At 64.7% G+C, this 227294-nt stretch carries 204 protein-coding genes and 1 riboswitch (2 of these 205 only partly in view); of the genes, 103 read left to right on the top strand and 101 right to left on the bottom strand.

What is annotated here, in order from left to right:
• From F3H41_RS05750 to F3H41_RS05780, 7 genes are all read right to left on the bottom strand, one after another.
• Positions 1–1068 carry the 5' portion of an iron-containing alcohol dehydrogenase gene (locus F3H41_RS05750; RefSeq protein WP_149737624.1) on the bottom strand. Its footprint begins 78 nt before the window's first position, so 1068 of the gene's 1146 nt are visible here — the first part of the coding sequence; the start codon lies at positions 1066–1068; its stop codon lies beyond the left edge, outside the window.
• Positions 1068–2450, bottom strand: coding sequence for an aldehyde dehydrogenase family protein (locus F3H41_RS05755; RefSeq protein WP_149737625.1), 1383 nt, complete (start codon positions 2448–2450; stop codon positions 1068–1070). The genes F3H41_RS05750 and F3H41_RS05755 overlap by 1 nt, the downstream gene beginning before the upstream one ends.
• A 16-nt stretch (positions 2451–2466) precedes the next feature.
• Positions 2467–2886 (bottom strand): type II toxin-antitoxin system VapC family toxin, encoded by a 420-nt coding sequence (locus tag F3H41_RS05760; RefSeq protein ID WP_244616082.1) that lies wholly within the window; start codon positions 2884–2886, stop codon positions 2467–2469.
• Positions 2855–3322: a helix-turn-helix transcriptional regulator gene (locus F3H41_RS05765; RefSeq protein WP_149737626.1), complete on the bottom strand. Its 468-nt coding sequence runs from the start codon at positions 3320–3322 to the stop codon at positions 2855–2857. The genes F3H41_RS05760 and F3H41_RS05765 overlap by 32 nt, the downstream gene beginning before the upstream one ends.
• Before the next feature lie 62 nt (positions 3323–3384).
• Complete coding sequence (locus tag F3H41_RS05770; protein ID WP_149737627.1) at positions 3385–4752, bottom strand: glutamine synthetase family protein; 1368 nt, start codon at positions 4750–4752, stop codon at positions 3385–3387.
• Positions 4753–4824: 72 nt separating this feature from the next.
• A complete protein-coding gene (locus F3H41_RS05775; RefSeq protein ID WP_149737628.1) occupies positions 4825–6345 on the bottom strand; it encodes an amino acid permease in 1521 nt (506 codons plus the stop codon).
• 130 nt (positions 6346–6475) lie between these two features.
• Complete coding sequence (locus tag F3H41_RS05780; RefSeq protein ID WP_149737629.1) at positions 6476–7240, bottom strand: N-formylglutamate amidohydrolase; 765 nt, start codon at positions 7238–7240, stop codon at positions 6476–6478.
• A gap of 189 nt (positions 7241–7429) precedes the next feature.
• On the opposite strand from F3H41_RS05780, the gene F3H41_RS05785 reads away from it, so the two are divergent.
• The 6 genes from F3H41_RS05785 (at position 7430) to F3H41_RS05810 (ending at position 13309) form a co-directional block, all read left to right on the top strand.
• Positions 7430–8329: a MurR/RpiR family transcriptional regulator gene (locus F3H41_RS05785; RefSeq protein ID WP_149738228.1), complete on the top strand. Its 900-nt coding sequence runs from the start codon at positions 7430–7432 to the stop codon at positions 8327–8329.
• Positions 8330–8413: 84 nt separating this feature from the next.
• A complete protein-coding gene (locus tag F3H41_RS05790; protein WP_149737630.1) occupies positions 8414–9517 on the top strand; it encodes an ABC transporter substrate-binding protein in 1104 nt (367 codons plus the stop codon).
• A 156-nt stretch (positions 9518–9673) separates the two neighbouring features.
• A complete protein-coding gene (locus F3H41_RS05795) occupies positions 9674–10591 on the top strand; it encodes an ABC transporter permease subunit (RefSeq protein WP_149737631.1) in 918 nt (305 codons plus the stop codon).
• A complete protein-coding gene (locus F3H41_RS05800; RefSeq protein WP_149737632.1) occupies positions 10588–11370 on the top strand; it encodes an ABC transporter permease in 783 nt (260 codons plus the stop codon). Before F3H41_RS05795 ends, F3H41_RS05800 begins: the two co-directional genes overlap by 4 nt.
• A 9-nt stretch (positions 11371–11379) precedes the next feature.
• Entirely contained in the window at positions 11380–12441 is a 1062-nt protein-coding gene (locus tag F3H41_RS05805) for an ABC transporter ATP-binding protein (RefSeq protein ID WP_149737633.1), read from the top strand.
• Between the two features lie 113 nt (positions 12442–12554).
• Positions 12555–12715: riboswitch (FMN riboswitch) on the top strand.
• 120 nt (positions 12716–12835) lie between these two features.
• Positions 12836–13309, top strand: coding sequence for a 6,7-dimethyl-8-ribityllumazine synthase (locus F3H41_RS05810; RefSeq protein ID WP_149737634.1), 474 nt, complete (start codon positions 12836–12838; stop codon positions 13307–13309).
• 190 nt (positions 13310–13499) lie between these two features.
• On the opposite strand, the gene F3H41_RS05815 is transcribed toward F3H41_RS05810, so the two are convergent.
• The 22 genes from F3H41_RS05815 to F3H41_RS05920 all read right to left on the bottom strand — a co-directional run bounded on the left by F3H41_RS05815 (position 13500) and on the right by F3H41_RS05920 (position 38064).
• Positions 13500–13940 (bottom strand): RpiB/LacA/LacB family sugar-phosphate isomerase, encoded by a 441-nt coding sequence (locus tag F3H41_RS05815; protein WP_149737635.1) that lies wholly within the window; start codon positions 13938–13940, stop codon positions 13500–13502.
• A 38-nt stretch (positions 13941–13978) separates the two neighbouring features.
• Complete coding sequence (locus F3H41_RS05820) at positions 13979–14746, bottom strand: triose-phosphate isomerase (protein WP_149737636.1); 768 nt, start codon at positions 14744–14746, stop codon at positions 13979–13981.
• The gene (locus F3H41_RS05825) at positions 14743–15543 is read right to left on the bottom strand and encodes a DeoR/GlpR family DNA-binding transcription regulator (RefSeq protein ID WP_149737637.1); all 801 of its coding nucleotides are present in this window, start codon (positions 15541–15543) and stop codon (positions 14743–14745) included. Before F3H41_RS05825 ends, F3H41_RS05820 begins: the two co-directional genes overlap by 4 nt.
• Positions 15544–15898: 355 nt before the next feature.
• Entirely contained in the window at positions 15899–16756 is an 858-nt protein-coding gene (locus tag F3H41_RS05830) for a TIGR01459 family HAD-type hydrolase (protein ID WP_149738229.1), read from the bottom strand.
• Between the two features lie 10 nt (positions 16757–16766).
• Entirely contained in the window at positions 16767–18047 is a 1281-nt protein-coding gene (locus F3H41_RS05835) for an FGGY-family carbohydrate kinase (protein ID WP_149737638.1), read from the bottom strand.
• Position 18048: 1 nt separating this feature from the next.
• Positions 18049–19104: a class II aldolase/adducin family protein gene (locus tag F3H41_RS05840; RefSeq protein ID WP_149737639.1), complete on the bottom strand. Its 1056-nt coding sequence runs from the start codon at positions 19102–19104 to the stop codon at positions 18049–18051.
• Between the two features lie 36 nt (positions 19105–19140).
• Entirely contained in the window at positions 19141–20658 is a 1518-nt protein-coding gene (locus F3H41_RS05845; RefSeq protein ID WP_149737640.1) for a glycerol-3-phosphate dehydrogenase, read from the bottom strand.
• 44 nt (positions 20659–20702) lie between these two features.
• Positions 20703–21740 carry a 2-hydroxyacid dehydrogenase gene (locus F3H41_RS05850; RefSeq protein ID WP_149737641.1) on the bottom strand — a complete coding sequence of 346 codons (1038 nt, stop codon included), beginning with the start codon at positions 21738–21740 and terminating at the stop codon, positions 20703–20705.
• On the bottom strand, positions 21737–23308 hold the full coding sequence (locus tag F3H41_RS05855; protein ID WP_149738230.1) for an FGGY-family carbohydrate kinase: 1572 nt from the start codon (positions 23306–23308) through the stop codon (positions 21737–21739). Before F3H41_RS05855 ends, F3H41_RS05850 begins: the two co-directional genes overlap by 4 nt.
• A 16-nt stretch (positions 23309–23324) precedes the next feature.
• Entirely contained in the window at positions 23325–24449 is a 1125-nt protein-coding gene (locus F3H41_RS05860) for an ABC transporter ATP-binding protein (protein ID WP_149737642.1), read from the bottom strand.
• The gene (locus F3H41_RS05865; RefSeq protein WP_149737643.1) at positions 24446–25564 is read right to left on the bottom strand and encodes an ABC transporter ATP-binding protein; all 1119 of its coding nucleotides are present in this window, start codon (positions 25562–25564) and stop codon (positions 24446–24448) included. The genes F3H41_RS05860 and F3H41_RS05865 overlap by 4 nt, the downstream gene beginning before the upstream one ends.
• Positions 25565–25569: 5 nt before the next feature.
• Complete coding sequence (locus tag F3H41_RS05870) at positions 25570–26427, bottom strand: carbohydrate ABC transporter permease (RefSeq protein WP_149737644.1); 858 nt, start codon at positions 26425–26427, stop codon at positions 25570–25572.
• A 14-nt stretch (positions 26428–26441) separates the two neighbouring features.
• Positions 26442–27365 carry a sugar ABC transporter permease gene (locus F3H41_RS05875; protein ID WP_149737645.1) on the bottom strand — a complete coding sequence of 308 codons (924 nt, stop codon included), beginning with the start codon at positions 27363–27365 and terminating at the stop codon, positions 26442–26444.
• A gap of 318 nt (positions 27366–27683) precedes the next feature.
• The gene (locus F3H41_RS05880) at positions 27684–29129 is read right to left on the bottom strand and encodes an extracellular solute-binding protein (protein ID WP_149737646.1); all 1446 of its coding nucleotides are present in this window, start codon (positions 29127–29129) and stop codon (positions 27684–27686) included.
• 111 nt (positions 29130–29240) lie between these two features.
• Positions 29241–30206 carry a sugar-binding transcriptional regulator gene (locus F3H41_RS05885; protein ID WP_188129351.1) on the bottom strand — a complete coding sequence of 322 codons (966 nt, stop codon included), beginning with the start codon at positions 30204–30206 and terminating at the stop codon, positions 29241–29243.
• Positions 30207–30375: 169 nt separating this feature from the next.
• On the bottom strand, positions 30376–30702 hold the full coding sequence (locus F3H41_RS05890; protein ID WP_149737648.1) for a type II toxin-antitoxin system PemK/MazF family toxin: 327 nt from the start codon (positions 30700–30702) through the stop codon (positions 30376–30378).
• Entirely contained in the window at positions 30699–30923 is a 225-nt protein-coding gene (locus tag F3H41_RS05895) for an antitoxin MazE-like protein (protein WP_149738231.1), read from the bottom strand. The genes F3H41_RS05890 and F3H41_RS05895 overlap by 4 nt, the downstream gene beginning before the upstream one ends.
• Positions 30924–31041: 118 nt before the next feature.
• Entirely contained in the window at positions 31042–32703 is a 1662-nt protein-coding gene (locus F3H41_RS05900; RefSeq protein ID WP_149737649.1) for a urocanate hydratase, read from the bottom strand.
• A gap of 43 nt (positions 32704–32746) precedes the next feature.
• Positions 32747–33844, bottom strand: coding sequence for a DUF917 domain-containing protein (locus tag F3H41_RS05905; protein WP_149737650.1), 1098 nt, complete (start codon positions 33842–33844; stop codon positions 32747–32749).
• Positions 33828–35114, bottom strand: coding sequence for a Zn-dependent hydrolase (locus F3H41_RS05910; RefSeq protein ID WP_149738232.1), 1287 nt, complete (start codon positions 35112–35114; stop codon positions 33828–33830). Before F3H41_RS05910 ends, F3H41_RS05905 begins: the two co-directional genes overlap by 17 nt.
• On the bottom strand, positions 35114–36493 hold the full coding sequence (locus F3H41_RS05915) for an amidohydrolase family protein (RefSeq protein WP_149737651.1): 1380 nt from the start codon (positions 36491–36493) through the stop codon (positions 35114–35116). Before F3H41_RS05915 ends, F3H41_RS05910 begins: the two co-directional genes overlap by 1 nt.
• Positions 36493–38064: an aromatic amino acid lyase gene (locus F3H41_RS05920; protein ID WP_149737652.1), complete on the bottom strand. Its 1572-nt coding sequence runs from the start codon at positions 38062–38064 to the stop codon at positions 36493–36495. The genes F3H41_RS05915 and F3H41_RS05920 overlap by 1 nt, the downstream gene beginning before the upstream one ends.
• Before the next feature lie 253 nt (positions 38065–38317).
• On the opposite strand from F3H41_RS05920, the gene F3H41_RS05925 reads away from it, so the two are divergent.
• On the top strand, positions 38318–39550 hold the full coding sequence (locus tag F3H41_RS05925) for a LysR family transcriptional regulator (protein ID WP_188129352.1): 1233 nt from the start codon (positions 38318–38320) through the stop codon (positions 39548–39550).
• 46 nt (positions 39551–39596) lie between these two features.
• Here the strand turns inward: F3H41_RS05925 and F3H41_RS05930 are convergent, their stop codons facing one another.
• Positions 39597–40571 (bottom strand): GlxA family transcriptional regulator, encoded by a 975-nt coding sequence (locus F3H41_RS05930; protein ID WP_149737654.1) that lies wholly within the window; start codon positions 40569–40571, stop codon positions 39597–39599.
• Positions 40572–40680: 109 nt separating this feature from the next.
• Here F3H41_RS05930 and F3H41_RS05935 point away from each other — a divergent pair, with 109 nt between their 5' ends.
• The 9 genes from F3H41_RS05935 (at position 40681) to F3H41_RS05980 (ending at position 52890) form a co-directional block, all read left to right on the top strand.
• Positions 40681–41595, top strand: coding sequence for a 3-keto-5-aminohexanoate cleavage protein (locus F3H41_RS05935; protein WP_149737655.1), 915 nt, complete (start codon positions 40681–40683; stop codon positions 41593–41595).
• A 56-nt stretch (positions 41596–41651) separates the two neighbouring features.
• The gene (locus F3H41_RS05940) at positions 41652–43145 is read left to right on the top strand and encodes a carnitine 3-dehydrogenase (protein ID WP_149737656.1); all 1494 of its coding nucleotides are present in this window, start codon (positions 41652–41654) and stop codon (positions 43143–43145) included.
• 18 nt (positions 43146–43163) lie between these two features.
• On the top strand, positions 43164–44324 hold the full coding sequence (locus F3H41_RS05945; RefSeq protein WP_149737657.1) for an acyl-CoA dehydrogenase family protein: 1161 nt from the start codon (positions 43164–43166) through the stop codon (positions 44322–44324).
• Positions 44325–44604: 280 nt separating this feature from the next.
• Positions 44605–46674 carry an acetate--CoA ligase family protein gene (locus F3H41_RS05955; RefSeq protein ID WP_149737658.1) on the top strand — a complete coding sequence of 690 codons (2070 nt, stop codon included), beginning with the start codon at positions 44605–44607 and terminating at the stop codon, positions 46672–46674.
• Positions 46671–47453 (top strand): carnitinyl-CoA dehydratase, encoded by a 783-nt coding sequence (locus F3H41_RS05960; RefSeq protein ID WP_149737659.1) that lies wholly within the window; start codon positions 46671–46673, stop codon positions 47451–47453. Before F3H41_RS05955 ends, F3H41_RS05960 begins: the two co-directional genes overlap by 4 nt.
• Positions 47454–47684: 231 nt before the next feature.
• Positions 47685–49274 carry an ABC transporter substrate-binding protein gene (locus F3H41_RS05965; RefSeq protein ID WP_149737660.1) on the top strand — a complete coding sequence of 530 codons (1590 nt, stop codon included), beginning with the start codon at positions 47685–47687 and terminating at the stop codon, positions 49272–49274.
• Positions 49274–50398: an ABC transporter permease gene (locus tag F3H41_RS05970; RefSeq protein WP_149737661.1), complete on the top strand. Its 1125-nt coding sequence runs from the start codon at positions 49274–49276 to the stop codon at positions 50396–50398. The genes F3H41_RS05965 and F3H41_RS05970 overlap by 1 nt, the downstream gene beginning before the upstream one ends.
• Positions 50399–50408: 10 nt before the next feature.
• On the top strand, positions 50409–51266 hold the full coding sequence (locus tag F3H41_RS05975; RefSeq protein WP_149737662.1) for an ABC transporter permease: 858 nt from the start codon (positions 50409–50411) through the stop codon (positions 51264–51266).
• Entirely contained in the window at positions 51259–52890 is a 1632-nt protein-coding gene (locus F3H41_RS05980) for an ABC transporter ATP-binding protein (protein ID WP_149737663.1), read from the top strand. Before F3H41_RS05975 ends, F3H41_RS05980 begins: the two co-directional genes overlap by 8 nt.
• 146 nt (positions 52891–53036) lie before the next feature.
• Here the strand turns inward: F3H41_RS05980 and F3H41_RS05985 are convergent, their stop codons facing one another.
• Positions 53037–53366, bottom strand: coding sequence for a PAAR domain-containing protein (locus F3H41_RS05985; RefSeq protein ID WP_149737664.1), 330 nt, complete (start codon positions 53364–53366; stop codon positions 53037–53039).
• Positions 53367–53434: 68 nt separating this feature from the next.
• On the opposite strand from F3H41_RS05985, the gene F3H41_RS05990 reads away from it, so the two are divergent.
• A complete protein-coding gene (locus F3H41_RS05990; RefSeq protein WP_149737665.1) occupies positions 53435–55441 on the top strand; it encodes a CocE/NonD family hydrolase in 2007 nt (668 codons plus the stop codon).
• A gap of 456 nt (positions 55442–55897) precedes the next feature.
• Here F3H41_RS05990 and F3H41_RS05995 read toward each other — a convergent pair whose 3' ends face one another.
• Entirely contained in the window at positions 55898–56812 is a 915-nt protein-coding gene (locus tag F3H41_RS05995) for an alpha/beta hydrolase (protein ID WP_149737666.1), read from the bottom strand.
• A 31-nt stretch (positions 56813–56843) separates the two neighbouring features.
• Positions 56844–57476, bottom strand: coding sequence for a LysE family translocator (locus tag F3H41_RS06000; RefSeq protein WP_149737667.1), 633 nt, complete (start codon positions 57474–57476; stop codon positions 56844–56846).
• A gap of 146 nt (positions 57477–57622) precedes the next feature.
• On the opposite strand from F3H41_RS06000, the gene F3H41_RS06005 reads away from it, so the two are divergent.
• From F3H41_RS06005 to F3H41_RS06060, 12 genes are all read left to right on the top strand, one after another.
• Complete coding sequence (locus F3H41_RS06005; protein WP_149737668.1) at positions 57623–58531, top strand: LysR family transcriptional regulator; 909 nt, start codon at positions 57623–57625, stop codon at positions 58529–58531.
• Positions 58532–58668: 137 nt separating this feature from the next.
• On the top strand, positions 58669–59829 hold the full coding sequence (locus F3H41_RS06010; RefSeq protein ID WP_149737669.1) for an ABC transporter substrate-binding protein: 1161 nt from the start codon (positions 58669–58671) through the stop codon (positions 59827–59829).
• A 339-nt stretch (positions 59830–60168) separates the two neighbouring features.
• Complete coding sequence (locus F3H41_RS06015) at positions 60169–61167, top strand: ABC transporter ATP-binding protein (RefSeq protein WP_149737670.1); 999 nt, start codon at positions 60169–60171, stop codon at positions 61165–61167.
• On the top strand, positions 61164–62117 hold the full coding sequence (locus F3H41_RS06020) for an ABC transporter permease (protein ID WP_149737671.1): 954 nt from the start codon (positions 61164–61166) through the stop codon (positions 62115–62117). Before F3H41_RS06015 ends, F3H41_RS06020 begins: the two co-directional genes overlap by 4 nt.
• Positions 62107–62922: an ABC transporter permease gene (locus F3H41_RS06025; RefSeq protein WP_149737672.1), complete on the top strand. Its 816-nt coding sequence runs from the start codon at positions 62107–62109 to the stop codon at positions 62920–62922. The genes F3H41_RS06020 and F3H41_RS06025 overlap by 11 nt, the downstream gene beginning before the upstream one ends.
• Before the next feature lie 25 nt (positions 62923–62947).
• Positions 62948–64375 carry a gamma-aminobutyraldehyde dehydrogenase gene (locus F3H41_RS06030; RefSeq protein WP_149737673.1) on the top strand — a complete coding sequence of 476 codons (1428 nt, stop codon included), beginning with the start codon at positions 62948–62950 and terminating at the stop codon, positions 64373–64375.
• 112 nt (positions 64376–64487) lie between these two features.
• Positions 64488–64661 carry a DUF1328 domain-containing protein gene (locus tag F3H41_RS06035; protein WP_149737674.1) on the top strand — a complete coding sequence of 58 codons (174 nt, stop codon included), beginning with the start codon at positions 64488–64490 and terminating at the stop codon, positions 64659–64661.
• A gap of 184 nt (positions 64662–64845) precedes the next feature.
• Entirely contained in the window at positions 64846–67008 is a 2163-nt protein-coding gene (locus F3H41_RS06040) for a TonB-dependent siderophore receptor (RefSeq protein ID WP_149737675.1), read from the top strand.
• 4 nt (positions 67009–67012) lie between these two features.
• Positions 67013–67759, top strand: a complete 747-nt coding sequence (fhuF, locus tag F3H41_RS06045; RefSeq protein ID WP_149737676.1) for a siderophore-iron reductase FhuF — start codon at positions 67013–67015, stop codon at positions 67757–67759.
• Positions 67760–67777: 18 nt separating this feature from the next.
• Positions 67778–68932, top strand: a complete 1155-nt coding sequence (locus tag F3H41_RS06050; protein WP_149737677.1) for an ABC transporter substrate-binding protein — start codon at positions 67778–67780, stop codon at positions 68930–68932.
• An 84-nt stretch (positions 68933–69016) separates the two neighbouring features.
• On the top strand, positions 69017–69541 hold the full coding sequence (locus tag F3H41_RS06055) for a hypothetical protein (protein ID WP_149737678.1): 525 nt from the start codon (positions 69017–69019) through the stop codon (positions 69539–69541).
• Between the two features lie 215 nt (positions 69542–69756).
• Positions 69757–71976 (top strand): DEAD/DEAH box helicase, encoded by a 2220-nt coding sequence (locus F3H41_RS06060; RefSeq protein ID WP_149737679.1) that lies wholly within the window; start codon positions 69757–69759, stop codon positions 71974–71976.
• A gap of 365 nt (positions 71977–72341) precedes the next feature.
• Here F3H41_RS06060 and F3H41_RS06065 read toward each other — a convergent pair whose 3' ends face one another.
• The 5 genes from F3H41_RS06065 to F3H41_RS06090 all read right to left on the bottom strand — a co-directional run bounded on the left by F3H41_RS06065 (position 72342) and on the right by F3H41_RS06090 (position 77503).
• Positions 72342–73076: an aspartate/glutamate racemase family protein gene (locus F3H41_RS06065; RefSeq protein WP_149737680.1), complete on the bottom strand. Its 735-nt coding sequence runs from the start codon at positions 73074–73076 to the stop codon at positions 72342–72344.
• On the bottom strand, positions 73076–73897 hold the full coding sequence (locus F3H41_RS06070; protein WP_149737681.1) for an ABC transporter permease: 822 nt from the start codon (positions 73895–73897) through the stop codon (positions 73076–73078). The genes F3H41_RS06065 and F3H41_RS06070 overlap by 1 nt, the downstream gene beginning before the upstream one ends.
• Positions 73898–73900: 3 nt before the next feature.
• Positions 73901–74806: an ABC transporter permease gene (locus F3H41_RS06075; protein ID WP_149737682.1), complete on the bottom strand. Its 906-nt coding sequence runs from the start codon at positions 74804–74806 to the stop codon at positions 73901–73903.
• A gap of 254 nt (positions 74807–75060) precedes the next feature.
• The gene (locus F3H41_RS06085; RefSeq protein WP_149737684.1) at positions 75061–76365 is read right to left on the bottom strand and encodes a PotD/PotF family extracellular solute-binding protein; all 1305 of its coding nucleotides are present in this window, start codon (positions 76363–76365) and stop codon (positions 75061–75063) included.
• Between the two features lie 52 nt (positions 76366–76417).
• The gene (locus F3H41_RS06090) at positions 76418–77503 is read right to left on the bottom strand and encodes an ABC transporter ATP-binding protein (protein WP_149737685.1); all 1086 of its coding nucleotides are present in this window, start codon (positions 77501–77503) and stop codon (positions 76418–76420) included.
• A 252-nt stretch (positions 77504–77755) separates the two neighbouring features.
• Here F3H41_RS06090 and F3H41_RS06095 point away from each other — a divergent pair, with 252 nt between their 5' ends.
• Positions 77756–78463, top strand: a complete 708-nt coding sequence (locus F3H41_RS06095) for a GntR family transcriptional regulator (protein ID WP_149737686.1) — start codon at positions 77756–77758, stop codon at positions 78461–78463.
• On the opposite strand, the gene F3H41_RS06100 is transcribed toward F3H41_RS06095, so the two are convergent.
• The 9 genes from F3H41_RS06100 to dnaG all read right to left on the bottom strand — a co-directional run bounded on the left by F3H41_RS06100 (position 78464) and on the right by dnaG (position 90481).
• Positions 78464–79036 (bottom strand): transglycosylase SLT domain-containing protein, encoded by a 573-nt coding sequence (locus F3H41_RS06100; protein ID WP_149737687.1) that lies wholly within the window; start codon positions 79034–79036, stop codon positions 78464–78466.
• A 169-nt stretch (positions 79037–79205) separates the two neighbouring features.
• Positions 79206–79847, bottom strand: a complete 642-nt coding sequence (locus F3H41_RS06105; protein ID WP_149737688.1) for a hypothetical protein — start codon at positions 79845–79847, stop codon at positions 79206–79208.
• A gap of 6 nt (positions 79848–79853) precedes the next feature.
• On the bottom strand, positions 79854–80075 hold the full coding sequence (locus F3H41_RS06110) for a DUF2188 domain-containing protein (protein WP_244616083.1): 222 nt from the start codon (positions 80073–80075) through the stop codon (positions 79854–79856).
• A gap of 122 nt (positions 80076–80197) precedes the next feature.
• Positions 80198–82252 carry an RNA polymerase sigma factor RpoD gene (gene rpoD / locus F3H41_RS06115; protein ID WP_149737689.1) on the bottom strand — a complete coding sequence of 685 codons (2055 nt, stop codon included), beginning with the start codon at positions 82250–82252 and terminating at the stop codon, positions 80198–80200.
• Between the two features lie 460 nt (positions 82253–82712).
• On the bottom strand, positions 82713–83906 hold the full coding sequence (locus F3H41_RS06120; RefSeq protein WP_149737690.1) for an MFS transporter: 1194 nt from the start codon (positions 83904–83906) through the stop codon (positions 82713–82715).
• Positions 83907–84119: 213 nt separating this feature from the next.
• The gene (gene tdh / locus F3H41_RS06125; RefSeq protein WP_149737691.1) at positions 84120–85160 is read right to left on the bottom strand and encodes an L-threonine 3-dehydrogenase; all 1041 of its coding nucleotides are present in this window, start codon (positions 85158–85160) and stop codon (positions 84120–84122) included.
• Between the two features lie 44 nt (positions 85161–85204).
• Positions 85205–86392: a glycine C-acetyltransferase gene (locus tag F3H41_RS06130; protein ID WP_149737692.1), complete on the bottom strand. Its 1188-nt coding sequence runs from the start codon at positions 86390–86392 to the stop codon at positions 85205–85207.
• 147 nt (positions 86393–86539) lie between these two features.
• Positions 86540–88405 (bottom strand): DNA helicase RecQ, encoded by a 1866-nt coding sequence (gene recQ, locus F3H41_RS06135; protein ID WP_188129353.1) that lies wholly within the window; start codon positions 88403–88405, stop codon positions 86540–86542.
• Positions 88406–88456: 51 nt separating this feature from the next.
• Positions 88457–90481: a DNA primase gene (gene dnaG / locus F3H41_RS06140; RefSeq protein ID WP_149738234.1), complete on the bottom strand. Its 2025-nt coding sequence runs from the start codon at positions 90479–90481 to the stop codon at positions 88457–88459.
• A gap of 237 nt (positions 90482–90718) precedes the next feature.
• Between dnaG and F3H41_RS06145 the strand changes: the two genes are divergently transcribed.
• A complete protein-coding gene (locus F3H41_RS06145; RefSeq protein WP_149737694.1) occupies positions 90719–91609 on the top strand; it encodes a hypothetical protein in 891 nt (296 codons plus the stop codon).
• A gap of 53 nt (positions 91610–91662) precedes the next feature.
• Here the strand turns inward: F3H41_RS06145 and F3H41_RS06150 are convergent, their stop codons facing one another.
• On the bottom strand, positions 91663–92112 hold the full coding sequence (locus tag F3H41_RS06150; protein ID WP_149737695.1) for a GatB/YqeY domain-containing protein: 450 nt from the start codon (positions 92110–92112) through the stop codon (positions 91663–91665).
• A gap of 331 nt (positions 92113–92443) precedes the next feature.
• Here F3H41_RS06150 and carA point away from each other — a divergent pair, with 331 nt between their 5' ends.
• The gene (carA, locus tag F3H41_RS06155) at positions 92444–93652 is read left to right on the top strand and encodes a glutamine-hydrolyzing carbamoyl-phosphate synthase small subunit (RefSeq protein WP_149737696.1); all 1209 of its coding nucleotides are present in this window, start codon (positions 92444–92446) and stop codon (positions 93650–93652) included.
• An 85-nt stretch (positions 93653–93737) separates the two neighbouring features.
• Here carA and F3H41_RS06160 read toward each other — a convergent pair whose 3' ends face one another.
• From F3H41_RS06160 to F3H41_RS06170, 3 genes are all read right to left on the bottom strand, one after another.
• Positions 93738–95165, bottom strand: a complete 1428-nt coding sequence (locus F3H41_RS06160) for an MATE family efflux transporter (RefSeq protein WP_149737697.1) — start codon at positions 95163–95165, stop codon at positions 93738–93740.
• 203 nt (positions 95166–95368) lie between these two features.
• Positions 95369–96283: a neutral zinc metallopeptidase gene (locus tag F3H41_RS06165; protein WP_149737698.1), complete on the bottom strand. Its 915-nt coding sequence runs from the start codon at positions 96281–96283 to the stop codon at positions 95369–95371.
• 87 nt (positions 96284–96370) lie between these two features.
• Positions 96371–96862 (bottom strand): DUF2306 domain-containing protein, encoded by a 492-nt coding sequence (locus F3H41_RS06170; RefSeq protein ID WP_149737699.1) that lies wholly within the window; start codon positions 96860–96862, stop codon positions 96371–96373.
• Between the two features lie 143 nt (positions 96863–97005).
• Between F3H41_RS06170 and F3H41_RS06175 the strand changes: the two genes are divergently transcribed.
• From F3H41_RS06175 to F3H41_RS06185, 3 genes are all read left to right on the top strand, one after another.
• Positions 97006–97890, top strand: a complete 885-nt coding sequence (locus tag F3H41_RS06175; RefSeq protein WP_149737700.1) for a LytTR family DNA-binding domain-containing protein — start codon at positions 97006–97008, stop codon at positions 97888–97890.
• A 152-nt stretch (positions 97891–98042) separates the two neighbouring features.
• Entirely contained in the window at positions 98043–99068 is a 1026-nt protein-coding gene (locus F3H41_RS06180; protein ID WP_149737701.1) for a zinc-dependent alcohol dehydrogenase family protein, read from the top strand.
• 146 nt (positions 99069–99214) lie between these two features.
• Positions 99215–101617, top strand: a complete 2403-nt coding sequence (locus F3H41_RS06185) for a methyl-accepting chemotaxis protein (RefSeq protein ID WP_149737702.1) — start codon at positions 99215–99217, stop codon at positions 101615–101617.
• A gap of 76 nt (positions 101618–101693) precedes the next feature.
• Here the strand turns inward: F3H41_RS06185 and F3H41_RS06190 are convergent, their stop codons facing one another.
• Positions 101694–102413, bottom strand: a complete 720-nt coding sequence (locus F3H41_RS06190) for a DUF1868 domain-containing protein (protein WP_149737703.1) — start codon at positions 102411–102413, stop codon at positions 101694–101696.
• A 306-nt stretch (positions 102414–102719) separates the two neighbouring features.
• Between F3H41_RS06190 and carB the strand changes: the two genes are divergently transcribed.
• From carB to F3H41_RS06215, 5 genes are all read left to right on the top strand, one after another.
• Complete coding sequence (gene carB, locus F3H41_RS06195; protein WP_149737704.1) at positions 102720–106205, top strand: carbamoyl-phosphate synthase large subunit; 3486 nt, start codon at positions 102720–102722, stop codon at positions 106203–106205.
• 10 nt (positions 106206–106215) lie between these two features.
• Positions 106216–106401 carry a DUF4258 domain-containing protein gene (locus tag F3H41_RS06200; RefSeq protein ID WP_149737705.1) on the top strand — a complete coding sequence of 62 codons (186 nt, stop codon included), beginning with the start codon at positions 106216–106218 and terminating at the stop codon, positions 106399–106401.
• Positions 106402–106466: 65 nt separating this feature from the next.
• Positions 106467–106733, top strand: a complete 267-nt coding sequence (locus tag F3H41_RS06205; RefSeq protein ID WP_149737706.1) for a DUF2283 domain-containing protein — start codon at positions 106467–106469, stop codon at positions 106731–106733.
• Positions 106734–106743: 10 nt separating this feature from the next.
• On the top strand, positions 106744–107190 hold the full coding sequence (locus tag F3H41_RS06210; protein ID WP_149737707.1) for an SRPBCC domain-containing protein: 447 nt from the start codon (positions 106744–106746) through the stop codon (positions 107188–107190).
• Positions 107191–107250: 60 nt separating this feature from the next.
• The gene (locus F3H41_RS06215; RefSeq protein ID WP_149737708.1) at positions 107251–108468 is read left to right on the top strand and encodes a DUF2235 domain-containing protein; all 1218 of its coding nucleotides are present in this window, start codon (positions 107251–107253) and stop codon (positions 108466–108468) included.
• An 86-nt stretch (positions 108469–108554) separates the two neighbouring features.
• On the opposite strand, the gene F3H41_RS06220 is transcribed toward F3H41_RS06215, so the two are convergent.
• The 3 genes from F3H41_RS06220 to F3H41_RS06230 all read right to left on the bottom strand — a co-directional run bounded on the left by F3H41_RS06220 (position 108555) and on the right by F3H41_RS06230 (position 112232).
• Complete coding sequence (locus F3H41_RS06220; protein WP_244616084.1) at positions 108555–109214, bottom strand: YfdX family protein; 660 nt, start codon at positions 109212–109214, stop codon at positions 108555–108557.
• A gap of 238 nt (positions 109215–109452) precedes the next feature.
• Positions 109453–111000 carry a UdgX family uracil-DNA binding protein gene (locus F3H41_RS06225; RefSeq protein WP_149737709.1) on the bottom strand — a complete coding sequence of 516 codons (1548 nt, stop codon included), beginning with the start codon at positions 110998–111000 and terminating at the stop codon, positions 109453–109455.
• A complete protein-coding gene (locus tag F3H41_RS06230) occupies positions 111000–112232 on the bottom strand; it encodes a putative DNA modification/repair radical SAM protein (RefSeq protein ID WP_149737710.1) in 1233 nt (410 codons plus the stop codon). The genes F3H41_RS06225 and F3H41_RS06230 overlap by 1 nt, the downstream gene beginning before the upstream one ends.
• A 218-nt stretch (positions 112233–112450) precedes the next feature.
• Here F3H41_RS06230 and greA point away from each other — a divergent pair, with 218 nt between their 5' ends.
• The gene (greA, locus tag F3H41_RS06235) at positions 112451–112927 is read left to right on the top strand and encodes a transcription elongation factor GreA (protein WP_149737711.1); all 477 of its coding nucleotides are present in this window, start codon (positions 112451–112453) and stop codon (positions 112925–112927) included.
• Between the two features lie 59 nt (positions 112928–112986).
• Positions 112987–114066 (top strand): glycosyltransferase family 4 protein, encoded by a 1080-nt coding sequence (locus F3H41_RS06240; protein ID WP_149737712.1) that lies wholly within the window; start codon positions 112987–112989, stop codon positions 114064–114066.
• 48 nt (positions 114067–114114) lie between these two features.
• On the opposite strand, the gene F3H41_RS06245 is transcribed toward F3H41_RS06240, so the two are convergent.
• The 7 genes from F3H41_RS06245 to F3H41_RS06275 form a co-directional block, all read right to left on the bottom strand.
• Complete coding sequence (locus F3H41_RS06245) at positions 114115–115164, bottom strand: glycosyltransferase (RefSeq protein ID WP_149737713.1); 1050 nt, start codon at positions 115162–115164, stop codon at positions 114115–114117.
• Positions 115164–115952, bottom strand: a complete 789-nt coding sequence (locus F3H41_RS06250) for a glycosyltransferase family 25 protein (RefSeq protein WP_149737714.1) — start codon at positions 115950–115952, stop codon at positions 115164–115166. The genes F3H41_RS06245 and F3H41_RS06250 overlap by 1 nt, the downstream gene beginning before the upstream one ends.
• A 5-nt stretch (positions 115953–115957) precedes the next feature.
• A complete protein-coding gene (locus F3H41_RS06255; protein ID WP_188129354.1) occupies positions 115958–117082 on the bottom strand; it encodes a glycosyltransferase in 1125 nt (374 codons plus the stop codon).
• 61 nt (positions 117083–117143) lie between these two features.
• A complete protein-coding gene (locus tag F3H41_RS06260; protein WP_149737716.1) occupies positions 117144–117962 on the bottom strand; it encodes a glycosyltransferase family 25 protein in 819 nt (272 codons plus the stop codon).
• 12 nt (positions 117963–117974) lie between these two features.
• Positions 117975–118817: a hypothetical protein gene (locus tag F3H41_RS06265; protein ID WP_149737717.1), complete on the bottom strand. Its 843-nt coding sequence runs from the start codon at positions 118815–118817 to the stop codon at positions 117975–117977.
• A gap of 94 nt (positions 118818–118911) precedes the next feature.
• Positions 118912–119643 (bottom strand): hypothetical protein, encoded by a 732-nt coding sequence (locus tag F3H41_RS06270; protein WP_149737718.1) that lies wholly within the window; start codon positions 119641–119643, stop codon positions 118912–118914.
• A gap of 85 nt (positions 119644–119728) precedes the next feature.
• Positions 119729–120196, bottom strand: coding sequence for an Lrp/AsnC family transcriptional regulator (locus F3H41_RS06275; protein WP_149737719.1), 468 nt, complete (start codon positions 120194–120196; stop codon positions 119729–119731).
• 365 nt (positions 120197–120561) lie between these two features.
• On the opposite strand from F3H41_RS06275, the gene trxB reads away from it, so the two are divergent.
• The 6 genes from trxB (at position 120562) to F3H41_RS06310 (ending at position 128320) form a co-directional block, all read left to right on the top strand.
• The gene (gene trxB / locus F3H41_RS06280; RefSeq protein ID WP_149737720.1) at positions 120562–121536 is read left to right on the top strand and encodes a thioredoxin-disulfide reductase; all 975 of its coding nucleotides are present in this window, start codon (positions 120562–120564) and stop codon (positions 121534–121536) included.
• A 107-nt stretch (positions 121537–121643) separates the two neighbouring features.
• Positions 121644–122540 (top strand): LysR family transcriptional regulator VtlR, encoded by an 897-nt coding sequence (locus tag F3H41_RS06285; RefSeq protein WP_149737721.1) that lies wholly within the window; start codon positions 121644–121646, stop codon positions 122538–122540.
• 674 nt (positions 122541–123214) lie between these two features.
• On the top strand, positions 123215–123529 hold the full coding sequence (locus tag F3H41_RS06295; protein WP_149737723.1) for a metalloregulator ArsR/SmtB family transcription factor: 315 nt from the start codon (positions 123215–123217) through the stop codon (positions 123527–123529).
• Between the two features lie 46 nt (positions 123530–123575).
• Positions 123576–124697 (top strand): alkene reductase, encoded by a 1122-nt coding sequence (locus tag F3H41_RS06300; protein WP_149737724.1) that lies wholly within the window; start codon positions 123576–123578, stop codon positions 124695–124697.
• 116 nt (positions 124698–124813) lie between these two features.
• Positions 124814–125938, top strand: coding sequence for a calcium:proton antiporter (locus F3H41_RS06305; protein WP_149737725.1), 1125 nt, complete (start codon positions 124814–124816; stop codon positions 125936–125938).
• Between the two features lie 105 nt (positions 125939–126043).
• Positions 126044–128320: an FdhF/YdeP family oxidoreductase gene (locus tag F3H41_RS06310; RefSeq protein WP_149737726.1), complete on the top strand. Its 2277-nt coding sequence runs from the start codon at positions 126044–126046 to the stop codon at positions 128318–128320.
• Between the two features lie 51 nt (positions 128321–128371).
• Here the strand turns inward: F3H41_RS06310 and F3H41_RS06315 are convergent, their stop codons facing one another.
• Together F3H41_RS06315 and F3H41_RS06320 are read right to left on the bottom strand one after the other, a co-directional pair.
• Positions 128372–128605: a hypothetical protein gene (locus F3H41_RS06315; RefSeq protein WP_149737727.1), complete on the bottom strand. Its 234-nt coding sequence runs from the start codon at positions 128603–128605 to the stop codon at positions 128372–128374.
• A gap of 293 nt (positions 128606–128898) precedes the next feature.
• Positions 128899–130101, bottom strand: a complete 1203-nt coding sequence (locus tag F3H41_RS06320; protein WP_149737728.1) for a pyridoxal phosphate-dependent aminotransferase — start codon at positions 130099–130101, stop codon at positions 128899–128901.
• Positions 130102–130460: 359 nt separating this feature from the next.
• On the opposite strand from F3H41_RS06320, the gene F3H41_RS06325 reads away from it, so the two are divergent.
• The 3 genes from F3H41_RS06325 to F3H41_RS06335 all read left to right on the top strand — a co-directional run bounded on the left by F3H41_RS06325 (position 130461) and on the right by F3H41_RS06335 (position 134797).
• Entirely contained in the window at positions 130461–132821 is a 2361-nt protein-coding gene (locus F3H41_RS06325; RefSeq protein ID WP_149737729.1) for a marine proteobacterial sortase target protein, read from the top strand.
• 35 nt (positions 132822–132856) lie between these two features.
• The gene (locus F3H41_RS06330) at positions 132857–133531 is read left to right on the top strand and encodes a class GN sortase (protein WP_244616126.1); all 675 of its coding nucleotides are present in this window, start codon (positions 132857–132859) and stop codon (positions 133529–133531) included.
• A 96-nt stretch (positions 133532–133627) separates the two neighbouring features.
• Positions 133628–134797: a PQQ-dependent sugar dehydrogenase gene (locus F3H41_RS06335; protein WP_149737730.1), complete on the top strand. Its 1170-nt coding sequence runs from the start codon at positions 133628–133630 to the stop codon at positions 134795–134797.
• Positions 134798–134827: 30 nt separating this feature from the next.
• On the opposite strand, the gene F3H41_RS06340 is transcribed toward F3H41_RS06335, so the two are convergent.
• Positions 134828–135910: a DUF1176 domain-containing protein gene (locus F3H41_RS06340; protein WP_188129355.1), complete on the bottom strand. Its 1083-nt coding sequence runs from the start codon at positions 135908–135910 to the stop codon at positions 134828–134830.
• A gap of 132 nt (positions 135911–136042) precedes the next feature.
• On the opposite strand from F3H41_RS06340, the gene F3H41_RS06345 reads away from it, so the two are divergent.
• From F3H41_RS06345 to F3H41_RS06355, 3 genes are all read left to right on the top strand, one after another.
• Complete coding sequence (locus F3H41_RS06345; protein ID WP_149737732.1) at positions 136043–136948, top strand: DMT family transporter; 906 nt, start codon at positions 136043–136045, stop codon at positions 136946–136948.
• A 512-nt stretch (positions 136949–137460) separates the two neighbouring features.
• Positions 137461–137676, top strand: a complete 216-nt coding sequence (locus tag F3H41_RS06350) for a cold-shock protein (protein WP_149737733.1) — start codon at positions 137461–137463, stop codon at positions 137674–137676.
• Between the two features lie 150 nt (positions 137677–137826).
• Positions 137827–138285 carry a BA14K family protein gene (locus tag F3H41_RS06355; protein ID WP_149737734.1) on the top strand — a complete coding sequence of 153 codons (459 nt, stop codon included), beginning with the start codon at positions 137827–137829 and terminating at the stop codon, positions 138283–138285.
• A 76-nt stretch (positions 138286–138361) separates the two neighbouring features.
• Here F3H41_RS06355 and F3H41_RS06360 read toward each other — a convergent pair whose 3' ends face one another.
• Entirely contained in the window at positions 138362–139003 is a 642-nt protein-coding gene (locus F3H41_RS06360) for an MBL fold metallo-hydrolase (protein ID WP_149737735.1), read from the bottom strand.
• A 146-nt stretch (positions 139004–139149) separates the two neighbouring features.
• The gene (locus tag F3H41_RS06365; RefSeq protein ID WP_149737736.1) at positions 139150–139338 is read right to left on the bottom strand and encodes a hypothetical protein; all 189 of its coding nucleotides are present in this window, start codon (positions 139336–139338) and stop codon (positions 139150–139152) included.
• 322 nt (positions 139339–139660) lie between these two features.
• On the opposite strand from F3H41_RS06365, the gene F3H41_RS06370 reads away from it, so the two are divergent.
• The 4 genes from F3H41_RS06370 (at position 139661) to F3H41_RS06385 (ending at position 143139) form a co-directional block, all read left to right on the top strand.
• Complete coding sequence (locus tag F3H41_RS06370) at positions 139661–140239, top strand: DUF1236 domain-containing protein (RefSeq protein WP_244616127.1); 579 nt, start codon at positions 139661–139663, stop codon at positions 140237–140239.
• A 275-nt stretch (positions 140240–140514) separates the two neighbouring features.
• A complete protein-coding gene (locus F3H41_RS06375; RefSeq protein ID WP_149737738.1) occupies positions 140515–140991 on the top strand; it encodes a MarR family transcriptional regulator in 477 nt (158 codons plus the stop codon).
• A 44-nt stretch (positions 140992–141035) separates the two neighbouring features.
• Positions 141036–141737 (top strand): response regulator, encoded by a 702-nt coding sequence (locus F3H41_RS06380; RefSeq protein WP_149737739.1) that lies wholly within the window; start codon positions 141036–141038, stop codon positions 141735–141737.
• Positions 141738–141768: 31 nt separating this feature from the next.
• Positions 141769–143139, top strand: coding sequence for an ATP-binding protein (locus F3H41_RS06385; protein WP_149738236.1), 1371 nt, complete (start codon positions 141769–141771; stop codon positions 143137–143139).
• 33 nt (positions 143140–143172) lie between these two features.
• On the opposite strand, the gene F3H41_RS06390 is transcribed toward F3H41_RS06385, so the two are convergent.
• From F3H41_RS06390 to F3H41_RS06405, 4 genes are all read right to left on the bottom strand, one after another.
• Positions 143173–143529, bottom strand: coding sequence for a tRNA-binding protein (locus tag F3H41_RS06390; protein ID WP_149737740.1), 357 nt, complete (start codon positions 143527–143529; stop codon positions 143173–143175).
• Between the two features lie 8 nt (positions 143530–143537).
• Positions 143538–144359, bottom strand: a complete 822-nt coding sequence (gene proC / locus F3H41_RS06395) for a pyrroline-5-carboxylate reductase (protein WP_149737741.1) — start codon at positions 144357–144359, stop codon at positions 143538–143540.
• Positions 144359–144859, bottom strand: a complete 501-nt coding sequence (locus tag F3H41_RS06400; protein WP_149737742.1) for a YbjN domain-containing protein — start codon at positions 144857–144859, stop codon at positions 144359–144361. The genes proC and F3H41_RS06400 overlap by 1 nt, the downstream gene beginning before the upstream one ends.
• Before the next feature lie 408 nt (positions 144860–145267).
• Positions 145268–145531: an accessory factor UbiK family protein gene (locus F3H41_RS06405; protein ID WP_149737743.1), complete on the bottom strand. Its 264-nt coding sequence runs from the start codon at positions 145529–145531 to the stop codon at positions 145268–145270.
• Between the two features lie 216 nt (positions 145532–145747).
• On the opposite strand from F3H41_RS06405, the gene lgt reads away from it, so the two are divergent.
• From lgt to F3H41_RS06435, 6 genes are all read left to right on the top strand, one after another.
• Positions 145748–146611 carry a prolipoprotein diacylglyceryl transferase gene (lgt, locus tag F3H41_RS06410; RefSeq protein WP_149737744.1) on the top strand — a complete coding sequence of 288 codons (864 nt, stop codon included), beginning with the start codon at positions 145748–145750 and terminating at the stop codon, positions 146609–146611.
• Entirely contained in the window at positions 146608–147702 is a 1095-nt protein-coding gene (locus F3H41_RS06415) for a class I SAM-dependent methyltransferase (RefSeq protein ID WP_149737745.1), read from the top strand. The genes lgt and F3H41_RS06415 overlap by 4 nt, the downstream gene beginning before the upstream one ends.
• A gap of 349 nt (positions 147703–148051) precedes the next feature.
• Positions 148052–148822: a peptidoglycan editing factor PgeF gene (gene pgeF, locus F3H41_RS06420; RefSeq protein WP_244616128.1), complete on the top strand. Its 771-nt coding sequence runs from the start codon at positions 148052–148054 to the stop codon at positions 148820–148822.
• A gap of 3 nt (positions 148823–148825) precedes the next feature.
• A complete protein-coding gene (locus F3H41_RS06425) occupies positions 148826–149977 on the top strand; it encodes a Xaa-Pro peptidase family protein (RefSeq protein WP_149737746.1) in 1152 nt (383 codons plus the stop codon).
• Positions 149978–150138: 161 nt separating this feature from the next.
• Positions 150139–151074 (top strand): hypothetical protein, encoded by a 936-nt coding sequence (locus F3H41_RS06430; RefSeq protein ID WP_244616085.1) that lies wholly within the window; start codon positions 150139–150141, stop codon positions 151072–151074.
• A gap of 218 nt (positions 151075–151292) precedes the next feature.
• A complete protein-coding gene (locus F3H41_RS06435) occupies positions 151293–152225 on the top strand; it encodes a ribose-phosphate pyrophosphokinase (protein WP_149737747.1) in 933 nt (310 codons plus the stop codon).
• 40 nt (positions 152226–152265) lie between these two features.
• Here the strand turns inward: F3H41_RS06435 and F3H41_RS06440 are convergent, their stop codons facing one another.
• Genes F3H41_RS06440 through F3H41_RS06450 form a run of 3 tightly spaced genes read right to left on the bottom strand, consistent with a single transcriptional unit; the run spans position 152266 to position 154360 of the window.
• Positions 152266–152631 carry a transporter gene (locus F3H41_RS06440; RefSeq protein ID WP_149737748.1) on the bottom strand — a complete coding sequence of 122 codons (366 nt, stop codon included), beginning with the start codon at positions 152629–152631 and terminating at the stop codon, positions 152266–152268.
• Positions 152628–153344, bottom strand: a complete 717-nt coding sequence (locus F3H41_RS06445) for a class I SAM-dependent methyltransferase (RefSeq protein WP_149737749.1) — start codon at positions 153342–153344, stop codon at positions 152628–152630. The genes F3H41_RS06440 and F3H41_RS06445 overlap by 4 nt, the downstream gene beginning before the upstream one ends.
• Entirely contained in the window at positions 153341–154360 is a 1020-nt protein-coding gene (locus F3H41_RS06450; RefSeq protein WP_149737750.1) for a glycosyltransferase, read from the bottom strand. Before F3H41_RS06450 ends, F3H41_RS06445 begins: the two co-directional genes overlap by 4 nt.
• Before the next feature lie 267 nt (positions 154361–154627).
• On the opposite strand from F3H41_RS06450, the gene F3H41_RS06455 reads away from it, so the two are divergent.
• Positions 154628–156463, top strand: a complete 1836-nt coding sequence (locus tag F3H41_RS06455; RefSeq protein ID WP_149737751.1) for a hypothetical protein — start codon at positions 154628–154630, stop codon at positions 156461–156463.
• A gap of 21 nt (positions 156464–156484) precedes the next feature.
• Here F3H41_RS06455 and F3H41_RS06460 read toward each other — a convergent pair whose 3' ends face one another.
• The 3 genes from F3H41_RS06460 to F3H41_RS06470 form a co-directional block, all read right to left on the bottom strand.
• A complete protein-coding gene (locus tag F3H41_RS06460) occupies positions 156485–156877 on the bottom strand; it encodes a DUF779 domain-containing protein (protein WP_149737752.1) in 393 nt (130 codons plus the stop codon).
• 126 nt (positions 156878–157003) lie between these two features.
• Positions 157004–158512 (bottom strand): aldehyde dehydrogenase, encoded by a 1509-nt coding sequence (gene adh / locus F3H41_RS06465; RefSeq protein WP_149737753.1) that lies wholly within the window; start codon positions 158510–158512, stop codon positions 157004–157006.
• 180 nt (positions 158513–158692) lie between these two features.
• On the bottom strand, positions 158693–159649 hold the full coding sequence (locus F3H41_RS06470; RefSeq protein ID WP_149737754.1) for a helix-turn-helix domain-containing protein: 957 nt from the start codon (positions 159647–159649) through the stop codon (positions 158693–158695).
• A gap of 314 nt (positions 159650–159963) precedes the next feature.
• On the opposite strand from F3H41_RS06470, the gene F3H41_RS06475 reads away from it, so the two are divergent.
• The 4 genes from F3H41_RS06475 to pth all read left to right on the top strand — a co-directional run bounded on the left by F3H41_RS06475 (position 159964) and on the right by pth (position 164781).
• The gene (locus F3H41_RS06475; RefSeq protein ID WP_149737755.1) at positions 159964–160578 is read left to right on the top strand and encodes a 50S ribosomal protein L25/general stress protein Ctc; all 615 of its coding nucleotides are present in this window, start codon (positions 159964–159966) and stop codon (positions 160576–160578) included.
• A 208-nt stretch (positions 160579–160786) separates the two neighbouring features.
• On the top strand, positions 160787–163189 hold the full coding sequence (locus tag F3H41_RS06480; RefSeq protein WP_149737756.1) for an EAL domain-containing protein: 2403 nt from the start codon (positions 160787–160789) through the stop codon (positions 163187–163189).
• A complete protein-coding gene (locus F3H41_RS06485; RefSeq protein ID WP_188129356.1) occupies positions 163186–163917 on the top strand; it encodes a transporter substrate-binding domain-containing protein in 732 nt (243 codons plus the stop codon). Before F3H41_RS06480 ends, F3H41_RS06485 begins: the two co-directional genes overlap by 4 nt.
• A 120-nt stretch (positions 163918–164037) precedes the next feature.
• The gene (pth, locus tag F3H41_RS06490) at positions 164038–164781 is read left to right on the top strand and encodes an aminoacyl-tRNA hydrolase (protein WP_149737758.1); all 744 of its coding nucleotides are present in this window, start codon (positions 164038–164040) and stop codon (positions 164779–164781) included.
• Between the two features lie 25 nt (positions 164782–164806).
• Here pth and clpS read toward each other — a convergent pair whose 3' ends face one another.
• On the bottom strand, positions 164807–165118 hold the full coding sequence (clpS, locus tag F3H41_RS06495; RefSeq protein ID WP_149737759.1) for an ATP-dependent Clp protease adapter ClpS: 312 nt from the start codon (positions 165116–165118) through the stop codon (positions 164807–164809).
• 219 nt (positions 165119–165337) lie between these two features.
• On the opposite strand from clpS, the gene ychF reads away from it, so the two are divergent.
• From ychF to F3H41_RS06510, 3 genes are all read left to right on the top strand, one after another.
• Positions 165338–166441: a redox-regulated ATPase YchF gene (gene ychF, locus F3H41_RS06500; RefSeq protein ID WP_149737760.1), complete on the top strand. Its 1104-nt coding sequence runs from the start codon at positions 165338–165340 to the stop codon at positions 166439–166441.
• 134 nt (positions 166442–166575) lie between these two features.
• The gene (locus F3H41_RS06505; RefSeq protein WP_149737761.1) at positions 166576–167043 is read left to right on the top strand and encodes a MaoC family dehydratase; all 468 of its coding nucleotides are present in this window, start codon (positions 166576–166578) and stop codon (positions 167041–167043) included.
• A complete protein-coding gene (locus tag F3H41_RS06510; protein ID WP_149737762.1) occupies positions 167040–167504 on the top strand; it encodes a MaoC/PaaZ C-terminal domain-containing protein in 465 nt (154 codons plus the stop codon). Before F3H41_RS06505 ends, F3H41_RS06510 begins: the two co-directional genes overlap by 4 nt.
• Before the next feature lie 263 nt (positions 167505–167767).
• On the opposite strand, the gene F3H41_RS06520 is transcribed toward F3H41_RS06510, so the two are convergent.
• Positions 167768–168316, bottom strand: coding sequence for an adenine phosphoribosyltransferase (locus tag F3H41_RS06520; RefSeq protein ID WP_149737764.1), 549 nt, complete (start codon positions 168314–168316; stop codon positions 167768–167770).
• A gap of 208 nt (positions 168317–168524) precedes the next feature.
• Here F3H41_RS06520 and F3H41_RS06525 point away from each other — a divergent pair, with 208 nt between their 5' ends.
• A complete protein-coding gene (locus F3H41_RS06525) occupies positions 168525–168710 on the top strand; it encodes a DUF1059 domain-containing protein (RefSeq protein ID WP_149737765.1) in 186 nt (61 codons plus the stop codon).
• A gap of 263 nt (positions 168711–168973) precedes the next feature.
• Here the strand turns inward: F3H41_RS06525 and F3H41_RS06530 are convergent, their stop codons facing one another.
• The 3 genes from F3H41_RS06530 to F3H41_RS06540 are packed head-to-tail and all read right to left on the bottom strand — an operon-like array spanning position 168974 to position 171524.
• On the bottom strand, positions 168974–170257 hold the full coding sequence (locus tag F3H41_RS06530; RefSeq protein ID WP_149737766.1) for a CCA tRNA nucleotidyltransferase: 1284 nt from the start codon (positions 170255–170257) through the stop codon (positions 168974–168976).
• On the bottom strand, positions 170254–170886 hold the full coding sequence (locus F3H41_RS06535; protein ID WP_149737767.1) for a CoA pyrophosphatase: 633 nt from the start codon (positions 170884–170886) through the stop codon (positions 170254–170256). The genes F3H41_RS06530 and F3H41_RS06535 overlap by 4 nt, the downstream gene beginning before the upstream one ends.
• Complete coding sequence (locus tag F3H41_RS06540) at positions 170883–171524, bottom strand: DUF1285 domain-containing protein (RefSeq protein ID WP_149737768.1); 642 nt, start codon at positions 171522–171524, stop codon at positions 170883–170885. Before F3H41_RS06540 ends, F3H41_RS06535 begins: the two co-directional genes overlap by 4 nt.
• A gap of 236 nt (positions 171525–171760) precedes the next feature.
• Between F3H41_RS06540 and F3H41_RS06545 the strand changes: the two genes are divergently transcribed.
• From F3H41_RS06545 to F3H41_RS06560, 4 genes are all read left to right on the top strand, one after another.
• Positions 171761–172774: a MoxR family ATPase gene (locus tag F3H41_RS06545; protein ID WP_149737769.1), complete on the top strand. Its 1014-nt coding sequence runs from the start codon at positions 171761–171763 to the stop codon at positions 172772–172774.
• Between the two features lie 174 nt (positions 172775–172948).
• On the top strand, positions 172949–173869 hold the full coding sequence (locus F3H41_RS06550) for a DUF58 domain-containing protein (RefSeq protein WP_149737770.1): 921 nt from the start codon (positions 172949–172951) through the stop codon (positions 173867–173869).
• The gene (locus F3H41_RS06555) at positions 173866–176691 is read left to right on the top strand and encodes a DUF4159 domain-containing protein (RefSeq protein ID WP_149737771.1); all 2826 of its coding nucleotides are present in this window, start codon (positions 173866–173868) and stop codon (positions 176689–176691) included. Before F3H41_RS06550 ends, F3H41_RS06555 begins: the two co-directional genes overlap by 4 nt.
• 9 nt (positions 176692–176700) lie before the next feature.
• Positions 176701–178767: a hypothetical protein gene (locus tag F3H41_RS06560; RefSeq protein WP_149737772.1), complete on the top strand. Its 2067-nt coding sequence runs from the start codon at positions 176701–176703 to the stop codon at positions 178765–178767.
• A gap of 34 nt (positions 178768–178801) precedes the next feature.
• On the opposite strand, the gene F3H41_RS06565 is transcribed toward F3H41_RS06560, so the two are convergent.
• Both F3H41_RS06565 and F3H41_RS06570 read right to left on the bottom strand, forming a co-directional pair.
• Positions 178802–179632: an alpha/beta fold hydrolase gene (locus F3H41_RS06565; protein WP_149737773.1), complete on the bottom strand. Its 831-nt coding sequence runs from the start codon at positions 179630–179632 to the stop codon at positions 178802–178804.
• 74 nt (positions 179633–179706) lie between these two features.
• A complete protein-coding gene (locus F3H41_RS06570; RefSeq protein WP_149738239.1) occupies positions 179707–180210 on the bottom strand; it encodes an N-acetyltransferase in 504 nt (167 codons plus the stop codon).
• A 294-nt stretch (positions 180211–180504) separates the two neighbouring features.
• Between F3H41_RS06570 and F3H41_RS06575 the strand changes: the two genes are divergently transcribed.
• Positions 180505–181488: a glutathione S-transferase family protein gene (locus F3H41_RS06575; RefSeq protein WP_149737774.1), complete on the top strand. Its 984-nt coding sequence runs from the start codon at positions 180505–180507 to the stop codon at positions 181486–181488.
• Between the two features lie 6 nt (positions 181489–181494).
• Here the strand turns inward: F3H41_RS06575 and F3H41_RS06580 are convergent, their stop codons facing one another.
• Entirely contained in the window at positions 181495–181926 is a 432-nt protein-coding gene (locus tag F3H41_RS06580) for an NUDIX domain-containing protein (RefSeq protein ID WP_149738240.1), read from the bottom strand.
• A gap of 322 nt (positions 181927–182248) precedes the next feature.
• Between F3H41_RS06580 and F3H41_RS06585 the strand changes: the two genes are divergently transcribed.
• From F3H41_RS06585 to F3H41_RS06600, 4 genes are all read left to right on the top strand, one after another.
• Positions 182249–183205 carry a metallophosphoesterase gene (locus F3H41_RS06585; RefSeq protein ID WP_149737775.1) on the top strand — a complete coding sequence of 319 codons (957 nt, stop codon included), beginning with the start codon at positions 182249–182251 and terminating at the stop codon, positions 183203–183205.
• A gap of 165 nt (positions 183206–183370) precedes the next feature.
• Positions 183371–183922, top strand: coding sequence for a tetratricopeptide repeat protein (locus F3H41_RS06590; RefSeq protein ID WP_149737776.1), 552 nt, complete (start codon positions 183371–183373; stop codon positions 183920–183922).
• Positions 183923–184221: 299 nt separating this feature from the next.
• On the top strand, positions 184222–184740 hold the full coding sequence (locus F3H41_RS06595; protein ID WP_149737777.1) for an RNA polymerase sigma factor: 519 nt from the start codon (positions 184222–184224) through the stop codon (positions 184738–184740).
• A 3-nt stretch (positions 184741–184743) separates the two neighbouring features.
• Positions 184744–185583 carry an anti-sigma factor gene (locus tag F3H41_RS06600; protein WP_149737778.1) on the top strand — a complete coding sequence of 280 codons (840 nt, stop codon included), beginning with the start codon at positions 184744–184746 and terminating at the stop codon, positions 185581–185583.
• 94 nt (positions 185584–185677) lie between these two features.
• Here the strand turns inward: F3H41_RS06600 and leuA are convergent, their stop codons facing one another.
• Positions 185678–187396 (bottom strand): 2-isopropylmalate synthase, encoded by a 1719-nt coding sequence (gene leuA / locus F3H41_RS06605; RefSeq protein ID WP_149737779.1) that lies wholly within the window; start codon positions 187394–187396, stop codon positions 185678–185680.
• Positions 187397–187716: 320 nt separating this feature from the next.
• Positions 187717–188892 (bottom strand): benzoate/H(+) symporter BenE family transporter, encoded by a 1176-nt coding sequence (locus F3H41_RS06615; protein ID WP_149737781.1) that lies wholly within the window; start codon positions 188890–188892, stop codon positions 187717–187719.
• Positions 188893–189115: 223 nt separating this feature from the next.
• Between F3H41_RS06615 and F3H41_RS06620 the strand changes: the two genes are divergently transcribed.
• The 4 genes from F3H41_RS06620 to ampC all read left to right on the top strand — a co-directional run bounded on the left by F3H41_RS06620 (position 189116) and on the right by ampC (position 192688).
• Positions 189116–189889, top strand: a complete 774-nt coding sequence (locus F3H41_RS06620; protein WP_149737782.1) for an amino acid ABC transporter substrate-binding protein — start codon at positions 189116–189118, stop codon at positions 189887–189889.
• A gap of 115 nt (positions 189890–190004) precedes the next feature.
• On the top strand, positions 190005–190685 hold the full coding sequence (locus F3H41_RS06625; RefSeq protein WP_149737783.1) for an amino acid ABC transporter permease: 681 nt from the start codon (positions 190005–190007) through the stop codon (positions 190683–190685).
• Positions 190682–191437, top strand: a complete 756-nt coding sequence (locus F3H41_RS06630) for an amino acid ABC transporter ATP-binding protein (RefSeq protein ID WP_149737784.1) — start codon at positions 190682–190684, stop codon at positions 191435–191437. Before F3H41_RS06625 ends, F3H41_RS06630 begins: the two co-directional genes overlap by 4 nt.
• Before the next feature lie 105 nt (positions 191438–191542).
• A complete protein-coding gene (ampC, locus tag F3H41_RS06635; protein WP_210246644.1) occupies positions 191543–192688 on the top strand; it encodes a class C beta-lactamase in 1146 nt (381 codons plus the stop codon).
• Positions 192689–192790: 102 nt separating this feature from the next.
• Here ampC and F3H41_RS06640 read toward each other — a convergent pair whose 3' ends face one another.
• The gene (locus F3H41_RS06640; protein ID WP_280177037.1) at positions 192791–193483 is read right to left on the bottom strand and encodes an ATP-dependent Clp protease proteolytic subunit; all 693 of its coding nucleotides are present in this window, start codon (positions 193481–193483) and stop codon (positions 192791–192793) included.
• A 174-nt stretch (positions 193484–193657) separates the two neighbouring features.
• Between F3H41_RS06640 and F3H41_RS06645 the strand changes: the two genes are divergently transcribed.
• Together F3H41_RS06645 and F3H41_RS06650 are read left to right on the top strand one after the other, a co-directional pair.
• Positions 193658–194236 (top strand): HupE/UreJ family protein, encoded by a 579-nt coding sequence (locus F3H41_RS06645; RefSeq protein WP_149737786.1) that lies wholly within the window; start codon positions 193658–193660, stop codon positions 194234–194236.
• Positions 194237–194346: 110 nt separating this feature from the next.
• On the top strand, positions 194347–195207 hold the full coding sequence (locus F3H41_RS06650; RefSeq protein WP_149737787.1) for a DUF2076 domain-containing protein: 861 nt from the start codon (positions 194347–194349) through the stop codon (positions 195205–195207).
• Between the two features lie 28 nt (positions 195208–195235).
• Here the strand turns inward: F3H41_RS06650 and queF are convergent, their stop codons facing one another.
• From queF to F3H41_RS06680, 6 genes are all read right to left on the bottom strand, one after another.
• Positions 195236–195700, bottom strand: a complete 465-nt coding sequence (queF, locus tag F3H41_RS06655; RefSeq protein WP_149737788.1) for a preQ(1) synthase — start codon at positions 195698–195700, stop codon at positions 195236–195238.
• On the bottom strand, positions 195697–196614 hold the full coding sequence (locus F3H41_RS06660; RefSeq protein WP_149737789.1) for a cation diffusion facilitator family transporter: 918 nt from the start codon (positions 196612–196614) through the stop codon (positions 195697–195699). The genes queF and F3H41_RS06660 overlap by 4 nt, the downstream gene beginning before the upstream one ends.
• Positions 196615–196812: 198 nt before the next feature.
• Complete coding sequence (locus tag F3H41_RS06665) at positions 196813–197142, bottom strand: type II toxin-antitoxin system HicB family antitoxin (protein ID WP_188129357.1); 330 nt, start codon at positions 197140–197142, stop codon at positions 196813–196815.
• Positions 197139–197393 carry a type II toxin-antitoxin system HicA family toxin gene (locus F3H41_RS06670; RefSeq protein WP_149737790.1) on the bottom strand — a complete coding sequence of 85 codons (255 nt, stop codon included), beginning with the start codon at positions 197391–197393 and terminating at the stop codon, positions 197139–197141. The genes F3H41_RS06665 and F3H41_RS06670 overlap by 4 nt, the downstream gene beginning before the upstream one ends.
• Before the next feature lie 107 nt (positions 197394–197500).
• Entirely contained in the window at positions 197501–199696 is a 2196-nt protein-coding gene (locus tag F3H41_RS06675) for an anthranilate synthase (RefSeq protein ID WP_149737791.1), read from the bottom strand.
• A 271-nt stretch (positions 199697–199967) separates the two neighbouring features.
• Positions 199968–202205 carry a TonB-dependent hemoglobin/transferrin/lactoferrin family receptor gene (locus F3H41_RS06680; protein WP_348532480.1) on the bottom strand — a complete coding sequence of 746 codons (2238 nt, stop codon included), beginning with the start codon at positions 202203–202205 and terminating at the stop codon, positions 199968–199970.
• 56 nt (positions 202206–202261) lie between these two features.
• Between F3H41_RS06680 and F3H41_RS06685 the strand changes: the two genes are divergently transcribed.
• On the top strand, positions 202262–203395 hold the full coding sequence (locus tag F3H41_RS06685; protein WP_244616086.1) for an extensin family protein: 1134 nt from the start codon (positions 202262–202264) through the stop codon (positions 203393–203395).
• 30 nt (positions 203396–203425) lie between these two features.
• On the opposite strand, the gene F3H41_RS06690 is transcribed toward F3H41_RS06685, so the two are convergent.
• The 3 genes from F3H41_RS06690 to F3H41_RS06700 form a co-directional block, all read right to left on the bottom strand.
• Positions 203426–204571 (bottom strand): DUF2333 family protein, encoded by a 1146-nt coding sequence (locus F3H41_RS06690; RefSeq protein ID WP_149737793.1) that lies wholly within the window; start codon positions 204569–204571, stop codon positions 203426–203428.
• Positions 204572–204748: 177 nt separating this feature from the next.
• On the bottom strand, positions 204749–205135 hold the full coding sequence (locus F3H41_RS06695) for a cytochrome c family protein (RefSeq protein ID WP_149738244.1): 387 nt from the start codon (positions 205133–205135) through the stop codon (positions 204749–204751).
• 98 nt (positions 205136–205233) lie between these two features.
• The gene (locus F3H41_RS06700) at positions 205234–205815 is read right to left on the bottom strand and encodes a thymidine kinase (protein WP_149737794.1); all 582 of its coding nucleotides are present in this window, start codon (positions 205813–205815) and stop codon (positions 205234–205236) included.
• A 240-nt stretch (positions 205816–206055) separates the two neighbouring features.
• Here F3H41_RS06700 and F3H41_RS06705 point away from each other — a divergent pair, with 240 nt between their 5' ends.
• The 5 genes from F3H41_RS06705 (at position 206056) to F3H41_RS06725 (ending at position 210361) form a co-directional block, all read left to right on the top strand.
• Positions 206056–207006 carry a choline ABC transporter substrate-binding protein gene (locus F3H41_RS06705; protein ID WP_149737795.1) on the top strand — a complete coding sequence of 317 codons (951 nt, stop codon included), beginning with the start codon at positions 206056–206058 and terminating at the stop codon, positions 207004–207006.
• A gap of 97 nt (positions 207007–207103) precedes the next feature.
• Entirely contained in the window at positions 207104–207946 is an 843-nt protein-coding gene (gene choW, locus F3H41_RS06710; protein WP_149738245.1) for a choline ABC transporter permease subunit, read from the top strand.
• The gene (gene choV / locus F3H41_RS06715; protein WP_149737796.1) at positions 207943–208995 is read left to right on the top strand and encodes a choline ABC transporter ATP-binding protein; all 1053 of its coding nucleotides are present in this window, start codon (positions 207943–207945) and stop codon (positions 208993–208995) included. The genes choW and choV overlap by 4 nt, the downstream gene beginning before the upstream one ends.
• A 129-nt stretch (positions 208996–209124) precedes the next feature.
• The gene (locus F3H41_RS06720; protein ID WP_149737797.1) at positions 209125–209907 is read left to right on the top strand and encodes a DUF2470 domain-containing protein; all 783 of its coding nucleotides are present in this window, start codon (positions 209125–209127) and stop codon (positions 209905–209907) included.
• 91 nt (positions 209908–209998) lie between these two features.
• Positions 209999–210361, top strand: coding sequence for a metalloregulator ArsR/SmtB family transcription factor (locus F3H41_RS06725; protein ID WP_149738246.1), 363 nt, complete (start codon positions 209999–210001; stop codon positions 210359–210361).
• Between the two features lie 228 nt (positions 210362–210589).
• Here the strand turns inward: F3H41_RS06725 and F3H41_RS06730 are convergent, their stop codons facing one another.
• Positions 210590–212860, bottom strand: coding sequence for a glycoside hydrolase family 9 protein (locus F3H41_RS06730; protein WP_244616087.1), 2271 nt, complete (start codon positions 212858–212860; stop codon positions 210590–210592).
• Between the two features lie 265 nt (positions 212861–213125).
• Between F3H41_RS06730 and F3H41_RS06735 the strand changes: the two genes are divergently transcribed.
• From F3H41_RS06735 to F3H41_RS06755, 5 genes are all read left to right on the top strand, one after another.
• Positions 213126–214454, top strand: coding sequence for an aspartate aminotransferase family protein (locus tag F3H41_RS06735; protein WP_149737798.1), 1329 nt, complete (start codon positions 213126–213128; stop codon positions 214452–214454).
• A gap of 338 nt (positions 214455–214792) precedes the next feature.
• On the top strand, positions 214793–216679 hold the full coding sequence (locus tag F3H41_RS06740; RefSeq protein ID WP_210246645.1) for an amylosucrase: 1887 nt from the start codon (positions 214793–214795) through the stop codon (positions 216677–216679).
• A gap of 178 nt (positions 216680–216857) precedes the next feature.
• Positions 216858–217751 carry an aldose 1-epimerase family protein gene (locus F3H41_RS06745; protein ID WP_149737800.1) on the top strand — a complete coding sequence of 298 codons (894 nt, stop codon included), beginning with the start codon at positions 216858–216860 and terminating at the stop codon, positions 217749–217751.
• Positions 217752–217835: 84 nt separating this feature from the next.
• Positions 217836–219533: an adenine deaminase gene (ade, locus tag F3H41_RS06750; RefSeq protein ID WP_149737801.1), complete on the top strand. Its 1698-nt coding sequence runs from the start codon at positions 217836–217838 to the stop codon at positions 219531–219533.
• Between the two features lie 201 nt (positions 219534–219734).
• Positions 219735–220724 carry a glycosyltransferase family 2 protein gene (locus tag F3H41_RS06755; protein WP_188129358.1) on the top strand — a complete coding sequence of 330 codons (990 nt, stop codon included), beginning with the start codon at positions 219735–219737 and terminating at the stop codon, positions 220722–220724.
• On the opposite strand, the gene F3H41_RS06760 is transcribed toward F3H41_RS06755, so the two are convergent.
• Positions 220721–222352 carry an alpha-glucosidase gene (locus tag F3H41_RS06760; RefSeq protein ID WP_149737803.1) on the bottom strand — a complete coding sequence of 544 codons (1632 nt, stop codon included), beginning with the start codon at positions 222350–222352 and terminating at the stop codon, positions 220721–220723. The genes F3H41_RS06755 and F3H41_RS06760 overlap by 4 nt on opposite strands.
• Before the next feature lie 184 nt (positions 222353–222536).
• Between F3H41_RS06760 and F3H41_RS06765 the strand changes: the two genes are divergently transcribed.
• From F3H41_RS06765 to F3H41_RS06780, 4 genes are all read left to right on the top strand, one after another.
• Positions 222537–223607, top strand: a complete 1071-nt coding sequence (locus F3H41_RS06765) for an Ldh family oxidoreductase (RefSeq protein WP_244616088.1) — start codon at positions 222537–222539, stop codon at positions 223605–223607.
• Complete coding sequence (locus F3H41_RS06770; RefSeq protein ID WP_149737804.1) at positions 223579–224493, top strand: sugar kinase; 915 nt, start codon at positions 223579–223581, stop codon at positions 224491–224493. The genes F3H41_RS06765 and F3H41_RS06770 overlap by 29 nt, the downstream gene beginning before the upstream one ends.
• Before the next feature lie 69 nt (positions 224494–224562).
• On the top strand, positions 224563–224811 hold the full coding sequence (locus F3H41_RS06775; RefSeq protein ID WP_149737805.1) for a type II toxin-antitoxin system prevent-host-death family antitoxin: 249 nt from the start codon (positions 224563–224565) through the stop codon (positions 224809–224811).
• A gap of 5 nt (positions 224812–224816) precedes the next feature.
• The gene (locus F3H41_RS06780) at positions 224817–225197 is read left to right on the top strand and encodes a type II toxin-antitoxin system VapC family toxin (protein WP_210246646.1); all 381 of its coding nucleotides are present in this window, start codon (positions 224817–224819) and stop codon (positions 225195–225197) included.
• Between the two features lie 68 nt (positions 225198–225265).
• Here the strand turns inward: F3H41_RS06780 and der are convergent, their stop codons facing one another.
• Positions 225266–226690, bottom strand: coding sequence for a ribosome biogenesis GTPase Der (gene der, locus F3H41_RS06785; RefSeq protein ID WP_149737807.1), 1425 nt, complete (start codon positions 226688–226690; stop codon positions 225266–225268).
• Positions 226691–226748: 58 nt separating this feature from the next.
• Positions 226749–227294, bottom strand: the 3' portion of a protein-coding gene (locus F3H41_RS06790; protein ID WP_149737808.1) for a tetratricopeptide repeat protein. Its footprint extends 126 nt past the window's final position; the window shows 546 of its 672 coding nt (coding positions 127–672); its start codon lies beyond the right edge, outside the window; the stop codon is at positions 226749–226751.

The raw sequence follows: 227294 nt of genomic DNA on the forward strand, positions 1-227294 counted from the left end.
GATCGCCATCGCGGCCATCTCGTCGATACGGTCGGTGCCGACACCGAGCGCCGAGAGCTTTTCGGGAATGCCAAGCTCGGCGCGCAGCGACACGACATAGTCCGCAAAGCCGTCAAAACCGCCGGAGATGCCGAGATACGCGGCCGCGGCCGCAATCTTCTCCTCGATCGCCGGGCGGTTGAAGGCAAGCACGGCCGGCATGACCACGGCATTGGTGGTGCCGTGATGCGTATTGTATAGCGCACCGACCGGGTGGGACAGCGAATGGATGGCGCCGAGCCCCTTCTGGAAGGCGACAGCGCCCATGGCGGCGGCCGACATCATGTTGGCGCGTGCCTCGATATCCGTGCCGTCCTTGAAGGCGCGCGGCAGGTATTCCTTCACCAGCCGCATGCCTTCCAGCGCGATGCCGGCCGACATCGGATGGTAGAAGGGCGAGGAATAGGCTTCGAGGCAATGGGCGAACGCATCCATGCCGGTGCCGGCGGTGATCGCCTTCGGCATGCCGACCGTGAGTTCCGGATCGCAGATCGTGACGGCGGGCAGGAACTTCGGGTGGAAGATCACCTTCTTCGTATGCGTCTCGGAATTGGTGATGACCGAGGCGCGGCCGACTTCGGAGCCGGTGCCGGCCGTGGTCGGAACCGCGATGATCGGGGCGATGCCCTCGACCGAAGCGCGGGTCCACCAGTCGCCGATATCCTCGAAGTCCCAGACCGGGCGCGTCTGGCCGGCCATGAAGGCGACGGCCTTGCCGAGATCGAGGCCGGAGCCGCCGCCGAACGCAATCACACCGTCATGGCCGCCGTCCTTGAAGGCCTTGACGCCCGCGGCGAGGTTCACATCGTTCGGGTTTGGATCGACATCGGCGAAGATCGCCCGGCCGAGGCCGGCCGCTTCGAGCACGTCGAGCGCCCCTTGCGTGATCGGCATCGACGCCAGGCCGCGATCGGTGACGAGCAGCGGCTTCTTCATGCCGACAGACTTGCAGTGATCGGCGAGTTCCTTGATGCGGCCCGCGCCGAACTTGATGGCAGTCGGGTAGCTCCAGTTTGCGGTAATGCTCATCAGAGTGCTTTCCTGAAGTGATAGGATTTCGGACGGGTCAGGTTGTGGAAGCCGATGACGGAGAGCGAGCCGCCGCGGCCCGTTTCCTTCACGCCGGTCCAGCAGAGCGCCGGATCGAGATAGTCGGCGCGGTTCATGAAGACGGTGCCGGTTTCGAGATCGGCAGCCAGACGGTCCGCGCGCTCGGCATCCTTTGTCCAGAGCGAAACCGTCAGGCCATATTTGCAGTCGTTCATCAGCGACAGAGCTTCTTGGTCGCTCTTGACCTTCATGATGCCAACGGCCGGGCCGAAGGTTTCCTCGGTCATGAAGTCCATGGAGTGATCGACATCGACGAGCACCTGCGGCGCGACATAGGCGCCGCCATCATCGGCCGGGAAAAGCTTGGGATCGACCAGAGCCTTCGCGCCCTTGGCGACGGCATCGGCGATCTGCTGACGCACGACAGCGGCAAAACGCTTGTGCGCCATCGGCCCCAGCGTCGTCTCCTGCTCCAGGGGATTGCCGAGCTTGTAGTTCGACACCCAGGCGACAGACTTTTCCACGAAGGCGTCGTAGAGGCTCTCATGCACGTAGACGCGCTCGATGCCGCAGCAGCACTGGCCGGAATTGTAGGTCGCACCATCCATCAGCGTATCGACGGCAGCGTCGAGATCGGCATCCTCCATCACATAGCCCGGATCCTTGCCGCCGAGCTCGAGGCCGAGCCCGGTGAACGTGCCGGCCGCTGCCCGCTCGATCGAGCGCCCGCCTTCGACCGAACCAGTGAAGTTGATGAAGTCGAAGCTCTTCTCGGCGATCAGCGCCGATGTCGTGGCGTGGTCGAGGAAGATGTTCTGGAACACGTCCTCGGGAACGCCGGCCTCGTTAAAGGCGCGCACCATGCGCTCGCCGACCAGCAGCGTCTGCGCCGCATGCTTGATGATGACGGTATTCCCAGCCATCAGCGCCGGCGCGATCGTGTTGATCGCGGTCATGTACGGGTAGTTCCAGGGCGCGATGACGAACACCACGCCATGCGCCTCGCGCACGATGCGGCGCTCGAAGCGGTCGCTCTCCTCCACCATGATGGGCGCCAGCGAAGACGCAGCGATGTCGGCGACATAGTTGGAGCGCTCGTTGAAGCCCTTGAACTCGCCGCCATAGCGCACCGGACGGCCCATCTGCCAGGCCAGCTCGGGCACGACCTCATCCACCATCTCGTTCAGGCGGGCGACGCCCTTCAGCACCAGCTGGACGCGCTCTTCCAGCGGCCGCTTCGCCCATGCCTTCTGCGCCTTGCGGGCGCGGGCGACCACGGCGCGGGCCGCCTCCGGGCTTGCAGCCGGCCGCTCGGCATAGACCGAGCCGTCCACCGGCGAAATGCATTGTATCATCGTCATCGTTCACTGCTCCAGTTCAACAGGCCAGAACCTTCACGTGGCCTGCCGCGCCATAGGCGAGAATTGCCCGGTCGCGGGTTATCAGGGTTAAGTCGTTTTCGCGCGCGGTTGCGACAAGAATGCGGTCAGCGGGATCGGCGTGTATCGGCGACGGCAGAAAGGAGGAGGCGACGAGGATGGATGGCGACGCCGCAAGCACGGCAATACCCTTCTCATCGACGAAGTTCCCAAACCAGTCGATGGGCGACCGCGTCAAATTCAGCCTCCCCTTCGCCACCAGCAGCCCGATTTCCCAGGCGCTGATCGCCGACACGAAATGCTCTGCCTCGTCCGTTTCCAGCGCCTGCCGCGCCTCTGCCGCGATCACGGCTTGAGGCTGAGAAAGATAGATCATGAAGCACGTGTCAAAAACGAAACGTTTTGTCATGGTCTTCATCATAAACCCGTGCCCAGTCCGGATCGGCCGGCTCCGTGAGATCGACACCCGGCATCACCGTAACCGTTCCTGCCATCTTGCTGCGGATACGCTCGAAAAAGCTCAAAGACGTATCGCTGCCCTGAGGAGAAGTCCGGCCACCTGACCGGTGCTCCGGCCGGATGGCGCGAACCATCTCCATCTCGCTTCCCATGGCAAAGGGCTCCTGCCCCGGCTCCGAAAAGCCTGTTGTCTCGCCCTTCCGGCGCGCCGCTACATCCGCCAGCGGCAGCCCGAAATACGCCGCAATGCCGTCCTGCTCCTCCGCGCTCATCTTCCGCTCGCCTCGCAACATGCGTGAGACCGAACTCGGATCAAGCTCCAGGAAGCGGGCAAGATCGCGCACCGAACCGCCCCTGGCTTCAAGCTGCCGATAGAACCAAGCACTGTCGATCATGAGATAATCTCCACAGACGCTGTGATTATATCATCAACCACATCACGGCCGCAACGCCGCGCTCACGCCCGCTCAAAGCCGCGCGCCACCTCCCAGTCCGTCACCCGGCGGTCATATTCTTCCTGCTCCCACTGCGCCGCGCGGGTGTAGTGATCGATCACCTCGTCGCCGAAGGCCGCGCGCAGCATGGCCGAGCCGGTCATGAAGTCGGTCGCGTGACGCAGCGTCTTTGGAATTTCGCGCACGCCCTTGCCGCCATAGGCATCGCCGACGAAGGCCGGCTCCAGTTCCAGCTTGCCCTCGATGCCGGCAATGCCGGCCGCCAGCAGCGCCGCCATGGCGAGGTAGGGATTGAGGTCGGAGCCGCCGACGCGGCACTCGACGCGGATGCCCTTGGTGTGCGCCCCACACAGGCGATAGCCGGCAGTGCGGTTATCCATGCTCCAGACGGCCTTGGTCGGCGCAAAGGTGCCGGCCATGAAGCGCTTGTAAGAGTTGATGTAGGGCGCCAGGAAATAGGTGATCTCGCTGGCATGGGTCAGAAGGCCGGCCACATAGGACTTCATCAAAGCCGACATGCCGTGTTCATCGTCCTTGTCGTAGAAGAGCGACTTGCCCTCCAGCGACCAGAGCGACTGATGGATGTGCGAGGAGGAGCCGGCGGCCGCGTAGTTCCATTTCGCAAGGAAGGTAATGGCCTTGCCGCGCGACCAGGCGATCTCCTTGCAGCCGTTCTTGATGATCGCGTGCCGGTCCGCCATGGTCAGCGCCTCGGCATAGCGCACGTTGATCTCCTCCTGCCCGGCAGAGGCCTCACCCTTGGAGTTTTCGACGGGAATGCCGGCGCCCTGCAGGCCGTTGCGGATCGCCCGCATCACATCCTCTTCCTTGGTGGTCTGGAAGATGTGGTAGTCCTCGTTATAGCCGCTGACGAGCTTCAGATCCCGGTAGCCGCTCTGGCGGGCCGCATCATAGGTCTGGTCGAAGAGGAAGAATTCGAGCTCGCTCGCCATGAAGGCCTTCATGCCCATGGCCTCGAGACGCTTCACCTGCTTCTTGAGAATGGCGCGCGGCGAATGCGGCACTTCCTCGTGGGTGTGGTGGTCCAGCACATCGCAGAGCACCAGCGCCGTGCCCTCCAGCCAGGGGATGCGCCTGAGCGTCGAAAGGTCCGGCTTCATCGTATAGTCGCCGTAGCCCGCCTCCCAGCTCGTCGACTTGTAACCGGAAACGGTCTCCATCTCCATGTCGGTGGCGAGCAGGTAGTTGCAGCTATGGGTCTCCTCATAGGCGGAGTCGACGAAATACTGCGCGTGAAAACGCTTGCCCATCAGGCGGCCCTGCATGTCGACCAGCACGGCCAGCACCGTGTCGATGCGCCCGTCGGCGACATCCTTCTTGAGGTCCTTGAATGTGTAATCTGCGCTCATGCTCAACCGTCCCTCGGGGTCATCGGTTCGAATGGTGGGAGGCCGCCGCTCGGGCGGCCTCGATGCGGCGGATCAGATCTTGGCGATAACCGGATCGTGATGGGGCTTCTTCTGCTTCTGTTCCATCGCGAACTCCTCCTCCGGCGACAGGATCAGGCGATGACGGCCGACCAGCGCGAAATAGGCGATGGCGACCCCGAACCAGACAGCGACCCACAGCACACCCTTCGAGAAGTTCGGGTCCTGGACCTGGTAGAAGAGCGTGACGATGGCGATCACGATCGTCAGCACGGCGCCGGGAATGCCGAGCGGCGAGCGGAAGGGACGATGGATGTGCGGCAGGTTGCGGCGCAGCAGGATGAAGGAGATCGCCTGCATGATGTAGGAGAACATCGCCCCGAAGACCGCCATGTTGAGCAGCACCGAGCCGATGATGCTGCCGCCCTGTTCGGCGCCCAGCGCAAACCAGATGATCAGCATGACCGCAAGCCCGACCAGCGCGCCGGCCATCATCGCCACATATGGCGTCTTGTACTTCGGATGGGTGACCGACAGGAAGGTCGGGAAATATCCGGCCCGCGAGAGCGAATAGACCTGGCGACCCTGTGCATAAAGGATCGTGTGGAACGACGCGATGAGTCCCGTCAGCGCCACGATGCCGAGCAGCACGACGCCGCTATCGCCATAGATTGCCTTGAAGCCGTCGAGCAGCGGCTCCAGCGCCGAGCCGAGGTGGAAGGAGCCGACGCCCGGCAGCGAGGGATTGAGAAGCACGATCATGAAGGCCGAGAACATCAGCGTCAGCATGCCGAGAATGATGCCCTTCGGCATGTCGCGCTGCGGATCGACTGATTCTTCGGCCGCCAGCGGCAACTGCTCGATGGCCAGGAACAGCCACACCGCAAAAGGCAGCGTCGCGAGAACACCGGAGAAGCCGAAGGGGAACATCGGACCATTGCCTTCAGGCAGTTCGACCGCCGCACCATCCGGCCCGACGCCGATATTGAGCGCCCAGCGCGAGAAATCGATGTGCGGGATGGCGCTCATCCAGAAGAAGGCGAGGACACCGAGCGAAATCAGGGTGATGACGAGGGTCACCTTGAACGACAGCTCAAGCCCGAAGACGTTCAGCGCAAAGAAGATCGCATAGAAGGCGATCCACACCAGCGGCGAATAGACCGGATCGAGCCCGAGGATGGAGTTCACATAGGCCGTGATGAACGTCACGATCACCGCCGGCGTGATCACGTATTCGACATTTTCACAAAGCCCGGTCAGGAACCCGCCCCAAGGACCCATGGCCGTGCGTGCAAAGGAATAGGCCGCTCCGGTATGCGGCAGCGCCGGGCTCATTTCGGCGATCGAGAAGGTGAGGCCGAGATACATGATGGCGATGATGATGCCGGCAACCAGCATGCCGCCCCAGCCACCGGTTGCAAATCCGAAGTTCCAGCCGGAGAAATGCCCGGAAATGACGGCGCCGACACCAAGCGCCCAAAGAGACCAGATACCGGCATAGCGGGAGAGCCCGCGCTTTTCGAAGTAACTGGCATCGGCCTTCTTGTAGCTGACGCCGGACGATGATTGATCCATGCCCTTCTCTCCTGTTTTTAAACGGCGGGACGGTTCAGGTCCGCCTGTTTCCCTCTGCTTTTGCCGCCGGTGGTTGGTCCTCCGGTCTGGCGCATTCTTCCGCGGACATGCCGCTCCCCCGGGTCGTTTTCTAGCGAAGGTCTGCAAGGCTTGGCGCCAGCAGCCCCATCAGAAAGCCGGCCACGACCCTGGCAGCGCTTTCCGTTCGAATAAGATCGTTGCGGACCTCGATCATGACATTGGCGAGGCCGTTCTTCACCCCATGCTGGATGAGGGTATGGGTGACGCCATCGGCCGGCCCGTAAGGCTCGTTGCGGCGCACGATATACGCGCTATCAGGACGGTCGGCCGCCATCAGCATGCGGTCGGCCAGCCGGCTGTCGCTATCATGCAGGATGCCGATTTCGACTGTCCGCGTGCGGCCGAAATAGACCGGCGTAAAGCTGTGCATGGTGACGAGAACGGGCGTGCGGCCCGCCTCCCGGCGCTCGGCGATGAGGTCGCGAAGCCCGCTTGTGAACGGAATGTAGATCTCTTCGATCCGCGCCTGTCGCTCCTCGGACGACATCGCCCGATTTCCAGGAATATCGTAGATCTCGCTCGCGACGGGCATGGCGCCCTCGGCCTGCGGCGGGCGATTGCAATCATAGGCAAGCCGCGAGAAGCGCTGGTGGATGAGCGTGGCATCGAGCCCGTCGGCCATGAAGCGGGCGACGTCGAGGGCGCCGGGATCCCAGGCGATGTGGCTTTCGAGGGCTGGGGAATCGAGACCGAGCGTCCCCAGTGCGGCCGGCAACCTGCGGGAGGCATGCTCGCACACGATGATCACGTCGGCCTTCGCCTCGGCATTTTCGATCGCCACGGCTGGCCCTTCGGCCTCTGTCAGAAGTCGCATGCTGGCCGGCTCCCCTCGCCGCTTTCTCGCTGAAGAGAATTCTTCACCGAATGTCGACTGTCAACAGGATTGTGAAACGATCTCTTCAGAGCGGGGGATTGACTCGAATTGTGACAGCGCGGATTAATCTGTCACAAAGCCAGCGCAGACCGGCATCAGGGGGACGATGTGATCGCCACAGGCAGCAGCATGACGGTGTCGGACGTCATCCATGCACGCTTCGATGCGTTAACGCGCGCCGAGCGGCAGCTGGCGGAGATGCTGCTGGAAAACTATCCCGTTTCCGGACTTGGCAGCATCACCACGGTCGCCGAAAACGCACGCGTTTCGACCCCCACCGTGGCGCGCATGGTGCAAAAACTCGGCTTTCGCGGCTTTCCCGATTTCCAGGCAAGGCTGCACCAGGAACTGGAAGCCACGATCTCCAACCCCATCGCCAAGCACGACCGCTGGGCCGCCAACGCGCCCGGCACCCATGTGCTGAACCGCTTTGCCGACGCCGTGATGGCCAATATGCGCGAGACGCTCGGCCAGATCGATCCCGCCGACTTCGATGCCGCCGCCGCTCTTCTCGCCGACCGGGCGCGGCACGTCTATATCGTCGGCGGGCGCATCACCCATTCGCTGGCGCAATACCTCTTCACGCATCTTCAGGTGGTGCGCCAGGACGTCACCCATCTCGCCAACTCGCCAAGCGCCTGGCCGCATACCATCATCGACATGCGCCCCGGCGACGTGCTCGTCGTCTTCGACATCCGCCGCTACGAGCAGGAAATGGAAACCTTTGCCCGCATCGCAAAGGCGCGCGGCGTCGAAATCCTGCTCTTCACCGACATCTGGGCCTCGCCGATCGCCAAGATCGCGGCGCGCAGTTTTCGCATCCACATCGAGGTGCCCTCGGCCTGGGATAGTTCCGTGGTCAGCCTCTTCATCATCGAAGCGCTTATCGAAGCCGTGCAAAGCTCGACCTGGGATGAAACCAGGGAGCGTATGAAAGGGCTGGAGGAACTATTCGAAACGAGCCGCCTCTTTCGCAAGTCGCGTCCCGAAACCACCATACCTGACGCGAAGCAGACGGCGAGAACCTGAAAAAGCCTGTCACATCAGCGTCATACAGCCTCACTATCAGCAATCCGAGTTTACCAACGGGCATTGAAAAAGGGAGAACCCGAAATGTCGAATATCCGCCGCATGCTGTCGCTGTCGACCGCCATGGTCGTGGCAAGCTCCGCGCTCGCTTTCGCCGAGCCGAGCGCCGAACTCATCGAGGCTGCCAAGAAGGAAGGCATGCTGACCACCATCGCCCTGCCCCACGACTGGTGCGGCTATGGCGACGTCATCGCTTCCTTCAAGGCCAAGTATCCGGAAATCCAGGTCAACGAACTGAACCCGGACGCCGGCTCGGCCGACGAAGTCGAAGCCGTCAAGGCCAACAAGGACAACAAGGGCCCGCAGGCGCCCGACGTTGTCGACGTCGGCCTCGCCTTCGGCCCGCAGATGAAGGCTGAAGGCCTGCTGCAGCCCTACAAGGTCTCGACCTGGGACGAAATTCCGGACAGCATCAAGGACGCCGAAGGCTACTGGTACGGCGACTATTACGGCGTCATGTCCTTCATCGTGAACAAGGACCTCGTCGCCAACACGCCGAAGGACTGGGCCGACCTCCTGAAGCCGGAATATTCCGGTCAGGTCGCTCTTGCCGGTGACCCGCGCGCCTCCAACCAGGCCATCCTCGGCGTTCTCGCCGCGGGCCTCGGCAAGGGCGCCAAGGCTGGCAAGGAAGCCGGCGAAGCCGGTCTTGCCTACTTTGCCGAAATGAACAAGGCCGGCAATTTCGTTCCCGTTATCGGCAAGTCCGGCACGCTCGCCCAGGGCTCGACCCCGATCGTCGTTGCCTGGGACTACAACGCCCTGTCCTGGGCCAAGACGCTGAACGGCAACCCGCCGACTGAAGTCGTCGTTCCAGCCTCGGGCGTTCTCGCCGGTGTCTACGTGCAGGGCATCTCCGCCTACGCCCCGCACCCGAACGCTGCCAAGCTGTGGATGGAACACCTTTATTCGGACGAAGGTCAGCTCGGCTGGCTGAAGGGCTTCTGCCACCCGGCCCGCTTCAACGCCATGGTCAAGGCCGGCAAGGTCCCGCAGGACCTGATCGACGCCCTGCCGCCGGCAGCCTCCTATGAAAAGGCCTACTTCCCGACGCTCGAGGAAGTGGACGCCAACAAGGCGGCCGTGACCGCCGAATGGGACAAGGTCGTGGGCGCCAACGTCCAGTAAGGCCGACAAAGACACCGCCCCGGCCCACGCCGGGGCGGTTCTGCATTGGGAGCGTCAGATAAGGGCTGGTTCTTAGGGGCGCCGGCTGTCACAACTAAAAGAACAAGACGAAGACCGGCAAACGGTCCTCCCGCCGATGATCAGGGGATAACTGGCATGTCAAACCATCAAACCGGCGCGATCGCGCCCGGTGGACGCAAGCTCGAGGGCGCGCCCGTCGCGCCGGCGCGCCGCTTGCCGCTCGCCTGGGTCGGTATTGTGCCCTTCGCGCTCTTTGCGCTGCTCTTTCTCATTCTGCCGACGGCCAAGATCGTCATCGGCGCCTTCCAGACGCCCGATGGCGGCTTCACGCTGGACAACATCCAGGGTCTTTTCACCGATTCCATCCTCAAGGCCTACTGGATCTCCATCCGCATCTCGCTCGCCTCGGCCGCTCTCGGCTGCCTGATCGGCTTCGGGATTGCCACGGCCTTTGTGCTCGGCGGCTTGCCGCAATGGATCCGCGGCCCCCTGATGACCTTTTCGGGCGTTGCCTCGAACTTCGCCGGCGTACCGCTCGCCTTTGCCTTCCTGGCAACACTCGGCCCCGTCGGCCTCATCACCCTCTTCCTGAAGACCAATTTCGGCGTTGACCTGCGTATGCTGGGCTTCAACCTTCTGTCCTTCTGGGGCCTGACGCTGACCTATCTCTTCTTCCAGATCCCCCTGATGATCCTCATCATCACCCCCGCGCTGGATGGGTTGAAGCGCGAATGGCGCGAAGCGGCTGAAATCCTCGGCGCCACCGGCGGCCAGTACTGGCGCATGGTCGCCTTCCCGATCCTGCTGCCGTCGATCCTCGGCACGCTGGCGCTGCTCTTTGCCAACGCCTTCGGCGCCGTCGCAACCGCCATCGCGCTCACTGGCTCCTCGCTCTCCATCGTGCCGATCCTGCTCTACGCGCAGATCCGCGGCGACGTGCTCGGCAATCCCCACCTCGGCTATGCGCTGGCCTTCGGCATGATCGTCGTCACCGGCATCGCCAATGCGCTCTACATCTGGCTGCGCGCCCGCAGCGAAAGGTGGCTGAAATGAAGCGGTTCTTCGCCTGGGGCGCCCTGATCTTCGGGCTGCTCTACTTCTTCCTGCCGCTGATCGGCATGACCAATTTTTCGCTGAAGATGCGGCGCGGCGTCTATTCCCTGGACGCCTACGCGGTCGTGCTGAGCGATCCCAACTTCCAGGCGACCTTCAGCTATTCCGTGATGATGGCCATCTTCACAATCATCTTCGGCGTCGTCCTTGTCGTGCCCACCGCCTACTGGGTGCGTCTGAAGCTGCCGGGCCTTCGCCCCTATATCGAGTTCATCACGCTGCTGCCGCTGGTCATTCCCGCAATCGTCATCGTCTTCGGCTATATCAGGCTCTACAACACGTCGAGCTGGCTGCCGCTGACGGGCACCGCCATGGGCACGAACATCCTGCTGATGTTCGGCTATACCATCCTCGCCCTGCCCTACATGTACCGCGCCGTCGATACGGGCCTGCGCACCATCGACGTGACGACGCTGACGGAGGCAGCCCAAAGCCTCGGCGCCGGCTGGGCGACCATTCTCGGCCGCATCATCCTGCCGAACGTGCTCGTTGCCGTGCTCTCCGGCGCCTTCCTCACCTTCGCCATCGTGCTTGGCGAATTCACCATGGCCGCGCTTTTGAACCGGCCCGCATTCGGACCCTACATGCAGCTTCTGGGCGCCAACCGCGCCTACGAGCCGGCCGCGCTCGCCGTGATCGCCTTCGCCATCACCTGGGGATGCCTCGGCCTGATCCAGCTCGTCTCCCGATTGCAGAAAAGCGCCCCTCCCAAGGCCTAAGGAAATCCCATGAGCTTCCTCACCCTCACCAGCATCCAGAAGTCCTTCGGTCCGACCCGCGTCGTGCACGACTTCAACATGGCCATCGAAAAGGGCGAGTTCGTCTCGTTCCTCGGCCCGTCCGGCTGCGGCAAGACCACGGTCCTGCGCATGATCGCCGGCTTCGAGACGCCGAGCGGCGGCTCGATCACCATCAACGGCAAGGACCAGACGGCGCTACGCCCCAACCAGCGCAACATCGGCATGGTGTTCCAGGCCTACGCGCTCTTCCCCAACATGAATGTCTTCGACAACGTCGCCTTCGGCCTGAAGGTTGCCGGCAAGCCCAGGGCCGAGATCGAGGCACGGGTCAAGGAGATGCTCGACCTCATCCATCTCGGCCACCTCGCCGACCGCTACCCCTACCAGATGTCGGGTGGCCAGCAGCAGCGCGTGGCGCTCGCCCGTGCCCTAGCCCCGAAGCCGGAAGTGCTGCTGCTCGACGAGCCGCTCTCGGCGCTCGATGCGAAGATCCGTGTGTCGCTGCGCGAGGAAATCCGCCAGATCCAGCAGCGCCTCGGCATCACCACCGTCTTCGTGACCCACGATCAGGAAGAGGCCCTGTCGATTTCCGACCGCATCGTCGTGATGAATGCCGGCCGCGCCGACCAGATCGGCACGCCCTCCGACATCTATAACCGCCCCGCCACCCGCTTCGTCGCCTCCTTCGTGGGCACGCTGAACCTCATCGAAGCCAAGGTGATCGACCCCTCCGGCAACCGCGTCGAGATCGGCGGCCAGGGAATCACCCTGCGCGAGCCGCTGGGCATGGTGAAGGCCGGCGATACCGTGTCGCTGGCGCTGCGCCCCGAAGCGGGCTCGATTGCCGAGGGCGCAAAGGGCGATACGGCCCTGACTGGCGAGATCATCTCCACCAACTTCCTCGGCTCGGTCATCCGCAGCCGCATGACGGTTGGCGCGACCGTCATCTCCTTCGACATGTTCAACGCACCGGGCCTCGCCGTGCCGCAGGTCGGCGAAACGGCGACGCTGCGCTTCACGGCGAGCGACCTGCTGATCATCCGCGACTGAGCACTGAGCATGGTTTTGCGCCGTCTCCCGTGGGCGGCGCAAAATTCTGTCGCGAAATCCTGCTGCAATGCCGCATCGACATTTGCCTCGCCCGAAATTCCCTTCTAAGATCGGTCTGTTCTCAGGGCGGGGCGGAATTCCCCACCGGCGGTATCGGGCATGTCTTCAAGCATCCCGGAGCCCGCGAGCGCCGCTGGCCGCAAGGCCGGCGGGTCAGCAGATCCGGTGCGATGCCGGAGCCGACGGTCAATAGTCCGGATGAAAGAGGACAGCATGGTGACGCGAGCGAACTGGCCCTCAACGGCCAGCGCGTTTGCCATGATGTTCGCCCAGGGTCCCAGTCGCCGGTCGAAAGCCGGCTACGTCAACGGCAAACCCTGAAAGGCCACTTGAAATGACCATTCTCTCCAACCCCTCCACCAAGATCGCCATCGTCCGTGCCCGCTGGCACACGGGCATCGTCGACCGCGCCGTCGACAGCTTTGTCGCCGAATGGAAGGCGCTCGGCGGCAACGAAGCCGATGTGAAGATCTTCGACGTGCCGGGCGCGCTCGAAATCCCCCTGCACGCCCAGACGCTGGCCCGCACCGGCCGCTTCTCCGCCGTGCTCGGCGTCGCCTTCGTGGTCGATGGCGGCATCTACCGGCACGATTTCGTCGCCGGCACCGTTCTCGACGGCCTGATGCGCGTGCAGCTCGACACCAACGTACCGGTGCTCTCGGCGGTGCTCACGCCACACAACTTCCAGGAATCGGAAGCCCATATCCGCTTCTTCGAAGACCACTTCGTCATCAAGGGCCAGGAAGCCGCCCGCGCCGCCTCGCAGATCCTGCAGGCCCGCGCCAACCTCGCCCTCGCCCACGTCTGAGACGAAGCGCCTCACCGTGCCTGAAACAGCAACGCCCGGCATCGCTGCCGGGCGTTTTCCGTTGGTCTTCCGGGAGGATCAGAAAACCCGCGGGTAAAAGGTGGGACATCTCGCCTCTCGCAAGGCTGCGGTCGGCGCGGCGCGCGACCGTTAAAGCCGCAACGCCGCGCCCGTCCTGGGAGATGGCGGTCTATTCCTTGCCGGCATCCAGCCGGTTGATGGCATCGACGTTTCCGGCCGACGACCCTTGAGGATCGAATTCCGACTCCAGCCACTTGTCGACGATCGCCTTGGCGAGTTCCGGTCCGATCACGCGCGCACCCATGGTGATGATCTGCGCATTGTTCGACTTGGCGGCCCGCTCGGCGGAATAGGTGTCGTGGGTCAGCGCCGCGCGAATGCCGGGCACCTTGTTGGCCGAAATGCATACGCCGATGCCCGTGCCGCAGATCAGGATGCCGCGCTCGTTTTCACCCGAGACGATCGTGTCAGCGAGACCCTTGGACAGATCGGCGTAGAAGCCGGACTGGCTGAGGTTCTTCACCTCAAGGCCGGCCTTGGTGGCGAGATGGGCCTCGATGACGTCGAGAAGCGGCTTGCCGGCACTGTCGGCTCCGATGGCGATTTTCATGGCTGTTTCCTTCCTATCGTTTTGATGGATGCGCCGTCTCAAAGAGCGGCCGCGCTTTTGTTCAGAATGTCGAGGTACCCGCTGACCTCCCAGGCCGAGCGGCCGATGAAGAGACCGTCAATATGCGGGCAGGCAATGAGTTCCGCGCAGTTGCCGGGATTGACGCTGCCGCCGTAGAGAACCGGAATGCGCCGGCCGAGCATGGCTTCCGCAACACCGGCGATCTTTGCGTGCCGCGCGTCGGCATAGTCGGATGTGGCGGGGATGCCGTTGACGCCGATCGCCCAGACGGGCTCGTAGGCGATGAGGATCGTCTTCGTCTTCGCATCCGCATCGAGGAAGGCGAGCGCGCCTTCCACCTGCCGCTTCAGAACGACATCCGCTTCGCCAGCCTGGCGCTCGGCCAGCGTCTCGCCGATGCAGATCAGCGGCACGAGGCCATGGCGCACGGCAGCCGCCGTCTTCTTTCCGACCGCCTCGTCGGTCTCGTTGAAGAACTCGCGCCGCTCGCTATGGCCGAGTTCCACGAGATCGAGATTGCAATCCGTCAGCATTGGGGCCGAAATCTCGCCCGTCCAGGCGCCGGCATCGTCCCAATGCATGTTTTGCGCACCGACCTTGACGCTGGTGCCAGCCAGCCGCTCCTTGACCGGACGGCAGGCAGTGAAGGGCGGAATGATGAAACGCTGGATGCGCGGATCGCGCTCGCCGTCCGCCGCCGCCAGCCCATCGGCAAAGGCCATGGCCTCGCTGAGCGTCTTGTTCATCTTCCAGCTCGTGCCGATCCACAAACCGTCCTTGCTCATGCCGCTTCCTCGTCCTTGATCGTCTTGTGTGCCGCCTCGCCGACGCGGATCAGGTTCACGCCCGCTTCGGTCAGTTGCTGGCCCTGCCGCTCGGAAAGCTCGGCGCCCGTCAGCACCGCATCGAAGGCGGCGAGCGGCGTATAGAGATGGATGGCCGAGCGGCCGAACTTGCCGTGATCCACCATTAGCACCGTGGTCGTCGCCGAGGCCATCATGCGGCGCTTGGCCTGCACCACTTCCTGATCCTGGTGAAACGCCGTCACGCCATGGATGGCGGAGGTGGACAGAAACGCGACATCGGCCCTGAGCGACGCCAGCGCCTCCTCGGTCACGATGCCGAAGAAGCCGTTGAATTTCTTGGAATATTGACCGCCGAGGCAGATGACCTCGATGCCCGGCGTGCCGCAGAGCGCATCGACCACGCCGAGATTGTTGGTGATCACGGTGAGCGGCCGGATGTCCTTCAAAAACGCCGCCACCCCGCCCGCCGTCGAGCCGTCGTCGATCAGCACGATCTGCCCTGGCTCCACCATCGACGCCGCATGCGCCGCCAGCCGCCGCTTCTCGGCGGTCGCGATCTTCTCGCGGTATCGGAAATCGCTTTCGAACTGCATGCTGGATTGCAGCGAGGCGCCGCCATGGACCTTGCGCAGGAAACCGCCCTGCTCCAGTTCGTCGAGATCGCGGTGGATGGTCATGCGGCTGACGGCAAAGCGCTGCGACAGGTCCTCGACCGTCGCCGCTCCCGTCTCCATCAGGACATCCATGATGCCCTGCCGCCGCTCCTCCGGCCTCATCCGCTGATCCTCCCGTCCCCTCTCCTCGGGCGACGGATGTGACATTACCGGAAATCACGTGATGATGAAACAGAAAAATGAGATTTTGTGACAGCTGGATGTGATATTTCTCACGTGGAGCGTGATGTTGCGTGGCGACGGCGGTTTGGCGATGTCACTGCCCTCCCCTCCACCGTCATCCTCGGGCTTGACCCGAGGATCCATTCCAGAACCGCAGCGCTTGTGGTTTGGATCCTCGGGTCAAGCCCGAGGATGACGACGGATGGGGTGATGGCCGTGCCCAACAGCGACCGCCTGCGCCTTCGCACCAGAGTTGATGACGATGAAGGCATACGTGGGTAAGCCGCGTGATCTTTCACACCGCTTCATCCCACACGAACCCCTCCGCCACGAAATCCGGCACCGCGCCGTGCTCGGCAAAGAGCGCCGCCCGGTCCGCGTCCGAGGCATCCGCGAGAATGCCGGTCGTGACCAGCAGCGAGGAGAGCCCTGCCCCGGCCGCGCCGGCGATGTCGTGCTCGATACTGTCGCCGATGCAGCAGATGCGCTTAGCCGGGGTGTCGCCCAGGAAGCCGCGGGCCACGGCATAGATGTCGGCGAAGGGCTTGCCGATCCAGCGCACGGTGCCGCCGAGTTCCTCGTAGAGTTCTGCGATCCGGCCGGCGCCAAAGGCGGTGCCGTCGGCCGTCAGCATGATCTTGTCGGGGTTCGTGCACAGGCACGGCACGCCGCGCTTCGCCGCCGGCGCCAGCAGTGTCTCGTAGTGAGATAGCGGGTAGCGATCGCCCTCGCTGGCGGCGAGCAGGATGACATCGGCCGATGCCCCGTCCTCGACCCGGTCGATCATCAGGCCGTCGATGGGCGATGTATCGCCGTCGCGGCTGATCAGCAGGCAGCGCTGCGGGCTCTCCCCGTTCCTGGCCCCCTGCTCGGCCTTCAGCAATTCATAGGCCACTTCGCCGGAGGTCAGGAACCAGTCCCAGCTGTCAGGGGCAAAGCCGAGCTTGGCGAGGCGCCGGTCGTTTTCGATCGAACGCTTGCCGGAATTGGAGAGGATGACGATGCGCTTGCCCGCCGCCTTCAGCCGCGACAGCGTTTCGGCCGCCAATGGATAGGGTCCGCGCCCATCGCGCAACACGCCGAACTGGTCGATCAGGAAGGCATCGAACCGGTCGGCCAGCGCGCCGACACCGGTGACGCGCTCGGGCTTCATGTCGGTCATGTCAGATTACTCCTGCTTCGCGCGCGCCCTTCAGCGCCAGTCGCGCCGTGCCGGCGGCAGCTTCCTGGCTTTCGGCGCCCGGCATCGGGCAGCCGAGCCGGCGTTCGCGGATGCGCGACCAGACCGGGTTCTTCGCGCCGCCGCCGACGCTGCGCACCGAGGCCAGCGCCGGGCTTCCGAGCGAAACGAGCCGTCCGTAGGCGAGCGTCTCGATGGCGGCGATGCCCTCGAAAATGGCCTTGAGGAAATCGGCATCATCCGCCGGGCGCGGCTCGAGACGGGGTTGAAGGGCGGGATCGTTGATCGGAAAGCGTTCGCCCGGCTTCACCAGCGGATAATAATCGAGCCCGCTGTCGGTTTCCGGGTCGATGCGGGCGGAAAGCGCGGCGAGATCGGCATCCTTCAGCAGCGTTGCGAGCACGATGCCGCCGGTGTTGGAGGCCCCGCCGGCCAGCCAGAGATCGCCGATCCGGTGGCTGTAGAGCCCGTATTCCGGCGCAAACAGCGGCTTGTCCGAAAGCATCTTGACCGTCAGCGTGGTGCCGAGCGCCGACACCCCGTCCCCCGGCCGATCGGCGCCGGTGGCGAGGAAGGAGGCGCAGCCATCCGTCGTGCCCGTCACGATCACCACATCGTCCGGCAGCCCGAAAGCCTCGGCGGCCTCGGGTGAAATCTGCGCGATCGGCGAGCCCGCCGGCAGCACGTCTGGCAGCAGATCGCGCGGTCCGCCGGCCGCATCGATCCAGTCCGGCCAGAGCCGCGCTACCGGGTCGTAGCCTGTCTTCAGCGCATTGTTCTCGTCGGAAACGTCGTAGAGGCCGGTGAAGTGGCCGGACAGCCAGTCCGCCTGATGGATAACGCGCGCCACGCCGTCGATCGCGGCGAAATGCATGGCCTTGGCGAGGCCCGACGTTGCGCCATGGGCGGCACTGTCCTTCGGCGCATGGGCGGCGATGCGCGCCAGGATCGCCTGGTCCTCGACGGGATCGTTGTACATCAGCGGCCGCGCCAGCGGCGCGCCATCTTCGGAGACCGGCAGCATGGTGCCCGACGTGCCGTCGATGGCGAGCGCCTTGACGCGGGCGGGATCGATGGCCGCGAGGACCGTGACAAGCGCCGTCTGCACGGCCTTCCACCAGGCGACGGGATCGCGGTGATCGTCTGAAAAATCGGCCATCTTCGCCGCACCTTCCGCCAAGATTGCGTGGTCGGACGTCATGGCAACGGCACGCGCGCCGGAGGTGCCGACATCGATGCCGATGACGAGAGGCTCGAGCGTCATCTCACTGCACCTGCGCCGTCTTGGCGGCATTCAGCTGCTGGCGATACTTTTCCGCATCCCAATTCAGCAGTTCGCCGTTCTCGGCATCGGTGAAGATGCGCAGCCGGGCGTTTTCGGGAATGCGCGACGTGACATCCGCGAGGCAGCGCGCCAGCGCCAAGGCGCCAGCGGAGATATCGCGCGCCACCAGCACGCCCTTGCCGGGGAAAAGGATCAGCGGCGTCGGCGGCTGGAGTTCCGTTTCGAGCCGTCCCGCAACGGCCGCGGCGGCCTCACCGGGTCCGGCGATCACCACGCCCTTGCCAAGGAAGATGACATGGTCGGGGTAAAGGCTGCCGCTCGCGGCGATGCGGCAGCTGCCAAGATCGGTCGCCACGCCATGCAGCGCCTCGTCATCCGGCAGGCGGAAGTTGCTGTCGACGGCAAGGCGCGAGAGTGCATCGAGATCCGGGGCCGGTGCGGGGCGACGTTCCTGCTTCAGCCGCGCGCAGACGTCGCGCAAGAGTGCCTCGGCCTCAGCAACCGTATCGGCGGCAACCGCAAGCCCGTGATTGCCGAGAATGAGCACGCTCGTGTCAGACTTGACCCGTGCGGCGATGGCGCGCGCCAGAGGAAGACCCGGCCGGGCATAGGGCACGAAGGCATAGGGAAGACCGGCGAGCTTTTCCGCGAGCACCGTCTCTGCATCGGCGCGCACCGCGATCGCGATCGTCTCCACGCAGTGGACGTGCACCACCACCTTCTGTGGCATCAGCCCGTGCACGGTCGTTTCGATGGACGGGCGAAGGCCCGACGGGTTGAGCTCGGAAATCACGTGCTCCTGAGCCTTCTCCGCACTCGGATGGTCCTCCGCCACCGCCTCGAGCAACGTCGAGAGCCGCACCGGCACCAGCATGTTGCCGGCCCGCGCATTCATGAGCCAGAGCCCGGAGGCCTTGATCCACAGCGTGTCGCCGTCCTTCAGCGAGGTATTGCCGCCGGCGCCCTGCACGAGGGCAGGATCCGCACCCACCCGGGCGGAGAGATCAAGGAGGGCGTCGAGTTCGGAAGACTGCATCGGGAAAACGCTCCGCTGGAAAGGAAGCCGAAAAGCTCAGGCCGCGAGGGACTGGTTTTCGCACCATTGTATGAAGGCCTGACGCTCGGCATCGCTCATGTGCAGGCCATGCTTGGTTCGCCGCTCCAGAATGTCGTCCGGCCGCCGCGCCCACTCCGTCGCCATCAGGAAGCGCGCCTCGCGTTCGGTCAGAAGCGGGCCGAAGAAGGTGCCGAGATCGGCAAGGCTTGATGCACCCTCGAGCAGCGCGTGCATGCGCGTGCCGTAAAGCCGCGCATAGTGCGTGGCAAGGGCCGGCGGAAGCCAGGGATACGCCCGACGCTGCGCGGCGAGGAATGTTTCGAAATCCGCCCCCGGCATCTCGCCGCCGGGCAGTGCCGCTTTAGAAGTCCACGCCGCGCCCATCTGCGGGAAGAACGGCTTCAGACGCTCGATGGCATGGTCGGCGAGCTTGCGGAAGGTGGTGATCTTGCCGCCGAAGACCGAGAGCAGCGGCGCCTGTCCTTCGGGCGCATCCACCTCGAAAATATAGTCGCGCGTCACGGCCGACGGATTGTCGGAATTGTCGTCGTAGAGAGGGCGCACGCCCGAAAAACTGTGCACGATGTCGGCAGGCGTCAGCTGCTTGTTGAAGTAGCGGTTCACCGCCTTCAGCAGGTAATCCACCTCGTTCTCGGCAATCTTCACGTCCTCGGGCTTGCCCTCATAGGGAATGTCGGTCGTGCCGATCAGCGCCATGTCGTTTTCATAGGGGTTGATGAAAATGACGCGCTTGTCGTTGTTCTGCACGAGATAGGCATTCGGCCCCTCCCAGAACTTCCGCACGATGATATGGCTGCCCTTGACGAGCCGCACGCTGCGGGACGAATTCAGCCCAGCGACCCGGCCGATGACCTCGTTGACCCAGGGGCCGGCCGTATTGGCGATGGCGCGCGCTCTCACCTGCCGCTTGGCGCCCGTCACCGTATCCGTCATCTCGATCTGCCAGAGCCCGTCCACCCGCCGCACCGATGTGCAGGCCGTGCGCGTATAGACCTCGGCGCCGCGCATGGAGGCATCGAGCGCATTCAGGAGCACGAGGCGGGCATCGTCCACCCAGCAATCGGAATATTCGAAGGCCTTGCGATATTGCGGTTTGATCGCCTTGCCCTCGGGCGCGGTGGCAAGGTTCAGCACCCGCGTGCCCGGAAGGCGCTTGCGCCCGCCAAGGTGATCGTAGAGGAAGAGCCCGAGGCGCACGAGCCAGGCCGGCCGGTCTTGCGGATTGTGCGGCAGCACGAAGCGCAGCGGCCAGATGATGTGCGAAGCGTTTTCGAGGAGCACCTCGCGCTCGATCAGCGCTTCGCGCACCAGCCGGAACTCGTAATATTCGAGATAGCGAAGCCCGCCATGCACGAGCTTGCCGGAGCGCGAACTGGTGCCCTGCGCCAGATCGTCCTTCTCGCACAGCACGACGGAGAGGCCGCGTCCCACGGCATCACGCGCAATGCCGGCTCCGTTCACGCCCCCGCCGATGACGAAGAGATCGACGATCTCGTTCTTCGTTGCGCTCATGGTCTCGTCTCTCCTTTCAGCCTGCTTGAAAGACCGGCGATCCGTCAGCACGGATTCACGGGCGGCAGGCCGGCGATATAGCGCCGGACTTCCTCGGCCGCCATCTCCGCCGCATAGGTGACAGTGCGCACCGAGGCACCGGCAATATGCGGGGTCAGCGTCACGTTCGGCAGTTGCAGCAGCGGCCAGTCGGCCGGAACGGGCTCGACCGCAAAGGTTTCCAGCATGGCGCTGTAGAGATGGCCGGAGGTCAGCGCTTCGTAGAGCGCATCATAATCGACCAGCGGCCCGCGCGCCGTGTTCACGAAGATAGCGCCCTTCTTCATCTTGGCGAAGGTCTCGGCATTCATCATCTGCCGCGTCTCTTCCGTCACACGCGGATGCAGCGTCACGACGTCGGAGCGCGACAGGAGATCATCGAGCGAGACATGCTCGACGCCGCCATTCCTGTCCTCGACCGAAAGCTGCACATAGGGGTCGTGCACCAGCACCTTGGTTCCGAAGGCGCGGAGCAGCCGGACAACCTTGGTGCCGATATTGCCGTAGCCGATGACGCCGACCGTCATTTCGCAAAGCTCGCGGCCCGTCACGTCGGCGCGGTAGAGATCGCCGCGCCACTCGCCCTTGCGCAGCGATTCGTGGCCGGAGCGGATGAGGCGTGTTTCGGCGAGAATGGCGCCGAGGGTGAATTCGGAGACGGCACCGGCGTTGCGGCCGGGCGTATTGACGACGAGAACGCCCGCCTCGCGCGCCGCCTTCATGTCGATGTTGACGGGCCCGCCGCGCGACACGGCAATGAGCTTGAGGTTCGGCAACTGCTCCAGAATACCCTTGGAAAAGGGTGCGAGCTGCGTGATGACGATCTCGGCATCGCCGACGAAACCGACGATCTCTTCCGCGGTGCCCATATATTCCTTGAGGCCATCCATGCCCTCGACCGCATAGCCGTGCTCCATCGGCTCGTCCGGCCAGGGCTGCTCGAGCATCCGGATGTCGTGGCCTTCGCCGCAGGCGGCAACGATCTTCTCTCGGAAGACTTCCGGCAGCATGAAACGGTCACCGATCACAGCGATCTTCTTCATTGGGCGTTTTCCTTCATTTCCGTGTGCACGCCTTGCAGCGCCGGCCAGACCTGGCTGAGTGCCTGCCGCGACTGGCGGTAGACGGGGTAAATATGGTTGAATCGCGCTTGCAACGCGGCATCGACGGGTTCGGCCGGACGCTGGTAGGGCGTCACCCACTCGGCAACGCAGGACGCCATGTCCGGATAGAGGCCGAGGCTGACGGCGGCGATCATCGCGGTACCGGCGGCACCCGCCTCCTCTCGCTCGCTGGTCTGCACGCTCGCGCCGAGCGCGCCGCCGAGAATGCGCCGCAGCGAGGCCGAACGCGCCGCTCCGCCGGTCAATCGCACGCGCGCCGGCAGCGGCCCCATGGCGGCGTAGCAGTCGCGCGCCGCCAGCACCAGCCCGTCGAACACGGCCCGCACCAGGTCGGCAAAGCCATGGCCGCTCGAAAGTCCGATGAAGGAGGCACGGGCCGAGGCATCCACGAAGGGGCCGCGTTCGCCTGCATCGGAAATATAGGGGTGGTAGAGGACCGGCGCCTCGCCCGCCTTGGAAAGCCAGCCTTCGACGTGGGCGAGCAGATCCGCCTTGCTTTTTTCGACGCCCATGTCCTTGAGGATGCCGCCGGCCAGCGACAGCAGCCAGTCGATGTTGAGCGTCGCCGCCATGTTCGACTGCATCTGCCCGTAAACGCCCGGGATCGGCATGCACATCGTATAGCCGGTCCGGTCATCGTTGAGCCGCACCTCGTCCGGCGTCGCGGCGAGCCGCATATGCATGCCGGTCGAACCGATGATCGAGCAGCCCGCATCCGTGCCCGGCTCGTAAAGCCCTGCCCCGAGCGCCGTACAGGCGACGTCGACGTAGCCGAGGACGACGGGCGTGCCGGCCAACAGGCCGGTTGCCGCCGCTGCCGCCTCGGTCAGGACGTGATGCGTGGTCGACCCGTCGACGATTTCCGGCATCAGCCCGCGCTCGCCCTTGAGATCGAGGAAGTCGATGACATCGTCGCTATAGGCCCGGCGACGGAAATCGCCGAAGGTGAAACAGGCCTCGGACGGATCGGTGGCGCGCACGCCCGTCAGATTGAAATAGAGCCAGTCCTTGCAGTGAAAGGCGGTCGTCGCCCCCCGCAGCATCTCCGGCGCGTTCTCCTTCATCCACTTCAGCTGCGGCCCCTGCTGGCAGGCGGCAAGGCCCGACGCGGTGTTGGCAAAACGCTGGACATCGCCGCTTTCGGCCCTGAGGCGATCGACAATGTCGCCGGCGCGCGCATCGAGCCACAGCCAGCCGCCACCGACAGGATCGCCGTTGCGGTCGATCAGCCAGGTGCCGTCGCCCTGCGCGGTGACGGAGATGGCGATCACCCGGCTCTTCAGGTTCTCCACCTTGTCGGCAAGATCGGACAGCGTGCGGGCCGCATCCGCCCAGGTGCGTGCCAGATCCTGCACCACGCCGCCCCGCCCGACGCTCTCATAGCTGTTGGGGATCGCCGCCGAGGCGATCTGCCGTCCCGTGCGGTCGAACGCGACCGACTTGAGGACGGAAGTGCCGGCGTCGATGCCGATCAGCACGTCACGCATCCCGGAGGAGGTCATGTCAGGCCAGCTCCTGTCCATGGCTGATCGCCTTGCCGCTGGCACCATCAAAGACGTGCAGCGCCGCCGGATCAAGCCGTATGCCGACGGTCTCGCCTGCTGCAAGCCGGGTGCGGTCATGCTCGACCAGCACAAGCGTCGCGCCGGCAAAGTCGGTCGCGATATGCGTCTGGTCGCCGAGCCACTGGTTGACCGCAACGCGCGCCGGAACCCCGTCCTCGGTGCGCCGCACCGCATAGGGACGGATGCCGAGCACGACGTTCTTGCGGCCGGCCAGCGCCGTGCGCACCGCGGGCGAGAAATCGGAAGCGGCATAGGCGAGCTTCACGCCACCGGCAAGACCGAAGGAAACGGCGCTCTCGCTCGTTTCCACGCTGGCCTCGAAGACGTTCATCGGCGGCTCGCCGACGAAGGTTCCGGTGAAGAGATTGGCCGGACGCTCCTTGATCATCTGCGGTGTATCGAACTGCTGCAGCACGCCACCTTCCATCACCGCGATCCGGTCGGCGAGTGCGTTCGCCTCCGTCTGATCGTGGGTGACGAGGATGGCGGTCAGCCCGCGCTCCTTGATGAAGTGCTTGATGCGCCCGCGCAGCAGCGCACGCAGCTGCGGCTCCAGCTGGCCCATCGGTTCGTCGAGCAGATGCAGGTCGGCATCGCGGATCAGCGCGCGCCCCAGCGAGGCACGCTGCTGCTGACCGCCCGAAATCGAGCTCGGGTAACGGCCGAGAATATCCTCGATCTCCAGGAGCTTGGCGACATAGGCGACCTTCTTGTCCACCTCCGCCTGCGGCAGGCGCGAGGCCTTCAGCGCAAAGGCGATGTTCTCGCGCACCGTTAGCGGCGGATAGAGCGAGTAGCCCTCGAAGGCCATCGCGACATTGCGCTTGACCGGGGCGAGCATATGCACCTCGCGCCCGCCAAGCGAGATCGTGCCGCGCGAGACCGGCTCGAAACCGGCGATCATGCGCAGCGTCGAGGTCTTGCCGCAGCCGGAGGACCCGAGAAGCGCGATGATCTCGCCCTTCTGGATATCCATCGAAAGCGTCTTCACAGCATGCACGCCGTGGTCGATCGGCCCGTAGAACTTGTCGACGGCCTTGATGCTGAGGGCGGTCTGGCTCATGCCGCGGCTCCCTGTGTCTTTGCACTCTGGCCGGCGGCTGCCACGCGCTGGCCGGTCTCCTTGTCGAAGAGGAAGGTGGTGGCGCCATCCACGGCAATATGCGCCGTGCCGGCAACCGGCCCCGGCGTTCCGGCCGGCCGCGACACCAGCACTTCGCGCCCGCCCGACACCCGCACCAGCGTCACCGTCTTCTCGTTCAGCGGCGTTTCCGCTTCCACCTCGACGGGGATCGCGCCGGGGGTTCCTGCCTCCACGAAATGCAGCGTCTCCGGACGAATGCCGATGACGAGGCTGCGTCCCGCAAGGCTTGCCGGCAGATGCGGCAGCGCGACCTTCACGCCCGATAGCTCGACATCGATCCCGGCACCTGCCGCCTTCGGCGTGACGTCGAGCAGGTTGATGGTGGGATCGCCGAAAAGGCGGGCGATCTCGATATCGGCCGGCGCGTTGTAGATATCCTCCGGCGTGCCGATCTGGCGGATGCGGCCCTTGGCCATGACGGCGATGCGATCGCCAAGCGCCATCGCTTCCTTGTAGTCCTGCGTCACGTAGACGACCGTCGCGCCTTGCGCGGCGAGCAGGCGCGGCAGTTCCAGCCGCATCTCGAAGCGCAGCTTCGCATCGACGTTACGCAAGGGATCGTCGAGCAGCAGCACGGGCGGCGAACCGACCAGCGCACGCGCGAGCGCCGTGCGCTGCTTCTGGCCGTTCGACAGCGCCTTGGGATGATGCGAGAGCACATGGTCGATCTTGAGCAGCTTCGCAACCTTGCCGACACCGGCGACAATCGCCTCCTTGCTGGAGCGCGTGGCCGTCAGCGGGCTCGCAATGTTGTCGAAGGCGCTCATATGCGGGAAGAGCGCGAAGTTCTGGAAGGCCATGCCGATGCCGCGATGCTCGGCATCGACATCCGTCATGTCCTCGCCGCCGATGATGACGCGGCCCTCATCCGGCTCGATGACGCCGGCCACGAGACGCAGCAGCACGGTCTTGCCGGCGCCGGAGGGGCCGAAGAGGACGAGGGTTTCGCCATCGGCGACGTCGAGCGAGAGATTGTCGAGGACGACCTGGCTCTTGTAGCGCTTGACGATGTTCTGGAGCTGAAGTGTGGTCATGGTCCCTATCCTTTGACCGCGCCGAGCGACAGGCCTTCGACGAGGTAGCGCTGGGCGTAGAGAGCAAGGGCGAGCGTCGGCGTGATGGACAGCACGATGGCCGCCGCGATCTGCCCGTACTGGATGCCCGACGCCGTCACGAAGGCGAGCGCGCCCACCGTCACCGGCTGCTTGTCGGCGGACGCCAGCACCAGCGCGAAGACGAAGTTGTTCCAGGCGAAGATGAAGGCGAGCAGGCCGGCTGCCGCAATACCGGGACCGGCGAGCGGCAGAGCGATCTTGCGGAAGGTGGCGAACCAGGAATGACCGGCGATGCGGTAGGCATATTCGACGTCGGCCGAGATATCCTCGAAATAGCCGCGCACGATCCACAGGATCAGCGGCAGGCAGATCAGCTGGTAGACCCAGATGAGGCCGATATAGGTGTTGGAAAGCCCCATCCACTGGAAATACTGGGTGAGCGGCAAAAGCACGAGCAGCGGCGGTGCGAAACGGAAGGACAGCAGCGTGAAGGCGATGTCCTCCGAACCGCGGAACTTGTGGCGGGCAAACGCGTAAGCCGCGGGAACCCCGAGCACCAGCGCGATCGCGACCGAGGAGACCGACAGGAAAACCGAGTTCAGCAGGTTCTTCATGAAGGCGATGTCGAGCGTGCCCGACGCGGTCTGAAGCTTGCCCGTGATCAGGGCCTGATAGTTCTCCAGCGTCGGCGTGAAGATGACGGAAGGCGGAATGGAGAGGATCGTCTCGTTCGTCTGGAACGACATGAGGAAGATCCAGACGATCGGGAACATGAAGAACAGCACGACGAGTGTCAGGGCGACACCGCGCAGCACTTTTTCGAGCGCAGATGTGGTTTCCATGGCGGATCCCCCCCTCAGGCTTCGCCGCGTGCGCGTTCGCGCAGCCGCAGCCAGTGTTTGATGAAGACGTTGGACAGCGTGTAGGTGATGGCCCACAGGATGATCATCAGCGCCGCGGATCGGCCGACATTGGTCGACTGGAAGAAGTTGAGATAGGCCTCGACCTGGAAGACGGTCAGCGTATCGCCGGGCCCGCCCTGGGTCATGGCGTAGATGATGTCGAATTGCTGGATGCTGTCGAGCAGGCGGAAGAGCGTCGCCGTAAGGATATAGGGCGTCAGCATCGGAAGCGTGATGCGGAAGAATACGAAGCTGCGTGGCACGCCATCGAGCGCTGCCGCCTCGAAGGGCTGGGTCGGCAGCGAGCGCAGACCCGCGAGCAGCAGGATCATAATAAAGGGCGTATAGACCCAGATATCGACGAGCACGACCGTCAAAAGCGCCGTATCCGGAGAGGAGGCCCAGCGGAAATTGTCGATGCCGACGAGCGACAGGAGGTAGCTGAGGATGCCGAAGCCCGGATTGGTCATCAGCTTCCACATCAGCGCTGCCAGCGCCGGCGCCGTCATCAGCGGCAGAAGCAGCATGATCGAAACGAAATTGTTGATGGTCGAGCGGCGCTGCAACAGCAGTGCGATGCCGAGGCCGAGCAACAGTTCCAGCCCGACGGTTATCACCGCATAGCTCAGCGACACCTTCAGCGTGTTCCAGAAGCCGGGGTCGGTCAGGAAGGTCAGGTAATTCTCACCCCAGTTCCACTTGCGCGCATAGGGCTGCGACAGGCGGTAGCGCTGGAAGGAATAGACCACCGCCGTGAAGAACGGGATGAGGATGCCGATGCAGACCAGAAGCGCCGGCAGACTGAGCACGTAGGGAAGAGCGCGCTTCGAAATCTTGAAACCGGAGCCCGATCTGGCGGCTTTGGCGACCGTAGCCATGGGTGTCTCCATTGTGCTGGAGGTGTCGTTGCAACAGCCCTGCCCCGGCGCGGCGCTCGCCGCGGGCCTTGGGAAAGGCTGCATGAAAGGTTCGTACCGGGGCGCGCCGCCAGGGGCCTGCACCACCGCCAGTGTCGGGCCGCCGCGGCGGCCCTTCCGCCATCACCCCCCTGCCCGCAGGCAGAGGGGCGGCATGCCGAGGGAGATACCACGGCACGCCTTCCTCCTCAGGAAGCACTGTTCGCAAGGAGCGCGGAAGACGAAAGGGGTGCGGCCGGACGCAAGGGAGAGCGCGCCCGACCGCGGGGAGAGCCCTGATCAGCCGAGACCGGCTTCCTTGAGCTGGGTGTTGACGCTTTCGGCGAGCTGGTCGAGACCTTCGTCGACCGGCACTTCCTTCGCCACCATCTTCTGCAGCGTTGCCGCCCATTCGGTGGTGAGGTCGAAGAACAGCGGCTGGGGCGTGAACTTGATCGAGGCGCCCGGGGCGGAGGTGTCGTGCATCTCCACATAGCCCGGATAGCTCTTGTTCAGGCGCTCGCGGAACATCTCGTCCTTCCAGACCGACTTGCGGACGGGGTTGACGAAGTCCATCTTCGTGGCGCCGAAGATGGCGTGTTCCGGACCGGAAGCCCACTGCATGAAGTACCAGGTGGCGTCCTTGTCCTTCGAGAAGTTGGACATGGCGAGCGACCAGATCCAGATGTTCGGCGTCGGACCCTTGGCGGCCGGATTGGCGGCAAAGGGCGCGTAGGCCAGCTTGCCGGCCATCTTGTTGCCCGCGCCGTTCATGAAGTAGCCGAGAATGTCGGCGTCGTAGATCATGGCGGAGGCGCCAGCGCCGAGATCGGTCCCGACCTGATACCAGGTGTAGGTCGACCAGTCCTTCGGGCCGCTTTCCTGGATCATCTGCACCCACTTGGCGTGGTAGGCCTTCGATTCGGCCGTGTTCATGGCCGCCGAAAGCTTGCCGTCCTCGGCAACGTTGAGGTCCTTCTGGTCGAAGTTGGCATAGCCGGACAGGAAGCCGGGATGGATCGTCGCCCAGGAACGCGAGCCGCGAACGCCGATGCCGTAAACGCCGCCGCCGACATCCTTGGTGAGCTTGGCAGATGCCGCCACCAGCTCGTCGATGTTCTTGGGAACTTCGACGCCGGCCTTCGAGAACATTTCCTGGTTATAGGAGATGTTGTTCTGCTCGTAGCCCCACGGAATGCACCACTGCTTGGCGTCTTCCGAGCCGAGCTTGCCGCCGGGCACGCCGTTCCAGGCGCAGGAGCCCTTCACGCCTTCGATCATGTCGTCCCAGGCGTAGTTCGGGTTGGTCTTGGCCGGGTCCTTGATCCACTCGTTGAGGTCGGTGATCCAGCCGGCCGGACCATAGGTCCAGGTCATGTAGGCGCCGGTCATGAAGGCGTCGTACTCCGACGAGGAGGACGACAGCGCCGCCGTCACCTTGTCGAAGTAGACGTCTTCCGGGAACACGTCGTAAGTGACCTCGATGCCCGTCAGATCCTTGAAGGTCTGGAGGTTGGCGATCATCGCGTCGGCGTAGGGGTGCTTGTTGAGCAGAAGCTTCAGCTTCTTGCCCGAATGCGCCTTCCAGTCGAAATCGGCGGCCAGCGCCTGCGTCGACATCAGGTTGAACAGCGTACCGGCCGTTCCGGCCATCAGGCCGGCAGCACTCAGGCCCTTCAGCATGCCGCGACGGTCTACCTCACCGCGCAGGAACGCGCTGATCAGGTCTTTTTCCTTTTCATACATCGGTTCTCTCCTCCTTGATGGGTAACATTCGCTCTTCCGAGCATGCCGTCTACCCGACCGGCACCTTCCCGACGGAACCATCCTCCCCGGATGGTGTCCGCCGGCAAATTCTCAATCCTCGCCTTTCACCAGCGCCCGCGCCGTGCGCTCGTCGGTGATGAGGCCGTTCAGCGACCCGCTCTTCAGGACCGATAGCATCGCCGCCGCCTTCACCTTGCCGCCTGCAATCGCCACGGACCGGTTGCGGCGCAGATCTTCCCGCGCCAGCGTGAAGGTGCGGTCCGACAGCGTCGTTTCGATCGGCCGCCCCTCCGCATCAAAAAAGTGGCCAAGGAGTTCGCCGACAGCGCCGGCATCCATGACATCCTGGAACTCCGCCCGCTCGATCATGCCAGTGGCCACCAGCGAAGCCTCCCGCTCGACCGTGCCGATACCAACGAGCAGAAGATCGGCGGAAGCGGCAAGCTCGAAGACCTCGCGCACGCCGCGCTGGCTGAACAGAACGTCGCGATCCTCGACCGTATTGGCGAAGAACGGCACCGGCATCACATAGGCCTCGGCGCGCGTACGCTCGGCCAGACGATGGATCACGTCATGCGGATTGGCCGAAAACTTGCGGGTCAGGCCGCCGAGAAGCGAGACGAACTGCACGCCGTCGCGCGCCATGCGCGGCAGGTACTCGACCGCCGCTGCCAGCGTCCGCCCGTGGCCGACGCCGATCAGCTTGGCGTCGCCGCGCTCGATCTCGCGCTTCAAAAACTGCGCGCCGGCAATGCCGAGCGCCTTCAGCGGCAGGTCGTCCGCATCGAAATCCGGCACGACCTCGCAATAATCCAGCCCGAAACGATCGGCGATCTGCCGTTCCATCTCCACGCATTCGGAAACGTCGCCGTCAATATAAACCTTCACCAGACCGTCCTGGTTGGCCTTCATGATCAGGCGATGGGCCTTCAGCGAGGTGAGACCAAGCCGCTTGGCCACCTCCGCCTGCGTCAGGCCGCCGGCATAGTGAAGCCACGCCGCACGGGTTGCCATGCTGGTCTCATCGTCCCGCAGATTTCCTCCCAGACCGGCCATGCTCCCCATCCCGTCTGCATCCAGCTTGATAAATTTATCGAAGGCTGAAAATTCTTTCGTGCGAAAAATTTCATCGCCTGAAAATTTTGTCAAGCGAATTGCATGCGGCAGCGCATTCATTCCACAGTGCGATGCGGGAGGGATTGGTGTGTGGGCGTTACGGTTGCCGTCAGTCGGCAAGGCCTATCATCACCGAAAGCATGCCGTTGAGAGCCAGCATATCGGCACCGGAAAGATGACCGATCACCGGACCACACTTGGCACGCGGATAGGCCATAACCTTATCCACCATGACCTGTGACACCACCTTGAGACCGTTCTCGGCCGTTGGCTCGACAGTGAGCCGAAAAAAAGGGGCATCGGAAAGCGTACCGGTGATCAAAGCGACCAGCACACTGTCTGCCGCATTGAGAACATCAGATTGAACAATGACCGCCGGGCGCGGTTTTTCGTAATCGCCCTGCGCCGAGACCGTGACGAGATCACCTCTTTTCACGAGTCCGGCCACTCCGTGGCAGCCGCGATGGAATTCAGGGCTTCGGCTTCCTCGGGACGGCCGCGCAAGTGCAAACCTTGCCGCCTGGCTTCGGCGGCAAATTCAGGCCTGCGAGGATCAGGCACCCATATGCGCAGTTGTTTCATGCCCCGACGCTGCTGCTGTTGCCGGTAGCGTTGAAACTTTGTCAGGCCGTCATCGGCGCTGTTGGGCCTCGGCATGGCATTCTCCATCAGTCGCGCGCTACCCTAGCACATCGGTTGCGCGCAACCTAATGATTTCAGATCTGGCAACGAACGGCGCACGGCATTTCGGGCACCCTCCCGCCGCTCCTCGCCTTTACTCCGCCCGGATATGCCCGATCCCCGTGCGCGCGATCGTCTGGAACGATTCCTCATAGCCCGCATCCGCATAGCGGATGACGCCAAGCGCGGTGTCATTCGTCAGCGCATGCTCCAGGCGCTCGGCCGCAGCCTTAGTGCCGTCGGCAACCACGGTCACCCCGCAGCTCGTCATGAAGCCGGCATAGCCGCCGCCGCCGGAGTGCACCACGACGAGGTCGGCCATGGAGGAGGAGAGCAGCATGGCATCGAGGATGGGCCAGTCGGCAATGGCGTCGGACCCGTCCTTCATCCGCTCCGTCATGATGTTCGGATGCGCCATGGCGCCGGCATCGAGGTGATCGCGCGAAAAAGCGACCGGACCGGCGAGCGCTCCTTCTGCAACGAGCCGGTTGACCGCCAGCGCCAGTTCCGTCCGCTCCCCGTGGCCAAGCCAGGCGATGCGGGCCGGCAGTCCTTCGAAGGGCACATGGGCGCGGGCCAGCCGGATCCAGTTGGTGACGATGCGGTTGTCCGGAAACATGTCCAGCAGCAAGTCGTCGATGCGCGCGATGTCGCCCTCCTCACCCGACAGCGCCATCCAGCGGAACGGCCCGATCGCCTGCGCAAACAGCGGTCTCAAATAGGCCTCGGTAAAGATCGGGATATCGAAGGCATCCGCGACACCGCCCTCGCGTGCCTGGGTGCGGATCAGATTGCCATTGTCGAAGACCTCGGCGCCGGCCTTCTGAAAGCCCAGCATCGCCGTCACATGCTCAACGATCGAGGCGCGGCTGGCGGCCATCAACTGGCCCTGCCCGTCCTCGCGAAGACCCCGCACCGTTTCGAGGTTCATGCCCTTCGGCACGTAGCCGTAGACGAGATCATGCGCCGAGGTCTGGTCCGTGACGATGTCGGGAATGATGCCGCGCCGGAGGATCTCCGGATAGATCTCCGCCGCATTGCCGACGAGCCCGACCGACAGGGGCCGCTTCTCCTTCACCGCCTCGGCGATCATCGCGAGCGCCGAATTAAGGTCCGGCGCGATCGCCTCGAGATAGCCGATCGCCTTGCGTTTTTCGGCGCGCACGGGGTCGATGTCGACGCAGAGGATCGCAGCCCCCGCCATGCGGCCCGCCAGCGGCTGGGCCCCGCCCATGCCGCCGAGCCCGGCGGTGAGGATAAAACGTCCGGCAAGCTCGCCGCCGAAGCGTCGCTCGGCAATCCGCATGAAAATTTCGTAGGTGCCCTGGATGACGCCCTGGCTGCCGATATACTGCCATGCGCCTGCCGTCAGCCCGCCCCAGCAGATCAGCCCCTTGCGCTGGAGGTCGTAGAACACCTCCGCCTTGGCCCACTGCCCGACGATGTTGCAATTCGCCATGATCACCAGCGGCGCCTTCGCATGGGTCTTCAGGAGACCCACCGGCTTGCCGGACTGGATGATCAGCGTCTGGTCCTCGCCCATCTCGGTCAGCGCCTTGACGATCGCCCGGTGCGCCGCCCAGTTGCGCGCCGCCTTGCCCAGCGCAGCATAGACCACGAGATTGTCCGGGTCCTCGCCGACCGACAGCACGTTCTCGAGCAGCCGCAGCAGTGCCTCCTGCCGCCACCCCTTTGCACGCAGCTCCGGCCCGCCGGGAATGGGGAAATCGGGATGACGCGGATTGGGTTTCGGCATGCTCGTCTCCTTGTTGGTGCCGAGGGTGGCGCTTCACCCCCCGCTACACGCTCTCCGCCAGCGCATACCGCGCAATCTCGATTCCCATCGCCTTTTCCACCGGCGGATAGACGCTCGGATCGAGCACGCTGGAAGCGAGCGGAATGATCGTCTTCGGCACATGCAGTACGAGGATGCGCATCCCGACATGCAGCTCGCCAACGCTCAAAGGTTCACCCGCCGTCGAAAGCGTCGTGATGACATCGGGGAAGGTGGCGCGCCGTGTGCCGCCGGCATCTTCCACCGCCATGTACTCGTTCATCACATGCAGCACCGTGCGGCCATCGCCAGCGCCCAGCGTCACCATGCCGATGTCGAAGGCTTCCCTGGTGTAGACGACGTCCTTCGCCGTGATCTCGCCCTCGGCAAGGATCGCCCCGCCCGTGGTCTTGACGATGGCGTCGATGACGGCGCTCGCGCCTTTGCCCTCGGCAGCAAGGATCGCCTCACCAAGCGACAGCGCCAGCGAGATGCCGCCGAGTGCCGCGTTCTTGCGCACATAGGAGGCTCTCAGCGGATTGCGGCAGGAGGCGATGAAGCCGCCGGACATGTCGGAGGCCGTGCGCAGGATCGGCGAGACCTTGGCGGTCGCGCCGCGCACCACGAGTTCGATGTAGCGGTTCTCCGCCCGATTGCCGCCCACCGCCGTCTGGATCATGGGTTCGGGCGAGCCGGCCATGCCGATCGAGCCCATGTCGCCGGTCGGGTGCGCGCGGATGTCGCCGACGGCGTCCAGCACCTTCGTGCCGAGAATGGCCGAAGGCAGCCAGCCGTTCAGCGTCGACGACCGCCCGTTCTGCCCCACCATCAGCGCCGCAAGCGGTTCGCCAAGAGCCTCCTGCAGCAACTGCACGGCCTTCACGTAATCGACACCCTGCATTTCCCAGGCGGTCGTGGAGGCCGGAGCGCCGATCGCGGCCGCCGTCGCCACCCAGTCGTCATCGGAGAGTTCGTCGATATCGACCAGCTCCGGCCGGCCGATGGAGACGGCAGCATGGCCGAGCATGCGGCCGTGATCGGCCCAGCCCCCGCCGCCCGCCGCATAGATCGAACCGCCGCGCACGGCCGCCTCGACATCCGTCTCCTTAAGAATACGTCCCATCGGTTCCGATCTCCTGCAGGGTTTTGTCGAGACGCCGCACGGCCTCGTAGAGAACCGCGGCGCCGAGCGTGATGTCGTCCGTATCGGCCCACTCGTCCGGCGCATGGGACCGCCCGTCGCGGCAGGCGACGAAGATCATCGCGGAGCGCGTAATCCGCGCCATCCAGGCCGCATCGTGACCGGCGCCAGAGGCCATGCGCCGACGCTTGGCACCGAGCTGCATGCAAGCCGTGTCCAGCGCATCGATGAGGATGAGGTCCGATGGTGTCGGCGGATTGTCGGAGATCACCTTTGGGGCTGCGATCTCCGCGCCCGTCTCTGCCATCACCGCGCCGACAAGCGCGCGCACGGCGTCCAGAAAGCTGTCCATCCGCGCCCGGTCCTCGGCCCGCGCGTCGATCAGCAGCCGCGCCCGTGACGGCACGACATTGGCCGCATTCGGCTCGATCGAGAATTCACCCACCGTGGCGGTAAAATGTGTCGGCCCGTCCGAAAGCCGCCGCGCGATCGTCTCCACGCCCGTCACCAGCCGCGCGGCCGCGGCGAGCGCGTCGATCCGCCGGCCCATCGGCGTCGTGCCGGCATGGTCGGCCCGGCCCTCCACCACGATCTCGACGCGCGTGATACCGGCAATAGCGGTGACGAGGCCGATATCGCAGCGTTCCGCCTCCAGAACCGGCCCCTGCTCGATATGCAGTTCGAGAAAGGCGCGAATGTCCGTGCGCTTCGAGACGGCAAGCCGGGAGGGATCACCGCCCGCCTCGATGATGCCCTGCCGCAACGTCAGTTCGCCCGCCTGCCGGCTCAGCCACCCATCCGGCAGGACACCCGCCATGCCGCGGCTGCCGATGCAGGAGACGCCGAAGATCGAAACCTCTTCAGCGAGAAAATCGACGATCTCCAGGTCGTGATCCAGCCGGACACCGTTTTCCTCCAGCGCCCGCGCAACCGCCAGCGCCGCGGCAACGCCGGCAATGCCGTCGAATCGTCCGCCTTCCGGCACCGTATCGGAGTGCGAGCCGAGCATGATGGTGCCGAGGCCCGCCTTCTTGCCGCGCCGCCGGCCGATGAGATTGCCAGCCGCGTCGATGCGCGTTTCAAGCCCGGCAGCCCGGAAAGCCGCCGCTAGGAATGCGCGGCCTTCGAGAAAGAGCGGCGTGAAGGCGCGGCGCGTATAGGGCCTGTCCGGCTCCGAGATCCGGGCGAGGCCCATGATAAGATCGCCGATGGCCGCTGCACGCACCGGCAGATTGCCGTCGAGCGCCGCCATCATGCCCGCCACTCCGCCGCGATCGAGGCTGGTGGGCGCACGAATGCGCCGGTTCCCGGCTCCGCCACCACCTGACGGCCGTCGAACACCTGGTGCCCGCGCAGCCACGTGCCCGCCACCCGCCAGGGAAGCGTGATGCCATTATAGGGCGACCAGCCCACCACATTGTGCCCGCTCGCCGCCGCATCATAGGTGAAGGGCTCCGGCGTCAGCACGGCGATATCGGCATCCTTGCCGATCTCCAGCGCGCCCTTGCGGTCGTCGATGCGGAAATGCCGGGCCGGGTTCTTCGCCATCAGTTCGGCTGCCCGCGTCAAAGGAATGCCGCGTTGCAGCGCCGTTTTGATGAAGAGCGGCAGCATGACCTCCAGCCCCGGCACGCCCGACGCATTCTTCAGCATATCCGGATCGGTCTTGCGGTCCTCCGACCAGCTGACATGGTCGGTCGAAACCAGCGTGACATTGCCTGCTGCTACATGCCGCCACAGCGCTTCGACTTCGGCGCGCGGGCGGACCGGCGGGTTGATCTTCGCCTTGCCGCCAAGCCGCCGTACGTCGTTTTCCTCGTCCAGAACGAGATAGTGGATGCAGCATTCGATGGTCGCCGCGTGGCCACTCGCCCGATAGGCGGCGGCAAGCGCGTAGCCGCGCGACAGCGAGCAATGCACCACATGGGCGGGGCAGCCGGTCTCGGCGCCGGTCTCGTAGATCTGCGTCGTCGCAAGAAGCTCGGCAAGCGGCGGGCGTGACAGGGCGTGCGCCCGCCAATCTGTGATCCCGCTGGCCCGCACGGCGGCCATCGCCGCGCGCACCGTCTCGTCGTCCTCATTGTGCACGCCAGCCGCAAGGCCGGTCGGGGCGATGGCCCGGAAGCAATCGGCGAGAAGGTTCGGCGCGATGCGCGGAAACCGCTTCGGGTCCGTGCCGAAGGTCGAGAACTTGAAGGCGGCAACGCCCGCCTCCACCATCTCGCCGATCCGTGCCGGCCCCTCCTCCGGGTCGATCGTGCCATAGAGCGCAAAATCGACCCGCGCCTGAGCGCCCGCATGGGCGATCTTGCGGCGGACCGCATCGCCGGAGCAAACGAGGTCGCCCTCGTCGTAGGGCATGTCAACGATCGTCGTGACGCCACCCGCCGCCGCCGAGCGCGTCGACCAGACGAAGTCCTCCTGGTTTTTCTGCGACAGCGAATGCACCTGCGCATCGATGGCGCCGGGCAGGATCAGCGCACCACCCAGATCGTGCCGCTCGCGGGCGGCGGGCATGGCACCCTGGCCGATCAAGGCCACCTTGCCGTCGCGGACGGCCACGTGGCCCGCCTCGACGATGCGATCAGCGAGCACCACGGTGCCCTTCAAAACGAGATCGAAATCGCCCATCAGCCCGCCTCCCGGCCCGTTGAAACAGGAACCGCCCCGCTTCCCAGCGCAAAGCAGCCGTCGAACTGCGGCATCGGCGCCAGCGCAATGAGGTCGGCAAGGAAATCGTCCGCCGCAAAACTCCGGTCGAGCGCCTCGATTTCCAGCGACAGCGGCCGGTCCTCACAATAGGTCGGGCTCGTTGCCCGCACCCGCTCGTAAGCAAGCCGCGCCACGCCGTCCGGCGTATCGCCGGTCAGATCGATCGCCTGCGCCGACAGCATGGCCTCGATAGCGGCCATCTGGCGCAGGTCGCGCACCTGCGTCTCCATGCGCTCAACGATCAGCGGCAGGAAGGTCGCCTCCTCCTCCAGCCCGCCGGCCACGATGATCGACTGGGCCGAAAGCGGGACGGCGAGCGACTGCACGCGCATGTAAAGCTCCACCACCAGCTTCATCAGAGGCCCCATGCCGGTCGCCACCCTGTCGGGCATTACGAGATTGACCGGGAGATTGCGGCGCACGCCGTTGGTGAGCTGGATACAGCGGTTGAGAATGTTGCGGGCCACATGGGAAAAGGCGATCTGCGCCGTCTCGACATAAAGTGCGACGGTCAGCGGCAGGGAGGCGCCCGACGCCATCACACGCCCGTCCATGACCACCGGATTGTCGTCGGAAACATGCGTCGCCTCCACGATACGGCCGGCCGCGACCAGCAGAGTATCGACCGCCGCCCCGAAGACCTGCGCCGTCATGCGCAGCGACAGGGGGTCATGCACGGCCGACGGTTCCGGCCAGCCGTCCTCGCGCGCCTGATCGGCCAGCCACCCGGCCGCCAGCGCCTCGCCGCGCGTGCCAAGCGCTGCCGCAACGGTCCAGGGGTCGGCTGAAGCGCCAAGCGCCAGGGAAGAGAGCAAACCCGTCGAAAGCGCCACCCGCAGCGCCCCGGCCGCCTCGCGCAGGACGTCGGAGGTGGCGGCAAAGGCGATCGCATTGGTGCTGAGCGCTGCCAGAGCATCGCGTGGGCGAAGCCTGAGCGGCTGAAGCCCCGCCTGCCGCAGCGCCTCTCCGGCCGGCAGCAGCATGCCGTTGTAGAAGGCCTCGCCGCTGCCCGTCAGCGCCGCCGCAATCTGCCCCATCAGGCCGATATCGGCGCAGCCGATGGAACCGTGCCGACGCACCGCCGGGATGATCCCGCAACGGAAGAGATCGGCAAAGGCGAGGATCAATTGCGGGCTGCACCCGGTATGGCCGGTCAGCGCCGTGTTGATGCGGATCGCCAGCGCCTTGCGCACCGTCGGTGCGGAAAAGAAGGGGCCCGTGCCGAAATTGTGGGCGCGCACCAGCGCCGCATTGAAGGCCTCGATATCGTCGTCGCTCCACAGCCGGTCCTTCATAGAGCCGACGCCGGTGTTGGAACCGTAGACTGGAAGACCCGCCGCCATGCTCTCCAGCACGACATCATGCGCCGCAGCCGCCTTTGCCAGCCCGGCCTTTCCCGGCACAGGCACCAGCGCCCCGCGCCCGATGGCGTCGAGCGTGGCGAAGTCGAGCGGCTGGCCCATCAGCACGAGCGGAAAGGATGTCGGCATGCGCTTGCTGTCTCCGGCAATGCGCGCCTGAAAGATAAGGAACTCAGGGCTCCGGCGCATCGCGTGTGATGGCAATGCTATGCCCAAGGCGCGCCGGCATGCTATATCCCAAAATCGGTACACCCTATGTTGAACGGCGAACACGTCGAGAACGTGCCGCCCAAACCGGGAGGGCGAAGCGAACCGGCGCAAAACCACGCGAGAAGCGCCCGCCGCCTAACCACCGGGGCCCATGCCCCTGAATGGATCCATCATGGATATTGCCGCCATCGCCGTCTGCGTCGCCGTGATCGAAGCCGGTGGCATTCGTGCCGCCGCGCGTGTAACGGGCCGCCCGGCCGCCAGCGTCAGCGCCGCCATGCGCCGCGTCGAGGCAGCGCTCTCCCTTCCCCTCCTGCGACGCGAGGCGCAGGCGACCGTCCCGACCGTCGAGGCGCGACGCCGCCTGCCCGAATTGAGAGCCATCGCACGCGCCGCTGAGATGCTGGCACCGCGAGGCCGGGAAGGCGCTGACGGCGACGTGACCACCCTGACGATCAGCCTCACCGTCCTCTTCCGTTTCGTGGCGCTGGCCGATGGCGGCTCGATCCGCGCCACGGCCGCCCGCCTCGGCATCGGCCAGCCGCAACTGTCGCGCCAGATCGCGGCGCTGGAGGCGGATACCGGCCGCAAGCTCGTCGAGCGCCAGCGGGACGGCGTGCGCCTGACCGCCGAGGGCGCCGCCCTGCTGCCGGTGATGCGGGGGATCGTGGATCGCTGGCAAAGGCTCGCCGCCGGATCGGGGCTCCGGTTCCGCCACAGCGCCACCACCTGGCGGCTCGGCACCATCATGCCGCTCGGTCCGGAGAGCCGCATCGCCCGCCTGCTCGCCGCCCTTCTCGACCGCTGGCATCGCGAGCGACCGCGCCAGCCGCTCTACCTCTCCTCCACGACAGCCGACGAACTGATCGCAGGCCTGCGCCACCGCCGTTTCGACGCCGCACTTCTGGATGTGGCGGACCTGCCGACCGGCGTCGAAGGTCGCCCGGTGGCGAGCGCGGGCCTTGCCCTGATGGCCGCGCGGCGCCCCGGCGAAGACACCGCCGGGGCGCGCCCGCAAAGCCTTCTTGCCGGTCGGCCACTGGCCCTGCCGAGCCCGCAGAGCGGCCTGCGCCAGATCGCCAACCGCTATCTTGATGACACCTTCGACGGCGGGCAGCGGCAACGACTGCACCTGGCCGAGGTCGATTCCATCCCCGTCATCCTCAATCTCGTGCTGCATCACGGATACGCCGCCATCCTGCCCGAGACAGCCGTTGCCGCCCCACCCGGCAATCTCCTCGTGCTGCCGCTGCCGGATGAGTACCGTCAGACGCTCTCCCTCGTCTGGCTGCCCGAACCCGCCGCGCGGGACGGGGCGCAAGCCGTGCTGTCCATGCTGCACGACCTCTCCCGCGCAGCCATGCAGCCGGAATCGGATTGGCAGCCGGCCGGGACAAGGACCTGATCCGACTCACCTTTCCGGCCTCACTTGAATCAGTTTCTCAAAGACGTCACCCGGCCCTCTGGCCACCCGTGCGTCGCCGCGTTTCCGTCGGACTTTCGCGGTAGTGCGCCCGGTAGCTGCGCGAGAAGGCGGCGGCCGAATTGAAGCCGGCAAAAGCCGCGATATCGGCAAAGGCCTCCCGCGTTTCGATCACCCGCCGCCGCGCCGCATTCAGCCTCAGCGCCATGTAGTGGGCGTGCGGCGCCACCCCCATGGTCGCCTGGAAGAGATCCTGCAAATGCCGCGCGCTGACGCCGATTTTCCGGGCGAGCCGCGCCAGCGTCAGCGGCGCCTCGACGGAGGCTTCCATCAGCCGGATCGCTTCCGCCACCCGCTCGTCCTTGATCCGCATCGTGCCGAGTGGCGCCACCTGCAACAAGCGGTCCACCGGTTCCTGCTCGTAGATGAAGAGGCGCGACACTTCGAGCGCCAGCGAATAGCCCTGTCGCCGGCGGATGATTTCCAACATCAGGTCCAGCGTCGGTAGCGAACCGCCCGTGGTGATCCGTTTGCCGTCGATGACGAAGCGGTCGCCACCGACGGCGATTTGCGGATAAGTCGTCTCGAATTCCGTCCTGTCCTCCCAGTGCACCGTCACCCGGTGGCCGTCGAGCAGGCTCGATTCGGCCAGCAGCCAGCTCCCCGATTCGATGCCCGCCATCAGGCTGCGATGGCGCGCGGCCTGCGAGAGCTGCATGCGCAATTGCGCGGTGGCGCTGCGCTGCCAGTTGTAGCTGGAGAGAATGAAGAGCGGCCGTGTCTCCCGCTCCACCCGGAAAGCGCCGGCGACGGGGATGGGGATGCCTCCCTTGGTCTCGATCGGCGCGCCATCGGGCGAAAACACCCGCCAGTCATAAAGCGCCTGCCCGGAAATGCGGTTGGCGGCGCGCAACGGCTCGATGACCGAGGCGACGAGGATAAGATTGGTTTCCGGCAGCACGAGAAGGTCGATCTCCAGCCGCTCGTCCGTCCGCTCCAGCATCGTTCCCTCCCCACAAGCACTGAAACTGTAAAGAAGAGTTCCGAAAATGCAAAGCGGAGCGACAAAACCTGTACCTTAATGGGTTTAACGACAAAAGAGGGAACATCACATGCCGCTCGCCATGAACCGCGATGTCTTCATCACCTGCGCCGTCACCGGGGCCGGCGACACGACCGGAAAATCGGCGCATGTGCCGAAATCGCCGAAGGAAATCGCCGCCTCGGCCATCGACGCCGCCAAGGCCGGCGCCGCCATCGTGCATTGCCATGTGCGCGATCCCGAGACCGGTGCCGCCAGCCGCCGCAACGATCTTTACCGCGAAGTGACCGACCTCATCCGCGCTGCCGACGTGGACGTCGTGCTGAACCTGACGGCCGGCATGGGCGGCGACCTGATTTTCGGAAATGTCGAACAGCCCCTGCCGCTGAACCCCAATGGCACCGACATGGCCGGCGCCACCGAGCGCGTCAGCCACGTCGCCGAATGCCTGCCGGAAATCTGCACGCTCGACTGCGGCACGATGAACTTCTCGCTCGGCGACTACGTCATGACCAACACGCCCTCCATGCTGCGTGCCATGGCCAAGCTGATGACGGATCTTGGCGTGCGCCCGGAAATTGAAGCCTTCGACACCGGCCATCTCTGGTTCGCCAAGCAGCTTGTCGAGGAAGGCCTGATCGAGGACCCGGTCCTCATCCAGCTCTGCATGGGCATTCCGTGGGGCGCGCCCGACGATCTCAACACCTTCATGGCCATGGTCAACAACGTGCCGGCCAACTGGACTTTCTCGGCCTTCTCCATCGGCCGCAACGCCATGGCCTATCCGGCCGCCGCGATCCTGGCCGGTGGCAATGTCCGCGTCGGTCTCGAAGACAATCTCTATGTCGGCAAGGGCCAGCTCGCCACCAATGCGCAGCTCGTCGAAAAGGCCGCCAACGTCATCGAGAATATGGGTGCCCGCATCATCGGCCCGGCCGAGGTGCGCGAGAAGCTGAAGCTGACCAAGCGCGCACCCCGCTCCTGAGACAGACTGCGCTTGACCCCGCCCCTTTCCTCGACGCGAAAACGGAAACTCGGATCATGACCACCATCACCAAGGCCGCCTGCATCGGCGGCGGCGTCATCGGCGGGGCCTGGGCAGCGCGCTTCGCGCTCGCCGGCATCGACGTTGCGATATACGACCCCCACCCGGAAGCCGCCCGCATCGTCGGCGAAGTCATGGCGAATGCCGAGCGCGCCTACGGCCTTCTCACCATGGCGCCGCTGCCGCCGAAGGGCACGCTCACGTTCTGCAACAGCATTGCCGAAGCCGTCGAAGGTGCTGACTGGATTCAGGAAAGCGTGCCCGAGCGCCTCGAACTGAAGCGCGGCGTCATCAACCAGATCGATGCGGCCGCAAGCCCGACGGCGCTGATCGGCTCCTCCACCTCGGGCCTCCTGCCGAGCGATCTGCAGGCGGAAATGACGCATCCCGAGCGCCTTTTCGTCGCCCACCCCTACAACCCCGTCTACCTGCTACCGCTGGTGGAACTCGTCGGCGGCAACAAGACCTCCGCCGCGACCATCGAGAAGGCCAAGGCGGGCGTCGCCCAGATCGGCATGAAGGGCGTCGTCATCGCCAAGGAAATCGAGGCCTTCGTCGGCGACCGCCTGCTGGAAGCCCTCTGGCGCGAAGCCCTGTGGCTCATCAAGGACGACATCTGCGACACCGAGACGCTCGACGATGTCATGCGCTATTCCTTCGGCATGCGCTGGGCGCAGATGGGTCTTTTCGAAACCTATCGCATCGCGGGCGGCGAGGCAGGCATGCGCCACTTCCTCGCCCAGTTCGGCCCCTGCCTGCAATGGCCCTGGACGAAGTTCACCGACGTCGTCGATCTCGATGACGCGCTGGTGGAAAAAATCGGCGCACAGTCGGACGCCCAGGCCAAGGGCCGCTCGATCCGCGAACTCGAGCGTATCCGCGACGAAAACCTCGTCGGCATCATGCAGGCGCTGAAGGCGGGCAATGGCGGCGAAGGCTGGGGCGCCGGCAAGCTGCTCGCCGATTTCGAAAAGCGCCTCTGGGCCGAGGCCGGCAGCAAGGAAACCGCGCTCGACACCGCCGCACCCCTGCGCCTCCTCGACACCCGCGTCAACGCCGCCTGGGTCGATTACAACGGCCACATGACCGAGCACCGCTACCTCCAGCTCTTCGGCGACACCTCCGACGCCCTGCTGCGCCTGATCGGCGTCGATTTCGCCTATGTCGAGGCCGGCCACAGCTATTATACGGTCGAAACCCACATCCGCCATCTCGGCGAGGCCAAGCTCGGCCAGAGGCTCTTCACCACGCTGCAGATCCTCTCCCACGACGACAAGCGCCTGCACTTCTTCTCGACCGTCAACGACGCCGAGACCGGCGCGGTGCTGGCGACCGCCGAGCAGATCATGCTGCATGTCGATAGCGCCGCCGGCAAATCCGCGCCGGCCCCATCCGCCGTGCTGGAGAAGATCGCCGCGATCGCAGACGCCCATGCACGCCTGCCCGCCCCCGAGGGCGTCGGCCGGCATGTCGGCCAGAAGCGGGCGTGAGCTAGGGAGGACCGAGCCATGAATTTCGCCCTGACACCCGAACAGGAGATGATCGTCGACACGGTGCGCAGCTTCGTGGAGACGGAAATCTATCCGCATGAAAACGAGGTGGAGCGCACCGGCCACGTGCCGCCCGAACTCGGCAAGGAGATTGCCGACAAGTGCAAGGCGCTCGGCTTCTACGCCTGCAACTTCCCGGAAGAGGTCGGCGGCGCGGGCCTCGACCACACCTCCTTTACGCTGGTGGAGCGCGAGCTCGGCCGCGGCTCCATGGGCCTCACCGTCTTCTTCGGCCGCCCCTCCGGCATCCTGATGGCCTGCGAGGGCGAGCAGCGCGAACGGTATCTGCTGCCGGCCGTGCGCGGTGACCGCGTCGATGCGCTCGCCATGACCGAGCCGGATGCCGGCTCCGACGTGCGCGGCATGAAATGCATGGCGAAGAAGGATGGCGACGACTGGATCATCAACGGCTCCAAGCACTTCATCAGCCATGCCGATCTTGCCGATTTCGTCATCGTCTTCGTGGCGAGCGGCGAGGAAGACACGCCGCGCGGCAAGAAGAAGCTGATCACCTGCTTCCTCGTCGATCGCGGCACGCCGGGCTTCGAAATCCGCGAGGGCTACAGCTCCGTTTCGCATCGCGGCTACAAGAACTGCATCCTGACCTTCGACGACTGCCGCGTGCCGGCCTCGCAGGTTCTCGGCGAAGTGCACAAGGGCTTCGACATCGCCAACGACTGGCTCTACGCCACGCGCCTGACGGTCGCCGCCACGTCCGTCGGCCGGGCCCGCCGTGCCTTCGACTACGCACTTTCCTACGCCGCCGAGCGCAAGCAGTTCGGCAAGCCGATCGGCGCCAACCAGGGCGTCTCCTTCAAGCTCGCCGACATGATCACGGAAATCGACGCCGCCGATCTCCTGACGCTGTCGGCCGCCTGGCGCCTCGACAACAAGCTGCCGGCCAACCGCGAGATTGCGTCCGCCAAGCTCTACGCGACCGAAATGCTCGCCCGCGTCACCGACGAGGCGATCCAGATCCATGGCGGCATGGGCCTGATGGATGACCTGCCGCTCGCCCGCTTCTGGCGCGATGCCCGCGTCGAGCGCATCTGGGACGGCACCTCCGAAATCCAGCGGCACATCATCAGCCGCGATCTCTTGCGGCCTTTGGGGGCGTGAGGATGGTGGTGAGGCGACTGTGCTCGGGGCATACCCCCCTCTGCCCTGCCGGGCATCTCCCCCGCAAAGGGGGAGATCGGCTAGGGGCAGCCTCCGCACGACCATTTGGCCTAACCGGCCCTGACAACGCGCAGGGGAATGCGGAGCCCTCCCCCTGCGGACCTCCCCCCGTGTGGGGGAGATGGCCGGCAGGCCAGAGGGGGGTCCCCGCCACACTCGGGCAAGCACTCAGACACGCCAAGGCAAGCCCCAACAGACACGCACCCACCGGAGCCCGCCCGTGACCCTGCCCCATGACGCCCTCTCCCGCCTGATCCGTCCCCGGACCATCGCCGTCTTCGGCGGCAAGGAGGCGCGGCGCGTCATCGAGCAGTGCGACCGCATGGGCTTTTCCGGTGCCATCTGGCCGGTTCACCCGAAACTCGACGAGATCGCCGGCCGCCCCTGCTACCGCAGCGTTGCCGACCTGCCGGACGCGCCCGACGCCTCCTTCATCGGCGTCAACCGGGAACTCACCATCGACATCGTCACAAGCCTTGCCGCGCGCGGGGCTGGCGGCGGCGTGTGCTACGCCTCCGGCTTTCTTGAGGCCGCCGCCGAACTGCCGGATGGCCCGGCCTTGCAGCAGCGGCTCGTGGAAGCCGCCACCGGCATGGCCGTGCTCGGCCCCAACTGCTACGGCTTCATCAACATGCTCGATGGCGCCCTGCTGTGGCCCGACCAGCACGGCATGACCCGTGTGGAGCGCGGCGTCGCTATCCTCACCCAGTCCTCCAACATCGCGCTGAACCTGACCATGCAGCGCCGCGGCCTGCCGCTCGCCTATCTCATGACGGCCGGCAACCAGGCCCAGACGGGTCTCTGCGACCTCGCCATCGCGGCGCTCGAAGACCCGCGCGTCACCACCGTCGGCCTGCATGTCGAAGGCTTCGACAGCATCGCCTCCCTCGAACGGCTGGCGACACGCGCGCGCGAACTGAAGAAGCCGGTGATCGTGCTGAAGGTCGGCAAGTCCGAGGCCGCCCGCGCCGCGACGGTCTCGCACACGGCCTCGCTCGCCGGCAACGACGCCGTCTCCTCCGCGCTGCTTTCCCGCCTCGGCATCGGCCGCGTCGAGACCCTGCCGGAAATGCTGGAAACGTTGAAGCTCCTGCATGCCCACGGCGCGCTTGCCGGCCGTGCCGTCTCCTCCATGAGCTGTTCGGGCGGCGAGGCTTCGCTGGTCGCCGATGCCGGAGTGGGTCGCCGCATCGCATTCCGGGCCCTGAAGGACGAGCAGCGTCAACCACTGCGTACGGCTCTCGGGCCCATGGTGGCGCTCGCCAATCCGCTCGACTACCACACCTTCGTCTGGGGTGACCGCGACCGGCAGGCCGCCGCCTTCGGCGCGATGATGGCCGGCGGCTACGACCTCAACCTACTGGTGCTTGATTTCCCCCGCGCCGATCGCTGCAACGGCGCGGACTGGGACACGACCACGGATGCCGTCATGGATGCGGCCCGCGCCACCGGCGCCGTCGCCGGCATCGTCGCCAGCATGGCGGAGAACATGCCGGAAGAGGTCGCCGAACGCCTGATGGCGCAGCGCATCGTGCCCTTCTCTGGCATCGATGAAGCGCTCGCCGCAGTCGAGATCGCCGCCGACATCGGCGAGGCCTGGGCCGCCCCCGCGCCTGTCCCGCTGCTAACGACACCGCCCTCCTCCGGTGAGGCCGAGGTTCTGACTGAAGCCGAAGCCAAGGCCGAGCTTGCCGCCGCCGGCCTGCCGGTCCCCCAAGGCATTACCGCCGAAAGCCCCGAGGCCGCCGCAGCCGCCGCCGAGACCCTCGGCTTCCCCGTGGTCCTCAAGGGCCTCGGCGTCGCCCACAAGACCGAGGCCGGCGCCGTTATCCTCAACCTCGCCGATCCCACCGCCGTGCGGCAGGCGGCAGAGCGCATGGCCGGGGTGGCGGCAGGCTTCCTTGTCGAGCGCATGGTGGCAAAGCCGGTCGCCGAACTCATCATCGGGGCGCTGCGCGATCCCGTCGCCGGCCCCGTCCTGACCCTTGGCGCCGGCGGCATTCTCGTGGAACTGCTGGAAGACTCGGCGGTCCTGACCCTGCCCACCGACGAATCGACCATCCGCTCGGCGATTTCAGGCCTCAGGATATCCCGCCTGCTGGCCGGCTACCGTGGCGGCCCGCCCGGCGATATCGACGCCCTTGTCGCGACCGTCGCCGCGGCGGCGAATTACGTCACCGCAAAGGCTGCCGAACTGGAAGAACTCGACATCAACCCCGTGATGGTGCTGCCCGAAGGCCAAGGTGTCTTCGTGGCCGATGCGCTGATCAGCCGAAGGAGAGGCCCATGACCGACCCGATCCGCACCCGCCGCGAGGGCGGCATCCTCGAAGTCACCATCGACCGGCCCAAGGCCAACGCCATCGATCTGGTGACAAGCCGCATCATGGGTGGCATCTTCCAGGATTTTCGTGACGACGAGAGCCTGCGCGTCGCCATCATCACCGGCGCGGGGGAAAAATTCTTCTGCCCCGGCTGGGACCTGAAGGCGGCGGCCGCCGGCGACGCCGTGGATGGCGACTACGGTGTCGGCGGCTTCGGCGGCATGCAGGAGCTGCGCGATCTCAACAAGCCGATCATCGCCGCCATCAACGGCATCTGCTGTGGCGGCGGGCTGGAGATCGCGCTCTCCACCGACCTCATCCTCGCCGCCGAACACGCCACCTTCGCGCTTCCCGAGATCCGGTCCGGCACGGTCGCGGACGCCGCCTCCATAAAGCTGCCGAAGCGCATTCCCTACCACATCGCCATGGACATGCTGCTGACCGGCCGCTGGCTGGATGCGGCCGAAGCCCACCGCTGGGGCTTCGTCAATGAGATCCTGCCCGCCGACACGCTGATGGACCGTGCCTGGGCGCTCGCCCGCCTGCTCGAAAGCGGCCCGCCGCTCGTCTATGCCGCCATCAAGGAAGTGGTGCGCGAGGCCGAAGGCGAGGCCTTCCAGACGACGATGAACAAAGTCACCCGTCGGCAATTGCGCACCGTGGACGTGCTCTACGGCAGCGAAGACCAGCTGGAAGGCGCCCGCGCCTTTGCCGAGAAGCGCGACCCGGTCTGGAAGGGCCGGTAGACCGCACCCATGCCAACCACCCATCTTGCATAAGGAGAATTTATTCAACGACCAGACAATCAACAGGTTACATCCTTGGCCGCGAACGTTAAGCTCGGCACCGAAGATGAACGTTTGAGGCTGGAGGGCGGGGTCAGGCATCCCCTCCAAAGCCTGCAAGACCGGCAGGAAGACCGGCATGCATCGGATCAGAATCAAAGGCGGAAACGCCAAGCCAGAAGGGAACTGGAAATGAGCGATTACGAAAATTACCTCGCCCGGCAGGTCATGCTCGGCAAGATGAACCGCCGTGAATTCATCGGCCGCACGCTGGCAGCCGGCGTGGCGCTTTCCGCCGCCGGCACGCTGTTTGCAACCAGCGCCGCCGCCCAGGAACCGAAGCGCGGCGGCCACCTGAAGCTCGGCCTCGAAGGCGGCTCGGCGACCGACAGCAACGATCCTGCCAAGTTCCTCTCGCAGGTGATGTTCTGCATCGGCCGTTGCTGGGGCGACATGCTCGTCGAGAGCCACCCGACCACCGGCGCGCCCGTGCCGGCCCTTGCCGAAAGCTGGGAACCCTCCGCCGATGCGGCGACCTGGACCTTCACGATCCGCAAGGGCGTCAAGTTCCACGATGGCAAGGAACTGACGCTCGATGACGTCATCAAGACCCTGCAGCGCCATACGGACGAGAAGTCCGAATCCGGTGCTCTCGGCGTCATGAAGTCGATCAAGGAAATCAAGGCCGACGGCGACAAGCTGGTTCTGGTTCTGACGGAAGGCAATGCGGACCTGCCGCTGCTGCTCACCGACTACCACCTCGTCATCCAGCCGGGTGGCGGCTATGACAATCCGGCCGCCGGCATCGGCACCGGCCCCTATGTGCTCAAGAGCTTCGAGCCGGGCGTGCGCGCCACGCTGGAGCGCAACGCAGACGACTGGCGCACCGATCGCGGCTATGTGGACTCGGTCGAGATCATCAACATGAACGATGCGACCGCCCGCATCGCGGCGCTCTCATCCGGCCAGGTTCACTACATCAACCGCGTCGACCCGAAGACGGTGGACCTCCTGAAGCGCGCGCCCACCGTGGAGATCCTCTCCACCTCCGGCCGCGGCCACTACGTCTTCATCATGCACTGCAACACGGCGCCCTTCGACAACAACGACCTGCGTCTGGCACTGAAATACGCCATGGACCGCGAAACGATGGTCAAGACCATCCTCGGCGGCTACGGCAAGGTGGGCAACGACTTCCCAATCAACGACACCTATGCCCTCTTCCCCGAAGGCATCGAGCAGCGCGCCTATGATCCGGACAAGGCGGCCTTCCATTTCAAGAAGTCCGGCCATTCCGGTCCGGTCCTCCTGCGCACCTCGGACGTTGCCTTCCCCGGCGCGGTGGATGCCGCCGTTCTCTATCAGGAAACGGCAAAGAAGGCCGGCATCGAGATCGAGATCAAGCGCGAGCCCGGTGACGGCTACTGGTCGAACGTGTGGAATGTGCAGCCCTTCTCCACCTCCTACTGGGGCGGCCGCCCGACCCAGGACCAGATGTATTCCACCGCCTATCTGTCGACGGCGGACTGGAACGACACGCGCTTCCTGCGGCCCGACTTCGACAAGATCCTGCTGGAAGCCCGCTCGGAACTCGACGAGGCCAAGCGCAAGGACATGTATCGCACCATGGCGATGATGGTGCGCGACGAAGGCGGCCTGATCCTGCCGATGTTCAACGACTTCGTGAATGCATCGAGCAAAAAGGTGAAGGGCTACGTGCACGACATCGGCAACGACATGTCGAACGGTTACGTCGCCACGCGCGTCTGGCTCGAAGCGTGATGGCAGCGCCGGGCTCCGCAAGCGGCCCGGGACAGGCGAACGACACCGGCGCGGGTGGCCCCCACCCGCGCGATCGTTCCGTTTCCGGAAATGCATCCGCATCCCATCCGACAGCCGCTCCGGCCGCAGGCCTCGTTTCACCCGGCCCGTGGCGGCGCTTTGCGCGGCGGCAGCCGCTGGCGGCGCTGATCCTGAAACGCCTCGGCCTCAGCGTCGGCCTGCTGTTTGCCGTCTCGCTGATGATCTTTGGCGGCGTGGAGGCGCTGCCCGGCGATTTCGCGACGACCTATCTCGGCCAGTCCGCAACGCCCCAGGCCGTCGAGAACATCCGCAAAGACCTCGGCCTCGATCGACCCGTGACGGAACGCTATCTGTCCTGGCTCGGCGGCGCCCTGACGGGCGATTTCGGAACCTCCTGGGCCTCGCGCAATTCGGTCAGCGAACAGATCGGCAAGCGTCTCGGCAATTCGCTCTTCCTCGCCGCCTTCGCCGCCGCCATCTCCGTGCCACTGGCGATCGCGCTCGGCATGATCGCGGTGCAGTTCCGCAACCGATTGCCGGATCGCATCATCAACGTCGTCTCGCTGGCGGCCATCTCCCTGCCGGAATTTTTCGTGGGCTATCTGCTCATCCTGTTCTTCGGCGTGAAATTCGGCATCGCCACGTTTCCCGCCACGGTCTACGATGGCATGTCCTTTTCCGATCGCGTTTCGGCGATCGCGCTTCCGACAGCCACGCTGGTACTCGTCGTTCTCGCCCACATGATGCGCATGACGCGGGCCGCTATCCTCAACGTCATGTCCTCCCCCTATGTCGAGACGGCGGAACTGAAGGGCCTCGGCGCCTTCCGCATCATTGCACGCCATGCCGCACCGAACGCGGTTGCGCCGGTCGTCAACGTCGTGGCCTTGAACCTCGCCTACCTTGTGGTCGGCGTCGTCGTGGTCGAGGTGGTCTTCGTCTATCCCGGCATGGGCCAGTACATGGTGGATGCGGTGACGGTGCGCGACATGCCGGTCGTCCAGGCCTGCGGCCTCATCTTCGCGGCCTTCTACATCTTCCTCAACATGGCGGCCGACATCATCGCCATTCTCGCCAATCCCCGCCTCAGACATCCCCGGTGAGGAGAAGCCGATGCCCTTCAAGACCCAGCCCCGGAAGACCTTTAGCCTGAACGCCATCCCCTTGAGCGCCATGATCGGCCTTGCCGGCATCGCCATCGCGCTGATCTGCGCCCTCTTCGCCCCCTGGCTCGCGCCGCATGGCGAGACGGAGGTTGTCGGGCCGATCTGGCTGCCGATGAGCAGCGAATATCTGCTCGGCACGGACAATCTCGGCCGCGACCTGCTCTCGCGCCTCATCTTCGGCGCCCGCACCACGATCTTCGTGGCGCTCGCGGCCACCGTCATCTCCTTTTCGCTCGGCATGCTCCTGTCCTTCACCGCCGCGGTCACCGGCGGCTTCGTGGATCAGGGCCTGTCGCGCCTCAACGATCTCATGATGGCGATCCCGACACTGATCTTCGCGCTCGTCGTCCTCGCCGTCCTGCCGCAGAACATCTGGATCCTGATCATCGTGATGGCGATCCTCGACTCGACCCGCGTCTTTCGCATCGGCCGCGCCGTGGCGCTCGATGTCGCGGTGATGGAGTTCGTGGAAGCGGCCCGGTTGCGCGGCGAAGGTTCGGTCTGGATCATCTTCCGCGAAATCCTGCCCAACACGCTGTCGCCGCTGCTTGCGGAATTCGGCCTGCGCTTTGCCTTCTCCATCCTTTTCCTCTCCACCCTCTCCTTCCTCGGCCTTGGCATCCAGCCGCCGGCCGCCGACTGGGGCGGCATGGTGAAGGACAACAAGGACGGCATCATCTTCGGCATTTCCGCAGCCCTCATCCCCGGAACGGCGATTGCCACGCTTGCCATCTGCGTCAACCTCGTCGTGGACTGGCTGATGAAGAGAACCTCGAGCCTGAAGGGAGGACGCGGCGATGTCTGAGATCCTGTCCGTCCGCAACCTCAAGATCGAGGCGACCAGCTACCCGCCCGGCGAGCCACCGAAGACGGTGACGCTGGTCGAAGACGTCGGCTTCACGCTGGAAAAGGGCAAGGTGCTGGGTCTCATCGGCGAATCCGGCGCGGGCAAATCGACGATCGGCCTCTCCGCCATGGCCTATGGCCGCGGCGGCGTTCGCATCACCGGCGGCGAGGTGATGCTGGACGACAAGGACCTGCTGACGCTCGACCGGGCCGGCATCCGCGATATCAGGGGCCGCCGCGTCTGCTACGTCGCCCAGTCGGCCGCTGCTGCTTTCAACCCGGCCCACCGCCTCGGCGACCAGGTGATCGAGGCGACCGTGCGCCACGGCATCCTCAGCCGGCCGGAAGCAAGGAAACGGGCCCGCCATCTCTTCCGGGTGCTTGGCCTTCCCAGTCCCGAAACCTTCGGCGACCGTTTCCCGCACCAGGTTTCGGGTGGCCAGTTGCAGCGCGCCATGACCGCCATGGCGCTGTGCCCCAACCCCGAACTCATCGTTTTCGACGAGCCGACCACCGCGCTCGACGTGACGACGCAGATCGACGTGCTCGCCGCCATCAAGCACGCCATCGCCGAAACCGGCGTTGCCGCGCTTTATATCACCCACGACCTTGCCGTCGTGGCGCAGATTTCCGATCACATCATGGTGCTGCGCCATGGCCGCATGGTGGAATACGGCACGACGCAGCAGATCATCGAGGCGCCGAAGGAAGACTACACGCGGGCGCTGGTGAGCGTGCGCCAGACGCTGCGGGAGGAAGCCAAAGACCAGTCGGCCCGCTATCTTTCGATCGAAAACGTCACGGCCGGCTACTCGAACAGCTTGCGCGTGCTCCATGATGTGTCGCTGCATCTGCCGAAGGGTCAGACCCTGGCGGTCGTCGGGGAAAGCGGCTCCGGCAAATCGACGCTCGCGCGCGTCATCACCGGCCTTCTGCCGCCCATCGACGGCAAGATCGTCTTCGACGGGGAGACCCTGCCGGCCGCGTTGAAGAACAGGTCTAAGGATCAGTTGCGCCGCATCCAGATGATCTACCAGATGGCCGATACGGCCATGAACCCGCGCCAGACGGTGCGCGATATCATCGGCCGCCCCTTGAGCTTCTATTTTGGCCTTTCCGGCAAGGAAAAGACCGCCCGCGTCAAGGAACTGCTCGACCAGATCGAGATGGGAGCCCGCTTCCTCGACCGATACCCGGCCGAACTCTCCGGCGGCCAGAAGCAGCGTGTCGCCATCGCCCGGGCGCTCGCCGCCAAGCCCGACCTGATCCTCTGCGACGAACCGACCTCGGCACTCGACCCGCTGGTCGCCGAAGGCATTTTGACCCTGCTCGCCCGCCTGCAGGACGAAACCGCCGTCTCCTACCTCTTCATCACCCACGATATCGCCATCGTCCGCGCCATCGCCGACGCCGTCGCCGTCATGTATCGCGGCCGGCTCGTCCGCTTCGGTCCGAAATCCAAGGTCCTCTCGCCCCCCTTCGACGACTATACCGACCTCCTCTTGAAATCCGTGCCCGAGATGGAGATCGGCTGGCTGGAACGTGTGCTCTCGGAACGGCGCATGGAAAGCGGGGGATATTGACGGGCGCTGGAACCGCGGCTGGGTTGGCTTCTTGCGAATGCGCCCCTGAAGGCCGATGACGTGCCGATGCGAGGACCAGAGGCCGGCTTCGGTGGAGCTATCGAGTGACCTGCACCTCACGCCGATCCGAGCAGAAAATTATGCTTTCAACGCGTCTTGCACGCCACGTCCCCGAGCCGCGTCGCCGCCTTGCCTTCCAGCGTCACGGTCGCCTCGCTGCCCGCGCCGCAGGTGGTCGCGTCCGTCACGCCGGGTTTGAAGTATACCGCCGATTGGCCCTCGATGCGGATCGAGGGCAGGATGTCGTAGAGCGCCGGCGGGCAGTTGGCGACGTCGGAGAGGCGCAGCGCCGGCTGGCCGCCAATCATCACGCTTGCCGCGCCCGAAAGGGCGCAGGCCGGAATTTTGGCTGCATCTTCCGCCACCACTGGCGTGGACACGAAGATCAGGCCGACAAGACATGACGCCGGGCGCATCGGCGGTCCCTTTCCTTTTCCGTCGGCAGCGTCGCCGGACGGGCCAGCATGAACCAGAAGCAGCCGCGATGAAAAGCCCCTCCTCAAGCCGCCCCTTCACCGTCATCGAAAATGACTGGATCACCCTTGCCGACGGCACGCGGCTCGCCGCCCGCATCTGGATGCCGGATGGCGCCGAGGCCGATCCCGTGCCGGCCGTGCTGGAATTCCTGCCCTATCGCAAGCGCGACGGCACCAGCCCGCGCGACGAATCCACCTACCCGGTCTTTGCGAGCGCCGGCATAGCCGGCGTGCGCGTCGACATCAGGGGCTCGGGCGAATCGGACGGCGTGATCGATGGGGAATATACGCCGCGCGAACTTTCCGACGCCTGCGAGATCATCGACTGGATTGCACGCCAGCCGTGGTCGAACGGATCGGTCGGCATGATGGGCATCTCCTGGGGCGGCTTCAACTGCCTGCAGGTGGCGGCCCTGAAGCCGCCGGCGTTGAAAGCCGTCATCTCGATCGCCTCCACCGTCGATCGCTACAATGACGACATCCACTACAAGAACGGCTGCCATCTCTCGGCCCAGCTTTCCTGGGCCGCCACCATGCTCGGCTACCAGTCCCGCTCGCCCGATCCCGAACTCGTCGGCGAGCGCTGGCGCGAGATGTGGCTCGAGCGCCTTGAGGGCGAGCCTTTCTTCCTGGAAGAATGGCTGAGCCACCAGCGTCGCGACGGCTTCTGGAAACACGGCTCGATCTGCGAAGACTTCGATGGCTTCCCGGTCCCCGCTCTCGTCATTGCCGGCTGGGCGGATGGCTATCGCAACACGCCGGTCAAAGCGCTCGAAGGTCTCGGCGATCGCGCCCGCGCGCTGATCGGCCACTGGGTGCACAAATACCCGCATTTCGCCTGGCCGAAGCCGCGCATGGACTTCCACGCCGAGGCTATTGCCTGGTGGAAGCGCTGGCTTTCCGGCGAGGAGACCGGCGTCGAGGCCCTGCCGCCGATGCGCGCCTATATTCTCGACGGGCCAAAGCCGGCGCTGCGCCGGAACGCCGATCCCGGCATCTGGGTGGCGGTCAAGGACTGGTCCGACCGCCCGACCGCCACCTTTGCCGTTGCCGCCGACGGACGGCTCGCCCGCGATCCCGCCGACCGCGCGAAAGCCCGCGCCTTCATCCGTTCGCCGCTCGACACCGGCACGATGAGCGGCGAATATTTCACCCTGAAGCCCGACGCCGAAATGGCGCTCGACCAGCGCGGCGACGATGCGGGCTCGCTGGTCTACGAGACCGCGCCGCTGACCGATGCGGTCACCGTGCTCGGCATGCCCGATCTCGATCTCGTCCTCGCATGCACCGCGGAGCGCGCCAACATCGCCGTCCGCCTCGTCGATATCCACCCGGATGGGACCGCCACCCGCGTCGCCTTCGGCGTGCTGAACCTCACCCACCGCAACGGCAACGAGACGCCGGAGCCCCTGCCGCCGGGCAAAGACGTACCGGTGCGGGTGACGCTGGATGCCTGCGGCTACCGCTTCGCGCCCGGCCACCGCATCCGCCTCTCCATCTCCACAAGTTACTGGCCGATTATCCTGCCGCAGCCGGAAGACCCGGGCCTCACCATCGATGCCGGCTGGCTGACGCTCTCCCTACCGCTGCTCGGCGCGCATGAGCACATCACCGTGCCAGAGCCTGAGAACCCGAACCCGCTGCCGACCTATATCGAGCACGCCCCCGGCCGCACCAGCCGCCGCGTCGAGCGCGATCTGACCACCGGTCTTACCCACTACCGTATCCTTGAGGATACCGGCCTCTTCGAGCACCCCGGCACCGGCCTTTCAACCCGCGAGGTGCGCGAGGAGACGTGGTCAATCGACCCCGCCAATCCGCTCTCCATGACCGGCACCTCCACCTGGACCTGCGAGGCCAGCCGCCCCGGCTGGCAGGTGAGGACCGTCGCCACGGCCCGCCTCGCCTGCACCGCGACCGACTGGCTGACCTCAGCCGACGTGACCGCCTTTGAGGGCGAGACGCAGGTGTTCGAGAAGCACTTCGAGAAGGTGATCGCGCGCGACTTCATGTGAGGAGGATCACGGCTGGCGTGACTTGCCTCCGGACATGAGGGCAAGTCACGCCAACGAACGCTCCATCGTCCTCGGGCTTGACCGACGAATCATGCAGCCTTTTGCAACTCTGGCGGTAGAGATTCGGAGCCTGTGAGAACACGATCGCCGCCGTAACGTCGGCTGGCGCGCTTTGACGGCTTATGCACGTGGCAAGACGTCTCACCTTCCGTCATCCCGCACTCGATGCGGGATCCAGCCAGCCCAAGTCCTTGGGCTGAGAGACTTTTTTGACGTGCGGACGCACGTCATCTGGATGCCGGATCTAGTCCGGCATGACGGAGAAGATAGGAGTTTACCCTCGGTGTCATCAAGACTTGAAGCGGACAGCACCGGGAGAAGCTAAGGGAGGAGGTTTAAGTCCATGGAACAACGTAAGAGTGCTCCGGTCAAGCAGTCGAGCCGTCCTCCTGCCCCTCACCCCGCCCGCGCCATCCGCGCCACCGCCGCACACAGCGCGGCAAACCCAGCCGCCGCGCCTTCGCTCATGAATCGGGCCCGCAACCAGGCGTGGACCATCTGCGGCTCCTCGCGGAACCAGACCTCGACGCCCGCCATAGCCAGTCGCGCCGCATAGGCCCGGCCATCATCGCGCAAGGGATCGAAATAGGCGACCGTGATGAAGGTGGGCGGCAGGCCGGAGAGGTCGGCGGCGGCGAGCGGGAAAGCGTGTGGATGCCCCTCCGGCGCGGCATACACGTCGCGATAATAACGCACATCGGCTGTCGTCAGGCCCGGCGCTTCGGCCATCTCTGCGTAGGAGCCGGAGATGAGATCGCCGCCGAGCGCCGGATAGACAAGCGCCTGACCGGTCACGCCGACAAGCCTCGCATCCCGCGCTTTCAGCACCACGCCCGCCGCCAGATTGCCGCCGGCGCTGTCGCCGATCACGACGACCGTCCGGCCCTCGGAAATCAGGGAGGCGAGCACCGCAAAACTGTCGTCGAAGGCGGCAGGCCAGACATGCTCCGGCGCAAGCCGGTAGTCGACAGCGACCAGCACGGCCCCCACCGCGGCGGCAATCTCGCCGCAGATCGCGTGATGGCTTTCCAGCGACCCGACGACAAAGCCACCACCGTGCAGGTAAAGCAGCACGGTGTCGGTCGAGACGGCAACAGGCCGATACCACCGCACAGGAATGCGCGCCTCGACCATCCGGTCCTCCGTGCTCATCCCCTCGGGCAGTGGCGGCGAAAACTGCGCGCACAGCGCGTCGTAATATCCGCGCTGCTCGGTAATCGTCGCATTGACGGCGTCGGCGGGATAGAAGGCATCGCATGTCGCCAGAAAGGCGAGAATGCCGGCTTCGGTGGGGCTTTGGGCTTTGGTCATGGAGGTGTCGATGCTGTTCCTCTGTGACGCGTCAGGTGCGATGCAGCGCGAGATTGACGCCGAGCCCGACCAGCACCGCGCCGCCGAGCTTCTGCATCACCTGCTGCACCCGGCCGGAACGCTTCAACCGCTTCAGGATCAGGCCCGCCAGCAGCACGCAGCCGACATCGGCCAGCGAGAAGATCAGATTGACGATCGTGCCGAGGATGAGCAACTGCCCCCAGATTGGCAGAGACGCGGACGCATCGACGAACTGCGGCAGAAAAGCGAGGAAGAACAAGGCTGTCTTCGGGTTCAGCGCCTCGACCGATACGCTCTCGAAAAAGGCGCGGCGCCCATCCTTCGGCGGGATGGCGGTGGCGGCAGCCTCCCGCTCCGCGCGCTTGAAGAACAGCTTGAGGCCGAGAAAGACGAGATAGGCCGCGCCGGCAAATTTCGCCGCCGCATAGAGCACCGGCACCGCATGGAACAGCGCCGACAGACCGGCCGCCGCGGCGATCACATGCACATAGCCGCCGACCTGAATGCCGAGGGCCGCCATCAAGCCGGAACGCGTGCCGCGTGCCACGGTCTGCGCCGCCGTATAGAGCATCGCCGGCCCCGGCATGACGGCAAAGAGCATGGTGGTCGCCAGGAAGGCGATGAGAAGCTCGGTCGATGGCATCAGCGTTTCCCCGTTGCGAACCCCGCAAGCGGCCATCTTTCCTGCCGTCAGCCCGGGCTGGCAAGCACAATCATCATCCGGCCCCGGAGCGCACAGCTTTTCCTGCGACCCCTTGCCCGCTTTCGTGGGAGCGGCGTATCTAGGCCATGGCCTTCACGCTTCGCCAGTTGCAATATTTCGTCGCCGTCGCCGAGCAGGGCTCCGTGACGCGCGCCGCGCAGAATCTCTCCATTTCGCAATCCTCCATCACCGAGGCGATCAAGGAACTGGAAGGCGATCTCGGCGTCAGCCTGTTCGAGCGCCATCCGCGCGGCCTGTCCATCACCCATAACGGCCACCAGTTCCTGCGCCACGCCACCAAGATCCTCGCCGACGTTTCCGATGCCCGCCGCTCCTTTTCGCAGCCCGCCTCGGAACTGAAGGCGACACTCAACCTTGGCGTCACCTCCCTTGTCGCCGGCTATGTGCTCTCCGATCTGCTCGCGCGCTATCGCCGCGCCTGCCCGGGCGTCGAGGTCTCCGCCATCGAGGACAATGGCTCCTATCTCGAGCACCTCCTGGTAGGCGGCGAGCTCGACGTGGCGGTGATGGTCATCTCGAACCTGCGCGACCGCATGGCGCTGCAGGCCGAGATCATCGAGACCTCGCCCTATCGCCTCTGGCTGCCGCTCGGCCATCCCCTCGTGTCGGCCGACATCATCTCCGTCGCCGACATCGCGAAGGAGCCGCTGATCATGCTGACGGTGGACGAAATCGAGGAGAACACCGGCAAGCTGCTCTCGGCGCTCGGCGCCCGCCCGCATGTCGCCTTCCGCACCCGCTCGGTGGAGGCGGTCCGCAGCCTCGTCGCCACCGGCGCCGGCATCGCGCTCCTGCCCGACCTCGTCTACCGCCCCTGGTCGCTGGAAGGCGACCGCATCGAAAGCCGCGACGTCTCCGGCGCGTTGCCGGTCGTGCAGGTCGGCATGGTCTGGCGCAAGGGCTCGGGCCTTCCCCAGTCCGCGCGCGACTTCATCGGCGTGGCGGAAGCCTTGCGCAGCGGACGGATGCGCTGACCGCGCAGCCCATCTATCGGTATTTCCGATATCGCCATTCTGTTTAATGAATTTGCGAATGCGGCCAAAGGACGGCACCTTCATCTTCGGGAACAACGAGGCCGCCAAAGGCGGCTCACCAAACCGGGAGATCGACGATGAAGACCGTCCTCAAGTCCTGCACCGCACTTGCTCTTTCCTTGTCCTTCGCCACCGCCGCCATTGCCCAGGAGCCCCTGAAGGCGCTCGGTGCAGGCGAAGGCGAAGTCTCGATCGTCGCCTGGGCCGGCTATATCGAACGCGGCGAGACCGACAAGAATTACGACTGGGTCACCGATTTCGAAAAGCAGACGGGCTGCAAGGTCTCGGTCAAGACCGCCGCCACCTCGGACGAAATGGTGGCGCTGATGAACGAGGGCGGCTTCGACCTCGTCACCGCCTCCGGCGATGCTTCGCTCCGCCTCATCGCCGGCAAGCGCGTGCAGCCGATCAACACCGACCTGATCCCGAGCTGGAAGACGGTGGACGAGCGCCTGCAGAACGCGGCCTGGAACACGGTCAACGGCGTGCATTACGGCACCCCCTATCTCTGGGGCCCGAACGTGCTGATGTACAATACCGAGGCCTTCAAGGATAAGCCGCCGACCAGCTGGAGCGTCGTCTTCGAAGAGCAGACCCTGCCCGACGGCAAGTCCAACAAGGGCCGCATCCAGGCCTATGACGGCCCGATCCACGTGGCGGACGCCGCCAACTACCTGATGTTCCACAAGCCGGAACTCGGCATCAAGGACCCCTACGAGCTCAACGAAGAGCAGTACAAGGCCGCCCTCGATCTGCTGCGCACCCAGCGCACCCTCGTCAACCGCTACTGGCACGATGCCATGATCCAGATCGACGACTTCAAGAACGAAGGCGTCGTCGCCTCCGGCTCCTGGCCCTTCCAGGTCAATCTGATGGAAGCCGAAAAGCAGCCGATCGCCTCCACCTTCCCTGAGGAAGGCGTCACCGGCTGGTCGGATACGACGATGATGCATGCCGAGGCCGCCCATCCCAACTGCGCCTACATGTGGATGGAGCATTCGCTCTCGCCCAAGGTGCAGGGCGATGCCGCCGCCTGGTTCGGCGCCGTTCCCTCGGTTCCCGCCGCCTGCAAGGGCAATGCGCTCCTGACCGACGAAGGTTGCAAGACCAACGGTTTCGACGACTTCGAGAAGATCAAGTTCTGGAAGACGCCGACCTCCAAATGCGCCAGCCAGGGCGAGTGCGTTCCCTATCACCGCTGGGTGTCCGACTATATCGGTGTCATCGGCGGCCGCTGATCTCAACGTCATGAGGGGCGCGGTCCGCCAATGGCAGGTGGCCTGACCTCCGGCCTGTCCGGGTGCATGGACCGCGGTTTCCTTCTCCCCAATTGACCGACGGACCGGGGCCGGGAGAAACCCCTCATCCGCCCTTCGGGCACCTTCTCCCCAAGGGGAGAAGAGGCATCGGCAAACCTTCTGTGGCTGCACAGCAGCCGCGGTCAGGCGATGCGCCCACCCCACGACCCTTCTCCCCTCGGGGAGAAGGTGGCGGCAGCCGGATGAGGGGCCTTCCCATTCACCCGAGCGACGAAACATGCCCGCCGAAATCACACGCACCATCCACGGAGCCCCACGATGACCGCTGCCGTTTCCTTCGAAGCCGTCTCACGCCATTTCGGCGCCGTGAAAGCGGTCGACAATGTGGACCTGGCGATCGCCGAGGGTGAATTCTTCGCCATGCTCGGCCCCTCCGGTTCCGGCAAGACCACGTGCCTGCGCCTCATGGCCGGTTTCGAGCAGCCGACGGCCGGCCATATCGAGATTTTCGGGGAGACGGCCGAGGGCGTGCCGCCCTACAAGCGCAGCGTCAACACCGTCTTCCAGGACTATGCCCTTTTCCCGCACATGACGATCGTCGAGAACGTTGCCTATGGCCTGATGGTCAAGGGTGTCGGCAAGGCCGAGCGGCTGAAGGCGGCCGAAGAGGCGCTCGCCATGGTCAAGCTGCCGGGCTACGGCACGCGCCGTCCCGGCCAGCTCTCCGGCGGCCAGCGCCAGCGCGTGGCCCTCGCCCGAGCGCTGGTCAACAAGCCGCGTGTGCTGCTGCTCGACGAACCCCTCGGCGCGCTGGACCTCAAGCTGCGCGAGCAGATGCAGGAGGAACTGAAAGGCCTGCAGAAATCCCTTGGCATCACCTTCGTCTTCGTCACCCATGATCAGGGCGAAGCCCTCTCCATGGCCGACCGCATCGCCGTCTTCAATGATGGCCGCATCCAGCAGCTCGGCACGCCGGAAGAGGTCTACAAGCGGCCACGCACCCGCTTTGTCGCCGATTTCGTCGGCTCCTCCAATGTGCTGACGCCCGATGTCGCCGCCCGCCTCGGCGGCCCCCGCAAGGATGCGAGCCTGAGACCCGAAGCGATCCGTCTCGGTGCTGCGGCCTCCGGCGAAACCGCCGTGACCGGCTGCCTCCTCTCCAGCGCTTTCCTCGGCGCCACCCACCGCCTGACGGTGGATGTCGAAGGCGCGCGCCTTGCGGTCAGCGCGCCGGCTGGCAGTCCGGTGCCGGCGATCGGCGAGGCCGTCACCATATCTTTCTCGCCCGCCGACCTGCACCCGATGGAGGCCGCATGACCAGCGCCACCCTCCCCGCAAGCATCACGAGGCGGGACCGCGGCCTGACCGGCCGCCTCTCCGACACGCTGTGGCGCCATCCGCAGCTTTTTGTCGCCATTCTGCTCATTCCGCCGCTGCTCTGGCTCGGCATCATCTATGTCGGCTCGCTCTTTGCGCTGCTCGCCCAGAGCTTCTTCTCGATCGACGATTTCTCCGGCCTCGTCACCTACGAGCTGACGCTCTCCACCTATGGCCAGCTCTGGAGCGATGCGAATTTCGACATCATCGTCCGCACCGTGCTGATGGCGGCGCTGGTAACCCTGGCCTCCGCCGTCGTCGCCTTCCCCATCGCCTATTATGCCGCGCGCTACGCCAGGGGCCGCATGAAGGCCTTCTTCTACCTCGCCGTCATGCTGCCGCTCTGGTCGAGCTATCTCGTCAAGGTCTATGCCTGGAAGCTCATCCTCGCCAAGGAAGGCATCCTCACCTGGTTTGTCGGCAAACTGCACCTCACATGGCTGCTCGATGCCTGGCTGGCACTGCCGATCATCGGCGGCTCCTCGCTCTCGGTCAGCTACACTGGAACCTTCCTCGTCTTCCTCTACGTCTGGATGCCCTTCATGATCCTGCCGATCCAGGCGTCGCTGGAGCGCGTGCCGGGCAATCTCATCGAAGCCTCCGCCGATCTCGGCGCCACGCCCGGCCAGACCTTCCGCAGCGTCATCTTTCCGCTCGCCCTGCCCGGCATCGTCGCCGGTTCCATCTTCACCTTCTCGCTGACGCTCGGCGACTACATCATTCCGCAGATCGTCGGTTCCTCGCGCCTCTTCATCGGCCAGGCCGTCTATGCCCAGCAGGGCACGGCCGGCAACATTCCGCTCGCGGCCGCCTTCTCGGTCGTGCCCATCGTCATCATGGCGCTCTACCTCACCGCCGCCAAACGCATGGGGGCCTTCAATGCGCTCTGACCGCTCGACCTCCGCCCCCTTGCCGCTGAAGATCGCCGCCGGCGCAGGCCTTCTCTTCCTGCATGTGCCGATCCTCATCATCTTCCTCTACGCCTTCACCACGGAGGAAAAGAGCTACCAGTTTCCGCCGCCGGGCCTGACGCTGCAATGGTTTGCCGTCACCTGGAACCGGCCGGATGTCTGGGCGGCGCTGACGCTCTCCGTCAAGGTTGCATCCATCGCGACAGTGATCGCGCTGGTGCTGGGAACGCTGACGGCCGCCGCCGTCAGCCAGACGCGCTTCTTCGGCCGCGAGGCGGTCTCGCTGCTCGTCATCCTGCCCATCGCGCTGCCCGGCATCATCACCGGCATCGCATTGCGCTCGGCCTTCTCGATCCTCGACATTCCCTTCTCCACGTGGACCATCGTGCTGGGCCACGCGACCTTCTGCATCGTCGTGGTCTACAACAATGCGGTGGCCCGCTTCCGGCGCATATCCGGCTCGCTGGTGGAAGCCTCGATGGATCTTGGCGCCGATGGCTTCCAGACCTTCCGCTATGTGATCCTGCCCAATATCGGCACGGCGCTTCTGGCCGGCGGCATGCTCGCCTTTGCGCTGTCCTTCGACGAGGTCATCGTCACCACCTTCACCGGCGGCCAGCAGTCCACGCTGCCGATCTGGATGCTCGAAGAGCTGATCCGTCCGCGCCAGCGCCCTGTCACCAACGTGGTCGCCATGGTCGTGGTGCTTGTCACCTTCCTGCCGATCCTCGCCGCCTATTACCTCACCCGCGACGGCGATCAGGTCGCCGGCAGCGGCAAATGACGATTTGAGAAAAGGGAGATCTCTCATGGACACTGAACTCTTGATCGGTTCCCGCTTCGAGGCCGGCACGGAAGCGGAGGAAAAAATCCTCAACCCGAAAACGGGCGGCGAGATCATCGCGCTGCCCGAAGCCTCCCACGCGCAGGTGGAGGCCGCCGTCGATGCCGCCGAAGGCGCCTTCGTCGCCTGGTCGCAGACGACGCCCGCCGAGCGCGCCGGATACCTTCTGAAGATCGCCGACGCGATCGAAAAGGACGCCGACGCCTTCGCGGCGCTGGAATCGCTCAATTGCGGCAAGCCGATCAATGCCGTGAAGAACGACGAACTGCCAGCCATCGTCGATTGCTGGCGCTTCTTCGCCGGCGCGATCCGCAACCTCCATGCCCCGGTCTCCGGCGAATATCTGCCCGGCCATACCTCGATGATCCGCCGCGACGCTGTCGGCATCATCGGCTCCATCGCGCCGTGGAACTATCCGCTGATGATGATGGCGTGGAAGCTCGCCCCGGCGCTGGCCGGCGGCAACACGGTCGTCTTCAAGCCCTCCGAACAGACGCCGCTGACGGCGCTGAAGATGGCCAGGCTCCTCGCAGAAATCCTGCCGGAAGGCGTCGTCAACATCGTCCTCGGTCGCGGCGAGACGGTCGGCAACGCGCTGATCAACCACCCCAAGATCGCGATGGTCTCCATCACCGGCGACATCGCCACCGGCAAGAAGGTGCTGACCGCCGCCTCCAAGACGGTCAAGCGCACCCATCTCGAACTCGGTGGCAAGGCCCCCGTCATCGTCTATGACGATGCCGACCTCGAAGCCGTCGTCGCCGGCATTCGCACCTTCGGCTATTACAATGCAGGCCAGGATTGCACCGCCGCCTGCCGCATCTACGCCCAGGACGGCATTTACGAGAAGCTCGTCGCCGATCTCTCCGCCGCCGTCTCCACCATCCGCTACAATGAGGCCGACGACACCGAAAACGAAATCGGCCCGCTGATCTCCAAGCGCCAGCGCGACCGTGTGGCAAGCTTCGTCGAACGCGCCAGTGAGCAGAAGCACATCGAGATCACGGCCGGGGGCGCGCTCGGCTCAGAGCAGGGCTTCTTCTTCCAGCCGACGGTCGTGGCCGGCGCCACGCAGGACGACGAGATCGTGCGCCGCGAGGTCTTCGGCCCGGTCGTCTCCGTCACCCGCTTCTCCGATGCCGATCAGGCGGTCGTCTGGGCCAATGACAGCGACTACGGCCTCGCTTCCTCCGTCTGGACGAAGGATATCGGCCGCGCCATGAAGGCCGCCGCGCGGCTGCAATATGGCTGCACCTGGATCAACACCCACTTCATGCTGACGAACGAGATGCCGCATGGCGGCGTCAAGCAGTCCGGCTATGGCAAGGACATGTCGATCTACGCACTGGAGGACTACACGGCCGTCCGCCACATCATGATCGCTCACGGCTGATCCGCAGCGGGTCCCTTTCCGCCCTTATGGGTCACCGCCGGCTTTCCAATGAAGCCGGCGGAACTTTTCGCTCTTTCACGCGTCATCTTCACGCAAAACGTGGAGAACCAACATGTTGAAATGGGCCCTTATTTTCTTCGTCGTCTCGCTGATCACCGGCTTCCTCGGATTTTCCGGCGTATCGGCCGCAACCGCCTCGATCGCCAAGATCCTCTTCTTCATCGCCGTCGCGATCTTCCTCGTCTTCCTGGTGCTGGCGCTGATGGCCGGCGCTGCCGTGACGTGATCCGACCACCGCTTGACTGCCCGAGACCCGGCTTGCCCCGCAAGCCGGGTCTTGTTGCATCGGAACAACGCAACAGCTTTAACGCCCAAAAATCATGATGGATTAAGTCAACTTAAACTCGACGGCGCAGGAAAAGATGATAATACGAGTCATCTTTTGACCTCAGTTCCGACGAGTTTCCGACATGAAGCCTCACTCCGCCATCACCCGCTCCCTTTTCCTTCTCGCGCTGACCGGCACGGCCCTGTCGCCGTTTTCCACCGGCCGGGCGCAGGAGAACGGGTCCGCGACGGCGCTTGAAGCCGTCATCGTCAATGGCGGCAGCGGCGGCGTGATCACCGGCGAGGGCTATGTCGGCACCAGCAGCGCAACGGGTGCCAAGACCGATACGCCCTTCATCAAGACGCCGCAGTCGATCTCCTCGGTCACGCAAAAGCAGCTTGAAGATCGCAATCCGCAGAGCCTCTCGGACGTGATTGCCTATACGCCCGGCACGCGCGTCGGCGCCTATGGCTTCGACCCGCGCTTCGACAGCTTCACCGTGCGCGGCTTCGACGTCACCTACACCGGCATCTTCCGCGACAATCTGCGCCAGCCCGCCGCCGGTTCCTCCATCTTCAAGACGGAACCCTACGGGCTGGAAGGCGTCTCCATCCTGCGCGGCCCGTCTTCCGCACTCTATGGCGCAACCGGTGCCGGCGGCCTCTACAACCTCATCAGCAAGCGGCCGACGGAAGAGCCTCTGCGCGAAGTCGGCGTGCAGCTCGGCACCAACAACCGGTACCAGGGCCAGTTCGATTTCTCCGGCCCGGTCAACGAGACGGACCCGCTCTATTATCGCATGACCGGCCTGCTGCGCTCGGCCGATACCGAACAGGTATCCGTTCCCGACGACCGCGCCTATCTGGCGCCGGCCTTCACCTGGAAGCCGGACGAGGATACGCGTCTCACCGTGCTCGGCGAATATTCCCGCACGGAGACCGGCGGCACGGCGGCCTACTACAATGACCCGACAGGCCGGGTGACCGACATCTTTGGCGGCAATCCCGCCTTCAACGAAAGCATCCAGAAGCAGGGCCGGATCGGCTACGAATTCGAGCACCGGCTGAACGAGACCTTCGTCATTCGCCAGAATGCGCGCCTCTCCACCCTGCACACCAACGCGGACTGGGCCTTTGCCTATCAGCCGAACGCCATCGATCCGCTCCTGCTCGATTCCAGTGCCGGCACCTTCGACGAGCGCATGACGGCCTTCGTCATCGACAACCAGTTGGAGGCGACCTTCGACACCGGCGGTCTCGACCATACGCTGCTGACCGGCATCGACCTCACGAAATTCCGCTGGACCAGCCTCAACGGCTACGGCGCGACACCGCCGCTCGATACGCGAAACCCAAACGCCGGCCGCCCGACCGCGCCGATCGCCTACCAGACGCGCGCGGTGCAGGATCAGCTTCAGGCCGGCATCTACATGCAGGACCAGATGCGCTATGACGCCTGGACCTTCACGCTGGGCGGTCGCTACGACGTGGTGCGCTCCGATTCCGATGCGACGACCCTGGCCACCGGCGTCACGACCACGACCAAGCAGACGGATCGTGCGTTTTCCTGGCGCGCCGGCGTGACCTACGAGACCGATTTCGGGCTCAATCCCTATGCCAGCTACTCCACCGCTTTCTCACCCAATGCCGGCATCAGCATCGAGACCGGACGTCCGTTCAAGGCGACGGAAAGCGAGCAGCAGGAAGTGGGCGTCAAATATCTCCTGCCCGATACCAACACGCTCTTGACCGCCGCTCTCTTCAACATCGAGCAGACGAACGGCCTCTATTACGAGGTGGTGAACCTGCCGAGCGGCCCCGCCAACATTCAGGTGCAGCGCGGCAAGCTGCGCTCGCGCGGGCTTGAGCTGGAGGCAGCGACCAGCCTCGACAACGGCCTCTCGCTGATCGCCTCCTACACTTATACCCAGATGAAGATCATCGAGGGACCGGCAGGCACGGTCGGCAACGACGTCTCCTCCGTTCCACGCCACATGGCGTCGCTGTGGGCGCATTACGCCCTGCCGGAAGATGGACCGCTCTCCGGTCTCGGCATCGGCGGCGGCGTGCGCTTCATCGGCGAAAGCTATGGCAGCGACCGGAACACCACGAAGAACGGGGCCCGCGCCCTCGTCGATGCTGCGGTCGATTTCGACTTTGGGGCAGTCGACAAGAAATATGAGGGCCTGAAGCTGCAGGTGAATGCGACGAACCTCTTCGATCGCCGCGACCCCGTCTGCTCGGCAGCCTTCTGCTACCGGGATCAGGGCCGCGCGGTCATCGGCACGCTGAAGTACAACTGGTGACCGGATGAGCGGAAGCATCGAAACCAGTCTTCTGTCGCGGGCCTTCACCGGCCCGCATGCCTGGTGCGGCGAAAAGGTCGTGGCCGCCGAATCCCTTTCCGATGCCATGCCGCTCCCCGATTTCTTCCTCGGGGGCCATTTCGATGCCGTCATCGATGCGCGGTGCGCGGAAACGGGATGCTCCGACCGCCGTGCCATGGCCTCGCTCTGGTCGCTCTACTATTTCTCCTGTCTCGGCATTCCCTATGTCCTGGCGCGGCGGCTGGAGGGCGAAATGCTGCCGGTCGCCTTCGAGGACACCGTGATTGCACTGACGCCGGATGGCCTGCCGCGCGCCTTCGGCCTCTCCGGTCCCGTGGAGCAGGCCGCCGGTGACATCGGGGATGGTGTGCTCGCCACCCTTAATCCGCTGGTCACGGATCACTTTCGCGAAGCCGTCCGGCTGATGAAGGCGCATGGCGGCATTGCGCCAAAACTGGCCTGGAACAATGCCGCGGTCTACCTCGACTATGCCCTGCGCACGACGCTGAACGTCGAGCGCCTGCCGGAAGCCGACACGCTGGTCGAGGAGACCCTCCTGCCGGATGGCTCGCCTAACCCCTTCTGCGGCGCGTTGCGTTATGAGGACGAATCCGGAGCGCGCGTCTGTCGCCGCAAGGTCTGCTGCCTGCGCTACCTCGTGCCGGGCGTGGAAAGCTGCGGCAGCCTGTGCGCCCTGCCCTCCCAGCGAAACGCCGCCAGCACGCACTGAACGATCAGGATATCGCTGATGCCACTCGCTCGCTTCTCCGCAAGGCCGCTGTGCCGCCTGCTGCTGGTGCTCGCCTCCATCCTCTTCCTCGCGCCGCAGGGGCGCGCCGAACCGGAGGGATGGCCGCGCACCGTAACGGATTCGGCTGGTCGCAGCGTCGTGATATCCGCCCCGCCCGAACACATTCTTCTCGGCTCCGGCTTCAACCTCGTCGCCCTGTCCCTGATCGATCCCGATCCGGTGGCGCGGCTTGCCGGCTGGTCGCAGGACATGAAGAACGACAATCCGGAAATCTATGCGCGCTTCGTGAAGCGTTTCCCGGACCTTGCCAGCGTGCCGGAGATCGGTGCAGGCGACGGGCCGGACCTGAATATCGAGACGATCCTGTCCCTGAAGGCCGACCTTGCCATTCTCGCCTCCTGGCAGGTCGGCAATGAAAGCGGCGACCGGGCGATGCAGTATCTTTCCGACATGGGCGTGCCCGTGATCGTCGCCGACTTCGGCCACGACCCGCTTCAAGGAACGCCTCAAACCATGCGCATGCTTGGTCAGGCGCTCGGGCAGGAGGAAAAGGCCGAGGACTTCGCTCGCTTTTACGAGGATCATATCGACCGCATTCGCGCAAGGGTCAGCGCTTCGGCGTCGAAGGGACCGGACGTGCTCTTCCTTGCCTTCCCGCGAACCGACACCTGCTGCTGGGCCTTCGGCAGGGACGGGCTCGGCGCCTTCATCGAACTGGCGGGTGCCCGAAACGTCGTGGCTGACGGATTGCAGCCGTTCGGCGGCACCATCGGCCCGGAAACCATTATTGCTGCCAATCCCGACACTCTGATTGTTTCGGGTTCGCCGGGGGCAGCTTACAGCAGCCTTTCCATCGGCCCGGGCGTTGCGATCGCCGAAGCCCGGCAATCGCTTGAGGCGACGGCGGCGATGCCGGCCCTCGCACACATCAAGGCGGTGAAAGACAGGAAGGTTCACGCCATCTGGAACTTCTTCAATGCCGTGCCGCTCAATGTCGTGCTCGCGGATGCCTTTGCCCACTGGCTAAGACCGGATCTCTTTTCGGATCAGGACCCGTCAGCCACGCTTGATGAGATCAATCGCCGCTTTGCAGCCGTGCCCTTCGAGGGCGCGTACTGGGTCGATCTCGCCAGCGACCCGGCACACAAGTGACCGGACGGGACGCAGCGCTCACTTTCCCGCTATCCCGTTGGTTTTCCGGCATGAGATCGTTATAGTCCGCGCCGGAGGCCATGTATGATCTGGTTGTTGTTTGCCATTCCCGCCGTCGTGATCGTGTATCTTGCGGCGCGCTTCTCGCGTTTTCGTCATATTGCCGAACCCGTCGTCACCGTGGTCGTTGCCCTCGGCTTGATCGTTGCCGCCATCGTCTGGTGGATCGATGAGGCCCGCAGGCCGGCGGCCGAGATCGCGCCGCCCTCCGTGAACCGCCTTGATGGAGCCGCCGAGCGCGCGAAACTGACGATTTCCGACCTGTCCGTCGTCGAAAGCCGCCCGGCCGGCGTCTACCAGGCCAAGGGCACGATCACCAACGGCACCGAGCGCATGACGGACTATATCCGGCTCTCCCTCGAGCTTGAGGACTGCGCCGACAAGCCCTGCCGCCGCATCGGCGCGGATACGCCTCTCCTGCTCCTCTCGATCCTGCCAGGAGAAAGCAAGCCGTTCGACACGTTCGTCACGGTGCGCCCCGGTCCCCGGCCGGTCGTCGATCCGCGCTGGACAGCTGGCATTACCGACGCGCGCCTCTCCGATCCCTGAGCTAGAGGTCGGCCTGCGGAAAGGTGCGGAAATCGAACCCGCGCCGCGCGCAGGGCTGCCCCGCAAATGCCGCCCTGTACTTTTCGCCCGGCGCATTGTAAGGGAGCGCGCATGTGAAGGTCGGCGCTTTGCCGGCCAGGACTTTGCTCCGTCTGGAAACGCGCCCTGCGCGCTGCCGCCGCAGCAGGGACTACAAGACCCCGAAAGACAATGGAATGACCGAATTCGAAGGCATGGCGCCGGCGATCGCCGCGGCGTTGACCAAACGCGGCTACACGCAGTTGACCCCGGTGCAGAAGGCCGTGATCGCCAGCGATCTGGAGGGACGCGATGCGCTCGTCTCCGCCCAGACCGGCTCCGGCAAGACCGTGGCCTTCGGCCTGGCGCTTGCCCCCGACCTGCTGTCGGGCCATGAGCGTTTCGAGCGCCCCGGCGCGCCGCTTGCCCTCATCGTCGCCCCGACGCGCGAACTCGCGTTGCAGGTCATGCGCGAACTCTCCTGGCTCTACGCGGAAGCCGGCGCCACCGTCGCCACCTGCGTCGGTGGCATGGACCCGCGCACCGAACGCCGCACGCTGGAGCGCGGCGCCCACATCGTCGTCGGCACGCCCGGCCGCCTGCGCGACCACATCACGCGCGGCGCCCTCGACATGTCGGAAATCCGCGCCGTGGTGCTGGACGAGGCCGACGAAATGCTCGACCTCGGCTTTCGCGAAGACCTCGAATTCATCCTCGAGGAAGCCCCGGATGACCGCCGCACCCTGATGTTCTCGGCCACCGTGCCGCGCGCCATCGAAACCATGGCGCAGAACTACCAGAAGAATGCCGTGCGCCTCGAAACGGCGTCCGAAAGCCGCCAGCATGGCGATATCGAGTACCGCGCCCTCGTCGTTGCCCCGGCCGACCGCGAGAACGCCATCGTCAACGTGCTGCGCTTTTATGAAGCGAAGAATGCCATCGTCTTCTGCTCGACCCGTGCGGCCGTCAACCACCTGACGGCCCGCTTCACCAATCGCGGCTTTGCGGTGGTGGCGCTTTCCGGCGAACTCAGCCAGAACGAGCGCACCCACGCGCTGCAGGCCATGCGCGATGGCCGCGCCCGCGTCTGCATCGCCACCGACGTCGCCGCCCGCGGCATCGACCTGCCCGGCCTAGAACTCGTCATTCACGCCGATCTGCCGACCAATTCCGAAACCCTGCTGCACCGCTCCGGCCGCACCGGCCGCGCCGGCAACAAGGGTGTGAGCGCCCTCATCGTGCCGCTGTCGGCCCGCCGCAAGGCCGAGCGCCTGCTGTCCGGCGCCAATGTCGTACCGAACTGGGCCCTGCCGCCGTCCGCCGACGAGGTGACGGCCCGCGACCACGAGCGCCTCGCCACCGACCCGGCCATTGCCGAACCGCTGCTGGACGACGAACGCGATGCCGTCGCGACGCTCGTTGCCAACCATACCGCCGAACAGCTCGCCACAGCGTTCCTGCGCCTGTGGAGCGCCGGCCATTCCGCGCCGGAAGACCTGATCGAAGTGCAGCTCGACGCCGGCGCCAAGCGCGTCCGCAAGGACGCAACCGACGGCCCGGTCGATTTCGGCCCGGCCCGTGCCCGCACCGATTTCGCCGGCAGCCTCTGGTTCTCGCTCTCGGTCGGCCGCAAGCAGCGCGCCGAGCCGCGCTGGCTGATCCCCATGCTCTGCCGCGCCGGCAAGATCTCCAAATCCTCGATCGGCGCGATCCGCATGCGCGAGGACGAAACCTTCGTGGAAATCGACGCCGCCTCCGAGGATGTCTTCCTCGGCGCCATCGGCCCGAAGATGACCATCGAAAAGGGAATCCGCCTGACGCAGATGGACGGCAAGCCGGACTTCGGCCCCGGCAGCCCGCGCGAGGCCTCCGACGGCGAGCGCCGCCCGGCCCGTGCCCCGCGTGACGACGCCCGCCCGGCAAAGCCGCGCGGCGAATGGACCGACAAGCCGCGGGGCGACTATGCCGACAAGCCCCGCAAGGCCGGCGGCTGGAAGCGCGATGGCGAAGGCGACGCCCGCCCCGCCAGCGCCCGCCCCTACGCCAAGCGCGATGGCGGCAACGAAAAGCCACGCGGTGAAAAATCCTTTGGCGAGAAGGCCTTTGGCGACAAGCGCCCGAAGCCGAAGGGCGAGTGGCAGGATTCCCCGGCCCGCAAGTCGGCTGCCAACGACCGGCCCCGCCACAGCGACGGCGAAGCCGCCATGCGCCGCGAGGACGACCGCGCCTGGAAGACCAATGACAGCGCGTCGGACCGTCCGGCCCGCAAGTTTGCAGACAAATTTGCAGACAAGGGCGACGGCAAGCCCGCCGGCGACCGCAGCTTCAAGCCCCGCGCCAAGCCGGGCGCCGCCCGCACCGACGGCAACGGCCCCTATGCCGGCAAGCCGAAGAAGGCCAAGCGCAAGGACGGCTGAGGAAGCACGGCGCTCTGCCTCAAGGCCGTGCGCTCCGGATGGACCGTGAGAGCGTGGTAGGGTGGTGAGGCCGCCCACCCCGAATCCCTCATGGTCGGGCCTGACCCGACCATCCCTATGTAACGGAAAACAGCTGAGAAATGGATCCTCGGGTCAAGCCCGAGGATGACGACGCCACGTTGGTACAGTGTGGTGCGCGAAAGATCCGAAGTTTCAAAGATGTGAGAAACGGCAACCCCAGACACCGTCATCCTCGGCCCCCGAGCCGAGGATCCACTGCCGCGCATGCCGTCAATTGCAGAGAAACTCGGTGAACGCCGAAGCTTTTCGCGTGTACGGGGTTCCTACCCCGACCCACCCGCCCCTCACCCCACCGGCGCAAACGCCGCCATCGCCCCCGCATAGGCCTTGGGCAACGGCGCCGCATACGACCCGCGTTTGCTGCTCGTCAGTCGCTGCGAGACCAGCGCCTCCGCCATCTTCACCGCCGCCGAGACACCATCGATGACGGGCACGCCATAGCGGGCCTGCAGCCGACCGGCGAGGTCGGCCATGCCGGCGCAGCCGAGCACGATGGCTTCGGCGCCATCCTCGGCGAGCGCCGCCTCGATCTCGGCCGTGAGCTTGTCGAGCGCGCCGGAGGCGGCATCTTCCAGTTCCAGCACGGGGATGTCGGCAGCCCGTACCTTGGCGCGCCCGCCCATGCCGTAATGGCGCGTCAGGTCTTCCAGAAGCACCCGCGAGCGCTCCAGCGTCGTCACCACCGTGAATCTGTGCGCGAGGAACGACGCCGTCGTCACCGCAGACTGGCAGAGGCCGAGCACGGGAACCGAGGCGAGCGCCCGCGCCGCATCGAGCCCCGTATCGTCGAAACAGGCGATGATCGCGGCATCGATGCCCTGCGCCTCCGCCGCGCGGATTTCGGCGAGCATGCCGGGCACCGCGATCGCCCCGTCATAATGCCCCTCGATCGAGGCAGGCCCCATGCGGGAGGTGGCGGCAAGGATGGTGGTGCCGGCCGCTGCGACGGCGCGGGCCGCCTCCGCCGCCTTCTCGGTCATGGAGGCGGTCGTGTTGGGATTGACGATCAGGATGCGCATCAGGAGACTTTCGCCTGCCGCCGCCTGAGCATCAGGATGATGCCGAGCGTGGCGAGGATCACAGTGAAGGAGAAGAGCGTGGTGACCGTGCCGAGCGCATAGAGCACCGGTGTCGTCACGTTGGTGGTCATGCCGTAGATTTCGAGCGGCAGCGTGTTATAGGTGCCGGACGTCATCAGCGTGCGCGCGAACTCGTCATAGGAGAGCGTGAAGCCGAAGAGTCCGACCCCGACGAGGCTCGGCGCGATCATCGGCAGCACCACATGCCGGAACGTCTGCCAGGAAGACGCCCCGAGATCGCGTGCTGCCTCCTCATAGGCCGGCGAGAAGCGGTTGAAGACCGCGAACATGATCAGCACGCCAAAGGGCAGCGTCCAGGTGAGATGCGCGCCGAAGCCGGAGGAATACCAGGCAGGCTTCAGGCCGAGCTGCTGGAAGACCACGCCGATGCCAAGCGAAATGATGATGGAGGGCACGACCAGGCTTGCAACCGTCAGGTAGAACAGCCCGTTGGAGCCGAGAAAGCGCCGCCTGAAGGCAAGACCGGCGAGCAGCGACACCAGCACGGTGACGACCATGACCATGGCGCCGAGCGCAAAGGAGCGCCGGAACGCCGCGCCGAAATCGCCGACCGCCTGCTTTTCGAAGAGATTGCCGAACCAGTGCAGCGAGACGCCGTTGAGCGGGAAGGTGAGCCCGCCTTCCGGCCCCTGGAAAGAGAGAATCAGCACTGCCGACAGCGGGCCGTAGAGAAACAGCACGAAGAGCGCGAAAAAGGCGGCGAGAATGTAGAATTCCAGCGGTCGCTTGTCATGGGCCATGGTTCAGAGCTCCTTGCGGATATCGACGACGCGCAGGATTGCGGCGACCATGAAGAGGACGAGGACGAGCAGCACCACGGCATTGGCGGCGGCGGCCGGATATTGCAGCAGCGACATCTGGTTCTTCATCATCAGCGCCACCGAGGCGCTCTGCCCGCCGGACATGACCTGCACGGTCGAAAAATCCGCCATGACCAGCGTCACGACGAAGATCGTGCCGATGGCGATGCCGGGTTTGGCAAGCGGGATGACGACGTTCCAGAGGATCTGCGCCGAAGAGGCCCCGGCATCGCGCGCCGCCTCGAACAGCGAGCGGTCGATGCGCATCAGCGTGTTGAAGATCGGTGTCACCATGAAGAGCGTGTAGAGATGCACCATGGCGAGCACCACGGCGAAATCCGAGTAGAGCAGCCATTCCACCGGCTGCGGCACGATGCCAAGTCCGACGAGCCCCTGATTGACCAGCCCGTTGCGCCCCAGAACCGGGATCCACGAGATCATGCGGATGATGTTGGAGGTCAGGAACGGCACGGTGCAGACGAGGAAGAGCACCATCTGCATGGTGGTGGTGCGGATGTGAAAGGCGAGGAAATAGGCGACCCAGAAGCCGATGACGAGCGTCAGAACCCAGACCATCGCCATGTATTTCAGCGTGTTGAGATAGGTCTTCCACGTCACCCAGGAGCCCAGCACCTCCTCGTAGTTGAGCATGATGAAATCCGGATAGAGCCCGGCGAAATCATAGTCCCAGAAACTGACGGTGACGATCATCAGGATCGGTAGCGCGAAGAAGAAGCCGAGGATCGCGGTCAGCGGCACCGCCTGGAGATAGGCAACGAGCGCCGGCGGAATGCGAAAGACGCGCTTGTCTTTCGTGCTTCCGGCGCCGATCAGGCGGACAGTTGTCATTCCGTGTCATCCTCTTCGCAAGGGTGGTCAGGGTTGCGGGACGGAGGGGGTGGAGGTCGGAACACCCTCCCCTCTGTCCTGCCGGACATCCCCCCACGGAGGGGAGATCGGCCGGCGGCTTGCGCATCGCTTCAAGGCAAACGCCTGCTTCCGGGCAGGCGGGTGCTCCATCGGATCTCCCCCCTTGTGGGGGAGATGCCCGGCAGGGCATAGGGGGGGGGTACCACGAATGCGCAGCAGCCCCCCAACCCGCATCAGGCTGCGATGAACTCGTTCCAGCGGCGGACCATGTAGCGGTCCTCGTCCATGACGGAGTTCCAGCAGGCGACCTTGCCCATGCGGTCCTCGAAGGAGCCGCCGTCGCGCACGGCGCCAGCCTTTTCCATCACCTTGCCTTCCGGAGACATGATGTCGCCGGCTGCCGGCTTGCCTTCGATCCAGTAACCCCACTCGTCGGCCGTCATGAAGTTCTTGGCCGTTTCCATGCAGGCCGAATAGTAGCCCTGGCGGTTCAGATAGCCGCCGACCCAGCCGGACGTGTACCAGTTGATGTACTCATACGCCGCATCGAGCTGCGCGCCCGAGAGGTGCGAGGCAAGACCAAGGCCACCGCCCCAGGAGCGATAGCCCTCCTTCAGCGGCTGGTACTTGCAGGCGATGCCCTTGGAGCGCACCGCAGCAACGGCCGGCGACCACATGGACTGGATGACCACTTCGCCCGACGCCATCAGGTTGACGCTTTCGTCGAAGGATTTCCAGAAGGCGCGGAACTGGCCGGCCTGCTTGGCCTTGATGAGGAATTCAATCGTCTTGTCGATCTCTTCCTTCGTCATGTTGCCCTTGTCGGCATATTTGATCTCGCCGGTGGCTTCCATGATCATCGCGGCATCCATGATGCCGATCGAGGGGATGTTGAGGATCGAGGTCTTGCCCTTGAAGGCCGGATCCATGATGTCGGCCCAGGTGGTGATCTCGCGCCCCACGAGGTCGGGGCGAATGCCGAGCGTATCGGCATTGTAGATCGTCGGCATCATCGTGAACCACTGGGTGGGTTCCTTGGCGAAGGTCTTGCTGTCCTGCGCTTCGACGAAGCCGACCGTGTGCGGCGCCGTGCCCTGCGCGATCACCGAATCCGGATTCAGCTTGCCGGTAATGAAGAGCGGCACGACCTTGTCGAAATATTTCAGCTTCGACGTGTCCATCGGCTGCAGCACGCCCGACGGGAAGACCTTCTTGAGGATCCAGTATTCGATGTCTGCGATGTCGTAGCTGTCGGGCTGCGTCACGGCGCGCTGGGCGGCGGCATCGGAGTCGGTTGCCGTCATCTCCAGCGTGATGCCGAGGTCGGCCTTGCACTTCTCGGCAATGGCGTTGATGTTCGAAACGCCCGTGCCGAACTGGCGCAGTGTGATCGGGTTCTGCGCCCAGATGGTCGGAAAGCCCGTGATGAGGCCGGAACCGGCAACGGCGCCAGCGGCCGCCGCACCCGTCTTCAGAAGCGTGCGGCGCGTGACCCCCGTCGCAGCCGCCTTCGTCGTCTTGCTCGTCTTCATCGTCATGTCGTTCCCCTTGTTGTGGTGATGATGATGGATCTGTGAAAGTGTAAGAAAATCAGTGGACGCGGCCGAGCAGCAGGGCCTCGCCGAAGGCCCAGCTGACGGGCACGGCATCGCCTGGCGAGAGCGGGCGGTCGAAGAAATCCTGGTCGCCGACAACAACGGTGAAATCGTCCGCGCCCGCGCCGATCAGCGTAATCTTCACGCTGGAACCGCGATACTCGACGTTGGAGACGATGCCGGTGAAGCCGGTGCCCGGCGTTTCGGGTTCCGCAAAGCGGATGCGGTCGATGCGCAGACCGATATCGGCGGGCGCACCGACCTCGGCTCCTTCCGCAGCCACCCGGAAGATCCCGCCATCGGGTACCTCCACCGTGGCAACACCCTCCTCGATGGCCGTGATCCGGCCGGAAATGACGTTATGGTCGCCCATGAACCGCGCGACGAAGGCCGTGGCCGGGCGTTCGAAGACAGCGCGCGGCGTGCCGGCCTGCTCGATGCGCCCGTCATTCATGATGACGATGAGATCGGCGAGCGCCTGCGCCTCCTCCTGGCTGTGGGTGACGTGCACGAAGCTGATGCCGAGCGTCTTCTGCAGCTTCTTGAGCTCGGCGCGCATCTTCACCTTGAGGAAGGGATCGAGCGCCGACAGCGGTTCGTCGAGCAGGAGCGCTTCCGGATTGGTGATAAGCGCGCGGGCGAGCGCCACGCGCTGCTGCTGGCCGCCCGAAAGCTGCGCCGGACGCCGGTTGGCATAGGCCTCCATCTGCATCAGCTTCAGCATCTCGAGCGCCTTGCCACGGCGTTCCTCGCGCTCGACACCCTTCATCTTCAGGCTGAAGGCGACATTGTCGATGAGGTCGAGATGCGGGAAAAGCGCATAGGACTGGAACATCATCGCCGTCCCGCGCCGGGCGGGCGGCAGATCGGTCACGACGGCATTCCCAAGGCGGATGTCGCCGGACGAAATGGTCTCGTGGCCCGCGATCATCCGAAGCGTCGAGGTCTTGCCGCAGCCAGAGGGGCCGAGGAAGCAGCAATAGGTTCCGGCGGGGATCTTCAGGCTGATCGCATGCACCGCCGTGGTCTGCCCATAGACCTTGGATACGGAAACGATATCGATCTCTGCTGCTTTGGACATGCGCGGCTCTCCGTTGTCGGGAGAAGCAATGCATCAAGCGTGCCAGTTTGGTGGAGCGCCGGTTTTGCACCGTCAAATCCACTCCGACCGAGCAGCCTGCCCGTTTCCGGTCCAGCCTGCCGCTTAATTTATGAGCGATCGTCTACATTCAATAAGCATATCGTATACAATTTACGCGTCGATTGCGATGCAAAGATCATTTCCAACGCCGGCGAAGCCGGTTAGGATAGGATAAGAACCTGCGGATCGACGATGCCATCCACCCTTCCCCAAACGCCAGATCAGGACTTCGACGCCCAGTCGATCCGCGACGCCTTGCGCGATGCGATCGTCGACCGGCGACTGGCGCCGGGCACGAAGCTGACAGAGGGGGATGTCGGCACCCTCTTCAAGGTCAGCCGCACGCTGGTGCGCGCCGCCCTGCAGGCGCTCTCCTATGAAGGTCTCGTTACCGTGGAGAAGAATCGCGGCGCCTTCGTCGCCAGCCCCTCCCCGGAGGAATCCCGGCAGATCTTCGCGACCCGCAAACTGATCGAGCCCGGCATCGTCATGGAGGCATGCCGCCTCATCGCCCCCTCGCAGATCCAGCTGCTCCGGCAATTGCTGCTGGAGGAAGGCCGCCTGACCGGGGAACGCGGCCCGACGGCGCGGCGTGCCGAGATCAAGGCGTCCGGCGATTTCCACCTGACCATCGCCCAGATTGCCGGCAATGCAATCCTGCTGCGCTTTATGGAGGAACTGGTCGCCCGTTCGTCCCTTGCGATCGCCGTCTACGGACAGTCGGTCGTCTCGAGTTGCGGCCACAGCGAGCATCAAGCGATCGTCGATGCGCTGGAGCGGCGGGATGCCGGGGCTGCTGCCGCCCTGATGGTCCACCATATCGATCATATCGAAGCCGATCTGGACCTGCGCGAGCGCGATCCGACCGATCTCAAGAACGCGCTGGGCGCTCTGGTCTGATCACCGGCACTGCCGCAACTGCACCGCATAGCGCTGCGCCTGCTGAGCCGTGCGCCGCGCACCGTTCATCGCCTCGGGACGGGCCCGATAGGCGCCGCGATTATAGCCTTCCTGACCGGAATGATAGGCGAGATAGAGCCGGTACGGATCGTTGAGCGCGATGCCGTTCTTCTGGTGGCTGAGACGGTGATACCAGGCGACGAAATGCACGGAATCGCTGAAATTCGTCCGGCTTGCCGTCCAGCGTCCGGTCGAACGTTTGTAGCTGTCCCAGGTACCGTCGAGGGCCTGCGCGAAGCCATAGGCGCTTGACGGCCTCTTCCAGGGAATGAAGCCGAGCAGCTTGGTGCGCGGCGGGCGCGCATAGGGCTTGAACCCCGACTCGGCATAGATCGTGGCCATCAGGATCGGCACCGGCACGCCAAATTCGCGCTCGGCCTTCACCGCCGCCCGTTTCCAGTTTCCGAACAAACCGCCCTTTTCCGAAAAGATCGCACAGGCATTCGTCACACGGCTCGGCGCCGTGGCACATCCCGCCAGCATCAGGAGGACGACGATCAAAACGCAACGCATCGCAGACCCTCTCATTTGCGGAGCATCGCACCGAAAGGCAACACACGCCTCCGGCTATCCCGATCCTCCCGCAAGGAGTTCGATCGACCCTTGCGCATCCATGGGAATGCCGGGCGATCCAAGACATTGATAAAGGGTAAACTTTAACGAAACGTTTTGATCGAACCAATCACTGCGGGCGGAAGAAATCCGGTCGTCCGGCCGCGATCCAAGCCTGCATCTCATCAATCCGTTCCTGCAATGGCAGGACGAGAGCTTCGCGCGGCGAATGGCCTTCGAAGATCTTTCGCTCGACCATCCAACCTTGGAAGGTCGCGTAGTCGGAGACAAGCCTGGAGGGACCCGGCACAACGCATTGCGCCTCCACGCGAAAAAAATCGCGGATCTTCTTGATAACCAGTTCGTAATCGTCCCGGTGAAACTCCACGTCTTGGCCGGCAAGATCGGACAATGAGCGCTTAAGGTCGTAGGGATCACGCTCGAAGATCAGGAATTTCTTGAGATCTGCACCCTGCATGCCGCTGCGGCGATATCCGAGATCAAGCCCAAGCTCAAACGGCATGTTCATGCGCGCCATCTCGCCCGCCTCCGCCGCGCGGGTGCGGGAAAGATCGTGGATGGAATAGCGCGACGCCTTGATCAGCCCGACAATCTTGTCGAGCCGGTTCTCACCGGCCTCCAGCCGTTCGCTGGCGAGGCGCGGCGTATAGCCAAAGGAGACGACACAGAAGACGGCCGCCTGCAACAGGTTCGCGTAGGCGTCATCGAAAGGGCAATTGATGAAGACGTTTCGATCGAAAGCCGCGTCCAAGCGCACTCAGCCCTTGGTGACAGAAGCGTCGGACGTATAAGAAAGGCGCTCGCGGATCAGGCCATTTTTGCCATGAATGTAGAGGACGCTGCCTCGCTGCTTCGCAATCTTCTGCGCCGCATCGACGGCTTCCTGCTGGCTGGAAAACACACGTGAGGCGCGCGACGAGCCCGCTTCGCGAAGCGTCCACTTCCCGCCGCTCGGCATCACATGCTGGCTCTTGCTCACAGCCTCGCTCCGTCTACACCACGTGAATTTCCGCAAGGAAATAATAAGCGAGCATCCCGGAAACGACAAGGCCCAGCGAGTGGCCGGGCCTTGTCATGCATGCCTTTCCGCCCGGCAAACGGTCAGCTGTCGAGGAACGAGCGCAGCTTCCGGCTGCGGCTCGGGTGCTTGAGCTTGCGCAGAGCCTTGGCTTCGATCTGGCGGATACGTTCGCGGGTGACCGAGAACTGCTGGCCGACTTCTTCGAGCGTATGGTCGGTGTTCATGCCGATGCCGAAGCGCATGCGCAGGACGCGCTCCTCGCGCGGCGTCAGTGACGCCAGAACGCGGGTGGTCGTCTCGCGCAGGTTCGCCTGAATGGCAGCGTCGATCGGCAGCAGCGCGTTCTTGTCCTCGATGAAGTCGCCGAGATGGCTGTCCTCTTCGTCGCCCACGGGGGTTTCGAGCGAGATCGGCTCCTTGGCGATCTTCAGCACCTTGCGCACCTTTTCGAGCGGCATGGCGAGCTTTTCGGCCAGTTCCTCCGGCGTCGGCTCGCGGCCGATCTCGTGCAGCATCTGGCGCGAGGTGCGCACGATCTTGTTGATCGTCTCGATCATGTGCACGGGAATGCGGATCGTGCGGGCCTGGTCGGCGATCGAGCGGGTGATCGCCTGCCGGATCCACCACGTCGCATAGGTCGAGAACTTGTAGCCGCGGCGATACTCGAACTTGTCGACCGCCTTCATCAGGCCGATATTGCCTTCCTGAATGAGGTCGAGGAACTGCAGGCCGCGGTTCGTGTACTTCTTGGCGATCGAGATCACCAGACGAAGGTTGGCTTCCACCATTTCCTTCTTGGCGATCCGGGCCTCGCGCTCGCCCTTCTGCACCATGTGCACGATGCGGCGGAATTCCGAGATCGAGATGCCGGTTTCGGTGGCGAGATTCTGGATTTCCTGACGGATGTCGCGGATCATCGTGGATTCGCTCTTTGCGAAATCCTTCCAGCCCTTGCCGGCCAGATTGGCGATCGACTTCATCCAATTCGGATCGAGTTCCGCGCCGGAATAGTGCTCGAGGAACGAGTCACGCTTCACGCCGTAGCTTTCGGCCAGACGCAGCAGGCGGCCTTCGTTCTGCACGAGGCGCTTGTTGATGTCGTAGAGCTGCTCGACGAGGCTGTCGATACGGTTCTGGTTGAGCGAGAGCGACTTGACTGCCTTGATCAGCTCGTCCTTTAGCTCCTTGTAGCGGCGCTCCTGGGCGGGTGACAGCGTGCCGGTGGCAGCAAGGCGCGCTTCCACCTGCTGGTCCTGCAGCTTGCGCAGCTTCTTGTAGGTGTCGGCGATGACGTCGAGCGTTTCCATGACCTGCGGGCGCAGTTCCGCTTCCATGGCCGCGAGCGAGAGGTTGGACTCGTCGTCGTCCTCTTCCTCTTCTTCCGGCATGGGCATGTCGCCGCCGACATTGGTGATGTCGTCGTCATTGGCCGGCATGCGAGACTTGCGGGTCTTTTCCTTCTCCTCGGCCGCCTTGCGGTCGGCCTCGATCTTCTCGGGGCTCTGGAACTGCGGGGCAGCCTTGGCCTCGGGACCGGAATAGGTCGTTTCGAGATCGATGATCTCGCGCAGCAGCGTCTGGCCTTCGTTGAGTTCGTCGCGCCAGATGATCAGCGCCTGGAACGTCAGCGGGCTTTCGCACAGGCCCGCGATCATCGTCTCGCGGCCGGCCTCGATGCGCTTGGCAATCGCGATTTCGCCCTCGCGCGACAGAAGCTCCACCGAGCCCATTTCGCGCAGATACATGCGCACCGGGTCATCGGTCCTGTCGGTCGGTTCCTTGCGCTTGGAGGTGGCGAGCGCAGTGCCGGCGGAGGGGGCAATCTCGCCACCTTCGCTCTCGCCGTCGCTATCGGCCTCTTCATCGTCGCCGCCGGCAGCCTCTTCGGCTTCCTCGTCCTCGACCACATTGATGCCCATGTCGGAGAGCATCGCCATCGTGTCCTCGATCTGCTCGGAGGTGACTTCCTCCGAGGGAAGAACCGAGTTGAGTTCGTCCATCGTCACATAGCCGCGCTTCTTGGCGGCCTTGATCATCTTCTTGACGGCATCATCCGAAAGATCGAGAAGCGGACCGTCCGGCGCACCATCGCGTTCGTTCTCGGCTTCTTCGTTTTCTTTGACTTTGGTTGCCATCTAAATCGTCGCTTTCCTTGGACAGCCCGCATTCCAATGATTGGTCCGCACCTCGGTGCGGGGCGGATGCGCGAAGCACCTCCGTCGAATCATTGCCCCTGACGTAACGGGATGATGTTTAAATCCTGATTAACCACCAGACGCGCTGCCTGTGACCAGACGGACATCGCCCGACCACCTCGGGGAACAGGTCTGTCATGATGCGCAGTCCGCCGATCCATTTCACCTTCACATCAGAAATGGTGATTCCCAGAAAAATCGGCCCCGTCAAGCGTTTCCGGGTAGAAAAGCGCAATTATGCTCTCCCGCCCCCGCTTCGCGGGCCGATTTCCCGTGCGGTTCATGGGGCTTATATGGGTCGGGGCCGGACGAAAACAAGTCTGGCGAAAATCCCCGCCCACGGGCCGCAACACCTGCCGTGACAGGGCCTGTGCCGGGTCAGCACAGGCCGGACCGCGACTCAGCGCGCGGGAAGCTTCGGCAAGAGCACCGTCAGGATGCCGAGCAGCGGCATGTAGGAGCAGAGCTGGAACACGAAGTTGATGCCTTGGTGATCGGCGACCACGCCGAGCAGCGCCGCGCCGAGCCCGCCCGCCCCGAAGGCGAAGCCGAAGAACACGCCGGCGATCAGCCCCACCCGCCCCGGCACCAGCTCCTGCGCGAAGACCACGATGGCCGAGAAGGCGGAGGAGAAGATGAAGCCGATCAGCACCGTCAGCACACCGGTCCAGAAGAGATTGGCATAGGGCAGCATCAGTGCGAAGGGAATGACCCCGAGGATCGAGAACCAGATGACGAAGCGCCGGCCGTAACGGTCCCCGATCGGCCCGCCGAAGAAGACGCCGACGGCCGAGGCCCCGAGGAACAGGAACAGCATCATCTGCGCCGACTGCACGGAGAGGCCGAAACGCTCGATCGTGTAGAAGGTGAAGTAGCTGGAAAGGCTCGAGAGATAGACGTTCTTCGTCACCGTCAGCAAAACGAGCACCAGAAGTGTCGCCATCACCTTGCCGCGCGGCAGCGGCAGATCGCGGCTCGGCGCCGGACGTCCGGCGGCAAGGCGGCGATGGCCCTCATACCAGCGGCTCATATAGGTCAGGATCACCATGCCGACGACGGCAACGCTCGCAAACCAGGCAAGGCTTTCCTGGCCGAAGGGCAGCACGATGAAGGCGGCGAGAAGCGGCCCGATCGCCGTGCCGGCATTGCCGCCCACCTGGAAGAAGGACTGCGCCAGCCCATGACGGCCGCCGGAGGCTGCGCGCGCGATGCGCGAGGATTCCGGGTGGAAGACGGCCGAGCCGAAGCCGATCAGACAGGCGCCGATGACGAGCACCGGAAAGCTGTGCGCAAAGGCCAGCATGATCAGGCCGCAGAAGGTGCTGGCCATGCCGAAGGGCAGCGAGAAGGGAATGTGCCAGCGATCCGTCACCAGCCCGACGGCCGGCTGAAGCAGCGAGGCGGTGATCTGGAAGGCGGCCGTCAGGAGGCCGATCTGCACGAAGTCGAGCTGGTAATTGGCTTTCAGCAGCGGATAGATCGACGTCAGCAGCGACTGCATGATGTCGTTCAGCATGTGGCAGAGGCTGGCGGCCAGGATGATGGAAAAGGTCGTTGCGGTGCGTGTCGGTGTCGCCGGCATGGCAGTCGTCATTGAAGTCCTCCCGGCCGGTTTCCCGGCCCATGACGCCACCGCCCGCCACGGCCAACCGTATCCAGGTTGAACGTGGCAGGCGGTGATGGGTGTGAGTCGCATTGAACCATGCGGTTCAACGGGCACGCACCTCATAGGATGAAACCGACGGATGCACCATTCAAACTTTATGACCGACGCTTCACGGATCGCGATGGATCGGAAAGGCTATCCTTACCAGCCCCAGTCCATCACCACCTTGCCGGAATTCCCGGACCGCATCGCCTCGAAACCATCGCGGAAATCGTCGATGCCGATCCGGTGGGTGATGACGGGGGAGAGGTCGAGACCGCCCTGCACGAAAGCGATCATCTTGTACCAGGTCTCGAACATCTCGCGCCCGTAGATGCCCTTCAGCGTCAGCATCTTGAAGATGACCTTGTTCCAGTCGATGCCGAAACCCTCCGGCGCGATGCCGAGAATGGCGATCTTGCCGCCATTGTTCATCGTGTCGATCATCGAGCGGAAGGCCGGCGGCGCGCCGGACATTTCGAGCCCGACATCGAAGCCCTCGGTCATGCCGATCTCGGACATGACTTCGGAAAGATCCTGGCTGGAGGCATCGACGACATGGTCGATGCCAACCTTGCGGGCGAGGTCGAGGCGCACCGGGTTGATGTCGGTGATCACGACCTTGCGCGCGCCCGACCGCTTGGCGACCATCGCCCCCATGATGCCGATCGGCCCGGCCCCGGTCACCAGCACGTCCTCGCCGACGAGATCGAAGGAGAGCGCGGTGTGGACGGCATTGCCGAAGGGATCGAAGATCGCCGCCACCTCGTCCGGCACGTCGGCAGGGATCGGCACGACATTGTGCTCGGGAATGCAGACGAACTCACCGAACGAGCCGGGGCGGTTGACGCCCACCCCCTTCGTGTAGTGGCACAGATGTCCGCGCCCGGCGCGGCAGTTGCGGCACTTGCCGCAGACGATATGCCCCTCGCCCGAGACCCGCTCGCCGACCCGGTACTTGGTGACGGAGGAGCCGATCTCGGCGATCTCTCCGACGAATTCATGACCGACCACCATCGGCACCGGAATGGTCTTCTGCGCCCAGCTGTCCCAGTTCCAGATATGCACGTCGGTGCCGCAGATCGCCGATTTCTTCACGCGGATCAGCACGTCGTTCGGCCCGACCTCCGGCACCGGAACATGCTCCATCCAGAGGCCCACTTCAGGCTTTGCTTTAACGAGCGCGCGCATCATGTTCGACATGACAAAACCCTCCCAAGGGATTCAGAAGACTCGTGTGTTTGGCCCTAGATGACGCCCAGCTCGCGGCCGACCTCGGCGAAGACCTGAATCGCTGTGCGAACATCCGCCTCGCTGTGGGCGGCCGACATCTGGGTGCGGATGCGCGCCTGCCCGCGCGGCACGACGGGGAAGGAGAAGCCGACCACATAGACCCCCTTCTCCAGCATGCGCGCCGCCATCGCCTGCGCCAGCGCCGCGTCGCCCAGCATGACGGGAATGATCGGATGCCCCTCGCCCGCCAGCGTAAAGCCGAGCCTGGTCATTTCGCGCCGGAAGAGATCGGCATTGGCCGTGAGACGCTGGCGCAGATGATCGCCATTTTCGATGAGATCGAAGACCTTCAGCGAGGCGGCTGCAATTACCGGCGCCAGCGTGTTGGAGAAGAGGTAGGGCCGCGAGCGTTGCCTGAGCCACTCGACCACCTCCGCCTTGCCGGACGTATAGCCGCCGGAAGCGCCGCCGAGCGCCTTGCCGAGCGTGCCGGTGATGATATCGACGCGCCCCTCGACGCCGCAATGTTCGGCAGAGCCGCGCCCGTGTCTGCCCACGAAACCGACAGCGTGGCTGTCGTCCACCATCACCATCGCGCCATACTTCTCGGCAAGGTCGCAGACCCCTTGCAGATTGGCGATGATGCCATCCATGGAAAAGACGCCGTCGGTGGCGATCAGCTTGAAGCGCGCGCCTTCCGCCTTCCTAAGCTCCTCTTCCAGCGCCGCCATGTCGTTATTGGCATAGCGGAAGCGCTTGGCCTTGGAGAGCCGCACGCCATCGATGATCGAGGCATGGTTCAACGCATCGGAGATGATCGCATCCTCCTCCGACAGCAGCGTCTCGAAGAGGCCCCCATTGGCATCGAAACAGGAGGAATAGAGGATCGTATCCTCCAGCCCGAGAAAACTTGAGATGCGGGCTTCGAGCTGCTTGTGCTCCTCCTGCGTGCCGCAGATGAAGCGCACCGAGGCCATGCCATAGCCGTAGCGGTCGAGCGCCGCCTTGCCGGCTTCGGCCAGTTCCTCGTTGTCGGCGAGGCCGAGATAGTTGTTGGCGCAGAAATTCAACACGCGCGCACCGGAGGCGACCGCGATCTCGCCCGCCTGCTTGGAGGTGATCACCCGCTCCGCCTTGTAGAGCCCACCAGCCTTCAAGCCATCGATTTCGGAACGAAGATGGGAGAGAAAGGCATCGGTCATGATGGCAGCTCCTGGAGCGGGTAACGGCAGGCTTCGATGCCAAATCTATAGACCGAAACGCCGTGGCCTGCCCACCTGCACGCGTCAGCCACAGACGCAGATCCCCGGCAAAATGCGCCGCCCGCGACATGCTCTGTCGCAGATGCGTCAATCCTGCGCGCGGATCACCTCCAGAAAGGCCGCGCCATAGCGCTCCAGCTTGCTCTGGCCGATGCCGGAGATGTCCAGCATGGCGTCGAGGCTGTGGGGCCGCGCCTTGGCGAGCCCGATCAGCGTCGTATCAGGGAAGACCACATAGGGCGGCACGTTCGCCTCCTTGGCGATCTGGGCCCGCAGCTTGCGCAGCGCCTCGAACAGCACTGCCTCCTCGCCGCCGAGCGCGGCCCTTTCACGCGCCGCCGGCGTCCTGGCATTTTTGGCGGCGCGGGCCGAGGTCGGGCGGTCCTTGCGGAAGAACACCTTGCGTTCGTGCTTGAAGACGGCACGCGCCTCCGGCTCGAGCTTCAGCGCGCCGAAGGCGGCGTGATCGACGCTGACGAGGCCGGAGGCGAGAAGCTGGCGATAGACCGACTGCCAGGTGCGGGCCGGAAGATCGCTGCCCGCCCCGAAGACCGGCATCTCCGCATGGCCGAAGCGCTCGGTCTTCTCGTTGCGGTTTCCAAGGAGAACATCGACGAGGTGTCCGGCGCCGAAGCGCTCGCCGGTGCGGTAGATGGCGGCCAGCGCCTTGATCGCGGCCTCCGTCCCGTCCCAGGTCTCGACCGGGTTGAGGCAGGTGTCGCAATTGCCGCAATTGCCGGGATGGCTCTCGCCGAAATGCGCAAGGATCGCCTGCCGCCGGCACGACGCCGTCTCGCAGATGGCGAGCAGCGCCGTCAGCTTGCCGCGCTCGATGCGCTTGATCTCCTCGGCCGCGCCGCCTTCGTCGATCATCCGGCGACGCTGCACGACATCGGCCATGCCATAGGCCATCCAGACCTCCGACGGCAGGCCGTCACGCCCCGCGCGGCCCGTTTCCTGGTAATAGGCCTCCACCGAGCCCGGCAGGTCGAGATGCGCGACATAGCGTACGTCGGGCTTGTCGATGCCCATGCCGAAAGCGACGGTCGCGACCAGGCAGAGATTCTCCTCCTTCAGGAACGCATCCTGATGGGCGTCGCGCACGGCGCGGTCGAGACCGGCATGGTAGGGCAGCGCGCGGATGCCCTGCGTCTCCAGCCACTCGGCCGTATCCTCCACCTTGGCGCGGGAGAGGCAGTAGACGATGCCGCTCGCATCCTTGAAGCGCGACAGGAAGCGCAGGAGCTGCTGGCGCGGCTGGTCGCGCTCGACGATCTCGTAAGCGATGTTGGGGCGGTCGAAGCTCGTCGAAAACACCCGCGCACCCGTCAGCCCCAGCCGCTCGGCGATATCCTCGCGCGTGTGCGGATCGGCAGTAGCGGTCAGCGCAATGCGCGGCACGCCTGGCCAGCGCTCGCCAAGCTGGCCGAGCGCGCGATATTCCGGCCGGAAATCATGGCCCCACTGGGACACGCAATGCGCTTCGTCGATGGCAAACAGCGCGATCGGAACGCCCTGCAACAGTTCGGCAAAGCCATCCGTGACGATCCGCTCGGGCGTGACATAGAGCATGTCGAGCGCGCCGGCCCTGAGGCTGTCGCGCACTGCAAAGGCTTCCTCGCGCGTCAGGCCGGAATTCAGCGCCGCCGCGCGGATGCCGAGCGCCTTGAGCGCCTCCACCTGATCGCGCATCAGCGCGATAAGCGGCGAGACGACGATGCCGACGCCGCGCCGGCAAAGCGCCGGGATCTGGAAGCAGAGCGACTTGCCGGCCCCGGTCGGAAAAAGCACCAGCGCATCGCCGCCCTCGGTGACGTGGTTGATGACGGCTTCCTGCTTGCCGCGAAACGCCGGATAACCGTAGACGCGCTTCAACACCTCCAGCGGCCGCGGATCGGCCTTTGGAAACGGCACGGTCGAGACGGCGGAAGAATCGCTTGACGATCGGCTCATGGCTGCACTTTCAAACATGTCATGGTCTGTCGGAAAAAAGCGGCGTGCGCCTTACCGCGCCGCCGGCCCCTTCACCCGGCCGGAAAGAACGCCGAAGCCCTCGATGATGGCTTCCTGGTTTTCCAGCCGCTGGGTTTCGTTCTGCACTTCCTGGAGCGTGCGCAGGATGAGGCCGACGGTCTCGTCGTCACCGTCCTCCGTCGCCTGCGCCAGTTCGCGCTGCAATTCGCGGCGCTGCCAGAGGAGGTCCCGGGCCCGCTTGTGCAGGCCGATCGCCTGCTGATAGGCCTCGCGCGCATCTTCGGGCGCAGCCTCGGCCGTCGCGCTCCACAGGCGCGAATTGCGCACCTGCTGGTCGAGCGAAGCGACGAGCGCGCCATGCCCGGCCGCCGCCAGCGCCTCCATCAGCATCTCGTGGTTCAGCCGCGAGCCGATCGAGGCCGCCGCGCCGAGCACCGCCGACCAGAGCCGTTGCAGATCCCGATTGTCGAATTCCAGCGCGGCGATCTCGTCGTAATCCTCGAAAAGGATCTGCGGATGGTTGATGACGGTGATGGCCAGCACGGATTCGCGCAGCGCCGGCAAGGCATCGGCGCCGCGCACCAGCGCCGAGCGCGTCAGCCGGTCCGAGACGCTGCCCTGCGGCATGCCCCGGCCCTCTCCCGCGCCACCGCGCCCGCCAAAGCGGCCACCGCGCTTTGCGCCGCCGGCATTCTGGAAGCCCGAACCCTGGAAGCCGCCGCGCTCCTGCCGCGCGGCCTGCGGCGGGCGAAAGAGCGCGTTCAGCCGGTCGCGCATGTGCTGCTGGTAGTAGCGGCGTACGTTTTCGTCGGCGATCACATTGGTCGCCTGCTTCAGGCGTGCCTCCAGATCAGCCCGTGCCTCGGGCGTCTCGAAGGTGCCGCTGCCCACTTCCCGCGTCCAGACCATATCCGAAAGGCCCCGCGCGCCGGCCATCACCCGGTCAAAGGGCGCACGGCCCTCCTGCTTGACGAGGTCGTCGGGGTCCTTGCCATCCGGCAGCAGCGCAAACCGCACCGTGCGGTCGGGGCGGATATGCGGCAGCGCCAGATCGACCGCCCGGAAGGCGGCGCGAATGCCGGCATTGTCACCGTCGAAGCACAGGACCGGCTGCGGCGTCATCTTCCAGAGCAGTTCCAGCTGGTTTTCCGTCAGCGCCGTGCCGAGCGGAGCCACGGCGTTCTCGATGCCCGCCTGGTGCAAAGCGATGACGTCCATATAGCCTTCGACGGCGATCACGGTGGCGCCCGTGCCCTCGCCGCCGCCGCGGCTCCCCTCCTGCACGGCGCGTCGCGCGCGGGCAAAATTGTAGAGCACCTGACCCTTGTGGAAGAGTTCCGTCTCGTTGGAGTTCAGATACTTCGCCATCGCATCGGCCGCCATGGCGCGCCCCCCGAAGGCGATCACCCTCTCGCGGGACGACAGGATCGGAAACATGATGCGGTCGCGGAAGCGGTCGTAGGAGACGGGGATGTCGGGGCCGTGCACGACGAGCCCGCAGGCCTCGATCTGCTCCTTCGGCACGCCCTTGCCGGCCAGAAATTCCTTGAGCGCATTGCGGCTCTCCGGCGCATAGCCGAGGCGGAAGGTCTCGATGGTCCGCCCCGTCAGGCCACGGTCCCTCAGATAGGCGCGCGCCTTCGCCCCACCGGCCGCCTGCAACTGATCCTCGAAGAAGCGGGTGGCAAGCTCCATGACGTCGAGCAACGTGGTGCGCTGCTTCTCGCGCTCCTCCGCCTGCTTGTCGGGCGCGGGCATGGCGACCCCCGCCATGTCGGCAATCTGCTGCACCGCCTCGGGGAAAGGCAGCCCCTCGATTTCCATCAGGAATCGGAAGTGATCGCCGGAGACGCCGCAGCCGAAGCAGTGGTAGCGCCCCTTGCGGTCCTCGCAGTGAAAGCTCGGAGATTTTTCGCCGTGGAAGGGGCAGCAGGCCCAGTAGTCGCCGCGCGAGGTATTGGTCTTCTTGCGGTCCCAGGTCACGCGCCGACCGATCACGGCCGAAATCGGCACGCAGTCGCGGATCTCGTCGAGGAAGCTGGGTGAAAAGCGCATGCCGTTCTCGTAGTCCACACGGGGCATCAGGTAAAGGACAAGCGTGATCTGCGCCGCCATCATCCGGCCCACAATCGGCAGGACAAACAGATCAACGATGGGACACAAAGATTCACGGAACCAAACCATGGCTGTGCGCTTTTGGCACGGATTGCATCAACCATGTCCACACAAAGCATTTGACCGCAGCAACCACCTGACCTATCGCCATATTCCACCTTCGTGAAATGTGTTCCGATGAACGACCTTGACAGGCTTGCGCACGATTCGAAGTTCCTGCGCCTCGTGCTGCAACACGTGCAGCAGGTCGTGTCGCTCTATGGCGTCAATCCCCGGCTCTATTCGGTCTTTGCCTCACAACAACGCTGGCTGATGGCGCAGATCGGCTTTTCACTGCATCACAGCCGTGATCCGGCCGATCCGGCCACGGGCCTGACGGTGAGCGCCTTCACCGAAGTCGTCCAGACCAACGGTGTGGCAAGCCGCAACACGGCCGCATCCTTCTTGCACGAGATGCTGGCCTACAAGTTCCTGCGCCACCGGCCCGATCGGCCGGACCGGCGGTCCCGGCCGATAGAACCGACGCCGATCGCCGAGCACGGCATGTGGGAATGGCTCGCCGTGCATCTTGCAACCCTTGACCGCTATGACGGGGGCAAACGCTGCGACCTCCTCCCGCCGGGCGCGCCGCTCGTCGCAGCCGTCCAGCCGCGCATCTGCGACGCGATCCTCAAAAGCCGCCTCAGAGGCTCGATCGGCACCAGCTTCGACCTCTTCACCTGGGCGAACAATGGCGGCGTCGTCCTCGATCAGCTTTTCTCGCTCATTGAGGCTTTCGAACCCGGGCAGGATCGCTACACCATCGGCCGCATCTCGACCACGGAGATGGTCGAACGTTTCCTGATGTCGCGCACGCACTTCAAACGCCTGATCCTGAAGGCGGCGGAAGCCGGCAGCGTCGGCTGGGAGGGCGACGTCTGGCGCAGCCCGATGTGGATATCGGCCGCGTTCCTGCGTGAATACTGGGATTACCAGGCCGAAAAATTCGCGATCATCGACCAGGCCTTTGCCGCCGCGCTGGCCGAAGAGGCGCCGTTGCACACCGCCTCCCCGTCATCCGCGGCCTGAGCCCGGCCACGGAGAATGTCGCGCGGTCGCCGGGGCTCACGCGGCAGACGGCCTTACTTCAGCAAATCCTTGATGATCGCGGAAGCCTTGGCGAAATCCATCTGGCCGGGATAACGCTCCTTCAGCACGGCCATCACCTTGCCCATGTCGCGCAGGCCCTGCGCGCCGATTTCGGCGATCACGCCTTCACACAGCGCACGCACCTCGGCCTCCGACAGCTGCGCCGGCAGGAAGGAGGAGATGATGACGATTTCTTCCCGTTCCTGCTGGGCAAGCTCCGGACGACCGCCTTCATCGTAGATGCGCGCCGATTCCTCGCGCTGCTTGATCATCTTGGCGAGGATCTGCATGATCTCGTCATTGTTGACGGGATCCTTGCCGGTGCCGCGATTGGCAATGTCGCGGTCCTTGATCGCGGTCTGGATGAGGCGGATCGTCGAGATGCGCCGTGTGTCCTTCGCCTTCATGGCATCTTTCAGAACGGTGGCGAATTCGTCGCGCATGATAACTCCTGTCTTGGCGTCTGCCGGTGGCGCGTGCCGCGCCTTCTGGGTCCGCAGCCGGTCCATTTGGGCCGTCTCATAGACCAAGGCGGCCCTGTTTCGCAAACCCCGTCCCGCAAACCGCCCTTTTTCTTGGGTAAACCATCATTGTTGGTGCGGTGCGATTGACCGTGCGGGAGGCTTTCTCTATTTTCCCGCACCTGCACAACATCATCAGCGATGACATGGGAACCGCGGCCCTCTGGCGCGCCGGTCTCGCTCGACCACACACATGGCCATGTGCCCTGCGCCGTTCAAGGCGAGGGCAAACGGCCGCAACGGGAAAGATCCGATGACGTCAACCCCTGCATGGACCACTTCCAAGCCGACCGCGCTTCTCGTGCTCGCCGATGGCACCGTCATCGAAGGCAAGGGCATCGGCGCCACCGGCCGCGTGCAGGCGGAAGTCTGCTTCAACACGGCGCTCACCGGCTACGAGGAAATTCTGACCGATCCCTCCTATCTCGGCCAGATCGTCACCTTCACCTTCCCGCATATCGGCAATGTCGGTGCCAATGACGAGGACATCGAGGACCTGACACCCGCCGCCCGCCACGGCGCGGTCGGCGTCATCTTCAAGGCCGACATCACCGAGCCCAGCAACTATCGCTCGGCCAAGCACCTGGACCAGTGGCTGAAGGCCCGCGGCATCATCGGCATGAGCGGCATCGACACCCGCGCGCTGACCGCCTGGATCCGCGAAAACGGCATGCCGAATGCCGTGATCGCCCACGATCCGGACGGCAATTTCGACGTCGAGGCGCTGAAGGCCGAAGCCAAGGCCTGGAGCGGCCTTGTCGATCTCGACCTCGCCAAGGTCGCGACGTCAGGCCAGTCCGCCAAGTGGGACGAGCGTCCCTGGGTCTGGAACGAGGGCTTTGCAACGCTCGGCGAGAGCGATGCGGCCTACCACATCGTCGCCATCGATTTCGGCGTGAAGCGCAACATCCTGCGCCTCCTGACGGGTCTTGGCTGCCGCATCACCATCGTGCCCGCCAACACCTCGGCCGAAGACGTGCTGGCGCTGAAGCCCGATGGTGTGTTCCTCTCCAACGGCCCGGGTGACCCGGCCGCGACCGGGACCTACGCCGTGCCGGTCATCCGCGCCCTGATCAACGAAGACCTGCCGATGTTCGGCATCTGCCTCGGTCATCAAATGCTGGGCCTTGCGCTTGGCGGCAAGACCGAGAAGATGCATCAGGGTCACCACGGCGCCAACCATCCGGTGAAGGACCACACGACGGGCAAGGTCGAGATCGTCTCGATGAACCATGGCTTCGCGGTCGACTCGAAGTCGCTGCCGGAAGGCGTTGAAGAGACTCACGTCTCGCTTTTCGACGGCACCAATTGCGGCCTGCGCCTCGTCGGCAAGCCGGTCTTCTCCGTCCAGCACCATCCGGAAGCATCGCCGGGCCCGCAGGACAGCCACTACCTCTTCCGCCGCTTCGTCAACCTTGTGAAGGAACGCAAGGGCGAAACGCTGCTGGCCGAACGCGCCTGACAGCCAGCGAAGGAACGATGAACGACAAAGGCCCGGGCGGTGATCACCGCCCGGGCCTTTGTCATGGGATTGAGTGTTTCTCCCCCTAGGCCGTTGCCGTACGGACCGCCTGATAGGTGGCCGGATCGGTCTCCATGCGCTTGAGCGTCATGAAGAAGCGGCCGAGCAGCATGATGGACGCGGCAATGAGACCGAGCACGAAGCCGTACCAGACGCCATTGGCGCCGAGCCCCAGCGGCAGGGCGAAGATCCAGCCGGACAGGAAGCCGATCGGCCAATAGGCGATCATGGCAAGGATCATCGGCACGCGCGCATCCTTGAGGCCGCGCAACAGCCCCGCCCCGACCGCCTGCAGGCCATCGACCAGCTGGAAGGCGCCGGCGATGACGATCAGCGGTCCCGCCACAGCCACGACCGCCGCCGCATCCGGCCGCGCCGTATCCAGAAAGAGCGTCGCCAGCGTGTAGGGGATGACCGCAAACACCAGCGAGCCGATCAGCGACACCACGCCGGCAAGGCCAAGGATCGCGATGGCGGCCCTTCGCACGCCGAGAAGATCGCCACGCCCGAGTGCCAAGCCGACGCGCACCGTTCCGGCCTGGGCAAGGCCGAGCGGGATCATGAAGGCGATCGAGGCAAACTGCAGGGCAATGCCGTGCGCCGCCAGTTCCGTCGTGCCGATCGTTCCGATCAGCAGCGAGGCAGCCGTAAAGAGGGACACTTCAGCCAGGATCGTGACGGCGATCGGAAGGCCGAGCATCACCACTTCCCGGAACATGCCCCAGTCGGGTCGCCAGAACCGCACGAAGATATCGAGCCTGTGGAGCGCCGGCACGCAGCGGATATAGATGAGCAGCAGCACGACCCCGAGCGTGGCGACGCCGAGCGCCGCATAGGCGGCCCCCTCGATGCCGAGCGCCGGGAAGCCGAAATGGCCGTAGATCAGCACGTAGCACAGAACGATGTTGAGAAGCAGCGTCGCGATCGTCACCCACAGGATGATCCCCGCCCGCTCGTAGCCGGCGAGAAGCGCCCGGAGGACCATGATGATCAGGCTCGGGAACATGCTCCATTGGGCGATGTGCAGGTAGCGCCCGGCCAGCGCCGCGACGGCCGGCTGCTGGCCGAGCGCGGTGAGGATCGCCTCCGCCTTCCAGATGACCGGCATGGTAAGGGCGCCGTAAAGCAGCACGACCCAGATGCCCATGCGCACCGAACGGCGCACGGCAACCGTATCGCCACGTCCGACCGCCTGCGCCACCATCGGCACCACGGCATGGGTGAAGCCGCAGCCGAAGATGAACATGGTGAAGAACAGTTGCGTGCCCAGCACGATCGCCGCAAGTTCCGTCGGACCGAGTTTGCCGACCATCAGAACGTCGGTGGTGTGGATGGCAAGCTGGGCGAGCTGCGCGCCGACAAAGGGTATGCCGAGCACGAGGCCAGCGCGCAGATGCGTCGACCAGGAATTGTCAAAGCTGTGCGGCGCGGCGGCCGCGGCGGTGGTCTGCATGGCGGAAATCCCGTCCCTGAAAGGCTTGCCGCCGCGCCGGAACGACGCAAAATGGGCGGCCCGCGGTCAGCGAACTGGAAAGGCGACCGGTGATCCCTCCTAATCGCTTTGCGCGAAAGAGGCCAGTGCGGAACGCCCGCACCGCCTTCTTTTCATGCAACCATCACAAATTTTGATCACCGCTCGCACCGGAAACAAAACCGTCAGATATCGCCGGAAAACGTATCACAGGAGGATACGCGCCCGCTTTCAAAGCCGCGGGCAAACCATGTGCGGCGCTGCTCGGAGGTGCCGTGGTTGAAGCTGTCGGGCACGATATAGCCCTGGCTGCGGCGCTGCAGCGTATCGTCGCCGATCTGGGTCGCAGCGTTCAGGGCTTCCTCGAGATCTCCGGCCTCCAGCAGGCCCTTCTGCTTGGTGAAATGGCCCCAGACGCCCGCAAAGCAGTCGGCCTGCAGCTCGACACGCACCGACATCCTGTTGGCCTCGACCTCGCTCATGCCCTGCCGCATCTGGTTGAACTTCGGCAGAACGCCGAGCAGGTTCTGCACGTGGTGGCCGACCTCGTGGGCGATCACATAGGCCTGCGCAAAATCGCCGGACGCGTTGAAGTTGGTCTTCAACTCGTCGAAGAAGCCCATGTCGAGATAGACCTTCTGGTCGCTCGGGCAGTAGAAGGGTCCGGTCGCGGACGACGCTTGACCGCAGGCCGAGCGGATGCCGCCGCTGAAGAGAACCAGCTTCGGCTCCTGATAGGTCTCGCCATTCGACTGGAAGATACCGTTCCAGGTATCCTCGGTTTCGGCGAGCACGGTCGCGACGAAAGCCTTCATCTCCTCCTCGGCCGGGCTGCCCTGCCGCGGTGCATTCTCGGTCTGCTCATAGCCGGAGGACGGGCCGAGGCTGCCGCCATCCATCACCTGCAGAAGGTCGATGCCCATGGCCTTGAAGACGAAATAGATGACGACGAGCAGCACCAGCGTGCCGATACTCATGCGCCCGCCACCGCCACCGACCGGAATGCGCATGCCGCCGCGCCCGAGCGGACTTCTGCCGATACCGCTATCGCCGCGGCGATCCTCGATATTGTCCGACTGCCGGCGCCCTTTCCATTCCATCGGTCTGCTCCCTGCCTGTCACGGCCACGTGATCGTCTTTTGAGACTTATAGCGCGCCAGGACGAGAAAGACAGATGCGGGCGCCGATCAGACTGCACGCCGTCCCCGCCAGCGGCGCAAGGCAGGCAGAAGCAGAACGAGGATCGCAGCGACGAGCGTGATCACAAGCAGGCTCGATGCGCCACCGGCAAACAGCAGGCGGCCCATGACGCGTTCGGGAAGCAGCGTGAAGAGACCGGCGACCCCGATGCCCCACACATACATGCCGACCACCCCCGCACGATGCGCGCGGATATCCCCGCGCCGGGCCGCCTGAAAGGCTTGCCAGGACGCGTACAACACGAACAACGAAATGAGATGGATAGGGCTGAAACCGTAGAGAAGGTCGAAGCTGTGGATGAAGAAGGAGGACAAGGCCGTCATCACCATCAAGACAAACCAGATCCGCCCGATCAGCCGGTGGCGCGGCGTGCCCTTGGGGTTCGAAAGAAGGAAGGCGCCCAGCAGCGCAGCCGGAACAACGCTTGCCACATGGACCTGAACGGCGAGCGGCGCATCGAGCAACGGGGCGAAGGACATGGTTCTCTCCAGCGAAAGCGGGGTCAACGCAGTGGCCCATCGGACATGAACGCCGGAACGTCCATCCGCTTGAACCGTGCCGGTTTTTCAATGAGAGTGCACCGACATCAAACCTCAGATGCCCGGACCTGCCGGAGGACTTCGTGAAACGACCCGTCTTGCAATCCGCGCTTCGCGATTTGCATCAGTTTGCCAGCAACTGGCGCTACGGGGTCACGTTCCTCGTCATCGTTCTTCTGTTCACCCTGATAGGGCCCTTTGGCACGGACGCCTTTGCGCCGCTCGCCCGTTTCGGCTTCTGGCTTGCCATCCAGGGCTCGGCCTGGTTCTTCGCCACCACGCTCGCCGTCTTCGCTAATGCCGCGCTGCCGGCCGCCATCCGGCCGGAGTTCCTGCGCCTTGCCATCGGCTCCGTCCTGGCCTGTCCATTGATCGGCGCCTCGATCCTCTTCATTCGCATGGGCGCGACGGGCGCACCGGTCAGCCTTTCGGGCTGGGTGCACGAGAGCATCGGCGCCGTACCGCTCAGCCTCCTCTTCTGCCTACTCGCCTATACGGCCGCCGCCCCTTCGATCGATAGGCAAATGGCGCGGGGCGCAAGAACGGCACTGACGCCCGCCGAACACGAGAGCGGCGAGCCGCCAGGGCCAACACTGGCGCCTCGCGCAGCCGTCGACACTGCACCCACCTCCGGCCTGGACGCCCCTCCTCGGCTACTCGCCCGCCTGAAGCCGGCCAATCGCGCGCCGCTGCTCAGGCTCGCCGTCGAAGACCACTATACCCGCGTGGTGACCGCGCGCGGATCGGAGCTCGTCCTGCTGCGCTTCAGCGATGCCGTTCGGGAGGCGGGCGACATCGGTCTGCAGGTGCACCGCTCCCATTGGGTCGCCTTCGCCAACATCAAGGCTCTGTCCCGCGATGGCAGCCGCCTGACGCTGGAGACTGAAGATGGCACCCGCGTGCCGGTCAGCAGACCCTATGCGCCGGCCGTGCGCGAACGTCTTCGGGAAAACGCAAACAAGGCTTGACGTTTGCCACGAAAGCAGCACCCTACCGACGATCCGGCGCGCCAGAAGCCACGCCGCACCGGAAGCTGGCGCGCGGAGGACGTGCCGGTCGCCGGACCGGAAAACACAAGCCCGACAAGGGCCGCAGCACATCTTGCTTGGAGGAGCATCCCATGAAGGCCGTCCGCCTGACATCCGTTGGAAACCTGTCGGTTCAAGAGGTCGACAAGCCCGCCCCGGGACCGGGCGAACTTCTGGTGAAGATCGAGGCGTGCGGCGTGTGCGGCACCGACCGGCATATCCTCGCCGGCGAATTTCCCTCACGCCCGCCGGTCACCCTCGGCCACGAATTCTGCGGCATCGTCGAAGCCATCGGCAGCGGCGTATCGACCGTCGCGATCGGCGCGCGCATCACGGGCGATCCGAACATCTCCTGCGGCCTATGCCCCCAGTGCCGCAACGGCCGCGTCAACCTGTGCCATAACCTCAAAGCCATTGGCATCCAGCAGGATGGCGGCTTTGCCGAATATGCTATCGTGCCCGAAAGCCAGGCCTACGAGATCCCGCTCTCGCTGCACCCGCATCACGGCGCCTTCTGCGAGCCGCTGGCCTGCTGCCTGCACGGCGTCGACATGGCCGAGATCAAGCCCGGCTCCTCCGTGGTCATTCTCGGCGGCGGCGTCATCGGCATGCTGACGGTGCAGCTCTGCAAGATCGCCGGTGCCACCACCATCGTCATGTCGACACGCCAGGCCGACAAGCGCGAACTCGCCGAAGCGATCGGCGCCACCCACAGCATCGATCCCTCCGCCGGCAATGCCGTCGAGCTCCTGGCTGGCAAGAATGGCCTGTTGCCGGGCGGCGCCGATGTCGTCATCGAATGCGCGGGCGTGGCGGAAACGATGATGGAGGCCCCGAAGATGGCCAAAGCCGGCGGCACCGTCGTGATCCTCGGCGTCATGGCGGCCGGTGAAAAGATCGAAATCGAGCCCTTCGACATCCTCTTCCGCGAGCTTCGCGTGCTCGGCTCCTTCGTCAATCCCTTCACCCACCGCCGCGCCGCCGACATGATCGCCTCCGGCGCCGTCAAGGTCGACAAGCTGATCTCGCGCACCGTCGGCATCGATGAGGCCGTCGACGTCATCGCCAATCCGCCGCGACGCGGTGAAATCCGCGTGATGGTCTTGCCGAACGGTTAGTGCGAATTCACGCAAGAACAGATCAACCTTTATTTAAGTCACACCGTTTATTTCTCCGGTTTCGCTGGATCCTCAGGGTCCGGATGACTGGAACCGGTGTGACCGCATGAACCGCGTGGACGCCCGGAGAGACTGGGGGCGTCTGCATGCTTTTCAAATCCGCAACAAGTCGCAATATCTTTTCCATTGCAGCCATCGGCGTCGCCACGACGCTCGGCGCCTGCGCGGTGGTCTTCACGCTTGGTTATCAGTCGAGCAAGGAAGCCAGCATTGCCGAAATGGGTTTCGCAACAGAACGGGCAGCCGACGACATCAGCGAGTTGTTGACGACGGGTCTCGATGTCGCAACCGCGATCCGGACCGGCCTGGTCAGCGCGCGGCAGGCGAGCCAGTCCGACCGCTCTTCGGCGGATATCTTCCTGACGAACACTCTGAACGCAAGTCCGGCCATTCTTGGGGCCTGGACGGCGTGGGAGCCGAATGCCTTCGATGGCAAGGACAAGGATTTCGCCAGCAAAGCGGGGCACGATGCCACGGGCCGCTACGTCCCCTATATCGTGCGCGGCGGTGCCAATGGCGAGATCATCCATGAAGTCCTGGTCGACTATGACAAGCCGGGCGCGGGCGACTACTACCTCCTGGCCCGTGACAGCCAGAAGGCCGTTTTCATCGAGCCCTACTCCTATCCCGTCAACGGCCAGCAAGTGCTGATCACCTCGATCGTCCAGCCGATCGTCGAAAACGGCAAATCGGTCGGCGTTGCCGGTATCGACGTGTCGCTGGCTTCTGCCGATGAGAGTCTGGCAAGAATGAAACCGATGGGAACCGGTTATGCCGGCCTCGTCACCGGCGCCGGCAACATCATCCGTCATCCCGATGCAAGCCTTGCCGGCAAGTCTCTGACGGATGCCGGCGACAAGGCCGCCGGTTGGAGCACGCTTATTGCCTCCCCCGGCAAGGAAATCGCCTTCAAGGGGCCGGACGGCATCGACTATATCGGCATGGCGCGGCCGATCGACCTCACGGCGGACACGAAATGGTACGCCATCGTCGCCGTCCCGGCAGCCACCGTCTACGGCAATCTCGAAACGCAGATCCGCGGCGGCATTGCGACGATCGTTGGCGCCGTTCTGCTGCTGGGTCTCGTCGGCTGGATCATTTCGCGCCGCTTCACGCGTCGCGTTGAACGCGTCATCGCCCAGACCGGCGACATCGCTGCCGGCAAACTCGACGTCACGCTGACAGACGCCGAAAAGAATGATGAAATCGGCGATCTCTCCCGCTCGCTCAGCCTTCTCCTCGACGCCAACCGCCGCAAGGCGCAGCTCGAACAGGAAGCCGAAGCCCGCCTTGCGCAGGAGGAGGCCGACCGCGTCGAGCGCTCCTTGGGCCACAAGGCGCGTGAAGAGGAAATCCGTCTCGTCGTCGACGAAGTCGGCAACGGCCTGAAGCGTCTGGCCGCCGGGGACATGACCGTCCGTCTCGACAAGCCCTTCGCCCCCGCGCTGGACGCGATCCGCTCCGATTTCAACGCATCGGTCGAAACGCTGGAATCGGCGATGATCTCGTTCCGGGACAACGCCAGCACGATCGAAGCCGGCGCCACCGAAATCCGCAACGCCGCCGACGACCTTTCGCGACGCACCGAGCAGCAGGCGGCCTCCGTGGAGGAGACCTCCGCGGCGCTTGCTGAAATCACCCGCTCCGTGCGCGAATCGACCGAACGGGCCGAGGAAGCTGGTGCCCAGGTCAGCCGCACCCGTGCCAATGCCGAGCGCTCCGGCGCCGTCGTGCGCTCGGCGGTCGAGGCCATGGACGCGATCGAGCAGTCCTCGCAGTCGATCTCCAACATCATCGGCGTCATCGACGAAATCGCTTTCCAGACCAACCTTCTCGCCCTCAACGCCGGCGTCGAGGCCGCCCGCGCAGGCGACGCCGGCAAGGGCTTTGCCGTGGTGGCGCAGGAAGTGCGCGAACTCGCCCAGCGCTCGGCCAATGCAGCCAAGGAAATCAAGACGCTGATCTCCGCCTCCGGCGAACAGGTCCGCCAGGGCGTCACCCTGGTCGATCAGACGGGCGCGGTGCTGAACGACATCGCAACGGAAGTCGAGCAGATCAATGCCAACGTGCAGGGCATCGTCCAGGCTGCGAGGGAGCAGTCGACGAGCCTGCAGGAAATCAGTGCGGCCGTGAACATCATGGATCAGGGCACCCAGAAGAACGCGGCGATGGTGGAAGAAACCAATGCCGCCTCGCACACCCTCGCCACGGAAGTGGGACAGCTCTCGGAACGTCTCGACAGGTTCCGCCTGGGCGGCACCGGCTCGGGCCGCAGCACCTACCGTCCGGCAGCGGCGCCCGCCCAGCACCGCACCTTAGAGCCCGCCCCGGTGCGCAGCACGGCACCGCCCCGCGCGCCGGCAGCCGTCACCGAAACGGCACGGGCCGTCCCTTCGCCTGCCCGCGCCCTTGGCCAGCGTCTCGCAAAGGCCGTTGGCGCAGCCGCACCGGCAGCCCCCGCCGCGCAGGACAACTGGGAAGAGTTCTGAGCCGCGCTCCGTTGAATGGAAAGTTGACGATGGCGGGCCCGGCCCGCCATCTGTCGTTTGAGGATTGGTGAGGGTCTCAGGCCGGTTCGAACACCTGCACCTCTTCGAAGTGGTTCATGTCCTCGAAGGTACAGAAGGCCGGCGCCTTCAGCGCGAACACCGGTGCATGGCGCTTAAGCGCGGTCTCGGCCTCCGCGAGGAAAGCAATCCAGGCCGCCATTGTCTCCTCGTCGAAACGCTCGGTCATGTAGGCGAAGGTGATGTGGAAGACGTAAGTGTCGTGGTCGGGATGGCGGTAGCCGAGAAGATCCGCCAGCCGGTCTCGCCACTCCCTCAGCACCGTCTTGTCCGCCTCCGTCGCGCCTTCGAGCTGCAGGCCGAGCGGCGTCAGATGGCTCAGTACAACGTTGAAGGCCGGTCCCGGCGCAAACAGCGCGAGGCGGTCCGACATCAGCGCCGTCATGTCATCGACCGGCGTTTCGACCGGAACATCGGCGGGCCAGTAGGGATGCGCCCGCCGGCTCTCGATGATGCCCTGGAACAGCGTCATGTGCAGGCTGGACGCGGCCGTGAAGGCGAGCGTCTCGGCCCCCGGCATCGCCCCGTAACGTCCGCGCAGATCAAGAACCGCAGCCGCGCTGTCGGACCCCTCGACCAGATGGCAGACGATCGTGTTGCCCCGCTCGGTCAGGAAGGTACCGCTCGCATCATAGCGACGGCCAAGATGCGGGATTTCGCCGGGATTGAGCGCCTTTGCGGCAAAGCGCAGGTGATCGGGAACGGCGGGCGGCGTCATGGCGGCGGTCCTTTTCCAATGAGGGAACGCGGGAACGGTCCCGCACGACCGAAAGCGGTAGATCGCCCGTGCGAAGCGCATGTGACACGCGATTGTCAGCGCCGTGACGGCCTCGCCCCATGCGCTGTCGGCACACCCAACGCTCCCCAACTTTCATCGCCCCCGGGGCATTTATGGGGTTGGTTTAACGGCCAAGTTTCCCTATAAGCCGCTTCTAGCCTGAAATGACCATCCTCCTGCGCCCGGCCGGTGACCTCCCTCACCCAGGCCGGTTTTTCGCGCAGGCACGAGATACGGATAGAGCCCATGCCGAAGCGCCAAGATATCAAGTCCATCCTCATCATCGGCGCGGGACCGATCGTCATCGGCCAGGCCTGCGAGTTCGACTATTCCGGCACACAGGCCTGCAAGGCGCTGAAGGAAGAGGGTTTCCGGGTCATCCTGGTCAACTCCAACCCCGCCACGATCATGACCGACCCGGGCCTCGCGGACGCGACCTATGTCGAGCCGATCACGCCGGAAGTCGTCGCCAAGATCATCGCCAAGGAGCGCCCGGACGCGCTGCTGCCGACCATGGGCGGCCAGACGGCGCTCAACACCGCGCTGTCGCTCAAGCGCATGGGCGTGCTCGACCGCTACAATGTCGAGATGATCGGCGCCAAGCCCGCCGCCATCGACATGGCCGAAGACCGCGCCCTCTTCCGCGAAGCCATGGCCCGCATCGGCCTCGAAACGCCGAAGTCGATGCTTGCCAACGCCACCGAGATCAAGGACGCCGACCGCAAGACGCACGAGGCGGCCCGCGCCGAGCTCAAGGCGAAGCACTCCGGCGCCGAACTCGACAAGGCACTGGACGCCCTCGAAAACCAGTGGAACCTCGGCGAGAGCGACCGCAAGCAGCGCTACATGAGCCACGCCATGGCGGTCGCCGCCCAGGCGCTCGACCATGTCGGCCTGCCCGCCATCATCCGCCCCTCCTTCACGCTGGGCGGCACCGGCGGCGGCATTGCCTACAACCGCTCGGAATTCTTCGACATCGTCTCCGGCGGCCTCGATGCCTCGCCCACCACCGAAGTCCTCATCGAGGAAAGCGTGCTCGGCTGGAAGGAATACGAGATGGAAGTTGTCCGCGACAAGGCGGACAACTGCATCATCATCTGCTCGATCGAGAACATCGACCCGATGGGCGTCCACACGGGCGATTCCATCACGGTAGCCCCTGCCCTGACCCTGACGGACAAGGAATACCAGATCATGCGCAACGCCTCGATCGCGGTGCTGCGCGAGATCGGCGTGGAGACCGGCGGCTCCAACGTGCAGTTCGCCGTCAACCCCAAGGACGGCCGCCTCGTTGTCATCGAAATGAACCCGCGCGTCTCGCGCTCGTCCGCTCTGGCATCGAAGGCCACCGGCTTCCCCATCGCCAAGGTCGCCGCCAAGCTCGCCATCGGCTACACGCTGGACGAACTCGACAACGATATCACAGGCGGCGCGACGCCCGCCTCATTCGAACCGTCGATCGACTACGTCGTCACCAAGATCCCGCGTTTCGCCTTCGAGAAGTTCCCCGGCGCTTCCCCGGTCCTGACCACCGCCATGAAGTCGGTCGGCGAAGTCATGGCGATCGGCCGCACCTTCGCCGAATCGCTGCAGAAGGCTCTGCGCGGTCTCGAAACGGGCCTGACCGGCCTTGATGAAATCGAGATCCCCGGCCTCGGCGACAATGCCGACGACAAGAATGCCATCCGTGCCGCCATCGGCACCCCGACGCCGGACCGCCTGCGCATGGTCGCCCAGGCGCTGCGCCTCGGCATGTCGCCGGAAGAGGTGCATGAGGGCTGCAAGATCGACCCGTGGTTCATCGCCCAATTCAAGGCGATCGTCGACATGGAAGCCCGCATCCGCGAACACGGCCTGCCGCAGGATGCCGAAAACCTGCGCATGCTGAAGGCCATGGGCTTCTCAGACGCACGCCTCGCGAGTCTCACGAACGGCAAGCCGAAGGATGTCGCCGTCCTGCGCAACACGCTCGGCGTTCGCCCGGTCTTCAAGCGCATCGACACCTGCGCGGCTGAATTCGCTTCGCCCACCGCCTATATGTATTCGACCTACGAGACGCCCTTCGTCGGCGCCGCCCGCTCGGAAGCGGAGGTCTCCGACCGAAAGAAGGTCGTCATCCTCGGCGGCGGCCCGAACCGCATCGGCCAGGGCATCGAGTTCGACTATTGCTGCTGCCATGCCGCCTTCGCCCTGAAGGATGCCGGCTTCGAAGCGATCATGATCAACTGCAACCCGGAAACGGTTTCGACCGACTACGACACCTCCGACCGCCTCTATTTCGAGCCGCTGACGGCCGAAGACGTGATCGAGATCCTGCGCGCCGAGCAGGAAAAGGGCGAAGTCGTCGGCGTCATCGTGCAGTTCGGCGGCCAGACGCCGCTGAAGCTCGCCGAGGCGCTGGAAAAGAACGGCATCCCGATCCTCGGCACCGCACCCGACATGATCGATCTCGCCGAAGACCGCGACCGCTTCCAGAAGCTTCTCCAGAAGCTCGACCTCACCCAGCCCAACAACGGGATCGCCTATTCCGTCGAGCAGGCCCGCCTCGTTGCCGGCGAGATCGGCTTCCCGCTGGTCGTGCGCCCCTCCTACGTGCTGGGCGGTCGCGCCATGCAGATCATTCACAATGAGAGCATGCTGCAGACCTACCTGCTGGACACCGTGCCGGAACTCGTTCCGGAAGACATCAAGCAGCGCTACCCGAACGACAAGACCGGCCAGATCAACACGCTGCTCGGCAAGAACCCGCTGCTCTTCGACAGCTACTTGACCAATGCGATCGAAGTGGACGTCGATGCGCTCTGCGACGGCACGGATGTTTTCGTCTCCGGCATCATGGAGCACATCGAGGAAGCCGGCATCCACTCGGGCGACAGCGCCTGCTCGCTGCCGGTCCGCTCGCTCTCGACGGAGATCGTCGACGAGCTGGAACGCCAGACGACGGCGCTCGCCAAGGCGCTGAACGTCGGTGGCCTGATGAACGTGCAGTACGCCATCAAGGACGGCACGATCTACGTGCTCGAGGTCAACCCGCGCGCCTCACGCACCGTACCCTTCGTCGCCAAGACCATCGGCGCACCGATCGCCAAGATCGCCGCCCGCGTCATGACAGGCGAGAAGCTCGAGCCGGCGATCGCCGCCTATGGCCAGAAGCCGGACCCGCGCAACCTCAAGCACATCGCCGTCAAGGAAGCCGTCTTCCCCTTTGCCCGCTTCCCCGGCGTCGACATCCTGCTCGGACCGGAAATGCGCTCGACCGGCGAAGTCATCGGCCTCGACACGGATTTCGCGCTCGCTTTTGCCAAGAGCCAGCTCGGCGCCGGCGTGGAACTGCCGCGTGACGGCGCGGTCTTCGTTTCCGTGCGCGACGAGGACAAGGACCGTGTCCTGCCCGCCATCCGCATCCTGGTCGAGATCGGTTTCAAGGTGCTGGCAACCGGCGGCACGGCCCGTTTCCTCGCCGAACAGGGCATCGAGGCGACCAAGATCAACAAGGTTCTGGAAGGCCGACCGCACATCGAGGACGCCATCCGCAACCGCCAGGTCCAGCTCGTCATCAACACCACCGACGGCAACAAGGCGATCTCGGATTCGAAGTCGCTGCGCCGCGCCACGCTGATGCAGAAGGTGCCTTACTACACCACCATGGCCGGCGCCGAAGCCGCCGCCATGGCGATCCGGGCGCTCAAGCAGGGCCAGTTGGAAGTGCGCCCGCTGCAGAGCTATTTCTGATAGGGTGAAGATGAAGCCGCTCCGCTACACAACCCATTGCGAAACGGCGATGGCGGAGCGGCTGATCGACCCGGATTGGGTGTTGGCGACTGTGCATAAGCCCGACTGGGTCGTTTTTGACCCGTCAGGTCCGCCGCTTGAAAGGCGGTTCCGCGCTGTGGCGGAGCGTGAAAAACGGATTTTGCGTGTCGTCTGATTGGAAACACCGGACGAAATACGTATCATCACTGTATTCTTTGATCGCAAGGCGAGGCGACCGACATGAAGCCGAAGATCGAGTATGATGCAGCAGCCGACGCGGCCTACATCCGCTTTTCGCAAGAGCCGGTGCTGGAAACCGAGGAGGTATCAGCGGGCATTATGTTGGATTACGATAGGGATGGTCGCATTGTAGCCCTTGAGGTGCTAGACGCGCGCGCGCATCTACCGCCGGCCACGCTTGAAGATGCTGCCGAGAATTTGTTGAAACGGATAGCGCCTGTTGAAAACGAAGTATCCCGGCGTTCGGCATCGCAACATACGCGATAGGTGAGGGCCGATGTCCCCTCAAGACACCCTCGACATCGACACGGCCTGCACGCTGCCTTTCCCGCGCCAGACGGTCTTTGACGCCTTCGCAAGGCCCGGGCAACTCGCCCTGTGGTGGGGCCCCGACGGCTTTTCCAACGTCATTCACCGCTTTGAATTCGAGAACGGCGGCACCTGGGAAATCACCATGACCGCCTCCGACGGCACGGATTTCCTGAACCGCTCGACCTTTACCGAGATCGTGGCGCCCGAGCGCATCGTCTTCCGCCATCACGAGCCGATCCACCTCTTCGACATGGACATGCGCTTTGAGGAACTGGGGCCGCAGGAGACCCGTCTGTCCTGGCGCATGCGCATGCCGGCGACGGAGGAGAACCGGCTGATGGCGAAGTTCTTCGCGCTCGCCAACGAACAGAATTTCGCCCGCCTCGAGCGCGTTCTGGCCGGCCTGCGATAGCGGTTGCGATTTGGCAAGAACACAACCAGAATGCCCTTGTCCAAGCAGAGGGGGCATCGCATGTCGAAGAACATCGTCATCCTGTTTGACGGGACCTCCAACGAAATTTCCGCCGATCGCACCAATATTCTGCGTCTTTTCGGCTGCCTGAAACGCGACCACACACAGGTCGTCTACTATGATCCCGGCGTCGGCACCTTCGGCGCGGCGAACTCCTGGTCGCGGCTGCAGCGGCATGCGGTGGAAATCTGGGGTCTGGCGACCGGCTGGGGCCTCGACGAGAATGTCAAGGAAGCCTATCGCATGCTGGTCGAGACCTATGATGCCGGCCCGGTGGATGCGGATGGCAATTATCCGGATCGCGACCGCATCTACATCTTCGGCTTCAGCCGCGGCGCCTATAGCGCCCGCGTGCTCGCCGGCTTCATCCACGCCTTCGGCCTGACGACCAGAGTGCATCTCAACCTGCTGGATTACGCCTATCGCGCCTACAAGGGCATCACGCGGGAGGAACAGGCCCGTGTCGATGTCGAGGCGGAGGGCGATGCGCCCTCGGCGTTTCCCAGCATGCGGCTCTACGAAAAGGTTCTGCAGAACGACAGGCCGCCCATCCGCCTGCTCGGACTCTTCGATACGGTCTCCTCGGTCATCGAACCCGGCAAATGGCGCCCGCAGCTCAAGACGCATCCCTTCACCAACCGCAACACATCGGTGGAGATGGTGCGCCACGCCGTCGCCATCGACGAGCGCCGCACCATGTACCAGCCCGAACTCTGGAGCACAGGCCAGCACTATTGGGGCGGCCCATTCAAGCCGAAGGATACAGCTGGCCTGAAGCCGCAGGATGTCCGCGAAGTCTGGTTTGCCGGCGTGCACGCCGATGTCGGCGGCGGCTATCCTGAAGCCGAAAGCGGCCAGATCAAGATACCGCTGCGCTGGATGATCAAGGAAACGCGCGGCAGCGGGCTGGTCTATGAGCAGACCACGATCGACGAACTGGTTGAGGGCAAGGGCGACAACAAATATGTGGCGCCGGATGCACTTGCGCCGCTGCACAATTCCATGCGCAAAGCATGGCCCTTTGTCGAATGGGTCCCCCGGCTGGTGCCCGCCACGTCGTGGCGAAACGCCGACAAGGTCGGGGACCTCTACATTCCGCGTCAGGACCGCCGCCTCATCCCGCGCAACGCGCTGTTGCACACCTCCGTCAAGGAGCGGCTCGATGCCGGCGGCTATGCGCCGCCCAATCTGCCGCCACGCCCGGTTTTCACCGACTGATGGCGGGTCCGTCCTTTAACGCCCCGAACGCGTAAGGCCTCCCCCGCAGGGAAGGCCCTTGCAGTCGATCGCGATGACACCCGCAATCAGTTGGCCGAAGTCGTTGCCTTCTGCGCGTTCAACGGCGCCTTGGCGTCGGCTGTCTTCTGAGCCTTGGCCTTGTAGGGCTGGCCGTAGACATCGACAATGTTGAGCATTGCATGGTCTGTGGCGTCCTTCAGGAAGGCATTGGCCTCGAAATACTTGCCTTCATCGATCAGGCTCGCGGCCTTCGTCACATCGGCCATGGTCTGTTCGAGCGGCAGCACGGCCGAAACGAACTGCACATCGACATCCGCCACCGCGAGCTTTTCAAGCGCGCCCTTGCGGTCGGCCGTCTTCAGGCTCTGGTTGGCGTCGGAGATGGCGGCCATCTTTTCCGGCGTCGCCTTGAAGTCTTCCGCGAGCGTCAGCTGCGAGTCGACCGGAAGCCGGGCCACCGGCGTCGTCGACGGCGCCTTGGCATGCGCGACCTTTTCCGGCGTCGTCGCCTTGCCGGGCGCGGTCAGCTCAGACTCGGGCTTCATGAAGACCGCGTCATCCTTGGCTGCCTTCGCGAGCGCAACCTTGGCCTGATGGATCAGTGTCTTGGCCTGATCCGGCTGGGCGTTGAAAATCGCCAGGCGGGTGGCCTGGATATCGCTGAGCGCCTTGGCGCCATCCTTGGACAGGCGGCCGACATCCTGATCGATCTTCTTGTCCAGCATGGCCTGCTGGGCGATTTGCGATGGGGCAGCGGGCGTCGCAGCCTGATCGGATGCCTAGGCGACACCGCCGAGAACAGTTCCCGAAACGAGGACGATGGCCAGTGTTTTACGAATGGACATGACCAATCTCCTTCTTCGAATTTCTCGAACAACGTCAACGCTTTGTTCCATGATTCTGACAACACTATAACGCCGCCTCGCCCGCCTTGTTGCGTTACAAACAGCTCATGAAAGGAAATTAATATTCGAATCTTTGAGTGCTTTGGAGGCCAACCGGCCGGTCAAGGTTCAACCCATGGAGGAGACCACGGACCATCCTCAAATCCGCGGCAAAGGCCGCCTGCTCCTCCGCCTTCCGGGCCGCATCGGGAATGCGCAGGAGATAGGCCGGGTGCACGGTGACGAAGAGGGTGCGTCCCTCGGCCATCGGCAGCGGCCGGCCGCGCAGATCGCCAAGGCGCCCCGTCTCGCCGGTCAGCGACAGCAAGGCCGTCGCGCCCAGTGCCACGATCAGCTTCGGCTGCACCAGATCGATCTCGCGGCTCAGCCACCAGCGGCAGATCTCGACTTCGCCGCTGGTCGGCCTCTGGTGGATGCGGCGCTTGCCGCGCGGCTCGTATTTGAAGTGCTTGACGGCATTCGTCATGTAGATCCGGCTGCGATCGAGTCCCGCTTCCTGCATCGCCGCCGTCAGCACCTTGCCCGCCGGACCGATGAAGGGGCGACCGGCCAGATCCTCCTCGTCGCCCGGCTGCTCGCCGACGAACATCACATCCGCCCTTTCAGGCCCCTCGCCGAACACCGTCTGCGTGGCGCCGCAATGGATGGGACAACGCGTGCAAGTGGCGGCCTCAGCCCGCAGCGCCGGCAGCGTCGCGGCACCGCCCGCGCCGCCGGAGAGAACGGCGGCGTCTTCCTGCTCGCGCGCCGCCTCCATGGCACGGATGCGGGCATGGAAGGCGGGCGCCGCCGTCGGTGCGCGCGCCGCCATCTCGATGACGCGTCGTTCGGCCGAGGCGATGAGGTCCGGGATCAGCGCCGCCTCGGGCAGGTTCTTCCAGTATTTCTTCGGCATTTCCTTCTGCATCATCCCGACCTTCAGACGGGCCGGATTGAAGATCGCGGCATAATAGGTGCGCCACAGATCATCGGTCGCATCGTCGAGATCGGGCTTTTCCGCCGGCAAATCGGAAACGGAAAGCCGCTCGCCGTCCCAGGACGCCGAGCCCTTGGGTGTGACGATCACCCAGTCCATGTCGGCAAAGCGGCGGCGGAAAAACGGCGCCATGCGCGCCACGATGAAATGGTCCGGCTCGAACCACGCCAGAAACCGGCGGCGTCCGACCGTCTCCGGTGGCAGCGAAACCTCCTTGAACCGCACGAACGCCGTCATCTTGTGGCTGTCGCGCCGCACCGCCTTCGCCAGGCGATGGGCCAAGACCACATCCGCATCCGACGCGACCTGCAGCAGCCGGCGATCGGACTGCAGCCGCACGAGCAGGCGGTAAAGCAGGGCAAAGCCCTGCGGATCGCTGTGGCAGAGCACCGTTTCCGCAAGCGGCATGAAGGCGCCCGGCACGGTTACCGTGGCACCGGCGGCGGGGGCCGGCTCGTACGCCGCCGCAGCGCCCCTACCCTCGCCAAAGCCGCCCGCGAAGAGATCGTCGGCCGCCGCCGCGCTCAGCCATTCCACGTCCGACGGCGCGACCTTGCGGGCCAAAAGCCCCCGCGCCGCATCTCGCCATTCGGCCAGGTCTCCACGACCCTTCAGGACGATGCGGTGCATCACAGCAGCGACAATTGTTCCGGCGCCGGCGCAAAGCGGGCCCGCAGATCGGCGCGATCGGTCAGCACCGCGGGCGTATAGCCATCGGCGACGATGAAGGGCTGCACCTTGCGCAACGACACGCCGAGACGTTTCAGATCCTCAAGCCTGAGCCGCCGGAACCGGCGCGCCGACAGGATCGACGCGACCGTCTTCGTCCCGAAACCGGGCACCCGCAGCAGCATCTCTCGCTCCGCCCGGTTGATATCGATCGGGAAACGGCCGCGATTGACAAGCGCCCAGGCGAGCTTCGGATCGATGTCGAGATCGAGCATGCCACCCGCCTGCCCTCCCGTGATCTCGCCGATGTCGAACCCGTAGAAGCGATAGAGCCAGTCGGCCTGGTACAGCCGATGCTCGCGCATCAGCGGCGGCTTGACGAGCGGCAGGGAGCGCGAAGCGTCCGGGATCGGGCTGAAGGCGGAATAATAGACGCGCTTCAGCCGATAGCTGCCATAAAGCCGCGCACTGGTGCCGAGAATGGTGGCATCGTCCGCGCCGTCGGCTCCGACGATCATCTGCGTGCTCTGCCCGGCCGGCGCAAACGTGCGGCGCTTGCGGGTTCGCAACGTCGGCTCGGCCATCTCCTCCATCTTCAGCCGCAGATCCCCCATGGAGCGGCGAATGCCTTCCGGCTGTTTCTGCGGCGCATAGGCGCTGATGCCGCTGTCGGTCGGCAATTCGATGTTGATCGACAGGCGGTCGGCGTACAGCCCCGCCTCTTCGATCAGCCGCTGCGAAGCCTCGGGGATGGTCTTCAGATGGATGTAGCCGCGGAAATTGTGCGTAGTCCGCAATTCCCGCGCCACCTTCACCATCTGCTCCATCGTATCGTCGGAGGAACGGATGATGCCCGAGGACAGGAACAGACCCTCGATATAGTTGCGCCGGTAAAATTCCAGCGTCAGCCAGATCACCTCGTCCGGCGTAAATCGCGCCCGCTCGACATTGCTCGAGGAGCGGTTGATGCAGTAGGCGCAGTCATAGATGCAGAAATTGGTGAGAAGGATTTTCAGCAGCGAGATGCAGCGCCCGTCCGGCGCATAGGCATGACAGATGCCGGACCCCTCCGTCGACCCCAGCCCGCCGGAGGCCGCGGAGTTGCGCCGCGTCGTTCCGCTCGATGCGCAGGAGGCATCATATTTGGCGGCGTCGGAGAGAATGGCGAGGCGTTCCTGGAGCGACTTCTTCATAGCTTATGTTCACTATATGTTCTTTACTTTCGCGTCAAGACTTGACAATCTCCAGGTCGTCCGGCGGCGCCCTGGCGGATCAAATTTCCTAGCGTCGGCCTGATAAAATCTGATATAGAGCCCTATATCGTGATTTTGGGATGGTTCCGGAGTTCGCTTCGGAACCTGTTTCTTTTTGTGTTCGCGGTCCCCGCGGGCACGCAATGAGGACAATGGAAATGGTTGAAAAGGTGCCGATGACTCAGGACGGGTACGTGAAGCTCCAGGAAGAGCTTCGCTGGCGTCAGCAGGAAGAGCGTCCGCGCATCATCGAGGCGATTTCCGAAGCGCGCGCCCATGGCGACCTGTCGGAAAATGCCGAATATCACGCTGCCAAGGAAGCCCAGAGCCACAATGAAGGCCGCGTCAGCGAGCTGGAAGATCTGATCGCCCGTGCCGAGGTCATCGACCTCTCCAAGATGTCCGGTTCCAAGGTCAAGTTCGGCGCCCGCGTCAAGCTAGTCGACGAGGACACGGACGAAGAGCGCACCTACCAGATCGTCGGCGACCAGGAAGCCGATGTGAAAGCCGGCCGCATCTCCATCTCCTCGCCGATTGCCCGCGCGCTGATCGGCAAGGAAGTCGGTGACAGCATCGAGGTCAACGCGCCCGGCGGCTCGAAGGCCTACGAAATCCTCGCGGTCCAGTGGGGCTGATCGGCCGCCCGGCCGATCGTTGACATGAGGGGCGCTGGCCGCACCGGGGAACGGACTGTATGAGCGTTGTGGATATCCGCGAAACCGATGTCATCGCCCCCAATTTCAAGGTGAGGCTGTCGGGCGTTACCTCCACAATCATCCAGCTCGTTCCGGTTCAAAGGCGGCTTGGCCAGCGCGTTGCCGCCCTCGGCCCCGGCCTGCCGGACCATCTGCCGCATGTGCGTTTTCGCGACCTGTGGCAGCTCTGGCAGCCGACCGCCCATGGTGGCCGGCGCGTCTGGCATGCGCGGCGCAATGTGGAAATGCTGGCCGGCATCGTCATGCGCGATCTCCTGCGCATGCGGCTCTCCCTCGTCTTCACCTCGGCTTCGCAGCGCGCCCACACGAGCTGGACCCGCTTTCTCATCTCCAGGATGGATGGCGTGATCGCGACGTCCGACCGCACGGCGGCCTATCTCAAGGTGCCGAACGTGACGATCCTGCACGGCATCGACACGGCACGCTTTGCCCCGCCCGCCGACAAGGCCGCGGCGCGCGCCGCCGTCGGGCTGCGGGCAGACAAGCAGATCGTCGGCTGCTTCGGGCGCATCCGCCGGCAGAAGGGCACCGACCTCTTCGTTGACGCGATGATCGACCTTTTGCCGCAGCGGCCGGACTGGATCGCCATCATCGCCGGCCGCGCCACGGGCAAACACGCCGACTTCGAAGCCGACCTCAAGAAGCGCGTTGCGGCCGCCCACCTGTCGGACCGCATCCTCTTCGTCGGCGAGCACACCAACATTCCCGACTGGTACCGCGCCCTCGATCTATTCGTCGCGCCGCAGCGCTGGGAAGGCTTCGGCCTGACCCCGCTCGAAGCCATGGCCACCGGCGTGCCGGTCGTCGCCACCAATGTCGGCGCCTTCAGCGAACTGATCGCCGTCGGCAGCGACGAAACGGGCGTCATCATCCCCAGCGACGACCTCTCGGCCATGATTGCGAAGACCGGGGAACTGATGGACAATGCCATCCGCCGCGCACATGCCGCGGGCCGCGCCCTCGACCACGCAAGGCGCAACTTTTCCATCGAAGGTGAAGCAGAAGCGTTGGGCCGGGTCTATGCCGCTGCCGAAGCGGGCGATGCGGTCACGACCTGACGGACGCTGAGAGCGCGAGCACACCTGCGGGACTAAGGGGATCTGGCATCAGCCCCGTCCGCTCCTTAGCCGCTCGAAAAGGTCGAGATATTGATCGACCACCCGTGCTTCCGAGAAGCGCTCCGACAGACGCCGGTGCCCGCCCTCGACGAGCGCTGCACGCAAGGCTGGCGACGCCGCAAGCTCGCCAAGCGCTCCGGCAAAGCCGGCGACGTCGTCAATATCGACCATCAGCGCATTTTCCCGATCCGTCGCGGCCCAGGACGGCCCCTCCGTCCGGGTAGAGATGACCGGAACGCCCGCCATCCATCCTTCCAGCAGCACATTGCCGAGTGGCTCCTTGCGGCTCGGCACGCAATAGATATCCGCCGCCTTGGCATAGGCGGAAGGATCGGAAACCCACCCGATGAAGCGCGTGCGTGCCCGCAGGCCGAGCCCATCCACCAGCGCCTCGAGATCCGCCCGATCCGGCCCGTCGCCGGCCAGCCACAGCCAGAGGTCGGGCGTCCGGGCGACGGCGCGCACCAGCGTGTCGAAGCCCTTGGTCGACACGAACCGGCCCGGCGCAAAGACCAGCGTCGCATCCTCCGGCGTATCCAGCGCGCTGCGCGGCACGGCCTCGGACCCGCTCTCGGTCGCAAAATTGGAGATGATCTCGCGCCGTCCCGTCCAGCCGAGGTTTTCGCAATGGCTCAGCACATTTGGCGCATTGCCGACGATGCAGTCCACATGGCCGAAATGGCCCAGATGATGCGGATAATCCCCAAGCCGCACGATGCGCACCGCCGGCCCGGAAGAGGGCATCAGCCGCGCGGTCGGGGCCCGCCAGCCCATGACGACATCGGCCGGCCAGCGCCGCATCTCGCGCCGAAGCAACTGCGTGCGCAACCACCAGTTCGGCCAGCGGCGCAGGTAATGGCCCTCATGCACCCGTCCCATGCCGTCGAGCGCGCCGCGCCAGCTGGTGCCGGGACGGACGGCGAACTGCTGCTCGATCCCGCGCGCGTGAAACGCCTTGGTCAGCCGCAGGAAGAACCGCTCCGTGCCGCCGTCGGTGCCGAGCTGCATGTGGAAGATGCGCTGGATGGGCATGGCCATCACCCCTCGGTCCGGCGCCGGTCGCGAATCCGCGCGAGTGAGGCGATCAACTTGTCCACCAGAAGCCGGCGCTGTTTGCGCAGACCATAAAGCAAGGTCCGCCCCCGACGGCTGCGCTGCTGCGTGCCGGGATGGGTGATGTCGCTCTCGGCATCGGTGGTGGAGACAGGCCGTGGTTGGAAGGCATAGCCCCCGCCCGCCCGTGTGATCCAGTGCCGGAAATAATTGTCGACCGGTGCGAAGATCGTGCGATGCCCCTCGACAAAGGCCCGCGCACCGGCACGCGACCACAGGATCCCGCCCGTGGTCATCGGGAAATAATAGGCGGCGCACAGCCGGTAATCGCCCCGCGCACCGGGAAGCGTCAGCAGGGGCCGGAAGATCTTCATGCGCTCATTGCCGAGATTGACGATTTTCCAGTCGGGATCATGCCGGTCGAGAAAGGCGATCGCGCCCGCGACGATTGTCTTCAGCGCTGCGTCCGGCGCGGCATCGTCCTCGATGACGAGGCAATGGCTGAGATCGGTCTGAAGAAAGGCGCGCGCCGCATTCAGATGGCTGTAGTAGCAGCCGATCTCACCGCCGACGAGCTCGCGACCCATATAGCGTCGCGCCGCCTCGGCATCGTAATCGGCGACGTCTGCAAGGTTCAGCCGCCGCCCATCGAAGGCCGACAGGCGCTCGAACCTTATGCCGGTGCACCCGAGGCTCTCGGAAATCGAGGCCATGCGGGCCGTGCTGCCATCAAGGTTGATGACGAGGCACAGGAAATCCTGCGTGTCGGCCATGGTCGTCACGCCCCGACCGGGTCGGCGGCATCCGCCATAGAGGCGAGCCTTGCCTGCCCGGGTGCAACGCCTGTGCCGGTAAGATCGGCAACGTCGCCGGCCTTCACCCGCCGGAAGAGATCGAGATAGGCATCGACGACGGCATCGCGGCGGAAGTCCGCCTCCAGGCGGCGGCGGCCCGCGCCCTTCAGGCGTTCGGCAAGACCCGTGTCGGCACGCAGCCGGTTGATCGCGGCCCGCGTTCCCGCGACATCGTCGATCTCGCAGAACAGCGCATCCTCGCCATCGCGCACAAACCAGCTCGGCCCCTCCGAGCGCGTGGTGACCACGGGAACATCCGCCTGCCAGGCTTCGAGAATGACATTGCCGAGCGGCTCATGACGAGAGGGCATGACGAAGATATCGCCGGAGGCGACATAATTCATGGGCTCCTCCACCCAGCCGGTGAAGCGCGTGCGCCCCTCCATACCCTTCTCGCGCACCAGCGCTTCCAGTTCGGCGCGCTTTTCCCCCTCCCCGACGAGCCACAGCCAGGCATCCGGGATGTCGGCAACCGCCTTGATGAGGACGTCGAACCCCTTGCGGCCGACGAAACGGCCCGAACCAATCACGAGAAACACATCCTCGGGCGTATCGAGCGCGGCGCGCGGCACCGGCGTGATCGAGACCTCGCGCGCGAAGTTGGACACGATCGCCAGCGGCCGGGTCCAGCCGAGGGAGCGGCAGGCTTCGGCAATGCCGGGCGCATTGGCAACGATCAGGTCGTTGTTGCGGAAGTTCTTGAGGTGCCGCGGATAATCCCCGAGCCGTGTCAGTTTGACCGCGGACGCATCCTTCGGAAGCAGTTTGGAGGAGCGCGACATCCAGGCCATGACCACATCCGGCTGCCAGGTCCGGATCATCTGGTTGACCTTCCAGCGCATCCACAGGCCCTTCGGCGAAAAGGGCCGAAACTCGCTCTGCAGCATTGGGCCGAGCCCGCCGATCTCATCCATCCACACCCGGCCCGGACGCACGATGAAGCGCTGCTCGATGCCCCGCTCGCCAAAGGCGGTGGCGAGGTTGACGAAGAAGCGCTCCGCGCCACCCTCCTTGCCGAAATGCATGTGCAGAATTCTGGAGATCGTCATGCCACTCATCCCGATGCCGGCCCTTGTCGGGCGGACTTGATCGATTAAACCACCGGGTGCCCTAGGACCCGGACATCGTTTCCTGCCAGAAGATATCCGTGACCTTGGCCTTGCGGGTCAAAAGCGCGAAAAGCTGGCGATGCGCCTGGCTGATCTCGTAAAGACCGCGCTTGATCTTGCGCTTCTTCAGCTTCCAGCCGGTCGGCCGGGCCGCCTTGCCGAAGGAGGCAATGTCGGAATTGTATTCGTAGTGCCGCTGCGTCGCCATCGCGGGCTGCACGATCACCGGCTGAAGCCTGCGGAAGATCGGCGAAACCGTATCGTTGAAGAGCAGATGATCGACCGGCACATGCATGCGTCCGCGCGCGCCAAGCGCGATCTCGGCGCCTTCGCGCGACAGGATATAGGCGCCGCCGCCCACATGCCGCGACTGCATCCGGTGCAATTGACGGCCGGTGTCGCCGACCGTCCCGATGGCCGGCCCGAGTAGAACGCGCGAGACGCCTGACCCGAATTTCTCAAGCTTCACCGCTTTCGTCCCCTTGGGGATCCACGCATCCGAGACAAGCGCTGCCGCGATATCGGCGCTCAGATAAACGTCATCTTCGAGAAACAGCCCGTAGCGCGCATCCGTCGCCAGAAAGGCTTCCCACGCATAGGTGTGGCTGACCGTGCAGGCCCGGTCACCAAAACCGAGATCACCGAGCGGGCCGCCCGGCGTTATCACCCGGTCCAGCACCTCCGGCGTCACCGCCCGCGCATCGCAGGCTTCCACCCGCTGCCACGAAACGCCGCGCGCGGAGAGATGGTCGGCGACGCGCTCGAGCCGATCGGTGCGGCGCGCGAGATTAATGACGAAGACGGGAATGGCCTGGCTCATGATGGCGAAGCTTTAGGACGAAGGCGCGCCGGGCACAACCGGATTCAGGCTGGGCTCGCAAGCCTCCACCAGAGCGGCGCGACGCGGTTCGGGCATGGCCTCCACGCCGACCGGCGCGCACCTTTCGCGGGCGCGGACATACAGAGGTTTCAGACGCCCTCTCTCCCGATCCAGCCGCAGTGCCGCCAGAAGCCGCATCATCGGCTCCATTGGCGGCTTTACCGGCGCGATGAAGTGACGATAGAAAGCAGCCATGTAAGAGCGACAGCGCCCCTTGAAGTGATAGACGTGCACATCCGGCCGGCGGAGCAGATAGGGATGCTCCCGGCGGGGCGAAAAATTATAGGTTTCGCCGTCAATAATCCGGATTGTCAGCCCGTCGAGGCGATAGCGATCAGAGCCGAGAGCGACAGCTTTCTCCTCGATCAGATGGCGCAGCACCAATTGATCCGCATACCAGCCGGCATCGGCCATGAAGGCTTGCTCGATCGCGTCCACCTGCATCGACCAAAACCGGGCAGCTGCCTCCGGCTTGCGGTTGTTGACGAAAAAGATGCCGCTGTTGAAGGGCATGCGCCGACTGCCGGACCGCCGCGTGAAGGCAATGTCGAAATCATCTTCGAAGAGATCCGAAATCGGCTTGAAGAAAAGTAAGTCAGGATCGCAGACCAGAAAGGGCGTTTCCGGCGGCCGGGCGATGAAGAAATCCCGTTGCCGGCGCAGAATGTCCAGCGTAAGGGCGTGAGGGGCCGGCGCAAGGACGGCAATTGCGGTCATCCCCAGCACGTCGGCCGGGCTGTCGCCCATCAGCCACTGCGTTGCCAGTCGGTCGCAAGCGGCAAAAGACAGGCCCATCAACCGCGCCTGCTCGTACCCGGGCAGGATGCGATCGATGTCGTCGGTCGGCGTGCCGGGCTGCGGCCGAAAATAGGTGGACAGAAGCGAAACTTCACTCATGCGTAACCCAGGTCGCCTTTCCCGCTTTGTCGACCTTGGCAATCCGGCGTTCGGAACGCCAGTCGCGACCGATATCAGTGATGAGCGGCATGCCGCCGGCGCCATAGGCAACACGACAGCGCCAGGACTGATGGGCCCGCGAAAGCGGCTTGTTCTTGTTCTTGTAGACCTGCTTTTCCGGATCGAGCTTCGGCTTCAGCAGGTCGCCATACTGCCTGCACAGCAAGCCGCGAATGAAGCGCGGGCTGGTTCCGTAGGCGTTCACCTTCTTCGACCAGATCTCATAGCCGAGGATGCGCTTGCGCCGGGTGATGTAGAGATAATCGTCGCCATAACGCTCGCGCGTTTCGATGGCGAGCTGCACCATGCCCACATCCGGCGCGAAGAGCGACAGGATATCCTGCGCGTGCACGGGCTCGTTGACAGTCCAGTCATCCTCCATGTGCAGGACATGGGCATCCGATGTTGCCTGCCAGAGCCTCTTCACCGCCGCGCCGAAACTCGGCGTTTCCGGGGTAAAGATCACCGCATCGGGAAAGCGTTCGCGGATCATGCGCGCGCAGGCGTCGCGCTCCTCCGTTCCGCCGAAGATCGGATCGATATTGGCGAAGAAGGTGCGGATGTTGAAGAAAGGGAACAGTTTCTCCCCGAAGGACGCCAGCGTCTTTCCAAGAAGATCCGGCCGCGCGCCGGCCACGAGGGTGATATCGATCTGATCTGTCATGGACTGTGTCTAGCGAATGACAGGAAAAGAGAAAAGAGGACACGAAAGGGGTTTCACCTTTCCGGCCAGGAAGGCAGAACGTTCCTCAAATCTCCACAAGCCCCAGCTTCTTCACCTGCCGGATCGTCAGCATGGTGCGCACCGTATCCACATGCTCGTCGGCGGTCAGTTCCTCGATGACGAAATCTTGGAAGACGGTCAGGTTCTGGGCGGTGCAGCGTAGCAGGAAGTCGCTGTCGCCGTTGATCATCCAGGCCTCCCGCACGATCGGCCATTGCTGCACGCGGGCGGCGAAGGCCTTGAGGTTGACCTCGGACTGGTGCTTGAGCCCCACCATGCAAAAGGCGACGAGGTCGTAGCCGAGTGCCGGGGCGCTGATCAGCGCCGTGTAGCCCTCGATGATGCCCTCCTCCTCCAGCTTGCGCACGCGGCGCAGGCACGGCGGTGCAGAGATGCCGGCGCGGGCGGCCAGTTCCACATTCGTCATGCGCCCGTCCGCCTGCAATTCCTTCAAAATGCGCAGATCGATGGCATCGAGGACGGCTCGGAACATGAAACGAAAACCCTTGTTTGGCACCAACGCCTGCGGGCGAGTTATGCGCCCCTTGACGTTTATCCCTATCTTGCACCGCAAAACAGCGCTTCGGCAACGGGTAAGCATTTCCAGCCGAGGCGGCATCGCTTCGGTGTCGGAGAATGCGTGAAACCAAAAGACAGACCGTTTCCGGGGGCAATGACCACCGGAAACGGTCTAGCCTGTTGGCAAAAGCCGGGCCGGGCTTGAAAGTGACGGGTGTCCCCTCATAAATGGAGGGTGAACATTCCGCCGGCCGAGCGCCGGAGCCACTCCTGTCCGCGACCGGCCTTGAACGCCTCCCAGCTTTCGGCCGCAAAGGGACTGCCCCTGAAGGACGTACCATGACCGCCCGCCACACCAAGGTTCTCATCATCGGCTCCGGCCCGGCCGGCTACACCGCCGCCATCTACACCGCGCGCGCCATGCTCAGCCCGGTCCTCATTTCCGGCATGGAACAGGGCGGCCAGCTGATGATCACCACGGATGTGGAAAACTATCCGGGCTTTGCCGATCCGATCCAGGGCCCCTGGCTGATGGACCAGATGCGCCAGCAGGCAGAACATGTCGGCACGGAACTGGTGACCGACCTCGTCACGGACGTCGATTTCAATGCGCGCCCCTTTGTCGTCAAGACAGACAGCGGCACGGTCTGGACCGCCGACAGCGTCATCATCGCCACCGGCGCCAAGGCCAAGTGGCTGGGCATCGAGACCGAGCACAAGTTCATGGGCTTCGGCGTTTCGGCCTGCGCGACCTGCGACGGCTTCTTCTATCGCGGCAAGGACGTGATCGTGGTCGGCGGCGGCAACTCTGCGGTCGAAGAAGCGCTTTACCTTTCCAATCTCGCCAGGACCGTCACCGTCATCCACCGCCGCGACAGTTTCCGCGCCGAGCGCATCCTGCAGGAGCGCCTCTTTGCCAAGGAGAACGTCAAGGTCGTCTGGAACCACGAAGTCCTTGAATATCTTGGCGGCGCGCCGGTCGGGCCCATGCCGCCGGCCGTCAATGCGGTCAAGCTGCGCAACACCGCGACCGGCGAGGAAAGCACCATGCCGACCGACGGCGTCTTCGTCGCTATCGGCCATGCACCGGCGGTGGAGCTCTTCAAGGGCAAACTGAAGCTGAAGCCGAACGGCTACCTTTGGACGGCGCCCGATTCGACCGCCACCGACATTCCCGGCGTTTTCGCCGCCGGCGACGTGACGGATGACATCTACCGGCAGGCCGTGACGGCCGCCGGCATGGGCTGCATGGCGGCTCTGGAAGCCGAAAAGTATCTGGCGGGCCACATGCCTGTCGCAATTGCGGCCGAATAGAAGCCGCGAAATGCCGGGCGGCTTGCCGCCCGGTCGGGAACAGCTGAAGATGAAGGACCGTGTCGGCAGGGGCGTCGCCGCGGAACCCTTTTTCATTGGGGGACTGCATGCCGTTGGACTGGGACAAACTGCGCATTTTCCACGCGGCGGCGGAGGCTGGGTCCTTTACCCATGCGGCCGACAAGCTGCATTTGTCGCAGTCGGCCATCAGCCGTCAGGTCTCCTCGCTGGAGCAGGATGTCGGCATCAAGCTCTTCCACCGCCATGCGCGCGGCCTGATCCTCACCGAGCAGGGCGAAATCCTCTATCGCACCGCCCATGAAGTGCTGATGAAGCTGGAAAGCGTCAAGGTCCAGCTGACCGAGACCACCGACAAGCCGACCGGCAAGCTGCGTATCACCACTACCGTCGGCCTTGGCCAGGGATGGCTGACGGACAAGGTGCAGGAATTCATGTCGCTTTACCCCGACATGCAGGTCCAGCTCATCCTCGACAACGAGGAACTGGACGTGAACATGCGCCATGCCGACTGCGCCATCCGCCTGCGCAAGCCGCAGCAGTCCGACCTCATCCAGCGCAAGCTCTTCACCGTGCACATGCACATCTATGCGGCCCCGTCCTACATCAATCGCCATGGCGAGCCGCAGTCGATTGCCGATCTCGACAATCACCGCATCATCACCTTCGGCGAACCCGCACCGAATTATCTGCTGGACGTGAACTGGCTGGAAATTGCCGGGCGCGACAGCGACAATCCGCGCGTCTCGCAATTGCAGATCAACAGCCTCACCTCCATCAAACGCGCATGCCTGCTGGGAATCGGAATCGCGATGCTGCCCGACTATATCGTCGGGCGCGATCCGGGCCTGATTCAGCTGGTTCCGAATGCCAACATTCCCTCCTTCGACACCTATTTCTGCTACCCGGACGAGATGAAGAATGCTGCCAAGCTCAAGGTCTTCCGCGATTTCATCGTGGCAAAGGCGCGGAACTGGAATTTCTGAGTAGATTTCAAGATCTGCTCAGGAAAACGACACGGCAGACTGGCATCTGCAATTCTTTGTATTATATGACTTTTTCAAAGGCGCTCCTCAGGGGCGCCTTTGCCGTTTTGGCGATTCGCCTAGAATTTGCGCAGGGATGCGGCGCAAGCATAGCTGACATGCATAATCCCTGATTGCCCGCAGCCCAGAAAAGCATCATACCGCACCCAGCTGATGCACTTTTGGTGGCTTTCTCCTCCCAGTGCCACCGCAGCAGCTGTTCCCCTCTGGAGGTTTAGATACCTTCATAACTTACAAGGGCCCAAGTTTTTACTTGTGGCCCTCTTTTTTTGCCCATTGTGCAGCCGGTGCCAGATGCCGGACCGATGTTTCCCTGTCATTTAAAAAAGACATGTCGGGCGCCAATTTTTTCGCGCGCGCCGCTTGAAGTCTGCCCCTTGGGCTCCCATTTCTACTCCAGCGTTTGCCAAACACTCCTTCTCCTCCCCGGAGTTGGCAATCGCTGTTCCCCTCTGGAGGCTCTTTAGCCTTCATACCTTGCAGGGCCCGGTTCAACCGCGGCCCTCTTTTTTTTGCAAGATCCCCTTGAAGCGCGCCTTGTGAGACCAATATATCGAAATATCGAGTTTACTCGATTTATCGATATGCAACGTTGTGTAGAACGGTTGGAGATCATGGGCGAGACGGGTGATGTCGAAGATGTCAGCGAGATCCTGAAGGCGATCGCCCATCCGATGCGCCGTGAGCTTCTCGTCTGGCTCAAGGATCCCGACGCCCATTTCGAACCGGGCCATGCGATCGAGGGGCTCGGCGTGTGCGCCGGCCAGTTCGAGCGCTGTGGCCTGTCCCAGTCCACCGTCTCCTCCCACCTCGCCACCCTGCAGCGCGCCGGCCTCGTCACGGCCACGCGCCGCGGCCAATGGATCTATTACCAGCGGAACGAAGAGACCATCGCCCGCTTTCTGAAAAACCTCGGCCACGCGCTCTGAGGTAAAGACCCCTCAACCGAAACGATCTTTCACAGAAGGACTTTCCATGGCTACCCTTTTCGATCCGATCACCATCGGCGACATCACGCTGAAGAACCGCGTCGTCATGGCCCCGCTGACGCGCAACCGCTCGCCGAAGGCCGTGCCCAACACGCTGAACGTGACCTATTACGAGCAGCGCGCCACCGCAGGCCTCATCATCACGGAAGCAACCGCCATCACCCATCAGGGCCAGGGTTACGCTGACGTTCCCGGCCTCTACACGCCGGAAGCGCTGGATGGCTGGCGCAAGGTGACGGATGCCGTTCACGCCGAAGGCGGCAAGATCGTCGTGCAGATGTGGCATGTTGGCCGCATCTCCCACACCGATCTCCAGCCGGGCAATGGCAAGCCGGTCGCCCCCTCCGCGATCCGCGCCAAGTCCAAGACCTACCTCATCAACGAGGACGGCACCGGCGGCTTTGCCGACACCTCCGAGCCGCGCGCCCTGGAAACCGATGAACTGCCGGGCATCGTGGAAGACTACCGCAAGGCTGCGCGCGCCGCCATCGACGCCGGCTTTGATGGCGTCGAGGTGCATGCCGCCAACGGTTACCTGATCGACCAGTTCCTGCGCTCCAGTTCCAACCAGCGCACCGACGCCTACGGCGGCTCGATCGAAAACCGCGCCCGCCTGCTGTTCGAGGTCATGGATGCCGTGACGAAGGAGATCGGCGCCGGCCGCACCGGCATCCGCCTTTCGCCCGTCACACCCGCCAATGATGTCTTCGATGCCGAACCGCAGGCGCTGTTCAACCACGTGGTCGAAGGCCTCGCCAAGCACGATCTCGCCTATATCCACGTCATCGAAGGTGCTACCGGCGGCCCGCGTGACCACCAGCAGGGCGACAAGCCCTTCGACTTCGCCGCCCTGCGTGCGGCCTATGCGGCAGCCGGCGGCAAGGGTGCCTGGATGACCAACAACGGCTATGACCGCGACCTCGCCCTGAAGGCGGTGGAAAGCGGCGATGCTGACCTCGTCGCCTTCGGCAAGCTCTTCATCGCCAACCCCGATCTCGTCGAGCGCCTGCGCACCGACGCGCCCCTCAACGAGCCGCATCAGGAAACATTCTACGGCGGCGGCGCGGAAGGCTACACGGACTATCCGAGCCTCGATCAGGTCGCCTGATCGCATCCCCTGCATGACGGTCCCAGGAAAGCGCCCGCGGAAAACCTCCGCGGGCGTTCCCTTTTGCGTGATCCGGGCTAGATAGATGGTCACATCCCCTTGATCCGGATCCGCCCATGCTCGCCCGCCTTCTTCAGGAACGCTTTCTCCTCATCGGCCTTGCCGTCGCCATTGCGGCCTTCGTCGGGGAGGAGAGCATCGCCCATATGGGGCAGGCCATCGAACTCATTGGCGCCTTCGCGCTCGTTGCCGTCATCGTGCTTGTCTCGACGCGCATCGCCCACCATGCCGAAATCCTCGCCTCCAAGGTCGGCGATCCCTATGGGACGATGATCCTGACCCTTTCGGCCGTCATGGTCGAGGTCATCATCCTCGCCATCATGATGCAGGCAAACCCTGCGCCAACCCTGGTGCGTGACACGATCTACGCGGCCGTCATGCTGGATATCAACGGCATCCTCGGACTTGCCGCACTGCTGGGCGGCATTCGGCATGGCGAGCAGCCCTACAACGACAATTCCGGCAAGACCTATGGCGTGATGATCCTGACGGCCATGGGCATTTCCATGATCGTGCCGGAATTCGTTCCAAAGCAGCACTGGCAGGCCTATTCGGCCTTCACCATCGTCGCGATGATCGCGCTCTACGGCCTCTTCCTGCGCATGCAGGTCGGTGCCCACAGCTACTTCTTTAGCTATGCCTATCCCCGCGCCGAGCGGAAGGAAGGCAAGCCGAGCACGGGTGCGGCGAGCAAGGCGCCATCCGGCCACGCCGCTGCGGACGACGAGCCCGTCAGTCTCTCCATTGCCGTCATCATCATCGGCGTCATCCTGATCGGCGTCATGGCGGAGGTCATGTCCGTGCTGATGACGTCGGGCCTTGAAGGCACCGGCGCTCCCCCGGCCATGATGGCGGTCATCGTCGCCGCCATCTCCGCCGCGCCGGAAATCCTGACGGCCCTGCGCGCTGCGCTCGCCAACCGCATGCAATCCACCGTCAACATCGCCATGGGCGCCTCGCTGTCGACCGTGATCCTGACAGTGCCCGTCATGGAGGCGATCGCCCTCTACACCGGCCAGCCCTTCGTCATGGCGATGACGCCGACCCAGACGGCCATGGTGGCGATCACCCTGATTGCCGCCGCCATCAACCTCAATGACGGCGAGACCAACGCCATCGAGGGCATGACGCACTTCATCCTCTTCGCCACCTTCGTGATGCTGACGGCAATTGGTCTTTAGCGGCTTTTAACAGGCAACGGCCCTTGAAGCCGGCGGGCACCGCCCAAGCTTTCTCCTCTCAGCGTCCGCCCCTTGCGGGCGTGACCGGGAAGAAGGAAGCGACCCATGGACCAGCCTGTAGCGAACCCGGAATCGGAAGAGCCCGCCGGCGGCTGGGGGTCGCTGAAGTCGATCGCCCGCATGGTCAGCGAAAACCATCCACCCCTCGCCTTCCTCGAAGAACTCGGCCGCCAGAACAAGCCCGGCGGCGTCATGTGCGTTTCCTGCGCGTGGCCGAAGCCAAAAAACTACAGCGCCTTCGAATTTTGCGAGAACGGCGCCAAGGGTACGCTCTGGGACCTGACGGGCGACCGCTGCACCCCATCCTTCTTCGCTGAGAACAGCGTCACGAAACTGCGCACCTTCAGCGACCATGAGCTGGAAAAGACCGGCCGCCTGACCCATCCCCTGCGCTACGATGCCGGTACCGACCGCTATGTCGAAACCAGTTGGGCGGACGCCTTCGCCGCGATCGGCGCGACGTTGAAGGACCTGCCGCGCGATGACGTCGTCTTCTACGCCTCCGGCCATGCCGGCCTTGAAGCCTCCTACCTCTACGCCCTGCTCGCCCGCGCCTATGGCAACAACAACCTGCCGCAAAGCTCCAACATGTGCCACGAGACGACCTCCGTCGGCCTGAAGAAGGTCATCGGCTCGCCGGTCGGCACCATCGTCTGGGAGGATATGGAAAAGGCCGATGCCTTCTTCTTCTTCGGCCAGAACCCCGGATCGAACAGCCCCCGCTTCCTGCACCCGCTGCAGGAGGCCAAGAAGCGCGGCGCGCGGATCGTGACCTTCAACCCCGTCATCGAACAGGGCCTCGTCTCCTTCGTGAACCCGCAAAGCCCGGTCGACATGCTGACCGGCCATGAGACGGCGATCTCCGACCTTTATCTCCAGGTCCGCGCTGGCGGCGACATCGCGGCGATGATGGGCCTTTGCAAGGTGATCGTCGAAGCCGACGATCGGGCGCAGGCGCAGGGTGGCACGCGCGTTCTCGATACCGCCTTCATCGAAACGCATACGACCGGCTTTGACGACTTCCTCGACAGCGTCCACACGGCCTGCTGGAGCGACATCGAGCGGGAAAGCGGCCTGAAGGAAGCGGACCTCAGAGCTGCGGCCGACATCTACATTGGCGCCGAGCGCGTCATCGGCGTCTACGGCATGGGACTGACGCAGCATGTGCACGGCGCCCTCAACATCGCCATGATCGTCAACCTCCTGATGCTGCGCGGCAATATCGGTCGCGAAGGGGCCGGCTGCTGTCCCGTGCGCGGCCATTCCAACGTGCAGGGCCAGCGCACCGTCGGCATTGCCGAGAAGGCCGAACTCGTGCCGCTCGATACGCTGAAAGACCTCTTCGGCTTCGACCCGCCGACGCAGGACGGTGTCACCATCGTGGATGCGGTCAAGGGGCTGATCGACGGCCGCATCAAGGCGCACATCTCGCTCGGCGGAAACCTGCTGCGTGCCGTGCCGGATCAGGAGGCGATGGAGCATGCCTGGGCCCGGCAGGACCTGACGGTGATGATCTCCACCAAGCTCAACCGCAGCCACCTCTTCCCCGGCCGCACGGCGTATATCCTGCCCTGCCTGTCGCGGCTGGAGCGCGACGAGCAGGCCGGCGGCACGCAGTCCGTTTCCACCGAGGACAGCTTCTCCCACATTTCCGGTTCCACCGGCAAACGCTCGCCGGCGTCCCCGAACCTGAAGAGCGAACTCGCCATTATCGCCGGCATCGCAAAGGCGACCCTGCCGGCCAATCCGAAGCTGAAATGGGATGACTGGACCGGCAATTATGCGCTCGTGCGTGACCTGATCGAGGCCACCTACCCCGATCAGTTCCGGGACTACAATCAGCGCCTCTTCGAGCCCGGCGGCTTTTACCGGGGCAACGATGCACACCGGCGCGTGTGGAAGACGCCCTCCGGCAAGGCCGTCTTCACGACGCCGGACCGTCTCAACGCCCACGGCTTTGCCGATATGGACGGTCGCTACCGGCTGATGACCATTCGTTCCAACGACCAGTTCAACACCACCATCTACGGCTACTCGGATCGCTTCCGCGGCATCGAGGGCACGCGCAACGTGGTGCTGATCTCCTGGGGGGACATGGTGGAAGCAAGGCTCGTCGAGGGTCAGAAGGTCACGCTCGTCAGCGACTTCGGCGACGGCCGGGAGCGCCGCCTCGCCGGGCTCGAAGTCCGCGTCCACACCCTGCCGCGCGGCACGATCGCCAGCTATTATCCCGAAGCCAATGTGCTGAACGCCATCGACCACCACGACGAACTGTCGAAGACGCCAGCATCGAAAGCGATTCCGGTGCGAATCGAGGCATGATGCAGGGGCAATGCGTCGCCGCCCCGCTTCCGGCTGGCGGCGTCAGCCGCCTCAGCGCCGCTCGGTGCCCTGATAATATTCGCCGCGGTCATTGCGCATCGTGCGGTACTTCTCGGGATTGTTGAAGAAGTAATCGAAGACGCTCATCTGCGAGGGGCCTGCCGGCACGACGATGGCGCCCTCAGGCGGCAGTCGCTCGTCCTTGCGCACATCGTGCCCGGCGGCAAAGGCGACGGAAGCGGTGAGCGCGAGGCCGGCGGTGAGAAGAATGAGGCTTTTCGTCATGGAAGGTCTCCTGTCTTTCCACCTTCATATCGGTCGCAGCTTGCGGTTTTTCAGCGCCTGACACGAAAAAACCCGCCGTCGCCGGCGGGTTTCTTTCAAAGTGGGTCGATCACCACTCGCCGCGGTGAACCACCTCAAAGCCCGAAGCAAACTGAAGCGCCTCCACCGCCGTCATCCTCGGCCACCGAGCCGACGATCCACAGCCACGACCGCCAAGGTCGCATGGGTCCTCGGGTCAAGCCCGAGGACGACGGCGGAGAGGTTGCGTCACCAATCGAGACAGCGGCTTTCGCTTACTTGCAGGCGGCCGCGAAGCGCTGGATGCGCTTGCAGGCTTCTTCCAGCAGGGCTTCCGAGGTCGCGTAGGAGATGCGGAAGTTGGGGCCGAGGCCGAAGGCCGAGCCATGCACGACGGCGACGCCTTCGGTTTCCAGAAGTTCGGTCACGAAGTCCTCGTCGGTGTTGATGACCTTGCCCGAGGGTGCGGTCTTGCCGATCAGGCCCTTGCAGGACGGATAGACGTAGAAGGCGCCTTCCGGCGACGGGCATTCGATGCCGGTTGCCTGGTTCAGCATGGAGACGACGAGGTCGCGGCGGCCTTCGAAGATCGTCTTGTTGACCGGGATGAAGTCCTGCGTGCCGTTCAGCGCTTCCACGGCCGCCCACTGGGCGATCGAGCAGGCGCCCGAGGTCTGCTGGCCCTGCACCATGTCCATGGCCTTGATCAGCGCCAGCGGACCGGCGGCATAGCCGATGCGCCAGCCGGTCATCGCATAAGCCTTCGAGACGCCGTTCATCGTCAGCGTACGATCGTAAAGCGCCGGCTCCACCTCGACCGGGGTGGCGAACTTGAAGTCGCCATAGGTCAGGTGTTCGTACATGTCGTCGGTCAGCACGTGCACATGCGGATACTTGACCAGCACATCCGTCAGCGCCTTCAGTTCGGCGTGGCTGTAGGCGGCGCCCGAGGGGTTGGAGGGCGAGTTGAAGATGAACCACTTGGTCTTCGGCGTAATCGCCTTCTCAAGATCCTCGGCCTTCAGCTTGAAATTGTTGGCCTGGGTGGTTTCCACGAAGACCGGCGTGCCGCCGCACAGCGCCACCATTTCCGGGTAGGAGACCCAGTAGGGCGTCGGGATGACGACTTCATCGCCGGGGTTAAGCGTCGCCATGAAGGCGTTGAAGAGAATCTGCTTTCCGCCGGTGCCGACGATAACCTGCGCGGCCGAGTAGTCGAGATTGTTCTCGCGCTTGAACTTCTTGACGATGGCCTCGCGCAGTTCCGGAATGCCCGCCACGGGCGTGTACTTCGTCTCGCCGCGCTTGATCGCTTCGATGGCCGCCTGCTTGATATTGTCGGGCGTGTCGAAATCCGGTTCGCCGGCGCCGAGGCCGATCACGTCCATGCCTTTCGCTTTCAGCTCGCGCGCTTTCTGCGAAACGGCGATGGTGGCGGAGGGCTTTACACGGGAAAGGGCGTCGGCAAGGAAGGCCATGGAACAAAGGTCCTGTTGCGGTTTCGGATAGCCGGCCCGATCATCGGCCGGCGGCTAGCTGTATGTCGAAGAAGAGCCGGTGTTTCAAGCAGAAAGGCAGCTTTGATGGCCCGGGTGTCGCGCTTCTGCGTCATCGCGGCGAGCCGGTACGCTCAAGTCGGGCGCGTGGAGCGCCGCGCAGGGTCAAAGGACGGCTGAAAAGCTCAATCTATTCATGACCTCGCCAAGCGCATCCGAAAAAGGTGACTGCCACGATTTGGCCATCACAATTGCCGTGGGGTGCCGCAATTCAGTCTTTCAAGAGCCGACTTGCCATCGTCAATCTCGATCATCAGACATCGCATGGAAGGGGATATGCCATGTTTCTCGATGACCTCCTGACCGAGCGCGCCCAGCGGCGCCGCGCCTCGCACCGCATGGGTCTCGTCCTCGTCGCGCTTCTTGCCTGCATCGTCATGGTGGGCGGTCTTGCGACGAAGTCTCGCGCCGAGACCGCCGTACCGACCGTTGCGGAGACGACATCCGTGACCGAGCCGGCCGGCTATGTGCGCCCCAACGACATGGGCACCGGCGCCCTCCTCTTCCCCTCCCGCGAGCCCGGCTATTTCGTCGAGGCGCCGCGGCTGTCTACCGATGTCGCCATCGATGTCAGCGGCCCCGTCATCCGCACCCGCGTCACGCAGCGCTTCCTCAATCCGTCCAAGGGCTGGGTGGAAGGCACCTATGTCTTCCCGCTGCCGGAGGATTCGGCCGTCGATACGCTGAAGATGCAGATCGGCGAGCGCTTCATCGCCGGCGAGATCAAGCCGCGCGAAGAGGCGCGTCAGGTCTATGAGCAGGCAAAGGCCGAGGGCAAGAAGGCGGCGCTCCTCGAACAGCAGCGCCCCAACATCTTCACCAATCAGGTCGCCAATATCGGCCCCGGTGAGACGATTGTCGTGCAGATCGAATACCAGTCCGCGACGAAGCAGTCCGATGGCCTCTATTCACTGCGCTTCCCGATGGTCGTGGCGCCGCGCTACAATCCGGCGCCGGTGGTCCAGACCGTCGATATCGACCGCGCCTCCGGATACGCCGTTTCCGATCCCGTGCCGGACCGGGACAAGATTACCCCGCCCGTGCTCGACCCGAAGACCAACGCCAAGGTCAATCCCGTCACACTGACGGTGACGCTCGGCGCCGGTTTCCCCCTCGGTGAGGTAAAGTCCGCCTTCCACGAGGTCAATGTCGAGACCGTCGACCCCGCCACGCGCCGCATCACGCTGAAGGCCGAGAGCGTGCCCGCCGACAAGGATTTCGAGCTGACCTGGCGCGCCGAGGCCGGCAAGAGCCCCTATGCCGGCCTCTTCCGTGAAACCGTCGACGGCAAGACCTACCTCATGGCCTTCGTCACGCCGCCGGTCGGCACGGAAAGCCCGGTGAAGCCGAAGCGTGAAATCGTCTTCGTCATCGACAATTCCGGCTCCATGTCCGGCCCCTCCATCGAGCAGGCCCGCGACAGCCTCGCGCTTGCGATTTCGCGCCTGTCCCCGGAAGACCGTTTCAACGTCATCCGCTTCGACGACACGATGACCGTGCATTTCCCGCAACTGGTCGCGGCAACGCCCGACAATCGCGAAAACGCCATCGCCTTCGTGCGCAGCCTGACCGCCGAGGGCGGCACGGAAATGCTCCCGGCCCTGCAGGCAGCCCTGCGCACGCAAGGCCCGGTCGCCGCCGGAGCCCTGCGCCAGGTCGTCTTCCTCACCGATGGCGCCATCGGCAATGAGGAACAGCTCTTCACCGAAATCTCCGCCCATCGCGGCGATGCCCGCGTCTTCACCGTGGGTATCGGTTCGGCGCCGAACACATACTTCATGACCAAGGCCGCCGAAGTCGGCCGCGGCACCTTCACGCTGATCGGCTCGGAAAGTCAGGTGGCCGAGCGCATGGGTGCCCTGTTCCAGAAGCTCGAACAGCCCGCCATGACCGACATTGCCGCAACCTTCGACGGCGCGGCCGCCGGCGACATCACGCCGAACCCGATGCCCGACCTCTATCGCGGCGAACCGGTAACGCTGACGGCGGAACTCGCCTCCGCCGCGCCGACCGGCAAGCTGCAGATCACCGGCCGGGCCGGCGACCAGCCCTGGCGCGTCGAGATGGACATCGCGAAAGCTTCGGACGGCAGCGGGATCGCCAAGCTCTGGGCGCGCCGCAAGATCGACGATCTCGAAGCGAGCGCCTATGCGCTGCCGGATCCGGCCGTGCTCGACAAGAAGATCGAGACCGTCGCGCTTGCCCATCACCTCGTCTCGCGTGTCACCAGCCTCGTTGCGGTGGACATCACGCCCTCGCGCCCGGCCGGCGCTCCGATCACCAGCACCGACGTGCCGCTGAACCTCCCGGCCGGCTGGGATTTCGGCAAGGTGTACGGCGAACCCGGCTCGACCGGCACCGTGCCGATGCAGAAGGCGATGGCCCTGCCCGCGCCTGTGATCGAGATGGCCGAGGCCGTCGCCAGCAAGATGCAGGCGGCGCCAACGGCCCGTGCAGCAAGCCTGCTGGCCGAACAGTCCGCCGAAGTCGCGCTGCCCCAGACGGCAACGCTCGCCGACCGGCATATCCTCATGGGCCTGATGCTGATCGCCTTCGCCATCATGGTCGGCGCCGGCTATGCGTTCCTGCGTGACGATCTCGCCCGATACATTGGCGCCAACCGCACGGGAGGCCGCGCGTGAGCCTCGACAACCGCCTGCAGGAGCCGCGCCCCGGCCTGCTCTCCCGCCTCTCGGCCGGAGAAACCGTGCTCGGCGCGCTTCTCCTGCTCATTATCCTTGTCGGCCTCATGCTGGTCGGCAAGGGTGCCTACATGAAAGTGAAGGCGGAGCTCTCGCAGGTGCTGCTGGAGCGCGCCTTCGATGCCCGTCTTGCCGGCGATGGCCATGTGCGCCCATGGCCCTGGGCGGATTTCGATACGGAAGCACGCATATCCGCGCCCCGCCTCGGCCAGTCCGCCATCGTGCTGAAGGGCGCCAGCGGCGAGGCGCTCGCCTTTGGTCCCGCCTGGCTCGTCAACACGCCGCAGCCGGGCGACCCCGGCACCGCCGTCATTGCCGCCCATCGCGACACGCATTTCCGCTGGCTGAAGGACGTCAGGCCCGGCGACCTGCTGGAGGTTACGCGTGCCGATGGAGCGAAGCTGACTTTCCGGGCTGGCGAGGGCCGAGTCGCGCCCTGGGATCGCTCGGGCATCAACGCGCAGGCGATCGGCCGGCATTTGGTGCTCGCCACCTGCTTTCCCTTCGACGCCACCGAGCATGGACCGCTGCGCTACATCCTGAGCGCCGAACTCATCGGCGACACCGGGCCGGACGGCACGATTGCCCGTCTGTCGGGATCCGACGGGCTGACCACGCTTGCCGCGGCGGCGGCGGTAAAATCCTTTTGATGCGGCATTGATGGGCGCGCGGGCGGCCGCACCTTGAAGCCGGCGCCCTGCCGCGCCACCTCCCCGCCATCCCGATGACGGCAGATGGAGACCGACATGGCCAAAGCCGCCCACACCACACCCAGCCTTTCCGCGCGCTTGGCAGCGCTTGCCGGCGCGAGCGCGCTCTCGCTCACTGCCACTGCGGCCCTGGCGGAGACAAAGACCTACAACACGAAAACCGGCCCCGTGGCCGTCGAAAGCATCGCCTCCGGCCTCGCCCAGCCCTGGGCCGTCGATGTCCTGCCGGATGGCGGCTACATCGTGACGGAACTCGGCGGCAACCTGCGAACGGTCATGGACGGCAAGGTGTCCGAGCCGATCGCAGGCGTTCCGAAGGTCGCCGTGGTGGGCCAGGGCGGCCTCCTGGACGTGGCGCTTGCCCGCGATTTCGAAACATCGCGCCAGCTTTTCCTGTCCCACGCCGCCGGCGAGAACGGCGCCTATGGCACGGCGATCGTCAGCGCGCGCCTCAGTGAGGACGGCCGCACGCTGGAGGACGTCAAGGAAATCTTCCGCATGAACAAGCTGACCGACAAGGGTCAGCATTTCGGCTCGCGCATTTCGGTTGCCGAGGACGGCACCCTCTTCTTCAGCATCGGCGACCGCGGCGAGCGCAACCGTGCCCAGGATATGCGCGATCATGCCGGCGCCGTGCTGCGCATCAATGCCGACGGCACCATTCCCGCCGACAACCCCTATGCCGATGACAAGACCGGCCTGCCGGAACTCTGGTCGAAGGGCCACCGCAACATTCAGGGCATGGCGATCGACGCTGCCGATGAGAGGCTCGTGACCGTCGAGCACGGCGCGCGCGGTGGCGACGAGGTCAATTATCCCGAAGCCGGAAAGAACTTCGGCTGGCCGGTCATCACCTACGGCAAGGATTATTCCGGCGCCGAAATTGGCGAAGGCACCAGCAAGGCGGGCTACGAGCAGCCGGCCTTCTACTGGGATCCCTCGATCGCGCCGGGCGGCATGGTCGTCTATCGCGGCGAGATGTTCCCGGAATGGAAGGGCGACCTGCTGGTCGCAGCGCTGAAATACGAGCTGCTGTCGCGCCTCGACCGCGACGACAAGGGCGAAATCACTGCGGAAGAGCGCATGCTGGACGGCGAATACGGGCGCATCCGCGATGTGGCGGTCGCCGCCGACGGCTCCGTTCTGCTCGTGACCGACGACGAGAACGGCCAGTTGCTGCGCCTGACGCGCCCAACATCGAACTGACGGGGAAGTCCGGCACGTCAGCCGGGCCGATCAGTCTTTCCGGGCCGGCACGGGCCAGACGGCCGGCCAGTTTTCGATGCCACCACCATCATTGCCGTCGCACTCGCCCTTGAGGCGCTGTTCGGTCAGCACGATGCCGGTGGCTTCTTCGTCAAGACCGGGCAGTTTCCACACATACCAGGAGCCGCAATCGCCGATCCCGCGCCCCTTGAAGAAGGAGCTGAGCGTGCGCTTCTTCCAGTCGAGATCGAGATTGTAGGGGGACGGATCGATGCCAGGTCCGCGATCCGTCATGACGGGAACGCTGAGCAGGTCGAAATTGTCGCCCTGCCCTACATAAAGGGCGAAGGGCTGGTTATAGGCCCCACCCGGCGCGCAGGGCATGGCGATCAGATCGTCCCCGGTCTCGAAATGGATGGCAAAGGCACCGACGGCGGCAAGGTTTGCCTCGTCGAAGCCGCCGCATTCGGCATCCGGATCGGCAAAGAGCGGCCGCAACGCGGCGGGAACCTCGGCAAAGCTGGCAATCTCCCGGACCGGCACGATGGCGGGCGGTTGCCGATCGCCTTTGTCGACCAGCGCATCCGTGCGCTTCAGCCGGTCCTGCGCCTCATCCAGAAACAGCAGACTGGCGGCCATGCCGGACAGCGACACGCTGCGCTCCTTCCGGCCGGAGGCACCGGCTAGCGTCAGCACCAGTGTCTTGCCCGTCCGCATCGCCTCCAGCAGCGCCCGCACCTTGGTATCGTCGGTCAGCGCCACCGTGAGGTCATCCCGGCGGGCGACAAGCTGCGAAACGGGAATGGAAAACACGACCTTGCCATCGACCGATGCAGACAAGGACGCCGCGGGATCGCCGAGCCCCTCCGTCGGGACCGAAAGCGTCATCTCGACCGGCGCATTGGCATCGGAGCGGCGGGTAAAGTCGATCGAAGCAAACAGCGTCTGCTGCATGTCGCTGCTGGCGAGCCTGCAGGTCATGCCGTTGCTGCAGGACACCGACCAGTCGCCGAAGCTGCCATAGGTCTCCGCCGACGCAAGCCCCGGCAGGCTGAACACGCTGGAAAGGCAGACGAGAGCCGCACCGATCACCCTGTTTCGAACCGATCCCATCTTACAGTCTCCCTTTTGCAGCCTCGCCGGTCGAACCATCCGTCTTGCCTGCAAAAAAGGCAACTGTTAGAGCGGACTCCCCCAGAATAGGCAGACTGGCCGAGGCCGGCCGCCGCATCGGCAGGCTTCCGCATGACCCGTCTTCAGGCAAACCTTCTCCTCCTCGTCACCGGCGCCATCTGGGGAGCGGGCTTCGTGGCGCAGTCGACAGCCATGCAGGCCATCGGCCCCCTCTGGTTCATCGGCCTGCGCTTTGCCATTGCCAGCCTCGTCGCCCTGCCGCTGGCGCTGGTCGAGGCGCGACGCACGACGCGGCCGCTGGCGCGCGCCAACCTTCCGGGCTTTGCCGCCGTCGGCCTGTCGCTGTTCGGCGGCGCCGTGACCCAGCAGATCGGCATTCAGACGACGACCGTCACCAATTCCGGCTTCCTGACCGGCCTCTACATCATCTTCGTGCCGATCCTCTCCGTCCTCTTGTTCCGCCGCATGCCGCATTGGGTGGTCTGGCCTGCAGCGGCGATGTCGCTCTTCGGCATCTTCCTGCTGGGCGGGGGAAAATTGACGGCGCTGTCCTCCGGCGACTACCTCACCATCGTCTGCGCCGTGTTCTGGGCCCTGCAGATCATCTTCATCGGCATTGTCGGGCCGAAGGCCGACCGTCCCATGGCCCTGTCGCTGACCCAGTTTCTCATCTGCGCCATCGGCGGCATTGCGCTCGGCATGGCTTACGAGCCCATTTCCCTGGAGGCCTTGCAGCGGGCGGTGCCCGAAATCCTCTTTGCAGGCCTGTTTTCCAGCGGCATCGCCTTCATCTGCCAGATCGTCGCGCAACGTCACACCACGGCCGCGCAGGCCGCCATCTTCCTGTCCAGCGAGGCGCTGTTTGCGGCGCTCTTCGGCGTCCTCCTGCTGGGCGAAACCATCCCCCCGATCGGCTATGCCGGTTGCGCCATCCTGTTCCTGGCCATGCTCAGCGTCGAAATCGTGCCCGAACTGGGCAAGAAAGACCGCAGCGCTGCGACAGACAACCGGGGGTAACGTGCCCGATACTTGAAGCGCGAAGAAAAATTTACCGTTTGGTCAGTCTAACGGAGCGCGTTCCAAGCCGCCGGCAGCGAAGCGATGTCCTGCCTGCGACGCGAACGAATGCAGGCAGCGCCATTTGCTGCGTGACAGCCAAAATCCAGTTTCTTCAATCGCTTGCGATGCAAGCCGCGAAAGCGGGAAGAATCAGGCAGATGACCGTTTTTTGAACAATGTGAAAAGAGCGTTGCAGTTCAAAAAACTTTTGCTTGCCAAGTGAAGATAAACTCATCACTCTTACTGCGTTCGGGCAATCTGCGAGAACGGGAAGACCTTAAGGCAATGCGGACCGAAGACGCAAAAACTTCGGGCAGAGGGGCATGCAGGATCTCGGGATGGGGAGCCTTGCGGTCAGGATGCGATAACGGGGCCCTTTCCTCTTAGTCTAGAAGTGCCTGCTGCACGCCCCCTCGGGGAAACATCGTAATGCTGCCCCCCGAACGGGCAGAGTGAAAAGGACCTGACGCATGGCCGAAACTGGCATCGTAAAATTCTTCAACACCGACAAGGGCTTCGGCTTTATCAAGCCCGACAACGGTGGCGCAGATATCTTCGTACACATCTCCGCTGTCCAGGCTTCCGGCCTGACAGGCCTGACGGAAAATCAGAAGGTAAGCTTCGACACCGAACCGGATCGCCGCGGCAAGGGCCCGAAGGCGGTTAATCTGCAGGTCTCCGGCTGATCGCAAGAGACAGCAGCGTTTGACGTTGAAGCCCGGCATCATGCCGGGTTTTTTTGTTCAGCGACCGTTCAGCCAGCCGGACCTATGGTTTCATCATCATCATCAAGACCGGATGACCCGGTTTTCTAAGGACGAAATGGGAAGCTGACCATGAACAGGTTCGTCAAAGCAGCCGTACTCGCCATTGCCACGGCAGCCACCACGCTGACGGCTTTTGCTCCGGCCAATGCCGGCGACTGGGGCCGCCGCCACCACCACGACCGGGGCGATGCCATCGCGCTCGGCGCTCTCGGCCTTGCCACCGGCGTCATCGTCGGCGGCGCGCTCGCCAATCAGCAGCCGCGCGGCCGCGTCTACATCGATCCGCCCTATGACGATTACCAGCCGGCTCCCGTTTATCGCGAGCGCCGCGTCTATCGCGAAACCTATGACAGCGACTACAGCCCGGTCTACCGGCAGCCGCGCCCGGTGCAGGCCTATGGCGGCGCCTACCAGCCCTGGACGCCGTCCTGGTACCGCTACTGCGCCCAGCGCTACCGCTCCTTCAATCCGGACACCGGCACCTTCCGTGGCTATGACGGCCGCAACTATTTCTGCACGGCCGGCTGATCGCGCCGCCAGCGCCTGACATGCGAAAGCCCGCCCGCCTCCCGGCCGCGGGCTTTTTCTTTGGGGAAGACTGAGGTCACAGCCCGCGCAGATACGGGTTGCTGCGGCGCTCGTCTCCGATCCGCCCGCCCGGCCCATGGCCGCAGATGAAGCCGACATCGTCGCCGAGCGGCAGCACCTTGGTGCGGATCGAGTCCAGAAGCTGCTCGTGGTTGCCGCCATAAAGATCGGTGCGGCCGATCGAACCATGGAACAGCACGTCGCCGACATGGGCGAAGTTCTGGGCGCGATTGAAATAGATGACATGGCCGGGCGCATGGCCGGGGCAGTGATAAACCTCGAAGACATGCGCGCCGAAAGAAACGGTTTCGCCATCCGCAAGCCAGCGGTCGGGCAGGAGGTTGTCAACCTTCATGGCGAGGCCGTATTTTTCGGCCTGCGTTTCAAGGTTTTCCAAAAGCGGCTTGTCGTCGATATGCGGGCCGATAATGTCGACCTCAAGGTGCTGCTTGAGCTCCTTGGCGCCGCCGGCATGATCGATATGCCCGTGCGTCAGCCAGATAGCCTCGATGGTGATGCCGTTGTCCTTCAGCGTCTGAAGGATCACCTCGACGTCGCCGCCGGGATCGACAACCACGCCGCGCATCGTTTCCGTGTCGAAGAGCACGGTGCAGTTCTGCTGGAAATGGGTGACGGGAATAATACCGGCCTGCAACATCGCTTGCTCCTTCTCGCCGCGCCCGCCCCCGTCAGCGGGCGGCGGAGGGTCTGTCGGGCGCAGCGGTAAAGGCTCGGTGGCGCCAAGTCAAAGCTTTCGGCAATGCGTAAAAAGTCTCGGCGACGGTGGCCGCGCCTTCATGACTGTCAGCGGAGCTCTGCAATCTCAAGCGCCGGCGGGATCGGGCTTGCAAGATTGACGGTGGTCATCAACAGGCCGGCAACGGCGATCTTTGCGGCGATCACGACGATGAAGACCGACTTCATCGGGTTAGCGGCACCTTCGGCGCTTGTGTGGTCGCTGGAAAGGGCGGAGGACAGGGTCATCGTCTTCATGGGATCGGGCCTCTGATGCAGCTTGGGTTCGTGAGCCGACCGGCCTGCACCCTGCCGATCGGTTTATGCTGATATTCTGGGAGCTTGGTCACGCTCCCTCACGGAAATTTCAATGCCCTCACAAGTCCGCAGCGCCCCGGAAGTTCCCTTCCGTCGCGAAACGAAGGAGGCTGTCTTCAACTGCGTCCAATCTGCCACAGCCATCTCGGCCGGCGGGTCCCCCCGGGAACAGAATGCGGACTTGGCGGGTTGTTGCCGCGTTCACAACGGAGTGATTGCAATGAAACACCGTCCCCTTCTTTTGGCCCTCTCGGCAGGCGCCATGGCCCTCACCGTCTTCGCCCTTCCGGCCGAAGCAGCGATCTCTGCCACGGCGACGACAGACCTCAACATTCGCTCCGGCCCCGGCCCGCAATATCCCGCCGTCGGCCTTGCTGGTCGTGGCAGCGCGGTCTTGGTGGATGGCTGCATTGAAGGCAGCCGCTGGTGTCAGGTGGATGTGAACGGCACGCGCGGCTGGGCCTATTCGACATATCTTGCGGCCGATGAAGGCGGCACGACAGTGGTAATCGAAAACGAGCGCGCCGCGCTTGCGATTCCGACCGTCACCTATGAAGGACCGGCCGTTGAAACCACCGCTTCGATGCCGATGGGCGGCGAACTGATCGGCCCCGTTGAGGCTGTCGATGCCATCCAGCCGCCGGACACGGTGCGCACCTATATCGATGGCAACCCCTCCGACCCCGTCTATCTCGACGGTGAAGTGGTGCTCGGCGCAACCGTTCCGGAGACCGTGACATTCCGCGAAATCCCGGACTACGAATATCGCTACGTGCGCGTCAACGGCCAGCCGGTGCTCGTCGAGCCGCAGACCCGCCGCATCGTCTACGTCTACCGTTGAGCCCCGAGCTCGCTCTTTCCTGACGGGGCCGCGCCGACACCGGTGCGGCCCGTTTTTGCAGTACGTACCATCAGCATCGACTCCGCCCAGACGGATTGCAGTGGAAAGGCGCGCGTCCCCTTGGCGTCAAATCGCTTTTCGATTGGCGAGCCGGGAGCCAGCGCCTATCCTTGCGCCGGCGGGCGGCACTGGACCGGCCCATGGGATGGCGCTAGATGGGTCAGGATCACTGACTTGTTTGATGCGGCCGCCGCCGCGATGCGAGGGACCGGAAAGTGGCATTGCAGAGGGAGAGCAACGGTGCATCGCCGGCTGAAGCCGAGGCGGGCAGCATCGACTACGAGATCATCGAGCTCCTGTTCTTCGCCTATCGCGACTTCACCTCCGACCCCGATGCCATTCTGGAGCGCAGCGGTTTTGGTCGCGCCCATCACCGCGTCCTGCACTTCGTGGACCGCGAGCCCGGCATGACCGTTGCCGATCTTCTCGATACGCTGAACATCACCAAACAATCGCTTGCGCGTGTTTTGAAGCAGCTGATCGACAATGATTACATTCATCAGGTCGCCGGCCCCGAGGATCGCCGCCAGCGCAAGCTTTACACAACGAAAAGCGGTCGCCAGTTGGCGCGGGCGCTCGCCGAGCCACAGTCCCGCCGCATCGCGCAGGCATTGGCGAAATCAGGACCGGAGGCCCGCGCCACTGTGGCGCGGTTTCTGGAGGCGATGCGAAACGAACCGGACGGGACGTGACGGCGGGGCCGAAAGACCAGCCGGTTCGAGAGGGAGGGATCAGCGTGACGACCAAGCCGACCATTGCGGATGACGCCCCGCATCTTCTGGTGGTCGATGACGACCGGCGTATCCGCGACCTGCTCAACCGCTACCTCGTCGACCAGGGTTTTCGCGTCACGGCGGCGGCGGATGCCGCCGAAGCGCGGCGCAAGCTGGAAGGCCTCGACTTCGACCTCCTGATCATCGATGTGATGATGCCGGGCGAAACCGGCGTTTCGCTCACCAGGGACCTGCGCGCCATCAAGACGGTGCCGATCATCATGCTGACGGCGCTTGCCGAGACCCACGCCCGCATCGAGGGGCTGGAGGCGGGCGCCGACGACTATCTGCCCAAACCCTTCGAGCCGCGCGAACTGGTGCTGCGCATCAACAACATCCTGCGCCGCAACGCCACCGCCTCCACCTCCAAAGTCGATCAGGTCATCTTCGGCCCCTATACCTATTCGCTCGTCAAGCGCGAGTTGCGCAAGGGCGCCGAGCAAATCCGGCTCACCGACCGCGAGCAGGAAATCATGACGCTGTTTTCTGAGCGGGCCGGCGAGACGATCCCGCGTCACGAACTCATCAGCGACGATACGGAAGTCGGCGAACGCACCATCGACGTTCAGATCAACCGCCTGCGGCGCAAGATCGAGGAGGACCCGTCCAACCCGCTCTGGCTGCAGACGGTGCGCGGCATCGGCTACCGGCTGAGCACGGATTGAGGGTCGCGGCGTGGCGGACATCGGCACATCCATGCACACCGCCCGGCGCCACCTGAAGAAGGGCGGCGAGATATGGACCCGCTTCACCCGCTGGCTGCGCCGCCAGTTGCCGATGGGCCTTTACGCCCGCTCGCTGCTGATCGTCATCATCCCCATGGTGCTGTTGCAGTCGGTCGTCGCCTTCGTCTTCATGGAGCGCCACTGGCAGCTCGTCACCCAGCGGCTCTCCTCCGCCGTCACCAGCGACATCGCCGCCCTCATCGACCTCATCGATCTCTCGCCCGAGACGATCAGCGATGCCGACATCATCCGCGTTGCCCGTGACCGGCTGAACCTCAACCTCTCGATCGAACCGGGTGGCGAGCTGCCCGCCCCGCGCCCGAAACCCTTCTTCGAAATCCTCGACCAGATCCTCAGCGAAGAGATTTCCAAGCAGATCCGGCGCCCCTACTGGATCGACACGGTCGGCGACAGCGACATCGTCGAGATCCGCATCAAGATCGACGGCGACCGCATCCTGCGCATCTATGCCCGCCGCAACAGCGCCTATGCCTCCAACACCCACATCTTCATCGTCTGGATGGTCGGCGCATCGCTCGTGCTCTTGACCATCGCCATCCTCTTCCTGCGCGGCCAGATCCGCCCGATCCTCGCGCTGGCGCAGGCTGCGGAGAGTTTCGGCAAGGGACAGAAGATCGCCAGCTTCCAGCCGCGCGGTGCCGAGGAAATCCGCCGAGCCGGCCTTGCCTTCATCCTCATGCGCGAGCGCATCGAACGGCAGATCGAGCAGCGCACGGCGATGCTGACAGGCGTCTCGCACGACCTGCGCACCATTCTCACCCGCTTCAAGCTGCAACTGGCACTCGCCGGCAACGATCCCGACCTCGAAGGCCTCAACCAGGATGTCGAGGACATGCAGAGCATGCTGGAAGGTTACCTCGCCTTCGCCCGCAGCGAGGCGGAAGAGGACCTCGGCAATCTGAAACTCAGCGACCTCGTGACCCGCATGGAAGCCGAGGCCGAACTGATGGGGAAAACGCTGACGGCGACGGCGGAAGGGGACGACGATGTGCGCGTGCGCCCCAACGCCTTTACCCGCCTCGTCGGCAATATCATCTCCAACGCCTTCCGCTATGCCGACACCGTTGCCGTCGATATCCGCCACGGCGCCAAATGGCTGACGATCACCGTCGATGACGACGGCCCCGGCATTGCCGAAAAGGACCGGGAGGACGTCTTCAAGCCCTTCTACCGGCTGGACGAAGCCCGTAACCTCAACGCCTCAGGCACCGGCCTCGGCCTTGCGATTGCCCGCGACATCGCCCGAAGCCATGGCGGCAACGTCACGCTCGCCGACAGCCCGCTGGGTGGCCTGCGCGCCACGATCCGCGTCCCGGCGTGAGGCGGTTCTACCGATTGGAAGAAAAAGACAGACTCAGCAGAGCTTTGCGCCGTTCGGCGCGTCCTTGTCCGGCACGGCGAGCACGATCGCGCCGTCAGCATCGGCAAAGCCGAGGGTCAGCACCTCGGATCGGAACGGCCCGATCTGCCGTGGCGGGAAATTCACCACACCCATCACGCGCCGGCCGACCAGCGTCTCGGGCGTGTAATGCACGGTGATCTGTGCGGAGGACTTCTTGAGGCCGATGTCCGGGCCAAAATCGATCACCATCTTGATGGAAGGCTTGCGGGCTTCCGGAAAGGGCATGGCCTCGACGATGGTGCCGACACGAATGTCGACGCGCTCGAAATCGGCAAAGCTGATGGTGTCGGTCTGCGGTGCATCGGACATGGCTGGCCTCAACCGGCGAGTTCTTCGGCGCGGCGGCGGGCCGCCTCGATCGCCTTGTCGAACAGGGGCTGCATGCCGTCATCGGCCATGAGCACGGAGAGCGCCGCGGCCGTGGTGCCGCCGGGCGAGGTCACGTTCTTGCGCAGCGTTGCGGCGTCATCGGGGGACCGATGAAGAAGTTCACCAGCCCCCGATACCGTCTCCCGTGCGAGCCGCATGGCGAGGTCCGCCGGAAGCCCGGCCTTGCGACCGGCTTCCGCCATGCACTCCACGAGATGGAAGACATAGGCCGGCCCGCTGCCGGAAACAGCCGTGACGGCATCAATTTTTTCTTCCGCATCGACCCACTCCACGGGGCCGCTGACGGCGAGCATGGCGTGAACGGCCGCACGAGCGTCATCCGTCACACGCGCATTGGCAAAGGCACCCGTCACGCCGCGCCCGATCATGGCCGGCGTGTTCGGCATGGCGCGCACCATGGCGCAAGCGCCGAGATGAGCTTCGAGGAAGGACAGCGTCTTGCCGGCGGCCACCGAAACGACCACGGCCTGCGGACCGACCAGGCTTTTGAGCGGCGGCAGGACGGCGTCCATGACCTGCGGCTTGACGGCGAGAAGGAGAATGGAGGCAATCGTGCCGGCCGGCGCCGCCGTCGCATGCTGAACACCGTGCTCGGCCATCAGGGCCGACATGGCGGGCGACGGACCGGGGTCGAGAACCAGAAAATCCGAACCGGCCATGCCGCTCTTCAGCCAGCCGGAGAGCATGGCGCCGCCCATATTGCCGGCGCCGACGAGAACGATCGGCCCCTTGCCTTCCGCAGCCACCATCACGCTTCCCCGACGGTCTCGAACAGGACGGCATCGACCGCGCGCTGCGCATCCATGCCCGACCAGACGACGAACTGGAACGCCTGGAAATAGCTCTCGCAGGCATCGATCGCGCTCGACAGCAGCACTTCCACCTGCTGGTTGGTCGGCTCGGCGCCGCCGGCCAGCAGCAGTGACTGGCGGAAGATCACGACTTCCTCCTGCCGCCACAGATCGAAGTGACCCATCAGCACCTGGCCGTTGATGTGCGACAGGAGGCGGATCACCTCGTTGACGCGGCTTTCCGGCACCTTGATGTCGAAGGCGCAGGCCAGATGCAGCGCCTCGAACTGCTCCATCCACGAGAAGGACACGTGGTAATCCGTCCAGCGCCCCTCGACCGTCATGGCGATTTCATCCTCGCCGGAACGCTCGAACGACCAGTCGTTGTTGGCGGCCACGAACTCGATCATGTCGACCGGGTTCGATTGCCGTTCAAGCTCCCATTCCATCAGGCTCATGCATCACCCCAAAGTCCGGTCGAACGCGCACTGCCCTGCCTTCACGAGGAGGACGGCACACACCAAACACCGGAACAGACTTCTGATTTGCGGACCTGCGGTCAACCTGGCGACACTACCCTGCCTGGAGCTTGCGTGGTCCGTTTCGAATCATCATTTAAAATCAGTGTATAACGGCGGAGTCAGCAAGAAAGCCCCCTCCCCGTAAATTCCCGCCTGCGACGGCCGATCAAGCCTTCGAGATTGAGTCAGCAGGGCGATTTAACCGACTCTGGCGTAAGGCTTTTTCAGGCATGTCCACAGGTGGAAAACTTTTCGCGGAAAAACCGTTTGGAATCAAAACGGGCCTGCGACGAGGGTCGAAGGCCCGCTGAAATGCGAGAAACTGTCGTGAAATGGAGCAGCCTGTCAGGCGCCCGTATTACCGGAAAGGCGCGCTTCGAGGGCCTCGATGCGCTTCAGCAAGGCATCGTTTTCCTCGCGCGCCCGAATCGCCATGTCGCGCACCGCTTCGAATTCCTCGCGCTTGACCACGTCCATGGAATTCATGAAGCGCTCCGCCTGCGCGCGGAAAGCCGTCTCAACTTCGGCCCGCACGCCCTGCGCGGCGCCGGCGGCATCGGTCATCAGCTTGGCGAAATCGTCGAAAATGCGGTTGGTGCCGGTCGTCATGGTCGAAGAACTCCCTGTCGTAAGGCCCTCGCGGCGGGCCGCCTCGCATGGAAATGAGGTAGGGTGCCGCAGGCGTCGTTGCAAGGAAAAATGCAGTTGAGGGAACGGGCCGATCCCCTTGCTCGCCTTGACCACACCGGATTCGGACGCCATGTTCCCGCCCATCAGGGACTGACCAGTCCCGACGCCCCTTCGCGAAGCGGATGAAAGCGCGCCGTGTACAGTCTCGAGACCTTTCTCGCCATCATGCCGTTTCCGGAAATCGATCCGGTTCTGGTCCGCATCGGCCCGCTGGCCATCCACTGGTACGGGCTTGCCTATGTGGCCGGCATCGTGCTCGGCTGGCGTTACGCCGTGGCCATGACCAAACGGCCGACCCTGTGGCGCAACAACACGCCGGCCGTCACGGCCGAACAGCTGGATGACTTTCTGCTCTGGGCCGCCGCCGGCATCGTGGGCGGCGGGCGCATCGGCTATATCCTGTTTTATGATTTCGCCGCCGTTGCCGCCAATCCGCTGCGCGCCCTCGAGATCTGGAATGGCGGCATGTCGTTCCATGGCGGCCTGATCGGCACGCTGATCGCCATGCTCCTCTTTGCCCGGAAGCGCGGTATTCTCCCCTGGAGCCTCTTCGACATCGTGTGCGCCGTGGTGCCGATCGGCCTGTTCTTCGGCCGTATCGCCAATTTCATCAATGGCGAGCTGTGGGGACGGCTCTCCTCGGCGCCATGGGCCGTGATCTTCCCGACGGGCGGTCCCTTCCCGCGCCACCCGAGCCAGCTCTATGAGGCGGGTCTCGAAGGCATCCTGCTCCTCGGCGTGATCGCCATTGCCATCTTCCGCTTCGGTGCCCTGAAGCGACCGGCGCTCGTCAGCGGCATTTTTGCCACCGGCTATGCCCTCTCCCGCATCGTCGTCGAGTTCTTCCGTGAACCGGACGCCCAGCTCGGCTACCTCGCCTTCGGCTGGCTGACCATGGGCATGCTCCTGTCGCTGCCCATGCTGGCGGCGGGCCTGTGGGCGCTCTACCGCGGCCTCTCCACCCCTGCCGAGCCGGCGCGAGCGGAGGCCGGAGCATGACAACGCCGCTCGCCGACAAGATCAAGTCCATCATTCGCCTCAACGGCCCGCTCAGCGTCACCGACTATTTCTCGCTGTGCCTAGCCGACCCCGACCATGGCTACTACCGCACCCGCGAGCCCTTCGGCCGTTCCGGCGACTTCGTGACGGCGCCGGAGATCAGCCAGCTGTTCGGCGAGATGATCGGCATCTTCCTCGTCAATGCGTGGGAGCGCCACGGCTCGCCCGCGCCCGTCATTCTGGCCGAGGTCGGTCCCGGCCGCGGCACGATGATGGCCGATATCCTGCGTGTCATCGAACGCGTCTCGCCCGGCCTTTACGAGCTGTGCGCCGTCCACCTCATCGAGACCAGCGAGCGCCTCCAGAAGGTGCAGAGCCAGACGCTGGTCGAGCACAAGCCCAAGATCAGCTGGCACACCAGCTTCGAGACGCTGCCGCCCGGCTTCCTGCTGCTCGTCGCCAACGAGCTCTTCGACGCCGTGCCGATCCGCCAGTTCGTCAAGACGGCGCAAGGTTTTCGCGAGCGGCTTGTGGGGCTCGACGCCGAGGATCACCTGACCTTCGTGCCCGGCATCGCCACCATCGATCCCGACCTCCTGCCGGTGCCGGCCCAGTCCGTACCGCCGGGGACAGTGTTTGAAGTCGCGCCGGCCCGCGACGCGGTGATGGCGGCGCTGTGCCAGCGCATCGCCGCCCATGACGGCACGGCGCTGATTATCGATTACGGCCACATGGCGACCGGTTTTGGCGATACGCTGCAGGCCGTGCGCGACCACACCTATGATCCGCCGCTTGCCAATCCCGGCCTTGCGGACCTGACAAGCCATGTCGATTTCGAGCAGCTGGCCCGCCGCGCCAAAGCCGAGGGGCTGCGCGTCAACGGCCTTGCCCATCAGGGCGATTTCCTCTTGGCGCTGGGCATTGCCGAGCGCGCCGGCGCGCTGGGTTCGGGCAAGGATCTCGAAACGCAGGAAGAAATCCGCACCGCCGTCGAGCGCCTTGCCGGCAGCGGTGAAGGCCGCATGGGCGAGCTCTTCAAGGTGCTGGCCGTCAGCCACCCGGACGTCGATATCGCCCCCTTCCAGAAGTGAGCGGAAACAGGATCGGACGCCCGCAATGCGATTTGCGGCGTTGACAGCCGCCGCTCGACCGGCCACCCTTGCGACCAATCACCCGCCGCGCGCCTGATCTGCGTGGCCAGACACCGTTGCAACGCGCAGGACGCGCGCTACGCCGATGATGCCGGAGCCGAACGAGACCATTCGACCCGAGCCCGCCCGTTCAACCTTGATACAACCCTCTTTGCGAGCGCACCACCTGCCGGACAGCTCCTCTGGCAGTGCCCGAACCAGCGGAGACCGCGATATCGTGACCCACAGCGCCCTGACCGAGACCGCCGATGCCGAGCGGACCGCCGACACCCCGGCAGAACCGGCGCCGATCCTTTCCAAGCGCCTTGCCGCGCTGGCCGACGCCGGCGTCGTGCATGGCTACTTTACCCGCGAAGGCGGCGTATCTGAGGGCCCGCTCTACCGCGGGCTCAATGTCGGCCTCGGCTCGCAGGACAGCCGCGAGGCCGTCCACGAGAACCGCCGCCGTGTCGCCGCCTGGTTCGGCGCCGCGCCCGGCCGGCTCGCAACGGTCCATCAGGTCCATTCGCCCGATGTCGTGACGGTTGACGAGACCTATGACGGCGCCCGTCCCGAGGCCGATGCGCTCGTCACCCGGACGCCCGGTCTCGTCCTCGGCGTCCTCACCGCCGATTGCGGACCGATTCTCTTCGCCGACCCCGAGGCCGGGGTGATCGGCGCGGCCCATGCCGGCTGGAAGGGAGCTTTCGGCGGCGTGCTGGAAGCGACCATCGACGCCATGGAAAGGCTGGGCGCCGATCGCACCCGCATCACTGCCAGCCTCGGCCCGTCGATCAGCCGCCGGAACTACGAAGTCGGCCAGGAGTTCTACGACCGTTTCCTCGCCCACGATCCGGAGTACGCCCTCTTCTTCACACCCGCCGCCCGCGACAGCCATTTCATGTTCGACCTGCCGGCCCTGACGGTGAAGCGACTGACCGATGCGGGCGTTGCCGCCGACAATCTCGACATCTGCACCTATGCGGACGAGGAGCGATTCTTCTCGTTCCGCCGCACCACCCACCGCGCCGAGCCCGATTACGGCCGGCAGATCTCCGCCATCATGATCCGGGAGCGCTAAGCCATGGCCCTGCACTTTGCCGAACAGGAATATGCCGCCCGCCTGACGCGGCTGACCGCCCGCATGCGCGAGGAGAAGCTCGATGCCGTGCTGCTTTTCGCGCAGGAAAGCATGTACTGGCTGACGGGCTACGACACCTTCGGCTACTGCTTCTTCCAGACGCTTGTGGTCAAGCTCGACGGCTCCATGGTGCTGCTGACGCGCTCGGCGGACCTGCGCCAGGCCCGCCACACCTCCAATATCGAGCGCATTCAGATCTGGGTTGACCGCGTCAACGCCGATCCGACCGCCGATCTCAAGAACCTTCTCTCCGATCTCGACCTGCTCGGCTGCCGCATCGGCGTCGAGTTTGATACGCACGGCATGACAGGCCTCGTCGCGCGCCGCCTTGACCATCAATTGACGAGTTTCGGCGAGGTTGTCGATGCCTCGGCGCTGGTCGGCAATCTGCGTCTCGTCAAGAGTGAGGCGGAAATCGCCCATGTGCTGCGGGCCGGGGAACTCGCCGATGCCGCGCTTGATGCGGCCCTGCCGCTGATCCGTCCCGGCGCCAGCGAGGCCGAAATCCTCGCCGCCATGCAGGGCGCGGTTCTGGCCGGCGGCGGCGATTATCCCGCCAACGAATTCGTCATCGGCTCGGGCACCGACGCACTGCTGTGCCGCTACAAGTCCGGCCGCCGCAAGCTCGATGCCGACGACCAGCTGACATTGGAATGGGCCGGCGTCAGCGCTCATTACCACGCGCCCATGATGCGCACCGTGATCATCGGCGAACCGAGCAACCGCCACCGTGAACTCTACAGCGCCTGCCGTGAAGCCATGCAGGCCATCGAGATGGTGCTGCGCCCCGGCAACACCTTCGGAACGGTCTTCGACGTCCATGCCCGCATCATGGACGAGCGGGGCCTTGCCAAACACCGGTTGAATGCCTGCGGCTATTCGGTCGGCGCCCGCTTCTCCCCGTCCTGGATGGAAAGCCAGATGTTCCATGTCGGCAATCCCCACCCCATCGAGCCGGACATGTCGCTCTTCGTGCACATGATCATCATGGACAGCGAAACCGGGACCGCCATGACGCTCGGACAAACCTATCTGACGACAGCGGGCGAGCCCCGTGCCCTGTCCCGCTACGGGCTGGATTTCATCTCTACTTAAGATTTGCTGGTCAGGATGGCTGATTGACAGGGCCGGACGGCCCTGCACATCATCGGATCGAAAGCGGAACGCCCGTTTGTCGACGCATATGGGTGTTTTCGATCCTTGAAACGCCACATCGTTCCGACCCTCTTCCGGATCGGTGCTGCCGGGAGTAGCGGATGAAGCCATTGTGCGACCTTGACCATCTCCACCCCCTCTTTGAAACACCAGCAGGCAATGCCTCCAACGGCACGCGTATATCAACAACCCCGCGCGCGCTCCCGGCGCTTGCCATCTCGGTCGCCCTCTCTCTTGTCCTTCTGTCCGGCTGCAACAGCACGGATGCGCTGACCCCGCAGGTCGATGTCGGCGCCGGTACCTTCAACTCGCCGCCTGTCACGGAGCGCGACCTCGACGGTATGGCAAGCCAGCCTCCCGTGACCACGGGACAGCAACAGGCGGCCAGCCAGCCCGTCCGCCAAAGCGAGCAACCGATCACCGGCCAGACGCTCGCACCGCCCTCCTCCACCACGACCACCGCGCTCCATGGAGGGACGGCTGCCGGAAACGGCACCTACCACGATCCGGCCGGTACGCTGGAGGGCCAGGCCGCAGCGCTGGGCAGCCAGCCGGCCGCCACGCAGCAGCAACCTGTCCAGCAGACCGTGAGCGAACCGGTTGCCGCGCAGCCGGCAACGGGACAGCAGGCAAACCAGCCGCCAACGCAGACCGCCGCTGTCAATCCGCAGGCCGGTGCCCTCTCGGTGCGCTTCCTTCCGATCATCGGCGCACCCGTACAGGCCGTCACCCCGCTGTCGCGTCAGCTCGGCGCCGACGCCCGCGCAAAGGGAATCACCATCAAGAGCGCGACGGATGCCTCCGCCCAGCATATGCTGAAAGGCTATTTCTCCGCCTTTGCGGACGGACCGAAGACCACGGTCACCTATGTATGGGACGTGCTCGATGCCTCCGGCAACCGGTTGAACCGCATTCAGGGTCAGGAAACCGCGCCGGGCGGCGGAGCCGATCCCTGGGCGACCGTTGCGCCCGAGACCATGCAGGCCATCGCCTCAAAGACCATCGAGAGCTATCTGAGCTGGCGCAATGGCCGTTAACCAGAAATGATTCCAACCCCTCACGACCCAAGCTCTTGCAGCCGCATGGCATTTCCACTTTTAAACCGATTGCGTCCCGACGAAATCCGCCCGGCCCCCTTGCAATCGGGCGGGGGGTGGTTATTAAGCGCGAAAACAAGGCCTCTTTCGGTGATGGGGCCGCGGAACAACGCGCGCGTGGCCTTCAGCCATGACGCGCCCAGACAGGCGGACCATCCATGAAGGTATTCGCAGGCAACTCGAACCGTCACCTTGCCGAAGCCATCTGCTCCTATCTCAATCTTCCCCTCGGCAAAGCCACGGTTCGCCGCTTCGCAGACCAGGAAATATTCGTCGAAATTCAGGAAAACGTCCGCGGCGAGGACATCTTCATCATCCAGTCCACCTCGTTCCCCACGAACGATCACCTGATGGAACTGCTGATCATGATCGATGCCATGCGCCGTTCCTCGGCCAAGCGCATCACCGCCGTGCTCCCCTATTTCGGCTATGCCCGCCAGGACCGCAAACCGGGTCCGCGCACGCCGATTTCCGCAAAGCTCGTCGCCAACCTGATCACCGAAGCCGGCGCCGACCGCGTGATGACGCTCGACCTGCATGCCGGCCAGATCCAGGGCTTCTTCGACATCCCCACCGACAATCTCTACGCCATCCCGATTCTGGCCCGCGACGTGAAGGACAATTACGACCTGAAGAACGTCATGGTCGTCTCGCCCGACGTCGGCGGCGTGGTGCGCGCCCGCTCGCTGGCCAAGCGTCTCGACTGTCTGCTCGCCATCGTCGACAAGCGCCGCGATCGTCCGGGTGAATCCGAAGTCATGAACGTCATCGGGGACGTCACCGGCAAGGACTGCCTGCTGATCGACGACATCGTCGATTCCGGGGGCACGCTCTGCAACGCCGCCGAGGCCCTGCTGAAGAACGGCGCGACCAGCGTCACCGCCTATATTACCCATGGCGTTCTTTCGGGCGGCGCCGTGGCGCGCGTCACGGCCTCCAAGCTCAAGGAACTCGTGATCACCGACTCGATCCAGCCGACCACGGCCGTCCAGTCGGCGCACAATATCCGCGTCATCTCGACCGCCAGCCTGCTTGGCGAGGCCATCAACCGCACGAGCATGGAATCGTCCGTCTCGAGCCTCTTCGACTGACCGGCATTCCCCGCCGTCACGGGCAGCCGCATGCAAACTATTAGCTGTTGATGACAATGGTGCCGGCGATCAGCAGCGCCGCGCCGATCAGTGTGCGTGCCGTCAGCACTTCGCCGAGAAAGACGCTGGCCAGCACCGGCACGAAGCAGAACGTCAGCGCCATGAAGGAATAGGCGAGCGTCAGCGGCACGCTGCGCAGCACGAAGATCCAGATGATCGTGCCGAGGCCATAAATGAAAAGCGCCGCAATCAGCGTCGGATTGAGGAACATCATCATCAGGCTGCGGGCGCCGGGCGCACCGACCTGAGCACTCGTCAGCTTGAAGAGCAACTGTCCGACCGCGATCAGGAGCGGCGTGCCGAGAAGCCCCGCCCAGATCAGCGGCGACTGCGACGCCCCGTTCACGCCGCCACCTTCGCCTGCTCGCCCCTCACCTCGCTGTAGAAGATGTCGCGGCCGATATCGACGCAGACATAATCAGCCGGCAGCGGATGCATCGCGCGCAGGAAGGAGTGCGTGTAGGGAAAGAAATTGAAGTGCGGATTGAAGCTGTAGCGATATTCGCGCTCGCGCGGCACGACGATGATGAGCCGGCGGCGCGCGATGCGGCGCAGCTCCGCAATCGCCTGGCGATAGTCCAGCACATGCTCGATCACATGGGTGCAGACCACCGTGTCGAACTCGCCATCCGCAAAGGGCAGATCCTCGATGCGCGCCGCGACATAGTCGATCCCGTCGAGCTGGGCGGCATCCTCCACCACGAAATCGACGCCCGTGAGGCGCTTGAGGCCCGGATTGCCAGCGCGGATATGGGTCAGCAGCGCGCCCGTGCCGCAGCCGACATCGCAGACGCTCTCCCCCTCGATGGCTCCGACGATGCGGTGGATGCAGGCATCGGAATTATCCGTACCGGCATGCACGCGCGGATGGTGACGATAGAGCGTCTCGTATTCCTCCGGCGTCAGCAGCGGCGCGCGCTCGCGAAACTTGGCGAGATGCACGATGTGCTCGCCCCATACGAGCTTGGCGAGCCCGCGGAACATGGCCGAATCGCGCAGGATCGGCGGCAGGACGTCCTCGATGACGAAGCGGATGCGGTTGGTGGTTTCGCGGTTCATCGGTTTGCTCCGGCCAGGGTGGCCGCTGCCGGCATTTCGCTCGGGGCGCGGGGAGTATCTGCGGCCGAACGGCCGTCCTGATGCACCGGCGCCGCCACCTGCGGCAGCGAGAGATAGTGGATGCGCAATTGCTCGGCGCGCGAGCGCGCCAGCGAATCGAGGATCAGCCCGACCGTTCCCATCAGGAAGGCGATCAGCATCAGGCTGACGGAAAGGACCCAGGTCGGCAGGCGCGGCACGAGGCCGGTGCGGAAATATTCGACCAGCACCGGCTCCATGAAAACGAGACTTGTCGCCATGAAAAGCAGGCCGAGCATGCCGAAGAAGGCGAAGGGCCGCGTCTCCTTCATGAGCAGCGCGAACATCCAGAGGATCTTCGCCCCATCCCGGAAGGTGGAGAGTTTGGAGGTGGACCCTTCCGGGCGCCGCCCATAGTCGAGCGCAAGTTCCGACACCGGCAGCTTGAGGCGCGAGGCATGCACGGACATTTCCGTCTCGATCTCGAAGCCGCCGGACAGTGCCGGGAAACTCTTGACGAAGCGGCGAGAGAAGACGCGGTAACCGGAAAAGATGTCGGTGAAATCGGCCCCGAAGGCATGGCGATAGAGCCGGTTGAACAGACGGTTGCCGAAGGCATGGCCATTGCGGCCGGCATCGGCCGTCACGCCGCGGCGGGTGCCCACCACCATGTCGGATCTTTCCGTCAGCAACGTCAGCACCAGTTGCGGCGCATCCTCAGGGCTGTAAGTGCCGTCGCCATCCGCCATGATGTAGATGTCGGCGTCGATATCGGCGAACATGCGCCGCACGACATTGCCCTTGCCCTGGCGCCGCTCGGTTCGCACGATGGCGCCGGCCAGCGCCGCCTTCAGCGCCGTGTCATCGGTGGAATTGTTGTCGTAGACATAGATGCGCGCCCGCGGCAGGGCCTGGCGAAAACCGCGCACGACATTGAGGATCGTCTTTTCCTCGTTGTAGCAGGGCAAAAGCACGGCAATGTCGAGATCGGCCAGCATGGAAACCTTCCTGGGTCGCGCAATCCTCCCGAGTGCCAATGCCTGTCGGATCGCCGGTTCCCGACCCTAGAGCGAACAGGGTTAATGCCGGGTTTCCGCAAGGCCGTGCGGCAAGCCTTTACCCTTCTTTTAAGGCCCTCAGGCTAGGTATGGGGAGCGCTGCATGCTCCGGGAAACCGGGGGGCATCCGCGCGCTCTTGCCCCGCCCGCGCCGCCTCAGCGGCGACCGCGCTACGGGGCCCCGCTCACGCAGGACGCCCACGCCGGATGATCGAACCCATGTCCACCGACGCCCTTGCCGACACCGTCCAGCGTAGGCCCGCGGCCTCAGGAGGCGTGTGGAAAGCCGTACTGATCGCGACAACCATCGTCATCGCCTTCCTGTTTGTCACCCACCTGAAGAATGCCACCGACTATATCGGTCCTGATAATGATGACGGCATGCGGCTGGTCGAAGTGCGCGACCTGGTCAACGGCCAGTCCTGGTTCGATACGACGCAATACCGCCTCGGCCTTGAGGGCGGAACGCTGATGCACTGGTCGCGCCTCGTCGACCTGCCGATGGCGACGATGATCCGCCTTTTCTCGACTGTGACGACGCCGGAGATAGCCGAGCGCCTGGCCGTGACGATATGGCCGCTCATCCTGATCATTCCGCTGTTTTACGGGATCGGCCGCGCAAGCCTCTGCCTCGGCGGACGACCAGGCATGATCGCCGGGCTGGTGCTGGCCTCCGTCATGGTGACAGCTGGCTATCGCTTTCGCCCGGGCGCCATCGATCACCACAATGTGCAGGTCAGCCTGATCGCCCTTGCCGTGGCGGGGCTGCTGGATCCGCTCCGCCGACCGGCGAGCTTAGCCCTGACGGGCGTTGCGGCGGGCCTTGCCATCGCCGTTGGCGTCGAGACGGTGCCACTGGTGGCGGCGATCTGCGTGGTCGCGGCCCTTCTGTGGTGCATTCTGGGGGATGGCGCCCGTCCCGGCGTCGTCGCCTTCGCGCTCACCTTGGCCGCCACCTTGTGCACCACCTTCGTGGCGACCATCGCACCCGCCGACTACGGCCGGGTCACCTGCGACAACTTCTCGCTCGGCTTCATGGCGCCCTCCCTCACCGGCGCCCTTAGCCTCGCCGCCGCCGCCCTTGTCCTGCGGTCGGCCAGACGACCGGTCCGCGTCGGGGCCCTTGCACTGGTGGCAGCCGGTGTGCTGGCTATCACGCTCAAGGTCGCGCCGCAGTGCCTTGCAAGCCCCTTTGCGACCATGGATCCGCTGCTGATCGAATTGTGGCTGAACGGGATCCAGGAAGCGCAGCCCTTCACCTCCGTCCTCGCCAACGAGCCGACAAACCTCGGCACCTTTTACGCGACGGGTACGCTCGCGCTCATCGTCTGCCTCTGGCGCATCGCGCTGAACGACCGCCGCGCGCAGTATCTCGTGCTGTTGCCGCTGCTTCTCACCGCCTATGGCGTGACCCTGTTCCAGATCCGCGGCACGCTCTTCCTCGATCTCTTGGCAATCATCACCCTCTCGGCCGCGATAGCCGATCTGAGGGCCCGCTCGCACGCCGAGCCCAAAAACATCGGCCGAAGCCTCGCCTTCGTCGGCATGACGCTGGCGAGCATCAGTCCGGTCTGGACCCTGCTCGCGCTCGTCATCCCCTCCGAGGTGAGAGATCAGCGCCTCACAGAACTGGAAAACACGTCCCTCGACAAACGGACGGCCTGCGGCAGTCCCCTCAGCGTTTCACAGCTTGCAACGCTTGCGCCGACCACGGTGCTCGCCCCCTCCGACATTGGTGTCAGCCTGCTGCGCTATACGCCGCATCGCGTGCTGACGGGTCCCTACCACCGCAATCAGGCGGGGATGCTGGCGGAGTTGCAGATTGGCATGGCACCGCCGCCCGAGGCGGCCACCCGGCTTGCCGCGCTCGGCGTCAGGCTCGTCGCCTTCTGCCCGCAGGAAACCCAGACATCCCTGCTGGCAAAGCGGGCGCCGGACGGGCTTTACGCCCATCTCGAGCGCGGCGACGTGCCGGCGTTCCTCACCCCGATTCCCCAGCCGGACGGTGCCAGCCTGAAGCTCTACCGCGTCACTCGCCCGTGAAGCACGGCGCAAGGCCTCGCGTCAGGCGGCTGGCATGCCCGGCCGGACAGCCGGGATCGCGCAGGCCTCGCCGCCGCCATTCAGCAGCCGCGAACGGGTGAGAAACCGGCGCTCGCGTCCATTGTCGAGCGAGAACATGCCGCCTCGCCCCGGCACCACGTCGAGGATGAGTTCGGTGTGCTTCCAAACCTCGAACTGCGAGGCCGAGATATAGACCGGCACGCCGTCGATCTCGCCGAGCTTCACATCGTGGTCGCCGACAATGTAATCGTCGGCCGGATAAAGCATGGGCGAGGAACCGTCGCAGCAGCCGCCCGACTGGTGAAACAGGACGTCCGGATGGTCCTGCCGGATCTCCGCCAGAAATGCCCGCGCCTCCGGCGTCGCGCTGACGCGCACCGTGTCCTCTGTCATGGAAGTCTCCTCCTTCAAAGCCGTTTCGGTCGGTCGCCTCGCCTCCCGCGAGCAACCCGCCAAACAGGAATGGGGGAGCGGCGCAGCGCCACTCCCCCGTCTCGTGCCGTCGGTGCGGGTTCCGGCTCAGAAGAAGCCCAGCGCCTTCGGCGAGTAGCTGACCAGCATGTTCTTGGTCTGCTGGTAGTGATCGAGCATCATCTTGTGCGTCTCGCGACCGATGCCCGACTGCTTGTAGCCACCGAAGGCCGCATGGGCCGGGTAGGCATGGTAGCAGTTGGTCCAGACGCGCCCGGCCTGGATGTTGCGGCCGAACTGGTAGCAGCGGTTCGCATCGCGGCTCCAGACGCCGGCACCGAGGCCGTAAAGCGTGTCGTTGGCGATTTCGAGCGCCTCGGCATCGTCCTTGAAGGTCGTGACCGATACCACCGGCCCGAAGATTTCCTCCTGGAAGATGCGCATCTTGTTGTGGCCTTCGAAGACCGTCGGCTTGACGTAGAAGCCACCGGAAAGGTCACCTTCAAGCTCGTTGCGCGCACCGCCGGTCAGCACCTTGGCGCCTTCCTGCTTGCCGATGTCGATATAGGCGAGGATCTTCTCGAGCTGTTCGGAGGAAGCCTGCGCCCCGATCATCGTGGCGACATCGAGCGGGTTGCCCTGCTTGATGGCTTCGACGCGCTTGATGGCGCGCTCCATGAAGCGGTCGTAGATCTTTTCATGCACCAGCGCGCGGCTCGGGCACGTGCAGACTTCGCCCTGGTTCAGCGCGAACATCGCGAAGCCTTCGAGCGCCTTGTCGAAATAGTCGTCGTCTTCGGCCATCACGTCGGCGAAGAAGATGTTCGGCGACTTGCCGCCCAGTTCCAGCGTCACCGGGATGAGGTTCTGCGACGCATACTGCATGATCAGGCGGCCGGTGGAGGTTTCACCGGTGAAGGCGATCTTGGCGATGCGCGGGTTGGAGGCGAGCGGCTTGCCGGCTTCCAGGCCGAAACCGTTGACGATGTTGAGAACACCCGGCGGCAGGAGATCGCCGACGAGCTCGGCAAAGACAAGGATCGAGGCCGGCGTCTGTTCGGCCGGCTTCAGCACCACGCAGTTGCCGGCAGCAAGCGCGGGCGCAAGCTTCCAGGCGGCCATCAGGATGGGGAAGTTCCACGGAATGATCTGGCCGACGACGCCGAGCGGCTCATGGAAATGGTAGGCGATCGTGTCGTGGTCGATCTCGCCGATCGAGCCTTCCTGGGCACGCACGCAGGAAGCGAAGTAGCGGAAGTGATCGATGGCGAGCGGAATGTCGGCGGCCATCGTCTCGCGCAGAGGCTTGCCGTTGTCCCAGGTCTCGGCCTTGGCGAGCAGTTCAAGATTGTCCTCCATGCGCTGCGCCATCTTCATGAGGATGTTGGCGCGTTCGGTGGTGGAGGTGCGGGCCCACTTGTCCTTGGCGGCGTGGGCGGCGTCGAGCGCGAGCTCGATGTCTTCGGCCTGCGAACGGGCAATCTGGCAAAGCACGCCGCCGGTCACCGGGGTGGTGTTGTCGAAATAGCGGCCGCCGACCGGCTCGCGCCATTCGCCGCCGATGAAGTTACCGTACTTCTGCTTGAAGGGGTTCTCGACGATCTTCTGATGCAACATGGCCATTCCTCCCGAATGTGTTGGCAAACTGTGAGGGCTCCTCCAGGGGCCGTCGGGAAGAAGGTGGGCTGCCTTGCGTCGCTTGACCAGCCCGTCGGCGTCGCGGACCTGTCACATCTGTCTCACATCTGCGACACAAAGAGGCAGAATGCCATGCTGCATTGCCGCAAAATCAGGCACTCAATCGAGCTGGAGACGACGCATCTTGCGGTAGAGCGTGGCGCGGCTGATGCCGAGCATCTCGGCCGCCTTGGAGACATTGCCGTCGGCGCGCGCGAGAACACGGCGAAGGGCGGAGCGCTCGGCATCCGGCAGTTCCGCCTCCTCGTCCACCCGGTCCCCGAGAAGATCGGCGGCAGGAACGCCCGCCGCAATCCGCTTGTCGTCGAGATCGAGCGCATGGCGTGCCGCCCTCGTCGCTCCGAGCACGAGGTCGTCCCGGTCGACGGCCAGAAGTGCCGGACCGGAACGCGCCGCCTGCGGCAGGAGCAGGATGCGGGCGCGGGAAAAGGCGCGGCGAAAGAGATTGGCCTCGATGCGGCCCGCCGCATCGCGCACGGCCTGCGACAGGATCGCCATGGACATGTCGGTCGCATCCTCCCGGCAGGTGGATACGTCGATCGCCGCGGCGATGCGCCCGAGGTGATCGCGCACCGGCGCGGTGGCGCAGGAAAGCCCGGTGTTCTGGGCCAGGAAATGCTGGTCGCGATGGATGATCACAGGGCGCTCGTCGGCCAGTGCCGTGCCGATGCCATTGGTGCCGGCGCTCGCCTCGCTCCAGACCGTCCCCGACCAAAGGCCGACGGATCGGAATTCCTTGTCGTCGCCGGTCGCGCCGCGCCGGTCGATGGCAACCCCCTGCCCGTCGGTCAGCAGCAAGCAGCAGCCCGAGCGCCCGACGATGGAGAACAGACGGTCGAGCTCGTCGGAGGCCTCCTCGATCAGCGGTGCCGCGCGTTCGCGGACGATCCGGAACTCCGCTTCTGAAAGCCGCTGTGGCCCCTTGGCCTCTTCCGGTGTCAGGTGATGAAGGCTCATGCAGCGCCGCCAGGAAGCGGCAATGGGCGAACTGGCCGCTGACGACTTTTCGGTCGCGACCTTGTACACACGTTCGCAATGATCGACGTGCTGGCTCATGTGGCGCTCCTCCCGGTGCGGCTTCCTCCAGACGCAACGTTATCGACCATGGTGGCAGCTTTCCGACCGGCCGTCCAGATCGCCCATGGTGGAAGGCGGGCCGCATCCGCGTTTTTCGCCGGCGCCAGTTGGCGAATGCCAATTGCGGCATCGCCAGGCATGATGGGGGCGGCAAGCCTTGCGTTCCCGGCATTTCTCCGCTAGAGACGCGCGTCCGCGTAGACACCCTTGGAGGCAACGCGGATGAGGCGACAAGCCTCGGCTTTCCCGGCTCAAGCCCGGAAAGCTCTCCATAACACTAGAAAGGTACTGCCATGAGCAAAGCTTCTTACGAGCTCAAGGCCGAGACGCGCGAACGGGTCGGTAAGGGGTCCTCCCGTGAACTTCGTCGCAACGGTCTTATTCCCGCTGTCATCTACGGTGACAAGCAGGCCCCCATTTCCATCGCGATCTCCACCAAGGACGTCACGCAGCGCATCCACGCTGGCGGCTTCATGACGACGGTTGCCGTCATCGACGTGAATGGCGAGAAGATCCGCGTCCTGCCGAAGGACTACCAGCTCGATCCGGTCCGCGACTTCACGATGCACGTCGACTTCCTGCGCGTGTCGAAGAACAGCACGGTCACCGTCGAAGTTCCGGTCCACTTCATCAATGAAGAGAAGGCACCGGGCATCAAGGAAGGTGGCGTTCTGAACGTCGTCCGCCACACGGTTGAGCTTCTCGTCGCTGCCGATGCCATCCCGGAATCCCTGACGGCCGACCTCGCCGGCCTGAAGATCGGCGACGGCATCCACATCTCCAACATCACGCTGCCGGCCGGTGCCGCGCCGACGATCACCGACCGTGATTTCACGATCGCCACGATCGCCGCTCCCGATGTTCTGGAAGACGAAGAAGCCGCTGCCGAAGAAGGCAGCGAAGGCTGATTTCAGCCACGCTATCTGCGGAACCATCAGACCCGTCCGGCTGCCCCAGCCGGGCGGGTTTTTGTTTGTCTCCAGCAGCAAGGTGCGTCGCTGCCGCATCCAGTGTCGGTTTTCAATAACATTTAAGCTTTTCGTGATGTCCTGCGGAGGGAATGGCCTTGATCTGGCCTGTTGTTCTGCGTCCCTGCGCTGTTGAGGCGGAAGATTTATGCACTCGGTCGAAAACCGCTTTCTTGCGATTGTCACGGGAACCGCCCTGCTGGTTGTGGTCCCCTTGCTCATCTTCTATTTCATGCTGACATCCGAGCGGGTGGTGCGCGAGCGCATGACGGCGGTCGACGTTCTCATGGGAACGGCAAGCGAATCGCTCGGCAAGCCGATGTGGGATCTCGACAGTCCGAGCGTGCGGCGGATCGCCAATTCGCTGCTGGTCAATGATGTCGTCACCGCCGTCGTCATCCGCGACACGTCCGGCACCATCAACATCAACGCCCGGGCAAGCGGCGGCAGCGACAAATCCAGCGGCGAAATCCGCACGACCAACATCAACTACCTCGACCGCGACGGATCGCATTACGTCGGCACGCTCAGCCTCACCATCGATCCCGGCGCCATGCATTCCGGCTTCCAGGAGGGCGAGGTCAGCATGCTCGCCATCCTGCTGCTGTCGGTCGGCGTGGTCTTTGCGGCGGCGATCATCGGCAACCGGCTGATCGTCATGCGCCCCCTGACGCGCCTGACCGCCGCCATCGAAGCCACCGACCAGCTCGGTTCGCGCCACCGCGTCGACTGGCACTCGCGCGACGAGATGGGCGCCCTTGCCGCAAGCTTCAACCGCATGCAGGACAAGCTGGAACGGGAAGAGCACGAACTGAAGCGCGCCCACGACCGCGCCGCCGAAATCTACAACGGCACGCCGGCCATGCTGTTCTCGCTCGACAGTCTCGATCGCATCACAGCCGTCAGCGATTACTGGCTGGCCGCGACCGGCTATCAGCGTGAAGAGGTGATCGGCCGTCCCTTCACCGAACTTCTCGATCCCGCCTCCCACGAGACTTACCGCGACCGCACCTCGGCCGAGAGCGGCGCGGACGCCTTCACCTGCGAGGTCACCCTGCCGCTGCGCAAGGCGGACGGCAGCTGGATGACGGTGCTGATCCTCGAAACCACCGAGCCGACCGGCGATACCGAGGCGAGCTCGCTCTCGGTGATGACCGATGTGACCGCGCTCAAGGCCGCCGAAAGCCGCAACCTGTCGCTGGCGATCACCGACCACCTGACCGGCCAGTTGAACCGCCAGGGCTTCGAAGCGGCGCTGGACGGCTCGATCCGCTCGGCGGACGAAACGGGCCAGCAACTCGCCTGCCTCTTCATCGACCTCGACCGCTTCAAGTGGATCAACGACAATCTCGGCCACGCCGCCGGCGATACGCTGCTGCGCAAGGTGGTGGCGCGATGCCGGGAGCATCTGCGCGGCAACGATATCATGGCGCGCCTCGGCGGCGATGAATTCGCCATCCTGATCTCGGCCATGAACGCCCAGACGATTTCAGTCGAGATCGGCGAGCGCATCTGCGCGGAACTGCGCGAGCCCTTCAACATCGCCGGCACCGACGTCTCGATCAGCGCCAGCATGGGCATGGCCGTCTACCCCGCCCAGGCCGATAGCGCCGCCGACCTGATCCTCAAGGCCGACATGGCGATGTATGACCGCAAGCGTGCCGGCAAGAACGGCCTGCGGGTCTTCGACAGCTCCATGTTCGACGACGCCCGCGAACGCCACGAAATCGAGCTCAGCATCGAAGCGGCCCTGCGCAACAACTGGCTTGAAACGCATCTGCAGCCGATCATCAGCCTGCGCAACGGGATGATCGTCGGCTTCGAAGCCCTGATGCGCATCAACCATCCCGATCGCGGACTCATCTCGCCCGCCAAGATCATTGCGATTGCCGAGGAAAACGGCTCGATCGGGCGCATCGGCGAACGCATCATGGAGCAGTCGATCGAGCATCTCGCACGCATTTCAACCCTTGAAGGCACCGATGGCACCTACGTCGCCATCAACTTCTCTCCGCTCCAGTTCGACATCAGCCTGCCGAGCCGGCTGGCGGCGCTGCTCCTCAAGCACCACATCGCTCCCAAGCGCGTGGTGATCGAGATCACCGAAGCCGTTTTGATGCTCGACAATCCCGATGTCCACGCCGTTCTCAGCCAGCTCAGCGAATTCGGCTGCCAGATCGCGCTCGACGATTTCGGCACGGGCTATTCCTCGCTGAGCTATCTCAGCCGCTTCCCGGTCGATATCGTCAAAGTGGACCAGTCCTTCACCCGCGCCCTGACCACCGGCAACAGCGATGCCCGTCGCAAGAGCCGCATGCTGATCAAGGGCATCCGCACCATCTCCCACCAGATGGGCTGCTCCGTCGTTGCCGAAGGAGTCGAGACGGGCGAACAGGCCGAACTGCTCGGCAAGCTCGGCATCGATTTCGGGCAGGGCTATCTCTTCAGCCGGCCGATGAACATCGACAAGACGATCGAGATGCTGGAAAGCGAATCGGAGGCCAAGGACAGCAGCCAGGAAGTGATGGCACTGCTGGAGAACAGCGCGTGAAGGCCCTCGCCGCCGCCCTCCTGCTTCTCGCAGCGCCCGGTTTTGCGGCCAAAGCCGAGGCCAGGGAAACCCTGACGTTTCTCACCGAGGATTACCGGCCCGTCTCCTTCGAGGAAGGCGGAGAAATCAAGGGCGTGGTCGTCGATCAGGCCCGCGAAATTGCTGCAAGTGCCGACGTCGATGTGTCGGTGCGGATGATGCCCTGGGCACGCGCCTACAAGCTTGCCCTCGTCAACAAGCAGACCTGCGTGCTTGGCGCTGCCCGCACGCCGCATCGCGACCGTCTCTTCAAATGGATCGAGCCCGTGGGCTACGGGACGACCAGCCTCGTGCGCCTGTCGGGCACGTCGGTCGTGCCGAAGATCATCGCAGAAGCCCGCGATCTCAGCGTTGGGGTGCAGCGCGGCGATGTGGTGGCGGAAGTGCTGGCGGCCGAAGGCTTCAGCCGCCTCGACATCTCCGCCGACTTCGACACCAGCCTGCGCAAACTGATGAGCGGCCGCGTCGCGCTGATCGGCCTTTCGGATAATCTTTTCGAGGCCTTGAAGGAAAAGTATCCACGCCTTGAGAAAGCCCTGCCGCTGACGACGATGCGCTATGGCATCGCCTGCAACAAGGCCGTCGATTCCGGAACCGTGGCACGCCTGAACGCGGCCCTTGCGAAGTTGATCGCGGCCGGCCGGCAGAACGAGATCTTCAACCACTACGGCATCGTTCTGTCGCGCTGACCGCATCGGACTTGACGTTTGCCACCTTCGCGATGCAAGTCTGGCAACGCCCTAAGGCGCCGATGCCGGCCGATCAGGCCAAAGAGCACCGCAGGGACTGAGGCGTGTGAGAAGAAGACCATGAAGATCATTGTAGGCCTCGGCAATCCCGGCCCCAAATATGCCGGCAACCGGCACAATATCGGCTTCATGGCCGTCGACGCGCTGCACCGGCGCCATGCGTTCGGCCCCTGGACCCGCAAGTTCAAGGCGGAGATTTCGGAAGGCGAACTGGCCGGCGAAAAGGTTCTGCTGCTCAAGCCGCAGACCTTCATGAACCTGTCGGGCGAAGCCGTCGGGGAGGCCGTGCGCTTCTACAAGCTCGCGCCGGGCGACATCATCGCCATCTATGACGAACTCGACCTTGCGCCCGGACGCGCCCGGCTGAAGACCGGCGGCGGCCATGGCGGACACAACGGCATCAAATCGCTCGACGCCCATTGCGGCAAGGACTACCGGCGCCTGCGCCTCGGCATCGGCCATCCCGGCGCGAAGGAACTGGTCAACAATCACGTTCTCGGCGATTTCGCCAAGGCCGACGCTGTCTGGCTGGAGCCTCTGCTCGACGCGCTCGCCGACAATGCCGAGATGCTGGTGAGGGCCGAGGATTCGCAGCTTCTCAACAAGCTGGCGCTGGCGACCGGCGCCCCGGCCGAGCCAGACGCGCCGGCGCGTCCGAAACCGCCAGCGCCACCGTCGGCACCCAAGCCGGCCGGCAAATCGCATATCCGGCAGGCAAGGCCGGATGTCCCGAAAATGCTGCCGACCACCGGCCCCATGGCCGACATGCTGAAACGGATGTTTGCAAAGAAGGACGGCGACTGAGACACCCGGGCGCGAAAGCCGCACCCTACTCCTCCGGCTCTGCCTTCAGCATCAGCGGAAAGCCGGCCTCCTTGGCGAGGTCCATCGCTTCCGCCACCTTGGTTTCGGCAATGTCCTTGGCGCAGACCACGACGACGGCCGAACCGAGCTTGTGGGCCGTCATCATCACCCGATAACCCGCCTCGTTCGACATGCGGAACACGACCTTCAGCACCACCGTGACGAATTCGCGCGGCGTGTAATCGTCATTATAGAGAATGACCTTGTAGAGCCGGGGACGGTCCAGCTTCGGTTTGGTCACGGTTTTCGGCTTGAGGGCGATGTCCTTGTCGCTCATGTCGGATGGCTCATCCTTGCGTCATCCCTTCCGGTCACATGCCACACGCGGCCGGAATGGCAGATGTCAGCTACCCCTCTGATATGGGCCATCGAAGTGCTGCGGGCAAGAAGGCGCACACGCCGCGCCCCTTCGCGAAAGACCCGCAAGGCTTGACCCGCCCGGCCGTTTCGACCATAGCGGGCCCAACCATTTCTTCAGGATCAAGAGGCCTCCCCCATGGGTTTCAAATGCGGTATCGTCGGCCTGCCCAATGTCGGCAAGTCGACCCTTTTCAACGCACTGACCAAGACGGCCGCCGCCCAGGCCGCCAACTACCCCTTCTGCACCATCGAGCCGAACACCGGCGAAGTGGCCGTGCCGGATGCGCGCATGCCCAAGCTCGCCGCCATCGCGGGCTCCAAGGAAATCATCCCGACCCGCATCTCCTTCGTCGATATCGCCGGCCTCGTGCGCGGCGCCTCGAAGGGTGAAGGCCTCGGCAACAAGTTCCTCGCCAATATCCGCGAAGTCGATGCCATCGTGCATGTGCTGCGCTGCTTCGAGGACACCGACATCACCCATGTCGAAGGGCGCATCGACCCCGTCGGCGACGCCGAAACCATCGAGACCGAGTTGATGCTCGCCGACCTCGAAAGCCTCGAGCGCCGCGTCGAACAGACCCGCAAGCGCGCCGCCAGCAAGGACAAGGAAAGCCTTGCCAACCTGCCGGTCATGGAAGCCGTCATCAAGCTCCTCACCGAAGGCAAGCCGGCTCGCCTGCTGCTGAAGACGCTTGCCGCCGAGGACATCGACATCCTCAAGGGCCTCAACCTCCTGACCTCTCATCCGGTGCTTTACGTCTGCAACGTCGCCGAAGGGGACGCGGCCACCGGCAACAAGCACACCGAAGCCGTCGCCGCCATGGCGGCGAGCCAGGGCGCCGAATGCGTGATCATCTCGGCCGCCATCGAATCCGAAGTCGCGCAGCTGCCGGAAGAGGAAGCGGCCGAATTCCTCTCGGCGCTCGGCCTTGAGGAAGCCGGTCTCGACCGCCTGATCCGCGCCGGCTACCACCTGCTCGACCTCATCACCTATTTCACCGTCGGCCCTAAGGAATGCCGTGCCTGGACGATCGTGCGCGGCACCAAGGCGCCCGCCGCCGCCGGCGTCATCCACTCCGATTTCGAACGCGGCTTCATCCGCGCCTTCACGATCGGCTATGACGACTACATCGCCTACAAGGGCGAGGTCGGCGCCAAGGAAGCCGGCAAAGGCCGTGACGAAGGCAAGGAATATGTCGTTGCTGATGGCGACGTCATCCACTTCCGCTTCAACACCTGAACAAGCGTCGGGCCGCACGGGAAAATTGCCGGTGGAGATCGGCATGCGCCGCTTGAATGCGCGGCGCGCCCTGCCATTCTTCCGGAAAATGACGGCAGCTTGAACAAGGGCCGCCTGACAGAGGGGAAACGGAAATGAGCGCCACGCTCATGTTCGAGGATTTCACGCCCGGCCGGCGCTTTGACTATGCGCCGCACGCCGTGACGGCTGACCAGATCGTCGCCTTCGCCATGGAGTTCGACCCGCAGCCGATGCATCTCGACGAAGAGGCCGGTCGCCGCTCGATTCTCGGCGGCCTCTCCGCCTCCGGCTGGCACACCTGCGCCATGGTCATGCGCATGATGTGCGACAGCTTCGTCGGCCGCTCCAGCTCGCAGGGCTCGCCCGGCATCGACACCATGCAGTGGCGCCGCCCGGTCCTCGCCGGCGACACGCTCTCCGGCTACAGCCATGTGCTGGAAGCGCGGCTGCTGCGCTCGCGCCCCGGCATCGGCATCGTCCGCTTCCGCAACACCGTGCTCAACCAGCATGGCGAGACGGTCGCCATTTCCGAAGGCCCGATCCTGTTCCGCAGCCAGGCCAAACCACAGGTGCACGAATGAGCGTCGAGGATATTTTCCCGCGCGGCGTGAAGGTAACGCTCGGTTCCCTCACCTATAGCGACGCCGATATCATGCGCTTTGCCAGCGCCTTCGATCCGCAGATCTTCCACCTCGATGCGGAAAAAGCGCAGGCGTCTCTCTTCGGTGGCCTTTGCGCCTCCGGCTGGCACACGACGGCCGGCTGGATGAAATGCTTCGTCCGCTTCTGCCAGGACGAAAGCCGGCGCCTCGCCGCCGAGGGCCGCGCCGTCCCCCGCCTTGGCCCCTCGCCCGGCTTTCGGGACCTGAAGTGGCTGAAGCCGGTTTACGCCGGCGACACGATCACCTTCTACCTCACCGCGCTCGACCCCGCCCCCCAAACCCGCCCCGACCGCCGCATCGCCTGCGGCATCGGCAGCGGCGAGAACCAGAACGGCGAAGAGGTGATGCGCTTCGAAAACCGGGTGATCGAGTTCGTGTGAGGGGTGAACGTCGAGGGTTGGGCGAGATTACCCCGATACCCCCCTCTGTCCTGCCGGACATCTCCCCCACAAGGGGGGAGATCAGATGGAGGCTCAGCCCCGCCTCCGAACAAGCGCTACGGAAGATATACGGGCTTTTCTCTGATGGCGTGCAAACGCCCGCCGGCCAATCTCCCCCCTTGTGGGGGAGATGTCACGAAGTGACAGAGGGGGGTGTTCCCGGCACATGCAAATGCCCGTGAGACCCATGGCCTCGCAAGTCTTCAATGCCCCGGAAACGCAATCAGCGTGCGCACATTGACGCCGAGCGCCTCGAGCTTGGCGCGCCCGCCAAGGTCCGGCAGGTCGATGACGAAGCAGGCGGCGACGATGTCTGCGCCCATCTGCTGCAAGAGCTTGACCGCCCCCTCGGCGGTACCGCCCGTGGCGATGAGGTCGTCGACGAGGATGACCTTTTCGCCCGGCACGATGGCGTCGCGGTGCATCTCCATCTCGTCGACGCCATATTCCAGGCTATAGGCGATGCGCACCGTATCATGCGGCAGCTTGCCCTTCTTGCGGATCGGCACGAAGCCGGCCGAGAGCTGGTGCGCCATGGCACCGCCCAAGATGAAGCCGCGTGCCTCCACGCCGGCGATCTTGTCGATCTTCGTGCCGGCATAAGGGTGCACCAACTCGTCCACGGCACGGCGGAAGGCTCTGGGATTGCCGAGAAGCGTGGTGATGTCGCGAAACAGGATGCCCGGCTTTGGATAGTCGGTAATCGTGCGGATCGCGGCGATCAGCTCGGCTTCGAGGGAAGAAGACGTCATGGGAACGCGGTGCCTCTGTTGCTCTGTCTCGGGACGGTCGGCCGCAAGCCATAGCACCGCTCCTCTGCTTTGCCCAACGCCTTTGTGTCCGCACGGGAACCTTTGACGCCCCATCCGTGTTCGACCGTTACGGTCGCAAGAGGAGCGGCCCGGCTCCGGTCCCGCAGGGAGGCGGGCGGCGCCGTGTCTCAACGTCAAGGAGGATGAAATGCGTCTTTTCGAATGCGGAACCCTCGTGCCCGGCTGCAACTGGCACACACGCGCCGACAGCGAAGCGGAAGTCGTGCGCCGCGCCGTCGAGCACATTCGCGCCGCCCATAACGAGCCGATGATTCGCGAGACGATGGTCGAGGCGATCAAGGCACGCGTGCGCGAGGAGCAGAAGGTGGCGTGAGTTTCCTTCCGGCCGCGTGTCATGCACACGGAAAGGCCTGAGAGCGGAAGGGTGATCATCGAGCAACGCGCTCCATCACGCTGATCGTCCGGAGGGGCTTCACCCAACCTCCGTCATCCTCGGCCGCAGAGCCGAGGATCCAGGCTTAGGTCGTCGAGGGCGGCATGGGTCCTCGGGTCGAGCCCGAGGACGACGGCGAGAATGGGTGTGCCACCTTAAACAGCTACTCGCTTCATCGCCCCGCAGCCGGCTCCGCCTGCCCCTCACCCCTTATCCCCGGCCTCTACCACGGCCGGCAACCGCGCCAGCAGCGCCGCGCGGTCGAGATGGAAATTGCCGTCCACCCAGATCCGCTCCAGTTCGCCAAGAGCCCGTCCGACGGCGGGGCCAGCCGCCACGCCAGTCTTCAACAGATCAGCCCCACTGAGCGGAAACTGCGGCTTCGACCAGCGCTCGGCACGCCTCAGATGCTCCAGGAGCCGGGCCGTTTCCGCCATTTTCTCCGTCTCGACCTCCGCCTTGGCGCGGGCAACGGCGAGCGCAAGCTTCAACCGGTCCACGATGCCCTCGCGGCCTTTCCGGTAGAGCAGCCTGTCGAGCGCCGTGCCCGCCATGTCGGGCTTGACCATCGGCGCCGCGGCAAAGGCCTGCAAGCGCCCGGCCTCGGCGCGCGACAGGCGCAGCCGCTCGGCAAGGCCGGCAAGCCGCTCCGCATCCGGCGGCACGATGGCCATCAGCCGAAGCATCGCATCCGGCGCCCAGCCATAGGCGGCCTCCGCTGCAATCAGGCCCGGAATGGCGTCGATGCCCCATTTTTCGGTCTCGGGCAGGATAACGGTCAACACACCGGAGGTTCGCATCCAAAGAAGCGCCCGGCCGGGATCCCTGGCACCCAGCAGCTTCTTCATCTCCGCCCAGATGCGCTCGGCCGAAAGCCGCGACAGCTCATCCTTCGCCCGCGCTGCGGCCCGCAGCCCCTCGGCATCCGGCCGACTGCTGCCATACTGGGCAAAGAAGCGGAAGAAGCGCAGCACGCGCAGATAATCCTCGGCCACGCGCTGGTGGGCATCGCCAATGAAACGGACGGTGCGGCTTGCGATATCGGCGAGACCGCCGACGAGGTCGATGACCCGCCCCTCGCGATCGGCATAAAGCGCGTTCATGGTCAGGTCCCGGCGCTCTGCATCCACCTGCCAGTCCGTCCCGAAGGCGACCTCCGCATGGCGCCCGTCGGTGGCGACATCACGGCGCAGCGTCGTCACCTCGAAGCCGCGACCGTTGAGAACCAGCGTCACCGTGCCGTGGGCAATCCCCGTCGGCACCACCTTGATGCCATCGGCGGCGGCCCGTTCGCTGACCGCCTGAGGTACCAGCGTCGTCGCCAGATCCACATCGGCGACCGGCACGCCCATCAGGCTGTTGCGCACCGCGCCGCCCACCACACGCGTTTCCCCGCCATCGCCATTGAGGAGCGAGAGGATGCGCGTCAGGGCCGCATCGCGAAACCAGGCCTCCCGGGCAACAGAAGGCGCCGTATCAGCGGTCATGCGTAAAGCCTTTCATAGAGCGTGCGAACAATGCCCGCCGTGATACCCCAGATGTTCCGCTCGCCATAGGGCATGCGATAGTAGTGTCGCTCGCGCCCCTGCCAGACGCTGCTGCCGACGATATGATTGTCGGGGTTCATCAAAAACGAAAGCGGCACCTCGAAGACGGCATCCACCTCGTCCGGATTGGGCACGATGGAAAAGCCGCGCCGGACGACGGCAAGCACCGGCGTGATACGGAAGCCGGACATGGCCATGTAGTAAGGCAGCCGCCCGACCGTTTCCACGAAGCTGCGGTGAAGGCCGATCTCTTCCTCCGTTTCGCGCAGCGCCGCAACCTCGGGCGTCCGGTCCTCTGCATCCATGCCGCCGCCGGGAAAGGCGATCTGGCCAGAATGCTTGCGCAGCTTGGCGGTACGCTGCGTGAAGATGACCTTTGCGCCATCGGCATCATCGATGACGGGCACCAGCACCGCCGCATCCTTCAGCGTGAGGCCCTCCAGCATGGGGATTACGCCGGGATTGAGAAGGATGTCGCCATGCTCGCGCCAGGCCTCTTCGACAGGGGCGGCGCCATGCGCCACCGCCCGGCGGCGAAAATCGGTGGCGGAAAAGGGCATGGTGCTCATTGGGAGAGGCGATCGAGCTCGGCAGCCGGCATGACGGGGAAAACGACGCCGCCCGAGCGCAGGCAGAACATCTTGATACCCTCGACCTCCAGCCGCTCGCCAAGCGCCACGAGATCATACATGACGGCCCGCGACACCAGCGCCTCCAGTCGCCCGCGCACATGCAAATAGGGCTTCAGTTCGCCATCGTTGCCGCCGGTCTCGAAACGCAGGCCATGCTCCGGCCCGGCCGCAACGACATCGCCAACATTGGTGCGGAAGGTCAGCACCTGCGCTGCCCCCTCACCCTCTACGCTCATTTCCACGGCAAGGAAGGGCGCATCGACGACGCGGATGCCGACTTTTTCGACGGGCGTGACGAGGTAGGTCTTGCCGTCCTCATCCTTGCGCAGCACGGTGGAAAAGAGCCGCACCAACGGCTGCCGGCCGATCGGCGTTCCCAGATAGAACCAGGTGCCGTCGGCGCGGATTTCCATGTCGATATCGCCGCAGAAGGGCGGGTTCCAGCGCTCCACCGGCGGCAGGCCTCGGCCTTCGCCACCGGCATCGCCCTGCGCCCGCGCAATCATCGCGGCAAGCCCGGATGCATCCGCACTCGCCGCAATCCCGGTCGCGCCCCTCGTCTGTGTGCGTGTCATTCCGCCGTCCTCTGCCATCGTTCCGTCCCGTTTGGTCCTATTCTTGCGCTTGCTTGAAGACTTTGCGTGGATGACGCGCTTCGTCACGAGATAGTGCGGCGCGGCCGGCTTGTCAGCCGATCAGCCGGGCTTAAATTGAATTTATCGGTCGGCACGGGTCTTGCCTCGATTCGGAAAAGGCCGTCGCCGGCATGGCCAGAGCCGCAAGATGACCAGAGCCTCAAGGGAGTGCATGGATGAGCATGATGAAGACCGCCAGCCCCGCGCTCGATGACAAGGCGATCATCGCCGCCGCCGAAAGCGCGCTGGAAGAGATCGCCGCCATCCGCGCCGAAGTCGGCAAGGTCATTTTCGGCCAGGAAACGGTGGTTGAGCAGGTGCTGCTTGCCGTTCTCTCCGGCGGCCATGCCCTGCTCGTCGGCGTGCCCGGCCTTGCCAAGACCAAGCTCGTCACCACGCTCGGCTCCGTGCTTGGCCTCAATGCGAGCCGCATCCAGTTCACGCCCGACCTGATGCCCTCCGACATTCTCGGCGCCGAAGTCATGGACCAGGACGAGAGCGGCCGCCGCTCCTTCCGCTTCGTGCCCGGCCCGATCTTCACCCAGCTCCTGATGGCCGATGAAATCAACCGCGCCAGCCCGCGCACCCAGTCGGCCCTGCTGCAGGCCATGCAGGAATATCACGTCACCGTCGCCGGCCAGCGCAACGACCTGCCGGCGCCCTTCCACGTGCTCGCCACCCAGAACCCGCTGGAGCAGGAAGGCACCTATCCCCTGCCGGAAGCCCAGCTCGACCGCTTCCTGCTGGAGGTGGACGTGCACTATCCCGAATACGAGGCCGAACGCCGCATTCTGCTCGAAACCACCGGCGTTGCGGAATCGGGCGCCCGCGCGGTCATCGATGCCGAGCGTCTCTCGGCCATCCAGCAGTTGGTGCGCCAGATGCCGGTGCCGGATACGGTGGTGGACATGATCCTCAAGCTCGTCAGGTCCGCCCGCCCCGGCAATGGCCACGGGCTGACCGACAAGACGGTGGCCTGGGGGCCCGGCCCACGCGCCGGCCAGGCCTTGATGCTCTGCGCCCGCGCCCGCGCCCTTTATGACGGGCGTCTCGCGCCCTCGATCGACGATGTCTTCGCGCTCGCTGAACCCGTGCTGCAGCATCGCATGGCGCTGAACTTCTCGGCCCGCGCCGAGGGCATGGGCGTGCGCGACGTCATCGCCACGCTCGTGAAGGACGCGCGCGGCTAAGGCCGCCGGTCGTTCGCGGCTCGCATGAGGCGGGTCGCGGCCGGCATGTTTGAGAGCAATTCCCGCAGACGTGTGAAGTGGTTCTGCGTCCGGAATTGTGGAAATGCTCGAGGAGGCGGCGGCGCGATTGGTGCGACTGGCTGCTTCAGCGCTGAAGGAGCGCCTGGATAACGCATGGCATCCATCGGACAGATCGTCGAACGCACATCGTCGGGAGAGGTGCTGGCCCGCGCCCAGATCCGCGCCCGGCTCATTCCCGATTGCCTCGTCGAGGCCCGCCGCGTCGCCAACACGGTGATTGCCGGCTGGCACGGACGGCGCAAGCGCGGCATCGGCGAAAACTTCTGGCAGTTCCGTCCCTACAGCGTCGGCGAAAGCCTCTCTCGCATCGACTGGCGCCGCTCGGCTCGCGACGACCACACCTATGTGCGCGACCGCGAATGGGAAGCGGCGCACACGATCTGGCTGTGGGCCGACCTCTCACCGTCCATGATGTTCAAGTCCACCCTCGGCACCGTTTCCAAGGAAAGCCGCGCGCTGGTGCTGATGCTGGCGCTGGCCGAAATTCTCGCGCGCTCGGGCGAGCGCATTGGCTGCCCCGGCGTCATGGAGCCGGTCTCGGCCCGCAACGCCGCTGAACGGCTGGCCGCAGCCCTCACCCACCGTCCGCCGAATGCCGGCCTGCCGGACACCGGCATGATCCGCGGCGCGAGCGATCTCGTGCTGATCGGCGACTTCCTCGATCCATCCGATGCGATCATGACGCGGCTGACGCCGCTCTCGCGGCGCGGCATGCGCGGCCATGTGGTGGAGATCGCCGATCCCGCCGAAGAAGTCTTCCCCTATGCCGGCCGCACCGAATTCACCGATCCGGAGACGGGCGAGAAGCTGACCGCGGGCCGCGCCGAGATTGTGGCGGAGGATTACCGCCGCGCCTATCTCGGCCGGCGCGAGGCACTCGGCGCCAGCCTTCGACATCTCGGCTGGAGCTTCACGCCGCACCGCACCGATCACCTCGCCTCCGAAGCGCTGGTGGCCGTGCACATGTATCTCTCCGGCGCGCCCGGCCGCGCCAACCATGGAGGACAGCTGTGAGCGGCCTGCCCTTCCTCTTCACCAATCCCGCCCTGCTGGCCGCCCTCGTGGCGCTGCCGGCGATCTGGTGGCTGCTGCGCATGACGCCGCCGCGCCCGCAGGCAGAAGTCTTTCCGCCGCTGCGCATTCTCGCCCGCGTGCTGAAGCGGGAGGAGACGCCCTCGAAAAGCCCGTGGTGGCTGACGCTGCTGCGCATGCTGATGGCCGCGCTCGTCATCCTCGCCATCTCCGATCCCGTCATGAACCCGCGCCTCAACACGCTCGCCACCGGCGGACCTCTGGTGCTCGTCGTCGACAATGGCTGGGCGAGCGCCGAAGACTGGGAGCGCCGTGTTGAAACTGCCGCCGGTCTGATCGCCGATGCCGCAAGCCGCGATCTGCCGGTCTCCATCGCCTTTACCGCCGATCGCGACCACAACGCCGCCCCGACCAGCGCGGATGAGGCCGACCGGCGTCTGGCGGCGGCCCGACCGCAGCCCCTTGCGACGGACCACCCGGCGACGGTCGCCGCCATCCGCGCCGCGCTGGGCGACACGCGGCCCGGCACGGTCGCCTTCGTCAGCGACGGCATCGAAGGCGCGGGCGATCCTGTGATGGCCGATCTTGCAGCCCTCGGGCCGGCAGACCTTCGCCTGATCGGCGCGGATGCCGCCCGCCCCGTGGCACTCTCCGCCGCCTCCAACGACGCCAACGGGCTCGCCGTTACAGCCACCCGTCTCGTGACCACCGGCCCAGAAAGCCTCGGTGTCACCGCCTATGATGCGCGCGGCCGCGCCATCGGCGAGGGGCAGTTCGATTTCGCGCCCGGGGAATCGGTGGCACGCGCCACCGTCACCGCCCCCTTCGAGCTGCGCAATGATTTCGCGCGGCTTGGCCTGACAGGCCTTGCCAATGCCGGCGCCACCTATTTGCTCGACGACGGCTTCCGCCGCCGCCGCGTGGCGCTGCTCAGCGGCGAAGCCCGTGACATGGCGCAGCCGCTGCTCTCGCCGCTCTACTACATCAACCGCGCGCTTGCCCCCTATGCGGACCTCGTGGCGCCCGAGGAACCGGACCTCGCCAAGGCCGTCCCGGCGCTGCTGGAACAGAAGCCCTCCGTGCTGATCATGGCCGATATTGGCCGCCTGCCGGAGGAGGTCTATGGCCCCTTGCAAAGCTGGATCGACAATGGCGGCACGCTGATCCGCTTTGCCGGCCCACGCCTTGCCGCCGCCCCGGCTGAAGACCCGCTCGTGCCCGTCATCCTGCGCCAGGGCGAACGCGCCCTTGGCGGCGCCCTCTCCTGGGCAGAACCGCAACCGCTGGCCGATTATCCCGCCAACAGCCCCTTTGCCGGCATGCCGAGGCCGGCCGATATACTCGTCAAGCGTCAGGTTCTGGCACAGCCAACGGCCGATCTGGCCGAGCGCACCTGGGCCAGCCTTGCCGATGGCACGCCGCTCGTCACCACGCGCGTCGAGGGCCAGGGCCGCATCGTGCTCTTCCACGTCTCGGCCGAAGCCACCTGGTCGAACCTGCCGATTTCCGGAAGCTTCGTCGAAATGCTGCGCCGCACCGTGCAACTCGCCCGCGGCGGCGGAGTTGCGGCCAGCGGCGCGGAAGCGGCCCGCACGCTGCCTCCCTACCGCCTGCTGAATGCCGATGGCGTGTTGACCGGCGAGACCGGCGGCGCCCGCCCGCTGGAAATCGCAGCCGGCGTGACCCCCAAGGCCACCTCCGACAATCCGCCCGGCCTCTACGGCTCGGAAGACGGATTTTCGGCCCTGAACCTGATGGAGCGTGATGCCGTGCTTCAGCCGCTGGCGCTGACCGGCCTTCCGACCGCCTATCAGACCGCGCCGCTTGCCGGCGCCGAGACCTGGTCGCTTAAACCCGCCCTCCTGACCGCCGCCATGCTGCTCCTCATCCTCGACGGCCTCGTCGTCCTCTTCATGGGCGGCGCCTTCGCGCGGCTGCGCGCCTCCGCACGCCCCGCAGCCCGCGCCGCGACGATCCTTGCGGTTGCCGTGCTCGGCACCGGGCTCGTCGTCGCCCCCGGCATCGGCCATGCCGATGACAGCAAGCCGGGCGACGACGCGATCCTGCAACATCTCGACACCACCCACCTTGCCTATGTCGTCACCGGCGAAGCGGAGGTCGACCGCATTTCCCAACGCGGCCTTGAGGGACTGACGCAGTTCCTGACCTACCGCACGACGCTGGAGCCCGGCGCGCCTGTGGGCGTCGATATTTCAAAGGACGAGTTGTCCTTCTACCCCATCATCTACTGGCCGGTTTCGGCAAGTGCGCCCATGCCGAGCGCCCAGTCCGTCAGCCGCATCGACGCCTATATGCGCGCCGGCGGCACCGTACTCTTCGATACGCGCGATCAGATCTCAGCGCTTGGCAGCGCCTCTGGCGACAGCCCGAACACGCAGCGCCTGCAGGCGATCCTCGCCAATCTGGACATTCCACCGCTCGAGCCGGTACCCACGGATCACGTGCTAACCAAGTCCTTCTATCTGCTGACGAGCTTTCCGGGCCGCTATTCCGGAAGCCCGCTGTGGATCGAATCGCAGTTGGACAGGCAGGACGGCGCTGCCGACCGCCCGGCGCGTTCGGCCGATGGCGTCAGCCCCATCATGATCACCGGCAACGATATGGCCGGCGCCTGGGCCATTGACGACGCCGGCAATCCGCTGTTGCCGACTGTACCGGCCGACGAAAACCAGCGCGAATACGCCTACCGCTCTGGCGTCAACATCATGATGTATATGCTCACCGGCAACTACAAGGCCGACCAGGTGCACATTCCCGCCCTGCTCGAACGCCTCGGCCAGTAAGGAACCGGCATGACCGTCGATCTCTCGCCCCTCATTCCGCTTCCCCTGCTCGCGGTCCTCATCGTTGCGGCGGCACTGCTCTCGGCGCTTGGCCTCTGGCGTGGTGTACGCGGCGTCTGGCTGCGCACGCTGGCCGGCATCCTCGTGATCCTCGCGCTTGCCAATCCCGTCATCCGGCAGGAGGAGCGCGAACCGCTCTCCACCGTGGTCGCCGTCATCGTCGATCGCAGCCAGAGCCAGGACTACGACGCGCGCAAGGCGCAGACGGATGCGGCGCTGGCGCAGCTGCGCGAACGCCTCGCCGCCTTCCCGCAGATCGAGGCCCGCATCGTCGAGGCGCGCGACGACGGCGAATCCGAAGCTCCGTCCACGCGCCTCTTCGAAAGCCTGCGCACAGCGCTGGCCGACGTGCCGCCCGCCCGGGTCGGCGGCGCCATCTTCATCACCGATGGCCGCATCCACGACGTGCCCGACGTCAACCAGCCGCTCGGCTTCGACGCCCCGGTGCACGCCCTCATCACCGGCCGCGACAGTGAATTCGACCGCCGCATCGAGGTGGTGCGCGGACCCCGCTTCGGCATTGTCGGCGAGGACCAGACGGTCACCTTCCGCGTCGTGGATGACGGTCCATCGCCAGGCGACGAGGCCGAGGTAACGATCCGGCTCAACGGCAACGAGATCGCCCGGCAGGGTGCGACCGCCGGCACGGAGATCCCTTTTACCTTCAAGGTGCCGCGCGGCGGCAACAACATCCTCGAATTTGCCGTGGCACCGCTTGCCGGCGAAGTCACGGACGCCAACAACCGCGCCATCCACATCATCGACGGCATTCGCGAAAACCTGCGCGTTCTGCTGGTCTCCGGCGAGCCGCATGCGGGCGAGCGCGCCTGGCGCAACCTCTTGAAATCCGATGCCTCCGTCGATCTCGTCCACTTCACCATCCTGCGGCCGCCGGAAAAGCAGGACGGCACGCCGATCAACGAACTCTCGCTGATCGCCTTCCCGACCCGCGAACTCTTCGTCGACAAGATCGACGAGTTCGACCTGATCATCTTCGACCGCTACCAGCACCGCGGCGTGCTGCCGATCCTCTATTACGACAACATCGCGCAATACGTGGAAAAGGGCGGCGCCCTGCTGATCGCGGCCGGTCCCGAACATGCAGGCGAGGATTCCATCGCACTGACGCCGTTGCAGGCCGTGCTGCCCGCCAATCCCACCGGCACGATGAACGAGAAGGGCTTTTTTCCCCGCCTGTCCGACGAGGGCAAGAAGCACCCGGTGACGCGCGGCCTTGAAGGCGCCGGCAACGAACCGCCCGCCTGGGGCCGCTGGTTCCGCACGGTCGATGTCGATCGCCCGCAGGGCGAGACGGTCATGCAGGCCGCCGACGGAAAGCCGCTGCTGGTGCTCAACCGCGTCGGCGAAGGCCGCGTTGCCATGCTGCTCTCCGACCAGGGCTGGCTCTGGGCCCGTGGCTTCGAGGGTGGTGGTCCGAGCGCCTCGCTCTACCGCCGCACCGCCCACTGGCTGATGAAGGAACCGGCGCTGGAGGAAGAGGCGCTGACCGCCCGCGCCCTTGGTCGCTCCATCGAGGTCAGCCGCCAGACGCTCGGGACCGATCCCGGCCCGGCCGAGATCCTGCTGCCTTCCGGCGCGCGCCAGCCCCTGACACTCGCGGAAGCCGAGCCCGGCCTCTTCCGCGCCACGCTGCGCACCACCGAGACCGGTCTCTTCGAGGTCAAGAACGGCGACCTCTCGACCCTCGTCCACGTCGGCACCGTCGATGCGCCGGAATTCAAGGCGACGACCTCGACCCCAGACATCGTCGCCCCCGTGGTGGAAAAGACCAAGGGCCTCGTCACCCGCATTGCCGCGAATGACAGCGTCAGCGTACCGGCCATCCTGCCGCTCTCCGGTACGATCCGCACGGCCGACCCGACGCGCCTCACCCTCCAGATGACCGATGAAACGGTGCTGAAGGGGATCCTGTCGCTGCCGCTCTTTACCGGACTTCTCGGCCTCGCCGCCCTCATCCTCGCCTTCTCGGCCATGTGGTATCGCGAGGGGCGTTGAGCCCCTCCTGATCCGCAAGGGCGCTGGCTCGCTGTCAGCTACCGATGAAGCGTTCGATCGCGTCGAGATACTGGCGCGGGTTCTGGTAGAGCGCGCCGTGGCTGACATTGGCGAGCACCACGAGCTTCGCGCCCGGAATGGTCTCCGCCATGTAGCGGGAATGGGACGGCTTGATGAACTCGTCATGGTCGCCGACGACGATCGCCGTCGGCACGCGGATCGAGCGGAGCTCGGCCGCCGTATAGTTCGGCTGGGTCGCCCACATGGTTTCGATGGCCGCCTGCAGGCCCGGCATGCCGTCGCCCTTTGTCACACCCTCCTGGGCGTCGTTCATCGCCGACGTCACCGTTTCCGGAAACAGGCCGGACGGGCTGACATTGGCAGCCTGGGCAAAGAGCTTCGTCAGCCGCTCGGGATGATGGATGGCAATGTCGATGCCAATGATCCCGCCATCGCTGAAGCCGACCAGCGCCACCTTGGCGATGCCGAGATAATCGAGCAGCGCGACATAGTCCTCGGCCATCAGATGGTAGGTGAAGGGGATATTCGTGCGCGTCGAGCGCCCCTGCCCCCGGCTGTCGGCGACGATCACTTCATGGGTGCGCGAAAGTTCCGGAACCTCGTAGCCCCACACATCCCCGCTGCCCATGCCGCCATGCACGAGCAGGATCGGCGCGCCGTGGCCCTTTCCGAAAACGGCATAGTGCATCTGAATGCCGCGGATCGGCGCAAAACCGCTCTCGTCGGCCACCGGCAGCGGCGGCGGCCCGCTCGCGTGGCGCCAGGGCTGTTGAAGCGAGGTTTCGCCGCTGGCCGGAAGCAACAGTAGCAGGAGCGTGGCAGCGAGTCGGTGTGCGAATGCCATGGTCGTGCCCTCGCAATCTTGACGACAACAAGAAAAGCAAGTCCGTCGCATGAGCGCAAGGCAAAATATGGGCGTCAGCCGCGCCGCCAGCCGATCTCGCCCTTGAGGCGCGCATGGATATCGGCCGCCATCGGCACGACGAGAACGCGCGCCGGATCGACCGGGCCCGGAAAGGTCAGCGCGTTCATCGCCACGCGCTCGAAGCCGAGCGGCATGTAATAGGGCCCGTCGCCGACGAGGATGACGGCCTCGGAGCCCTTGCGCCGCGCCGCCTCGACGGCGATCCGCACCAGTTCGCGGCCGATGCCCCTGTTCTTGTGGGATGGGCGCACGGCAAGCGGCCCGAGAAGATGGCCTTTCACATCGCCGGCCCGCACCGGCGTCATCCGCACCGAGGCGATCGTCTCGCCATCGTCGGCGCAGATGAAGGAGAGCGCGCGATCATGCGGCCCCTGCTCGCGAATGCGCGCGGCGGCGCGGGCAAACCGGCCGGGGCCGAAGGCTTCTTCGTTGATGAGTTCGATGGCGGCGTCGTGCGAGGGATCTTCCGTCAGGTAGACGAGGTCGTGCTTGTGCATCATGAGCATGGATCAGGAACCGGAAAGACAGGACGATAGGGTGCGGACATGCGATCGCCCGAATGGGCGTTGGCAGGGTCAGCGTCGTCGCAGGCTTCCGGCAATGATCATGGCGCGATCGTTTTCCTGAAGAACGCGGCCAGGGCGGCCGCCGTCACAAAGATGGTGAAAGGCCCGATATCAGAAATCTGACGCTCGTCAAAGCAAAAACGCATCGTTCACCGAAAGCGCCCTATGCCCCGCCGCCTGAGCGTCTATCTTCCAACGCGACAGAGGAAACAACGGGAAACGATCATGGGTAAGCTTGTCGACGGCGTCTGGCACGACGTCTGGTATGATACCGCCGCCACCAAGGGCCGCTTCGAGCGGTCGAAATCGCAGTTCCGCAACTTCGTCACTGCCGACGGCAGCGCCGGGCCGACCGGCGAGGCCGGCTTCAAGGCCGAGGCCGGGCGCTATCACCTCTATGTCTCGCTCGCCTGTCCCTGGGCGCACCGCACGCTGATCTTCCGGGCACTGAAGGGCCTCGAAGACCTCATCGACGTCTCCATCGTCGATCCCCTGATGCTGGAGAATGGCTGGGAGTTCAAGAACCGCGACGGCGGCACCACCGACCATCTCTTCGGCTCCGACTATCTCTGGCAGGTCTATACGAAAGCCGATCCGTCCTATTCCGGCCGCGTCACCGTGCCTGTGCTCTGGGACAAGCAGCGCCAGACCATCGTATCGAATGAATCGGCCGAAATCATCCGCATGTTCAACACCGCCTTTAACGGCCTCACCGGCAACACGCTCGATTTCTACCCGGAGGCGCTGAGCGCCGAGATCGATGCGCTGAACGATCGCATCTACGACGACGTCAACAACGGCGTCTACAAGGCCGGCTTCGCCACCGCGCAGGACGCCTATGAGGAAGCGGCCGGCACGCTCTTCGAAACGCTGGACTGGCTGGAAGAACGCCTTGCGACCCAACGCTACCTGACGGGCTCGACGATCACCGAGGCCGACTGGCGCCTCTTCACCACGCTGGTGCGCTTCGACCCTGTTTATGTCGGCCACTTCAAGTGCAACATTCGCCGCATCGCGGATTATCCAAACCTTTCCAGTTACTTGCGTGAGCTTTACCAGGTCGAGGGCGTCGCGGCGACGGTCAACATGCGCCACATCAAGCACCACTACTATCGCAGCCACAAGACCATCAACCCGACCGGAATCGTGCCCGTCGGACCGGCGCTCGACCTCACCGCGCCGCATGGGCGCGACGCCATGGGCGGCTGAACCGGCCTACCAGATGTCCTCCGGCGGCGCTGCGCCCTCGACCTCGGCAAGGCGCCGCCGGGTAGCCGGCGTCGTCCCCTCCGGCAACGCATCGAGCGCGAAGAAGCCGGCCTCGACGATCTCGGCGTCGCGCAAACGCGGATGCGTCTGGGTGACACCGTCACAGCGATAGAAAAGCACATGGTCGCGAATGGCCGACCGGCTGTTGTGGTAGACGTGGAAGAGAACGGGCGCGGCGCCGACCTCAAGATTGCCCTCCTCGCGCAACTCCTTCAGCAAGGCCTGCATGGCCGTCTCGCCGCGTTCCACACCGCCGCCCGGCATATGCCAGCCCGGCACGTAGCTGTGCCGCACCAGAAAAACCCGGCCCTTCGCATCGAAACAGGCGGCGCGCACGCCCAGCGTCATGCCGCGTCTGAGCGCGAAATAGACGTGCATTGCCCGCGTCAGAAGGCGCGCCCTGAACGTGCTGAGCTCGGGCGGTATTTCCTTGGTCACGCTGTGATCCCCTGTGCGCCGGAAGCCGGCCGTGATTCTCCCGTGGGAAGTGTGGCGCAGGCGCCGCCGCCGCGCCACCCCGTCCGGAGCTTCTCCGCCACCGCCTGTCCATGGTTGCCGGGAAGGCAAACCTTCACCTTTTGCCCCTAGCGTCGGCCTGAAGGTCCGGCAACGGATGACGTGACATGTCCCTTGACGGCTTTTTAAAGGCGGCGGCCGATTTCCCTCTCGGTTTCCGCACCGCGTGCGCTAGGTAGGTCTGATGTTCAAGCTCGCCCATATTTCCGACGTCCATCTCGGCCCCCTCCCGCGCCTGACGATCCGCGAACTCGCCTCCAAGCGCATCACCGGCTTCTTCAACTGGCATCGCAACCGCCGCCGACAGATGTTCGGCGATACCCTGGCCAGCGTCCTCGCCGATATCGACACCAAGGACCCCGATCACCTCGTCATCACCGGCGACCTCGTCAACCTCGCGTCCGGCCGCGAGATCACCGCCGTCAGCGACTGGCTGGCTGCGGCCGGCAAGCCGGACATGATCTCGCTGGTGCCGGGTAACCACGATGCCTACGTTCCCGGCGCCTACGAGCGCTCCACCGCCGCCTGGTATCCCTATATGCGCGGCGATATTGCGCCCGAGAGCGCTGCGGACATCGAGCATTGTTTTCCGTATCTGCGCGTGCGCGGGCAGGTCGCCATCATCGGCTGCTCCACCGCTGTGGCAACGCCCCCCTTTGCGGCAAGCGGCTATTTCGGCCGCCGCCAGGCGCGCGAAACGGTCAACATGCTGCGGGCAGCGGGCGAAGCCGGCCTCTTCCGCGTCGTGCTGATCCACCATCCGCCGATCCGCGGCGCGACCTCCATGCACAAGCGCATGCTGGGCATCCGCCGTTTTGCCGCCACGGTGCGGGCCGGCGGCGCAGAACTCGTGCTGCACGGCCACACCCACCTCAACACCGTCTATGCGCTGAAGGGCCAGACAAACAGCATCCCTGTCGTCGGCATCGCCTCGGCGTCACAGAGTCCGGGCGGCCACAAACCACCGGCCGGCTACAACCTCTTCACCATCACCGGAAGCCCCGGCCACTGGCAGATCCTGCGCGAACGCCACGAACTGACGGGCGACGGAACGAAGCTGCGGCTTGCGGAAACCACCCGCTTCGGCAGCGCGGGCGCGGTCATGGCGCCCTTCGTCGAGCGCCACGCCGTCGATGTGTGACGGTCAAAGGAGGTCGCGACAAAAATTGGGGCAATTCGACGAATAATTGCCGGTTCCTGTCCGTTTCCCGAAAGCCGGCGCTAGACTGCGGCCGGGATGCCTGCCCCGCAGACCCCTGCACCGAACCACGCATCGGGCTGCGCCGCTTCAACAGAGGGAACTGCCATGCTGACAACCCGTATCCTGAGCGCTGCCCTTTTGGCCGGTGCCGCCGCCCTCACCTTTGCCGGCTCTTCCTTCGCCGCCGGCGAAGACACCTCCACGCCACCCGAAACGACGAAGACGACCACGGAATGCAAGGACGGCAAGGTCTGGGACGAAGCCAAGAAGGAATGTGTCGATCCCAAGAAGAGCGATCTCAGCGACGACATCCTTTTCAAGGCTGCGCGCGAACTGGCCTATGCCGGCCAGTATGAAAATTCCCTGACGGTGCTCGACGCCGTGCGCGACCAGAGCAGCGCCCGCGTCCTGAACTATCGCGGCTACGCCAACCGCAAGGCCGGCCGCATGGAACTCGGCATGGACTATTACCGCAAGGCACTGGCCGTTGATGCCAACTACATCCTCGCACGATCCTACATGGGCCAGGCGCTTGTCGAGCAGGGCCGCATCGAGGAAGCCAAGGCACAGCTGATCGAGATCCGCGATCGGGGCGGCGAAAACACCTGGGCTTACCGCGCCCTGTTCGAAACGCTGGGCGGCGAACGCACCTACTGAGGCGAGAACCGGATACCACCGGTAGAAGGGGCCGCGTTCTGGCGCGGCCCCAAACGGCGCATGTTTTCCGCTTCGGACGGGGTGGTGAAAACTGCGGACGCTGCCACGCTCACGTCTTGCGAAGCAGGAACGAACGTTTCATAACGCTTCAAGCCGCCTTGTCGATGACGTCGGACCGGATCGCAAACCCTTTGGTGGCCCGCCTTCTGGCGGCAGGCACCAACGATGAGCCGGTCTCATGGGTCGCCTTCGGACACGGCGAATAAGACGGCCTCCCGGCCCGTTCCTGTGGAAGAGCAATGCGTTCAGCGGTGGAACAGAACGACTTCAGACGTGACCTGGTCAGCCTGCTGCCCAAGTTGCGCCGATTTGCCCTGTCACTGACACGCAATGCCGCCGATGCGGACGATCTGGTGCAGGAGGCCTGCGAGCGCGCCCTGACGCGCCATCACCTGTGGAATGGCGAAGGGCGGCTGGAAAGCTGGGTCTACGCCCTGACCCGGAACCTGTGGGTGGACGAGGTGCGCAAGCGCAAGGTCCGCACCGGCGCCGGTCTCGTGGATGCCGGAGAACATGACGAACTGGTCGTGGATGCATCGGGCGAAAAGGCCGTCTTCGCCAGCCAGGTACAGGCGATGATCCTGTCGATGCCTGAAGGCCTCGCCAGCGTCTTCGTTCTGGTGAATGTGGAAGGCCACAGCTACCGGGAAGCGGCCGACATTCTCGGCATCCCGATCGGCACCGTGATGAGCCGCCTGTCGGCTGCCCGTATCCGGCTGGCCGCAATGATGAATCGAACCTCGGAAAGGAGGGCTTGAGCGTTGCTGAATACAAGGGGCCTCGCCCTCGAAGTGCGCCTGTCCGCCTATCTGGACGGCGAGCTTGGCGATCAAGAACGCAAGGAACTGGACGACCTTCTGACGCGCAGCGACGAAGCCCGCCACATTCTCGATACGCTGAAAAGCGGTAGCGCCTTCGGCAATACGGCCTTTGACGATTTCCTGAAGGATCCCGTACCCCTCAATGTGGTGCGCCGCATCAAGCAGGGCAGTGCCAGCGTTTCTCCTGCGACCGAGCGTGTCGTCGAGGCCCGCACGTCCGCGGCGCGCACCAAGATCTGGCCGCGCGCGCTTGCTGCCTCGCTTGCGCTGCTGCTTGTCGGCGGCACCGCTGGCTACATCATCGGCAGCAAGCAGGTCATCGACATCGCGCCCGCGCAAACCGCCACCGCCGTCTCGCGCGGCTGGCTGGACGAGATTGCCGATTACCACCGCATCTATGCCAGCCAGCGCGACCACATGGTCGAACTCGATTCCGATGAAAAGCCACAGATCGAGAGCTGGCTGAATGCCAGCGTCGGCGTGCCCTTCCGCATTCCGGACCTTGCCAATCGCGGCCTTGCCTTCCAGGGCGCCCGCCTGCTCGTCGTTCAGGGCAAGCCCGTCGCGCAGTTGATGTACCGCGACCAGGAGGGTGACGTGATCGGCTTCTGCTTCCTGCGCAACACCGAGAATACGACAGTGACCGATCCCAAAGAAGATATCCGCGATGACCTCGCACTGATCTCTTGGAAGAAGCCTGGCGCGTCCTTCGTGATCGTCGGCCCCTCTTCCGATGCGTCGCTGCAAACCATCGCCGCCGATATCGCGCAGGACATCTGACGCCCGCCTTTCCCATTTGGCATGGCCGCATAAAAATCCCCGGCCTTTCGGACCGGGGATCTGATGTGATGTTTTGCCTTGCAGAGGCCGAAGGTCACGCCTTGCGGGCGTGCTCCTCCAGAACCCGGTTGGCCGCCGAGACGATCGCCTCCAGCGAGGCGGCGACGATGTTGGTGTTGATGCCGACACCGAAGAGCTTGCCGCTGGCATGCTCGACCTCGACATAGGCGATGGCCGCCGCATTCGAGCCATGCTGCAACGAGTGTTCGGAATAGTCCGCCACCGACAGCTCGATGCCGAGATAGATCGACAGCGCATTGATGAACCCGTCGATCGGACCGGTCCCCTTGCCTTCGATGCGCTTTGCCTCGCCATTGTCCGTAATCTCGGCCGCCACCACGCGCACACCCCTGTGGTCCTTGTCGGAAGGATAGGTGTGGTGATCGACGAATTTCAGCCGGGCCGCGGGCTGCTCCACATAGCGCTCGATGAAGCGGGCATGGATGCGCTTGGACGGCAGCTCGACGCCCTCCTCGTCCGTGATGCGCTGGATGTCCTCGCGGAACTCCACCTGCAGGTTGCGCGGCAGGTTGATGCCGTAATCCTCCTGCAGGATATAGGCGATGCCGCCCTTGCCGGACTGCGAGTTGATGCGGATGATCGCCTCGTAGGAACGGCCGACATCCTGCGGGTCGATCGGCAGATAGGGCACTTCCCACAACGGCTTGTTGGCCTTGCGCAGCGCCTTCATGCCCTTGTTGATGGCATCCTGGTGCGAGCCGGAAAACGCGGTGTAGACGAGTTCGCCGACGTAAGGATGACGCTCGGGAATGGTCATCTCGTTGGAATACTCGTAGACGGCCTTGATGCGCTCGATGTCGGAGCAGTCCAGCCCCGGATCGACGCCTTGCGTGTACATGTTCAGCGCCAGCGTCACCACATCCACATTGCCGGTGCGCTCGCCATTGCCGAACAGCGTGCCCTCGACGCGGTCTGCGCCGGCCATCAGGCCGAGTTCGGTCGCGGCAATGCCGGTGCCGCGGTCATTGTGCGGGTGGAGCGAGACGATTACGTTTTCGCGGTTGTCGAGGTTGCGGCACATCCACTCGATCTGGTCGGCATGAATATTCGGCGTCGACATCTCGACGGTGGAGGGCAGGTTGAGGATCAACTTGTTGTCGGCCGTCGGCTTGACGATCTCGGTGACCGCATTGCAGATCTCCAGCGCCACTTCCAGCTCGGTGCCCGTAAAGCTCTCCGGCGAATACTGGAAACGGTATTCCCCGCCGGCCTTGGCGGCCATCTCCATGATCATCTTGGCGGCGTCGGTGGCGATCTGCTTGATACCGGCCACATCCTTGCCGAACACCACGCGGCGCTGCAATTCGCTGGTGGAATTGTAGAAATGGATGATCGGGCGGCGCGCGCCTTCCAAAGCCTCGAAGGTGCGGGTGATCAACTCGGGCCGGCACTGCACCAGCACCTGCAGCGAGACGTCGTCGGGCACATTGCCCTCCTCCACGCACCAGCGGGCAAAGTCGAAATCGGTCTGCGAGGCCGAGGGGAAGCCGATCTCGATTTCCTTGAAGCCCATGTCGAGGAGCAGCTGGAACATGCGGGCCTTGCGGTCGTGGCCCATCGGGTTGACCAGCGCCTGGTTGCCGTCGCGCAGGTCCACCGAGCACCAGATCGGCGCCTTGTCGATGATCTTCGACGGCCACTGGCGGTCCGGCAGATTGATCTGCGGATAGGGCTGATACTTGGTGGCAGCTTCGGGCATGCCCTGCCTGGGGGTATGGCTCTTCTGGATCATGGTTCTCACGTCTCTTCAGTCTCGACCGCCGGGCTGAGATAGCCGATACGACTGGCTTTTGCGATGGAAATCGGCCGCGGGCGGAAAGGGTTTTGATCGGGTGTCTTCAAGGAGCGATTGCCGGCTGGCTCTATCGGCCGCCGGGCGCTCCTCAGGAAACCCGGCAACCGCGCGTAAGGCCGAGAAGAAGAAGCGAGGAAACCGCACGCGCGCCGACGCCCATGCCGGAAACGGCAGGCGAAAAGCAGATCGCAATGGTCGGTGCGGTGATCATGGCCACCGATATATCGGCTGATTCGCAAAAGCGCAAGCGCGTCCCCTCACCGCTTCAGCACGCGGCCAAGACCGAGCACCAGAAGCCCGCAGATCAGCCCCCAGAAGGCGGCCGAAACGCCGCCGAAGGGAATGCCGGCGGCAGAGACGAGGAAGGTGACGGCCGCCGCTTCCCGCGTTTCCACATCCTTGAAGGCCGCGAGCGCCGAGGCGGAGAAGGCGCCGACCAGCGCCAGTCCCGCCACCGCCTCAATGAGGATCGGCGGCGCCAGCGAGACGAGCGCCGTGACGGCACCCGCCAGCAGGCCAAAGAGAATATAGCCGATGCCGGCGATCATGCCGGCCCAGTAGCGCCGGGCCGGATCATGATGGGCATCCTCGCCCGCGCACATGGCCGCCGTGATCGCCGCCAGATTGATGGACAGCGCACCGAAGGGGGCAGCCAGCAGCGAGCCGACGCCCGTCGCGGTAAAGAGCGGGCCCGGCTCCGGGGTGTAGCCATTGACCTTCAGCACCGCGATCCCCGGAATGTTCTGCGAGGCCATGGTGACGATGAAGAGCGGCAGGGCGATGCTGACGAAACTCGCGGCCGTGAAGACCGGCCAGATGACATGCGGCTCCGGCACGAGCTTGCCCGACAGCTGCGAAAGCGCGCCGGAGGGCACGTCCACCCCGAAGATCAGCACCAGCACGAAGGCGGCCAGCGCGGCCGGAACGGCGAGCAGCCGGTTGAAGCGCCCGGCGATCAGCCAGGCCAGCACGATGGGAAGCCCGAGCAACGGGCTCTGCCCCACGGCCTTGACCGGCGCAAAACACAGCGTGATCAGCACACCGGCCAGCATGGCGTTGGCCACGGCGGAGGGAATGGCGGCGATCGCCCGGCCGATCGGGCGGAAGAGCCCGGCTGCGATCAGGAGCACCGCCGTCATGAGAAAGGCGCCGACCGCTGCCGGAAAACCGCCATCCGGCACGCCCGCCGTCACCAGCAGCGCGGCACCTGGCGTTGACCAGGCGACGCTGAGCGGCTTGCGTGTGACGAGGCTGAGGAGAAGACCGCAAAGGCCCATGGCAATCGACAACGCCATCAGCCCAGATGCCGCCTGCGCCTCCGTTGCCCCCACCCCCATCAGCCCGTGCAGCACGACGGCAAAGGTGCTGGCAAAGCCCACGAATGCAACGAGGCAGCCCATGAAGAGGCTTTGAACGGAGAAATCCTTGAGCATGTGAGACTTCCAGACGACGAGACTTCGAAAAGACCATACGGACCGGGCGATCCGCTGGCCGGGCTGGCGGCGACTTCAGAGAGATGAGTAGAATTTTCTCATCTGCCTCATTTTTTCGCTCTTTTCTATCCTGCGGCGCGCGCCACATTCTGCCATTGAGAACATAATTGCACTTTTCGCAAGATCACTGCGCGCCCCAAGCGGGTGCCGAAGGAGACACGACATGAACTGGCTCAAGACCGTCGCGGCCGCCGCCGCCCTCACCACCCTCGCCGCCGCCCCCGTGCTGGCCGGCGAAAACCTCGACCAGATCAAGTCGGCCGGTGTCATCAAGATCGGTACCGAAGGCACCTACGCGCCCTTCACCTTCCACGACAAGAGCGGCAAGCTCGTCGGCTTCGACGTGGAGATCGGCGAAGCCGTCGCTGCCAAGCTCGGCGTGAAGCCGGAATTCATCGAAGGCAAGTGGGACGGCCTCATCGCCGGCCTCGACGCCAACCGTTACGACGCCGTCATCAACCAGGTCGGCATCACCGAGGCGCGCAAGCAGAAGTACGACTTCTCCGAGCCCTATATCGCCTCCAAGGCCGTGCTGATCGTCAAAGACGGCAATGAGGACATCAAGAGCTTCGAGGACCTGAAGGGCAAGAAGTCGGCCCAGTCGCTCTCGAGCAACTTCGGCAAGATCGCCGAAGCGGCCGGCGCCGAACTGGTCGGCACGGACGGTTTCGACCAGTCGATCCAGCTCGTGCTGACCGGCCGTGCGGATGCGACGATCAATGACAGCCTCTCCTTCCTCGATTTCAAGAAGCAGCAGCCTGAGGCCCCCGTGAAGGTCGTGGCCGAAAAGCCGGACGCCGATTATTCGGGCATCATCGTGCGCAAGGGCGACGCCGACCTCGTTGCCGCCATCAACAAGGCCCTTGCCGACATCAAGGCCGACGGTACCTATAAGACCATCTCGGACAAGTATTTCGGCGAGGACGTCTCGAAGTAACCCGTCGCGACGACCGCATAGGAACGATTGCAAACCCGCCTCTGGCGAGATGCAATTGCCAACCGACCCCGCGTCCGGCCCTTGTGCCGGACGCTCTGTTTTTCAAAGGTGACCCGTGCCGCACTGGCTCCAACTGATGATCGACTCGCTGCCGACGCTGCTCTGGGCCGGCATCAAGTTCACCATTCCCCTCACCCTGCTCTCCTTCGCCTTCGGCATCGTGCTGGGGCTGATCACGGCCGTGACGCGGCTCTTCGCTCCGGCGCCGCTCGCCTGGATCGCGCGTTTCTACGTCTGGGTCATTAGGGGCACGCCGCTCCTCGTGCAGCTCTTCGTCATCTTCTACGGCCTGCCGAGCATCGGCATTCTCCTTGACGCCTTCCCGGCGGCGCTGATTGGCTTCACGCTGAACATCGGCGCCTATACCTCCGAGATCATCCGCGCCACCATTTCCTCCGTGCCGAAGGGCCAGTGGGAAGCGGCCTATTCGACCGGCATGAGCTGGAGCCAGGCCATGCAGCGCACCATCTTGCCACAGGCCGCGCGTGTGGCGGTGCCGCCGCTCTCCAACACCTTCATTTCGCTCGTGAAAGACACCTCGCTCGCCGCCGCCATCACCGTGCCGGAACTCTTCCAGTCCGCCCAGCGCATCGTCGCCACCACCTACGAGCCACTGATCCTCTATATCGAGGCGGCGCTGATCTATCTCGCGCTCTCCTCCGTGCTCTCGACCCTGCAGGGCCGTCTGGAAAAACGCTTCGCCCGCTATGGCGGCATGGTGGAGGCCAACCGATGATCGACCTTTCCCACATCGAAAAGCGCTTTGGCGACGCCGTCATCCTCAAGGACATCTCGGCAAGCTTTCCCGAAGGCAGCGTCACGGCCCTCGTCGGCCCCTCCGGCGGCGGCAAGAGCACGCTGCTGCGCTGCATCAACCTCCTCGAAGTGCCCTCGAAGGGCACCGTTCGGATCGGCGCTGAAAGCCTTTCCTTCGACGGCACCCGCAAACCCGCCTGGAAGGATATCCAGAAGATCCGCCGCCAGACCGGCATGGTGTTCCAGAACTTCCAGCTCTTCCCGCATCGTACCGCGATCGAGAACGTGATGGAGGGCCTGCGCATCGTGCAGAAATGGCCGGAGGACAAGGCCCGCGACCGCGCCATGGAATTGCTGACGAAGGTCGGCATGGCCCACAAGGCCGATGCCTGGCCAGCCAACCTCTCCGGCGGGCAGCAGCAGCGCGTCGCCATCGCCCGCGCGCTCGCCCCCTCTCCGAAAGTCCTGCTCTGCGACGAGCCGACCTCGGCGCTTGACCCGGAGCTCTCGGCCGAAGTGGTGGACGTTCTCGGCGATCTCGCCAAGGAGGGCACAACCATGGTGATGGCCACCCATGACCTCCGCCTCGCCTCCCGCATCGCGAACCTCGTCGTCTTCCTCGAAGCCGGCGAAATCGTCGAAACCGGCTCCTCCACCGACATCTTCCGTAACCCCAAACAGGCCCGCACCGGCCGCTTCGTGGCGTCGATCAACGCGGCGCAGGGGTTGTGAAGGCGGCCGGCCGTCACATGAACGCCCCGTTTCTCCATTTCTTCTGTCGCCGACATTGAAGACCAGCGGCGATCAACCGATCCGCCAGCGGATCAGGAGAAGCAAATGAAGATGAAAAGTGCAGCCGCACTGTGCCTAGCCGCCACAATCGGCATGGCGACGACCGCACGGGCCGATGATCTGTCTGCAAAGGCCGCAGCCGCCTTTCAGCCGATCGTCAAACAGTACGACATTCCCGGCCTCGTTATCGGCGTCACCCGCAATGGAGAACATGCATTTTACGCGACGGGTCTGGCATCTCGGGCCGACAAGCGACCGGCCACGCCGGATACGCTTTTCGAACTGGGATCGGTCAGCAAGATCTTCAACGTCACCCTCGCGGCGCTCGCGGAACAGCGCGGCGCACTCAGGCTGGAGCACACGGTGGCGCAGCATGTCTGCGACACTCCATGCACGATCGCCGGCGGTCTGACGCTGATGGACCTCGCCACGCACCACACCGGCGGCATGCCCCTGCAGGTTCCTGATGATATCAAGGACACGACGGATCTGGTCGGGTGGCTGAAGGCGTGGAAGCCCCAACAACCCGGCTCGCGCAGCTACTCCAACATCAGCATCGGCCTGCTTGGCCATATTACCGGCCAGGCGATGGGCATGAGCTACCGAAAGGCCTTCGCAACCGTGCTACGCCCTGCGATCGGCCTTGAGAACACGTGGATCGACGTCCCGAAGACCGCCATGGCCGACTACGCCTATGGCTATCATCGGACCACCAACAAGCCGATCCGAGTCGGCACGGGCGTGCTTGATGCGGAAGCCTATGGTGTGAAATCCAGCGCGCGCGACATGCTGAAGCTTCTCGACCTCGAGCTTGGCGTCGGCGCGGCGCCGGAGGACCTGCGCAAGGCCATCGCCCGCACGCAGGAAGGGCAGCTCAGAACGGCAAATTTCGTTCAGGACATGATCTGGGAACAATATCCCTGGCCAGTCCCGCTGCAGGAGATGCTGGCCGGCAACAGCGCGGATTTCATCCTCAAGCCGCAGCCGGCGACGCCGATCGTGCCAGCGCTGCCGCAGCAAAAGGATGTCATTCTCAGCAAGACCGGTTCCACCAACGGCTTTGGTGCCTATGTCGCCATTCTGCCCGGCGAGAAGCTTGGCGTCGTGGTTCTCGCCAACCGCAACTATCCGAACGAGGAACGCATCAAGGCCACCCACGCACTGATCCGCGAGGTGCTTGGCAGCCAGTGACCCGCTTGAACCGCGGGGCAAATGCAGATCCCGAAACAAAAAATCCCTCGCGTCGAAAGCGAGGGATTTTTTGTTCGGTCAGACGAGATAAGGTCGCGTCGTTCAGCCGATATCGGCCTGCGAGGTGATGACCTTCGAGACGAGGCCGTAGCCGACGGCGTCTTCGGCAGACAGCCAGTAGTCGCGGTCGATGTCCTTGGCGATCTTTTCTTCCGACTGGCCGGTGGCCTTGGAGAAGATCTTGATCAGGCGCTGGTTCATCTTGATGATTTCGCGGGCCTGGATCTCGATGTCGGAGGCCATGCCGCGGGTGCCGCCGGACGGTTGGTGCAGCAGGAAACGAGTGTTTTCGAGGCACAGACGCTGTTCCTTGGGAACGGCGACGTAGATGAGCGCGCCGGCCGAGGCGACCCAGCCCGTGCCGATCATCCAGACCTTCGGCTTGATGAACTTGATCATGTCATGGATAGAATCGCCCGATTCCACATGGCCCCCCGGCGAATTGACGAAGATGCGGATGTCTTCGTCGCTGGCCGCGGCCAAGGCCACGAGCTGCGAGCAGACCTTCTGGGCCAGTTCCTGGTTGATCGGGCCGTAGATGAAGATCGAGCGCGACTTGAAGAGGTTCGCCTCTGTTTCCTTGCCGAGCGGCAGTTCCGTCTTCTTGTCTTCCTCGTCGCTCATCGGCGATTCTCCATTTTCATCCGTTCTGTCTGTCGAGTGAGATAATGCGACTCGACCCCGAAAACAATGCAACAAAAGCCCGCCGCTTCGAAAGGGCGCCGATGCGCCCACCTTCCAAGATGGTAAAGGCGGGCCTTCACACCGGGCAAACGAAGGGGCCAACCGTCATTTGCCGTATGGACAGCGCCGCCGGCCGGCTTAAGATCACTTCCTGCATGACGATACGGCCGCCGGCACCGTGACCTCCCACACGGCCCGGCGCAGCCCATGAGAGGGAACCATTCCATGAAAAAACTGCCGCTCACCGCAGCCGCCGCGCTGATGCTTTCCGCCGCCCCCGCCTTCGCCCATCTCAATCCCGATGAGCACGGCTCGCTGATGGCCGGCCTGTCGCATCCGGTCTTCGGCGTGGACCACGTGCTCGCCATGGTCGCGGTCGGCCTCTGGGCGGCGCAGATCGGCGGCCGGGCGATTCTCGCCGTTCCCGCCACCTTCGTGACAGTGATGATGCTCGGCTTTGGCCTCGCACTGGCCGGCATGCCCCTGCCCTTCGTCGAACCGGCGATCCTTGCCTCCGTCGTGGCACTCGGCCTGCTCGTCGCCATGGCGGTGAAGCTCGACACGCGCCTTGCCATGGGTCTTGTCGGCCTCTTCGCCCTTTTCCATGGCCATGCCCATGGCGCCGAACTCGGCAGCGCCGGCGCGCTCTCATTCGGCATTGGCTTTGCCATCTCCACCGCCCTGCTGCACGCCGCCGGCATCGGGCTTGGCCTTGGACTTGCGCGCATCGGCCATGGCCGCATCATCGCCCGCCTCGCTGGCGCCGCGACGGCGCTGGCCGGCGTCGCGCTGATGGCGGGCTGATCCCGCAGCGACATTAAAATTTTGTCATGGATTCCGGCGTTGATTTGCCGGAATCCGCGCCCACATGCTTCCGTGACAGACTGACTCGAGACGCGCCCAAGGAGGCCGCCATGTCACCGGAAGAACGCCAGCTCCTCACCGCCCTTTTCGACCGCGTGCGCACCGCAAGCGCCACCCCGCGCGACCGCGAAGCCGAAGCCCTGATCGCCGACGAGATCCGCACCGAACCGGCCGCACCCTACTATCTCGCCCAGGCCGTGATCGTGCAGGAAAAGGGCCTTGAAGCGGCCGGCAACCACATTCGCGAGCTGGAAGCGCGGATCCGCGACCTCGAAGCCGCCCAGGCGGAAACACCCGCTCCCGCCAGTCAAGGCGGCTTCCTCGCCTCCATCTTCGGCAGCCGCCGCGAGCCCGACACCGACCGCTCTCCGCGCCAGCCGGACCCCTACGGGCAAAACGTCCGACCGCAGCAGCCCGGCACCTGGGGCAACGGCGCCGATCGTCCCGGTGCGGCAGCCCCCGCCTGGGCCGCGCAACAACGCCACCCCGATCCGAACGCCTATGGCGGCAATGCCGGTCCCGCCGTGTCCGGCCCCTTCGCCGGCGGCCCCTGGAGCCGCCAGCAGGCCGCACCTTCGGCGGGTTCCAGCTTTCTCTCGGGCGCTGCGACCACGGCGGCCGGTGTCGCCGGCGGCATGCTCCTCGCCAATGGCCTGTCACACATTTTCGGCAGCCAGTTCGGCGGTCTCGGCTGGGGCAACCCGGCCGCGATGGGCCAGCCCATTGTTGAGGAAACCGTGGTCAACAACTACTACGACAAGGATCCGAACCAGCAGGATGCTACCCAGCAAAACGATCCGCAGCAGGACGATGGCGGCTGGCAGACGGCCGAAGCCGATCCCGGCGATTCGGGCTATGACACAGCCGATTACGGCGGCGGCGATTTCGGCAGCGACAGCTTCGACGTCTGAGCGCCGCGAGCTGTCGCCAGTAAAAACCTCAGCCGCGCCCGCGATAGGGCGCGACGCCCTGATCCGGCAGCCACACGCCGGCAGGCGCGGCTCCTGTCTGCCAGAACACGTCGATCGGAATGCCGCCGCGCGGATACCAGTAGGCGCCGATGCGCAACCACTTGGGCGCGAGCAGATCGACCAGCCGCTTGGCGATGTCGATCGTGCAGTCCTCATGGAAGGCGCCGTGATTGCGGAAGGAATGCAGGAAGAGCTTCAGCGACTTCGATTCCACCAGCCAGCCGTCGGGGATGTAGTCTATCACGATATGGGCGAAATCCGGCTGCCCCGTCATCGGGCAGAGCGAGGTGAATTCCGGCGCCGTGAAGCGCACCACGAAATAGGTACCGGCATGCCCGCTCGGCACTCTCTCCAGCACGGCCGCCTCCGGACTGTCCGGCAGCCCCACCTTCTCGCCGAGCTGCGTCAGCCCCGAAACATCCGTCGCCGTCATTCTGCCGCCCTTTCCACTCTGACCTTCACCCCGTGCGCCCGCTCGCTTTCGGGCTCCACATGGATCGCCACGCGCGATCCCGGCTGCGCGGCATGGATCGCCGCCTCCAGCCGGTCGCAGATATCATGCGCCTCGCTGACCGTCATGGTCGAGGGGACCACGAGGTCGAAGCCGACGAAGGTCGCCGATCCCGCACGGCGCGTGCGCAGGAAATGCACGCCGAGCGAACCCCTCGCCTGCGATGCGATCGCCGCCTTGATCGCATCTTCCTCGCCCGGTTCCACCGCCTTGTCCATCAGGCCGTCAATGGAATGGGAGATGACCTTCCAGCCCTGCCAGATGATGTTGCAGGCAACGATGATGGCGAGCGCGGGATCGAGCACCGCATAGCCCGTGAAGATGACGAGCACGAGTCCGACGAGAACACCCGCTGACGTCACCACATCCGACATGATGTGATGACCGTCGGCAAGAAGCGCGGGCGAGCGATGCGAAGCGCCGACCCGGATCAGCACCCGCGCCCAGACGAAATTGATGACGGCCGCCACCGCATTGATGGCAAGACCCAGCACCGGCGCCTCCATCGGCTGCGGCGCAAGCAGCGCCGGCACAGCCTCGCGGATGATCAGCAGCGCCGCGACCACGATCAGCACGCCTTCCAGAACCGCCGAGAGGTACTCCGCCTTGTGGTGACCGTAGGGATGGTCGTCATCGGCCGGCTTCTGCGCATAGCGGATGACGAAATAGGCGATGAAGGCCGCGATGACGTTGACGGTCGATTCAAGTCCGTCCGACAGCAGCGCCACAGACCCCGTCACCCACCAGGCCACGAGCTTCAGCCCCATCACCCCGAAGGCAAGCGGAATGCCCCAGAAGGCGAGACGCCGGACAAAGGCGTTCTGAGAAGCGTCCATCGGAAGTCCCCTGCGGATGCGAACGAGTTGCAAGAAATGCCGCCCTGAAACGGCATGACCGCCCGGCCCCGGTAGGGGATCGGACGGTCAATGGGCGGCTATATCGGCGAAGTCGGCGGGGATGTCAAAGGGGAAAGCGTGCAGTACAGAAATGTAAAAGCGGCATGGCAGTCGCCGGTCTGCTGGTCTTTCGCCGTGCTAAAGAACGGCCCGTTCCAGCGCCGTCGTCACCCACTTGTTGAGGCTGACCCCGGCGCGGCGGGCAGCCGTCGTCAGCGCACGATGCAAAGCCGGATCCGCGCGCACGATAAACTGCCCGGAAAACGGCTTCTCCGGCTCCTCACCACGTTCCCGGCACAAAGCAATGTAGTCTTCGATCGACTCGGCAAATGCCTGCTTCAGTTCGTCCGCCGAGCGCCCCTGAAAGGTGATGATATCGCGCAGATTCATCACCTCTCCATGGAAAAGGTTGGCTTCCTCATCGAATTCGACGACGGCCTCGTAGCCTTGGTGGTGCATCACTGTCATGGTTTGATCCCTGCTTCCGTCAGAAATCGTCGCATCGACTTGACCGCTCCCTTGTGCGTTTCCTTTTGCGGATGCGGACGATGGAAGACGGACCGCACACCGTTCAGCGCGACCCGCACACGCGAGCCCTGCCCTTCGGAAAGCTCAGCACCCAGCGAAACGAGAGGGGCCTCGATGTCACGCCATGCGATACCTGCCGGGACAGGCTCGGCAGATATCTGCGTCAGCGTGGCATGGTGGCGACGGTTCATGGCTGGCGACGATATCAAAAAATGATATCGTCACTATATGCTGATTTCAGCGCTGTGCAAGCAGACGCAGGGGCTCCTTCTGCCCCCGCGATCCGCTGCATTTCATCTCACGCCACCCGCGTCTTCGCATCCGCCCGCTTCGACAGCTTCGAAACCACGTTTTCGATCATGCGCATGCCGGCGTCGCCGCCGAGCGTCATGATGGATTCGGGGTGGAACTGCACCGCCGCCACCGGCTCCTTCATGTGCTCGATGCCCATGATGGTGCCGTCCTCGCTTTCGGCCGTGATCATAAACTCGGCGGGAAGCGTCGAGGGATCGGCGAAGATCGAGTGGTAGCGGCCGACCGTCACCTCGCGGCCAAGGCCGGAGAAGACGATGCCGGGTTCCAGCACGCGGATGCGCGAGGGCTTGCCGTGCATGGGGACGGCGAGTTGGCGCAGGTCCCCGCCATAGGCTTCGGCCAGTGCCTGCAGGCCGAGGCACACGCCGAAGATCGGCAGGTTGCGGGCCCGCGCCTTCTTGATCGTCGCCTTGCAGTCGAAATCCTTCGGGCTGCCGGGGCCGGGCGAGAGCACCACGAGATCCGGGTTGACGCTGTCGAACACCGCCTCCGGCACCGGCGTGCGCACGGTCACGACCTCGGCGCCCGTCTGGCGGAAATAGTTGGCAAGCGTATGCACGAAGCTGTCCTCGTGGTCGACGAGCAGGATCTTCACGCCGTCCCCGACGGCCTGCACATCCCGCGCGCCCTTGGCCGCGGAGTTCGACTTTGCATCACGGATCGCGGCGATCATGGCGGAGGCCTTCAGTTCGGTTTCGGCTTCTTCCTCTTCCGGCACGGAATCGTAGAGCAGCGTGGCGCCGGCCCTCACTTCCGCAATGCCATCCTTGATACGGATGGTGCGCAGCGTCAGACCGGTGTTCATGTCGCCATTGAAGCCGACCCAGCCCACAGCCCCGCCATACCAGGCGCGCGGGCTCTTCTCATGCGCTTCGATGAAGCGCATGGCCCACAATTTCGGCGCGCCGGTCACCGTCACGGCCCAGGCATGGCTGAGGAAACCATCAAAGGCGTCCATGTCGTCGCGAAGCCGGCCCTCGATATGGTCCACCGTGTGGATCAGGCGCGAATACATCTCGATCTGGCGGCGGCCGATGACCTTGACGGAGCCGGGCTCGCACACCCGGCTCTTGTCGTTCCGGTCCACGTCCGAGCACATGGTCAGCTCGGACTCGTCCTTCTTGGAATTCAGCAGCTTGAGGATCTGTTCGCTATCGGCAATCGGATCGTCGCCGCGCTTGATGGTACCGGAGATCGGGCAGGTCTCGATGCGCCGGCCCGACACGCGCACGAACATTTCCGGCGAGGCGCCGACCAGATATTCCTGATGGCCGAGATTGATGAAGAAGGAATAGGGCGAGGGATTGATCGCCTTCAGGCGGCGGGAAATCTCGGACGGCTTGCTCTCGCAGCGCTCGTAGAATTTCTGCCCCGGCACCACTTCGAAGAGATCGCCACGGCGGAAGCTTTCCTTCGCCTTGACGACGAGCTCGGCGTATTCGCCCGGACGATGGTCGCCATGCGGGGGAATGCTGTCGACGGTGCGGAAGGGTTCCGGCGCGATCGTCTCGGCCTTGCCCTCGGTCGTGAGGCTGCCCTTGGAAAAATCATAGCGGTTGATCCAGGCACGGGCCGAATAGTGGTCCACGACGAGGATTTCGTCCGGCAGGAACAGCACCATGTCGCGCTGGTCGTCGGGACGCGTCAGCTTGAGGTCGATGGCGTCGAACTGGAAGGCGAGATCGTAGCCGAAGGCGCCGTAAAGGCCGATGCTCGCATCCTCTTCCGAATGGAAAAGCTGGGTGATGGCGCGCAGAACCGTGAAGACGGTCGGCATCTTCGAGCGCTCTTCCTCGGTGAAGACGCGGTCGGGCAGGTTGACGGTGAGGTCGAGGCGCGTCGTGGTATGGGCGCCGAGCGTCAGGTCGGATACACCCTTCAGATGCGCCGCGATGATCTCCAGCAGCACCTCGCCGCGGCCATTATAGGCCTCGATCCACAGCGCTCGACCGAAGGAGGAAATGCCGAGCGGAGGGTCGACCACGGCTGTGTCCCAGCGCGTGTAGCGGCCCGGATATTCGTAGTTGGAGGAAAACACTGCGCCGCGGCGCTCGTCCATCCGGTCGATATAGGAAGAGATCGCCTCGGCATAATCGGCCTCGCGACGCTGGCGACGTACGGTGATACCGCCCTTCGTCCCGTAGCTTTCCGATCCATCCGCAAGAAGTGTGGTCGCCATTCTCAATCGCTCCGTCTCAGGCCCGACGTTCGCTGCGGCCCGGATACGAAAAAGCCGCCTCGAAATTCGGGCGGCTCTGGTTCCATTCACGCATGACTGGTCGAGGCCGCTTCAGCGAGCCCACCACCAACCGGAGATGTTGCGTGCCTGTGTCATGGGAAAACTGTTATCGCGAGTGGGGTGACCGCGCAAGCGGGGGCGCAGCCGATTTTTCGTGATCGGCTGCCCGTCATGGAAACGGCCCCGGACGGTGCCCGGGGCCGGCACGGCATCAGAACTTCTGCGAAAGCGAGATTTTGAACGTCCGGCCCGGCTCCGAATAGAATTCCGACGGCATCGACCCGCCGTTGCGCACGGACGAATAGTCGTAATAGGTCTTGTCGAGCACGTTGAAGATGCCGGCATTGACCTTCAGCCCCTTGAACTGCTCCGGCTCCCACCAGGCCGAGAGATCGACGATGCCATAGCCCGGCGTCTTGAAGTAGGTGACGTTCGAGCCGCTGCTCACCGTCTGTCCACGTGCCGCCGCAACGCCGATCCAGTCGAGACCGACGCCCCACTCACCCGCATCGTAATCGATGCCCAGCACGACCTTTGTGGGCGCGACGGAGGCAAGGAAGGTGTCGTTGGTCAGGTCGTTGCCACGGGCATAGGCCACCGCGCCGCGCAGCGTGATGCCGTTGTCGAAGCGCTTGTGGGCCGAAAGCTCCGCACCGTAGATCTCCGCCTTGGCGATGTTGGAATACTGCGTGATGCCGCCCTGCGGATAGGCCGCCAGCGTATAGCCGGCCGCAGCCGCCTCGGCCGCATTCAGGGCACGTGGGTCGATGAAGTTGCGGTAGCGGTTGTAGAAGGCGGACACACGGGCGCCGAGATCGTCATCGCCGATATTGGCGCCGAGTTCGATGCCGTTGCTGGTCTCGGACTGGAGCGCGGGGTTGCCGAGTCTCAGATAGGTGCCTGGACCGCCGAAGACGGCGTAGAGTTCACCCGCCGTCGGGGCACGGAAGCCCATGGCCCACTGGGCGTAGAGCTCCACCGTCTCGCTCGGCTGGTAGCCAAGACGCAGCTTGGGCGAAATCGCGGTGTCGTCGAAGCCGGCGGGAAGTGCCGGGCGGTTGGCATTGTTGGCGTAACCCTCGGTCATGACGGGTGAATGCTCGATCCAGTCGAAGCGCGCACCGGGCGTCAGCGTGAAGCCGGAGGTGCCGAGCGCAATGCGGTCTTCCAGCGAAAGACCGATCCTGTTGCTCTCCACCTTCGGCGTATCGGCCTGGTTGGTATGGAGATTGGCGCAGGCCGTGAAGGCGCCGGTGTAAGGCAGGCGGCAATTGTCAGCACCGGCGGAATATTGTTCGCTGCTCGACGTCGCGAGGTCCCAGCCGAAGGAGAAGCGGTGCTCGAGGCCGCCAAGCTCCAGCGCCTTCTCCGCCGTGCCGACCGCACCCCAGGTCTTCTCGTCATAGGTATTGTCGCGCACGATCGGGCCGATGACCGAGGTGGAGCGGTACCCGATGTAACCGTTGCCGCGCAGTTGGTTCATCCAGTAGACGGAGGCGGCCACGCGGTCGAACAGCGTGCCCTCTTCCTCCGCCTCGAAGGCGTAGTCGAGCGAGAGGCGGTCGCGGTCACTATCGTCCGTCGTCGTGTAATTGCCGGGCCGATAGTTGCCCGTCAGCGACTGGCTGGTGCGCGCATCCGTATCGCGGTCCTTGCGATAGCGTTCGGCGGTGACGCCGAACATATGGCCACCTTCGGCGTGGTGGCGCAGCTTCACCAGCACGTTGTTCTGGTCGTAATCCGACGGGTTCGCCTCGGTGCGGGTCGTGCCGTAGGTGTCGATCGTGCCCTGGTTCTTGCGCTCGTGGCCGCGCCGATAGCCGCCCTGGACGAGGATCGCGGTATCGCCGAAGGACTTCGCGAAGGCCGCCGTCGGGCTGAAGCTCGTGTCGGCGCTGTCATAGGTAAAGCTCCAGGCCCCGCCCCAGTCCTTGCCGTCGCGGATCAGGTCTTCCGGCTCCAGCGTGGAGAGGGCGAGGATGCCGCCGAGTGCGCCCGAACCGCCACGGCTCGAATCGGCGCCGCGCACCACGCTGACGGAGGCGAGCGAGGAAAAATCGAAACTGTCGACACCGCCATCGGCATCGCGGGTCGCATCCTGCAGATAGGGCACCGGAATGCCGTCGATCGTCGTCAGCACGCGCACGCCTTCAAGGCCGCGGATATTCACCGCGCCGGTGGTGCGGTTGAAGTTGACGCCCGGCTCCAGCGTGCGGCCGAGATCGTTGATGTCGGTCACCTGCCGGTCGGCGATCGCCTCGGCCTCGACAGTGGTCGCAACCGGCGTGTCGGTCACGCCGATCCGCTTGCCCTTGACGGAAATCTTCTTCAGCGGCGTCGCGGTCCCCTGCTGCGCAGCCTCCTGCGCCAATGCCGGTGCGGCACACGAAACGGAAACGAGCGCAATCGCCGTGCAGGCGCGCAGCATCGAGCGGGAAAGCCGGAGCATCATAACCAATCCTTTGAGACGACAGGACCGGGCTGGCGAGGCGCGTAAGAACGCTCATGGCTGGCTGGGTCGAAGGGCGCGGGTGCGGCCAGACGGCCGCCCGATTTCTGTCACTTAAAAAACATGATTGCGTTAGTCAAGAAATAAAAAGGCTGTCCCCGCTCGTGCTCTTGCGCCTGTCCACAACCCCGGCCGGGCGGCAGGGCGGACATTGCCTGGCGAACGAATGCCGCGCACCCGCGTTCCTCTTCCGCATCGATCGCAAGGAGCCAGACATGATGGCACATCTGACGAGAGCCCTCCTGGTCACCGCCGCGCTGTTTTGCGCGCAGGCAAGCGTGGCTGCCGAACTGCCGCCGAAAGGCCCCCTGCCCGATCCAAAGCCGGTGACGGATGAGGCCAAGACGCCGGAGAACGCCGCCACTCCGCTGCCTGTCGAGAAGCCCGCGCAGGACAAGCCGGATGCAACCCCGGCCGATGCAACCAGCGGGGCGACACCCGAGAAAAAGTCCGGCGAGCAAACCAAGCAGGCAGCGCCGGACAGGCCGGGGGAAACCGCGCCCGAGGCGGAGAAGAATACCGAACCCGACAAATCCGAGGACGCCGAGTCATCCGCAGCCATCATTCCCCCGACCCCGGCCGATGACGCGGCCTGCCGCGCCGAGCTGCAAGCGCTCGGCACCCGGTTCGCTACCGCCAAGCCGATCGACGATGGCGAGGGCTGTGGCATCGCCGCACCGATCACGGTGACGGAAATCCTGCCGGGCATAACCTTGGCACCGGAGGGGGTGATGGGCTGCCACGCCGCCCGCGCGCTCGCCCGCTGGACGAAGGAAACGGTGATCCCGACCGCCAGCCTCGCCGGTGAAACCGCCACCGTGACGTCGATCGAGCAGGCCTCGGCCTATGTGTGCAAACGCCGCAACGGTGCGGCGACGGGCAAGATGTCCGAGCATGCCCACGGCAATGCCGTCGACATCGCTGCCATTGTCTTTTCCGACGGCAAAAGGCTGGAGATGAAGCCGCGAGAGGAAGACGGAACCATGGAGGGCGCCCTGCAGCGCAGCCTCACGGCGGCTGCCTGCCTGCATTTTTCCACCGTGCTCTCCCCCGGCAGCGACGCCACGCACGAAACGCATCTGCATCTCGACACGCTGGAGCGCCAGGGCGGCTTTCGCTATTGCCGCTGATCGGCCACCAGCGGCGGCGACCGAAACCGGTCAGCGGGCAAGAACGTCGCGCATTTCCACGAGGTTGGAGCGGGCGCGCAGGATGTAGAAGCCCATGGTGGAGAGGTGGTTCGGCATGATCCAGCCGTCTTCGGCGCCATTGGAGATGATCAGCGGCTGAATGCGCAGGGCAGCCCTGAGTTGCTTCAGCGTCTCGGTATAGAGCGGCCCGATATTGCGCTGCTGGATCACCGTCTGGAAGTCGGCCCGGGCGGCGCTGAGGATGCCGTAATAGCCGTAGAGCTGGCCATAGGCGAACCAAAAGCGGTCGTCGGCCCGTGTATCGAACCAGCCGGCGCTGTGCAGTTCCGAACGTTCGCGCAGGATCGACGAGGTGTCGCCGATATCGCTGGTGATGCGGTCGATGAACTCAACCAGATTGTCGGCGCGCGCATCGAAGATCGCCGCGCAGCTCGCCAGCGTGTTGTCGAAGAGGCGCAGATCCCGCGCCGCAGCCCGGTAATAGCTCGGGCTCGGCGTCTTCGGGCCGAACGGGTTGAGGCCGAAATACCAGCTCTCCTCGTCGAACTGCATGTTGCCGCGCGCCGCCTGGAGATTGGTGTTGATGCCCGACGTGCCACGCATGCGGCCGAGCGAATCGACCAGCTCCACCGTCGTGCGGCGGATCGCCTGGTTCACGCCGCGCTGGAACGAGGCCTTGTTGTCGAGAAAGGGCGTGTGATCCCAGTCGATGCCGAAGAGGCCGAGCTTGTAGAGCAGCATGGAGGAAACCCACGCATTCTCGTCCACATTGAAGTCGATGAGGCCGGCCGTGACATTCACGATCGCCGAGCGCTGGCAGGTCTGGGCCGCAGGTTGGGCCGGAGCGGCCGTTGTCGTGCCCGTCTCGGCGGATGAGGTCGAAGGTGCCGGCGCGGCCGTCGCCGGCAGCGTGGTGCCGGCATCGACCGTCTGTTCGGACAGCCGGTAGGCATCGACATAATCAGGATTGAAATTCGTCCAGGACTGGGTCTGGACGATGAAATAGCCGTAGCCGATGACGATGGCGAGCGCGATGACCGCGATCGGCCCCTTGACGACCCAGCGCCGTGCCGAAAACCACCGGCCGGCCGCCACGAAGGGTCGGCCGATCAGATAGGCGATGCGCTGGAAGAAGGCGACGACGGGTTCAAGCATCGCGAGCTCTATCCTTTTGTAAGGGCGTCCGTCCGGCAGTCTGTTTTTAGCGGCGGGCGCCTGTGGGTCTGGCGCTTCAGATATGGCCTCGACCGCGCGGCGACAACACGCACCGCGCGGTTATTTTGCCACGGGACGATGAGGCCCAGTCTCCGGCACCGCGCCGAAGCGCTGCTGTTACTTCACCGGCGCCTTGAGATAGGCGATGACATTGGCGACATCTTCGGGCGTCTTGAGGCCGACGAAAGCCATCTTGGTTTTCGGGACCACGCCCTTCGGCGAAAGAAGGTACTGCGCCAATGTCGCCTCGTCCCAGACCTTGCCGCCGGCACCGAAGCTCGTCATCGCCTCGGAATATTTGTAACCCTCGACGGTCGCGATGGGGCGTCCGACAATGCCCATCAGGCTCGGGCCGACCTTGTTCTTCGGTTCGACAGCCGTGTGACAGGCGGCACATTTGGCGAACACCGTCTTGCCCGCGGCGGCGTCGCCATCGGCCCATGCGGATTGGGCAACGAGACCGGCGGCAGCCAGTGAGAGAGCAAAGACGAGGGATGATTTCATGGACATGCGCGGCGGTCTCCTTGGAGGTCGGGAAGAGCACGTGGAAATGTGCTCATTCTGCCGTTAGCGCCCGGCCGCGTCACCTGCCTTGCGCCAGATCAATGGCCGTTCATCTTGTCTTCCCAGTGCCGCCGGCAGAAGGGCACGTATTTCTCGTTGCCACCCACCTCGACCTGCGCGCCCTCGCGCACCACCGACCCATCCGGTGACAGCCGCACGACCATGGTGGCCTTGCGCCCGCAATGGCAGATGCTGCGCACCTCGCGCATCTCGTCGGCAATGGCGAGCAGTGCCTGCGAGCCGGGAAACAGCTTGCCCTGGAAATCGGTTCTGAGCCCATAGCACATGACGGGAATGCCGACCCGGTCGGCGATCCGCGCCAACTGCCAGGCCTGCGCCTCGGAGAGAAACTGCGCTTCATCGACGAAGACGCAGGCGACCTCGGCCTCGGCGTGGAGATGGACGATCATCTCGAACAGATTGTCGTCCGTCTCGAATGCCAGCGCGTCGGAGGAAAGGCCGATCCGCGAGGAGATCCGGCCGCGTCCGGCGCGGTCGTCGAAGCCGGCAATCAGGATCACCGTGCGCATGCCGCGCTCCTGGTAATTGTAGGAGGCCTGCAGCAGCATGGTGGATTTGCCGGCATTCATGGTGGCATAATTGAAATAGAGCTTGGCCATACGCGGTCTCCGTCGTCATCCGACCCCATGGCGAAGTGGCGCAAAGAACACCAGCGCCCCGGCGAAGAGACCACAGAATTTTCGCTCCCGGCTGGCAATTAATTGAGCCATGCGACATTTTGCGTCGCATGTCGGAACCGACGCGCGACACACTGGCCATACACTTGCCGCCGATCAAGGTGCTTGAAACAGGGCGCCATTGGTGATTGGCTAAAAGAAGAAACACAGGGGAATGATGTGATGACTACCGCCACCAAAATGCTCTTTGCCGCTGCCGTCTCCGTCGCGGCCCTTTCGACCAATGCGGCTTTCGCCGCCGACGCCGAAAGCTGCAAGACCGTCCGCTTCTCCGACGTCGGCTGGACCGACATCACCGCAACGACCGCAACGACGGCCGTCGTGCTGAAGGCCCTCGGATACGAGCCGACCATCACCGTTCTCTCCGTACCGGTCACCTACCAGTCCCTGAAGAACAAGGACATCGACGTCTTCCTCGGCAACTGGATGCCGGCCCAGGAAAAGGACGTCACGCCCTACCTTGAGGAAAAGACCGTCGTTTCCATCGGCGCGAATCTCGAAGGCGCCAAGTACACGCTCGCCACCAACGCCAAGGGCGCCGAACTCGGCATCAAGGACTTCGCCGACATCGGCAAGCACAAGGATGCGCTGGACGGCAAGATCTACGGCATCGAGCCCGGCAATGACGGCAACCGCCTCGTCATGGGCCTGATCGAAAAGAACGAGATGGGCATGGGTGGCCTGGAGCTCGTCGAGTCTTCGGAGCAGGGCATGCTGGCGCAGGTCGCCCGCGCCGAAAAGGACGGCAAGCCGGTCGTCTTCCTCGGCTGGGCACCGCACCCGATGAACAACACCTTCCAGATGACCTACCTCACCGGCGGCGACAGCACCTTCGGCCCGAATTTCGGCGGCGCGACGGTCTACACCAACACCCGCGCCGGCTTTGTCGAGGACTGCCCGAACGTGGGCAAGTTCATCACCAACCTCAAGTTCTCCCTCGACATGGAGAACGCCATCATGGGCAAGATCCTCAATGACGGGGAAGACCCGGAAGTAGCCGCCACCGAATGGCTGAAGGCAAACGGCGCTGCCGTTGAGCCGTGGCTTGCCGGTGTCACCACCTTCGACGGCAAACCGGCAGGCGAGGCTGTGAAAGCCGCCCTTGGCCTCTGATGGGTGCATGTGCGGGTCGCTTCGGCGGCCCGCTTCGCTTCTCCCCCGTTCTCTTTGATCTGGCAGGTGTCACCCCGTGAACTTCCTCCCCGAATGGATGGTCGATTCCAGCGGCAAGCTGAAAATCGGCGTTTTTGCCAAGAACTTCGTGGATTGGCTGACCGCCAATGCCAGCTGGTTCTTCGACTGGCTCTCCGCTGTCCTCTCCCGCGCGATCGACGGCATCCTCTTCGTGCTGCAATGGCCACACGCCTTTGTCCTGATCGCGCTGTTCACGGCCCTTTCATGGTATCTGCGGCGCTCCATCGGCGCGGCGCTCTTCACCTGTCTCGGGCTCCTGCTCATCTATAATCAGGGCTACTGGAAGGAAACGACCGAGACGCTGGCGCTCGTCGGTGCCTCGGCCGGCGTCAGCATGCTGATCGGGGTACCGCTCGGCATCGCCGCGGCCCGTCGCCCCTGGTTCTACGCCTTCCTGAGGCCGGTGCTCGACCTCATGCAGACGATCCCGACCTTCGTCTACCTGATCCCGGCCCTCATCCTTTTTGGCCTCGGCATGGTGCCCGGCCTCATTGCCACCGTCATCTTCGCAATTCCCGCGCCGATCCGCATGACCCGTCTCGGCGTCGTCTCAACCCCGCCGTCGCTGGTGGAAGCTGCAGTTGCCTTCGGCGCAACGCCCATGCAGGTGCTGCGCAAGGTGGAACTGCCCTATGCCACCCCGCAGATCATGGCCGGCCTGACCCAGACCATCATGCTCTCGCTGTCGATGGTGGTCATTGCCGCCCTCGTCGGCGCCAGCGGCCTCGGTGTGCCCGTCGTACGCGCGCTCAACACCGTCAACATCGCCCGCGGTTTCGAGGCAGGCCTCTGCATCGTCATCCTCGCCATCATCCTTGACCGAATGTTCCGGACGGAAAGCGCGGAGGACCCAGCATGAGCGACGCCGTCATCTTTGGAAATGTGGATATCATCTTCGGCGACAATCCGGCCAAGGCGCTGGAAATGGTCGATCAGGGCAAGACCCGCGACGAGATCGGTGCCGCCACCGGCCTGGTGCTCGGCGTCGCCGGCGCCTCGCTGACGGTCCGGGAGGGCGAGATCCTCGTGCTCATGGGCCTGTCCGGCTCCGGCAAGTCGACCCTGCTGCGCGCCGTCAACGGTCTTGCGCCGGTCGTGCGCGGCAATGTCAGCGTCAAGACGGCCAACGGCAATGTCGATCCCTACAAGGCCAGCGCCAAGGTCCTGCGCGACCTTCGCATGAACACCGTCTCGATGGTGTTCCAGCAATTCGCGCTGCTGCCCTGGCGCACCGTTGCCGAAAACGTCGGCTTCGGCCTGGAACTTGCCGGCGTGCCGGATGCCGAACGTCATCGCCGGGTCAAGACGCAGCTGGAGCTCGTCAACCTCGCCAAATGGGCCGATCGGCGCGTCGGCGAACTCTCCGGCGGCATGCAGCAGCGCGTGGGCCTTGCCCGCGCCTTTGCGACGGAAGCACCGATCCTGCTGATGGACGAGCCCTTCTCGGCGCTTGATCCGCTGATCCGCAGCCGTTTGCAGGACGAGTTGCTCGAATTCCAGTCGCGCCTCAAGAAGACAATCCTCTTCGTCAGCCACGACCTCGACGAAGCCTTCCGCATCGGCAATCGCATCGCCATCATGGAAGGCGGGCGCATCATCCAGTGCGGCACGCCGCAGGAGATCGTCAAGAACCCGGCCAACCAATATGTCGCCGACTTCGTCCAGCACATGAACCCGATCACCATGCTGACCGCCAAGGATGTGATGCAGGCCGGAGCGGTGCGCAGCGAAGCCGGCGGGGTGACGGCAACGGCAAAGCCGAACACGCCTTTGATCGATGTGCTCGATGCCATGTCCCGCCAGCCGGGCGCGATCGGCGTTGTCGACAATGGCGCCGTCATCGGCACGATCACGGCCCAGAACGTCGTGGAGGGGCTGACGCGCCATCGCGGCCGCGAGGCCGGATAAGGCCTCCCCTCACGCCGATACCGCCAAAAATTGTGACGCCTCATCAGACAACCTCTGGGATTATTCACGAATTCGTGAGCAGGAAAACTCTGACTTGGTTTTACAGGCCGCACTTGTCATACCAGTGGTATGACCAATCCAGAACCGGCCGACAGACCTTCCGTGCTCCGGGACACGGATGACGAGGCGCGCAAGCTTGCGCGTCTTCTGCTACAGGAAGCCCGAAGTGTCGCGCTTGCGACGGTGGAGCCGGCAACGACCGGATTTCCCTTCGTCAGCCGTGTCCTGATGGGCCTCGACTGCGACGGCCGCCCGACCCTGCTCGTCTCGGGCCTGTCGGCCCATACGCGCGCGCTCGACGCCGACCCGCGGTGCTCGCTGCTGGCCGGAGATCCGGGCAAGGGCGATCCCCTCGCCTATCCGCGCCTGACGTTGCAATGCCGGGCCGTTCCGGTGGCGCGCGACAGCGACGACCATGTCCGCATCCGGGCCCGTTTCCTGCGTCGCCATCCGAAGGCGAAGCTCTACGCTGATTTCCCCGACTTTCGCTTTTTCCGGCTCGAGCCCGAGCGCGCCAGCCTCAACGGTGGATTCGGGCGCGCCTATGTGCTGGATGGCGGCGATTTCCTCTACGACAGTCCGGCTATTGTGGCGCTCTCCGCCCTGGAGGCTGAGGCTATTGACCATATGAATACGGACCATCGGGAAACAATCGCGGCCTATGCGCGTCTTTACCTGCAGGATGAGACCCAGGATTGGCAGATCGTCGGGATTGATATCACAGGCATTGATCTGGCAAGCGGAGACCAGTTGCGCCACATCAACTTCGAAGAACCGGTACGTGACGTAACAACATTACGGAATGCTTTCAAATATCTTCGAACTGAAGAGAAAAAGCCCCCCAAAAATTAGCCATCGACGGTTGTCCTTTGTCGAGCGGGGCTTAAATATCGTTTGGCCGAATCCGTAAGTGTGGGACAACGGATTCGGCATGGAGATAAAAATGTACGAAATTACACCTGAACAGAACGAGTTTGCGGAGGCTGCGGCGAACTTTCTGTCTGCCATGGCGAATCCGAAGAGATTGCTGATCCTGTCGTCTTTGATGGAGACCGAGATGCCGGTCGGCGCGCTGGCCATGCGGGTCGGCCTCAGCCAGTCGGCTTTGTCGCAGCATCTCTCGAAGTTGCGCGCGCAGAACCTCGTCTCGACCCGTCGTGATGCACAGACGATCTATTATTCGACGTCGTCGGAGGCCGTTGCGAAGGTGCTGCACACGATCACCGACATTTTCGGTGAAGGCCTGCCCCATGGCAGGCAGAAAACCGCAGCCGAGACGGCTGGTTTGCGCGCTGCGAAGGCGTGAACCGAAATCCGGCCGGCGCACGAGAGGCGCCCGGACCGTTGATGTAAAAAACCAATGCGGAAACCTTCGACCTGCTGAATTTGGTCCGGAGGCTCCGCAAAATACATTCACCTGAACATTGACGACGACGTAAGATGCGCGACGGATCGTGCCAGTCGCGCCGCCTCACGCGGCGCTCCACCGGGACGTCCGCTTACAATGCCGCGCGTGACCGCAGCGACGGCATCCTCAGCGTGCATCGGCGAGGAACGAAGCCACGGCAAATAAGGGCGCGTTCCAGTTGATGGCCATCTCGTTGGTGCCCCAGGACATGATGTCGTCGATGTAGCAGGCCTGCGGCGCGCAGCCTTGGAGCTTTTCCTTGGCGACGTCGTCGAGCAGCGTGCCGTTCGGTCCGCCGGCAAGCGTGCCCGGCGGCGGAGGCGGCAGATCATCGTCCAACTGACGGGCATACCAGCGGCTATGCTGGTTCTGCGAATAATGCGCCCCATAGCCCGTGATGTAGGACAGGCCGAGAATATTGCGGCCGAGAATGTAATCCATCCCCTCGCGCACCGCCGCAAGATAGCCGGCCTGGCCGGTCAGGTCGTAGGCGGCGGCGAGCACTGTCATGTTCTGCAGCATCGCATGGTTGGAGCCCCAGCTGTAGCCGTCGGCGCCCGGACGATAGACCTGGCCGAACGGATCGAGATCCTGAACCTCGATCATGGCGCGGGCAGCGGAGACCACGCTTGCCGTCACGGCCCGGCGATCGGCGGCTGGAAGCTGCTCGCCATGGGCCGCCAGTTGCAGGCGCGCGAAGCCGGCGACATTGGCCCAGTCATAGGCCCCCTGCGGTGCAAACACCGCGCTTCCCCAGAAGGGCGAGCGCTTCGCCTCCTCGAGGAAACCGGCCTCGCCGGTGGTCAGAAACAGCTCCGTGGCGGCCCAGTAAGCCTCGTCGCCGGCATTGTCGTCCGAATAGTCGCCGCCCCCCTGCATACCATCCGACGACGGCGCGTTGAGGCCCGGATTGGCGATTGCCGCCGCATGGGCTGTCAGCGCCGCCTGCCGCAGGCGTCCGGCAAAATCGGCATCGATATCGGCAAAGAGGCGCGCGCCCATGGCTGCGGCAGCGGCAAAGCCGTAGGTCGCGGCCGTGGACGGGCGATGCAGCGCACGCGGCTTGGGATCGTCGGCCGGCAGCATGGGCAGCCCCGTCCAGGCGGTGTCATGCACCTTGTGATGCACCATGCCGGCCAGCGGGGCGCCATCCGGTACCTGCATCTTGAGGAGAAACTCCAGCTCCCAGCGTGCCTCGTCGAGAATGTCTGGCACGCTGTTGCCGTTTTCGGGCAGGCGGCCCAGCGTATCGCTGACGACGGGGGATGCGCCGCCGCCATGCGCGATGCCGCGCTCATAGGCCGACATCAGTTGTGCCACCGAGAGCGCCCCGGTGACGACATATTTGCCGTGGTCACCAGCATCGTACCAGCCGCCGGAGACATCCAGCCGGTAGTCGCAGCGCCAGTCGCCGTAAAGGCTGCGCGCCACTGCACCGTCGAGGCAGCCGACATCGGTATCGCCCTCATTCGGCGAGAGCCCCAGATGCCCCGCCGCCCGCTGATAGGCGGGATCGGCAAAGCCGGGCTCGATGGCGATGCCGCTGCGCTGCAGGGTGAACCAGGAGAGCGCATCGACCCGCAGCCGCCCATAGGTGGCAAGGCCGATCGGGAAGGTCTCGCTGGTCGCGCCGCCGGCCGTCAGTCGGAAACCCTCGCCTCTGACCTCCGCATCCGAAAAATCCGCCACATGCACCGCAACGCCCGCATTCGGATCGAGGCCGACCGGCCGCGTGCGCCCTTCGGCAACCACGGCGCCGTCCGCATCGACAAGCTGGAAATCCAGCGGCTCGGCGGCGTCCGAGACGATCGTCGCGCGCTTCGGCCCATCGCGGAAATAGCCGGACTGATTGACGAGCACGGCACTGGCCGTCGTGCTGGTGGTTACCGTTCCGGCCGGCGCCGCCGCTGTTAGTGACACATCATCGATGCAGACCGTCCGGTCCAGATCCTGACCGCCGAGCTGGAGGAGAAGCTGCGCCGGCTGCCGCTCGACGGCGCGGAACGTCTTGTCGACGGTGCTTGCAACCGGCTTGGCCTCGATGGTTTCGTCAGCATGCGCCGAATAGGGCTCGCCGTCGCGCTGCACGCGCACCGTCACCGGCCCCGCCGGTCGGGAGGACAGCGACAGCCCGAGGCGATAGCTTTGCCCCGGCGTCAGGCGAAGCCCGTTCATGCCGGCAAGCCGGTCCCAAGGCTCGCCGCCGGCCGGCACGGTGAGGCACAGGCGCCCGTCATCGCGCCGCGCCGTGACGCCGTCACTCGCCCAGAAGGCGTCGCTGCCCTCGGAAAATCCGCCATCCGCCACCATCTCGCCCGGCCCGGCGGCCAGAAGCGGCGAAGCGATCGCCACAATGGCGGTGGAAAACAGCAGGCAGGCGGGCAGGCGAAGGGCCATGACGATGTCCTGTTTCAAGGGTGCCGCATGCCGGCAGGGCTGGCGCCGCATCCGCAACGAACCATGAGCGGCCTGCGTCGCGCCGCGCCATTCAGCCACAAGAATCTGTAGAGACCCTAAACGCCGCCGATCGGCCCGCGCGCACCGGCAAGCCAGCTTGACGCCGATAGGCGCCCTGATAATTTGACCAATCAGTAAAGCGCCGGCAAATCATCCGCCCGCGCCGCTTTTGCCGTCCGGGAAGGACGGGCCACGGAGAAAACCAATGTCGAACCGCCTCAATGCCACGCCCAACGACCTGCGCGCCTTCTGGATGCCGTTCACCGCGAACCGGCAATTCAAGAAGGAGCCGCGCATGTTCGTCGGCGCCAAGGACATGTATTACACGACCCATGACGGTCGGCAGGTCCTTGATGGCACAGCGGGCCTGTGGTGCGTCAATGCCGGTCACTGCCGCCCGCAGATTACCGAAGCGATCCAGCAGCAGGCCGGCGAACTCGACTACGCGCCCGCCTTCCAGCTCGGCCATCCCAAGGCCTTCGAACTCGCCAACCGGCTGATCGACATTGCCCCCGACAATATGGCCCATGTGCTCTACACCAATTCCGGTTCGGAATCGGTCGACACCGCGCTCAAAGTCGCCCTCGCCTACCAGCGCGTGAAGGGCCAGGGCTCGCGCACCCGCCTCATCGGCCGCGAGCGCGGCTATCATGGCGTGAACTTCGGCGGCATCTCCGTCGGTGGCATCGTCGCCAACCGCAAGATGTTCGGCACGCTGCTCACCGGCGTCGACCACATGCCGCACACCCACCAGCTGTCGAAGAACGCCTTCACCAAGGGCCAGCCGGAGCATGGCGCCGACCTCGCCGAGGAACTGGAGCGCATCGTCACGCTGCATGACGCCTCCACCGTCGCCGCTGTCATCGTCGAGCCCGTCGCCGGCTCCACCGGCGTCCTGATCCCGCCGAAGGGCTATCTCCAGAAGCTGCGCGACATCTGTACGAAACACGGCATCCTGCTGATCTTCGACGAAGTGATCACCGGTTACGGCCGCCTCGGTGCGCCCTTCGCGGCCCAGTTCTTCGACGTCAAGCCGGATATCATCGTCACCGCCAAGGGCCTCACCAACGGCGTCATCCCCATGGGCGCCGTCTTCGTGACGTCGGAAATCCACGACGCCTTCATGAACGGCCCGGAACACATGATCGAGTTCTTCCACGGCTACACCTATTCCGGCAACCCGATCGCGTCCGCCGCAGCCCTCGGCACGCTCGACACCTACCGCGACGAGGGCCTGCTGACCCGCGCCGGCGAGATGGCCGCCTATTGGGAAGAAAAGCTTCATGCGATGGCCGACTGCCCGAATGTCATCGACATCAGGAACATCGGCCTGATCGGCGCCATCGAACTGAAGCCCATCGACGGCGAGCCCACCAAGCGTGCCTTCAACGCCTTCCTCAACGCCTATAATGACGGCCTCCTGATCCGGACCACCGGCGACATCATCGCGCTCTCGCCGCCGCTGATCATCTCGAAGGACGAGATCGACGAACTCTTCGACAAACTGCGCAAGGTGCTGGTCAACAACATCTGAGGATGGGTTTTTCGGGGCGGAACGTTGCCGAATGATACGGCGCGCTCGCCCCTCATCCGTCCTTCGGGCACCTACTCCCCGTCGGGGAGAAGGGTCCTTGGCGCAGAACCTCACCCCACCCGCTCTTCTCCCCGCCGGGGAGAAGATGCCGGCAGGCAGATGAGGGGGGCGTGCCCTCCGTATCGCGACACAATAGCCCCGCGCGCATCCGCTGGCCCCCCTGAACGCCCCGTGCATAGCGTCGGCCGCACGCCGCCAACCCCTTCCGGCGCCAGCTTTTACCCGCTAGACTCATGCTGGCCGCACGAGACCCGTGCGTGCCGGGAGGAAGACAGATCGTGCCGAAAAAGCCTGTGATCGCGGATTTCAACCGCGAGATTTTCGACCTGCGCCTGAAGCGCAGCCATGATGATCTCTTCGAGATGCTGGAGCGGCTCTACAGCCGCGACCGCCATTACGAGCAGTTCCTGACGGCGCTGGATGGCGTCATGCGCAAGGCCTTTGCCGAGCGTGCGGATGACCTCAAGCGGCTGGACCTGAAGCGCGATCTCGAGCCCGACTGGTTCCAGCGCTCCGACGTCAACGGCTATGTCTTCTACATCGATCGCTTCGCGGGCAATCTGAAGGGCATTGCGCAGAAACTTCCCTATCTCAAGGATCTCGCGATCAGCTACGTGCACTTCATGCCCTGCCTGAAGCCGCGCCCCGGCGACAGCGATGGCGGCTATTCGGTGATGGACTACCGGGCCGTGAACCCCGCCTACGGCACCATGGCCGATCTGGAAGCCGCAACGAAGCTGCTGCGCGACAACGGCATCAGCGTCTGCATCGATCTTGTCCTGAACCACACCGCCAAGGAACACGAATGGGCCGTGAAGGCAGCCGCCGGCGAGAAGGCCTATCAGGACTACTACCTGATGTTCGACGACGCCGCCGAACCCAAGGCCTACGAGCGCGACCTGATCGAGATCTTCCCCGAACACGCGCCGGGCAGCTTCACCCATTATCCCGCCTTCGGCAAATGGGTCTGGACCACCTTCAACGAGCACCAGTGGGATCTCAACTGGGCCAATCCGCAGGTCTTCTTGGAGATGGCCGAGGTCATGCTCTTCCTTGCCAACAAGGGCGTCGATGTGCTGCGCTTCGATGCCGTCGCCTTCATGTGGAAGCGCATGGGAACGCGCTGCCAGTCCGAGCCGGAAGTGCATATGCTGCTGCAGGCCCTGCGCGCCGTCTGCCGCATCGTCGCCCCGGCCGTCATCCATCTGGAAGAGGCGATCGTCTCGCCCTCGGAAATGCTGCCCTATCTCGGCCGCGGCGCGCATGACGGCAAGGAAGGCAATCTTGCCTACCACAATTCATTGATGGTGCAGTTCTGGTCCGCACTCGCCGCGCGCGATACGCGGCTGATGACGCATGTGATGAAGACGCATTTCCCGCCCGTCGTCACCAATGCCACCTATGCCACCTATCTGCGCTGCCATGACGATATCGGCTGGGCGGTGACCGACGAGGATGCCTCCGCCATCGGTATCGGTGGACGCGCCCACCGCGCCTTCCTGTCGGATTTCTACGAGGGCACCTTCCCCGGCTCCTTTTCGCGCGGCGCACTCTTCCAGGAAAATTCTGACACCGGCGACAAGCGCATCACGGGCGCTCTCGCCTCGCTCGCCGGCCTCGAACAGGCCGAGGAGGACGGCGATGCCGGCAAGATCGACCGCGCCATCGATCGCATCCTCATGGGCCATGCGCTGATTGCGAGCTATGGCGGCGTGCCGCTGATCTACATGGGCGACGAAATCGCCCTCACCAACGACTACGGCTACACGGCCGTGCCCGAGCACGCCCATGACAGCCGCTGGCTGAACCGGCCGATGATGGACTGGGCCCGCACCGAGGCCGCCAGCGACACGCCCGCCGGGCGGGTGCGGGACGGCGTGCGCCACATCCTGCATCGCCGCCGGGCGGTCAAAGCCCTGCACGGCGCCAATCCGACCATCGTCATCGACACCGGTAATCCCCGCCTTTTCGCCTTCCTGCGCAAGGCACCGGCCGGCCCGCTCCTCTGCCTTTTCAATTTTTCGGAGGAGTGGACGTCGATCGATTCGGGCCTTGCCGCCCATCACGGCGTCACCCGCTTCCACGACCTGCTGTCCGATGCCGATCTGCAGCTCCATGACGGCGTGATCGCGCTGCCGCCCTACGCCCGCGTCTGGCTGGCTTGAGGGCCGTCGGCGTCCGCAAGTCCCACGTCTCCCCTTGGGGAGAACAGAACACAGGCAACATCCGTTGCGCGCCTTGTTGTCTGCGATTGCCCGAGGTCAATAACGCACCGCCTTGATCGGCGGCACGCTCTGCGGCATGGTCCGGTTGCGCCGCACAAGGGCGCGCCGGAGACCCGCCATGACCGACACGCCCGAGACGCCCGTCATCGACAGCATCGCCAACGAGCACCTGACCGTCGCGGTCTCCCGCCTCGGCGCCGAACTGCACAGCATCCGGAGCGCCGATGGCCGCGACTGGCTGTGGAACGGGGACGCCGCCTGGTGGGTTGGACGCGCGCCGATCCTCTTCCCCATCGTCGGCCGCGCCCCCGACAACATGATCACCATCGATGGCGAAGCCTTCCCGATGGCGCAGCACGGTTTTGCCCGCAAGCGCGTCTTTACCCGCGCCGGCGACGCCAGCGACCGTATCGCCCACACGCTGGCCGCCGATGACGAGAGCCGTGCCATCTATCCCTATGACTTCCTGCTGACGCTGGAGCATCGCCTCGAAGGGCCGGTGCTCGTCATCACCGCGACCGTCACCAACACCGACAGCCGCCCGATCCTCTACGGCTTCGGTTTCCACCCCGCCTTCAGCTGGCCGCTGCCGGGCGGCGAAGGCAAGCCGCACGTCGTCACGCTCGGCAATGGCGCGAGCCCGCCGCTGGTCGGGCTTGAGGGCGGCCTGATCGGGCCTACGAGCCTGCCGACACCCTTCGTGGACGGGCGGCTGGCGCTCGAACACGACCTTTTCCTCAACGATGCGCTCATCATGCCGGAAGGCGCCGGCGACAGCCTGACCTTTGCGGCCGAAGGCGGCCCGGCGCTCTCCTTCCACTTTGAGAACCTGCCGGCCGTCGCGCTCTGGCAGAAGCCCGGCGCCCCCTATCTGTGCGTCGAGCCCTGGCACGGCATGGCAGCGCTTGCCGGCGCCGGCAGCGAGCTTGCCGCCCGCCCCTTCACCGTGACGCTGCCGCCGGGCGAAAGCGCCCGCTATGCCATGACGGTGGATTTCTCGGCGGCCCTCTGACCCGCCAGCCGATGATCGCGGCCGGCGCCCGGATGCGCCGGCGTCGCACACCCGGCCGACAGGCCCAAAACGGGGAACCCGCCCATGACGACCGACCTTGCCCGCCGAATCGACCAGGGAACGGGACGCGAGCCCGCCGACATCGTGCTGAAGGGCGGCCGTTTCTTCGATCTCGTTACGGGTGAACTGGTCGCTTCCGACATCGCCATCTGCGGCGAGACCATCGTCGGCACCTGCGGCACCTATGCCGGCCGGCAGGAGATCGACATTTCCGGCCTCACCGTCGTGCCGGGCTTCATCGACACGCATCTGCATATCGAATCCTCGCTGGTGACACCGCATGAATTCGACCGCTGCGTGCTGCCTTATGGCGTGACGACGGTGATCTGCGATCCGCACGAGATCGCCAACGTGCTCGGTACCGAGGGCATCCGCTTCTTCCTCGACTCGGCCGAACGCACCATCATGGACATCCGCGTCCAACTGTCCTCCTGCGTGCCCGCCACGCATCTCGAAACCTCCGGCGCCTCGCTGCCCATCGAAGCCCTGCTGCCCTTCCGCGATCATCCCAAGGTCATCGGCCTTGCCGAATTCATGAATTTCCCCGGCGTGATCCACAAGGATCCCGTCTGCATGGCAAAGCTCGAAGCCTTCCAGGACAGCCATATTGACGGCCATGCGCCCCTGCTGCGTGGCCTTGATCTCAACGGCTACCTCTCCGCCCGCATCCGCACCGACCACGAATGCACGAGCGCCGAGGAAGCGCTCGAAAAGATTCGCAAGGGCATGCACATTCTGGTCCGCGAAGGCTCGGTCTCCAAGGACCTGCACGCCCTTCTGCCGATCCTCACCGAACGTCTCTCGCCCTTCCTGGCGCTGTGCACCGATGACCGCAATCCGCTCGATATCGCCGAGGAAGGTCACCTCGACTACATGATCCGCGAAGCGATCAAAAACGGCGTCGAGCCGCTTGCCGTCTACCGCGCCGCCTCCATCTCGGCCGCCCGCGCCTTCGGCCTTCGCGACCGCGGCCTCGTGGCGCCCGGCTGGCGCGCCGATCTTGTCGTCATCGACAGCCTCGAAAGCTGCCGCGCGGCACATGTCTTTTCCGCCGGCCGCCGCGTCGATGCGGCCCTCTTCGCCACGCGCGAAGCCGTGGCGCCCGTCGGCCTGGAAAGCGTCAAGGCCGGCCACGTCGCCGCCGCCGATTTCGGCGTACCCTATCGCGAGGAAGAGACCTCCGTCATCGGCGTCCTGCCCGGCAAGATCATCACCGAGCACCGCCGTTACCGCCTGCCGGCCGACGGAAACCGCACCGGGCTCGATCTCGGCCGGGACATCATCAAGGTCGCCGTCATCGAGCGCCACGGCATCAACGGCAACCACGCCAACGGCTTCGTGCAGGGCTTCGGCCTGAAGAAGGGCGCCATCGCCTCCACCGTCGGCCATGACAGCCACAATATCTGCGTCGTCGGCGTCAATGAGGACGATATGGCGACGGCCGCCAACCGCCTCGGCGAAATCGGCGGCGGCTTCGTGGTCGTGGAGGATGGCAAGGTCACCGGCGAGATCGCCCTGCCCGTGGCCGGCCTGATGAGCCTTGAACCCTATGAAAGCGTGCGCGACACGCTGCACCACCTGCGGCAGGCTGCCTTCGCGCTCGGCGCCACGCTGCAGGAACCGTTCCTGCAACTCGCCTTCCTGCCCCTTCCCGTCATCCCCCATTTGAAGATCTCCGACAGGGGCATGGTGGACGTCGACAGGTTCGAGCTGATCGGCTGACGGTCAGAGGAAGAGCAGGTCGAACCTCTCGGTCGACGTCAGAAAAGCCTTGAGCGGCCTCACGCCCTCGATCGTCATGGCAACAAGCCGCAGGCCCGCGACGCACCGGGTTGCTGACGAACCGGGCCGGCCGGTTGCTTTTCGCCGCGGAACATGGTCTCGCATCGCAAGCCATCCCACTCCCGCGCCGAAAAGCCGCCCATGAAATCCGTCGTCCTCGCCCAGGTCCGCAATCCCAATGCCCATCTGCCGGCCTTTCTGGCCCATCACCTGAAACTCTGCGACCGCGTCATCCTGCTCGATCACAACTCGGATGTGGATCTGCGGCGCCTTCGCCAGCCCCGTGTCGATGTTTTCAGAATCGAGGCGGCGCGTTTCGCCAAGGACCTCTTCGTCGCCTATTTCCTGAAATCGCTGGAGCTTTGGCGCGACCATGATTTTCTCTTCCTGCTGGATGTAGACGAATTCCTGCCCTTTTCCACGCGACAGGAGACGCAGGCCTTCATGCAGGAACAACGCAAGACGGCGGTCCTCTCCTTCCACTGGCGCAACGGCTTTTCCAGCGCCGAAGGCCCGCTCGACGGAAGCGAGACGCTGCGCTTCACGCCCTGGCTGACCCCGACACGCAAGCTGGTCTATAATCTCAAGAAAACCGGCGACATCCTGCCGATCGAGGGCAATCACAATGCCCGCTATCCCCTCTTCGACAGCCTTCTCGTACAGATCCGCCCGAAGCGCCGTGACAGCGGGCTCGGCCTTTTCCACCTGCCGTTCATCGGCCTTGCTGGCCTGCGCGACAAGCTGGCGAGCTTTCCTGAGGCCGAGTTTCGCAGCAAGCTGATGAAGGACATGCGCGCCGTCGGCATTGCCGAAGAGCGCGCCGCCTCGCTCGACCTCACCGATGAAGACCTCATGGCCTTCATCGCCAATTACCGCAGTGAGCCCGGCGGCATCCGTCCCGGCATCACGGCTGCAGATTTCGAGCCTGTGCCCCTCTTGGCCGGCTTGCAGGACGACATCGCAGCGCAGGCCGATCGCCTTGCCGCCTGCCCGCCCATCGCCACCATCTGCGATGACGGCCGCGAGGCGGCCCTCATCGACCGCCTGCGCCGCAACCGCGTCTTTTTCAACCGCCGCCTTGCGAAGGCCTTCGGCCCGAAGCCTGGCGGGGTCTACGGCTTCCGGACCTAGACTGCCGCGCAGAACACGTCGAAGGCGTCGAGCTTCACCGTGCGGCCATCGAGATGCGCCGAGCCGAAGCCGGGCATGGCGCAGGTTTCGCGGATGGTGATGCCATCGGGCAGCAGCACTTCCTGCGGGCCGCGATGCAGGTTGAAAATGAAGAGCAGCGTATCGCCCGCCTTTTCGCGCAGGAAGGCCAGGACATCGGCATTGGTGTCGAGGAAGCGCATGCCGCCATCGAGGAGCGCCGCATGGCTGCGGCGGAAGGCGAGTGTGTCGCGATAATGCTGAAGCACGCTGGCCGCATCGTCTTGTCGATCGACGGCGAGCGGCAGATGATCGGCCGGCACCGGCAGCCAGGGCTTGCCATCGCTGAAGCCGGCCTGCGGGGCGTCCGCCTCCCAGACCATTGGCGTGCGGCATCCGTCGCGACCCTTGAAGGCGGGCCAGAAGCGGATGCCGTAGGGATCGCGCAGATCCTCGAAGGCAAGCTCCGCTTCCGTCAGCCCAAGCTCCTCGCCCTGATAGAGGCAGATGGAACCGCGCAGGGCAGCAAGCACGCTGATCGCAAGCTTCGCCACCCGCGCCCGCTCCTCCGGCGACCAGATGAAGCGGCTGACATGGCGGATGACATCGTGGTTGGAAAAGGCCCAGCAGACCCAGCCATCGGTGACGGCCGCCTGGAAGGCGGTCACGCATTTGCGGATGTGGCTGGCCGTGAAATCCGGGCTCAGCAAGTCGAAGGTGTAGCACATGTGCAGCTTGTCGCCGCCGGACGTATAGGCCGCCACCGTCTTCAGCGAGCGCGCTCCATCGCCGACTTCGCCGACCGAGGTCCGGTCGCCATATTCGTCCAGCAAGGCACGGAACCGCTGCAGGAAACCGATATTCTCGGGCTGCGTCTTGTCATAGAGGTGATTCTGCATTCCGTACGGATTGACGTCGGGTGCATCGAGACCCGTTGCGTCCGGATCGGGGATCAGCGGCGGGTTGTCGCGCAGTTCCTCGTCATGGAAGTAGAAATTGACGGTGTCGAGCCGGAAGCCATCGACGCCGCGCTCCAGCCAGAAGCGCACCGTCTCCAGCACGGCATCCTGCACCTTCGGATTGTGGAAATTCAGATCCGGCTGCGATGTCAGGAAATTGTGCATGTAATATTGCTTGCGCACGCCGTCCCATTCCCAGGCCGGACCACCGAAGATCGACAGCCAGTTGTTGGGCGCCGTGCCGTCCTTCTTGGGATCGGCCCAGACGTACCAGTCGGCCTTCTCGTTGCTGCGGCTGGAGCGGCTTTCGACAAACCACGGATGTTTGTCGGCCGTATGCGAAATCACCTGGTCGATGATGACCTTGAGACCCAGCCGGTGCGCCTCCTCCATCATCGCATCGAAATCGGCGAGCGTGCCGAACATCGGATCGACGTCGCAGTAATCGGAGACGTCATAGCCCATATCGGCCTGCGGAGAGGTGAAGAAGGGTGACAGCCAGATCGCGTCGACCCCGAGCGAGGCGATATGCGGCAGGCGCTGCGTGACGCCCTTGAGATCGCCGATGCCATCGCCGTTGGTGTCCTGGAAGGATCGCGGATAGACCTGATAGATGACTGCGCCGCGCCACCATTCCGATTGCGATGCCATGTGGTATCCCCTCGCTCGCGTGTCTCACCCCCCATAGGTAGCGGCCACCCCCCTCGGAGTAAACGCCCAGACAAACACCAATCCAAGCAATCGAGATCACGCTTGCGCCACATCGCGCATTGACCTCGCGGCCCCCGCCCCCGAAGATTGCGGCTCGCATCGCCCCACATCCGAAGGAGAGCCGGTGGAGACGCCAACGACTGCTCGCAGCGACAGACCGGTGAAACTGCCGCTCGCCGAAGCCTTCGAACTGGCCGAGGCCGCGCTTTTGGCCGCCGGCGCCGGCCGCGACATGGCAAGGGCGCTCGCCGCCGCCACGGTGGATGCGGAGGCCCATGGCCAGCCCTCGGTCGGCTTCGCCCATCTTCTGGACTACCTGGAAAGCCTCAAAGCCGGCCGCATCAACGGCAAGGCCGAACCAATTCGCGACGATCCGGCTCCCGCCATTATCCGCATCGACGCTGCCGGCGGCATCGCCCAGCATGGATTCGCGCTCGCCTTCAACGATCTCGTCGCCCGCGCCGGCAGCTTCGGCATCGCGCTCTTCAGTCTCTCGGGCTCCTACACAACAGGCGAACTCGGCTATTACACGCGCCGCATCGCGCAGGCCGGTCTCGTCGCCTTCGCTGCGACCAACGGCCCGGCGATCATGAGCGTGCCGGGCGCGACGGGACCTGTCTACTGCACGAACCCCCTCTCCTTCGCCGCACCGGCAGCCGATAGCGACGTGATCTTCTTCGACCAGTCCTCGAGCGCCACCGCCTTCGTCAACATCCGCGCGGCGGCCGAGAAGGGCGAGCGCCTTGCAGAGGGAATCGCCGTCGATGTCAGCGGCCAGCCGACCACCGATCCGGCCGCGGCGCTGCGCGGCGCGCTCCTGACCTTCGGCGCCGAACGCGGCGCCAATATCGCGCTGATGGTGGAAATCCTCGCGGCCGGCCTGACGGGGGCCAATTGGTCACTCGATGCCGGCTCCTTCACCGAGGGCAAGGCTTCGCCCGGCGCTGGCCTTCTGATCGTCGCCATCGCCCCAGCCGTGCTCGACAGGGACTTCCCCGCCCGCCTTGCCGCCCAGGCGAAGCGGCTGGAACGCATCCACGGGGTCCACATTCCCGGCCGTCGCAAGCTTGCCGCCCGCCGCCGCGCAGAACGCGACGGGATCACCTTGCCGAAAACGCTGCATGACCGTATCACCGCCTGGCTGACGAAGGACGCGAGGGATACGCATGGCTGGACATATTCTGTCGATCGGTGAGTGCATGGTGGAACTCATGCAGGCCGAAGGTGGCCTCCTGAAGAAGGGCTATGCCGGCGACACCTTCAACACCGCCTACTATGCCCGCCTTTTCTCGCCGGAAAGCATCACCGTCGATTACTTCACCGCCGTCGGCGACGAGATCGTTTCGGACGAGATGCTGGCCTTCATGGCCGGCACCGGCGTCGGCACGGGCCACATCCGCCGGATTCCCGGCCGCATGCCGGGCCTTTACATGATCCACCTGAAGGACGGGGAACGCAGCTTCTCCTACTGGCGCTCCACCTCCGCCGCCAGATGCCTTGCCGACGACGCCGACGCCCTGCGCTCCGCCATCGAAACCGCCGATACGATCATCGTCACCGGCGTGACGCTGGCGATCCTCGACGAGACCGCCGTCGAAACCCTCCTCTCCGAAATGCGCCGCGCCAAGGCCGCCGGCCGGACGGTGGTCTTCGACCCCAACATCCGCCCGCGCCTGTGGAGCGACAAGGCCCGCATGCTGGCAACAATCTCCGACGGCGCCCGCGCCGCCACCATCGCCATGCCGAGCTTCGATGACGAAGCCACCCATTTCGGCGATGCGAGCGTGGCCGACACCATCGCGCGCTACCGCGCGCTCGGCGTCGAGAACATCGTCGTCAAGGACGGCGCAAATGGCGCGACTGTAGCCTTCGGGGCCGCAGCCCCGGTTCTGGTGCCCGCCGCAAAGCCGGCCGCCATCGTGGACACGACCAGCGCCGGCGACAGCTTCAACGGCGCCTTCCTTGCGCATCTCACCCAGCATGGCGACCCCGAGGCCGCTGCCGCCTTCGCCGCCCGCATCGCCGCCGGCGTCATTGCCCACCACGGCGCGCTGATCGACAAGGCGCTGTTGCCGGCCTGACCTGCGCAAAACCTTGAAAATCCGTGCCGGACAGCGTATCCTTGGTCAGACTTGACCAAGGAGGCAGCCATGCCCGTCGTCAACATGTTGGAAGCCAAGACCCGCCTCTCCCAGCTCGTCGCTGCCGTTGAAGACGGCAGCGAGAGCGAGATCATCATCGCCCGCAACGGCAAGCCGGCGGCAAAGCTGGTGCCGATGGATGCCAAGGAAAAGCACGTGCGCAAGCTTGGCCAGTTTGAAGGCATGTTTCCGAGCATGACGTTGGAAGAGTTCGACGCCGACAATGACGAAATCGCCAAGATGTTTTACGGCGAATGAGGTACTTGCTCGACACCCATGTTGCGATCTGGACGATCAGCGATCGCACGCAAATTCCAAGGCGAATCCTTGACCTTATCGCAGACCCGGACCACGACGTTTTCGTATCCGCGGCCAGTATATGGGAGATCGCGATCAAGCATGGCCTCAAGCGGGCCAATGCACCGCCGCTGAACAGTGAAGATTCGATCAAGGCGTTTCTTTATGCCGATTTTACGCTTCTCGACATTACGACGAAGCACGCCGCTGCTGTAGAATCGATTTCAACGCCGCACGCCGACCCCTTCGACCGTCTGCTGATCGCGCAGGCCATCACCGAGCCGTTGGCTCTCATTACACGCGACAGCAAGATTGCGACCTACAGCCCGACCTTCATCACCTGGTGAGGCCAGAGCAATTCCAGCAAAACTGTGCAGCGGTTTTGCGTCCGGAATTGCGTGAAAATGCAGGAACGCTATCGCTTCTTGGCCCGGTTTTCGAACGGGTTGTCGGCGGCGCGCAGGTGGATGCGGATAGGCACGCCCGGAAGCTCGAAATCGTTGCGCAGGCCGTTGGTGAGGTAGCGCAGGTAGGATTCCGGCACGGCATCGGGACGCGTGCAGGAGATCATGAAGCCCGGTGGGCGGGCCTTGATCTGCGTCATGTATTTCAGCTTCAGCCGGCGACCTGAAACGGCCGGTGGCGGATGCTGCACCTGCTGGGTTTCGAGCCAGCGATTGAGCCGTGCGGTGGAGATACGGCGGTTCCACACCTTGTCCGTATCGACGATCGACTGCATCAGCTTGTCGAGTCCGTAACCCGTCTGTCCCGAGATCGGCACGGCGCGGATGCCGCGCGCCTGCGGCAGCAGACGCTCGGTCTTTTCCCGCAGGTCCGCAAGCACCGCCTGCGGATCGTCGATCATGTCCCACTTGTTGAAGGCGAGCACGGCGGCGCGTCCTTCGCGGATCACGAGGTCGACGAGCTGCAGGTCCTGCTTCTCGAAGGGGATCGTCGCGTCGAAGACGATGACGACCGTCTCGGCAAAGCGGATCGAGCGCAGGCTGTCGGCGACGGAGAGCTTTTCGAGCTTCTCCTGCACGCGGGCCTTGCGGCGCATGCCGGCCGTATCGAACATCTTGATGCTGCGTCCGCGCCACTCCCACTCCACCGAGATGGAATCGCGCGTAATACCGGCTTCCGGCCCCGTCAGCAGCCGATCTTCACCAAGGAAGCGGTTGATGAGCGTGGACTTGCCGGCATTCGGGCGACCGATGATCGCCACGCGCAACGGCTTGGTCTCGTCATAGACCGGCTCCACCTCGTCATCCGCAACGTCATCGGAGGTCGGCGCAAGATCAATATTGGTCTCGGCCTCGTCCACTTCCGGCGGAAAGGCTCGCTCCTCGCCGAGTGCGGCAACGATCGCATCGCGCAGATCGATCATGCCCTGGCCATGCTCGGCAGAGATCGGGCAGGGTTCGCCGAGCCCGAGCGTGAAGGCGTCGTAGAAGCCGGCATCGGAGCCGCGCGCCTCGGACTTGTTGGCCACGAGCACGACGGGCTTGCCGCGCCGGCGCAGCATTTCGGCGAGCGTCTGGTCGGCGGGCGTCAGGCCCGCCTTGGCGTCGACGAGGAAGAGCGAGAGATCGGCTTCCTCGATCGCCGCTTCCGTCTGCGCCCACATGCGGCCCTGCAGCGTATCGGGGCCGGATTGTTCGAGGCCGGCGGTGTCGATGATCGTGAAGCGCAGGTCGATGAGCTTGGCATCGCCCGGGCGCCGGTCACGCGTCACGCCCGGCGTATCGTCCACCAGCGCCAGCTTCTTGCCGACGAGCCGGTTGAAGAGCGTCGATTTGCCGACATTCGGGCGTCCGACGATGGCCACGGTGAAATTCATGGTGTCTCTCCTGCCGATGCCGGGGCGCACACCTCCCGGACAACCGGGAGACAGACGATCAGGCGGCCTTGCCGCTCGACGCGATCAGGTCGAGCATGATCTGCGCACGATTGGAAACGTTGGACGGCGCCTGGGTGTCGTTGGTGATTTCCTGGAACCAATCGCGCGCCTTGGCAAAATCGCCGGCCTTGTAGGCAGCAAGCCCCAGCACTTCGCGTGCCGAATGGCGCATGCCATTTTCCGGAACGGCGAAGGCTTCAACCTCGGCCGAAACATCCGCATAGGAGCCGGTATCGACGAGAATATAGGCCGCGCGGAGCTTGGCCGCGTCGCGCACCGCCTCGTTTACCGAGCTGTCCTTGCCGATGTCGGAAAAGGCGCGGGCCGCACCTGCCGCATCACCCTTCTGCTGCAGGATGGTGGCAGCACGCATGCGGGCCAGCAGCGGATAGGCGCCGTAGCCGTCCTTCTCCAGCGCCGTCAGCTGCGCCAGCGCCTCATCCGGCTTGTTTTCGCCGGCAAGGCGCATGGCCGTCAGGAACTGGTCGCCCGAAGCAGACGCCGAGCTTTCGTCCCAGTAGTCGTAGCCGACCTTGCCGATCGT

The organism is Rhizobium sp. RU20A (assembly GCF_900155885.1).
Lineage (GTDB): Bacteria > Pseudomonadota > Alphaproteobacteria > Rhizobiales > Rhizobiaceae > RU20A.

What these genes read in the sequence shown, in the direction of transcription:
- F3H41_RS05755 (WP_149737625.1), bottom strand. Translation starts at nt 2,450, where the DNA reads ATGACGATGATACAATGCATTTCGCCGGTGGACGGCTCGGTCTATGCC.
- F3H41_RS05760 (WP_244616082.1), bottom strand. Translation starts at nt 2,886, where the DNA reads ATGAAGACCATGACAAAACGTTTCGTTTTTGACACGTGCTTCATGATC.
- F3H41_RS05765 (WP_149737626.1), bottom strand. Translation starts at nt 3,322, where the DNA reads ATGATCGACAGTGCTTGGTTCTATCGGCAGCTTGAAGCCAGGGGCGGT.
- F3H41_RS05770 (WP_149737627.1), bottom strand. Translation starts at nt 4,752, where the DNA reads ATGAGCGCAGATTACACATTCAAGGACCTCAAGAAGGATGTCGCCGAC.
- F3H41_RS05775 (WP_149737628.1), bottom strand. Translation starts at nt 6,345, where the DNA reads ATGGATCAATCATCGTCCGGCGTCAGCTACAAGAAGGCCGATGCCAGT.
- F3H41_RS05780 (WP_149737629.1), bottom strand. Translation starts at nt 7,240, where the DNA reads ATGCGACTTCTGACAGAGGCCGAAGGGCCAGCCGTGGCGATCGAAAAT.
- F3H41_RS05785 (WP_149738228.1), top strand. Translation starts at nt 7,430, where the DNA reads ATGACGGTGTCGGACGTCATCCATGCACGCTTCGATGCGTTAACGCGC.
- F3H41_RS05790 (WP_149737630.1), top strand. Translation starts at nt 8,414, where the DNA reads ATGTCGAATATCCGCCGCATGCTGTCGCTGTCGACCGCCATGGTCGTG.
- F3H41_RS05795 (WP_149737631.1), top strand. Translation starts at nt 9,674, where the DNA reads ATGTCAAACCATCAAACCGGCGCGATCGCGCCCGGTGGACGCAAGCTC.
- F3H41_RS05800 (WP_149737632.1), top strand. Translation starts at nt 10,588, where the DNA reads ATGAAGCGGTTCTTCGCCTGGGGCGCCCTGATCTTCGGGCTGCTCTAC.
- F3H41_RS05805 (WP_149737633.1), top strand. Translation starts at nt 11,380, where the DNA reads ATGAGCTTCCTCACCCTCACCAGCATCCAGAAGTCCTTCGGTCCGACC.
- F3H41_RS05810 (WP_149737634.1), top strand. Translation starts at nt 12,836, where the DNA reads ATGACCATTCTCTCCAACCCCTCCACCAAGATCGCCATCGTCCGTGCC.
- F3H41_RS05815 (WP_149737635.1), bottom strand. Translation starts at nt 13,940, where the DNA reads ATGAAAATCGCCATCGGAGCCGACAGTGCCGGCAAGCCGCTTCTCGAC.
- F3H41_RS05820 (WP_149737636.1), bottom strand. Translation starts at nt 14,746, where the DNA reads ATGAGCAAGGACGGTTTGTGGATCGGCACGAGCTGGAAGATGAACAAG.
- F3H41_RS05825 (WP_149737637.1), bottom strand. Translation starts at nt 15,543, where the DNA reads ATGAGGCCGGAGGAGCGGCGGCAGGGCATCATGGATGTCCTGATGGAG.
- F3H41_RS05830 (WP_149738229.1), bottom strand. Translation starts at nt 16,756, where the DNA reads ATGAAGCCCGAGCGCGTCACCGGTGTCGGCGCGCTGGCCGACCGGTTC.
- F3H41_RS05835 (WP_149737638.1), bottom strand. Translation starts at nt 18,047, where the DNA reads ATGACGCTCGAGCCTCTCGTCATCGGCATCGATGTCGGCACCTCCGGC.
- F3H41_RS05840 (WP_149737639.1), bottom strand. Translation starts at nt 19,104, where the DNA reads ATGCAGTCTTCCGAACTCGACGCCCTCCTTGATCTCTCCGCCCGGGTG.
- F3H41_RS05845 (WP_149737640.1), bottom strand. Translation starts at nt 20,658, where the DNA reads ATGAGCGCAACGAAGAACGAGATCGTCGATCTCTTCGTCATCGGCGGG.
- F3H41_RS05850 (WP_149737641.1), bottom strand. Translation starts at nt 21,740, where the DNA reads ATGAAGAAGATCGCTGTGATCGGTGACCGTTTCATGCTGCCGGAAGTC.
- F3H41_RS05855 (WP_149738230.1), bottom strand. Translation starts at nt 23,308, where the DNA reads ATGCGTGACGTGCTGATCGGCATCGACGCCGGCACTTCCGTCCTCAAG.
- F3H41_RS05860 (WP_149737642.1), bottom strand. Translation starts at nt 24,449, where the DNA reads ATGAGCCAGACCGCCCTCAGCATCAAGGCCGTCGACAAGTTCTACGGG.
- F3H41_RS05865 (WP_149737643.1), bottom strand. Translation starts at nt 25,564, where the DNA reads ATGACCACACTTCAGCTCCAGAACATCGTCAAGCGCTACAAGAGCCAG.
- F3H41_RS05870 (WP_149737644.1), bottom strand. Translation starts at nt 26,427, where the DNA reads ATGGAAACCACATCTGCGCTCGAAAAAGTGCTGCGCGGTGTCGCCCTG.
- F3H41_RS05875 (WP_149737645.1), bottom strand. Translation starts at nt 27,365, where the DNA reads ATGGCTACGGTCGCCAAAGCCGCCAGATCGGGCTCCGGTTTCAAGATT.
- F3H41_RS05880 (WP_149737646.1), bottom strand. Translation starts at nt 29,129, where the DNA reads ATGTATGAAAAGGAAAAAGACCTGATCAGCGCGTTCCTGCGCGGTGAG.
- F3H41_RS05885 (WP_188129351.1), bottom strand. Translation starts at nt 30,206, where the DNA reads ATGGCCGGTCTGGGAGGAAATCTGCGGGACGATGAGACCAGCATGGCA.
- F3H41_RS05895 (WP_149738231.1), bottom strand. Translation starts at nt 30,923, where the DNA reads ATGCCGAGGCCCAACAGCGCCGATGACGGCCTGACAAAGTTTCAACGC.
- F3H41_RS05900 (WP_149737649.1), bottom strand. Translation starts at nt 32,703, where the DNA reads ATGCCGAAACCCAATCCGCGTCATCCCGATTTCCCCATTCCCGGCGGG.
- F3H41_RS05905 (WP_149737650.1), bottom strand. Translation starts at nt 33,844, where the DNA reads ATGGGACGTATTCTTAAGGAGACGGATGTCGAGGCGGCCGTGCGCGGC.
- F3H41_RS05910 (WP_149738232.1), bottom strand. Translation starts at nt 35,114, where the DNA reads ATGGCGGCGCTCGACGGCAATCTGCCGGTGCGTGCAGCGGCCATCGGC.
- F3H41_RS05915 (WP_149737651.1), bottom strand. Translation starts at nt 36,493, where the DNA reads ATGGGCGATTTCGATCTCGTTTTGAAGGGCACCGTGGTGCTCGCTGAT.
- F3H41_RS05920 (WP_149737652.1), bottom strand. Translation starts at nt 38,064, where the DNA reads ATGCCGACATCCTTTCCGCTCGTGCTGATGGGCCAGCCGCTCGACTTC.
- F3H41_RS05925 (WP_188129352.1), top strand. Translation starts at nt 38,318, where the DNA reads ATGGATATTGCCGCCATCGCCGTCTGCGTCGCCGTGATCGAAGCCGGT.
- F3H41_RS05930 (WP_149737654.1), bottom strand. Translation starts at nt 40,571, where the DNA reads ATGCTGGAGCGGACGGACGAGCGGCTGGAGATCGACCTTCTCGTGCTG.
- F3H41_RS05935 (WP_149737655.1), top strand. Translation starts at nt 40,681, where the DNA reads ATGCCGCTCGCCATGAACCGCGATGTCTTCATCACCTGCGCCGTCACC.
- F3H41_RS05940 (WP_149737656.1), top strand. Translation starts at nt 41,652, where the DNA reads ATGACCACCATCACCAAGGCCGCCTGCATCGGCGGCGGCGTCATCGGC.
- F3H41_RS05945 (WP_149737657.1), top strand. Translation starts at nt 43,164, where the DNA reads ATGAATTTCGCCCTGACACCCGAACAGGAGATGATCGTCGACACGGTG.
- F3H41_RS05960 (WP_149737659.1), top strand. Translation starts at nt 46,671, where the DNA reads ATGACCGACCCGATCCGCACCCGCCGCGAGGGCGGCATCCTCGAAGTC.
- F3H41_RS05965 (WP_149737660.1), top strand. Translation starts at nt 47,685, where the DNA reads ATGAGCGATTACGAAAATTACCTCGCCCGGCAGGTCATGCTCGGCAAG.
- F3H41_RS05970 (WP_149737661.1), top strand. Translation starts at nt 49,274, where the DNA reads ATGGCAGCGCCGGGCTCCGCAAGCGGCCCGGGACAGGCGAACGACACC.
- F3H41_RS05975 (WP_149737662.1), top strand. Translation starts at nt 50,409, where the DNA reads ATGCCCTTCAAGACCCAGCCCCGGAAGACCTTTAGCCTGAACGCCATC.
- F3H41_RS05980 (WP_149737663.1), top strand. Translation starts at nt 51,259, where the DNA reads ATGTCTGAGATCCTGTCCGTCCGCAACCTCAAGATCGAGGCGACCAGC.
- F3H41_RS05985 (WP_149737664.1), bottom strand. Translation starts at nt 53,366, where the DNA reads ATGCGCCCGGCGTCATGTCTTGTCGGCCTGATCTTCGTGTCCACGCCA.
- F3H41_RS05990 (WP_149737665.1), top strand. Translation starts at nt 53,435, where the DNA reads ATGAAAAGCCCCTCCTCAAGCCGCCCCTTCACCGTCATCGAAAATGAC.
- F3H41_RS05995 (WP_149737666.1), bottom strand. Translation starts at nt 56,812, where the DNA reads ATGACCAAAGCCCAAAGCCCCACCGAAGCCGGCATTCTCGCCTTTCTG.
- F3H41_RS06000 (WP_149737667.1), bottom strand. Translation starts at nt 57,476, where the DNA reads ATGCCATCGACCGAGCTTCTCATCGCCTTCCTGGCGACCACCATGCTC.
- F3H41_RS06005 (WP_149737668.1), top strand. Translation starts at nt 57,623, where the DNA reads ATGGCCTTCACGCTTCGCCAGTTGCAATATTTCGTCGCCGTCGCCGAG.
- F3H41_RS06010 (WP_149737669.1), top strand. Translation starts at nt 58,669, where the DNA reads ATGAAGACCGTCCTCAAGTCCTGCACCGCACTTGCTCTTTCCTTGTCC.
- F3H41_RS06015 (WP_149737670.1), top strand. Translation starts at nt 60,169, where the DNA reads ATGACCGCTGCCGTTTCCTTCGAAGCCGTCTCACGCCATTTCGGCGCC.
- F3H41_RS06020 (WP_149737671.1), top strand. Translation starts at nt 61,164, where the DNA reads ATGACCAGCGCCACCCTCCCCGCAAGCATCACGAGGCGGGACCGCGGC.
- F3H41_RS06025 (WP_149737672.1), top strand. Translation starts at nt 62,107, where the DNA reads ATGCGCTCTGACCGCTCGACCTCCGCCCCCTTGCCGCTGAAGATCGCC.
- F3H41_RS06030 (WP_149737673.1), top strand. Translation starts at nt 62,948, where the DNA reads ATGGACACTGAACTCTTGATCGGTTCCCGCTTCGAGGCCGGCACGGAA.
- F3H41_RS06035 (WP_149737674.1), top strand. Translation starts at nt 64,488, where the DNA reads ATGTTGAAATGGGCCCTTATTTTCTTCGTCGTCTCGCTGATCACCGGC.
- F3H41_RS06040 (WP_149737675.1), top strand. Translation starts at nt 64,846, where the DNA reads ATGAAGCCTCACTCCGCCATCACCCGCTCCCTTTTCCTTCTCGCGCTG.
- fhuF (WP_149737676.1), top strand. Translation starts at nt 67,013, where the DNA reads ATGAGCGGAAGCATCGAAACCAGTCTTCTGTCGCGGGCCTTCACCGGC.
- F3H41_RS06050 (WP_149737677.1), top strand. Translation starts at nt 67,778, where the DNA reads ATGCCACTCGCTCGCTTCTCCGCAAGGCCGCTGTGCCGCCTGCTGCTG.
- F3H41_RS06055 (WP_149737678.1), top strand. Translation starts at nt 69,017, where the DNA reads ATGATCTGGTTGTTGTTTGCCATTCCCGCCGTCGTGATCGTGTATCTT.
- F3H41_RS06060 (WP_149737679.1), top strand. Translation starts at nt 69,757, where the DNA reads ATGACCGAATTCGAAGGCATGGCGCCGGCGATCGCCGCGGCGTTGACC.
- F3H41_RS06065 (WP_149737680.1), bottom strand. Translation starts at nt 73,076, where the DNA reads ATGCGCATCCTGATCGTCAATCCCAACACGACCGCCTCCATGACCGAG.
- F3H41_RS06070 (WP_149737681.1), bottom strand. Translation starts at nt 73,897, where the DNA reads ATGGCCCATGACAAGCGACCGCTGGAATTCTACATTCTCGCCGCCTTT.
- F3H41_RS06075 (WP_149737682.1), bottom strand. Translation starts at nt 74,806, where the DNA reads ATGACAACTGTCCGCCTGATCGGCGCCGGAAGCACGAAAGACAAGCGC.
- F3H41_RS06085 (WP_149737684.1), bottom strand. Translation starts at nt 76,365, where the DNA reads ATGACGATGAAGACGAGCAAGACGACGAAGGCGGCTGCGACGGGGGTC.
- F3H41_RS06090 (WP_149737685.1), bottom strand. Translation starts at nt 77,503, where the DNA reads ATGTCCAAAGCAGCAGAGATCGATATCGTTTCCGTATCCAAGGTCTAT.
- F3H41_RS06095 (WP_149737686.1), top strand. Translation starts at nt 77,756, where the DNA reads ATGCCATCCACCCTTCCCCAAACGCCAGATCAGGACTTCGACGCCCAG.
- F3H41_RS06100 (WP_149737687.1), bottom strand. Translation starts at nt 79,036, where the DNA reads ATGCGTTGCGTTTTGATCGTCGTCCTCCTGATGCTGGCGGGATGTGCC.
- rpoD (WP_149737689.1), bottom strand. Translation starts at nt 82,252, where the DNA reads ATGGCAACCAAAGTCAAAGAAAACGAAGAAGCCGAGAACGAACGCGAT.
- F3H41_RS06120 (WP_149737690.1), bottom strand. Translation starts at nt 83,906, where the DNA reads ATGACGACTGCCATGCCGGCGACACCGACACGCACCGCAACGACCTTT.
- tdh (WP_149737691.1), bottom strand. Translation starts at nt 85,160, where the DNA reads ATGTCGAACATGATGCGCGCGCTCGTTAAAGCAAAGCCTGAAGTGGGC.
- F3H41_RS06130 (WP_149737692.1), bottom strand. Translation starts at nt 86,392, where the DNA reads ATGACCGATGCCTTTCTCTCCCATCTTCGTTCCGAAATCGATGGCTTG.
- recQ (WP_188129353.1), bottom strand. Translation starts at nt 88,405, where the DNA reads ATGAGCCGATCGTCAAGCGATTCTTCCGCCGTCTCGACCGTGCCGTTT.
- dnaG (WP_149738234.1), bottom strand. Translation starts at nt 90,481, where the DNA reads ATGCGCTTTTCACCCAGCTTCCTCGACGAGATCCGCGACTGCGTGCCG.
- F3H41_RS06145 (WP_149737694.1), top strand. Translation starts at nt 90,719, where the DNA reads ATGAACGACCTTGACAGGCTTGCGCACGATTCGAAGTTCCTGCGCCTC.
- F3H41_RS06150 (WP_149737695.1), bottom strand. Translation starts at nt 92,112, where the DNA reads ATGCGCGACGAATTCGCCACCGTTCTGAAAGATGCCATGAAGGCGAAG.
- carA (WP_149737696.1), top strand. Translation starts at nt 92,444, where the DNA reads ATGACGTCAACCCCTGCATGGACCACTTCCAAGCCGACCGCGCTTCTC.
- F3H41_RS06160 (WP_149737697.1), bottom strand. Translation starts at nt 95,165, where the DNA reads ATGCAGACCACCGCCGCGGCCGCCGCGCCGCACAGCTTTGACAATTCC.
- F3H41_RS06165 (WP_149737698.1), bottom strand. Translation starts at nt 96,283, where the DNA reads ATGGAATGGAAAGGGCGCCGGCAGTCGGACAATATCGAGGATCGCCGC.
- F3H41_RS06170 (WP_149737699.1), bottom strand. Translation starts at nt 96,862, where the DNA reads ATGTCCTTCGCCCCGTTGCTCGATGCGCCGCTCGCCGTTCAGGTCCAT.
- F3H41_RS06180 (WP_149737701.1), top strand. Translation starts at nt 98,043, where the DNA reads ATGAAGGCCGTCCGCCTGACATCCGTTGGAAACCTGTCGGTTCAAGAG.
- F3H41_RS06185 (WP_149737702.1), top strand. Translation starts at nt 99,215, where the DNA reads ATGCTTTTCAAATCCGCAACAAGTCGCAATATCTTTTCCATTGCAGCC.
- F3H41_RS06190 (WP_149737703.1), bottom strand. Translation starts at nt 102,413, where the DNA reads ATGACGCCGCCCGCCGTTCCCGATCACCTGCGCTTTGCCGCAAAGGCG.
- carB (WP_149737704.1), top strand. Translation starts at nt 102,720, where the DNA reads ATGCCGAAGCGCCAAGATATCAAGTCCATCCTCATCATCGGCGCGGGA.
- F3H41_RS06200 (WP_149737705.1), top strand. Translation starts at nt 106,216, where the DNA reads ATGAAGCCGCTCCGCTACACAACCCATTGCGAAACGGCGATGGCGGAG.
- F3H41_RS06205 (WP_149737706.1), top strand. Translation starts at nt 106,467, where the DNA reads ATGAAGCCGAAGATCGAGTATGATGCAGCAGCCGACGCGGCCTACATC.
- F3H41_RS06210 (WP_149737707.1), top strand. Translation starts at nt 106,744, where the DNA reads ATGTCCCCTCAAGACACCCTCGACATCGACACGGCCTGCACGCTGCCT.
- F3H41_RS06215 (WP_149737708.1), top strand. Translation starts at nt 107,251, where the DNA reads ATGTCGAAGAACATCGTCATCCTGTTTGACGGGACCTCCAACGAAATT.
- F3H41_RS06220 (WP_244616084.1), bottom strand. Translation starts at nt 109,214, where the DNA reads ATGCTGGACAAGAAGATCGATCAGGATGTCGGCCGCCTGTCCAAGGAT.
- F3H41_RS06225 (WP_149737709.1), bottom strand. Translation starts at nt 111,000, where the DNA reads ATGCACCGCATCGTCCTGAAGGGTCGTGGAGACCTGGCCGAATGGCGA.
- F3H41_RS06230 (WP_149737710.1), bottom strand. Translation starts at nt 112,232, where the DNA reads ATGAAGAAGTCGCTCCAGGAACGCCTCGCCATTCTCTCCGACGCCGCC.
- greA (WP_149737711.1), top strand. Translation starts at nt 112,451, where the DNA reads ATGGTTGAAAAGGTGCCGATGACTCAGGACGGGTACGTGAAGCTCCAG.
- F3H41_RS06240 (WP_149737712.1), top strand. Translation starts at nt 112,987, where the DNA reads ATGAGCGTTGTGGATATCCGCGAAACCGATGTCATCGCCCCCAATTTC.
- F3H41_RS06245 (WP_149737713.1), bottom strand. Translation starts at nt 115,164, where the DNA reads ATGGCCATGCCCATCCAGCGCATCTTCCACATGCAGCTCGGCACCGAC.
- F3H41_RS06250 (WP_149737714.1), bottom strand. Translation starts at nt 115,952, where the DNA reads ATGGCCGACACGCAGGATTTCCTGTGCCTCGTCATCAACCTTGATGGC.
- F3H41_RS06255 (WP_188129354.1), bottom strand. Translation starts at nt 117,082, where the DNA reads ATGACGATCTCCAGAATTCTGCACATGCATTTCGGCAAGGAGGGTGGC.
- F3H41_RS06260 (WP_149737716.1), bottom strand. Translation starts at nt 117,962, where the DNA reads ATGAGCCAGGCCATTCCCGTCTTCGTCATTAATCTCGCGCGCCGCACC.
- F3H41_RS06265 (WP_149737717.1), bottom strand. Translation starts at nt 118,817, where the DNA reads ATGGGCCTGTCTTTTGCCGCTTGCGACCGACTGGCAACGCAGTGGCTG.
- F3H41_RS06270 (WP_149737718.1), bottom strand. Translation starts at nt 119,643, where the DNA reads ATGACAGATCAGATCGATATCACCCTCGTGGCCGGCGCGCGGCCGGAT.
- F3H41_RS06275 (WP_149737719.1), bottom strand. Translation starts at nt 120,196, where the DNA reads ATGTTCCGAGCCGTCCTCGATGCCATCGATCTGCGCATTTTGAAGGAA.
- trxB (WP_149737720.1), top strand. Translation starts at nt 120,562, where the DNA reads ATGACCGCCCGCCACACCAAGGTTCTCATCATCGGCTCCGGCCCGGCC.
- F3H41_RS06285 (WP_149737721.1), top strand. Translation starts at nt 121,644, where the DNA reads ATGCCGTTGGACTGGGACAAACTGCGCATTTTCCACGCGGCGGCGGAG.
- F3H41_RS06295 (WP_149737723.1), top strand. Translation starts at nt 123,215, where the DNA reads ATGGGCGAGACGGGTGATGTCGAAGATGTCAGCGAGATCCTGAAGGCG.
- F3H41_RS06300 (WP_149737724.1), top strand. Translation starts at nt 123,576, where the DNA reads ATGGCTACCCTTTTCGATCCGATCACCATCGGCGACATCACGCTGAAG.
- F3H41_RS06305 (WP_149737725.1), top strand. Translation starts at nt 124,814, where the DNA reads ATGCTCGCCCGCCTTCTTCAGGAACGCTTTCTCCTCATCGGCCTTGCC.
- F3H41_RS06310 (WP_149737726.1), top strand. Translation starts at nt 126,044, where the DNA reads ATGGACCAGCCTGTAGCGAACCCGGAATCGGAAGAGCCCGCCGGCGGC.
- F3H41_RS06315 (WP_149737727.1), bottom strand. Translation starts at nt 128,605, where the DNA reads ATGACGAAAAGCCTCATTCTTCTCACCGCCGGCCTCGCGCTCACCGCT.
- F3H41_RS06320 (WP_149737728.1), bottom strand. Translation starts at nt 130,101, where the DNA reads ATGGCCTTCCTTGCCGACGCCCTTTCCCGTGTAAAGCCCTCCGCCACC.
- F3H41_RS06325 (WP_149737729.1), top strand. Translation starts at nt 130,461, where the DNA reads ATGTTTCTCGATGACCTCCTGACCGAGCGCGCCCAGCGGCGCCGCGCC.
- F3H41_RS06335 (WP_149737730.1), top strand. Translation starts at nt 133,628, where the DNA reads ATGGCCAAAGCCGCCCACACCACACCCAGCCTTTCCGCGCGCTTGGCA.
- F3H41_RS06340 (WP_188129355.1), bottom strand. Translation starts at nt 135,910, where the DNA reads ATGGGATCGGTTCGAAACAGGGTGATCGGTGCGGCTCTCGTCTGCCTT.
- F3H41_RS06345 (WP_149737732.1), top strand. Translation starts at nt 136,043, where the DNA reads ATGACCCGTCTTCAGGCAAACCTTCTCCTCCTCGTCACCGGCGCCATC.
- F3H41_RS06350 (WP_149737733.1), top strand. Translation starts at nt 137,461, where the DNA reads ATGGCCGAAACTGGCATCGTAAAATTCTTCAACACCGACAAGGGCTTC.
- F3H41_RS06355 (WP_149737734.1), top strand. Translation starts at nt 137,827, where the DNA reads ATGAACAGGTTCGTCAAAGCAGCCGTACTCGCCATTGCCACGGCAGCC.
- F3H41_RS06360 (WP_149737735.1), bottom strand. Translation starts at nt 139,003, where the DNA reads ATGTTGCAGGCCGGTATTATTCCCGTCACCCATTTCCAGCAGAACTGC.
- F3H41_RS06365 (WP_149737736.1), bottom strand. Translation starts at nt 139,338, where the DNA reads ATGAAGACGATGACCCTGTCCTCCGCCCTTTCCAGCGACCACACAAGC.
- F3H41_RS06370 (WP_244616127.1), top strand. Translation starts at nt 139,661, where the DNA reads ATGGCCCTCACCGTCTTCGCCCTTCCGGCCGAAGCAGCGATCTCTGCC.
- F3H41_RS06385 (WP_149738236.1), top strand. Translation starts at nt 141,769, where the DNA reads ATGCACACCGCCCGGCGCCACCTGAAGAAGGGCGGCGAGATATGGACC.
- F3H41_RS06390 (WP_149737740.1), bottom strand. Translation starts at nt 143,529, where the DNA reads ATGTCCGATGCACCGCAGACCGACACCATCAGCTTTGCCGATTTCGAG.
- proC (WP_149737741.1), bottom strand. Translation starts at nt 144,359, where the DNA reads ATGGTGGCTGCGGAAGGCAAGGGGCCGATCGTTCTCGTCGGCGCCGGC.
- F3H41_RS06400 (WP_149737742.1), bottom strand. Translation starts at nt 144,859, where the DNA reads ATGAGCCTGATGGAATGGGAGCTTGAACGGCAATCGAACCCGGTCGAC.
- F3H41_RS06405 (WP_149737743.1), bottom strand. Translation starts at nt 145,531, where the DNA reads ATGACGACCGGCACCAACCGCATTTTCGACGATTTCGCCAAGCTGATG.
- F3H41_RS06415 (WP_149737745.1), top strand. Translation starts at nt 146,608, where the DNA reads ATGACAACGCCGCTCGCCGACAAGATCAAGTCCATCATTCGCCTCAAC.
- F3H41_RS06425 (WP_149737746.1), top strand. Translation starts at nt 148,826, where the DNA reads ATGGCCCTGCACTTTGCCGAACAGGAATATGCCGCCCGCCTGACGCGG.
- F3H41_RS06430 (WP_244616085.1), top strand. Translation starts at nt 150,139, where the DNA reads ATGAAGCCATTGTGCGACCTTGACCATCTCCACCCCCTCTTTGAAACA.
- F3H41_RS06435 (WP_149737747.1), top strand. Translation starts at nt 151,293, where the DNA reads ATGAAGGTATTCGCAGGCAACTCGAACCGTCACCTTGCCGAAGCCATC.
- F3H41_RS06445 (WP_149737749.1), bottom strand. Translation starts at nt 153,344, where the DNA reads ATGAACCGCGAAACCACCAACCGCATCCGCTTCGTCATCGAGGACGTC.
- F3H41_RS06450 (WP_149737750.1), bottom strand. Translation starts at nt 154,360, where the DNA reads ATGCTGGCCGATCTCGACATTGCCGTGCTTTTGCCCTGCTACAACGAG.
- F3H41_RS06455 (WP_149737751.1), top strand. Translation starts at nt 154,628, where the DNA reads ATGATCGAACCCATGTCCACCGACGCCCTTGCCGACACCGTCCAGCGT.
- F3H41_RS06460 (WP_149737752.1), bottom strand. Translation starts at nt 156,877, where the DNA reads ATGACAGAGGACACGGTGCGCGTCAGCGCGACGCCGGAGGCGCGGGCA.
- adh (WP_149737753.1), bottom strand. Translation starts at nt 158,512, where the DNA reads ATGTTGCATCAGAAGATCGTCGAGAACCCCTTCAAGCAGAAGTACGGT.
- F3H41_RS06470 (WP_149737754.1), bottom strand. Translation starts at nt 159,649, where the DNA reads ATGAGCCAGCACGTCGATCATTGCGAACGTGTGTACAAGGTCGCGACC.
- F3H41_RS06475 (WP_149737755.1), top strand. Translation starts at nt 159,964, where the DNA reads ATGAGCAAAGCTTCTTACGAGCTCAAGGCCGAGACGCGCGAACGGGTC.
- F3H41_RS06480 (WP_149737756.1), top strand. Translation starts at nt 160,787, where the DNA reads ATGCACTCGGTCGAAAACCGCTTTCTTGCGATTGTCACGGGAACCGCC.
- pth (WP_149737758.1), top strand. Translation starts at nt 164,038, where the DNA reads ATGAAGATCATTGTAGGCCTCGGCAATCCCGGCCCCAAATATGCCGGC.
- clpS (WP_149737759.1), bottom strand. Translation starts at nt 165,118, where the DNA reads ATGAGCGACAAGGACATCGCCCTCAAGCCGAAAACCGTGACCAAACCG.
- ychF (WP_149737760.1), top strand. Translation starts at nt 165,338, where the DNA reads ATGGGTTTCAAATGCGGTATCGTCGGCCTGCCCAATGTCGGCAAGTCG.
- F3H41_RS06505 (WP_149737761.1), top strand. Translation starts at nt 166,576, where the DNA reads ATGAGCGCCACGCTCATGTTCGAGGATTTCACGCCCGGCCGGCGCTTT.
- F3H41_RS06510 (WP_149737762.1), top strand. Translation starts at nt 167,040, where the DNA reads ATGAGCGTCGAGGATATTTTCCCGCGCGGCGTGAAGGTAACGCTCGGT.
- F3H41_RS06520 (WP_149737764.1), bottom strand. Translation starts at nt 168,316, where the DNA reads ATGACGTCTTCTTCCCTCGAAGCCGAGCTGATCGCCGCGATCCGCACG.
- F3H41_RS06525 (WP_149737765.1), top strand. Translation starts at nt 168,525, where the DNA reads ATGCGTCTTTTCGAATGCGGAACCCTCGTGCCCGGCTGCAACTGGCAC.
- F3H41_RS06530 (WP_149737766.1), bottom strand. Translation starts at nt 170,257, where the DNA reads ATGACCGCTGATACGGCGCCTTCTGTTGCCCGGGAGGCCTGGTTTCGC.
- F3H41_RS06535 (WP_149737767.1), bottom strand. Translation starts at nt 170,886, where the DNA reads ATGAGCACCATGCCCTTTTCCGCCACCGATTTTCGCCGCCGGGCGGTG.
- F3H41_RS06540 (WP_149737768.1), bottom strand. Translation starts at nt 171,524, where the DNA reads ATGACACGCACACAGACGAGGGGCGCGACCGGGATTGCGGCGAGTGCG.
- F3H41_RS06545 (WP_149737769.1), top strand. Translation starts at nt 171,761, where the DNA reads ATGAGCATGATGAAGACCGCCAGCCCCGCGCTCGATGACAAGGCGATC.
- F3H41_RS06550 (WP_149737770.1), top strand. Translation starts at nt 172,949, where the DNA reads ATGGCATCCATCGGACAGATCGTCGAACGCACATCGTCGGGAGAGGTG.
- F3H41_RS06560 (WP_149737772.1), top strand. Translation starts at nt 176,701, where the DNA reads ATGACCGTCGATCTCTCGCCCCTCATTCCGCTTCCCCTGCTCGCGGTC.
- F3H41_RS06565 (WP_149737773.1), bottom strand. Translation starts at nt 179,632, where the DNA reads ATGGCATTCGCACACCGACTCGCTGCCACGCTCCTGCTACTGTTGCTT.
- F3H41_RS06570 (WP_149738239.1), bottom strand. Translation starts at nt 180,210, where the DNA reads ATGCACAAGCACGACCTCGTCTACCTGACGGAAGATCCCTCGCACGAC.
- F3H41_RS06575 (WP_149737774.1), top strand. Translation starts at nt 180,505, where the DNA reads ATGGGTAAGCTTGTCGACGGCGTCTGGCACGACGTCTGGTATGATACC.
- F3H41_RS06580 (WP_149738240.1), bottom strand. Translation starts at nt 181,926, where the DNA reads ATGCACGTCTATTTCGCGCTCAGACGCGGCATGACGCTGGGCGTGCGC.
- F3H41_RS06585 (WP_149737775.1), top strand. Translation starts at nt 182,249, where the DNA reads ATGTTCAAGCTCGCCCATATTTCCGACGTCCATCTCGGCCCCCTCCCG.
- F3H41_RS06590 (WP_149737776.1), top strand. Translation starts at nt 183,371, where the DNA reads ATGCTGACAACCCGTATCCTGAGCGCTGCCCTTTTGGCCGGTGCCGCC.
- F3H41_RS06595 (WP_149737777.1), top strand. Translation starts at nt 184,222, where the DNA reads ATGCGTTCAGCGGTGGAACAGAACGACTTCAGACGTGACCTGGTCAGC.
- leuA (WP_149737779.1), bottom strand. Translation starts at nt 187,396, where the DNA reads ATGATCCAGAAGAGCCATACCCCCAGGCAGGGCATGCCCGAAGCTGCC.
- F3H41_RS06615 (WP_149737781.1), bottom strand. Translation starts at nt 188,892, where the DNA reads ATGCTCAAGGATTTCTCCGTTCAAAGCCTCTTCATGGGCTGCCTCGTT.
- F3H41_RS06620 (WP_149737782.1), top strand. Translation starts at nt 189,116, where the DNA reads ATGAACTGGCTCAAGACCGTCGCGGCCGCCGCCGCCCTCACCACCCTC.
- F3H41_RS06630 (WP_149737784.1), top strand. Translation starts at nt 190,682, where the DNA reads ATGATCGACCTTTCCCACATCGAAAAGCGCTTTGGCGACGCCGTCATC.
- ampC (WP_210246644.1), top strand. Translation starts at nt 191,543, where the DNA reads ATGAAGATGAAAAGTGCAGCCGCACTGTGCCTAGCCGCCACAATCGGC.
- F3H41_RS06645 (WP_149737786.1), top strand. Translation starts at nt 193,658, where the DNA reads ATGAAAAAACTGCCGCTCACCGCAGCCGCCGCGCTGATGCTTTCCGCC.
- F3H41_RS06650 (WP_149737787.1), top strand. Translation starts at nt 194,347, where the DNA reads ATGTCACCGGAAGAACGCCAGCTCCTCACCGCCCTTTTCGACCGCGTG.
- queF (WP_149737788.1), bottom strand. Translation starts at nt 195,700, where the DNA reads ATGACGGCGACGGATGTTTCGGGGCTGACGCAGCTCGGCGAGAAGGTG.
- F3H41_RS06660 (WP_149737789.1), bottom strand. Translation starts at nt 196,614, where the DNA reads ATGGACGCTTCTCAGAACGCCTTTGTCCGGCGTCTCGCCTTCTGGGGC.
- F3H41_RS06665 (WP_188129357.1), bottom strand. Translation starts at nt 197,142, where the DNA reads ATGACAGTGATGCACCACCAAGGCTACGAGGCCGTCGTCGAATTCGAT.
- F3H41_RS06670 (WP_149737790.1), bottom strand. Translation starts at nt 197,393, where the DNA reads ATGAACCGTCGCCACCATGCCACGCTGACGCAGATATCTGCCGAGCCT.
- F3H41_RS06675 (WP_149737791.1), bottom strand. Translation starts at nt 199,696, where the DNA reads ATGGCGACCACACTTCTTGCGGATGGATCGGAAAGCTACGGGACGAAG.
- F3H41_RS06680 (WP_348532480.1), bottom strand. Translation starts at nt 202,205, where the DNA reads ATGCTCCGGCTTTCCCGCTCGATGCTGCGCGCCTGCACGGCGATTGCG.
- F3H41_RS06685 (WP_244616086.1), top strand. Translation starts at nt 202,262, where the DNA reads ATGGCTGGCTGGGTCGAAGGGCGCGGGTGCGGCCAGACGGCCGCCCGA.
- F3H41_RS06690 (WP_149737793.1), bottom strand. Translation starts at nt 204,571, where the DNA reads ATGCTTGAACCCGTCGTCGCCTTCTTCCAGCGCATCGCCTATCTGATC.
- F3H41_RS06695 (WP_149738244.1), bottom strand. Translation starts at nt 205,135, where the DNA reads ATGAAATCATCCCTCGTCTTTGCTCTCTCACTGGCTGCCGCCGGTCTC.
- F3H41_RS06700 (WP_149737794.1), bottom strand. Translation starts at nt 205,815, where the DNA reads ATGGCCAAGCTCTATTTCAATTATGCCACCATGAATGCCGGCAAATCC.
- F3H41_RS06705 (WP_149737795.1), top strand. Translation starts at nt 206,056, where the DNA reads ATGACTACCGCCACCAAAATGCTCTTTGCCGCTGCCGTCTCCGTCGCG.
- choW (WP_149738245.1), top strand. Translation starts at nt 207,104, where the DNA reads ATGGTCGATTCCAGCGGCAAGCTGAAAATCGGCGTTTTTGCCAAGAAC.
- choV (WP_149737796.1), top strand. Translation starts at nt 207,943, where the DNA reads ATGAGCGACGCCGTCATCTTTGGAAATGTGGATATCATCTTCGGCGAC.
- F3H41_RS06720 (WP_149737797.1), top strand. Translation starts at nt 209,125, where the DNA reads ATGACCAATCCAGAACCGGCCGACAGACCTTCCGTGCTCCGGGACACG.
- F3H41_RS06725 (WP_149738246.1), top strand. Translation starts at nt 209,999, where the DNA reads ATGTACGAAATTACACCTGAACAGAACGAGTTTGCGGAGGCTGCGGCG.
- F3H41_RS06730 (WP_244616087.1), bottom strand. Translation starts at nt 212,860, where the DNA reads ATGGCCCTTCGCCTGCCCGCCTGCCTGCTGTTTTCCACCGCCATTGTG.
- F3H41_RS06735 (WP_149737798.1), top strand. Translation starts at nt 213,126, where the DNA reads ATGTCGAACCGCCTCAATGCCACGCCCAACGACCTGCGCGCCTTCTGG.
- F3H41_RS06745 (WP_149737800.1), top strand. Translation starts at nt 216,858, where the DNA reads ATGACCGACACGCCCGAGACGCCCGTCATCGACAGCATCGCCAACGAG.
- ade (WP_149737801.1), top strand. Translation starts at nt 217,836, where the DNA reads ATGACGACCGACCTTGCCCGCCGAATCGACCAGGGAACGGGACGCGAG.
- F3H41_RS06755 (WP_188129358.1), top strand. Translation starts at nt 219,735, where the DNA reads ATGAAATCCGTCGTCCTCGCCCAGGTCCGCAATCCCAATGCCCATCTG.
- F3H41_RS06760 (WP_149737803.1), bottom strand. Translation starts at nt 222,352, where the DNA reads ATGGCATCGCAATCGGAATGGTGGCGCGGCGCAGTCATCTATCAGGTC.
- F3H41_RS06770 (WP_149737804.1), top strand. Translation starts at nt 223,579, where the DNA reads ATGGCTGGACATATTCTGTCGATCGGTGAGTGCATGGTGGAACTCATG.
- F3H41_RS06775 (WP_149737805.1), top strand. Translation starts at nt 224,563, where the DNA reads ATGCCCGTCGTCAACATGTTGGAAGCCAAGACCCGCCTCTCCCAGCTC.
- der (WP_149737807.1), bottom strand. Translation starts at nt 226,690, where the DNA reads ATGAATTTCACCGTGGCCATCGTCGGACGCCCGAATGTCGGCAAATCG.